170 protein-coding genes, 1 rRNA gene and 1 pseudogene (1 of these 172 running past the window's edge) are annotated in these 179,023 nt (G+C 41.1%); 70 read left to right on the forward strand and 102 right to left on the reverse strand.

Going from position 1 to position 179,023, the window contains the following annotated elements:
• From nuoM to ndhC, 12 genes are all read right to left on the reverse strand, one after another.
• Positions 1 to 417, reverse strand: the start of a protein-coding gene (gene nuoM / locus E0H87_RS08415) for an NADH-quinone oxidoreductase subunit M (protein ID WP_171458363.1). Its footprint begins 1,191 nt before the window's first position; 417 of the gene's 1,608 nt are visible here — the first part of the coding sequence; it begins with the start codon at positions 415 to 417; its stop codon lies off the left edge, out of view.
• Between the two features lie 7 nt (positions 418 to 424).
• Entirely contained in the window at positions 425 to 2,314 is a 1,890-nt protein-coding gene (gene nuoL, locus E0H87_RS08420) for an NADH-quinone oxidoreductase subunit L (RefSeq protein WP_131323174.1), read from the reverse strand.
• Positions 2,311 to 2,619, reverse strand: a complete 309-nt coding sequence (gene nuoK / locus E0H87_RS08425) for an NADH-quinone oxidoreductase subunit NuoK (protein ID WP_039621332.1) — start codon at positions 2,617 to 2,619, stop codon at positions 2,311 to 2,313. The genes nuoL and nuoK overlap by 4 nt, the downstream gene beginning before the upstream one ends.
• Positions 2,619 to 3,137, reverse strand: a complete 519-nt coding sequence (gene nuoJ / locus E0H87_RS08430; RefSeq protein ID WP_171458246.1) for an NADH-quinone oxidoreductase subunit J — start codon at positions 3,135 to 3,137, stop codon at positions 2,619 to 2,621. The genes nuoK and nuoJ overlap by 1 nt, the downstream gene beginning before the upstream one ends.
• Entirely contained in the window at positions 3,137 to 3,679 is a 543-nt protein-coding gene (gene nuoI / locus E0H87_RS08435) for an NADH-quinone oxidoreductase subunit NuoI (RefSeq protein WP_116762494.1), read from the reverse strand. Before nuoI ends, nuoJ begins: the two co-directional genes overlap by 1 nt.
• A gap of 18 nt (positions 3,680 to 3,697) precedes the next feature.
• On the reverse strand, positions 3,698 to 4,714 hold the full coding sequence (gene nuoH / locus E0H87_RS08440) for an NADH-quinone oxidoreductase subunit NuoH (protein WP_116762492.1): 1,017 nt from the start codon (positions 4,712 to 4,714) through the stop codon (positions 3,698 to 3,700).
• Between the two features lie 3 nt (positions 4,715 to 4,717).
• Positions 4,718 to 7,399, reverse strand: coding sequence for an NADH-quinone oxidoreductase subunit NuoG (gene nuoG, locus E0H87_RS08445; RefSeq protein WP_131323175.1), 2,682 nt, complete (start codon positions 7,397 to 7,399; stop codon positions 4,718 to 4,720).
• A gap of 11 nt (positions 7,400 to 7,410) precedes the next feature.
• Positions 7,411 to 8,739 (reverse strand): NADH-quinone oxidoreductase subunit NuoF, encoded by a 1,329-nt coding sequence (nuoF, locus tag E0H87_RS08450; RefSeq protein ID WP_131323176.1) that lies wholly within the window; start codon positions 8,737 to 8,739, stop codon positions 7,411 to 7,413.
• Complete coding sequence (gene nuoE / locus E0H87_RS08455; protein ID WP_016166025.1) at positions 8,736 to 9,245, reverse strand: NADH-quinone oxidoreductase subunit NuoE; 510 nt, start codon at positions 9,243 to 9,245, stop codon at positions 8,736 to 8,738. Before nuoE ends, nuoF begins: the two co-directional genes overlap by 4 nt.
• A 13-nt stretch (positions 9,246 to 9,258) precedes the next feature.
• Positions 9,259 to 11,046 carry an NADH-quinone oxidoreductase subunit C/D gene (gene nuoC / locus E0H87_RS08460; protein WP_131323177.1) on the reverse strand — a complete coding sequence of 596 codons (1,788 nt, stop codon included), beginning with the start codon at positions 11,044 to 11,046 and terminating at the stop codon, positions 9,259 to 9,261.
• Between the two features lie 87 nt (positions 11,047 to 11,133).
• Positions 11,134 to 11,811 carry a NuoB/complex I 20 kDa subunit family protein gene (locus E0H87_RS08465; protein WP_016166027.1) on the reverse strand — a complete coding sequence of 226 codons (678 nt, stop codon included), beginning with the start codon at positions 11,809 to 11,811 and terminating at the stop codon, positions 11,134 to 11,136.
• Positions 11,812 to 11,817: 6 nt separating this feature from the next.
• On the reverse strand, positions 11,818 to 12,366 hold the full coding sequence (gene ndhC, locus E0H87_RS08470; protein WP_131323178.1) for an NADH-quinone oxidoreductase subunit A: 549 nt from the start codon (positions 12,364 to 12,366) through the stop codon (positions 11,818 to 11,820).
• 529 nt (positions 12,367 to 12,895) lie between these two features.
• Here ndhC and E0H87_RS08475 point away from each other — a divergent pair.
• Entirely contained in the window at positions 12,896 to 13,252 is a 357-nt protein-coding gene (locus E0H87_RS08475; RefSeq protein WP_131323179.1) for a hypothetical protein, read from the forward strand.
• Positions 13,253 to 13,340: 88 nt separating this feature from the next.
• On the opposite strand, the gene bfmS is transcribed toward E0H87_RS08475, so the two are convergent.
• Both bfmS and bfmR read right to left on the reverse strand, forming a co-directional pair.
• Positions 13,341 to 14,999, reverse strand: a complete 1,659-nt coding sequence (gene bfmS, locus E0H87_RS08480) for a sensor histidine kinase BfmS (protein ID WP_131323180.1) — start codon at positions 14,997 to 14,999, stop codon at positions 13,341 to 13,343.
• 34 nt (positions 15,000 to 15,033) lie between these two features.
• The gene (gene bfmR, locus E0H87_RS08485) at positions 15,034 to 15,750 is read right to left on the reverse strand and encodes a response regulator transcription factor BfmR (RefSeq protein ID WP_016166031.1); all 717 of its coding nucleotides are present in this window, start codon (positions 15,748 to 15,750) and stop codon (positions 15,034 to 15,036) included.
• A gap of 587 nt (positions 15,751 to 16,337) precedes the next feature.
• On the opposite strand from bfmR, the gene E0H87_RS08490 reads away from it, so the two are divergent.
• The 3 genes from E0H87_RS08490 to E0H87_RS08500 all read left to right on the forward strand — a co-directional run bounded on the left by E0H87_RS08490 (position 16,338) and on the right by E0H87_RS08500 (position 20,803).
• Positions 16,338 to 19,169, forward strand: a complete 2,832-nt coding sequence (locus E0H87_RS08490; RefSeq protein WP_131323181.1) for a ribonucleoside-diphosphate reductase subunit alpha — start codon at positions 16,338 to 16,340, stop codon at positions 19,167 to 19,169.
• An 81-nt stretch (positions 19,170 to 19,250) separates the two neighbouring features.
• Complete coding sequence (locus tag E0H87_RS08495; protein WP_131323182.1) at positions 19,251 to 19,382, forward strand: preprotein translocase subunit YajC; 132 nt, start codon at positions 19,251 to 19,253, stop codon at positions 19,380 to 19,382.
• Positions 19,383 to 19,519: 137 nt separating this feature from the next.
• Positions 19,520 to 20,803, forward strand: coding sequence for a ribonucleotide-diphosphate reductase subunit beta (locus tag E0H87_RS08500; RefSeq protein ID WP_131323183.1), 1,284 nt, complete (start codon positions 19,520 to 19,522; stop codon positions 20,801 to 20,803).
• Positions 20,804 to 20,958: 155 nt separating this feature from the next.
• Here E0H87_RS08500 and E0H87_RS08505 read toward each other — a convergent pair whose 3' ends face one another.
• From E0H87_RS08505 to E0H87_RS08550, 10 genes are all read right to left on the reverse strand, one after another.
• Complete coding sequence (locus tag E0H87_RS08505) at positions 20,959 to 27,492, reverse strand: Ig-like domain-containing protein (RefSeq protein ID WP_131323184.1); 6,534 nt, start codon at positions 27,490 to 27,492, stop codon at positions 20,959 to 20,961.
• 62 nt (positions 27,493 to 27,554) lie between these two features.
• Positions 27,555 to 28,502 (reverse strand): OmpA family protein, encoded by a 948-nt coding sequence (locus tag E0H87_RS08510; protein ID WP_131323185.1) that lies wholly within the window; start codon positions 28,500 to 28,502, stop codon positions 27,555 to 27,557.
• 420 nt (positions 28,503 to 28,922) lie between these two features.
• Positions 28,923 to 30,161 carry an HlyD family type I secretion periplasmic adaptor subunit gene (locus E0H87_RS08515; RefSeq protein ID WP_131323186.1) on the reverse strand — a complete coding sequence of 413 codons (1,239 nt, stop codon included), beginning with the start codon at positions 30,159 to 30,161 and terminating at the stop codon, positions 28,923 to 28,925.
• 38 nt (positions 30,162 to 30,199) lie between these two features.
• Positions 30,200 to 32,485, reverse strand: a complete 2,286-nt coding sequence (locus E0H87_RS08520) for a type I secretion system permease/ATPase (RefSeq protein ID WP_131323187.1) — start codon at positions 32,483 to 32,485, stop codon at positions 30,200 to 30,202.
• A gap of 87 nt (positions 32,486 to 32,572) precedes the next feature.
• Positions 32,573 to 33,829, reverse strand: a complete 1,257-nt coding sequence (locus tag E0H87_RS08525) for a TolC family protein (protein WP_165493950.1) — start codon at positions 33,827 to 33,829, stop codon at positions 32,573 to 32,575.
• Positions 33,830 to 34,465: 636 nt separating this feature from the next.
• The gene (gene acpP, locus E0H87_RS08530) at positions 34,466 to 34,702 is read right to left on the reverse strand and encodes an acyl carrier protein (protein WP_016166057.1); all 237 of its coding nucleotides are present in this window, start codon (positions 34,700 to 34,702) and stop codon (positions 34,466 to 34,468) included.
• Between the two features lie 87 nt (positions 34,703 to 34,789).
• Entirely contained in the window at positions 34,790 to 35,524 is a 735-nt protein-coding gene (gene fabG / locus E0H87_RS08535; protein ID WP_131323189.1) for a 3-oxoacyl-ACP reductase FabG, read from the reverse strand.
• The gene (gene fabD, locus E0H87_RS08540; RefSeq protein ID WP_131323190.1) at positions 35,521 to 36,507 is read right to left on the reverse strand and encodes an ACP S-malonyltransferase; all 987 of its coding nucleotides are present in this window, start codon (positions 36,505 to 36,507) and stop codon (positions 35,521 to 35,523) included. The genes fabG and fabD overlap by 4 nt, the downstream gene beginning before the upstream one ends.
• A gap of 161 nt (positions 36,508 to 36,668) precedes the next feature.
• The gene (gene rpmF / locus E0H87_RS08545; protein ID WP_004279227.1) at positions 36,669 to 36,851 is read right to left on the reverse strand and encodes a 50S ribosomal protein L32; all 183 of its coding nucleotides are present in this window, start codon (positions 36,849 to 36,851) and stop codon (positions 36,669 to 36,671) included.
• A gap of 76 nt (positions 36,852 to 36,927) precedes the next feature.
• Entirely contained in the window at positions 36,928 to 37,485 is a 558-nt protein-coding gene (locus E0H87_RS08550; protein WP_131323191.1) for a YceD family protein, read from the reverse strand.
• A gap of 97 nt (positions 37,486 to 37,582) precedes the next feature.
• Here E0H87_RS08550 and E0H87_RS08555 point away from each other — a divergent pair, with 97 nt between their 5' ends.
• The 5 genes from E0H87_RS08555 (at position 37,583) to rluB (ending at position 41,793) form a co-directional block, all read left to right on the forward strand.
• A complete protein-coding gene (locus E0H87_RS08555; RefSeq protein WP_131323192.1) occupies positions 37,583 to 38,245 on the forward strand; it encodes an elongation factor P hydroxylase in 663 nt (220 codons plus the stop codon).
• Positions 38,246 to 38,322: 77 nt separating this feature from the next.
• Complete coding sequence (locus tag E0H87_RS08560) at positions 38,323 to 38,940, forward strand: L-threonylcarbamoyladenylate synthase (protein WP_131323193.1); 618 nt, start codon at positions 38,323 to 38,325, stop codon at positions 38,938 to 38,940.
• A gap of 332 nt (positions 38,941 to 39,272) precedes the next feature.
• Positions 39,273 to 40,064: a segregation and condensation protein A gene (locus tag E0H87_RS08565; protein WP_205677745.1), complete on the forward strand. Its 792-nt coding sequence runs from the start codon at positions 39,273 to 39,275 to the stop codon at positions 40,062 to 40,064.
• Entirely contained in the window at positions 40,061 to 40,645 is a 585-nt protein-coding gene (gene scpB / locus E0H87_RS08570) for an SMC-Scp complex subunit ScpB (protein ID WP_131323194.1), read from the forward strand. Before E0H87_RS08565 ends, scpB begins: the two co-directional genes overlap by 4 nt.
• 41 nt (positions 40,646 to 40,686) lie before the next feature.
• Complete coding sequence (rluB, locus tag E0H87_RS08575; RefSeq protein ID WP_131323195.1) at positions 40,687 to 41,793, forward strand: 23S rRNA pseudouridine(2605) synthase RluB; 1,107 nt, start codon at positions 40,687 to 40,689, stop codon at positions 41,791 to 41,793.
• Between the two features lie 170 nt (positions 41,794 to 41,963).
• On the opposite strand, the gene E0H87_RS08580 is transcribed toward rluB, so the two are convergent.
• Genes E0H87_RS08580 through E0H87_RS08605 form a run of 6 tightly spaced genes read right to left on the reverse strand, consistent with a single transcriptional unit; the run spans position 41,964 to position 51,385 of the window.
• Complete coding sequence (locus E0H87_RS08580; RefSeq protein WP_131323196.1) at positions 41,964 to 43,685, reverse strand: ABC transporter ATP-binding protein; 1,722 nt, start codon at positions 43,683 to 43,685, stop codon at positions 41,964 to 41,966.
• A 13-nt stretch (positions 43,686 to 43,698) separates the two neighbouring features.
• On the reverse strand, positions 43,699 to 44,841 hold the full coding sequence (locus E0H87_RS08585) for an ABC transporter permease (RefSeq protein ID WP_131323197.1): 1,143 nt from the start codon (positions 44,839 to 44,841) through the stop codon (positions 43,699 to 43,701).
• A gap of 7 nt (positions 44,842 to 44,848) precedes the next feature.
• Positions 44,849 to 45,787: an ABC transporter permease gene (locus E0H87_RS08590; protein ID WP_044739329.1), complete on the reverse strand. Its 939-nt coding sequence runs from the start codon at positions 45,785 to 45,787 to the stop codon at positions 44,849 to 44,851.
• Positions 45,788 to 45,798: 11 nt separating this feature from the next.
• Positions 45,799 to 47,814: a M3 family metallopeptidase gene (locus E0H87_RS08595; protein WP_131323198.1), complete on the reverse strand. Its 2,016-nt coding sequence runs from the start codon at positions 47,812 to 47,814 to the stop codon at positions 45,799 to 45,801.
• A 24-nt stretch (positions 47,815 to 47,838) separates the two neighbouring features.
• Positions 47,839 to 49,647: an ABC transporter substrate-binding protein gene (locus E0H87_RS08600; protein ID WP_131323199.1), complete on the reverse strand. Its 1,809-nt coding sequence runs from the start codon at positions 49,645 to 49,647 to the stop codon at positions 47,839 to 47,841.
• A 13-nt stretch (positions 49,648 to 49,660) separates the two neighbouring features.
• Positions 49,661 to 51,385: an ABC transporter substrate-binding protein gene (locus E0H87_RS08605; protein WP_131323325.1), complete on the reverse strand. Its 1,725-nt coding sequence runs from the start codon at positions 51,383 to 51,385 to the stop codon at positions 49,661 to 49,663.
• A 785-nt stretch (positions 51,386 to 52,170) separates the two neighbouring features.
• Here E0H87_RS08605 and E0H87_RS08610 point away from each other — a divergent pair.
• The 6 genes from E0H87_RS08610 (at position 52,171) to E0H87_RS08635 (ending at position 58,899) form a co-directional block, all read left to right on the forward strand.
• Complete coding sequence (locus E0H87_RS08610; protein ID WP_131323200.1) at positions 52,171 to 54,846, forward strand: TonB-dependent receptor; 2,676 nt, start codon at positions 52,171 to 52,173, stop codon at positions 54,844 to 54,846.
• A gap of 163 nt (positions 54,847 to 55,009) precedes the next feature.
• Entirely contained in the window at positions 55,010 to 55,720 is a 711-nt protein-coding gene (locus E0H87_RS08615; protein WP_131323201.1) for an energy transducer TonB, read from the forward strand.
• Positions 55,721 to 55,748: 28 nt separating this feature from the next.
• The gene (locus E0H87_RS08620; protein WP_131323202.1) at positions 55,749 to 56,618 is read left to right on the forward strand and encodes a MotA/TolQ/ExbB proton channel family protein; all 870 of its coding nucleotides are present in this window, start codon (positions 55,749 to 55,751) and stop codon (positions 56,616 to 56,618) included.
• Between the two features lie 15 nt (positions 56,619 to 56,633).
• Positions 56,634 to 57,059 (forward strand): ExbD/TolR family protein, encoded by a 426-nt coding sequence (locus E0H87_RS08625; RefSeq protein WP_044739323.1) that lies wholly within the window; start codon positions 56,634 to 56,636, stop codon positions 57,057 to 57,059.
• Positions 57,060 to 57,080: 21 nt separating this feature from the next.
• Positions 57,081 to 57,503 carry an ExbD/TolR family protein gene (locus E0H87_RS08630; RefSeq protein ID WP_131323203.1) on the forward strand — a complete coding sequence of 141 codons (423 nt, stop codon included), beginning with the start codon at positions 57,081 to 57,083 and terminating at the stop codon, positions 57,501 to 57,503.
• Positions 57,504 to 57,768: 265 nt separating this feature from the next.
• Complete coding sequence (locus tag E0H87_RS08635; protein WP_131323204.1) at positions 57,769 to 58,899, forward strand: hypothetical protein; 1,131 nt, start codon at positions 57,769 to 57,771, stop codon at positions 58,897 to 58,899.
• A gap of 55 nt (positions 58,900 to 58,954) precedes the next feature.
• Here the strand turns inward: E0H87_RS08635 and bioD are convergent, their stop codons facing one another.
• The 5 genes from bioD to E0H87_RS08660 form a co-directional block, all read right to left on the reverse strand.
• Positions 58,955 to 59,596 carry a dethiobiotin synthase gene (gene bioD, locus E0H87_RS08640; protein WP_131323205.1) on the reverse strand — a complete coding sequence of 214 codons (642 nt, stop codon included), beginning with the start codon at positions 59,594 to 59,596 and terminating at the stop codon, positions 58,955 to 58,957.
• Positions 59,593 to 60,372, reverse strand: a complete 780-nt coding sequence (bioC, locus tag E0H87_RS08645; protein ID WP_131323326.1) for a malonyl-ACP O-methyltransferase BioC — start codon at positions 60,370 to 60,372, stop codon at positions 59,593 to 59,595. Before bioC ends, bioD begins: the two co-directional genes overlap by 4 nt.
• A gap of 9 nt (positions 60,373 to 60,381) precedes the next feature.
• On the reverse strand, positions 60,382 to 61,539 hold the full coding sequence (locus E0H87_RS08650) for an 8-amino-7-oxononanoate synthase (RefSeq protein WP_131323206.1): 1,158 nt from the start codon (positions 61,537 to 61,539) through the stop codon (positions 60,382 to 60,384).
• Positions 61,536 to 62,819: an adenosylmethionine--8-amino-7-oxononanoate transaminase gene (bioA, locus tag E0H87_RS08655; protein WP_131323207.1), complete on the reverse strand. Its 1,284-nt coding sequence runs from the start codon at positions 62,817 to 62,819 to the stop codon at positions 61,536 to 61,538. The genes E0H87_RS08650 and bioA overlap by 4 nt, the downstream gene beginning before the upstream one ends.
• Before the next feature lie 87 nt (positions 62,820 to 62,906).
• Complete coding sequence (locus E0H87_RS08660; RefSeq protein ID WP_131323208.1) at positions 62,907 to 63,638, reverse strand: hydrolase; 732 nt, start codon at positions 63,636 to 63,638, stop codon at positions 62,907 to 62,909.
• Positions 63,639 to 63,920: 282 nt separating this feature from the next.
• Here E0H87_RS08660 and E0H87_RS08665 point away from each other — a divergent pair, with 282 nt between their 5' ends.
• Together E0H87_RS08665 and E0H87_RS08670 are read left to right on the forward strand one after the other, a co-directional pair.
• Positions 63,921 to 64,457 (forward strand): peroxiredoxin, encoded by a 537-nt coding sequence (locus tag E0H87_RS08665; RefSeq protein ID WP_413773119.1) that lies wholly within the window; start codon positions 63,921 to 63,923, stop codon positions 64,455 to 64,457.
• A gap of 6 nt (positions 64,458 to 64,463) precedes the next feature.
• Positions 64,464 to 64,973: a hypothetical protein gene (locus E0H87_RS08670; RefSeq protein WP_131323210.1), complete on the forward strand. Its 510-nt coding sequence runs from the start codon at positions 64,464 to 64,466 to the stop codon at positions 64,971 to 64,973.
• A gap of 71 nt (positions 64,974 to 65,044) precedes the next feature.
• On the opposite strand, the gene ftn is transcribed toward E0H87_RS08670, so the two are convergent.
• On the reverse strand, positions 65,045 to 65,509 hold the full coding sequence (gene ftn / locus E0H87_RS08675) for a heteropolymeric bacterioferritin subunit Ftn (RefSeq protein ID WP_131323211.1): 465 nt from the start codon (positions 65,507 to 65,509) through the stop codon (positions 65,045 to 65,047).
• A gap of 572 nt (positions 65,510 to 66,081) precedes the next feature.
• Between ftn and E0H87_RS08680 the strand changes: the two genes are divergently transcribed.
• Positions 66,082 to 67,149: an SDR family oxidoreductase gene (locus E0H87_RS08680; protein ID WP_131323212.1), complete on the forward strand. Its 1,068-nt coding sequence runs from the start codon at positions 66,082 to 66,084 to the stop codon at positions 67,147 to 67,149.
• Positions 67,150 to 67,425: 276 nt separating this feature from the next.
• Here E0H87_RS08680 and ligA read toward each other — a convergent pair whose 3' ends face one another.
• The 5 genes from ligA to E0H87_RS08705 all read right to left on the reverse strand — a co-directional run bounded on the left by ligA (position 67,426) and on the right by E0H87_RS08705 (position 75,635).
• Positions 67,426 to 69,465, reverse strand: coding sequence for an NAD-dependent DNA ligase LigA (gene ligA / locus E0H87_RS08685; RefSeq protein WP_131323213.1), 2,040 nt, complete (start codon positions 69,463 to 69,465; stop codon positions 67,426 to 67,428).
• Positions 69,466 to 69,554: 89 nt separating this feature from the next.
• Positions 69,555 to 70,511, reverse strand: coding sequence for a cell division protein ZipA C-terminal FtsZ-binding domain-containing protein (locus E0H87_RS08690; protein ID WP_131323214.1), 957 nt, complete (start codon positions 70,509 to 70,511; stop codon positions 69,555 to 69,557).
• Position 70,512: 1 nt separating this feature from the next.
• Complete coding sequence (gene smc / locus E0H87_RS08695) at positions 70,513 to 73,965, reverse strand: chromosome segregation protein SMC (protein ID WP_131323215.1); 3,453 nt, start codon at positions 73,963 to 73,965, stop codon at positions 70,513 to 70,515.
• Between the two features lie 9 nt (positions 73,966 to 73,974).
• Entirely contained in the window at positions 73,975 to 74,670 is a 696-nt protein-coding gene (locus tag E0H87_RS08700) for a GntR family transcriptional regulator (protein WP_131323216.1), read from the reverse strand.
• A gap of 155 nt (positions 74,671 to 74,825) precedes the next feature.
• The gene (locus tag E0H87_RS08705; RefSeq protein ID WP_131323217.1) at positions 74,826 to 75,635 is read right to left on the reverse strand and encodes a sulfite exporter TauE/SafE family protein; all 810 of its coding nucleotides are present in this window, start codon (positions 75,633 to 75,635) and stop codon (positions 74,826 to 74,828) included.
• Positions 75,636 to 75,663: 28 nt separating this feature from the next.
• Here E0H87_RS08705 and E0H87_RS08710 point away from each other — a divergent pair, with 28 nt between their 5' ends.
• Both E0H87_RS08710 and E0H87_RS08715 read left to right on the forward strand, forming a co-directional pair.
• A complete protein-coding gene (locus E0H87_RS08710; RefSeq protein WP_131323327.1) occupies positions 75,664 to 76,422 on the forward strand; it encodes a biotin--[acetyl-CoA-carboxylase] ligase in 759 nt (252 codons plus the stop codon).
• A 9-nt stretch (positions 76,423 to 76,431) separates the two neighbouring features.
• Positions 76,432 to 77,178 carry a pantothenate kinase gene (locus tag E0H87_RS08715; protein ID WP_131323218.1) on the forward strand — a complete coding sequence of 249 codons (747 nt, stop codon included), beginning with the start codon at positions 76,432 to 76,434 and terminating at the stop codon, positions 77,176 to 77,178.
• Here the strand turns inward: E0H87_RS08715 and E0H87_RS08720 are convergent.
• Both E0H87_RS08720 and ffh read right to left on the reverse strand, forming a co-directional pair.
• Complete coding sequence (locus E0H87_RS08720) at positions 77,154 to 77,732, reverse strand: RBBP9/YdeN family alpha/beta hydrolase (RefSeq protein ID WP_131323219.1); 579 nt, start codon at positions 77,730 to 77,732, stop codon at positions 77,154 to 77,156. The genes E0H87_RS08715 and E0H87_RS08720 overlap by 25 nt on opposite strands.
• A gap of 145 nt (positions 77,733 to 77,877) precedes the next feature.
• Entirely contained in the window at positions 77,878 to 79,287 is a 1,410-nt protein-coding gene (ffh, locus tag E0H87_RS08725; RefSeq protein ID WP_131323220.1) for a signal recognition particle protein, read from the reverse strand.
• A 138-nt stretch (positions 79,288 to 79,425) separates the two neighbouring features.
• On the opposite strand from ffh, the gene E0H87_RS08730 reads away from it, so the two are divergent.
• Positions 79,426 to 80,235 (forward strand): inner membrane protein YpjD, encoded by an 810-nt coding sequence (locus tag E0H87_RS08730; protein ID WP_016165316.1) that lies wholly within the window; start codon positions 79,426 to 79,428, stop codon positions 80,233 to 80,235.
• Between the two features lie 178 nt (positions 80,236 to 80,413).
• On the opposite strand, the gene E0H87_RS08735 is transcribed toward E0H87_RS08730, so the two are convergent.
• Complete coding sequence (locus E0H87_RS08735) at positions 80,414 to 81,130, reverse strand: hypothetical protein (RefSeq protein ID WP_131323221.1); 717 nt, start codon at positions 81,128 to 81,130, stop codon at positions 80,414 to 80,416.
• Between the two features lie 345 nt (positions 81,131 to 81,475).
• Positions 81,476 to 81,706, reverse strand: a complete 231-nt coding sequence (locus E0H87_RS08740) for a tautomerase family protein (RefSeq protein WP_016165318.1) — start codon at positions 81,704 to 81,706, stop codon at positions 81,476 to 81,478.
• A gap of 62 nt (positions 81,707 to 81,768) precedes the next feature.
• Between E0H87_RS08740 and E0H87_RS08745 the strand changes: the two genes are divergently transcribed.
• Entirely contained in the window at positions 81,769 to 82,239 is a 471-nt protein-coding gene (locus tag E0H87_RS08745) for a winged helix-turn-helix transcriptional regulator (RefSeq protein WP_131323222.1), read from the forward strand.
• 656 nt (positions 82,240 to 82,895) lie between these two features.
• Here E0H87_RS08745 and E0H87_RS08750 read toward each other — a convergent pair.
• Both E0H87_RS08750 and E0H87_RS16175 read right to left on the reverse strand, forming a co-directional pair.
• Complete coding sequence (locus E0H87_RS08750) at positions 82,896 to 83,318, reverse strand: MerR family transcriptional regulator (RefSeq protein WP_131323223.1); 423 nt, start codon at positions 83,316 to 83,318, stop codon at positions 82,896 to 82,898.
• A 22-nt stretch (positions 83,319 to 83,340) separates the two neighbouring features.
• Positions 83,341 to 83,862, reverse strand: coding sequence for an SRPBCC domain-containing protein (locus tag E0H87_RS16175; RefSeq protein ID WP_227547337.1), 522 nt, complete (start codon positions 83,860 to 83,862; stop codon positions 83,341 to 83,343).
• 243 nt (positions 83,863 to 84,105) lie between these two features.
• Between E0H87_RS16175 and E0H87_RS08760 the strand changes: the two genes are divergently transcribed.
• A complete protein-coding gene (locus E0H87_RS08760; RefSeq protein WP_131323224.1) occupies positions 84,106 to 85,041 on the forward strand; it encodes a tRNA dihydrouridine synthase in 936 nt (311 codons plus the stop codon).
• A gap of 60 nt (positions 85,042 to 85,101) precedes the next feature.
• On the opposite strand, the gene E0H87_RS08765 is transcribed toward E0H87_RS08760, so the two are convergent.
• The 15 genes and pseudogenes from E0H87_RS08765 to E0H87_RS08835 form a co-directional block, all read right to left on the reverse strand.
• On the reverse strand, positions 85,102 to 85,548 hold the full coding sequence (locus E0H87_RS08765) for a YybH family protein (RefSeq protein WP_131323225.1): 447 nt from the start codon (positions 85,546 to 85,548) through the stop codon (positions 85,102 to 85,104).
• Positions 85,549 to 85,874: 326 nt separating this feature from the next.
• The gene (locus E0H87_RS08770) at positions 85,875 to 86,210 is read right to left on the reverse strand and encodes a YegP family protein (protein ID WP_131323226.1); all 336 of its coding nucleotides are present in this window, start codon (positions 86,208 to 86,210) and stop codon (positions 85,875 to 85,877) included.
• Positions 86,211 to 86,426: 216 nt separating this feature from the next.
• Positions 86,427 to 86,804, reverse strand: a complete 378-nt coding sequence (locus E0H87_RS08775) for a 5-carboxymethyl-2-hydroxymuconate Delta-isomerase (RefSeq protein WP_131323227.1) — start codon at positions 86,802 to 86,804, stop codon at positions 86,427 to 86,429.
• A 115-nt stretch (positions 86,805 to 86,919) separates the two neighbouring features.
• Positions 86,920 to 87,264 carry a zinc ribbon domain-containing protein YjdM gene (locus E0H87_RS08780; RefSeq protein WP_131323228.1) on the reverse strand — a complete coding sequence of 115 codons (345 nt, stop codon included), beginning with the start codon at positions 87,262 to 87,264 and terminating at the stop codon, positions 86,920 to 86,922.
• An 84-nt stretch (positions 87,265 to 87,348) separates the two neighbouring features.
• Positions 87,349 to 87,966, reverse strand: coding sequence for a class I SAM-dependent methyltransferase (locus E0H87_RS08785; protein WP_131323229.1), 618 nt, complete (start codon positions 87,964 to 87,966; stop codon positions 87,349 to 87,351).
• Positions 87,967 to 88,027: 61 nt separating this feature from the next.
• Positions 88,028 to 88,390: a DUF488 domain-containing protein gene (locus tag E0H87_RS08790; RefSeq protein ID WP_131323230.1), complete on the reverse strand. Its 363-nt coding sequence runs from the start codon at positions 88,388 to 88,390 to the stop codon at positions 88,028 to 88,030.
• Positions 88,391 to 88,425: 35 nt separating this feature from the next.
• Positions 88,426 to 88,770: a DUF2004 domain-containing protein gene (locus E0H87_RS08795; protein WP_131323231.1), complete on the reverse strand. Its 345-nt coding sequence runs from the start codon at positions 88,768 to 88,770 to the stop codon at positions 88,426 to 88,428.
• Positions 88,771 to 88,784: 14 nt separating this feature from the next.
• Positions 88,785 to 89,231: an SRPBCC family protein gene (locus E0H87_RS08800; RefSeq protein ID WP_131323232.1), complete on the reverse strand. Its 447-nt coding sequence runs from the start codon at positions 89,229 to 89,231 to the stop codon at positions 88,785 to 88,787.
• 110 nt (positions 89,232 to 89,341) lie between these two features.
• Positions 89,342 to 89,710, reverse strand: a complete 369-nt coding sequence (locus E0H87_RS08805; RefSeq protein WP_016165331.1) for a ribonuclease E inhibitor RraB — start codon at positions 89,708 to 89,710, stop codon at positions 89,342 to 89,344.
• Positions 89,711 to 89,793: 83 nt separating this feature from the next.
• Positions 89,794 to 90,459, reverse strand: coding sequence for an RluA family pseudouridine synthase (locus E0H87_RS08810; RefSeq protein WP_131323233.1), 666 nt, complete (start codon positions 90,457 to 90,459; stop codon positions 89,794 to 89,796).
• A 126-nt stretch (positions 90,460 to 90,585) separates the two neighbouring features.
• Positions 90,586 to 91,290, reverse strand: a complete 705-nt coding sequence (locus E0H87_RS08815) for a DUF1003 domain-containing protein (protein ID WP_131323234.1) — start codon at positions 91,288 to 91,290, stop codon at positions 90,586 to 90,588.
• A 92-nt stretch (positions 91,291 to 91,382) separates the two neighbouring features.
• Positions 91,383 to 91,625 (reverse strand): DUF6868 family protein, encoded by a 243-nt coding sequence (locus E0H87_RS08820; RefSeq protein WP_131323235.1) that lies wholly within the window; start codon positions 91,623 to 91,625, stop codon positions 91,383 to 91,385.
• Between the two features lie 42 nt (positions 91,626 to 91,667).
• Positions 91,668 to 92,231: a DUF4256 domain-containing protein gene (locus tag E0H87_RS08825; RefSeq protein ID WP_131323236.1), complete on the reverse strand. Its 564-nt coding sequence runs from the start codon at positions 92,229 to 92,231 to the stop codon at positions 91,668 to 91,670.
• A 573-nt stretch (positions 92,232 to 92,804) separates the two neighbouring features.
• Positions 92,805 to 93,692 (reverse strand): annotated as a pseudogene (locus tag E0H87_RS08830) (DMT family transporter).
• A gap of 94 nt (positions 93,693 to 93,786) precedes the next feature.
• Positions 93,787 to 94,608: a helix-turn-helix transcriptional regulator gene (locus E0H87_RS08835; RefSeq protein ID WP_131323237.1), complete on the reverse strand. Its 822-nt coding sequence runs from the start codon at positions 94,606 to 94,608 to the stop codon at positions 93,787 to 93,789.
• Positions 94,609 to 94,674: 66 nt separating this feature from the next.
• Between E0H87_RS08835 and E0H87_RS08840 the strand changes: the two genes are divergently transcribed.
• The 4 genes from E0H87_RS08840 to E0H87_RS08855 all read left to right on the forward strand — a co-directional run bounded on the left by E0H87_RS08840 (position 94,675) and on the right by E0H87_RS08855 (position 99,279).
• Entirely contained in the window at positions 94,675 to 95,082 is a 408-nt protein-coding gene (locus E0H87_RS08840; protein WP_131323238.1) for a DUF962 domain-containing protein, read from the forward strand.
• Between the two features lie 237 nt (positions 95,083 to 95,319).
• On the forward strand, positions 95,320 to 96,042 hold the full coding sequence (locus E0H87_RS08845) for a YgfZ/GcvT domain-containing protein (protein WP_131323239.1): 723 nt from the start codon (positions 95,320 to 95,322) through the stop codon (positions 96,040 to 96,042).
• Between the two features lie 454 nt (positions 96,043 to 96,496).
• Complete coding sequence (locus E0H87_RS08850; protein WP_131323240.1) at positions 96,497 to 97,723, forward strand: OmpP1/FadL family transporter; 1,227 nt, start codon at positions 96,497 to 96,499, stop codon at positions 97,721 to 97,723.
• Positions 97,724 to 98,058: 335 nt separating this feature from the next.
• Positions 98,059 to 99,279 carry an OmpP1/FadL family transporter gene (locus E0H87_RS08855; protein ID WP_131323241.1) on the forward strand — a complete coding sequence of 407 codons (1,221 nt, stop codon included), beginning with the start codon at positions 98,059 to 98,061 and terminating at the stop codon, positions 99,277 to 99,279.
• Positions 99,280 to 99,337: 58 nt separating this feature from the next.
• Here the strand turns inward: E0H87_RS08855 and thrH are convergent, their stop codons facing one another.
• On the reverse strand, positions 99,338 to 99,955 hold the full coding sequence (gene thrH / locus E0H87_RS08860; protein ID WP_016165340.1) for a bifunctional phosphoserine phosphatase/homoserine phosphotransferase ThrH: 618 nt from the start codon (positions 99,953 to 99,955) through the stop codon (positions 99,338 to 99,340).
• Between the two features lie 201 nt (positions 99,956 to 100,156).
• Between thrH and E0H87_RS08865 the strand changes: the two genes are divergently transcribed.
• On the forward strand, positions 100,157 to 100,891 hold the full coding sequence (locus E0H87_RS08865; RefSeq protein ID WP_131265078.1) for a phosphoadenylyl-sulfate reductase: 735 nt from the start codon (positions 100,157 to 100,159) through the stop codon (positions 100,889 to 100,891).
• A gap of 173 nt (positions 100,892 to 101,064) precedes the next feature.
• On the forward strand, positions 101,065 to 102,444 hold the full coding sequence (locus E0H87_RS08870; RefSeq protein ID WP_131323242.1) for a WS/DGAT/MGAT family O-acyltransferase: 1,380 nt from the start codon (positions 101,065 to 101,067) through the stop codon (positions 102,442 to 102,444).
• 59 nt (positions 102,445 to 102,503) lie between these two features.
• On the opposite strand, the gene E0H87_RS16060 is transcribed toward E0H87_RS08870, so the two are convergent.
• The 6 genes from E0H87_RS16060 to E0H87_RS08895 form a co-directional block, all read right to left on the reverse strand.
• A complete protein-coding gene (locus E0H87_RS16060; protein WP_016165343.1) occupies positions 102,504 to 102,677 on the reverse strand; it encodes a PA1571 family protein in 174 nt (57 codons plus the stop codon).
• Positions 102,678 to 102,817: 140 nt separating this feature from the next.
• On the reverse strand, positions 102,818 to 104,272 hold the full coding sequence (gene rng / locus E0H87_RS08875) for a ribonuclease G (protein ID WP_131323243.1): 1,455 nt from the start codon (positions 104,270 to 104,272) through the stop codon (positions 102,818 to 102,820).
• Between the two features lie 39 nt (positions 104,273 to 104,311).
• Positions 104,312 to 104,878, reverse strand: coding sequence for a Maf family nucleotide pyrophosphatase (locus tag E0H87_RS08880; protein ID WP_131323244.1), 567 nt, complete (start codon positions 104,876 to 104,878; stop codon positions 104,312 to 104,314).
• Entirely contained in the window at positions 104,866 to 105,357 is a 492-nt protein-coding gene (mreD, locus tag E0H87_RS08885; protein ID WP_131323245.1) for a rod shape-determining protein MreD, read from the reverse strand. The genes E0H87_RS08880 and mreD overlap by 13 nt, the downstream gene beginning before the upstream one ends.
• The gene (gene mreC, locus E0H87_RS08890) at positions 105,344 to 106,201 is read right to left on the reverse strand and encodes a rod shape-determining protein MreC (protein WP_131323246.1); all 858 of its coding nucleotides are present in this window, start codon (positions 106,199 to 106,201) and stop codon (positions 105,344 to 105,346) included. The genes mreD and mreC overlap by 14 nt, the downstream gene beginning before the upstream one ends.
• 14 nt (positions 106,202 to 106,215) lie before the next feature.
• A complete protein-coding gene (locus tag E0H87_RS08895) occupies positions 106,216 to 107,262 on the reverse strand; it encodes a rod shape-determining protein (RefSeq protein ID WP_131323247.1) in 1,047 nt (348 codons plus the stop codon).
• A gap of 132 nt (positions 107,263 to 107,394) precedes the next feature.
• Here E0H87_RS08895 and gatC point away from each other — a divergent pair, with 132 nt between their 5' ends.
• Genes gatC through gatB form a run of 3 tightly spaced genes read left to right on the forward strand, consistent with a single transcriptional unit; the run spans position 107,395 to position 110,707 of the window.
• Entirely contained in the window at positions 107,395 to 107,709 is a 315-nt protein-coding gene (gene gatC, locus E0H87_RS08900) for an Asp-tRNA(Asn)/Glu-tRNA(Gln) amidotransferase subunit GatC (RefSeq protein ID WP_100242180.1), read from the forward strand.
• A gap of 53 nt (positions 107,710 to 107,762) precedes the next feature.
• Positions 107,763 to 109,241, forward strand: a complete 1,479-nt coding sequence (gatA, locus tag E0H87_RS08905) for an Asp-tRNA(Asn)/Glu-tRNA(Gln) amidotransferase subunit GatA (RefSeq protein ID WP_131323248.1) — start codon at positions 107,763 to 107,765, stop codon at positions 109,239 to 109,241.
• Positions 109,241 to 110,707, forward strand: a complete 1,467-nt coding sequence (gene gatB, locus E0H87_RS08910; protein WP_131323249.1) for an Asp-tRNA(Asn)/Glu-tRNA(Gln) amidotransferase subunit GatB — start codon at positions 109,241 to 109,243, stop codon at positions 110,705 to 110,707. The genes gatA and gatB overlap by 1 nt, the downstream gene beginning before the upstream one ends.
• A 47-nt stretch (positions 110,708 to 110,754) precedes the next feature.
• On the opposite strand, the gene E0H87_RS08915 is transcribed toward gatB, so the two are convergent.
• From E0H87_RS08915 to E0H87_RS08930, 4 genes are all read right to left on the reverse strand, one after another.
• A complete protein-coding gene (locus E0H87_RS08915; protein WP_131323250.1) occupies positions 110,755 to 111,819 on the reverse strand; it encodes a DGQHR domain-containing protein in 1,065 nt (354 codons plus the stop codon).
• Entirely contained in the window at positions 111,816 to 112,643 is an 828-nt protein-coding gene (locus tag E0H87_RS08920; RefSeq protein WP_131323251.1) for a hypothetical protein, read from the reverse strand. Before E0H87_RS08920 ends, E0H87_RS08915 begins: the two co-directional genes overlap by 4 nt.
• A 78-nt stretch (positions 112,644 to 112,721) precedes the next feature.
• Positions 112,722 to 113,237 (reverse strand): hypothetical protein, encoded by a 516-nt coding sequence (locus E0H87_RS08925; RefSeq protein ID WP_131323252.1) that lies wholly within the window; start codon positions 113,235 to 113,237, stop codon positions 112,722 to 112,724.
• A gap of 51 nt (positions 113,238 to 113,288) precedes the next feature.
• Positions 113,289 to 114,203 carry a LysR family transcriptional regulator gene (locus tag E0H87_RS08930; protein ID WP_131323253.1) on the reverse strand — a complete coding sequence of 305 codons (915 nt, stop codon included), beginning with the start codon at positions 114,201 to 114,203 and terminating at the stop codon, positions 113,289 to 113,291.
• 114 nt (positions 114,204 to 114,317) lie between these two features.
• Here E0H87_RS08930 and E0H87_RS08935 point away from each other — a divergent pair, with 114 nt between their 5' ends.
• Positions 114,318 to 114,893: a chromate transporter gene (locus E0H87_RS08935; protein WP_131323254.1), complete on the forward strand. Its 576-nt coding sequence runs from the start codon at positions 114,318 to 114,320 to the stop codon at positions 114,891 to 114,893.
• A complete protein-coding gene (locus tag E0H87_RS08940; protein WP_131323255.1) occupies positions 114,890 to 115,405 on the forward strand; it encodes a chromate transporter in 516 nt (171 codons plus the stop codon). Before E0H87_RS08935 ends, E0H87_RS08940 begins: the two co-directional genes overlap by 4 nt.
• A gap of 112 nt (positions 115,406 to 115,517) precedes the next feature.
• On the opposite strand, the gene E0H87_RS08945 is transcribed toward E0H87_RS08940, so the two are convergent.
• Positions 115,518 to 116,000, reverse strand: coding sequence for a hypothetical protein (locus E0H87_RS08945; RefSeq protein ID WP_131323256.1), 483 nt, complete (start codon positions 115,998 to 116,000; stop codon positions 115,518 to 115,520).
• Positions 116,001 to 116,224: 224 nt separating this feature from the next.
• On the opposite strand from E0H87_RS08945, the gene E0H87_RS08950 reads away from it, so the two are divergent.
• Positions 116,225 to 116,803, forward strand: coding sequence for a DJ-1/PfpI family protein (locus E0H87_RS08950; RefSeq protein ID WP_131323257.1), 579 nt, complete (start codon positions 116,225 to 116,227; stop codon positions 116,801 to 116,803).
• Positions 116,804 to 116,871: 68 nt separating this feature from the next.
• On the opposite strand, the gene E0H87_RS16180 is transcribed toward E0H87_RS08950, so the two are convergent.
• From E0H87_RS16180 to sbmA, 4 genes are all read right to left on the reverse strand, one after another.
• Positions 116,872 to 117,372 (reverse strand): hypothetical protein, encoded by a 501-nt coding sequence (locus E0H87_RS16180; protein ID WP_227547338.1) that lies wholly within the window; start codon positions 117,370 to 117,372, stop codon positions 116,872 to 116,874.
• 416 nt (positions 117,373 to 117,788) lie between these two features.
• Positions 117,789 to 118,766 (reverse strand): hypothetical protein, encoded by a 978-nt coding sequence (locus E0H87_RS08960; RefSeq protein ID WP_171458357.1) that lies wholly within the window; start codon positions 118,764 to 118,766, stop codon positions 117,789 to 117,791.
• A 292-nt stretch (positions 118,767 to 119,058) separates the two neighbouring features.
• Positions 119,059 to 120,168 carry a DUF1176 domain-containing protein gene (locus E0H87_RS08965; protein ID WP_413773115.1) on the reverse strand — a complete coding sequence of 370 codons (1,110 nt, stop codon included), beginning with the start codon at positions 120,166 to 120,168 and terminating at the stop codon, positions 119,059 to 119,061.
• 106 nt (positions 120,169 to 120,274) lie between these two features.
• Complete coding sequence (gene sbmA, locus E0H87_RS08970; RefSeq protein WP_131323259.1) at positions 120,275 to 121,468, reverse strand: peptide antibiotic transporter SbmA; 1,194 nt, start codon at positions 121,466 to 121,468, stop codon at positions 120,275 to 120,277.
• A 469-nt stretch (positions 121,469 to 121,937) separates the two neighbouring features.
• Here sbmA and E0H87_RS08975 point away from each other — a divergent pair, with 469 nt between their 5' ends.
• Complete coding sequence (locus tag E0H87_RS08975) at positions 121,938 to 122,132, forward strand: hypothetical protein (protein ID WP_131323260.1); 195 nt, start codon at positions 121,938 to 121,940, stop codon at positions 122,130 to 122,132.
• Between the two features lie 245 nt (positions 122,133 to 122,377).
• Entirely contained in the window at positions 122,378 to 123,196 is an 819-nt protein-coding gene (locus E0H87_RS08980; RefSeq protein WP_131323261.1) for a tetratricopeptide repeat protein, read from the forward strand.
• A gap of 80 nt (positions 123,197 to 123,276) precedes the next feature.
• On the opposite strand, the gene E0H87_RS08985 is transcribed toward E0H87_RS08980, so the two are convergent.
• Positions 123,277 to 124,203, reverse strand: coding sequence for an AEC family transporter (locus E0H87_RS08985; RefSeq protein WP_131323262.1), 927 nt, complete (start codon positions 124,201 to 124,203; stop codon positions 123,277 to 123,279).
• 114 nt (positions 124,204 to 124,317) lie between these two features.
• Positions 124,318 to 125,427 carry an NADH:flavin oxidoreductase/NADH oxidase gene (locus tag E0H87_RS08990; protein WP_131323263.1) on the reverse strand — a complete coding sequence of 370 codons (1,110 nt, stop codon included), beginning with the start codon at positions 125,425 to 125,427 and terminating at the stop codon, positions 124,318 to 124,320.
• A gap of 192 nt (positions 125,428 to 125,619) precedes the next feature.
• Here E0H87_RS08990 and mutM point away from each other — a divergent pair, with 192 nt between their 5' ends.
• Positions 125,620 to 126,471, forward strand: coding sequence for a bifunctional DNA-formamidopyrimidine glycosylase/DNA-(apurinic or apyrimidinic site) lyase (gene mutM / locus E0H87_RS08995; RefSeq protein WP_131323264.1), 852 nt, complete (start codon positions 125,620 to 125,622; stop codon positions 126,469 to 126,471).
• On the forward strand, positions 126,468 to 126,752 hold the full coding sequence (locus E0H87_RS09000; protein WP_016165366.1) for a peptidylprolyl isomerase: 285 nt from the start codon (positions 126,468 to 126,470) through the stop codon (positions 126,750 to 126,752). The genes mutM and E0H87_RS09000 overlap by 4 nt, the downstream gene beginning before the upstream one ends.
• 56 nt (positions 126,753 to 126,808) lie before the next feature.
• Here the strand turns inward: E0H87_RS09000 and E0H87_RS09005 are convergent, their stop codons facing one another.
• A complete protein-coding gene (locus E0H87_RS09005) occupies positions 126,809 to 127,138 on the reverse strand; it encodes a gamma-glutamylcyclotransferase (protein ID WP_131323265.1) in 330 nt (109 codons plus the stop codon).
• 222 nt (positions 127,139 to 127,360) lie between these two features.
• On the opposite strand from E0H87_RS09005, the gene E0H87_RS09010 reads away from it, so the two are divergent.
• Entirely contained in the window at positions 127,361 to 128,053 is a 693-nt protein-coding gene (locus E0H87_RS09010; RefSeq protein WP_131323266.1) for a hypothetical protein, read from the forward strand.
• A 45-nt stretch (positions 128,054 to 128,098) separates the two neighbouring features.
• Here the strand turns inward: E0H87_RS09010 and mscL are convergent, their stop codons facing one another.
• A complete protein-coding gene (gene mscL / locus E0H87_RS09015) occupies positions 128,099 to 128,533 on the reverse strand; it encodes a large conductance mechanosensitive channel protein MscL (protein ID WP_131323267.1) in 435 nt (144 codons plus the stop codon).
• A gap of 181 nt (positions 128,534 to 128,714) precedes the next feature.
• On the reverse strand, positions 128,715 to 130,544 hold the full coding sequence (gene typA, locus E0H87_RS09020) for a translational GTPase TypA (RefSeq protein WP_131323268.1): 1,830 nt from the start codon (positions 130,542 to 130,544) through the stop codon (positions 128,715 to 128,717).
• A gap of 170 nt (positions 130,545 to 130,714) precedes the next feature.
• On the opposite strand from typA, the gene E0H87_RS09025 reads away from it, so the two are divergent.
• The 3 genes from E0H87_RS09025 to E0H87_RS09035 all read left to right on the forward strand — a co-directional run bounded on the left by E0H87_RS09025 (position 130,715) and on the right by E0H87_RS09035 (position 134,651).
• On the forward strand, positions 130,715 to 132,085 hold the full coding sequence (locus E0H87_RS09025) for a uracil-xanthine permease family protein (protein WP_131323269.1): 1,371 nt from the start codon (positions 130,715 to 130,717) through the stop codon (positions 132,083 to 132,085).
• Between the two features lie 67 nt (positions 132,086 to 132,152).
• The gene (locus E0H87_RS09030; RefSeq protein ID WP_131323270.1) at positions 132,153 to 133,178 is read left to right on the forward strand and encodes a class I SAM-dependent methyltransferase; all 1,026 of its coding nucleotides are present in this window, start codon (positions 132,153 to 132,155) and stop codon (positions 133,176 to 133,178) included.
• 9 nt (positions 133,179 to 133,187) lie between these two features.
• Positions 133,188 to 134,651: an amino acid permease gene (locus tag E0H87_RS09035; RefSeq protein ID WP_131323271.1), complete on the forward strand. Its 1,464-nt coding sequence runs from the start codon at positions 133,188 to 133,190 to the stop codon at positions 134,649 to 134,651.
• A 381-nt stretch (positions 134,652 to 135,032) separates the two neighbouring features.
• Here the strand turns inward: E0H87_RS09035 and E0H87_RS09040 are convergent, their stop codons facing one another.
• Positions 135,033 to 135,719, reverse strand: coding sequence for a YggS family pyridoxal phosphate-dependent enzyme (locus E0H87_RS09040; RefSeq protein ID WP_131323272.1), 687 nt, complete (start codon positions 135,717 to 135,719; stop codon positions 135,033 to 135,035).
• Between the two features lie 123 nt (positions 135,720 to 135,842).
• Between E0H87_RS09040 and E0H87_RS09045 the strand changes: the two genes are divergently transcribed.
• Complete coding sequence (locus E0H87_RS09045; protein ID WP_131323273.1) at positions 135,843 to 136,880, forward strand: type IV pilus twitching motility protein PilT; 1,038 nt, start codon at positions 135,843 to 135,845, stop codon at positions 136,878 to 136,880.
• 29 nt (positions 136,881 to 136,909) lie between these two features.
• Positions 136,910 to 138,028 carry a PilT/PilU family type 4a pilus ATPase gene (locus tag E0H87_RS09050; protein ID WP_131323274.1) on the forward strand — a complete coding sequence of 373 codons (1,119 nt, stop codon included), beginning with the start codon at positions 136,910 to 136,912 and terminating at the stop codon, positions 138,026 to 138,028.
• Positions 138,029 to 138,176: 148 nt separating this feature from the next.
• On the opposite strand, the gene omp38 is transcribed toward E0H87_RS09050, so the two are convergent.
• Entirely contained in the window at positions 138,177 to 139,217 is a 1,041-nt protein-coding gene (gene omp38, locus E0H87_RS09055; RefSeq protein ID WP_131323275.1) for an outer membrane protein Omp38, read from the reverse strand.
• A 376-nt stretch (positions 139,218 to 139,593) separates the two neighbouring features.
• Here omp38 and E0H87_RS09060 point away from each other — a divergent pair, with 376 nt between their 5' ends.
• From E0H87_RS09060 to E0H87_RS09070, 3 genes are all read left to right on the forward strand, one after another.
• Positions 139,594 to 140,112, forward strand: a complete 519-nt coding sequence (locus tag E0H87_RS09060) for a GspH/FimT family pseudopilin (protein ID WP_131323276.1) — start codon at positions 139,594 to 139,596, stop codon at positions 140,110 to 140,112.
• Positions 140,113 to 140,213: 101 nt separating this feature from the next.
• A complete protein-coding gene (locus E0H87_RS09065) occupies positions 140,214 to 141,389 on the forward strand; it encodes a thiolase family protein (RefSeq protein WP_131323277.1) in 1,176 nt (391 codons plus the stop codon).
• Between the two features lie 143 nt (positions 141,390 to 141,532).
• A complete protein-coding gene (locus E0H87_RS09070; RefSeq protein WP_131323278.1) occupies positions 141,533 to 141,973 on the forward strand; it encodes a VOC family protein in 441 nt (146 codons plus the stop codon).
• 50 nt (positions 141,974 to 142,023) lie between these two features.
• Here the strand turns inward: E0H87_RS09070 and E0H87_RS09075 are convergent, their stop codons facing one another.
• The 6 genes from E0H87_RS09075 to E0H87_RS09100 all read right to left on the reverse strand — a co-directional run bounded on the left by E0H87_RS09075 (position 142,024) and on the right by E0H87_RS09100 (position 150,964).
• Positions 142,024 to 143,451 (reverse strand): hypothetical protein, encoded by a 1,428-nt coding sequence (locus E0H87_RS09075; RefSeq protein WP_165493951.1) that lies wholly within the window; start codon positions 143,449 to 143,451, stop codon positions 142,024 to 142,026.
• Between the two features lie 99 nt (positions 143,452 to 143,550).
• On the reverse strand, positions 143,551 to 144,036 hold the full coding sequence (locus E0H87_RS09080; protein ID WP_131323280.1) for a DUF934 domain-containing protein: 486 nt from the start codon (positions 144,034 to 144,036) through the stop codon (positions 143,551 to 143,553).
• The gene (locus tag E0H87_RS09085; RefSeq protein WP_131323281.1) at positions 144,029 to 145,672 is read right to left on the reverse strand and encodes a nitrite/sulfite reductase; all 1,644 of its coding nucleotides are present in this window, start codon (positions 145,670 to 145,672) and stop codon (positions 144,029 to 144,031) included. Before E0H87_RS09085 ends, E0H87_RS09080 begins: the two co-directional genes overlap by 8 nt.
• Positions 145,673 to 145,956: 284 nt before the next feature.
• Entirely contained in the window at positions 145,957 to 148,347 is a 2,391-nt protein-coding gene (locus tag E0H87_RS09090; protein WP_131323282.1) for a glucose/quinate/shikimate family membrane-bound PQQ-dependent dehydrogenase, read from the reverse strand.
• A 130-nt stretch (positions 148,348 to 148,477) separates the two neighbouring features.
• Complete coding sequence (locus E0H87_RS09095) at positions 148,478 to 149,719, reverse strand: carbohydrate porin (RefSeq protein WP_131323283.1); 1,242 nt, start codon at positions 149,717 to 149,719, stop codon at positions 148,478 to 148,480.
• Between the two features lie 126 nt (positions 149,720 to 149,845).
• The gene (locus tag E0H87_RS09100; RefSeq protein WP_131323284.1) at positions 149,846 to 150,964 is read right to left on the reverse strand and encodes a CaiB/BaiF CoA transferase family protein; all 1,119 of its coding nucleotides are present in this window, start codon (positions 150,962 to 150,964) and stop codon (positions 149,846 to 149,848) included.
• A gap of 210 nt (positions 150,965 to 151,174) precedes the next feature.
• Between E0H87_RS09100 and E0H87_RS09105 the strand changes: the two genes are divergently transcribed.
• On the forward strand, positions 151,175 to 152,185 hold the full coding sequence (locus E0H87_RS09105) for an AraC family transcriptional regulator (RefSeq protein WP_016165386.1): 1,011 nt from the start codon (positions 151,175 to 151,177) through the stop codon (positions 152,183 to 152,185).
• A gap of 39 nt (positions 152,186 to 152,224) precedes the next feature.
• Here E0H87_RS09105 and E0H87_RS09110 read toward each other — a convergent pair whose 3' ends face one another.
• Positions 152,225 to 152,653: an NUDIX hydrolase gene (locus E0H87_RS09110; RefSeq protein ID WP_131323285.1), complete on the reverse strand. Its 429-nt coding sequence runs from the start codon at positions 152,651 to 152,653 to the stop codon at positions 152,225 to 152,227.
• Positions 152,654 to 152,655: 2 nt separating this feature from the next.
• Positions 152,656 to 153,195, reverse strand: a complete 540-nt coding sequence (locus tag E0H87_RS09115) for a shikimate kinase (protein WP_131323286.1) — start codon at positions 153,193 to 153,195, stop codon at positions 152,656 to 152,658.
• A gap of 188 nt (positions 153,196 to 153,383) precedes the next feature.
• On the opposite strand from E0H87_RS09115, the gene E0H87_RS09120 reads away from it, so the two are divergent.
• The 3 genes from E0H87_RS09120 (at position 153,384) to E0H87_RS09130 (ending at position 157,540) form a co-directional block, all read left to right on the forward strand.
• Positions 153,384 to 154,589 carry an acetyl-CoA C-acetyltransferase gene (locus E0H87_RS09120; RefSeq protein WP_131323287.1) on the forward strand — a complete coding sequence of 402 codons (1,206 nt, stop codon included), beginning with the start codon at positions 153,384 to 153,386 and terminating at the stop codon, positions 154,587 to 154,589.
• A 364-nt stretch (positions 154,590 to 154,953) separates the two neighbouring features.
• Entirely contained in the window at positions 154,954 to 157,089 is a 2,136-nt protein-coding gene (locus E0H87_RS09125; protein WP_131323288.1) for a 3-hydroxyacyl-CoA dehydrogenase NAD-binding domain-containing protein, read from the forward strand.
• A gap of 172 nt (positions 157,090 to 157,261) precedes the next feature.
• Positions 157,262 to 157,540 (forward strand): hypothetical protein, encoded by a 279-nt coding sequence (locus tag E0H87_RS09130; RefSeq protein WP_131323289.1) that lies wholly within the window; start codon positions 157,262 to 157,264, stop codon positions 157,538 to 157,540.
• Positions 157,541 to 157,594: 54 nt separating this feature from the next.
• Here E0H87_RS09130 and E0H87_RS09135 read toward each other — a convergent pair whose 3' ends face one another.
• Positions 157,595 to 158,026 carry a GNAT family N-acetyltransferase gene (locus E0H87_RS09135; protein ID WP_131323290.1) on the reverse strand — a complete coding sequence of 144 codons (432 nt, stop codon included), beginning with the start codon at positions 158,024 to 158,026 and terminating at the stop codon, positions 157,595 to 157,597.
• A gap of 35 nt (positions 158,027 to 158,061) precedes the next feature.
• The gene (locus E0H87_RS09140) at positions 158,062 to 159,285 is read right to left on the reverse strand and encodes a class I SAM-dependent methyltransferase (protein WP_131323291.1); all 1,224 of its coding nucleotides are present in this window, start codon (positions 159,283 to 159,285) and stop codon (positions 158,062 to 158,064) included.
• 102 nt (positions 159,286 to 159,387) lie between these two features.
• Here E0H87_RS09140 and trhA point away from each other — a divergent pair, with 102 nt between their 5' ends.
• Both trhA and E0H87_RS09150 read left to right on the forward strand, forming a co-directional pair.
• The gene (trhA, locus tag E0H87_RS09145) at positions 159,388 to 160,029 is read left to right on the forward strand and encodes a PAQR family membrane homeostasis protein TrhA (RefSeq protein WP_131323292.1); all 642 of its coding nucleotides are present in this window, start codon (positions 159,388 to 159,390) and stop codon (positions 160,027 to 160,029) included.
• Positions 160,030 to 160,173: 144 nt separating this feature from the next.
• On the forward strand, positions 160,174 to 161,484 hold the full coding sequence (locus tag E0H87_RS09150) for an MFS transporter (RefSeq protein ID WP_131323293.1): 1,311 nt from the start codon (positions 160,174 to 160,176) through the stop codon (positions 161,482 to 161,484).
• A gap of 107 nt (positions 161,485 to 161,591) precedes the next feature.
• Here E0H87_RS09150 and E0H87_RS09155 read toward each other — a convergent pair whose 3' ends face one another.
• Positions 161,592 to 162,605: a metallophosphoesterase gene (locus E0H87_RS09155; RefSeq protein WP_413773116.1), complete on the reverse strand. Its 1,014-nt coding sequence runs from the start codon at positions 162,603 to 162,605 to the stop codon at positions 161,592 to 161,594.
• 136 nt (positions 162,606 to 162,741) lie between these two features.
• On the opposite strand from E0H87_RS09155, the gene E0H87_RS09160 reads away from it, so the two are divergent.
• A complete protein-coding gene (locus E0H87_RS09160; protein WP_413773120.1) occupies positions 162,742 to 164,340 on the forward strand; it encodes a phospholipase D family protein in 1,599 nt (532 codons plus the stop codon).
• Between the two features lie 23 nt (positions 164,341 to 164,363).
• Here the strand turns inward: E0H87_RS09160 and E0H87_RS09165 are convergent, their stop codons facing one another.
• On the reverse strand, positions 164,364 to 165,197 hold the full coding sequence (locus E0H87_RS09165; RefSeq protein WP_131323295.1) for a lysophospholipid acyltransferase family protein: 834 nt from the start codon (positions 165,195 to 165,197) through the stop codon (positions 164,364 to 164,366).
• A gap of 183 nt (positions 165,198 to 165,380) precedes the next feature.
• Between E0H87_RS09165 and E0H87_RS16065 the strand changes: the two genes are divergently transcribed.
• From E0H87_RS16065 to E0H87_RS09190, 6 genes are all read left to right on the forward strand, one after another.
• Entirely contained in the window at positions 165,381 to 165,518 is a 138-nt protein-coding gene (locus tag E0H87_RS16065) for a hypothetical protein (RefSeq protein ID WP_165493952.1), read from the forward strand.
• Between the two features lie 69 nt (positions 165,519 to 165,587).
• Entirely contained in the window at positions 165,588 to 166,919 is a 1,332-nt protein-coding gene (hflX, locus tag E0H87_RS09170; protein WP_131323296.1) for a ribosome rescue GTPase HflX, read from the forward strand.
• Between the two features lie 47 nt (positions 166,920 to 166,966).
• Entirely contained in the window at positions 166,967 to 167,338 is a 372-nt protein-coding gene (locus E0H87_RS09175) for a hypothetical protein (RefSeq protein WP_131323297.1), read from the forward strand.
• 9 nt (positions 167,339 to 167,347) lie between these two features.
• Entirely contained in the window at positions 167,348 to 168,022 is a 675-nt protein-coding gene (locus E0H87_RS09180; RefSeq protein WP_131323298.1) for an LrgB family protein, read from the forward strand.
• An 88-nt stretch (positions 168,023 to 168,110) separates the two neighbouring features.
• On the forward strand, positions 168,111 to 168,560 hold the full coding sequence (locus tag E0H87_RS09185; protein WP_131323299.1) for a DUF2147 domain-containing protein: 450 nt from the start codon (positions 168,111 to 168,113) through the stop codon (positions 168,558 to 168,560).
• A gap of 190 nt (positions 168,561 to 168,750) precedes the next feature.
• Entirely contained in the window at positions 168,751 to 169,203 is a 453-nt protein-coding gene (locus E0H87_RS09190) for a DUF2147 domain-containing protein (RefSeq protein ID WP_131323300.1), read from the forward strand.
• Positions 169,204 to 169,426: 223 nt separating this feature from the next.
• Here E0H87_RS09190 and E0H87_RS09195 read toward each other — a convergent pair whose 3' ends face one another.
• Genes E0H87_RS09195 through pdxA form a run of 3 tightly spaced genes read right to left on the reverse strand, consistent with a single transcriptional unit; the run spans position 169,427 to position 172,082 of the window.
• Positions 169,427 to 170,266, reverse strand: coding sequence for a symmetrical bis(5'-nucleosyl)-tetraphosphatase (locus E0H87_RS09195; protein WP_413773117.1), 840 nt, complete (start codon positions 170,264 to 170,266; stop codon positions 169,427 to 169,429).
• Between the two features lie 5 nt (positions 170,267 to 170,271).
• A complete protein-coding gene (rsmA, locus tag E0H87_RS09200) occupies positions 170,272 to 171,081 on the reverse strand; it encodes a 16S rRNA (adenine(1518)-N(6)/adenine(1519)-N(6))-dimethyltransferase RsmA (RefSeq protein ID WP_131323302.1) in 810 nt (269 codons plus the stop codon).
• 32 nt (positions 171,082 to 171,113) lie between these two features.
• Entirely contained in the window at positions 171,114 to 172,082 is a 969-nt protein-coding gene (pdxA, locus tag E0H87_RS09205; protein WP_131323303.1) for a 4-hydroxythreonine-4-phosphate dehydrogenase PdxA, read from the reverse strand.
• 479 nt (positions 172,083 to 172,561) lie between these two features.
• On the opposite strand from pdxA, the gene rplM reads away from it, so the two are divergent.
• Together rplM and rpsI are read left to right on the forward strand one after the other, a co-directional pair.
• Entirely contained in the window at positions 172,562 to 172,990 is a 429-nt protein-coding gene (rplM, locus tag E0H87_RS09210; RefSeq protein ID WP_004695096.1) for a 50S ribosomal protein L13, read from the forward strand.
• A gap of 12 nt (positions 172,991 to 173,002) precedes the next feature.
• Positions 173,003 to 173,389, forward strand: a complete 387-nt coding sequence (gene rpsI / locus E0H87_RS09215; RefSeq protein WP_004829853.1) for a 30S ribosomal protein S9 — start codon at positions 173,003 to 173,005, stop codon at positions 173,387 to 173,389.
• A gap of 127 nt (positions 173,390 to 173,516) precedes the next feature.
• Here the strand turns inward: rpsI and E0H87_RS16350 are convergent, their stop codons facing one another.
• A complete protein-coding gene (locus E0H87_RS16350) occupies positions 173,517 to 173,846 on the reverse strand; it encodes a hypothetical protein (RefSeq protein WP_131323304.1) in 330 nt (109 codons plus the stop codon).
• Between the two features lie 124 nt (positions 173,847 to 173,970).
• Between E0H87_RS16350 and E0H87_RS09225 the strand changes: the two genes are divergently transcribed.
• The 7 genes from E0H87_RS09225 to E0H87_RS09255 all read left to right on the forward strand — a co-directional run bounded on the left by E0H87_RS09225 (position 173,971) and on the right by E0H87_RS09255 (position 178,519).
• Positions 173,971 to 174,636, forward strand: a complete 666-nt coding sequence (locus E0H87_RS09225; RefSeq protein WP_131323305.1) for a glutathione S-transferase N-terminal domain-containing protein — start codon at positions 173,971 to 173,973, stop codon at positions 174,634 to 174,636.
• Positions 174,636 to 175,064, forward strand: a complete 429-nt coding sequence (locus E0H87_RS09230; protein WP_131323306.1) for a ClpXP protease specificity-enhancing factor — start codon at positions 174,636 to 174,638, stop codon at positions 175,062 to 175,064. Before E0H87_RS09225 ends, E0H87_RS09230 begins: the two co-directional genes overlap by 1 nt.
• Before the next feature lie 17 nt (positions 175,065 to 175,081).
• Positions 175,082 to 175,738 carry a hypothetical protein gene (locus tag E0H87_RS09235; RefSeq protein ID WP_131323307.1) on the forward strand — a complete coding sequence of 219 codons (657 nt, stop codon included), beginning with the start codon at positions 175,082 to 175,084 and terminating at the stop codon, positions 175,736 to 175,738.
• Positions 175,739 to 176,126: 388 nt separating this feature from the next.
• A complete protein-coding gene (locus tag E0H87_RS09240) occupies positions 176,127 to 176,486 on the forward strand; it encodes a roadblock/LC7 domain-containing protein (RefSeq protein WP_131323308.1) in 360 nt (119 codons plus the stop codon).
• Positions 176,487 to 176,570: 84 nt separating this feature from the next.
• Complete coding sequence (locus E0H87_RS09245) at positions 176,571 to 177,536, forward strand: hypothetical protein (RefSeq protein ID WP_131323309.1); 966 nt, start codon at positions 176,571 to 176,573, stop codon at positions 177,534 to 177,536.
• An 8-nt stretch (positions 177,537 to 177,544) separates the two neighbouring features.
• A complete protein-coding gene (locus E0H87_RS09250) occupies positions 177,545 to 178,093 on the forward strand; it encodes a GTP-binding protein (RefSeq protein WP_131323310.1) in 549 nt (182 codons plus the stop codon).
• 18 nt (positions 178,094 to 178,111) lie between these two features.
• On the forward strand, positions 178,112 to 178,519 hold the full coding sequence (locus E0H87_RS09255) for a roadblock/LC7 domain-containing protein (RefSeq protein WP_131323311.1): 408 nt from the start codon (positions 178,112 to 178,114) through the stop codon (positions 178,517 to 178,519).
• A 347-nt stretch (positions 178,520 to 178,866) separates the two neighbouring features.
• Here E0H87_RS09255 and rrf read toward each other — a convergent pair.
• Positions 178,867 to 178,981 (reverse strand): 5S ribosomal RNA (rrf, locus tag E0H87_RS09260).
• Between the last annotated feature and the right edge of the window lie 42 nt (positions 178,982 to 179,023).

The raw sequence follows: 179,023 nt of genomic DNA on the forward strand, positions 1-179,023 counted from the left end.
ATCAATCGAAATGAATACACCGATAACCCCGCCCAATGACCATAAAAGGTTCAAATGGAAGAAGCCTACGTTCTTTTGAATTTCACCCCAAGAACAACCAACTGCCAAAATACCCAACAGCGCAGTTAAGCCCACCATTAATAATGATAAGCCATCAACTGCCAAGTGAATATTGATGCCGAGGGTTTGAATCCACGGCAAGAAGAACTCTGCAGACCATGTTGGGACTTTTGCACCCAATTCATAGCTGTAAGTACCCGTTTGCCATAAAGCGACCGTTAAGCCCAAAGTAATGAGCATCCCTACGAGCGCAATATAGCGTGGTAGTTGTTGGTCGATTTTATCGACCACCCAACATAAAAAACCTGCAATGAACGGTACGAGGATCAGCGCGGGCAAAACCAAATTGTTTGTGATTTCCATCTTATTTCCCCACGACCTGAATCACGACTAAGATCATCAGTAGAACCACAATGCCCAGTGACATGCTCGAAGCGTATTCACGCAATGAACCTGTTTGACGAGAGCTTGTAAAGCCGTTACCAGCTTTCACAATTGCAGGTAATACGAGCCATAAACCATCAATTGGATCACGACCACAAATCTTAGCAATCAGTAAATATGGTTTTACGAAGATTAAGTCATACAAGGTATCGAAACCTAATGCATTACGGCAAATATTCGCCAAACCTGCACCCAGTGAAGTTTTCGCAAAACTTTTCACTGCACCGTAAGCAAAAGCAAATAAGATCACACCAATCACAAGACCAGCAAGTGCGATACCCACAGCCATATGTTCTGCGCCATGTACACCCGCTTCCATCGCTTCTGGAATAATCACTGCTGGAATTTTTGCAGCATTCAAAATGCTTTCTACAGGTGCTTTAAGTGCCGCACCCACGAAAGTTGAAAGAACCGCTAAAATTGACAAAGGCCCCCAGTAAGTCACGCCTTTGATTGCATGATATGGCGTATTTTCTTTTCCAAAGAATACAACCCAAATTAAGCGGAATGTATAAATTGAAGTCAAGAAAGCACCTGCAACACCTGTCCAGTACAAGCAGTCATATAACGCTACTGCCTGACCTTTCATCCATACAGCACCCAAGATTGCATCTTTCGAGAAGAAGCCAACGGTAATGAATGGAATTGCAGCCAATGCACCGCCACCAATGGCGAAGCAAGCAAATAGGAATTTATTCTTGTAGAACAAACCTCCCATTTTGAAAATGTTTTGTTCGTGGTGGTAAGCCAAGATCACCGCACCAGAAGACAAGAATAATAATGCCTTGAAGAATGCGTGAGTCAACATGTGGAACAGACCCGCTTGGTATGCTTCCGCACCGACTGCCATAAACATATAGCCCAACTGACTCATAGTTGAGTAAGCCAAGATACGTTTGATATCGGTTTGAACCAATGCAGCAAAGCCAGCAACCAATAAGGTCACAGCACCTGTAATCGAAATGAACATCATCACTTGCGGAGCCATTTCAAATACAGTGTGCATACGACAGCAAAGGTAAACACCCGCCGTCACCATTGTCGCTGCATGGATCAATGCAGATACTGGTGTAGGACCAGCCATTGCATCTGCTAACCATGTTTGCAGTGGAATCTGTGCAGATTTACCCGCAGCACCCAAGAACAACATTAATGCTGTCCAGATGGCCATAGATGAACCTTGCGTTAATACCGTTGGTGCCGCAGCAACCACTTCTGCAATGTTTAATGTACCGAACTGTTGGTAGATTAAGAACAATGCAATCAATAAGAACACATCACCGACACGCGTTACGGTAAATGCTTTGATTGCAGCAAAACCGTTTTCTGGGTTTTGGTAGTAATAACCAATCAGCAAGTACGAGCAAAGACCAACGCCTTCCCAACCTAGGAATAACAATGCCAAGTTATCGCCAAGAACCAGCAATAACATACTAGCAACGAACAGGTTGAAATAAGAGAAGAAACGTGCAAAGTCTTCTTCGCCACGCATGTACCATGAAGCAAAGATATGAATGAGGAAACCTACACCCGTCACCATACCCATCATCAATAATGACAAGCCATCAAGGTGCAAGCTAATGCCTGGTGCAAGACCGCCAACATTGAACCATGTCCACAAGTGTTGTACTTGCGGCACCGAACCGTTGTTAACGAAATCCATCCCCGCAATAAGGGCAAATAAAGCAGATAGACCTACAGCCCCAACGCCAATAATCGCTGCAACTTTCTCAGGTAAATTCTGGCGCCCCGCCGCTAATAAAATAAAACCGATTAGCGGAAATAAAACTGTTAAATATAAATAACTCATCCGCGCATCTCACTAGCAGCATCCACATCCAAATGATGGAAGCGATGATAAAACTGAAGGACAATCGCAAGACCGATACAAGCCTCTGCCGCAGCAAGGGTCAAAATCAGAATGAACATAATTTGTCCATCTGGTTGCACCCAAGCACTACCCGCCAAAACGAATGCCAACGCAGCAGCATTCATCATGACTTCAAGGCTCATTAACATAAATAATAGGTTGCGTCGCACCATTACACCGTAAAAACCCAGTGCAAAAAGAATGGTCGCAACGATCAAACCATGTTCTAAAGGGATGTTGCCCATTATTGTTTGTCCTCTTCTGCACTTGGCTCACGTTTACCTAAGTGGAATGCTGCAACCAAGGCTGCTAGCAATAACATCGCGGCAACTTCTACCAATAATAAGTAGTGAGTAAAGAGTGCTTGACCAACGGCTTTCGGACCTACAATTTCAGTGCCCATTACTGGACCTGCTGTGGTGTAGTCTGAACCTAACATCCAAACTAAAATCAAGCCCATTAGAAAGCTCATGAGTGCTGGATATGCCCAAGCAGATGACGTTAACCATTTGCGCTCTTGATCAACCGTATGTTGACCAAGATTCAGCATCATCACCACGAACACGAATAACACCATGATCGCGCCAGCATAAACGATAATTTCCAGTGCACCCGCAAATGGTGCACCCACAATCATGAACATCCCTGCAACAGCAAGTAAAGACACGATCAAGCTAAGTAACGCATGTACAGGGTTCGCGTTAGTAACTACACGAACCGTAGAAACGATGGCCACGAGTGCCATCAAATAAAACGGCCACATCATGGTAATAGACTCCGTACATCAACAGGTGCGCTTTCACGTTGCGCCTGACCTTTTTCTTTACCTGTTACAGCCATACCTGTAACACGGTAGAAGTTGTAGTCTGGATATTTACCAGGACCTGAAATGAGTAAATTCTCTTTCTCATATACTAGGTCTTGACGAACGTACTCGCCTAATTCGAAATCAGGTGTCATCTGAATTGCTGTAGTTGGACACGCTTCTTCACACATCCCGCAGAAAATACAACGCGAGAAATTAATACGGAAGAATTCTGGATACCAACGACCATCTTCTTTTTCAGCTTTTTGTAATGAAATACAGCCAACTGGGCATGCAACAGCACATAAGTTACATGCCACACAACGCTCTTCACCATCTGGATCGCGCGTTAATACAATACGACCACGGAAACGTGGTGGTACGATTTCTTCAGCTGGTACTTCTGGATATAAAATCGTGTCACGTTTACGCGTCACGTGGCTGAATACCATCCACAATGAACGTACAATTGACCCAACTCCAGCTAGAAACTTAAACATTTTGTTCTCCCTGCCGTCTTAGGCCTGATTCATCAGAATCACAGCACCAGTCACAAGTAAGTTGACCAATGCCAATGGCAAGCAAATTTTCCAACCAAAGTTCATTACTTGGTCATAACGTGGACGCATTAATGAACCACGTGCCAATACAAACATCATCACAAAAAATGCTGTTTTGATAATGAACCAGAATACGGGTGGAATAAACGGAATTTCAAGGTTGAATGGTGCTAACCAACCACCGAAGAATAGCGTTACGATCAATGCAGAAATCAGAACCACGTTGACATATTCAGCAACGAAGAACATCCCCCATTTCATACCGCCATATTCTACGTGGTAACCTTCCGCCAATTCTTGTTCTGCTTCGGGTTGGTCAAATGGGTGACGATGCGTTACCGCAACACCCGCAACCACGAAAATTAAGAAACCTAAGAACTGTGGAATCACAAACCATACATCTTTTTGTGCTTCTACGATTTCACGCATGTTGAATGAGCCTGCAATCGCAACCACACCCATAAGTGAAATACCCAAGAACACTTCATATGAAATGGTTTGCGCAGCAGAACGTAGACCGCCAAGTAATGCATATTTGTTGTTTGAAGCCCAACCACCAAATAACACTGCATAGACTGCAATACCCGCCATTGCCATAAAGAACAATAAGCCAATGCTCATGTCTGCCACACCCAAATATGGGCTTACAGGAATCACCATGAACGACAGTACCGCAGTTGCCATGGCAACTGCTGGTGCTAAACGGAACGTTAACTTATCCGCAAACTTTGGTGTCCAGTCTTCCTTAAACATGATTTTCAACATGTCGGCAACAATCTGGAACATACCGCCAGGACCAACACGGTTTGGACCGTAACGGTCTTGCCATAAGCCGAGCAAACGGCGCTCGACAAATGACATCAGTGCTGCAATCAAAACCACCACCAATAAAATGACAATGGCTTGAATAACAGAGTACGCAATTGGCCAATTCTCTGCCCAGAGCGGTGTTTGACGTATAATTTCTTGATTCATGAATTACACTCCTACCGCGACTGAAACTGGTTCTGCTAAAGAAACAGTCGGTGCAAGACCAATTGGATAACCGATATAACCTGCTGGTAAATATTCAATGACTTGAACTGGCAAGCTAATGCTGGTTTCGCCTGCTTTCACCGTAATTTGCTGCCCATTTTGAACATTCAAACGTGCTGCATCTTGTTCACCTACCGCAAACATTGCTTCAGGAATACGAGATTGCATCGCAGGTGTTTTCACCGTGAATTCACTGGAAGCAAAAATGTGATGCATCGGCACAAGGCGGAAGCTTTCAGGGTTAACAACAACCGCTGAAGGTGCAACATAGCTACGTGCTGGACGTTTCGGTAAGCGATCGAATAAACGCACACCCGAATCACCGCCTTTTAAATGGCCGCCCACATTGTCTTGGAATTTATTCCATGCTTGTGGAGAGTTCCAACCTGCTGACCATGCAAATGGCACAAGTGCAGATGGAGTTTGTGTCCCCACATAACCTTCCATCGAGAAAGTTAATGCTGAGTCAATGTCCGTCGGTTGTTTTGGCTCGTGAATCGATAACGGTGCACGAATCGCAGTACGACCTGAATAACGGCGTGGTTCACGTGCAATTTTCAAACCATGTACACGGAAGCCTGCATCAGGTGCAACATCTTGAATCGCTTGTAATGCTGGAACATTTTTCGCAACTGTTTCAATTACATCATCAAGCAAGGTCCAAGAAATCGCTTTACCTTTCACACCTGTTTCAATGGCATGTAACCAGCGCCAAGATTCTTTAATTGCATATTCAGGCTTGTAGTAACTTGGGTCATACACTTGGTAGAAACGTTGTGCACGGCCTTCTTGACTCACGACAGTACCATCACCTTCAGCGAAGCTTGCAGCAGAAAGTACAATCGATGCTTTCGCAACGGTCGCAGTTTCAGAGTGATCAAGTACGACCACATCTTTTGCTTTTGCAAGTGCTGCGTCGACCTGAGCTGTAGGTAAACGACGGTAAAGATCGTTTTCAACCACAATCACGGTGTCATAGTCTTGTGCAAAAACTTGCTCTAGGCTTTGACCACCAAGAATTGCTAAGCCCATTGAGTTCACTTCTGGAACAGTCAAGGTTAAGCCTGCATTGCCCAGATTCTGTGCAACTTGTGCAGCAGCTTCCATAATCGCAGGATCTTGTAAGCTCGTACCCGAAATCACTAAAGGTTTCTTCGCCGCTTTTAAAGTGTCCGCAATCGTTTGCGCAAATGCTTTCGCATCATCGGCCAAACCAAGAATTGCATCGCCTTTCACTGCCGCAGCAATCGCAAAACCTAAACGCGCAATATCGTTTGGAGAAGCAACTACTTCACCTGTCGCAACATCAGCTAAACGCGTTTGAGTTGCTGCCAAGATATAAATTGGTGATTTCGCATCTTGTGCAATACGTTGCACAGGCTCTGCCAACCAATCTTGCGTACGGCGTTCTGCCGCCATTTCTTTAGCTTTGTTTTTCGATGCTTGACGAACAGACAATGCCATACGAGGTGCTGTTTGAGTTAAATCTTCACCCAAAATCAGGACCGCATCGTAACTTTCAATTTCGCGCATGTTCGGGTTGTAAACACCCTCGGTTTGCATAATTGAAGCCGCCAATTCAACCAAGTTTTGCTCTTTTTGAGACATACCCGTTGAATAGTTGTCTTGACCCACCAACTCACGTAGTGCGTAGTTCGACTCAAGCGATGCACGTGGTGAACCAATACCCAATACTTTTTTGCCTTGGATATTTGCAATCACGGTATCTAATGCTTGATCAACAGAAACTGGAGTTGCTTCTGCTCCGTCACGGAATTGCGGTTGACGTGGACGATCTGCACGGTTTACATAACCCGTACCGAAACGACCTTTGTCACACAAGAAGTATTGGTTCACTTCACCGTTGAAACGGTTTTCTACACGACGTAATTCACCATAACGTTCACCTGGTGAAATGTTACAACCTGAAGAACAGCCTTGGCATACGCTTGGCGCATACTGCATGTCCCACTTACGGTTGTAGCGTTCAGAGTGAGTCTTATCGGTAAATACACCTGTAGGACAGACTTCAGTCAAGTTACCCGAGAATTCAGATTCCAAAGTCCCAGATTCTGGACGACCAAAGTAAACACGCGATGCATTGGCATACACGCCAAAATCCGTACCGCCTGCATAGTCTTTATAGTAACGAACACAACGGTAGCATGCGATACAACGGTTCATTTCATGCGAAATGAATGAGCCAAGCTCTTGGTTGTAGTGCGTACGTTTAGTGAAACGGTAACGACGACGGTCGTGTTGCGTCATTACAGTCATATCCTGTAAATGACAGTGACCACCTTCTTCACAAACTGGACAGTCGTGTGGGTGGTTAGTCATCAAGAACTCAACAATAGAAGCACGGAAATCAGTCGCTTCTTTGTCTTCAATCGAGATGTAGGTATTGTCAGATGCAGGCGTCATGCATGACATCACTAAGCGGCCGCGAGTATCTTCCGGATTCGCATATTGAGTCACAGCACATTGACGGCAAGAACCGACAGAACCTAAGGATGGATGCCAACAAAAGTACGGAATATCAATACCCAAAGACAAACATGCTTGTAGCAAGTTCTCTGAGCCATTGACTTCGTACGATTTGCCATCGACATGAATTGTAGCCATAGTCGAATTCCTTAAGCTTGTTCTACGTTGCGAGTTTGCGCAGCAGCATTCACTACTTTTGCTTCAAATTCGCCACGGAAATATTTGAGTGCGCCCATCAACGGTTCCATTGCACCTGGAGCATGTGCACAGAAAGTCTTACCAATCCAAAGCTTACGCGTCAATTCTTGTAAGTGATCGATATCTTCTTTCTTGCCTGTGCCATCTTCCAAGGCTTTTAGTGCTTTCACCGCCCACGGTAAACCATCACGACAAGGCGTACAGAAACCACATGACTCACGTGCAAAGAATTCTTCTAAGTTACGTGTCGCTGAAACCATACATTGTGTTTCATCCACCACCATGAGCAAACACGTACCTAAACGTGAACCTGCTTTCATGATGCTTTCAGCATCCATTGGAAGATCAATGTGTTCCGCTGCCAAGAAGTCAGTTGATGCACCACCTGGTAACCATGCTTTAAGTGTTAAACCATCACGCATACCGCCTGCATGGTCTTCAATCACTTCACGTGCAGTCGTACCAAATGGAAGTTCCCATAACCCAGGGAATTTAACCTTACCTGAAGCGCCATAAATCTTGGTGCCTGGATCTTTCGATTTACCCGCAGATAAATTGATGTACCACTCAGGACCACGCAGCATAATTGCAGGTAAGTTGTTGTAGGTCTCTACGTTGTTGACAATCGTAGGACGACCCCAAGCACCCGCAACTTGTGGGAATGGTGGTTTAGTACGTGGGTTTGCACGACGGCCTTCTAGCGAGTTAATCAATGCAGTTTCTTCACCACAGATATAACGACCCGCACCCGTATGCACGTGCATTTCGAAGTTCCAGCCAGTTCCAAGGATGTTTTCACCCAAGTAACCTTTGGCACGGATTTGCTCTAATGCTTCATTTAAGTAAGCAGCAGCTTCAATGTACTCACCACGGATAAAGATATAACCATGTGTTGCTTCAAGGGTATAACCCGCGATCAACATCCCTTCAATCAATTGATGAGGAAGTTTTTCCATCAACAAGCGATCTTTAAAAGTACCTGGTTCCATCTCATCGGCATTACAGATTAAATAGCGTGGACCACCATCATTTGGTGCCATCAACGACCATTTAATCCCTGCTGGGAAGCCTGCACCACCACGACCTTTAACGGTTGCAGCTTTAATAACTTCAAGCACGTCTTTTGGTGGCATAGTCAAAGCTTTTTTAAAGCCCGCATAACCTTCAAGTGCTTCGTAGTCATCGGCACTACGTACAAACTCTTGTTTACTCAAGCGCCAAGTTAATGGATGAGTTTCTGGGTTACCGTCGCCATAAATTGGTTTTGGTTCGGTATTCATACATACTTCTCCAATAACTGTTTCACTGAGGTCACTTCAACCAGACCGTGCGTGTCTTCATCAATCATCAGCGTCGGACCTTTATCACAGTTACCTAAACAGCAAATTGGTAGCAAGGTAAAACGACCATCTGCTGTCGTTTGACCAAACTGGATACCAAGTTCACGCTGAAATGCTTCTGCCAAAGTTTCCGCACCCATTAAGAAGCACGCAATCGAATCACAAAGCAAAATTACGTGACGACCTACAGGTTGACGGTAGATACGGTTATAGAAGGTTGCGACACCTTCAAGGTCAGCAACGCTCATGCTCAGCATTTGAGCAATCGCATTCATTTGCGCATCATCTACCCAACCATTACGGCGTTGTACACACTTCAGCGCATCAAGACAGGCTGCACGTGGGTATGGGTAGTGATCAATGTGATGTTCGATATCGTGGATTTCTTCCGCAGTCAAAATCCCTTCAACGTTCACACGTGGCTTTTTATCAGTCAAAATCATCATAATGCGTTACCCCTTAACGATCCACATCAGCCATTACGACGTCAATTGTCGCTAAATAAATGATCAAGTCAGATACCAGACTGCCGTTAATCACTGAAGGCATTTGCTGTAAATGGGTGAAAGTTGGTGTACGAATACGGGTACGATAACTCATCGTCGACTTATCAGAAGTCAAATAGTAGTTACTTGCACCTTTCACCACTTCAGCCATAACAGAGGCTTCACCAGCAGGCATTACAGGACCCCACGATACGCTCAAGAAGTGCGTAATTAAGGTTTCAATGTCTTGTAAAGTCTTGTCTTTTGGTGGTGGAACAGCCAATGGGTGATCCGCTTTATATGGACCAGATGGCATGTTATCCAAGCACTGTTTGATGATTTTCAATGATTGTTCGATTTCACGGTAGTGAACGATAACACGTGCATACGCATCGCCTTCGTACTCGACTGGAACTTCGAAATCATAGTTTTCATAACCACTGTATGGACGGTATTTACGTACATCAAAGTCAATCCCTGTTGCACGCAGACCTGTACCTGTTACACCCCAAGCCAATGCAGATTTTGCATCGTATTGCGCAACATTACGGGTACGACCTTCAAATACAGAGTTTTTAAGCGCTGCTGTGTGGTATTCCTTCAAACGTTTTGGCATCCATTCGAGGATTTCACGAATCAGGTGCTGCCAGTTGTTTGGAAGGTCATGTGCCGTACCACCGATACGGAACCACGCTGGGTGCATACGGTATCCAGTGATCGCTTCAATTGCGTCATAGATCTTTTGACGGTCAGCGAACATATAGAATACAGGGGTCATACCACCCGCATCCTGAATTGCAGTACCGATATACAACAAGTGGTTATTGATACGGAACAATTCAGACATCATGACACGGATACATTGCGCACGATCAGGAACTGTAATACCTGCAAGCTGCTCAACACCCATCACATATGGCATGTTTTGCGCACAACCACCTAAGTAGTCGACACGGTCAGTATACGGAATGAATGAATGCCAAGTTTGACGTTCAGCCATCTTTTCCACACCACGGTGGTGATAACCGATATCAGGCACACAGTCTTTCACTTCTTCACCGTCTAACTGCAAGATCACACGGAATGCACCGTGCGCAGATGGATGGTTTGGACCTAAGTTTAGGAACATGAAGTCTTCGTCAGCATTTCCACGTTTTAGACCCCAATCTTCAGGGACAAAACGTAAATGCTCTTGTTCGAAGTCCTGCTTCGCTTGGTTCTGCATATACGGGGTATATTCCGTAGCACGTGCAGAATATTCCTTACGTAGCGGGTGACCTTCCCAATAAGTTGGCAACAAAATACGACGGAGCATTGGATGCCCTTCGAAATTAATGCCGAACATATCGTAAGCTTCACGCTCGTACCAGTTTGCATTTGGCCAGATATTGGTCGCAGTTGGAATGTTGAGATCACTCTCATTCAATGCAACTTTAATACGAATATCCGTATTGCGCTCTAATGACAATAAGTGGTAGAACACTGTAAAGTCAGACGTAGGCAAACTGTCACGGTGAGTACGTAAACGCTCATCTACCGCAGATAAGTCAAACAGCATCACGTAAGGACGTGACACTGTACGCAAGAACATTAAAACTTCTTGTACGCGTGCGCGCTCAACCCAGACCGTTGGAAAATCTTCACGAGTCGTTTGCACATAAAAGTTCTCACCAAATTTGGTTTTGAGCTCTTCTATAATTGCAAATGCTGGGCGTGAATCAACTGCTGTTGATTCTGGCATAGCAATGTCAGTTTCAGCCATTGGCTTGGCTTCCTATTTAATACAAATTCAGTCAACCTTAACGACAATTACACCCATCTCGGGTGCATCAAACATTCATCGTTAAAATTATTTAATTTCATCCATAGAGCGTAAGTTTTTCACTGCAATACGCTGTGCATTCTTACGATCGCGTTCTGGCATCATCTTTGGCTTATATACTGGCTGAAGATCATCACCAATCACGGCAGATAGTGGACGGCGCTCTAATTGAATTTGGTCCTGTAGCAACATTAACGCTTGGATTAATGCTTCTGGACGAGGTGGGCAACCTGGGATGTACACATCGACAGGAATAATTTTATCGACACCTTGCACTACAGAGTAGATGTCATACATACCACCTGAGTTTGCACAAGCACCCATTGAAATCACCCATTTAGGCTCTAACATTTGCTCATACAAACGTTGAATAACAGGCGCCATTTTTACAAAGCATGTGCCTGCTACAATCATCAAATCCGCCTGACGCGGTGAAGCACGAATAACCTCAGCACCGAAACGTGACAAGTCATGCACGCCAGTTAAGGTTGTTGCATACTCTACGTAACAGCAAGATGTACCAAAGTTAAACGGCCAAACTGAGTTCTTACGTCCCCAGTTTACTGCTGTGTGTAACACGTCTTCTAAACGAGTCATGAACACATTCTTATTCACTTCTTCTTCAAGCGGATCGGTAACGATCTGACGCTCCTGAAGTGGATATTGATCAGCATTCGGATTCGCACGGGTTAAGGTATATTTCATCCCGAGTTACTCCTTATCAGATGAGACAGTCGGTGATGTTGCTTTCACACGACCAGATGATTGAGCTGGAATATGACCCGTAGGGTCTGTTACCAATTCTTCAATAGAGTTAAAACGTGTAATGTCAGCAATGTTCATATTTGGAGAACCAATTTTAATCACTTTACCGGCAGCTTTACGACGATCCGTAGGTGCCCAATTTAATGCACCAACCGAAACTGCATAAACTAAAGCAATCAATAAATCGACCACAAAAATTACGACAGTTGTAAAACCTAACCAGCCTACTTCACGTACAGAGGTAGACCATGCGTAAAGATAAAGCGCTTCTAAGTCAAAAACCACGAAGAAAATAGCAACCAAATAGAACTTAGCAGACAAGCGAATACGTGCACCACCTGCACCCACTACGCCTGACTCAAACTGCTCTTGTTTAGCACGGCCCCATGACTTACCCCCAAGGAGTAATGGAACTGTGAGCATAAAAGCACAAAGAAATGTAACGCCGATCACGAAGGCAATAATTGCCCATTCGTATGGAGTAATGGCACTCATGCGGGGATAACTCCTGGCAGGCCTATTTATTAACAAAGAATGTATGTATTGGCCTTCAAATACACCAAACACAAAATTAATCCCGCCAATTGTACCTGATTTATGATTTCACTTGCTAGTTTATAGGTCTTAGTCTTTTGGATGATTTTTTGAGCTTTTTTCTATATTTCCACGCATAAAACACTGAAACCCACCCTACTATCGCTTTATTGAATAAAAAAATAAAATTCCATCATTTTTTTCAACATGGCTTTCATTTAATGCGGATTTCTGCACAAAGCTTAATTGCTGAAATCCTTTATTTATCCCATTGAGCAGCAAATTTTTACAACACAATAAATCCACGAACTTCGTATTCAGACAATCTACAAGCAATACAAGTTTGGGGTAAAAACCCTCATGATTTCGGGATTATTTTTAAATAATGCTTTCTTTTATTTACAACACTGCTACACGACTAAATTACGCAAAGATCATGATTATGGTATTCCTATATCATCATGTAAAACAAATAATAAGGAGCAAACACATGAATCTAGAATTCACTCATAAACCCAATTATTACTTGTTTGCACAACTGCTGATTCGCCATATTGAAAATTATATTGCAAAGCATCCTGATGCAGACAATGCAATATTTGATCTGCGTGATATCTATGAGTTATTCCGACAAGATCGTGCTTCAACCACCACCAATTTAGACGGAATATTCAACATTGTAGATGACTATAAAGTGGAAACGCTAAATGGTGACCAAAAATTAATTACAGGTCATTCGATTGATACCGTGAACAATTCATTATTGGTTGATTTCAATCAGGAAGCTCTAGAAAGCCTAAAAAGCGGCAAACAAATTATCGAACCTGATGCCAGTATTTTGGATTAAAACACGATAGATAGAAGTAGATAAAAGCCCAGCTAAACTCCCATCAAGAGCAATACTGGGCTAATCAAAAATTAAAAAAGATCAAACCTTAATTATCCAAATTCTCTTTAGATCCTAATTTCTTTTTATTACTCTTCGCGAAACGCTTTGCAGGCCAACTCATGGTGAATCTTGCACCTTTTAAGGTTGGACTCGCATCAACCTCAATTCGTCCGCCAAACCAATAAGCAATCCGACTTACAATGGAAAGCCCTAAACCATAGCCACCTGAAGCACGAGTACGGCTATCATCTAAACGTGCAAAAGCCTCAAAAATGCGTTTACGATCTTCTTCAGGAATACCCGGACCATCGTCTTCAACGCAAACATAAGCCATGCCCGCATCTGTAATACCGCCACTGATCACAATCTTATGATCACAGTAACGTACCGCATTTCCAACCAAGTTTTGCACCACACGATGTAAATAGCGGCGCTCTGCATCTGCAATAACACTTGGCAAAGGCGCATCTACAATAATTTCTTTTTGGGTTTTCAATGCTTCAGTTTCTGTAGCAACTTGCTCAAGCACTTCCGCTAACACAATTTTTTCAAAATCGAGCGAAGGCGTGCCCTGCTCTAACTTGGCATAGGTCATAATTTCATCAATTAAGGTATTTAGTGCCTCAATATCTTTATCAATCATCTCGACTTGCTGTATGCGATATTCGTAATCGTCTTCCTCCGCCAGCATTTCCATGGCAAATCGAATACGCGCTACGGGTGTTCTGAGTTCATGTGATACCGCACGCATTAACTCTCGCTGGGCTTCAATCAAACGCTGAATATGGTCCGACATGCTGTTATAGCTTGACGCCAAGCTTGCCATTTCATCGGTACCATCAATCGGCAAACGTAAGCTCAAATCGCCCGATTTCATGCGATTTAATGCATAGTTCACTTCACGAATCTTACGTTGCATTGGCAAAATTAGACCATAAACCCCCAAGCTCAAGACAAACAAGCTCAGCAAGGTAATCCCTGCTGCCAACTGGAATGGCATCCAGTTAAACAAAGGCACTGGCCCCAATACCAACACTTCTGTTGGCGTACTTGGAATAGGAGAAACAATCGAAATGGTTGTGCCGCGCACTGTAGCACTATCACGATATAAGATAATGCTATGATCTAAGCGTAAACGCCCAATTTGCTCTGAATCTAAAGGAAGATTTTGTACTTTCTCAATTTCAATTGGATAGGAAAAATGCTTCTGAATTTTTTCTAGATATTCTTTTTCCTGCCCAGGGTAATACACCAGATAATCCAGAATAAAAATCGGTAGTGCTTTCATTTGACGTTCACCAATTTTATCTACCTTTACGTATAGATAATGATTGGTGTCGTTTTTTAAGCCAATAATAATATAAGCAATTGAGTTTTGCGCATCATAACGCACAGCAGCTTTTTGCTGACTAATACGTTTTTGTTCAGCTCTCGAAAGGTCAACCTTGTTAGCATCGACATAATAAATAGGCAATTCTAACAAATCTGAAGCATCAGAAATCCAGTCTACCTTTTGTTGTACTGTCTGCTGACGCGCAATCCCCTCACTGATAATAAATGAAATACCATCAGTTAAAGACTCACGATATTCTTGCGCACGCTGGTAATTAATAATTTGCACGAGCAAATAAGCAAACAGTGCCACGATTGCAACCAGCACAACCAGACCTGCATAGATGCGCAAGAATATACTGTGTTTAAACACGAAAATGTCCTGTGTGAATCAATAGAGATGTCAATTACATTCCGTTGGTTTCTTTAACAAAAAGATAGCCTTTACTACGCACAGTCTTAATTCGTTTCGGATTTTCCGGATCATCACCAATTTTTGGACGAATACGCGAAATACGCACGTCAATTGAACGGTCTTGACCATCGTATTCAATGCCACGTAGACGCTCAAAAATATCTTCGCGTGACAAAATACGTCCTGCATTTGAAGCCAACAACCAAAGTAAGTCGTACTCGGCGCTGGTAAAATCGACCAACTCTCCATTTAGAGTTACAGAGCGACCACCATTATCAATCACTAAATCATCAAATTCGATGCGTTGTGCTACTTCATCTTCAGGCGCTTTGTCTGTACGACGCAATAATGCACGAATACGCGCTAGCAAAACACGAGGTTGAACGGGTTTAGCGACGTAATCATCCGCACCCATCTCTAAGCCAAGCACCTGATCCATATCTTCAGTACGGGCGGTAAGCATTAAAATTGGTTGATGATAATGCGGACGTACTTCACGACAAATGGTTAAACCATCTGCACCAGGTAACATGACATCAAGCACCACTAAATCTGGTTGCTCAGCAATAATACGACGAATGGCACGATTACCATCTGGCTCTACCCCAACTTCCAATCCATTACGGATTAAGTATTCTTGGGTTAAACGCGCAAGACGCTCATCATCTTCTACAATTAAAATTTTCGGTAACTTTTCTTCTTGGCTCATAAACTGCCCCTTCAATAGGATGAAGCGTATCTTTTAAAAATCCGACAGATACGACGTAATATAATTTTGCAATATACACACGTTTACATTGTAAACAAGATGCTATTCACCAAACTGATACATCTAAGTAGCTTTTTGTAATATTTTTTAATCGTTGAATTAATTGGCTTTTTCAGTTTGTAATTTTTTCGGCTTAATTCAACACATCTTATTACAAAATGAACAATTATCAACCAAAACAAACAATTGATCATAAACTGTCTGATCAGTTTTATTCTTTTTTACTTATCCACAAGGTTATCTATAAGCAGATAAATAGAGCTTTGCTATGCTATACCCTTGTCTAATAAGGCTTAAACCATAAGCATAAAAATAGGGAAATTTGAGCTAATTTTTTTTGACAGAAATCAGAAAAATTTTTAGTAAAATGTCAATATTGATCTACCCTCAATTTTCCCGTATCTTGTGTTCAATTCAATTTTAAACCACTAAGTCTTGTGTTTATTCCTCAAACACTGTGGCACACTTTTTGCCCAGTTCAAATGGTCCATAAACATAACAATAGATGACAATGGAGCTATGCTGACATGAGCGTAATCACATCCACCCCTGGGCAACTTCAGGTGATTAAACGAACTGGTGATGTTGCTGCTTTTGATGCCGAAAAAATTTCTGTCGCAATTGGTAAAGCCTTTTTAGCGGTAGAAGGACAACAAAGTGCCGACTCTAGCCGTATTCATGACCGCATTTCACAACTTACTGAAATGGTAATGAATACCTTTAACCGTCGTTTACCTTCTGGCGGTACAATTCATATTGAAGAAATCCAAGACCAAGTGGAATTGGCACTCATGCGTACTGGCGAACAGAAAGTTGCGCGTGCCTATGTGATTTATCGTGAACAACGTACATCTGCTCGTCAGCAAACAGGTGCACACCATCACCCAACCTTGCAAATCACTGCACAAGACGGTCAACTTAAGCCATTAGACTTAAGCGCGCTCCAAGCCAAAGTCAACAAAGCAGCGGAAGGTTTAGAAGGTATTGATGCGCAAGCCATTATCGATGAAACCATTAAAAACCTTTATAACGGTGTAAAAGAGTCAGACATCTCAACTACGATGATGATGGCAACCCGTACCCGTATTGAACAAGAACCAAACTATACCTACGTAACCGCTCGTCTACTTCGTGATGAATTGGTTGCAACTGGTTTAAGCTTCCTTGGTTTGTCTGAAGACACCGTTGAAGGCGACGCTTTAGAAACTTTCCTTAAAAAAGGGATTGAGCTAGAGCTACTTTCACCAGAACTTCTTAACTTTGACCTTGCAAAATTGGCAGCAGCGATTCAACCAGAACGCTCAAACCAATTCACTTACTTAGGTCTACAAACTTTATTTGATCGTTACTTCATCCATTCAGATGGCGTACGTTTCGAATTACCACAATTATTCTTCATGCGTGTTTCGATGGGTCTTGCACTTAACGAAGAAAACCGTGAAGAACGTGCAATCGAGTTCTATAACTTATTGTCGAGCTTCGATTACATGGCGTCTACTCCGACGTTATTTAACTCAGGTACGCTGCGTCCACAGTTATCAAGCTGCTACTTAACCACAATTGATGATGACTTGTATGACATTTATGGCGCGATGCGTGATAACGCAATGTTGTCTAAATGGGCTGGCGGTTTAGGGAATGACTGGACTCCTGTTCGTGCCTTGAACTCGTATATCAAAGGTACAAACGGTAAATCACAAGGTGTTGTTCCATTCCTTAAAGTAGCGAACGATACCGCTGTTGCAGTTAACCAAGGTGGTAAGCGTAAAGGTGCCGTGTGTGCATACCTTGAAACTTGGCACTTGGACATCGAAGAATTCCTAGAACTACGTAAAAATACGGGTGATGACCGTCGCCGTACACATGACATGAACACAGCAAACTGGGTTCCTGACTTGTTTATGCAACGTGTATTTGAAGATGCTGAATGGACACTGTTCACGCCGTCTGAAACACCAGATCTACACGATTTAATGGGTGCAGAATTCGCAGAGCGTTATGCACACTATGAAGCGATTGCGAAAGAAACAAATATGTTGCACAAGAAAATCCGTGCAAAAGATTTGTGGCGTAAAATGCTGTCAATGTTGTTTGAAACAGGTCACCCGTGGATCACTTTCAAAGACGTATGTAACTTACGTTCACCACAACAACATGTGGGTGTAGTTCACTCTTCTAACTTGTGTACAGAAATTACTTTGAACACAAGCAAAGATGAAATTGCGGTATGTAACTTAGGTTCGATCAACCTTGTACAACACGTTCAAGGTGGTGTGTTAGATCGTGAAAAGCTTGCTCGTACCGTGAAAACTGCGGTTCGTATGCTCGATAACGTAATCGACATTAACTACTACGCTGTTCCACAAGCTCGCAATTCGAACTTAAAGCACCGCCCTGTCGGTATGGGTATCATGGGCTTCCAAGATGCTTTATATGAAATGGGCATGGCGTATGGTTCTGATGCTGCAGTCGATTTTGCTGATGAATCGATGGAAGTGATTAGCTACTACGCAATTTCAACATCAAGTGATTTGGCTGTTGAACGTGGTACTTACGAGACATTTAAAGGTTCACTTTGGGATCAAGGTATCCTACCGATTGACTCGCTTGACCTTGTCGCTAAAACACGTCCTGAGCGTATGTTTGAAGTTGACCGTACTCAACGTTTGGACTGGGACACTTTACGTGCCAAAGTTCAAAAAGACGGTATGCGCAACTCAAATGTTATGGCAATTGCACCTACTGCAACCATCTCTAACATTTGTGGCGTATCACAATCAATTGAACCGACATTCCAAAACTTATATGTGAAATCTAACCTTTCTGGTGAATTCACAGTAATCAACCCGTACCTTGTACGTGCGTTGAAAGACCGTGGTCTGTGGGACTCTGTGATGGTGAATGATCTGAAACACTTCGAAGGTTCAGTTCAAAAGATTTCACGTATCCCAGAAGAGTTAAAAGCAATTTTTGCAACAGCGTTTGAAGTTGAGCCACGCTGGATTGTAGATGCTGCATCACGTCGTCAAAAATGGATTGACCAAGCGCAATCGCTGAATCTTTACATTGCTGGTGCAAATGGTAAAAAACTTGACATCACCTATAAGATGGCATGGTTACGTGGTTTAAAAACGACTTATTACCTCCGTGCATTAGGTGCAACTTCTGCTGAGAAATCGACCATTAACACAGGTGCATTAAATGCGGTTAAAGCAACGACAGTTGCAGCGCCTGTTGCAGCTGTCGCCGAAGAAAAGCCAGTTGCAACCCCTGTAGCTGAAGATGAAGGCTTCGGTCAAGCAGCTCCAGTGCCAATGGCATGTTCAATTGACAATCCAGATTGCGAGGCTTGTCAGTAATCTGACGAGTTTCAAATCCTCCCCGCCCCTCTTTTCAAAGAGGGTTTTAGGGAGATTAAAATATAAATAAAGGAAAAGACCATGCTCCATATGACCCATAACTACATGTTAGGACTCACGGTTTTGGTCTTTTCTTTTGTTTTCTTTTACGTGCCAATGGTCTACGCATTTGTTGCCATTCGCAATCAAAAGCGTAAGCAAAATAAGTCGTGAGAATCTCGTTCTATGCACAGTTTTAGAGCAATGATTGGCAAAACTTAATTTTGCTTTCACAAATTAAGCGTATAGTAAGACATCTCAGCATTGCTGGATGTCTATAAAAGATATAAAGCAACGAAGAGAGAATTGATATGTCTATCCTAAGTTGGGACGATTTAGAAGATGATTCGCAAAAACCGGCTGCACCTGAGCACAAGTCTGCGCCCGTCGAACCGCAAAAAGCGCCTACTGCGCCGTTGGTATCTAATGCAGAGCAACCACAGAAGAATGTGGCAGCTCCACAATCCGCTGGAACCCGTTCAGTGCGATCAACAGATCCAGCCGATCCGTTGGCAAGAGCATCTAACGCTCTAGAAACTTTGGACGTTGCGCCTGGTCTTGAAGAACTTGAGATGGGTGCTCAACGTGTACAAGTTGATGATAAAGCCATGATTAACTGTCGTGCTGACTTGAACCAACTTGTACCCTTCAAATACGAATGGGCTTGGCAGAAATATCTAGACGGTTGTGCAAACCACTGGATGCCTCAAGAAGTCAACATGAACCATGACATCGCGCTTTGGAAGTCTGAAAATGGCTTAACTGAAGATGAGCGTACGATTGTGATGCGTTCTTTAGGTTTCTTCTCGACTGCGGATTCATTGGTTGCAAATAACTTGGTCTTGGCAATTTACCGTCACATTACCAACCCTGAATGCCGTCAGTACATTTTACGTCAAGCATTTGAAGAAGCGATTCATACTCATGCTTACCAATACTGTATCGAATCTTTAGGCATGGATGAAGGCGAAGTCTTTAACATGTACCGTGAGGTTCCATCTGTAGCGCGTAAAGCAGCGTGGGGCTTAAAGTATACTCAATCTTTAACTGACCCTAATTTCCACACAGGTACACCTGAAAACGACCAAATTTTGCTGCGCAACTTGATTGCATTCTACTGTGTCCTTGAAGGGATCTTCTTCTACTGTGGTTTCAGCCAAATCTTGTCGATGGGCCGCCGTAACAAGATGAATGGTGTTGCTGAGCAATTCCAATACATCTTACGTGATGAGTCGATGCACTTGAACTTTGGTATCGACATGATTAACCAAATCAAGATCGAAAACCCAAGCTTATGGACTGCTGAATTCCAAGAAGAAATCATTCAGATGATTCTTGAAGGTACCATGCTTGAAATCGAATATGCACGTGACACGATGCCGCGCGGTGTATTGGGTATGAATGCTGCGATGATGGAAGAATATTTGAAGTTTATCTGTAACCGTCGTTTAAGCCAGTTGGGCTTACCTGAACAATTTGCTGGTGTGAATAACCCATTCCAGTGGATGTCTGAAATGATGGACTTACGTAAAGAGAAGAACTTCTTTGAAACGCGTGTGACAGATTATCAGACTGGCGGTGCGTTAAGCTGGTAAGTAAATTACGCTCAAAAATCCCGCCTTAATGGCGGGATTTTTTACATTAGACAGTTCTAACCTTAATGGATAAAACTCAATAAAGAAAAACCTCCCTGATAAATCAGAGAGGCTCATTGTGTTATTTAAATTAATATAGATAGCTGAGCGATCAATTAAAGGACGATCACCCCCATGCCATTCACAATGTCATTATCCACAAATACAGTGTTTGCACCGAGTGTATATTGAGTCATTGTCACACCATTAATGGTTGATTCTATACCCTTAATTGCACCGATCATTTGTACCTGATCATGTGAATCACCAAAAATTTGCAGTGTATTTGTTCCTGTCACTTCCAGAACATCCGCGGCAGTCAAGGTTAATTTTGAGCCATCAGCTCCATTCCCCAAATCAATCCGTTCAATATTATGAATAGTAGCTTCACCTACTCCGTTATAATTCGAGAAATCTAAATCTATTCCACCCAATAAGGTTAAGGTATCTGTACCTGAACCACCATCAATAGCAGCAAAGCCTGTACCTGAAATAATGATCACGTCATTGCCATTACCACCATTTAAGATATCGGCACCATTTCCATCAATCAACAGGTCATTGCCATCACCACCATTTAAGGTGTCATTCCCTGCACCTCCACGGAGCAAGTCATTTCCAGAACCACCATTTAGTGTATCATCACCATCGTAGCCATAAAGACGCTCATGAATTGTGCCAGATGCGCTATTGTTTAAAATATCATTTGCTGAAGTTCCTTGAATAATATCAGGATTTCCTCCAGCCCCTAATAAGTTCTGTAGTACTTGAGCATTCAGCAATGATGAGAAACTGTCTGAATCTGTTGCACCGTAACTATCTGTTGCTGTCACAGTAAAACTACCCAAGGCACTCACACTCAAGCCCGCAATCAAGCTCAGTAAATTTACATCGGAATTGAGTTGAATTGTGGCTAATAATTCATTCACTGCAAGATTATCAATGTTTCCACCGTCCAGTGCCGTAATGGTTATTGTCGATGTTGCACCTAGCAGACCCAACACACCTGAGGTATTGTTGATATGAATTTCGAGCCCCAAATCTGCGGCTAACTGTGCAGAGGCAGAGAAACTTAAGCTTCCTAAATTTACCGTGAGTAGACCGTTAAATTTAACTTCTACTGAACGCAAGTTTTGGTTTTGATCGACTGCAATAAATGCTTGCTGATTCAAGTCAATGATGCCAAGCGCATTGACGCCAATTAAGCCCAGTAAAGTTGCATCGGCAGCTTGCGTAATCGGTGCTACATTCGGCTGGCCTGAGGATGCAGGTGAGCTTGAATCAAAGGTAATATTGGTTGAAGCAGTATCACCATCATTATCTACAATCACCACATCAAATGATGAAGAACCATTTAAATCCGTGTTTGTGGTTGCTTGATCCACCAAGAGATTTCCATTTTTGAGTAAATTCGAAATAATCTCTTGCTGAGTGGTATAGCTACCTACCAAATCGACATTTGTAAATGTAATGTGCTGATTAGAAGTTGTTGTTGGTGTAGCAGCCGATAGTGTACCTGCTGTACTGATATAAAGAATTGTATTGGTACCATCAAACACAAAGTATAAATAATTTGCCAAGTTTCCAATACTTGTGCCCTTCGCCAATTCACCGACCAATAAGCTACGCAAATCCAGAATATCTCCACCACCTGCAACAGGTTGTTTAGAAAAATCAGTAATAGTATCTACTGCTGGTGCTACAACAGTGCCCTGATCCCCTTTCTCCCAAAGGAAGGTATCATTGCCCGAACCACCAGTAAGTGTGTCATTTCCAGTACCACCACTCAATATGTCGTTACCAGCACCACCACTTAAAGTATCGTTACCTGCGCCACCGCGTAGCAAATCATTACCTTGGTTACCTGTTAAGGTATCGTTTCCAGCATAGCCATATAAACGATCATCACCACTGGTACCATTGAGCGTATTTATACCGCTTGTACCCTCGACAATCCCTGCGGGGTCATTATTTGGATCTAATAAACTTACACCGAGTAAATCTGTATAAGAGGTGGTAGATGTCACAGGTTGACTGTCTGTTGCGGAAATAGAAATAGTCGGCGCGATACCTAATGATAATAAATCTAGACCATATTGATGAACGTAAACAGTTGCTAAAAACTCATTCAATTTAAAGTTATCAATTGGTCCACCATCTAAGGATGTGATTGTCAGTCTTGAATAAGATTGGGTTGTAACTAATAGTAAATTTATAATGTCATTATTTTCTACAACATTTAAACCGAACTCCGCAGCCATAGCTGTCGACCAATCTAATTTATAGTAATTTAAGACCCCAATACTTATGGCAGCACCCGCATTTACTACAACCGATTTAATATCGTTATTTGGATCAACTGCTGTTAAAAGTTGATTGGTGCCAATTCCTATCAGACCCAAAGCATCAGCATTCACAAGACCCAATAAGCTTGCCGATTTATTAATGCCGACAACTGGTGCTTGGGCTGCTTCCGTTACCGCTAATGATGAATAGCTATAATGCCCCGTCAACATGTCCACAACAAGAACTTCACCTGTACCTTTGTTGATTGTTAACTCATCATTTGTGGCATTAAAGCTGTAAGTAATTGAACCTGCAACTCCTGAAGCTGAAACTGAATCTGTTACAGATGAATAGCTTAAGGTATAACCATCGACCGTAATACTTTGTACATGACCGTGATCTGCGCCATAACTAACGACTAACTCTCCCTCCACCGCAGCAGGCTGTACATCAACGCCATATGTGATACTCGGAGCAGCAATTGGTGAGTCATCTTCTACATTAATCATTAATGTAGAATTGGTTGAACCCACAGCATCGGTCGATGTTATGGTAAAGCCAAGTCCTAGAATATTTTCAAGTGAAGCCATTGGGTGGTCTATTGGCTGTTTCAAGCTAAAGGTATAAGCCCCTGAAGTTGAAAGTGTGAGTACCGCGACCTCTTTCCCTCCTGCTGTTCCTGTCAATGTATAAACACCTGCCGTAAGTGAACCACTCCAAGTCACCGTCTGGCCTCCAGAAGTAATACCCAATGGTCCTGCTACAGCAACTGAAGTTAGAGTACCTAAATATAGAGTGCCTGTAATAGACGTCGCATTGGTTGTATCCTCAGGGTTGCCAACAGCATCAGCATTTGCACCTGCAAGCCCTTCTTCTGAGACGGAGACGATCACGACATCGCCTTTGGCAGTATCACTATCTAATGCAAAATTATTTGAAACATCAAAACCATACGAAGTAACTACACTCCCATCTTTAACTGCATCCTGACCAATCGTTACAACACCCGTAATCGAGTTGATACTTACCCCAGTTGGCAATGGGGTTGGTATTGGATTATTGACAATACTCCACGTACCATCGCCTGCTTGTGATGCAGATAAGACAACAAGAGTATTTTCTTCATCAATATAATAAATGTCCTGCTCAACATTATCCGCACCCGGAGTTACAGTGACGGAACCATCATCCAATGCAACGACATCTGGCGCATCTGCGGTCAATGGTGTTGTATCATCTGGATATGTTGTATCACTGTCCTGAGCAGTATTGCCTAAAAAGTCTGTACCAATGGAAGTAACAAGACTGCCATCTTTTACGGCATCACGTCCGATACTGACTACACCCGTTGTACTATTAATACTGACATTCAATGGGGTTGTATCCAAACTCCAAGTTCCATCAGGCGCTTTAGTCGCAGTTAAAGTTACATCAACATCCAATTCATTCTTATAAGTGATGACCTGTTGAAGATTATCACCACCAGGAACAATACTCACTGAACCGCCCAGTACTGCAAGGACATCTGGTGCATCAGCAACTGTATCGACTATTACATTCTGATTACTGCTTGCCGTGTTGCCTGCGGTATCCGTCACCGTGGCCACTACTGCATAAGTATCATCAGCCAAAGTGATCCCTGTTAGATCGAGGGTCCAATTCCCTGCTGGATCAACCGTTAAATGTGGATCGGCTGTGGTGTAGGTGGTCGCACCCACTTTCACGCTGAGGCTGTTACCATCATCCAGATCCACCGTGCCTTTAAACAGCAAGGTGTTGTCATTGGTGATGAAGTCGGTCGCTGAGCTGCCCGTGTCATTGGTGATCGAGTCGAAGGTCACGGTTTTACCATCCGCATCGGTATCGATCTTGGTATCAATCACTACGTTTTGGCTGGTGCTGCTGGCAGTGTTGCCTGCGGTATCGGTCACCGTGGCCACAACGGGATAGGTACCATCAGGGAAAGGACTGCCCGTGAGGTTTAGGGTCCAGTTGCCCAAGGCATCTACGGTCAGGCGTGGGTCGGTAGAAAGATAAGTGGTGCTGCCGACTTTCACGCTGAGGCTGTTGCCATCATCCAGATCCACCGTGCCTTTAAACAGCAAGGTGTTGTCATTGGTGATGAAGTCGGTTGCTGAGCTGCCCGTGTCATTGGTGATCGAGTCGAAGGTCACGGTTTTACCATCCGCATCGGTATCGATCTTGGTGTCAATCACTACGTTTTGGCTGGTGCTGCTGGCGGTGTTGCCTGCGGTATCCGTCACGGTCGCGACTACGGCATAAGTCGCATCAGCCAAAGTGGTCCCTGTTAGATCGAGGGTCCAATTCCCTGCTGGATCAACCGTTAAACGTGGGTCAGCTGTGGTGTAGGTGGTCGCACCCACTTTCACGCTGAGGCTGTTACCATCATCCAGATCCACCGTGCCTTTAAACAGCAAGGTGTTGTCATTGGTGATGAAGTCGGTTGCTGAGCTGCCCGTGTCATTGGTGATCGAGTCGAAGCTGACGGTTTTACCATCCGCATCGGTGTCGATCTTGGTGTCAATCACCACGTTTTGGCTGGTGCTGCTGGCGGTGTTGCCTGCAGTATCGGTCACCGTGGCGACTACGGCATAGGTGCCGTCAGTTAAGCTCGTGCCCGTGAGGTTTAGGGTCCAGTTGCCCAAGGCATCTACGGTCAGGCGTGGATCGGTAGAAAGATAAGTGGTGCTACCGACTTTGACACTGAGGCTATTGCCATCATCCAGATCCACCGTGCCTTTAAACAGCAAGGTGTTGTCATTGGTGATGAAGTCTGTCGCTGAGCTGCCCGTGTCATCAGTGATCGAGTCGAAGCTGACGGTTTTACCATCCGCATCGGTATCGATCTTGGTGTCAATCACTACGTTTTGGCTGGTGGTACTTTTGCTATTACCTGCTGCATCACTGACGGTTGCCACGACCGCATAGGTGCCATCTGCCAATGCATTACCTGTGAGGTTTAAGGTCCAGTTACCAGCACTATCTACTGTTATTTTTGAATTTAGGTCACTGGTACTATAGGTCGTGCCACCGACTTTGACACTGAGAACATTGAGGGTAGTACTAGCATCGGTATCCACCTTACCTTTAAATAATAAGGTATTGTCATTGGTGATGAAGTCACCTGCTGTACCTGAGTCAGTGGTAATTGAATTAAAGGTGACTAATAAATTTGCATTTTGAGTATCAATCTGATCAACTTTGGATACGTCACTATCTGAAGCAGTATTGTTATAAGTATCACTTCCTACAGACGTAACAGTTGAAAGGTCTTTAACTGCATTAGGACCAAGTGCAATTCCGCCTGTCGTTGGGTCAATGGCAACATTGGCAGGTGTTTTATCTAGACTCCATTTACCATCAGCTCCTTTTGTTGCGGTTAAGGTCACTGCATTGTTAGATTCATCTATATATGTAACAACTTGCTTAACATTATCTGCGCCTGGTTTTACTACAACTGCACCTGTATCCAGAGCCACAACATCAGGTGCATCTGCTGAAGTTGGGGTACTATCATCAATCTGCGCTATATCACTATCTGTAGCAGTATTATTGCTAGAGTTAGTCCCTGTAGAAGTTACGGTGCTGCCATCTTTCACAGCATCCATACCAATAGTCACCAAACCTGTTGATGAATTGATACTTACACCTGTTGGAGTTTTGTCTAAAATCCATTGACCATCTGAACCCTTTGAAGCAGTTAAGGTCACGGGATTATTAGATTCATCCGTATAAGTAATCACTTGTTTAACATTATTTGCACCCGGCTTAACTGTGACGACACCACCATTTAAAGCCACTACATCGGGTTTGTCCGCAGATGGAGCTGGTGGTGTCCCACCACCTCCGCCCCCACCACCTCCAGCAGCAGCTAAGCCTGCAAGCGGAATTAAAGCCAGTAACCAATATGGGTTAAATTCATAAGATGCAGAAGTTAAAGGTTCACCACCCAAGGCTTGCCCAGCACTCATTTGATCAGCCAACATACTGACAGCATTCTGCTGTACACCAGTTTCAGGTACATACGCGTAATAACTGCCATTTTCATGCAAACCAATCAGCAAATTGGTTGTAGTGCCATCCGTTCCGTAATAACCTTGAATAATCAAATCAGGATCAAGCGCGTTAACACCATCATCTTCAAAGCCTATATATAGATCATTACCTACACGCTGAATTTTGATATTTTCTGGCGCAAATTGAGTTGCATCATCAATCAACTCATAATTAATACCTTTTTGTGCCTGAATCGTTACAGGCTGATCATGAGTTTTAGTAACTTGGAAAGCCGAAATAATGGTTTTCGCATCATGCAATTTTATAGTGACTGTTTGATTTGGCATTTTATTTATCCTTTTCTTATAACTTGATTTTTAAAATTGTGAATAAATACAGAGAGCAATGTTTATTCAGCTTTCATTCCGTAGGTCACAATTTCTACCCGTCGGTTTGGTAAATCACATTGCTCACGTGCTGCCTTATCATTGGCATATTTCTGGTCACAATCACTCACTACAAGCTCTTGTTCACCACGCCCTTCAACCAAAATATTCTTTTTCACTGCTCCATTTTGAACCAACAGTGCTCGTACTGTTTCTGCTCTACGCTGTGCAAGTTGCTGATTTGAATTATCCGACCCAACAGGATCTGTATATCCAATGACTGCAATATGGCTAATGGCTTCTTGATCCTGCGTAATTTCAGAAGCAATTTCTGCAACTTCTTTACGCCCTTGAGCAGTCAAATCATTTGGACCAGACTTCGCATAATTGAACAAAGTACTGGCTTGTAAGGTGTATTTTTTGAGGATGGTTTTAACAGGGACTTGTACATAAACAGGTTGCGCACATTCTTCGATCTCTTTTACGCGCGATTTAGTCGCCACTGCTTCTTTAAGATCAGGTAACAGCGGTTGTGCTTGAGCCTCGGTCAGCTCTTGTACTTGTAACGCTTGATTCGTGCCTGCAACTAGCTTGAAATATTGTGTCGAACCGTCTGTGAGCGATTGGGTAGAATTCTGTCGACGTGCATTGGCATAGTTCAGAGTACTTTGCGTGTAAATTGCATTTATTCGGGTAGAACGCGCACATAACTGCATTGCTTTAAATGAACCTGGTAATAATGATGTTAAATAATGCCCATCAATAAATACATTGGCTGCTGGCCCTTTTAATCCTTCTTTATCACGAATAAATACAACCTGCGTGTGCCCCTCTTTAACTACTTTCGGTTGTAAGTAGGGTTTTGAACCAAATTGCTCCCAGTGCTCAAAAGGAGGGTTTTTATTTGTAGTTGAACACCCAGCCCAAAATAATGAGCATCCAACCATTAATACTAATATTTTAACATTCATCACACCCACCTCTTTTATTTCTATTTCAATTTCCCACCATTTAACTAAGGGTGGATTATTTTTATTCCACGAAAACCCTTAAAAAAATTAAGCATTTACGTGATGGATTTTTATAATACTTATATAAAAGAATATAAAAAAATATAAAAAAAACAATAGAATTAATTATTTTTTTAAAAAAACATTGAACTGGTTCACATATTTTCAAGATGAATAAATTATATTTTTATACTAATTATTCTTTGAATAAAGATTGGACAGCTTAACATTATAAATATGATCTAAAAATCAACACCATATAATATATATTACAAATATATATTAATTCATTAAAACAATAAGCGATTAACCCAATTATGACCAATTTATTTTAATAACAAAAACCCTATTAAAATATAGAGTTTCTGCCAACAGAATATTTTATCTCTCTTGCAAAGCTTGCTTCATTCGAGTGATTGGTTTTATTAAATATTGGAATATGGTTTTTTCTCCTGTTTTAACATCCACACTAGCAATCATGCCCGGAATAATCGGCATGGTTTTACCATTTTTATCAGTTAATGAGTTCTGATTCGTTTCAACCAAAATACGGTAGTACGCCTCATCTGGATTGAGATTGAGTTCACTCGGTCGTGTTTTATCTCTTAATGTGTCAGGGCTGATTAACGTCACCTTACCTTCCAAGCCACCATATAAGGCATAGTCATACGCAGTCACTTTTACAATCGCGCCAAGCCCAGGGTGTACAAATGCAACATCTTGAGGACGGATATAGGCTTCAACCAATAATTTGTCATTAAGCGGTACAATTTCCATAATGTCTTGTCCAGCCTGTACCACCCCTCCCACCGTATTAATCTTGATATTTTTAACAATCCCTCTTAAGGGTGCACGAATGAGTGAGCGATCTACAGGGTCTGCACGCATCGCCATATTTTCTTTGGCTTGTGCCAATTCTGACTCAACACGTACCAACTCATTATTCGCATCTGCGGCATATTGATTGCGCTTTTCATCTATTTGCAAAGCCAAATCAGAAGATTGACGTCGCATACGCAACAACTCAACTTCGGACATCACCCCCTCTGCCACCATAGGTGAAGTAATCGAAATTTCACGATCCAACATGGCTTTACTGGTTTGGAGTCCTGCAACAGCGTCATCGACTGCACGCCGACGCGCAACATATGCTGCACGTTCACGATGTTTTAAAGATTCACTAATTCCATCAGGAAACTGAATTTTCGTACCATAAGATTCCGCCCTTAAACGAGCAGACATGGCTTCAAGATTGGCAACTTTTGCCTCACTCTCTCTTAAAATGGCAGAACTACGGGTATCATCTAGACGAAGGAGAATCTGTCCTTTTTCAACAACATCACCTTCTTTCACTAGCATTTCCTTGATGGTTCCTGGGTCTAAACTTTGCAAAATTTGTTCACGACTGGTTGGAATAACACTACCTTGACCCCGTGTCACTTCTTCTACATGGCTGTGATAAGCCCAAAAAACAAACACAATCAAAAATACAAAAAGCAATCCAACTGTCCAGAACAAACCCGTATGCTTTTCCGTTTGTAAGGCAGCATTCAAGTCATTTAACAATTTCAAGTCTTTCGACTGAACCCGATCTGCGGGTGGATTTCGATATTCTTCCATATGCCTCACTTATGTTGATGTCGCTGTACTACACACGACTACTCAACATTTATTTTTTCTAATTGTGTATTGTTAGGGTGATTCTGCACTGTCGATGCATGATCTGGTGTGATCACGATGGTGCGACCTTCTTTTTGCTCTACGGTCCCTGCCGAACTGGTTTGCCCTGTCGCAGCCGCAGCATTCTGTTGTGTTGCCGATTTTGTCTGCTCATTTATGGCAAGTTTTTTCAGCACTTCGTCTCTAGGACCATCCATGACCACCTGACCTTGGTCAATCACAATAACGCGATTCACAATGCTCAGAACTTGAGTTCGATGCGTCACTACCAACAAAGTTTTGTCTTTACACCATTGATGCAATGCCATCAGGGTTTGTCGTTCAGTTAACTGATCTAAGCCATTGGTCGGCTCATCCAATAACACTACACGTGGAGAACGCAACGTTAATCGAGCCAAGGCGATAATTTGCTTCTGCCCACCAGAAAGCCCTAAACCATCTTCTCCTAAAGGCATGTCTAAACCACGCGGATGATTTTGAATTAAGCTGTCCAGACCAAAGCGTTTCAAAGCCTGTAACAACTCTTGATCCGTAGAAAAACCATCTTGTCTGGACAAGTCTAAATTTTCACGTAACGTCCCAAGAAAAAGACGCGGTGCTTGCCCCAGTAAAGCAACCTGATTACGCAAATAATTCGGATCTAACTGACGTAAATCCACACCATCCAGCGTGACATTTCCCTCTAGCGGTTCAAACATGCCACTGGCGAGCTTTAACGTGGTCGTTTTACCACTGCCGATTTTCCCGAGTATTCCCACTTTTTCACCGGGCGCGATATTCAGATTTAAGCCCTTAAGCGCAGGAGGAATATCTTTTTGATATTTAAAGCTTACGTTTTGAAATTTAAGTGCACCATTGACCTGATCTAGGCTGATATATTGCCGATCGGGATGACGTTCAATTTTACGATCAATAATGCTTTGCAGCCCTTGTAGACCAATTTTGGCCTGTTGAAAACGAATCGCTAAACTCGAAATTTGTGCCAATGGCGCCAATGCGCGTCCCGATAAAATCACCGAAGCAATCAATGCCCCCATGGTAATTTTATGATTTGGGTCTGGACTATGAATGAGATAAGTTCCAACAATGACTAAAATCACAGTGTTTAATTGCTGTACAGCAACAGAAAAATTCACCACAAAGTTGCTTAAATCTTTAGTTTTGGTACTTGAGGCTGCATTTTTAGCCGTGTAAAAATCCCATTTTTGCTGTGCCCAACTGGTTGCATTATTGGCTTTTAACGTTTCAATCCCTTCAATTGCCTCTACCGCCAAACCTTGGCGTTGCGAAGACTCTTTCATTGATTCATTGATATAGCGTGCTAAAGGTCTCTGAGACAGCATTCCAATCAACATCACGATTGGAATTAAAATTAAGGGAACAATTGCCAGTACACCGCCAATCATCCAAATCACAGTAATAAAAAGCAAAAGAAATGGTAAATCAACCAACACCAACAGACTAGCGCTGGTCATGAATTCCCGCACAGATTCAAATTCACGCAGATTATTGGCATAAGAACCCGATGACACTGGACGTTCCGCTAAATCCAAACTCATCACACGACGAAAAATAGCCGAACTGATAATTAAATCGGCTTTTTTACCCGCTATATCGGTTAAATGCCCACGGATCATTTTTGCAGCGAATTCAAAGCTGATTGCCAAAATAACCCCAATACTGAGCACCCAAAGGGTTTCATAAGATTTGTTCGGAATAACACGGTCGTAAACATTCATGACATACAGTGAGCTGACCAATGCCAAGAAATTAATAATGAAAGTCGCTAAGATAACTTGCGAATAATAGGCACGGAAACGCCAAATAACCTTCCAGAACCATGCTTTGGGTAAGTGATATTCTGGTAATTCAGAACGTAAATCACTGGCTAATTTCGGCTTAATAAACCAACAGTACCCTAAGTACAGTTCTGATAATTGCGCATGATCAACTCTTTGCTTTAAACCATCAATTTGTTGCAATTCATAAATTCGGTCAGCTCCTCCGCCATGAATTTGAGTAATCACTGCGGCTTCATTTTGCTGTAAAACAATCACTACAGGCACAGCTAAAGCGGGAATTTCATTGAGCGCTTTTTTACTTAACGTATTTTCAAAGCCATGACTTTTTAATACCTCAACCAAGGAAGGGAAATTCACATTTAAATTTTGATCATGCGTTACCTGTGCCATCAACGTTGCCACGGGTAAAGGGCTCCCCAATAGTCGGGTTACCAAAGCAATATGCTCTATTATGGATTTCATTCTCTTTATGTCATCCTATTTTAATGACTTGACCTTCAGGTCAATTACGCATGATCCACATCCACTTTGGATCAACAGTTTTTATTGTTACTGCTTCACCCAATTGCTAATATTGGCTTGAGCACGCAAATAAGCCAGTGCTGCCATTCGATAATCATTCTGTGCCGTCACATAAGCCATTTCGACACCTGCTAATTCGTTATACGCATTCAACACATCAATTAAGCTTTTGCGCGCAATCTTGAACTGCTTTTCATTGTCACTGACCACTTTACGAGATGCTAAAATTTGCTCCTGTGAAATATTCATTTTTTGCTGGCTTTGAAACATATCAATTTCAGCCGTACGTGCACGCTCCTCAATATCGCGCTGAATTTGATCAAGTCGTGCTTTAGCTGCCACCGCAGATTGCCCACTTTGTTCAACAGAATATTTCGCCCCACGGTTCAATAAATCCCACGACATATTCACATACACTTCACGATCTTCAGTGCTTACATTGCCTTCCAAATTAATACTTGGATAACGCTTTGCTTTACGATATTTCACTTCAGAACGAATACTCTCGAGCTCTGCCTCCTGAGCCAAATAAGAAGGATGGTGCGTAACCTCTCCCAGTTGATAACGCGATATAAATTCAGAGGGCGCCAGACCAATAAACGGATCACTCAGCGTGTCTTGATCAATCACTTCTGGGGAATATTTCTTAAGATGACTGAGCGCAAAACCCAATTCACGCTGCAAACTGCTAATGGTGTGTTCGACCTGCATTTGACGAGCACGTGCTTGTGTGAGTTCAGAACGACGTCCCGCATCATATTGCACAATCACACTGATATCTTGCGTAAACTTATTGTGACGCTGCAAACTTCGCATCTGTACAGCAAGCGCTTCATGTGCGTTCAGCGCCTTTAAATATTCAGAACCAATGTTGTAGCCTAGCTCCTCCGCAGTCTCATCAATTTTCTGTTCAAAATATTGAGATTTCTTCTCATCACGATCGACTTGAGCACTAATCGCGCCAAAAGAATAGAGGTTCAAACTTCCCCTCACTCCAGGTGTAAAATCTTCACTCACATAGTCATATTGTTTCTTGTGAGATTGACCAAGAATCTGGTTACCGGTCAAAGCCAAGGTTGGATAATGTAGCGATTTTGACTCTTTGACTTTACTTAATGCGGCTTCTTCATTTGCTTGTGCTTCCAACATCATTGGGTCTTGCTCCAAAGCTGTTTTTAACAATGTCTGTAACTGAACCGCATAAACCGAACTGCTACATAATAATGTGATCAATAAAGCAATTCTTTTATGCCAAGTCATTTGTTTTACTTGTTTATTTCGCATTCTCATATTTTTACTTTAGATATTTCTTATATACACAGAAAACTGTGACTTGCCTCTTAATGTAATTTTAGCAATTAAATTCAATAAGATAATTAAATATTTACAAAGCAAAACAAGACACGCATTATTAAGTTAAAATTAATTATGATAAAAAATAGACAGATGAATTTTTTATTCAATCAGAATATTAGAATAAATTTAATCAATATAGAGAGATTAATTTACAGAAAAAATGTGCATTAGTTAACTAAAAACTAATATTTATTTTTTATTTTGTACATATGTATATTAATTATGCATTCATTTAATTATTATCACTTTTGCTTATCTTTTAAACAAAACTTATCAGCATGCAAAACCAAGCATCTTGGTATACATTATTTGTTACAAATAAACCAACTGTATTACTCAACTTTAGCGATGAAATACATCACTTTTCTAGTTTTAAGTCTTTTCATTATTTTGTCTTTAATACAGTAAAATTGAATCCCAACAAGCACTATCCCCAATTCTTGGTATATTTCACATGAATGAACTGATTTCTCATCACAGTACATCTAAAAGCTTAGTCCATACAGACATTAAAAAAGCCACCTAAAAGGTGGCTTTTCTTTCAGCAGCGCTGAACATCAACAATTAACCAAGTTTCTTAGAAACATAGTCAATAGCAGATTGAACTGTAGTGATTTCGTTAGAATCTTCATCAGGAATAGTGATGTCGAAGTCATTTTCGAAAGACATTACAAGTTCAACTAGGTCTAGAGAGTCAGCACCCAAGTCATCCATGAAAGATGCTTCGTTTTTGATCTCTTCTACTTTAAGACCCAATTGTTCTGCAACCGCTTGTTTAACGCGTTGTTCGATATCGCTCACAGGAATTCTCCTCATTGCTTGTGGCGTTTTTAAATGCCGTTAGTTTAATTGAAACTCTAATTTTTTGAAAGTTTATCCATCAGCTAATTAGCTCATGTATAAACCACCATTTACGTGTATAACCGTACCCGTAATATAACTTGCCTTCTCAGAAGCCAAGAAACTTACAGCATTCGCGATATCTTGTGGTTCACCTAAACGTTGAAGTGCCACTTGATCACTCATTTTTTTACGAATTTCTTCGCTTAATTGTTCTGTCATTTCTGTTGCGATGAAACCTGGTGCAACTGAGTTTACAGTAATTTGGCGGCTACCCATCTCTTTTGCAAGGCTGCGGCTAAATGCCTCAATCCCTGCTTTAGCAGCTGAATAGTTTGCCTGTCCTGGGTTTGCGAAATGTGCAACCACAGAACTAATATTAATAATTCGTCCAAAACGCGCTTTGGTCATACCTTTAAGAACGCGTTTTGATAAGCGGTAGACCGCTTTTAAATGAATATTGAGAATATCATCCCAGTCATCTTCAGACATACGCAACAACAAATTATCTTTGGTAATCCCTGCATTATTTACAAGTGCAAGAACTGGACCATAATTTTGTTCGATATCTGTAACCAAAGCATCAATTGCAGTACCGTCACGTACATCGAGTACCTTACCTGCACCATTTTCACCAAATGCTGCTGATAATTTTTCCGCACCAGACTCAGAAGTCGCTGTACCTACTACAAAATAACCGTCTTGAATGAGTTGTTGAGCGATGGCAGCACCAATCCCTCGACTCGCGCCTGTCACCAATGCAACTTTGCGTTCTTGTGTCATGCAATTTTCCCTTCCGCCACTAAAATGGCATTCAGCGCATCCTCCATACGACCTTTCGTATCGATTGGGAATGCTTTTTCTATATTCGGCAAACGTTTCGCAAGATTGGCAAGGACATTACCAGGACCACATTCAACAATATATTGTATGCCCTGATCTTGCACAGTCTGCATTGTCTTTGTCCACTGTACCGATTGATACAATTGTGCAGTCAATGCTTGACGTAATTGCGCTACATCTGTCGCGATTTCCGCGTTGACATTTTGTATTACAGGAATACTAGGTAGCTCAATGGCAGTTTGTTCCAAAGCTTGCGCGAATTGCTCAGCAGCAGGTTTCATCAGCGAACAATGTGATGGAACCGACACAGGAAGCGCAATTGCCTTGCCTGATTGTTCTTTTGCAATGGCCATTACTGCTTCTACTGCAGCTTTATCACCCGCGATCACCACCTGACCTTGCGCATTATAATTTGCAGCTTCTACTGAACCCTGACCCTGCGCTGAAACTTCAGCACACAGCTCAAGGACTTTGGCATCCTCTAAACCCAAAATAGCCGCCATTGCGCCTTGACCTTGCGGAACAGCACTTTGCATCAGTTTGCCACGTAAATTGACGAGCTTAACAGCATCACCCAAGGTCATTGCACCCGCAGCCACCAAAGCACTGTATTCACCTAATGAGTGACCCGCAAGATATTTAGGTACAACACCACCCAACTCCAACCATACACGCCATAAAGCAATACTGGCTGTGAGCAATACAGGTTGAGTAAATTCAGTTTGGTCTAAACCTTCACCAGATTGTGCAATGTGCCACAAATCGAATCCAACCGCTTTAGAGGCTTCTGCAAATGTTGCTTCAACACTGGCAAATTGTTCTGCCAATTCAGCCAGCATGCCAACTTTTTGCGAACCTTGACCTGGAAACACAAATGCAGTTTTTGTTGCTTGAGCTGCTTGTTCAAGTGGTCTAGCAGACATATAAAAAATCCTTTATGTAGTCACTGCTCATTCATGGAGCGGAAATTTAACACTTAATTTTGTTTTTGGTAATTGCGAAATACAACAAAAATCGAAGACAAAAAAAAGGGAGCTTACGCTCCCAATTTTTTCACTAAGCTCATCGCTTAATGCTTCATCAATTATTCAGCAGATGCTTTAGCGAATAATTGACGACCACGGTAGATACCATCTTTAGATACGTGGTGACGACGGTGAGTCTCACCAGTAGCTTGGTCTACAGTTAATGCATTCTCAGTTAAAGCGTCATGTGAACGGCGCATGTCACGGCGAGAGCGACTTTTACGGTTTTGCTGAACGGCCATGATGGCTCCTTACAAATCGAAAAATATGGATCAGAACAAATTCAGTTGTCTTATACGGAAGAGTATAACACAAAAATTAGTTAAGTTTACCCTTCAAACTTGCCAAAACATCAAACGGGTTATCCCGCTTTTCTTCAACAAGCTCTTCAATGGCAGGTTGGTGCTTATGTTCACAAGCATCATGCTTAGGAGACAAAGGCATCAACAATAACAATTCATCTTCTATCAGAGACAGTAAATCAGCCGTCGCAGGTGCATCATAGCTACCTTTCGTCGTTGCTTCACTTTCACCTAAGACGATGAAATCAGCATCCTCATCCAAGCGCTCTATCAGTGACTCATCATCCACTAGAGCTAGATGAAAATCTGAAACGAGTTCAATACTAACCGCGTCTAAACAACGCTGGCATTCCATTGGGACATGCGTTTCAACGCGACCATCTAGCCATACAATGCGATGATACGCATCCATTGATAGCTTACAGTCTATGTTAATCAATTGATCATCAATTGATCCAACAGCTTCACGAGCGATACGAGCAAAGCGAGACAATGGCAGGGTACCTGACCATGTAAAGCCTTGTTCAGCCCATTTAAACGGCTCAATCTGTGCCGGAAAGGTATTTGCTGACATAATTAAGGCGGCAATTCTACAAATTCATCAGTACTCTGTCAAAGATTAAGATACAATTTTGTACTTATTTAGACAGACCATTTTGGGTAACACAGTCATGCATCTGTTGCAGCCGCAAACAGAAGTGAATAAAAAATCACTTGTTAGCACACTTTCAACTGTTCATTTTGACATTTCACCAGACCAAGTGCAACGTTTGGAATGGGCGAATTTACAGTCAGAAACGGAACAAGTTGACTGGCTCATCTTACACTTTAATTACTGGTTTTCCCACCTTAATGTGAATTTGATTCGTGGCGAACATGAACCTGAATATTTTCCAGCGACACAACAACAACCTGCACGTATTCAATTTGCCCATGGTTTCTTTAATAGTGCGTTGCATGAAATTAGTCATTGGACCATTGCAGGTGAACAACGTCGTCTCCTTCCCGATTTGGGTTATTGGTATGCCCCAGATGGCCGCACACAAGAACAACAAGCTTTATTTGAGCAAGTAGAAATTAAGCCTCAAGCCATTGAATGGATGTTTGCCAAAGCCTTTGGACGTAAATTCCGTGTTTCGCTCGACAATCTGACGGGTGACGGTGGCGATGGCTCTGCCTTTAAAGATCATGTATACGCACAAGTTCAGCATTATTGCTCTGGAGAAATAACTCTGCCACGAGATGCCCAATACTTTATTGACTGCATCTGTATATGCACACGAGGTGGCAAAAGATTACAAAGTGCCGAGTTTCAACGCGAAATGCTGGACTAATTACAAAATTCATCAAAGTTACATGACAAGATGTTGTAATTTCAGCAGATAATATATAAAAAATCAGGAGAATAATGATGTTGCACTTAAGAATACATCCTGATAATCCACAACCGCGCTTAATCAGTCAGGCAGTGGAACGCATTCGTGCGGGCGATGTGGTGGTTTATCCGACCGATGCTGCTTATGCAATTGGATGTCAGATTGGAAATAAGAATGCCATGGAGCGTATTTCTCAGATCCGTGGCTTAGGACCAAAGCATCAGTACGCAATTATTTGTTCAGATTTATCTGACATTGCCACCTACGCCAAAGTAGACAATGCCATGTATCGTTTACTGAAAAACAATACTCCCGCAGTTACCACCTTTATTTTACCTGCCACCAGTGAAGTACCACGTCGACTGATGCACCCGAAAAAGAAAACCATTGGTCTACGCATTCCAAGCAATCCGATTTGTCAGCTGCTTCTGAGAGAATTGGGTGAGCCATTACTGACCAGTACGCTGATTTTACCGGGTATTGAGGGTCCTTTAGATGATCCTTATGAAATCGAAATGCAACTTGAAAAACGCATTGATGTGTTTATTGATGGTGGCTTAGGTACTTTAAGCACCACCAGTATTGTGGATTTATCAGGAGAGAGTCCTGTTGTGATTCGTAAAGGCGTAGGTGATGTGAGTGCTTTTGAATAAGTTTAACCATCTGGGTTGAGGGGGTTATCCCCCTTACCCTAATCCCTTTTCTAAGGCTTATTGTCTTGTTTCATTTTGATTTTATAAGTTTTTTCCACTCTTATCCTGTTTAAAATAATGCTTTATGCTTCATCACGGAAATAAATACTCCGTATTTATTTGGCGCTTTTTTTGTTATTTGATCCCTCAAGTAATTTATTCATCACCTAATATGCATTACACTAAGGCCTATTAAAATTATGTATTTTTTAATCACCTCTACTTTCTCCCCTAAGTACTGATTCGAAAACACATAATCATGCCTTTGAAAATTCGCGTGGCCAATAACTGTAATGAATCAACTCGTCCCTAATGCAATGGAAGAAACGCCGCACATCCGCGTTCTAGATGAATGGCACGACTCCATCCCTGAGGATTTATATATTCCTCCTGCCGCATTTGAAATTCTCTTGGAGCATTTCGAAGGACCACTCGACTTTTTAATTTACTTAATTCAAAAAAATGGCTTCGACTTATTACAGTTAGATATTGCACCGATTGCGGCCCAATATCTTTCTTATATGGATGCCATGAAGTCACTAAATATTGAGCTAACTGCTGACTATATGGTGATGGCAGCGTTATTGGCTGATTTAAAATCTCGTTTATTGCTGCCAAAACCGACCAGTATTGCAGTTGAAAAAGACCCGAAACAAGCGCTGATTGATCGCCTAGAAACTTATCTTCGTGTGAAACAGGCGGCTGAGCGTTTGGGGCAAATGAGTATTTTAGAACGAGATACTTTTGAAACCAATGTTAGCCTTGGTGATGTTGCTGTCCAGCATGAAGGCTTTTCCGTCAATCTATTGCATGATGCTTTGTTCTGCGTGTTTAACCGCCCAGAACCAGTGACTCATAAAATTGAACAAGAACCAGTATTGCTTGAAGAACGAATTGCCTTTATTGAAGAAAAGTTGCAGGCCGGTGAAATTTTAGATTTTATTGAATTACTCAAACCCAGTCAGGGTCGTATGGGCGTAGTTGTGACTTTTATGGCTGTATTGGAGCTGACCCGTCAACAACGGATTCAAATTATTGGTTCAGGCATAGAGGCGCCACTTAGTGTTCAAGGAGCGCACGTATGAGTGAAGCGGATCTATTTTCGCAATCAGAAATTCAGCATGAAATGTTGATGCAACTGGAAGCCATTATTTTTGCCAGTGATGCGCCTGTTTCTTTGGCACGTCTGAAAGAAGCATTTCAAGATCAATACTCCAAATCTGAATTACGCCAACTGATACAACAACTCATGGTTTTACAACATGGTCGCTCAATTGAACTGGTCGAAACTGCGCAAGGTTTCCGCTTTCAAGTACGCGCCAAATACCGTCAAATCATTACCCAAACTTGGCCTGAGCGCCCAACGCGCTTATCGCCTTCTCTGCTCGAAATCTTGGCGGTGGTGGCTTACCATCAACCCGTGACTCGTGCGGACATTGAACAAATTCGTGGAGTCTCTAATAATAGTCAAATATTAAGAACCCTATTTGACTGGAACTGGATTAAAGAATCTGGTTTTAGGGATCTCCCTGGAAGACCCGCGTTGTTAGTTACAACGCCCCAGTTTTTAAATGCTTTTGGCCTAACATCGGTTGGTCAATTGCCTCCCCTACAGGATGCCAAGGAAGCTTTTATGGCTCTCGATGCGCAAGCACCGAAGTCTTAAATAGGTGAACTGTTGATGATAATTTCTAAGGTTATGCTGTCATGAGTGAAAAATTGCAAAAGGTGCTCGCACGAGTTGGTCTCGGCTCTCGCCGTTATATGGAAGAGGTCATTGCTGCTGGTCGTGTAAGTGTCAACGGTAGCGTTGCTCAAGTGGGCGAACGTATTGAGCCAGGTGATGAGCTTCGCATCGATGGTCGTAAAGTGCAGTTCCAAATTGAAGATGAAATTCGTCGTCGAGTTCTGATTTACTACAAACCAGAAGGCGAAATTTGTTCACGTAACGACCCTGAACAACGTCCAACTGTGTTTGATAACTTACCAAGCATTGCTAATGATCGTTGGGTCATGGTGGGGCGTCTGGATATTAACTCTACAGGCTTATTGCTGTTCACAAATGATGGTGAACTCGCAAACCGCTTAATGCACCCATCGAATGAAATTGAGCGTGAATACGCAGTGCGTGTAATGGGTGAAGTAACGCCGCAAATTAAAAACAATATGCTGCGTGGCGTGGTGCTAGACGATGGTCCTGCAAAATTTGAATCATTCTCTGAAATTGGCGGTGAAGGAATTAACCGTTGGTTCCAAGTGGTCGTAAAAGAAGGCCGTAACCGCGAAGTACGTCGTATTTTTGAATCTCAAGGTTTGAAAGTGAGCCGTCTATTACGTACCCGCTATGGTACCGTAATTTTACCACGTGACTTACGTACAGGTCGTTGGATCGAGTTGGACAAAAACGACATCGATAATTTAACCAAATCGGTTGAACTTAAGCCACGTCAAGGTACGGGTTTATTTGGCATGGCAAAACGCCGTACTGAACGTATGCAAGACAAACCATTGGCAGCACGTCGTGGTGGTTTCTTACGTCAGCAACGTCGTGACAATGAAGATGAAGGTCAACAACAAGCAAAGCCAGCCTTCAACCGTGAACGCCGTGAAAACCCAAATGGCCATAGCCAACGTCGTCAGGACAATGCGCAAACAGGTTATGGTCAACGTGAACCACGCCAAAACTCTGGCTATGCACAACGTGACAGTCGCCCTGAAAACTTTGGTAACAAAGGCTCATATGGTCAACGCGATGCTCGTGATGAAAATGCACCACGTAAACCTTTTGGAAATAAAAGCTTTAAAAAGTTTTAATCATTGACGTTAAAATTTGAGCCACTTTCGAGTGGCTCTTTTTATGGGTAATGTATATGCCGTGTAATAAACCACTTTATGTTATGGATTGCAAAGAAGCGTAAAATTTAGCACTTTTAAAAACACCCAATCTATTGAGCACTTTAGTTATCCTACTACCCTTACATGAATTACACACCCTGTGGAATGGCACTGAGTAAGCGTTTGGTATATTCATGCTGTGGCGACTGATACAAATCATCTGAATTGGCTATTTCGACAATATCTCCATGATTCATGACCATGATTTGATCTGAAATATATTTCACCACCGACAAATCATGTGAGATAAAAATATAGCTAAGTCCAAATTCATCCTGTAAATCTTGCAGAAGATTAAGCACCTGTGCTTGTACGGAAACATCCAATGCCGACACAGACTCATCACAGATCAAAATTTCTGGTTTTAGGGTTAAACAACGTGCTATCGCAATACGTTGCCGTTGTCCACCTGAAAACTCATGTGGATAACGATGATAGGCTGAGGCAGGCAGACTGACCCGCTCCAGCAAATCCAAAGCCATTTTTTTGCGTTCAGCATCATCGGCACCAATTGCATGCACTTGCATTGGCTCCAGTAGAATTTGTCCTACCGTAAAGCGTGGATTTAAAGAGGCATAAGGGTTTTGGAAAATAATTTGAATCTTGCGTTGATAGCGAGCAAACTCTTTTTCTGACATGGCTAAAATATCTTGACCTTCAAACAGGGCTTTTCCGCCTGTCGCATCCTGTAAACGCATGAGCAATAATCCGATCGTGGTTTTACCCGAACCAGACTCCCCCACCAAACCTAAGGTTTTGCCTTTCGCCAATTGGAAGGAAACCCCTTTCACTGCCTGAAACTCATCTTTACCAAATAGTCCTTTACGGCTATAAAATGATTTTTTTAAATCACGAACATCCAGAATAATTTCTTCATTGCCTTTTAAGCCCCGTTGTCGCTGTGCTCGATGCGGTTCAGTTGCAGCTTTTTTTTCTACCCAAATCTGACCTTGTTGCTGCATAAAGTCACTGATCATCGGCAAGCGGAACGGGCGTTGTGACAGTTGCGGACGACATTGTAGTAAAGCACGAGTATAAATATCTTGCGGTTGCTCCAAGACCGATTTTACTGCGCCTTGCTCACGGATTTCGCCATGACGCATTACAATCACGTGATCAGCAATTTCACCCACCAATGCCAGATCATGGGTAATAAACAGCATCGACATGTTACGGCGTTGCTGTAAGTCTTGTAATAAATCCAGAATTTGCTTTTGAATGGTTACATCTAGTGCCGTGGTCGGTTCATCCGCAATCAACAACTTCGGTTCACAGGCAATTGCCATCGCAATCATCACACGTTGTTGCTGCCCACCCGAAAGCTGACTGGGATAAGCATCAATTTTGGTTTCAGGTGTGGGAATCCCCACCTCTTTGAGTAACTCCAAAGTACGCGTTCTGGCTTGCTTGCGCCCCATAGCCAAATGCAATCTAAGCACTTCTGCAATCTGATCACCGACAGTAAATACTGGATTGAGCGAAGACATCGGTTCCTGAAAAATCATGGCGATGTCTTTGCCACAAATTTTTCGCATCTCAGCACGTGATAAGGTCAGTAAATTCACGCCTTCAAACACAATTTTACTTTCTGCCGAAATCAGGCTTTGCTCTGGCGGCAATAAACCCATGGTTGCAAGCGATGTCACCGATTTACCACTGCCCGACTCACCCACTAAGGCAACCGTGGTATGCGTTGGAATTTCAAATGATATTCCCTTCACAGTTTCGATGTACTGCTTATTTTCCCCCTTAAAACTGACTTTAAGGTTTTCAACTTTTAATAAGATTGAGTTTTGTTTTGATTCAGTCATGTTCATACACCTCTTATTTTAGTTTTGGGTCCAATGCATCACGCAATGCATCGGTAAACATGGAAAATGCCGTGACCAACACGGCCATTGCGACTGAAGCTGCAACCAGTTGCCACCATTTACCTAAAATCAATTCGCTTTGTGCCTCATTCAGCATACTACCCCAAGACACGACCCCTACAGGTACACCAAAACCCAAGAAGCTCAGAATGACTTCAGACTTAATAAACGCCACCACAAGAATCGAGATTTGTACCAAAGCAATATGACTAACATTCGGGAAAATATGGACAAACATACGTCTAAAATGACTGACCCCAATGGCTTTGGCAGCCAGTACATATTCACGCGAGGTATGTTTCATATACTCAGCACGAATTAAACGATAAACACCCGTCCAACCTGTTAAACCCAGAATCAATACAATCGAAACAATCCCTTTTTGCTGTAGTACCGCTGCGATGGCTAAAATCAGTAACAGGTAGGGAATAGAAGTAAAGATGTTATAAAACCAGTTCAAAACATCATCAACCCAACCACCAAAGTAACCTGAAATTGCCCCAAGTACCGTCCCAATCACTACCGCCAATAAGGCAGCGACCACGCCCACAATAATGGATGTTTCTGCACCTTTAATGGTTTTTTGCAGGACATCTTGCCCCCATTTGTCCGCGCCAAAAGGAAGGGTTTGTTTTAATTCAGCCTGTTGATCAAGCAAATGTCCGTCCAATTGCTGATCTATCGCTTTCATATCCTCCGCTAAGGGATCAACCACACCGTAATAATCTATCGTGCCTCCTGTACCCTGCTCTTTGGCAATTTCGGCATTCAGTTCATGGATGACATCTTTTAAAGGATCGACAGGATTTTCAGGCAATGCCTGTGATTGAGTAACGACTTTTTCGGTTGTATCGCGGACAGGATCTGCACCAATAAAGGTGGGAGGTGCATAGCTGACAGCGACTTCTTTATTCCAGTTTGAGGCAATCACCCCTGTCATGGACAGCAGCAACATCACGAAATAACACAGCACCACAAACAATGAGATCATGGCGATGCGATCTGCTTTTAAACGGCGCATGGCCAGTTGCCAAAGCCCAGAAGATGCGGTGTCTGCGGTATCCAGTGCTTTTCTTTTAAATATCACACTTAGCATAGTTCACCTACTTCAACTGTACGCGAGGATCGACCAGCTTATACACCAGATCGGCAATCAGGTTAAAAATCATGGTGGCTGCTGCAACATAAACCGTGATGGCTTTAATCACAGGAAAATCACTACGTTCAACTGCAATAATCACTTCTCGCCCAATGCCGGGAATACCGAAAAAGCGCTCAATCAAAAATGCCCCTATTAATAATGCAGGTAAGGTCGCCATAACATCGGTAATAATCGGGATAGAGGCATTCCGTAGTACATGCACACCAAGGATGCGACGTTCTCCCACTCCTTTGGCACGTGCAGTGCGCACATAGTCCTGATTCACTTCATCAAGAACAAAGCTGCGGTAGAGTCTTAAGGTCGGAGCAATGCTCACCACCAACATAATTAAAATCGGTAGTAAGGCGTATTTAAACAGGTTTTCACTAAAACGGTCACTCCAACCTTGCACGGGAAACCAACTCAGTTGATAAGCAAATACATACTGAAAAACAATGATATACACCAAAATACTGATCGACATACCAATCGTGCACATCATCATGACCATACGATCCGTTAGCGTGCCGCGCACCGCAGAAACCGCCAATGCCAAAATAATCGAGATCACAGTTTGTAAAATCGTGAGCGGAATGAGTAAGGTCAGTGACGGACCTAAACGCGTGGTGATAATTTGTGAAACAGACTCCCCCGTACTCCAGCTCAGACCATAATCAAAGGTCAAAATCTGTTTGATGAAAATCCACAACTGTACATAGTAGGGTTGATCAACTCCTAACTGTTGGCGAATATTTTCAATCTGTTCTGGATTAGACATTTTGCCTGCCAGAATATAAGCAGGATCTCCCCCCACCCAGTTAAACAAAAAGAAGATTAGCAGCACCACTCCGAGCATGGTCGGAATCATTTGCCATAGGCGACGTATGATATATGCCAGCATCTTGATGCCCCCTATTTAACCCGTTGACCTGTAATTTCATCAAAAAAGGCTTTGTTATCTGGTTTACGCCCCAAGAAATCTTTCACCAAGTCTTCTGCGGGTTTCTGACCACCTTGAGATAAAATGGTTTGGCGATAACGCTGGCCAACTTCAGGATTATTCAAATTCTTGCCAAAAGCAGAAAGCATGTCTAAAGCCAGCACTTCAGACCACATATAGCCGTAATACCCCACTTGATAGCCACCCATGATGTGCCCAAACTGCCCAGGAAATTCCGTGTTGGGTACATAGCCCAATGCGGTTGAGCCTTCCATTTTCTTCCAGACATCTAAGGGCTGCTCCTTCAAAGCATTACTGCCATGTAGGGCCATATCATATTGGGCGTACAGAGTTTGACGGGCATAATGCAAGCCACGACCATAACTGTGTACTGCATTGAGTTTGGCAATCAACTTATCGTCGACTCGTGGACATGCAGGTTGGCAATAATCTGCCACTTTCGATAATGTTTCCTTGCGTCTTGCCCATTCCTCATACATTTGCGAAGGGGCTTCAACAAAATCACGTTCCACCGATGTGCCCGATTGGGCTGAATAACGGGTAGTCGACAAAATGCCATGTAAGGCATGTCCAAACTCATGCACAAAGGTTTCCAGTTCATCACTGTTTAAACCTTTGCGATTGAAATTGGTCACCAATGCCGAAATCGGTTTGCGCCCCGTTAAACTACTACCACCATAAACTCCCCAGACTGCGGCATGTCCATATTTGCCTTCACGCGGGAATTTATCGACATACAATCCACCCAAAAGTTGCCCTGTTTTCTGATCGGTCACATCGTAATATTCAACTTCATTTTGCCAAACATCAACTTTGGCAGGTTTAAATTCAATGCCATAAAGATTAGATGAAATGGCGAATAGCCAGTCCTGTGCTGCTTGAGTTGGGAAATATTCCCGCATTTTTTCTTGATCGACCTGATACTTGGCTTTACGTAGCTTTTCACTCCAATATGCCTCGCTCCAACGCTCAATCTTGGCTTGCTTTAATGGAATTTTTAAAGTTTTGGCTTGAAACTCGCGTAGCGTGTCCACCTCTTTTTGCTCTAAAGGCGCAACCTTCGCGTGTACTTCAGACAGAAATTTGTTCACATTTTCTGGGGTTTCTGCCATACGTTTATGCAGCGCCCACTCGGCATAACTGGATTTACCAAACAATTGTGCCAATTCATAACGCAAGTCCATGGCTTGTTTCAGTAATGCCAAATTACGCTCCCCCCCACGGCGGGTATAAGCTATCTGATAACGCTGACGTGCAGCATCGTTGTCTGCCAACTCCATGAAAGGACGATATTCAGGGTATTCAAAACCGAGTAAGTAATTGCCTTGGTCATTTTTCTTTAAGGCATCGATATAGCTTTGCGGCAATCCTGTTAATTCAGCAGGCGTAAACTCTAACTTTTGTGGATTATCACGTACATTACGCGCATATTCCTGCTCAATCTTCGCCAGTTCTGCCAAAATCACTTTTAAACGTGCTTGCTTTTCGGCACTTAACTGAATCCCTGTTTTTTCAAAATCGTTGAGTAAATCTTCCCGAAACTTGCTATCAATCGCATCTTTGGCTTGGGTGCTCTTGATTTGTTGATACAGTTTTGGGTTTTGATAAATATCGGTTTGGAACTGACTAATCTTGATTTCACAATCTTCAGCCGCTTTACGCAAAGCTGCATCTGGAGAAACATTGCTGTATAAGCCAATAGGCCCATAAAAATCTTCAAATGAGGCAAAGATACGATCCCATTCCGCCAGTACAGGCGCAGCATTGTTCTGTGCCGTCATCGGCTTGGCTTCAAATTGTGTGAGTTGCCTTTGAATATCCTTGATTTTGGCATCACACAAAGTCGGAATATCTTCGGCTTGAAATTGCGGCAAGGTTTGACGCGTAGGAGAATCTGCAAAAGTGAACTGCTGTACTGCAAAAGTCAAAACACTGAGTGCGGTCAATTTGAAGGTTGGGTGATTCATCATTACTCCAGTTTTATTTAATTTCTATTTCTTCATGTCAATATCGATGTACATCCATTCCGCAGGCAAAATCGGATGCTTTTTAAAACCAATCACACGGGGCTGTGCCAAGACATTGCGATAACGCGCACCAATAATCTGTACGGGCATATACACTTCCAGCAAACGTGACATTTTCCGATACAGTGCATCTCGTTCTGGGCTAGGCGGCATTTTCTGAGTTTGTTCATACAAACGGTCATATTCGGGAATTTTCACGCAGGCACTGTTGGTTATATTGATATTTTTGCCATAGAACAACTGCATAAAGTTGTCGGCATCTGGGTAATCGGCAATCCAAGCTGAGCTTTTAAACATAGTCTTGCATTGCTTTTCTAACTTGAGTGCTTCGGCAAATGGTAAGGACTGGGTGCTCATTTTAATTTTGATGCTATCTAAAGTTTTTTTCCAAAACTCGGCCTGTTGTTGACTTCGCGCACTATTACCCGAGATCGTCATATTAATTTGCAAAGGCTTCCCATTCGGCAAAGTTCGCCATCCATCCGCACCGACTTTATAGTGATAACGGTCTAACAGCAGATTGGCGGCTTTAACCGAATAAGGAATACTGCTTTTATAGTTCGGATCATAGCCCACCACGCCATTTGGAATCGGGGCTTGCAAACGTTGTGCATCGCCTTTTTGTAAAATATTAATGTAGTTATCTGCCGAAAAGGCCATCGCCATGGCACGGCGTAAGGCAATTTTGTCTTTACTAAAACCGCCCACGACTGGGTTTTGCATGTTCCAATAATGATAATCAATCGAAGGATCGGTAATCCGCGACAGGTGTACGCCTTTTTTCGCTAGTTCAGGTTTGAGTTTGCCATTTTGCAACGCTTGAACGGTTAACTCTCCATCTAAAGCAAATAGATCTATTTCATCTTTGATAAAAGATAACCAACGTGATTGCCCTTCTTCCATCACCTGAATATCAATCACGCCAATTTGTGGCATTTTTTTGCCTTGCATAGCTTTGACAATTTTCTGGTCTTCTGCCGTAGAAGCCTTAAAGTTCCAGACAAAACTACGAAAATCAGGATTGGCTTTCAAAATAATGCGGGAACCAGGCGTCCAGCGGGTCAGCAAATACGGCCCAGTCCCGACAGGATGCCCCATAACGAATCCTGATTTATCCCGATATTTTTCAATAACTTCACGTGCCACGGCTCCCGCAGGCTGATGTGCCAGCAACATCGGAAAGTTTTGATCAGGGCTGGTTAAACGAATCACCAAGGTATATCGGTCAGGTGTTTGCAAACCTGCAACAGCTTGATCGTAATTAAACTTGCCTGTTTGAGTCGCCTGTTTTAATACCGCATCCATCCCTAAAATACGTCCATCCAGCAACCAACTGTTCGGAGAACGCAAGTTTGGATCGAGTAGGCGTTTAAAGGTATACACATAATCTGCCGAAGTTAGCTCCCGCTTTTTGCCCTTAAAGACTGGATCTGCGGCAAAATAAATGCCCTTTTGGATACGAATGGTATAGGTCAAACCATCGGCGCTGACTTCTGGTAAGGCAACCGCAGTACGTGGAACCAACTTTGCAGGCGATGCCAAATAATCGTAGGTAAATAAAGTTTCAAAAATTGAACCGTTGACATGTGCCGAGTACAAATCATGCACACCTGCGGGGTCAAACCCTGTTTCGGCCACAGGAAACACATAACGTAAGACTTTATGCGGATCGGCAGGGCTTTGTGCCAATAAACTCATAGCGCTTGAGATTAAAAGGCTGCCTGCCAATATACTTTTGAGCCAATACTGCTTTTTTTGATTCAACTGTTTCATTCTTCGTCCAAACTTATTTATTTTTTACAGGCTGTATATCCAAATATTGCCAGTTGCTATTCATCATGGGATGGGCTTTAAAGCCCTGAACTTGTGGATGCAACAACCAGTTGCGAATACGGCTACTATGAATAATCCATGGATTATCAGCTTCGATTTGACGGCTTAATTTTTCGTAATACGGTAAGCGTTGCTGCGGGGGTAAATGCAACATTTGCTGATACAGCGCATCATAGCTTTTCGATTGATAGCAACTTAAATTGCCCTGTGCTGAATTCGGCCCATACAGCAACTGCGCAAAATTTTCCCCTTCTGGATAATCCGCAATCCAAGCCCCACCCCACAACATATACTTGCATTGCGTTGCTGCTTTTAAGTTATCGGCAAAGTTACTCACTTGAAAATCAACCCGAATGCCTATCGCATCCAGATTCTTTTTCCACAGTTCAGATTGCACCACGGAACTGGAACTATTTTCCGTCATAAACTTTAAAGTGAGTGCTTTGCCATTGGGTAAAGTCCGATAACCATCTGCACCTTTTTTATAGCCAAAACGATCCAGTAGTTTATTGGCCAAGATAGGATTATAGGCGAGGCTACTGCGATAATTCGGATTAAAGCCCTGCACACCGTCTGGAACCAACATTTCAGACCGAACCGCCTGTCCCTTATAGAGTTGTTTAATCGCTTCATCTTGGTTAAACGACAAGGTAATGGCACGACGTAAGGCAATTTTATCTAGACTGAATCCACCAACAACCGGATCTTTCATATTGAACATGGTGTAGGTAATTTCGGGGTCTTTATTGGGGTAGTGCTGAATCCCTTGCTTCACCAATTCAGGTTTGAGCTTCTGACCATCCAGTGCTTGCGGCACAGCATTCGAAGTTAATTTGTCGAAATCGAGTTGCCCTGTTTTAAATGCCAACCAGCGCGATTGTTCTTCTTCAATAATGCTGACCTCGACTTTACCAATTTGTGGCATCTGCTTGCCTGACATTTCTTGTACCAATCGGTTATCCCAAGCACTACCTGTCGATTTGAAATCCCAGACAAAACCACGGTAATACGGGTTGGCGGTCAATTCAATTTTGCTACGTGGCACATACTTGCTCAGTTGATACGGCCCAGTCCCGACAGGATGCTGTGCAATACGATCACCATAATATTCAACCACTTCGCGTGCTGTGGCGCCAAAAGTCACATACGCCAGAATATATTGAAAATTATAATCAGGACGAGTCAGGGTAATTTGCAAAGTATAGGGATCAAGGGCTTTTAAGCCTGCAATCGGAGCATCGTAATTAAACTTTCCCGTTTTCTTGGCTAGGGCATTGGCTTCATTACCCCCCACAATTTTTCCATCAATGAATGAATAAGTGGTTGAACGGTTTTTCGGGTCTAAAATACGTTGAATGCTGTAAATATAATCTTGGGCTTTGAGTTCACGACGTTGCCCCTTAAGCGCAGGATCAGGTGAAAAATAAATTCCTGATTTAATTTTAAAGGTATAAACCTTGCCATTTTGCTCAATACGCGGCAAAGCCTGTACCGTATTCGGTACCAATTGCACAGGACGGGCTAAATAATCGTATTTCAGCAAAGGTTCAAAAATGACTTCGGCTATTTTGCCACTGTAAAAATTGTAGGTTTTGATCATGTCAAAACCATCATCAGGTGCTTCTATCGCCACGTGTAAAATTTTGTTAGGCTGTGCAGCAGCATTGGCTTGCCCCATGCAGCCCGATGAAATCAACAAGGTTAAAATGGCAATTCTTAATTTTTTGGCTTCCAATTTTTACCTTTCCTGTGATGCTCGCTTAAGCGCTGCGTCATTCATTGTTTTAAACTGATGTGTTTATTTTTATCCATGTTCCATTTAAGCAAATTCTCTGAAATTAATCCTCTGCTTAAATCATGAATCTATAATGATTTGAGGCTAAAGCGAATTTCGTGCCATCCTGAAAAACTTGCCCGTATTTAAAAAAACCACATTATTTAAAGTTATTTTTTATTAGATATTTATCGTATTTTTATCTAACTATTTCTTACAACTTATTGACCAAAAAGTACAACAATAAACCCATTAACGAATACTTACATAACGCACAAAAAAAACACATATATGATTCATAATAGCTCACGCTTAATTTATTTATAACAATAAATATATTCAATATACTGTTTTATATAAATTTTATCATTTATACGTTTCATAAAAATAAATTATCATTTAAATAAAAACATGAAATTTCGTTTATTTTTTATACAAAAATTAAAAATATCAAAAATCCGCCCTGACTTTTAGTTCCAAATTGACGCATTTTCACCCGCGCGCTATTTTTTGCTTAGCCTACTTATATAGCTAATAAAAGTTGTGAGTAAAATCACAATTTAACTTTATAAAATATCTTTATTTCAACAACTTAAATTTTAAACATCTCTCAAAAAACAACTTGGCATCTGAATTGCTTAAACCTAGCCAGCAATCTCGCTAAATACAAAAAAAGGATTACTTTTACGATGATAAAGAACAAATCTGCTAAGGTGATGGACAAGCCATCGGTTAGCAAAGCAATTCTTAAATTAAGTACGCTGAGTTTAAGTATGATGTGTTTGTCTTTAGCTCATGCTGAAGATACAGAACGACAAGAACAACCCGTAAAAGTTGCAAAAGTTACAGTAACAGGGTCTTCAATTAAGGGGGTGGCCGCGCAAAGTACCTCTCCAATTACAATTATTAAGGGCGAAGACTTAACCAATCAGGGGATTACCACCGTCGAAGAAGCATTGACCAAGGTCAGTGCCAACCAAGCGGGTTTTTCGACCTCACAGAACGTCGGGGCAAGTAATACCGAAGGCTCATCGGCCAACCTTCGAGCCTTAGGGACTGACAAAACCCTCGTTCTACTGAATGGTCGCCGTCTGGCCTATAGTGCATTTAGCACCTCCACCACCAACCTGAACATTATTCCATTGGCAATGATTGAGCGCATTGAAATTCTGCGTGATGGTGCTTCTGCCGTGTATGGTGCCGATGCAATTGCAGGGGTCATTAACTTAATTACCAAAAAAAGCTACGAGGGATTCAGTGTCAGTGGCGGCTTACTACAACCTGAACAGTCAGGTGGAGATAAACAAGACGTTCAAATTTTTGGTGGCTACGGCAATCTAGATGAGCAAGGCTTTAACGTCTTTGGTGTAGTCGATTACCGCCGTTCTAATGACATTATGGCAAAAGACCGTAAAGTCAGTAAACGTGGTGGCTTAATACCTGAACTCGGTATTGACGCCAGTTCAGCCAATGGCTTTCCTGCTAACTTTTATGACCCGACCACAGGAACTTTGGGCAATCCGTATGGCAATAGTAACTGTAATAACACCTCAAATGTTGTCGCAGATGGTGGGCTGTGTTATCTCAATACCCAAGCACTGATTGGCATTGCCCCTGAAACAGAAACCATTTCGGCAATGGGTCGCGGTACATTCAAACTCAGCGACACCTTCAATGCAATTGGTGAATATATCTATTCTCACAACGAAGTCACCACGTCCATCGCACCCGATGTCTATAGCCGCTCCGTGACCCTACCTAAAACCAGTCCTTATTATCCTGGTGAAGGAATTACACCATCTGTGGATGGTTTAAGCGGTGTGCCATTACAACTGTATTTACGCTCCCAAGCAGGTAACCGGGTTTCGCAATCTGTCAATGAGTCGCACCGTGCCTTTGTCGGCATTGAAGGTGAAGCCTATGGATGGGACATGAATGGAGGTGTGACCTATGCCAAAAGTGAAGCGACCGACAGTTTTGTCAGTGGTTATTTAAACCGCAGCAAGTTACAAGCCGCTTTAGATGATGGCTTGATCAATCCCTTTGGTGCCAGTGCGGACTCAAGTTTATGGAACTCTTTTTCCGTCAGTGGCGAATCTAATGTCGCTTCATTAGATTCCACCACAGTCGATCTAACCGTAAGCCGCGCCATTTATACCTTACCCGCAGGTGATGTTGGTTTAGCACTGGGTGGCAGTTTCAGTAAACAAGAATGGGAAGCCAAAGTTAATTCAGACATTGTGAGTCAAGTCCCGAGTAGCGGTACAGACCCGAATAAACCACTCAGCCAAGGTGACCGTGATATCACAGCCTTCTTTGGTGAGTTACATATTCCAATCACCAAAACTTTAGAAGCACAACTGGCGGCACGTTACGATGACTATAGTGACTTTGGCGATACCTTTAACCCGAAAATTGCTTTCCGTTGGGAACCACTCAAACAACTGATGTTCCGCACCTCCTACAGTACAGGTTTCCGCGCACCAAGCTTATATGACATCAATGCACCGCAGAGCGAAACCTACACTGGGGCAAAATATGATGACCCAGTACTCTGCTCGGGCGGTAAAGATGCAACACCTGCTCAATATAAAACCGAATGTAATGTACAGTTCAAACGTATGCAAGGTGGTTCACCCGATCTACAACCAGAAGAATCTACCTCATATACTGCGGGTTTTGTACTTGAGCCCATCAAGAATTTAGTGTTCACAGCCGATTACTACAACATCGAAATTGATGGTCTGATCGACACCATTAGTGATGCCATGATTTTTGAAAACCCAACAAAATATGCAGACCGTTTTATCCGTGATGCTGAAGGTCGGATTAAATATGTCAACACCACACTGGTGAATATGGGCGGGATTAAAACCGAAGGGATTGACCTGACCCTAAACTATTTAACCCCAATGACCGCAACAGGTCGCTTTGGTTTTGGCATCGATGGCACCTATATCATCAAATATGACAAACAAGAAGAAGCTGGCGGAGCATGGGAAGGCAAAGTCGGAACCTATGACGACCCTGCAATTCTTCGTTGGAAACATGTTGCCAACATTAACTGGAGTTATGAAAACTGGAAGATGATGTTTGAGCAAGAATTCTACCGTGGTTACGATGACCAAAATGCCATAGGCGATGATGCTTATGACCACCACAAAGTCAGTGACTACACCCTCTATAACGTTTCAGGCACCTATAAAGGCTTTAAAAATTTAGAGCTGACAGCTGGCATTAAAAACCTATTTGATGCCGAGCCTGCCGCATCGAATGTGATGGATAACTTCCAATACGGTTATGACCCACGTTATAGCGACCCAACTGGACGCGCTTACTACCTGCGAGGGACGTACAAATTCTAATTGGTGTTCTGTCCATACTGTCTTGAGAACCTCCAGCCATACAGTATGGACAGAACTTTTAATCCTTCGTTTAGCCAAACAGCAAATACCGTCAATCGGTCCATCTTTCATAAGCAGTGATGCGTGAACGATTTATTGTTTGTCTCAAATTTCAGGAGTAACCATGGGCACAAGTTTCACAGCATTAGAGAACAATTCAGCCAAACGCCTGATTGGTATTGGGGCAGTCATCTTTCTGCATCTTATTATTTTCTATGCCCTTATGGCGGGTTTGTCCAAAACCATACATAAGCCCGAAGAACCCACTGTGGAATTGATGATTATTCAAGATAAACCACCTGAACCCGAAAAACCCAAACCCAAAGAAATTCCACCCGAACCACCTAAAATGGTTAAAGAGGTCGTAAAAACCCCTGCACCCGAAAAGCCTGTAGAGAAAGTCGAGCGTGTACAAAAAACAGCGGTGGTGAGTCCGACTCAACCTGTAAAAACAGCGATACCAACGACTACAGCAGCCCCTCCACCAAGTCCAGTGCCTGCCCCTGCACCTGTTGCGGCAGCAGCAACACCCGCCCCAACACCAAAACCTGCGGGCGCAACTCGCGGAGCTTCACAAGGTGAAGGAGGCTGTAAACAACCAGAAATGCCACGTGAAGCGCAAATGAATGGTGAATTTGGTGCAGTAACCATTTCGGTACTGGTCGGGACAGATGGAAAAGCCAAACAAGTCAAAGTGAAAAAATCCAGCGGTGTGAAGAGCTTAGATAAAGCAGCCTCTAAAGCTTATAGCTTATGCACCTTTAATCCCGCATTAAAAAATGGTGAACCACAAGAAACTTGGTTTGAAATTCCTTATGAATTTGCACTGGACTAATGAATTAAACAAAAATTGGAGTATATAGATGAATAAAATGATCAATCCTGTAAAAAAAATGGCCACTGTTGGCTTACTTGCAGCAAGTACCCTTCTCCCGATTCATCCTGCATTTGCTGAAGATACTGCCCCAGCAACGACGACAGCAGTAACTTCGAGTAACACCGCCACAGCACCGCAACCACCGGCTAAATCAGAAGCCCCTGCTTATAACCCTTATGGCTTAGAAGCAATGTGGAAAGAAGGTGATATGGTCGCCAAAACCACGCTGTTTATTTTGGTCATGATGTCAATTGGCACGTGGTACATCATGATTACCAAACTGCTGCAACAATCGAAAATTAAAGGGCAAGGTCGTAAAGCGGAGGCTGAGTTTTGGGATGCCAGTACACTCGAAAGCGCAACAGATAGCTTAGATAAAGACAGTGTTTTCCGCTTTATTGCGGAAAAAGGCATTCACTCGACCAAAAACCACGAAGGAACTTTATTAGAACGTATCGACTTTAATACTTGGGTGACCATTTCCATTCAACGCGCCATCGACAAAATTCAAAGTCATTTGAGTGGCGGACTGGCGTTTCTGGCCACCGTTGGCTCAACTGCGCCATTTGTAGGGCTATTTGGGACAGTTTGGGGAATTTATCATGCACTTACCGCCATCGGCATGTCGGGTCAAGCCTCGATTGATAAAGTTGCAGGTCCTGTTGGTGAAGCCCTCATTATGACGGCGATTGGTCTGGCTGTCGCAGTGCCCGCGGTACTCGGCTACAACTGGCTGACCCGTCGCAATAAAGCAGTGATGGAAAATGTCCGTACTTTTGGCTCTGATTTACACACCGTTTTACTGAGTGGAGAAATCAGCAGCAATCCAAATCATAAAAAAGTCGTGAATAAATAAAAGAGGACATCCACCATGGGCATGATGGTCAGTTCAGATGACAGTGAAGATGATGTAATCGGAACCATTAATACAACTCCACTGGTTGATATCATGTTGGTTCTGCTGATTATTTTCCTTATTACGGTGCCTGTCGCTATTCATACCGTACCCGTGAAATTACCCGAGGAAAAAAATACGCCTTATGCCAATAAACCTGAAAATATTCAACTTGCAGTCAATAAAAATGGCGATGTGTTCTGGAATGAAAAATATATCGGAGACAAAGCCACACTCATGACACGCCTACAAGCTGAGGCGCAAAAACGCCCACAGCCCGAAGTGCATATTCGTGGCGATCAACAGACTCACTTTGACGCGATTGATCAGGTGATTAATGCAACCAAACAAGCTGGGATTGGCAAAATTGCATTTGTGACCACTCCCCCAGCTTCACCATAATCGACTCAGAAGGAGCAAGTTATGGGTATGAATATTGGCTCACATGATGACGATGATGTCCTACTTGATGTCAATATGACACCATTGATTGATGTCATGTTGGTGTTGATTATTATGTTTATTATCACCATCCCAATTCCAAATAATGCCATCAATATTAATTTGCCGAATGGTGCTCCGCCACCACAAAGCAATGAAAAACCACCTGAAATCATCAATCTCAAATTAGACGCACAAGGAAAAATCTTTTGGAATGGTCAACCTGTAGAGAATAAACAGGCTTTAGAAAACTTATTTATGACGGTGTCAAAAAAGTCCGAACAAGACCAAATTAAACTACAGCCTGACCGTATGACTGAATACAAACAAGTGGCAATGGTCATGGCGATGGCACAACGTCTAAATATCACTAAAATTGGAATTGAGAGTAACGCTTCACTTTAATCTTGTAGAAAAAAATCCGCATTTCATTTTCTATAAAATGCGGATTTTTTTGTTTGTAAAATCGACTTATTCACTGGTCATTTGGCTACAAAAATCCAGTATGAAAACACTCGGCATTCAAATGCTCTGATTAACCTCATGATGCATTTTATAAGTCATCACATATAAGAATAAAAATTATTCACCATACAGACCATTCTGTATATAATCCGCTTCTAACTTTAAAACTTAATAATTCAATAATTTAAAACCTAGAGTCACACAAATGAAGAAATTTACAACTTTAGCATTCTCTATATCCATTACAGTTTTAAGTGGATGTGGAGGAGGATCAGGTGGTTCCACCTCCTCGACAACTCCATCAGCTTCAAATTCAAATTCTGGAGGATCGACCACGTTAGCATGTAATCGAGGAATTCTTTTGAATTCCCAAATTACCGGAACTACTATTTTTGATGAGCCTTTATACAATTTGGATTATGAATATAAAAGTAGTGTCAATACTCCGAATTATGTAACTCAACTATATGCAGACGTGATTCAAAGAAATGGACAAATGCTCTATGTGAACTATGCACCCATTTATAATGTTAGTGCAGAAGAATTAGATAAAAGTACCGCAGAAAATGAAGAAATTTACGAAGGTTACATATTAAATAGCCAGGGGCTTTATACTCAAAAAACACTTCAAAAACAATCTAGTGGATGGCCTTACTATTACCTATCTTCATCTCAAGGGCTACAAGTTTCAACAGCATTATTTAATGATGAATGCGGCCTCAATGTAGGAAAGCAAAATTTTAATTTTGAAAAGATTGATCTGTCAGGTAAAACGATAGCAGATATTTTCCCGACCAATATACTCACAGGATATCCTAAAACTCAGGATTATATTTACCTACACAATCAAGTTGGCATGATTCTAAAAGGGAATAAAGATGCTTTAGCTGCCTTACTTTCAAGCACTGCGACATTCCCAGCTGGTTCTTATGTTTATATTCCCAAATCTATTATTAATGATGATTATCAATTTTACTTTTCCGAATCTACAGTAACAGATGCAACTAGTTTAAATGACTGGATTCAAAAACATTATGGTCAATTAAATTATACCTATAAGATTGGTAAAGTTTCTAATCTCGATGTGGCATATAGTGTAGATAGTAGTGGTAATCCTCTATATGAAGGTGGTGCTGATCCTGCAATTAGCAAAGATGGAAAAATTTATGATGGAGAATGGGATGTCAAAGGCGACATACTTTCTCCAGAATATGGCATGATTTTTAATGGCGAATTAGTCAACTACGATTCCAAAGGAAGTTATACGTTATTTAATAAATCAAGTTTTGAGTTTATTGCTCAACAGATTAAAAATAACTATCCAAGCATTAATTAAATTTTAAGCCAATAATAAACGAGGAGTTATTTAAAAATAACTCCTTTTTTTACATTTACAGCACAGGAATATCAATCCATTGCGCGTCTGGGAAATGCTTGGTTAAATAAGCTTTCAGATATTCAGAAGTATCTTTGGAAATTAACGGATCTTGCGATTCATCATTTAAGTTATACGCCAACGCATATAAAGATAAACCTCGTGCTTTGAGTGCTTCTAGGCTCAGTAAAGTATGGTTAATACTGCCCAAACGCCCAGAACTGACTAAAATAACAGGAAACTTTTTCTGTTCAAGATAATCAATGGTCAGTAACTCTGTGGTGAGTGGCACCATTAAACCGCCAGCACCTTCCAGTAACACCACCTCAAATTTTTCTGCCAATTGCTGTGTTGCCGCTTCAATCTTGGCAAAATCAATGTCACGACCATCGAGTTTGGTGGCTAAATGTGGTGATGCCGGATAGCTAAAAATTTCAGGCATGGTCAGTTTACTTTCATCTTCTGGCAACCAACCTGTCCCCATAATTTCACGGTGCTGCTGAATATCTTCAGAGACATCGACATTACCCGTTTGAATCAATTTTTGGGTGATAACCTGCTGACCTTGCGCATTCCATAACTTCGCCAGATATCCTGTGGTATAGGTCTTGCCAATGCCTGTATCAATCCCACTGATAAAATAGATGTCTGCTGTCATGTTGTTCTCCGTGCAATACAATAAATCGGGTGATAGCTGAGTTTGTACTGCACATGCCCTTGCTGATCCATCTCCGAAAATTGCTGATAATCTTGATAAAACTGTTGTAACGAATGCTTGGTCCAACGATGTGCTGTATTGGTTGCGGTCACACCCGTAGCTTTTAAATGCTGTAACACCTGCTTGGGATGGGTAAAATGCAAGCTCGTGACCTGTTCACTCAGATGTAACACGTCAAAACCTGTTTGTGTTAATACCTGTTGCAACTCAGGCAAGGTATGATATTCAAGCCCCTGCCCCGTTAAGGCTTTAATTTCTTTTAAGTTCTGCTGTCCAAAAATAGAAAAGCAAAAAAATCCCTCTTGCACCAAAGACTGTGCCACTTTGGTAAAAACTGCCTGTAAATTCGTCATCCATTGCAAAGCAGAACTGGAAGTCACCACGTTTAATTGTGTTGGAAACTCGAGTTGTTCAATATCCCCAATTCGCCACTCAATTTGTTGCAGTTCTGAAAAATGGCGTTCAACCTCAGCATATAAGTCATTCAGAATAAGACTATCCATTTGCAAATTTTGCAATAACAGATGACTCAAATTTCCAGAACCACAGCCAATTTCAAAGACCCGTGCCTGATGAGGAGTCGGCAAATGATCCAGTATCAATTGCATTAAATGCTGACAAATTTGCTTTTGCACGATGGCATGTTCAGTATAGCTTTGTCCCGCTTGTGCAAAACGCTGAGCAACGCGAGATTTATCTATTTGAGATGGATTCAACACTAAAACTCATAACAAAACGACAAACTGATCCAGTTCATCTTGCTGAAATTGGGTATTTAAACAAATACGTAAACGCGAACTTTGTACCGGAACCGTCGGTGGACGGACAGGCATAATATAAAAGCCTGCTTGCTGTAATTGTGCCGCAGTATCAACCGTTTTTTGTGACTCACCAATAATGACGGGCACAATATGGCTGGTCGATGGACAAGCATAGCCTTTTGCCTGTATCGCTTGTTGTAAATAACTGCTTAATTGTTGTAAATGCTGACGACTGGCATTCATGCTCAACGCTTTTTGGAAAATGAAGTTGGTCCATGCCATACAGATTGGCGGTTGCGCAGTACTAAAAATTAAAGAACGCATCCGATTTATCAGAAATGCTCGGATAATCGGATGGCAAATCAAGTAACCACCGACTGAGGCCATCGCCTTACCAAATGTCCCTACCAAGAAGTCAATCTGCTCAATCACTTGATGTTGTTCAGCGCAGCCTAAACCTTGTTCACCACGCACCCCAATGGCATGCGCTTCATCTACATACAGCATGACTTTGGCAAATTGGGATTTAATCCGTACCAACTCAGCCAAATCAGTTTCATCGCCATCCATACTAAAAATGGATTCAGTCACCACAATAATGCGCTCAAAAGCCTCATCATCATGATATTTTTGTAGTAACTGTGACAAATGTTGTAAGTCATTATGGCGATAACGTACATATTTGGCAGAGGAAAGACGAATCCCGTCAATCATACTGGCATGTATCAACTTATCCGCAAGAATGAGCGTCTTGGCATCACTGACCGCAGGTAAAATCCCAATATTCATGTGGTAGCCACTGTTAAATAACAGCGCGGCACGTCCAGCAAAAGCCTGACTCAAACTGGCTTCGAGCTGTTCATATTCAGGGAAATTCCCTGTCAATAAACGCGAAGAAGATGAGCTCATTAAACGATGTGCATTTGGGGTTTCATCAAAAAATTGTTCACGTAAGCTCAGATCAGAAGCCAAGCCCAAATAGTCATTGGACGCTAAATTCAACATACGGCGTTGCTGAATTTCAATCCACTTCCCCTGTTGGGTGTTCGAAGTGAATTGACGTAAATTGCCCTGCTGTTTTAGCTCATCCAACTGTACAGCGTAATGGTCTAATAAATTCATGCGGCTTCCTCTTGCATATGGCGCACCACATCTACCAGTTCAGTCAATAAAGTATCGAGCTGCGTTTCAGAAATAACATACGGTGGCATGACATAGACCAACTTACCAAATGGGCGGATCCAGATGCCACGTTTTACAAATTCTTGTTGTAGCGTTTTCATATCGACATTAAAGTTCAGCTCAACCACACCAATCGCGCCCAATACACGCACATCCTGCACGTAATTGAGTTGTGCTAATGGGGCGAGATGTTGCTGCAATTGGTTGCCAATACGCTGAATGGTACTTTGCCAGTCTTGAGACACCAAGAGCTGTGTGCTGCGTAATGCCACTGCACAAGCCAATGGATTAGCCATAAAGGTTGGACCGTGCATAAATACGCCCGCTTCACCTTTAGAGATGGTTTCTGCTACATGCTTCGAGGTTAAGGTTGCAGACAGCGTCATATAACCACCCGTTAAGCCTTTGCCTATACACATAATATCGGGTTCAACTTGCGCATGTTCCCAAGCAAAGAGTTTGCCTGTACGCCCAAAACCTGTCGCAATTTCATCAAAAATGAGCAGGATGTTATATTTTTCACAAAGCAGTTTGGCTTGGCGCAAATACTCAGGATGGTAGAAGCGCATTCCCCCAGCACCCTGCACAATCGGCTCAATAATCAGACCCGCAATACTGTGATGATGCTGTTCTAAGGTTTGCGCGAGTTCAGCAATATCCGCGGGGTCCCAAGTCTGATCAAAACCGACTTGTGGTGCAGGAACAAAAATTCGATTGGGCAAACTGCTGCCAAAAATCTGATGCATGCCCGTTACAGGATCACACACCGACATTGCATTCCACGTATCCCCGTGATAGCCCGAGCGTGGCGTCACAAAATTGGTCTTTTCGATATTGCCTTGCGAAGTCCAATATTGCACTGCCATTTTCAAGGAGACTTCAACCGCAACAGAACCTGAATCAGCATAGAAAATTTTGTCTAAACTGGGTGGGGTAATTTCTAATAATAGTTTACCCAATTCAATCGCAGGATCATGGGTAAAACCACCAAACATAATATGCGACATATTTTGTAATTGATCAGTCACCGCCTGATTCAAATCTGGATGGTTATAACCATGAATCGCACACCACCATGAAGACATACCATCAATCAGTTGGCGTCCATCATCTAGTTCAATGACTGCCCCATACGCTTTCTTTACTTTGAAAGTTGGCAGTGGATTGGTCATAGAAGTATAAGGATGCCAGATATGTTCAAGGTCAAATAAATCAGTCATCCATAACTCCTGTGGTGTCGTATTTTTTGCAATGAGGGCTATCTTAAACCTGCAAGTTTCTAAAAAACATTGCGAGAATGGTCATTCCTAGACAGCCTGAAGCGGTTGCTTCAGAAAATCTTCAATAATTTGCATAGTTTGTTCAACATGGAAGCGAGGAAAACCATGCGAAGCGCGTTCAATACTTACAACTTTTACATTTTCTGTAAGTAATTGCTGCATATTTTGAATAATTTCGCAAGGAACCAGTGCATCATGCTGTGCAAACACATGTAATTGCTGTCCTGTATAATGCGCTAAAGTTTCGGTTAAATTCAACTGCTCTAGTAAGACTAAACCTTGTTCTAAGAGTGAAATTGGCTGAGGTTTAATCAGTTTTTGCATTTGGATAAAATCTTTCTTGGCAGAATCTGCTCCTTGGCACACCAAAAATCCAAAGCGCTTGAGCGTTGCCACAGCATCTTGTTGAAAGGACAGTTTGAATTGCTTAAATGTTTCTTGTGGCATTGCGGTTGACCAGTTTGGTTGTGCAACAAAACATGGATTCGATGCCAAAGTAATCAAGGTTTTTTGTTCTGCATATTGTTGTTGTAGTTGCTGCGTCAATAGAGTTGCCAGTTGTCCACCCAACGACCAGCCCATAATCACATCAAAGCGATGGGCCAATTCGACATGTTGTTGCAGAATCTCCTCATCCAAGGCATTAAAAATATTGATCAGTTCAACATGATGTCCCTGTTGTTGTAGTTTGTGCTGTAAGGATTCCAACAACTGTGTTCCACCACCCCAACCCGTAATCAGTAAAATACTCGCGTTCAACGTTTTGCTCTAAAAATGAAACTTTGTACAGCAGTATAACGACTTTTATTTTACGACTGAGCTGCATTTCCTATCATTCTCAAACTGCAAAGTCACACAGTTTCAGCTTATAAAGTCATTCCACATATGGTTCAAGTTTTAATCCCCCTCGCCAATCACTTCACATAGGCATTCTGGAATTTTGTTGTACGGGTGACAGCAATAGTTTGCTAAGATGAAACTTCCATAGCGTCGAAAAATCAGAAGAAAATGACTTTAAATCAATTGCTCCGTGTCGGTTTAATGGGTATAACCTGTACTTTCGGAATTTATCATCTCAGTCATGCCGAAACTTCGATTTTTTCTTCTTCCACCGCAAGCCAAAAACAATGGGTTGGACAAGCAGCGCCTAGCTTTAAGTTACAAGATCAAAATGGCAAATGGCATGAGTCCAAACAATATCGTGGTCAATGGATGGTCTTATATTTTTACCCCAAAGATGACTCTCCTGGCTGCACTCAAGAAGCCAACCAGTTTAAAGCACTGTATCCTCAATTTTTAAAAGCAAATGCGGTGGTATTGGGCGTTAGCCTAGACGATGTTAAATCCCATCAAAAATTTTCCAGCAAATTGGGATTACCTTTTCCAATTTTGGCAGATCAAAAACAACAACTGGCAGGTCAGTTCGGCATAGTCCGTAATTTTGGAGTCGCTCAAATTGCGAAGCGTGAAACTTTCTTGATTGATCCCAAAGGCACGATTGTCTATCACTACAGCAGTGTGAATACACAAACTCATGCCAATCAGGTTTTAGCAGACATTCAAAAAATAAAATGGTAATAACTAATGCAATTACAAAACAATGAAAAAATTTTATATAAAACAAAACCTATAAGTTCTATTTACCTATTTTTCCTATGTATGGTCATAGGAATATATGTTTCTTTTGCACTTCCGTTGCAGTCTAAACATTTTATAATGTTGGCTATATTATGCTTGTTGAGTTTTTTTAGATTTTTTGACTCTATCATTATTACCAACCAACGTATCATTTCACATCTGTTTTTACGCCAGCGTACAGTTCAACTTTCGACATTGCAACAACCACCTTTTCTCACGATTGACCCTAAAAAATTCAGACAATATGAATGGCAACGTAAATTATTAAAACAAAATTTCCAAGATTTTTGGCTATATAAAACAGATATTTATTTTAAAAAATTAATTGGTGTAGTAGAGCCAAACCCTTTAGAAAGAATCCCTTTATCTCTTTTTTCAAAAAAACAGAAAGATCGAATCATTCAAACATTGGCACAATCATGGCAACTTGATCCAACGATTGAACATCGAGAATAAGCTGTAATTTGATATCAAAAAAAATTTAAACCATAAAAAACCCAGTATTTACTGGGTTTTTTATTTGTATCTTACATTTGCGACTGAATATAATTTTGTAAGCCAATCAATTCAATTAAACGAATTTGCTTTTCTAACCAATAAGTATGGTCTTCTTCAGTATCTGACATTTGCTGACGCAACATATCACGCGTGACATAATCACCTTTTTCTTCCGCCAATTTCACGCCTTGCGCCAATTTCTCACGTACATGATATTCCAGTGCCAAGTCGGCCTTTAAACAGGTCACCACATCTTGTCCTACATCAATATCATCACGGTTCATATTCGGTGTACCTTCTAGAAAGAGTACACGACGAATTAAGGCATCTGCATGAGAGGCTTCTTCTTGCATTTCATGATCAATACGCTCAAAGATTTTACTTAAGCCCCAATCTTCATACATACGTGAATGAATAAGATATTGATCGCGAGCTGCAAGTTCACCACCAATCAACATATTTAAATAGTCTACTACTTCTGGATTGCCGCGCATCTCGTTATACCCCATACCTTTTTAAAATATTATGGCGGCATTTGAAAAGGATTGCAAAAGTTAAATTTTGTAAGTTTATGATTTTTATAAAATTAAAATGAGAAACATACGCATTTGCAGTTCAATTTAAGTCATTTTCCGCATATAAAATAAGCCTTTGCAGTATTTTACGTCTTAGAGCAAAGGCTATTTCATTCAAAATTTTGCTTATTTTAAAATTTGTAACTATTTTAAATGTCCCTTATTTCACTAGGTTTTTAAAACATCACGAAGTTAAAATTAGCACACTATCATTTTTTTATTATTAAAAATAAAAAGTTACTCTCAATTTAGAACAGCGTGTCCCCACTGTTGCAGAGTAAGCGTTAAACACACCTCCCAATAGTTTTGATTGATCACGTTGTCTATATTGGCGAATAAAGTCGTCTTTACCTCGACCAATTTGGTTTTATAACGTGCATCAACATCTATTTAAATGACGCATAAGTTAGATATCTGTTTCCCATAAGCAAAGACTTTGATCACATTCGGGCTTACACTATGCCAATACTTAAAACAACAACGGTTGATCTATGACAAACTTAGCAACACAGGCACCTGTACTGGTCACAGGTGCCTCGGGTTATATTGCCAGTTGGGTAATTCAAAAATTATTAACCCAAGGCTATACCGTACATGCCACTGTCCGTGACCTGAACAAAACTCAAAGCTTTGCGCATTTATCTAAAATTGCAGAAAGTAGCACAGGAACACTCAAACTCTTTAAAGCGAACTTGCTTGAACCAAATTCATTTAGAGAAGCAATGCAGGGCTGTGAAATTGTGTTTCATATGGCGTCACCTTTCGTTGTTACCAACTATAAAGATGCGGTGAAAGACATCATTGAACCTGCTGTTTTGGGTACAGAAAATGTTTTAAACACTGTGAATGAAACTGAATCCGTCCAACGCGTCATTGTCACTTCGAGCATTGCATCAACCTATGGCGATGCCGTGGATATTTTAAAAACAGATCATAATACTTTTGATGAAAGTCACTGGAATACCAGTAGCTCAGAGACCCATCAGCCTTATCCATATTCTAAAGTGATGGCTGAGCGTAAAGCTTGGGAAATGGCAGATGCACAAAACCGTTGGCAATTGGTTTGCATTAACCCAGCGTTGGTCTTTGGTCGTTCATTAACACCAAATACGCAGTCAGGTTCAATTGAGGTCTTACAACAATTTACCAATGGCTTAACTCTCGCGGGTGTTCCACCCATGTGGAATGGTGTGGTCGATGTTCAAGATGTCGCCGAAGCACATCTACAGGCTGCATTCAACCCAAAAGCGGCAGGCCGTTACATTGTCAGTGGCGATACTTTGAGTTTGCTTGAAATTGGTCAATTACTTAAAGCACATTTTGGTTGGAAATTTCCATTTCCACGCAACGAACTGCCAAAAGCGGCCTTTAAAGTGATTGGTCCGTTCATTGGTTTTAGCCGTGAGTTTGTTGAACTGAATATGGGTTACCCTATTTATTTTGATGCGAGCAAGAGCCAAAAAGAATTAGGTCTACAGTATCGCGATGTCAAAGAAAGCTTGATTGAGCACTTTCAACAGTTGCTCAACGATGGTGTGATCAAACAATATATTCCTTGAAATAAACAACCTAAGTTTGACTTAAATATTTTTCCAGCTTGTTGAAAAAATGATCTTGGCGGAGTCTTATCAAGTTCTCATCCCATTTCATCATCAGCCTGCAGCTGGCCCTACTTTTGTTTCGGCAAAAGTAGGCAAAACCATTGTCATCTGCAAAACCTGACCTCTTTTTGATGTATCAGAAATATGTCGCAGAAACATTATCTTATTTGCACCACGCAGGTTGCAGATGACGCGTCCAAGTATCATATTTCTGATTTAACCTGAGTCAAAAATCTAAGCCTCTAACTGACCATAATCTTGCATCAGTTGAATAAACTCACTCTCACTCATCACATGAATACCAAGCTTTTCGGCCTTTTCCAGTTTAGAACCTGCTTTTTCGCCTGCAACCAAACACTTGGTTTTGCTTGAAACACTGCCACTGACGCGTGCGCCCAATGCTTGTAACATCTGCGTTGCTTCATCACGTCCCATTTGGCTGAGCGTACCCGTAATCACCCAACTTTCACCGTTAAAAGGTTGACGAGTGGATGCGACAGGTGCATCCCAGTGAATGCCCGCTGCCAGCAATCGATCCAAAACTTCAAGGTTATGCGGTGCTTGGAAGAAATCGACAATCCACTCTGCCGTAATCTCACCAACATCTGGCGTTTTCTTTAAAGCCTCAATATCTGCGACCCGCAGTGCATCAAGAGTTTGAAAGGTATTGGCTAACATTCGTGCTGTGGTTTCCCCCACTCCGCGTATTCCGAGCGCATAAATGAAAGCTGCCAATGTGGTTTTTTTGCTGTTTTCAATCGCATCAAAGAGATTTTGAACCGACTTTTCGCCCATTTTTTCAATAGTGAGCATTTTTTCACGATGTTCATGCAGATGGTAAATATCAGCCACATCTTTGAGTAAATCCAAATGTAATAGAGATTCTACCCAACGATCTCCCAAACCTTCAATGTCCAGCGCCTTACGTGACACAAAGTGGCGAATTGCCTCAATCCGCTGTGCAGCACAATATAAACCACCCGAACAACGTGCTAAAGCTTCACCTTCAGGCATGACCACAGGAGATTCACAAACGGGACATTGTTCTGGTAAATGCACTTCCTGAGTATCATTTGGACGGAATTCGGGCCAGACTTTTTCAACCTTCGGAATCACATCACCACTACGATATACACTGACCGTATCACCAATACGGACATCTAAACGGTGAATTTCCCCAATATTATGCAAGGTCACATTCGATACCGTAACCCCTCCCACAGCGACTGGGTTCAAACGTGCAACTGGGGTTAGCGTCCCTGTTCTTCCCACCTGCCAGTCAATATTTTCAACTGTGGTAAGCGCAGCCACCGCAGGAAATTTATAAGCCGTTGCCCAACGAGGTTCCCGACTTAAAAAGCCCAACTGTTGTTGTTGTTTTAAGTCATTAACCTTGACCACCATGCCGTCAATTTCAACGCTTAAATCAGGACGCTCAAGGTTAATTTTTTCATACGCTTGCTGTACCGCTTGAATACTGTCACAAATGAAATGACGCTCACCGACGGCAAAGCCAAACTCTGTTAACCAATCCAGACTTGCAGACATGGTGGCTAAGCCATGATTCGGTTCACACTGCGCAATTCCATAGGCATAAAATGCCAGTGGACGTGCGGCAGCCACATTCGGATCCAACTGTCTTAAACTGCCCGCGGCTGCATTACGTGGGTTGGCAAAGGTCTTTTCGCCTTTGGCTTCATTTTCAGCATTTAACTTTTCAAAACCAGATTTGGGCATGAGCACTTCGCCACGGACTTCCAGTAATGTTGGAACTACACCAGAGGCATGCGTTAAAACTTTTGGTAAGTTACGAATGGTTTTCACATTCTGAGTAATATCTTCACCCGTTTCCCCATCACCACGAGTTACGCCACGAATGAGTACCCCATTTTCATACCACAATGAAATTGCTAAACCATCGAACTTTAATTCGACATCGTATTCAATCTTCTGGTTCGGTAAGCGTTCTTCGATACGACGTGCAAAAGCAAACAGTTCTTCTTGATTAAACACGTTACCTAATGACAGCATCGGCACAGCATGGGTCACTGATTCAAATTTTGCCAATGGCTTAGCACCGACTTTATTGGTCGGGGTATCCGCCTGAACCCATTCTGGATATTGTTGTTCTAATGCCTTCAGTTGGTGAAATAACTGGTCATACTCACTGTCCGCAATGGTGGGCTGATCCATCACATAGTAGGCATGATTATGCTGTGCCAGAATCTGAATCAGTTGACGCATTTGTGCGACAACAGTGTTTTGCTGAGTCATAGTTTCACCATAAAAAAGGGCGGTTTCTCCGCCCTTTAACAATCTTGTCTGCCTATTATAAAAGTCAGACTCTCATTTTCAATTTAATATTATACCGTTGCTTGTTGACCTGAACGATAGTCTATTGCTTGATGACGCCAGAATTCACGCGATTGAGCAGTCATTTCCTGTTGGTTCTGGTCGTAAATTGTCCCATCAATTTCACGTGCAATCAGGTTGGAAATACTGACCATCGTATCAAACGCATTCTGAACATCGTTGTGCGGCAAAGCCAAGAAAAAAGCTAGACCTTTCACTTGCTCATTGGCCAAAGTTTCTAAATCAAAGCCAGCAGGCCCTTCTTCGGTAATCTGTAAAACTGAGAATGAAAGCTTTTCATGTTCTTCATCATAACGATGAAAACATGCCATTTCACCATAACGTAGACCGTATTTGAGCAACACTTTTAAAGTCTTGTCTCCCGTCAATACACGGCGTTCTGGATAAATATTGAAAACAATAAACTCTTCTGCTGTTTGTAAAACACTTTCTTCATCGACACGTTGTTGTTCGTGTAAGTGCTCATCTAAAATGCTACTTTCTTCATTAAATTCAACAATTTCTGCTTTTTCAATATGATGTGCAGTTAAATGTAACCCTTCTTCTGCATTTTCAACTGGTACATTTTCTTCTACTTTCGCTGTGACCTTTGCATCAACCACAGTCTCTTTTTGCGCTGCTTCTGTTGTCGTTTCGGCATTTGTATTAACTGCTATCTCTGTCGCTTGTTGTTTTTCCATGACCACTTTAGGCTCATGCTTTTCAGTGATCTCTGCAACCACTTCAGCATCATTCAGCGTTGGCTCAACGCGTTCAGTTACTTCCGTCGAGGTCTGCAATTGGTCGCGTACATGACGCGGAATAATTGGAAGCTGACTATCTGAATTCACCTGCAATTCACTATCAAGTGAAGGTGTTGCACTCGCAGGTTTTTTAAACAGCATGCGTAAACCAACTAAAATAATGATAACGGCAATAACAATACCGACTATTGTTGTGACTTCCATATTATGACTCCGCGACTAAACCGTATTCTTTTGCCTGTTCCAAATTTACGCTAACAAGTTTTGATGTCCCGGGCTCTGGCATCGTTACTCCCAATAAGTCAGTTGCCATCGTCATTGCTAGCTTATTATGTGTAATGTAAATGAATTGTACTTGTTCAGAAAGCTCTTTTACCAAATTACAGAAACGACTAACGTTCGCGTCATCTAAAGGAGCATCCACTTCGTCTAGTACACAAAATGGTGCTGGATTTAAACGGAAGATGGCAAAAACCAATGCCAATGCAGTCAGGGCCTTCTCTCCCCCAGACAACAATGCCAAGGAACTATTGCGCTTACCCGGTGGGCGTGCCATGAGTTTGACCCCAGACTGCCAGTCATCTTCCAAACTTAAGCTTGCTTCACCACCTTCAAAGACTTTCGGGAATAATTCCTGCAACTCAGCATTGACCTGATCAAACGTGGTCATAAACAATTTACGTGTTTCTTGGTCAATACTTTTCATTGCAGCTTGCAGTTGTGCAACTGTTTTTTCTAGATCTTCAATTTGATGACTGAGTTCATCAAAACGCTTGGAGACTTCTTCATATTCTTCCGAAGCCGCCAGATTGACTGCCCCTAATTTGGCAAATTGCTGCTGAGCTTTTTCTAGTTTTGCTTGATGCGCAGGTAAATCAATTTCAAGACCTGTAATTAAGTCACTCCCCATGGCTTTTAACTGCTCAGAATAATGCTGAAAATCCGATTTGGCGGATTGCCATGACAATCGTTTTTCTTCCAGTTGCGTGCGTAACCGCTCATCTTGTTGCTGCTGTTGATGGCGCTGCTCAGTCACTTGCTGTTGCTTCTGTTGCACGCTGTTCAGTTCAAGTTGCCACGCATTCCACGTTTTTTGTAATTTTTCTGTTTGTTGAAATTGCTCGGCAAATTGCGATTCCAAACTTGGAAGCTCTAATTGAACTGGATCAACAAACTTTTTCGCCTGTTCCATCTGCTGACCAATTTGCAGATTTTGAGTTTTCAGGAAAGAGCTATCTTTTTCCAACAGTTCAATTTGTTGTTGGGTTTGGGTATTTTGACGGCGCAATACTTCTAACTCTTGCTGCGACTGTAAGCTGTGCTGCTGTGCCAACTCCAATTGCTCGGTCAATTCATCGAGCTGAAATTGCGTGGTTTTATAGTGGGGTAAAATCTGTTCCAGTTTTAAAGTCAATGCATGCAAATCAATTTCAAGATCATCCCTTTGCATGGCATCTTCTTCAAGCTGTTCATCCAACTGTTGCAACTGGTCACGCAATTGTTGTTGCTGAATGGCAAAAGCCTGCGCACTACTCTGTAACTTGGCAATACTCACATCCAACTGTTGTAAAGACTGTTGCTGTTGTTTCAGTAATACTTGCTGTTCTTTTAACTGCGTTTGAAGCTGCTCAATCTGTTGCTGCAAGCCAGGTAATTGCTGATCTGCCAGTTCATACTGTGCCTGTAAATTACTCAGCTCGATTTCAATACTTTCTAAACGAATCCGATGGCTCAGCGCACCTTGCCCTGCTTGACTGCTTTCATCATAAAGCAGACCAATCACCCAATCTGCCGCAACATGATAACCGTCCAAAGTTAAAATCGACTGACCTTGCTGAAGCTGAGATTGATAAGACAAAGCTTCACTTAGTGTCGTCGCAATAGCAACCTGATTCCACAATGAATGCTGTGCAGAGGCAATCCAATCGGCCAGACAGGGCAACTGAGCCAATGCCAGTTTACTGCTGCCTGTACTCATTTTGAGCTGACGCGCAATACTGTCTTGAAATTCAGTCTCCGCATCCAACACTTCCGCCGAAAGCCACTTGGCAAGGAATTTCTCGATCAACTGCGCATGCGGTTTACCGTGTTCAGTCAGCTTCAAGGTCTGCATCAATTGCACATTGGCATTATGAGATTCAGGACTTTGTTTGACCAAAAGTTGGGTCAAATTTTTCTGTTCAGACTGCAACACCTGCATTTCAGACTTTAATTGCAATACCTGACTTTTTTGCAGAGCAGCTTGTTCCTGTAATTGTTCTAACTGTAAACGCTGCTGCTGAATCAAGTGCTCGGACTGTTCAATCTGTATCTGAAGCAATTGTTTGTCTTGCTCCAATTGTTGAATATCTTCTGATTGCGTTTGATTTTGAATCTGGGCCGCTTGCTGTTGCAAAGTTTGCTTTTGTTGTTCGATGCGGACGATATTTTTGCTTAATTGCTCAGACTGCGCCAGCATTTGCATTTTCTGCTGTTGCTGCTTTTCCACCTGAGCTTTGACTTGTTCAAACTGCTGCTGCACTTGCTGCTGTTGCGCTTTTAAATCTTGATAAGATTGACTTTGCTGTTGGCTCAAAACATCTTGTTGCTGCAATTGTTCAGTTTGATCTTCCTGTTGTTGTAGCAAGCTTTCAAGCTGTAGTTCGATCAGTTGCAAACGCTCTTTGGTTTGTGCCTTTTGCTGTTCCAGTTGCGCCAAGGTTGCAGTATTTTGCTGAAAAAGCGACTGCTTTTGCTCTAAAGTGACTTTCAGTTCAGCCAGTTTTTTTTCAGCGTGTTGCCACTCATTTTGCAATGGTGTTGATTGTTGAATCAGACGCTGAAATAGCTCACTGGTCGAACTTAAATCATGCTCCAATGTGGTTAAATCCGAGCGTACCAATTTAAATTGATCACCCAGTTCATTCATTTGTACCGTATATTCCTGCTGCAAACGACTGCTTTGTTCGCATTGGAAAGACAACACTTCCACTTTAATGCTACGAATGGTTTTTTCTAATGCTTTATATTGAATCGCCGTTTCAGCTTGACGCTTTAAGGTTTTTAATTGCGACTTGAGCTCTTGGGCAATATCTTCTAAACGCGATAAATTCTGCGTAGTGTGATCCAAATGTAATAAAGTCTCACGGCGACGAGCCTGATAACGAGATACCCCTGCTGCTTCTTCAATAAACACCCGCATTTCTTCGGGTTTGGAATCCACCAAACGGTTAATCATACCTTGTTCAATAATGGCATACGAACGCGGGCCTAAACCTGTGCCCAAGAAAATATCGGTGATATCTCGGCGACGACATTTGGTGCCATTTAAGAAATATTCAGACTTACCATCTCGATTAACCTGACGGCGCACTGCTAATTCATTATAGGCATTATACGCACCGCCTAATTTGCCATAGGTATTTTCAAAACGGAGTTCGACACTGGCAACGCCCACAGGTTTACGCTTGGCTGTACCCGTAAAAATGACATCCTGCATACTACCGCCACGCAGTTGGCGTGCATTGGATTCACCCATGACCCAGCGAATGGCATCAATCACATTGGATTTACCACAGCCGTTCGGTCCCACCACCGCACTACGGTTGGCTTTGAATTGTAAAGTCGTGCTGTCGGCAAAAGATTTGAAGCCTGAAAGTTTTAAACTGCTTAAACGCATAATGTCCTGTTAACGTCGTGAACGACGCGCCCATGCTAATTCGATTTGTTTCATGCGTGTTAGAGATTCCAACACCAAGTTACGCAAGTGTCGACAAAAATCGTCCATAAATAAAGTGGCTTGTTGTGATTTTCGGATTAAAATTGCATCACTCACCAGTTTAAACAACTCAAACGACTCTTGTAACTCTCTACGCGAAGTATTTAAGGTTAAGAAATAACTACGGCGCATGGAAGGTAACAGCTCCTGATAGAAATTCATCAGATAGGGATTTGCCACCATATCTTGCTGTCGTGCCAAATACTGAAAAATTAAATCATAAAACTTTTCAGTATGCCCATGACGGCATTCTTCTTGAATTTGCTCCATCAAACGCTGGAATTGCTCTGCTTCATGCTGACGCCAAGTTTCCGCAATCCGTTGCACAATTTGCCCAGACAGCATGGCACAACTGTCAAATAATGCCCGCACCTGTTGTGCCGACATTTCAGAAACAATCGCACCGCGTCGCGGAAAAATCTGAATTAAATGCGTACGCTCTAACAGCAACAAAGCTTCACGCACAGAACCCCGACTGACATCCAGCTCTTTGGCAATTCTTAATTCCTGTATTCGCTCACCTTCGACCAATTCACCGCTAATGATCTGCTCACTAATATGCTTGGCAATTTGCTCCGAGAGGCTCTCTATTTCTTCTTGTTGCATACTTTTCCTATCTTGTTTTTATAAGATGCAATCCACAATACATCACATGACTCACGAAACAGTTTTAACTGATTTCAACCATTCCGCGCCATGTCATTGTCCGACAATATTATGTCTAAAAAGCCAATTAAAACAGTAAAAGTCATCACAAATCTTTAGAATAATTTTGAAAACCCTTGATAAACAAAATAAAGTCCCACAGTAGTTAATAATCCTGAAAAACATTTTTTGAGCATGGCCGGTGACAATTGATGTGCAACTTTCGCACCAAATTTAGCAGTAATAAAACTCATTAAACTAATGCCTAAAAATGCATAAATATGAATATAACCAATGCTATTGGGCACAGACACCTGCGCTTTGGCACCAAACCACATAAAGCCCAAGGCACCTGCCACAGCAATCGGTAGCCCACAAGCTGCCGACGTTGCCACAGCTTTTTGCATAACCACGCCATGACGATTCAGATAAGGTACGGTTAAGCTCCCACCACCAATCCCAAAAATGGCAGAGGCAATACCAATGCCACTCCCTGCCAGCATTTGTTTCACTGTCGAAGGAAGTTGTTTGGATGTATCCACCTGTACTTTGGCCCCTTTGAACATGCGATAGGCTACCCAAAGCGCAAAAAAGCCAATAATCAGTTGTAAGCCTTGCCCAGGAAGTAAATCTGCAATGCCTGCCCCTAAAAATGAGCCTAAAATTAAGCCAGGTGCCAAATTACGAAATACCGACCACAACACAGCCCCTTGCTTGTGATGTGCAGATACAGAGCTGAACGAGGTTACAATAATGGTCGCCAAAGACGTTCCCAAAGCCATGTGCATAATGACCGATGGATCATAATGCAGTTGGGTAAATACAATATAGAGAATTGGCACAATAATTAAACCGCCACCCACACCAAATAAACCTGCGGTAAATCCTGCGATTGCACCAATCAGTAAATATATGATTAACTCCATAAATATTTTCAACTTTGCTCAGATTCAAATGGATGTAGAAACTCGCCAACTACAACAACGACTTCAAGCAGCTCAACAACTTCCTGAAGTCCTGATGCTCAAACCCACCACCACATCAACCAACGACGATGTGCGTGAAATTGCACAAAAAGGTATACAAAGTGCATTGGTATGTAGCGCCCAACAAACGCAAGGCAGAGGTCAGAGACAACGACAATGGGTGTCACCCGAAGGAAACGTGTATTTAAGCACATTGCTAAATACTCGAACAGCAATAGATGGGCGTTTGGCTTTAGAAGTTGCCCTGAATATTCTACACATGCCTAGCCTAGAGCAGTTGAACTTACAAATTAAGTGGCCGAATGACCTGTATAGCGTACAAGGCAAATGGGGAGGAATTCTAATTGAACCCATCTCGCCTAAGCAGGTGATCGTTGGCGTTGGACTCAATCTTGCACCTGTTGCGGATGCAAGCATTGATCAACAAGTGACATCACTCACCGAATTGGGGCTACAAGCCACTTCACGTATTGATTTGATTGCTGAACTTTATCTGGCGATTCACCGTGCAGGAGAATGGTTTGATCACCAGAGCTATAATCTGGCTGCTCGCTTTAATCGCTATGCCGCTTTTCAGCAACAAGCCGTCGAGTTTGAACATAGTACAGGGATTTGTTCAGGCATCTTTGTGGGAATTCAAGATGATGGTGCGGTACTCCTAGATACCGAAACTGGTATTCAAAGTTTTTACCAAGGTCGTTTACGACTCAGTACAGCAACCGAATAGGATGATGGAATGAAAAGTTTATGGCTCGACATTGGTAATACTCGACTAAAATATTGGATTACTCAACACGACCAAGTTGTAGAACATGCGGCTGAGTTACATCTACAATCCCCTGCCGATTTACTGCTCGGGTTAATTCAGCATTTTCAAGGCTTAAACATTCAGCAAGTTGGTGTTTCCTCGGTATTAGATCAAGAAAATAACCAACGTATTCAGATGATTCTGAAGCGTTTAGCTGTACCTGTAATCTTTGCCAAAGTGCATACCGAATATGCAGGATTAAAATGTGGCTACGATGATCCTACGCAGTTAGGGATTGACCGCTGGTTACAAGTTTTAGCGGTTGCCAATAACGCGAATCAAAATTATTGTGTCATTAGTTGTGGCACTGCCCTGACCATTGATTTAGCAGATGGATTGCAACATTTAGGTGGCTATATTCTGCCGAATTTGTATTTGCAACGTGATTCCCTGATTCAAAATACCAAAGGCATTAAAATTCCAGATGCTGCCTTTGAAGAACTAAGCCCTGGTCGAAATACCATTGATGCGGTGCATCATGGCATTTTATTGGGCTTGCTGAGTACCATTGAGCGCGTCATGCAACATTCACCTCGACAGTTGGTACTCACAGGTGGTGATGCTGAATTGTTTGCCCAACATTTACAGCAATATCAGCCAATTGTTGAAGCAGATTTACTTTTAAAAGGTTTACAACATTATATTCATCATCAAACTGAAAGCATCAAAGGCTGAAGAATCTGCTGCAAGAGTGCAAATTCACTAAAACCATCCTGCTGGGTAAAGTGCCCTGCCTGTTTCACTTCCAGCAATTGCGCATTCATGAAATGTCCAAATTGCAGCGCAAGTGGAGGTGGAACAACGGAGTCGTTATTAGAAAATAATGCGATTCGATGTGCAATCTGACGGTGTAACACACGACTCTGCAAGGTTGCTTGTTGGATAAATGAATTAAGCTCAGGCTTATGTGGTGGCACAGATTTAAACCCTGCCACACAAATAAGCGCCTCAATTTTTTGATGGTTTAAATGCTGACTTAAATAATGCGCAACAGCTAAGCAACCCAAACTATGTGCAACAACAATACTGTGCTCATTCAGACCTGTCATTTGCATGTCTAATGCCTGCTGCCAAAGATCAAACTCTGGGGCGTCTGCATCGGGTAAAAAAACCAACTTCGCTACACCCTGCATGGCCTCGACCTGTTGTGCTAACCAAGCAAACCAGTGATCTTCTGGTGATGCATGCTCACCATGTACAATAAAAACGGTTTTGGAACGATTCGACATAACTGTGGTTCTTTTTATTCATTTTCAGTCAAATACTAATCACAACATTTATGGTTTTATATTTAAATTTTGTAGTTCATTCAGAAATCAAGGCATAAAAAATAGGCGTCTTAAGCACCTATTTTTTATATTGAAAGATCTTCAATTATTTCTTTGAATCATTGTTGCCAAAGAGTGGTCCCATACCACCACCGCCACCGAATTGCTTTTGCAAGCCACCCAATGAACGCATCATTTTCGCCATGCCTGATGGGTTCGCAAACTTCTTCATCATTTTCGCCATTTGCGCGTGTTGTTTGATGAGTTTATTCACTTCCACCACATCCATACCGCAACCTGCTGCAATACGTTTTTTACGGCTTGGGTTCATCAGGTCTGGGTTACGGCGTTCTTTAATGGTCATCGATTGAATAATCGCTTCCATTTTTTTCACTTGCTTTTCAGGGTTTGCTTGTGCAATCGCATCTTGAATCCCTGAACTGCTCATGCCAGGCAACTTGTCCAAGAAGCCCATCATGCCGCCCATTTTGTTCATTTGCTCAAATTGCATCAGCATGTCTTCAAAGTTGAAGCTGCCGCCTTTTTGCAATTTTTTCGCCATTTTTTCGGCTTTTTCTTTGTCGATTTTGCGTTCAACTTCTTCGACTAAAGAAAGGACGTCACCCATGCCCAAGATACGTTGTGCAACACGCTCAGGATGGAATGGCTCTAAGGCATCGAGCTTTTCGCCCATACCCAAGAATTTGATTGGCTTACCTGTAATGGCACGAACTGAAAGTGCTGCACCACCGCGCGCATCACCATCGGTCTTGGTCAGGATTACACCCGTTAAAGCTAAAGCATCATTAAAGGCTTTGGCTGTGTTTGCCGCATCCTGACCTGTCATGGCATCAACCACGAATAAGGTTTCAGTTGGCTTAATCGCAGCGTGTAGCTCTTTAATTTCGTCCATCATGTCATCATCGACATGTAAACGACCCGCGGTATCGACAATCAAGACATCCGCAAATTGGATCTTGGCTTGTTCGATCGCACGATTGGCAATATCAATTGGCTTTTCATCAGCACTTGATTCAAAGAAAATCGCACCAACTTCACCCGCAACCGTTTGCAACTGCTTAATTGCAGCAGGACGGTAAACATCGGCAGATACCATTGCCACTTTTTTCTTTTGACGTTCTTGTAAGAAACGCGCTAATTTTGCCGCAGTGGTGGTTTTACCCGCACCTTGCAAACCTGCAAGAAGCACAACCACTGGAGGTTTCGCTGCGAGGTCAAGGCTTTCATTCGCCTCGCCCATCATCTTGGTTAATTCGTTATAAACAATTTTAACGAAGGCTTGCCCAGGGGATAACTGTGTCATCACTTCCTGGCCTAATGCTTCTTCCTTAACTTTCGCGATGAATTCACGAGTTACAGGTAACGCAACATCGGCTTCAAGAAGTGCCATACGTACTTCACGTAACGTATCTTTAATATTATCTTCGGTTAGCTGCCCTGAGCCAGTAACATTTCTTAAACTCTGCGTGAGTCGTTCTGTTAAGGTATCAAACATTGCAAAATCCGCTTAAAATAGCCAGTAGCAAAAAAATCTTTCTTAAAATAGAAAATTTATGCATAAGATGCTATAGGATACTGTAGTTCGAGTCGAATTTATATAAATGAATATTCATCATCCTGAAAAAGGTTTGACATGATTAGTCTCCCCTTGGTTTATACCATTTTGGCTTTAATTGCCTATACCACCTCTTTTTGGTATTTATTCCTGCATTTAATGTCGAAACGTGAACCAAACCATTGGTTTATTGGCGTAATTTTGGGCTTGGGTCTACTGCTGCATGCAGGAGTGCTTTACCACGATATGATTACGCCGCTTGGGGTTAATTATGATGTTTTTGTACTCATGTCCTTTACCTCAGGCTTGATGCTGCTATTAAGCTTAATTTTTAGTACCTATCGCCCCATTCTGGCATTAAATTTAATTGGGATTCCTGTCGCGGCGACAGGGCTCATTTTAGGCTTTGCCTTTAGTAAGCCTAATCAATTTATTGAACAGCATTCGGTTAGCCTAGATATTCACATTATTCTGTCTTTATCGGCTTATGCCGTTTTACTGATGGCAACCATTCAAGCAGTGATTTTATGGTTCCAAAACCGTGAGCTAAAAAACAAACAAAAGAAGCGTATTTGGGTTAATTTGCTTCCCTCTTTTCAAGCGATGGAATCGTTATTGTTTGATTTAATTCAAACAGGCTTTATTTTACTGACCACAGCATTAGTGTTTGGTTTCTTCACCATTGAAGATTTCTTTGCTCAGCATTTAGCTCATAAAACTGCGTTCAGTATTATTTCATGGTTTGTCTATGGTTCCTTGTTGATTGGTCACTACAAATTTGGCTGGCGCGGGCAAAAAGCCATTCGCTTTACCCTCATTGGTTTCTTCCTTTTAGCTGTTGGCTTTATTGGTTCTAAGTTTGTATTGGAAATGATTTTAGGAAGATAAAGACATTTTTTCAGTTTGGCTGATTAAAAATGTAAAACATTCTTTATTAAGCGAATGAGGAACTTCAAAATTCAATAGAAAAGCCCAGCTTATATAAACTGGGCTTTTATCCAACCAGCAACCAATTGATTATAAATGATTTACTTAATAGATTTCATATAAAGCGTATTATGTTGATTTAACTTTTCTTAAAAGTATTAATAACAACTCTCTCCAATTCTTCTTTTGCACCATCCCTTAAAATATTTCCATGAGCAGCGACTAAACTTGTAAAATTTAAGCTCAATAGTTGGTTAAAATCATGCTCAAGACTATCTTTTTGTCTAGAAACTTTCTTCAGCCATGGACCACCTATAAATAATCCTAAGCGGAATCCCATTAATAACAAAATAATTTTGCTTAAAAAGCTTATATGTCTCCAATCATCCCAGTATTGAATACTATCTGTTGTAATTAACAACTGACTATCCTCAAGGAAAAGAGCAGCCTCAGGAAACTTTGCGGATTCAAAAATAAAGAATTTGCTGTTTAGGATAGGAGAATCGCTTGTTGTATTAATAACTTTATTAGGCTGCAATTCTGAGTAATTATCATGGTGCTCTTGACTCCAGAAATTAGCTTTATATGTATCAATATAAAATTGGTCATCTAAGCCATGAAAGTCGCCTAAACGAATAATATTTTTAACAATACCTAATTTATCCAAATGTTCTAAGTTGGTACTATCAAGACGAACAGCATTAATTAAGGTAAGTTCAGATCCATCTCGGACAATGACCATATTACGATTCATTTGTAATAGTGGTCCAATTTTTATACTTCCTCTCACTAAATAAATATTGGGAAAAATTTCAATCAAAGGGTCTTGTATTGTCGCTACTGCGTACTTATTCATAATTAATAGTTTTAAAGATCAATTGAATTTCTATACTATTCCAATTATATATTTTTGATTAATGTAAATTCCTTATAATTATAATTTGTATTTAACATAATGATCTTTATGGAGAATATATTTTATATTAATTAAAATATCAATTATTTTAAAATTTCATCATAGTTCAAAACGCACAAAAAACCGATTTTGAAACAAGTCGGCGTTTTATTCATCGAATTTTTCACTTTCAGCCAATAAAATCGATCTAAACAAATTCATATTGATTACTAAAAGTTGTGATGATTAAAATCATCACAACTTGTTAGTTGGAACTGTTCTAAGTTTTGGATAAGTACTTAATTTTTATTTATCCATTTCATTAAGAACCTGAATCATTTCTTTTGTAGGTTTTAAATGACCTAGTTGCCATTGTTCAGGTGGATGTTCATCAATCCGAATCCAAATATGCTCTCTAAAAGCAGCTCTTCCCTTACCTTCAATTTCCACAAATAAATCTGTTAAACGCTTAAAAAGCTCAGCTTTACTGTCTTTATCAAGTAAACCTTCTATTGTTTGTACATGAATGAATGGCATATTATTATCTCAATTAAGTCTAGGTCTATATTAAAGACCCAGATTAAGCGGAGTGCTCCTGAATGTCAAATCAAATATCTTTGAGTCACAAGTTTTCTTCCGAAGCCTGTGGAATTGTTAAAATTGCTGAAATTCTAAATGACAGATGGACCATTCTCTTATTAAGAGAAGCTTTTTATGGGGTGACTAAATTCAATGATTTCATGAAAAATACAGGGATATCCAAGCAAATCCTATCCAATCGATTAAAGCATCTTGTTGAATTAAATATATTACAGTTATCTTTATACAAAGAAATGGGAACAAGAGAACGTCAAGAATACTTGCTCACATCGAAGGGTAGAAGTTTAAATGTGGTATTACTTGCTATGTTAGAATCTGGTGGTCATTTTTTATCAGAAGAAGAGCCTGTCGTTAAAATTTTCCAAAAAGATCAAGATGTAGCGCTTAGATTGAAACTTGTTGATGAAAATAATCAAGTGGTTAGTATTAATGATGTGGAATTAAGAACTGTTTCTAATTCTAAAGACTAGTTTAGAAAAACTAATCAGACTTCTTTCATCAATCACTTTCTGCTTAACTCTAAATTTTGAGCAGCACGCATAAAGCTCAAGAACTTTCTTTAATGAAAAAGAGTTATACAGAAACACTGCTACCTTAAAAGGGTAATAAAACTATTAACATCCAATTAAAAAGTCTGTTTTTACCCTTCTGGAAATTGCTGATTCCTTATTCTTATTTAACATAATAGCGCTTATACAAAATAGATTTTTAAGATTATCTTAAGATCAGTATCTTATTCTTATACATACCCTCTGGAACGATCTCGTTCAACCGACTTAGAAATAAGTCGGTTTTTTTATGTGTAGTTTTGATACTTGTGTCCAATAAAGCTAATTACATCTCAACCCAATTAAAGCGTTTCCAGTATGTTCAACACAAAAATTATCCCTAATTTCAGAGGATAAAAGAAGACAGTTTTTATCCTAAGTTGTACGTATATGCTTACAACAATTCCCGCTCTTTGCGGCTGTACGACTTCAGGTGGATTTCTTATCATGGGGACATAGAGAACAGGAAGTTCCAAAGAACAAAAATAAGAAAGATCGCACAAGGACTGCAAGGTACGACAGGAGTTATACCAAGCGAACCGATACGAAAAAGCCCGACAGGATGTCGGGCTTTTTTATTAATACGTGCTTTTTGTAATGTGATATAAGTTTTCAATCATATCTGAAATTATGTCCTTATTTTTAACAAAAGAATTATCTTCAATATATTTTTTCACATCATGAAGCGTATTTTTCCCATATTCCAACAACTCAATTTGTTGATTAATAATTTCTATTTTTTTGTCAATGAGTTGATTAGAAATATTATTACAGGTTTCAGAAGGAGGTTTTTTCTCAAGTTCAATTAACTGTTTAATCTCTTCCAAACTAAATCCAATGGTTTTTAAACCAATAATTAACTTAACTTTTTGCTCATGTATCTCATGATAACTCCTATATCCATTTGCTAGTCTGTCAGGAATTAATATTTTACGCCTTTCATAAAAACGTAAAGTGTCTACTGAAAGACCATATTTTAGAGAAAATTGACGAATATTCACTCGACCACCACGATTCTTTTATCTAGGATATTTTAAAAGTATCTTTGTTCAATATATAACCTTCAATATATTGTTTGAAGGATTCATTCATTCTCTCAAAATTTAATTGCGTAGGTTGAATAATCAAATAATTAAAAATAGGCACAAGTAACCCATTAAAATCTTCTGCTTGAATTAGTTGAGTTGTATTAGCATCAATTTTAGTAAAAATAAACTGATGTCGACCATTAAACAACCCATTGATATAGAGTTTACCCTCCCATTCTAGATGATATTGATCAAGTTTTTTTACCTTTGGCTGCATTTGAAATTTCACATTTTTGTTTTCATCATATAAATCGACAATAATTTGTTGACCGATATATGTGGGAAATTGATCAAGGCCAAATAATGTATTCCACTCTGAGTAAGATGAAGTACATGTGAATAGTTGCCAAACGTAGTCTATTGGTTGATTTATAACGATCTTTGTTTCGATTCTTTTATGTCTAAAGATAAATAGAAAAAACAAAAATAATGCAATGATAGTAAAAACTATTTTCATAAAATAATGTCTTTATTACGCAATCAGACAATAATTCTAAGATTGGAGTCTACTCCAACATCAAGTAAAATTTTAAGCTAACAGCTAACTCTTAAAAGGTTTTTTCTTTAACATAAAATCACTGTGACAAAACTTAAATCGTCACCCTACCTCTAACGATAACCTTTCAAAGCCCCTCGCCTAGACAATCTGCACAAAAAAACGTATAACACCGTTTCTCAAATTTAACTGGTGACTCAAACCGTGAAACTCATCCTTGCACCCATGGAAGGCTTAACTGACCCGATTATGCGTGATGTCTTAACATCCGTCGGCAGCTTCGACTGGTGTGTAACCGAGTTTATTCGTGTCACCAACTCTGTTTTGCCTGATCATATTTTTCATCAGTTTTGCCCTGAATTACTCAACGATGGGAAAACAGCTTCCGGCACACCCGTACACGTGCAATTTTTAGGCAATGATCCTGAAATGCTGGCTGCCAATGCCATTCGTGCCGTTAAACTGGGTGCACCCGCTATCGACATGAACTTTGGTTGCCCTGCCAAAACGGTCAATCGTCATCGTGGTGGTTCGGTATTGTTAGATGAACCTGAAGTGGTACACGAGTTGGTCAAAGCTGTGCGTGATGCAGTCCCTTCGCATATTCCGGTATCAGCCAAAATGCGCTTGGGCTATATGGACCGCAACTTTATGCTGGAAAATGCCCACGCGATTGAAGATGCAGGTGCTGCTTGGGTAACTGTACATGCCCGTACCAAAGCAGATGGCTATACCCCACCCGCGTTTTGGGATCAGTTACAACCGATTCGTGAAGCCTTGAAAATTAATGTGATTGCCAATGGCGAAATCTGGACCAATGCTGATGCTAAACAATGTCGTTTAGAGTCGGGTTGTGAAGACCTCATGATTGGTCGTGGTGCGGTAACAACACCCGATTTAACTCAATGTATCCGCCAAAACTCAGACACAGCTTTATTGAGTTGGAATGATTTATTGGCTTTGCAAATTCGCTTTATTAATGGCCCAGCCAAAACTGAAATTGGTATGCTTGGACGTTACAAGCAATGGTTAGGCATGATGTCTAAACATTATCCTGAAGCGAAATTACTCTGGGATGAAGTAAAGCGTATTAAACAACTACATGAAATTATAGAAAAATTAGAAGCAACTTTGCTTTAAGTTTCAAATAAAAGTCATGAGATACATGTCGTATCTCATGACGGTTTCAACCTAAAATAATTAACTGACTTCACTCAGTAAAATTGGTAATCCTGTTTCAAGTTGTATTGGCATAGAAATATGCTGATGCGCCACTTTCCAGACTTGCTCGACTTTCTGAAAACAAATGGTGGTTCGGCACCAAAACACTTCTAAATTGGGAATTGCATCAATTTGATCAACCTTCGAAAAGCAGTGCAATACCGCAAGTTCTGGCTGAGCAATAAGTTTAATGCCTTCACGATATACACGAATGTTTCCAGCTTTCACTGGGAGATAACGCCTCCACAATTGTTTGTACGCTTGTATACCCGTTAAATGGGTACTCACATCAATTAAACTTACATTTTCGACACAAAGATCAGCTAAAGCTTGTATATCCATACTTGCTACAGCTTCATCCCATTGTTTCAGCATTAATAAAATGTCATGGGCACTTTGCTCATCACCCGTAATTTCTATGCTCATCGTGTCATTCCTTTACAGTGTATCCACTTATCATCAGCATAAGCTCTGATTTTGACGGCATCACGACTAAACGTATCTACATACAAAAACCATCAGAGACGTTTTGCCTTTATATACACAGTTTTAGAAGGTGCACTCCCAACAGCCTTCACGAACCTTAAACATGTGATTTTCATCACACTATAAAAACTATAGCGAAAATAATTCGGAGAATAAAGCGGTAATTTTAAAGGGCATCCAAACCCTTATTTCCTCGGCGCTTTTCGCAAATTCAATCCAATAAAAAAGCATGTCGATGGACATGCTTAATCGAAATAAATTGGGCATTACACCGTTAAATCTTTAATCGTGGTGACTGAGCCATTATTTTTGACTGACTCAATTCCCTTATCACGCGATTGTTCTGAGGAATAAAATTGACTGGTACCTATAATCTGATGGTTTGCTGCTTTTAAATTAAAATACGGCTTACCATTGCTGGCAGTTAAACGCTCATAACGACTGTCATCAGCACTATTTTTATGAACGGACTCTATGCCCACATGTGCCGAGGCTTTTGCTTTATACAGCTCACTTGTTAAAATAACTTCCCCATTACCTGCTTTGAGTACAAAGCGATATTGACCATCTTTTGCTTGGCTCAGTTCATACCATCCAGACATAACTTCATTCCTCTTGTTGTTTTGAATTTATTTATTGTTGCTTGAAACTATTTAAGTACTAAGAAATATAAATGACTTTTAGACAACAAAAAAGAGCATTTTTGATCAAACATGAGTCTAGTACGTAACACTGTCATTCAAACCGCCCCAAAATCAGGCAATTTTGGGGCAATTATCAATTTTTGATTCAATCACAATATACAAATCAAGATGGAATCACGCTACTGACGCAGGTGCTACCACTGTTTTACCGTAACACGCTTTTTCCATTTCAAGAATTTCCACACACAGTTGTACCGTCAAATGCGTTTGCTTAGGGAGCAACTGCTGTAAAGCCAAAAGTAATTGATTGGAAATGTCTGTTTTTGTATTTAAATCACGACCTGAAAGCAAGGAAACCTTTACATGTACATAGGCTTGATTCGATTCACCTAAACCAATCAAATAATCACTTTGACAAATTGCTCGGCTTTTAATGTCTGTGGCAACGTTTACATGACCTGTCGCAAACAATGCTTGGTTTAGACCTAATAAAACAGGCTGGGAATGAAAGTCTTTTAAATTGTCAGAATATTCCAAATGAATATGCGGCATCTGTGTGCAACCCAAACAGTGAAAACTGGGTTATAACATGTTTTCACACCTCACTGATGCAAGAAAAAGAATGAGATCATTCTCAATCTATGCATCGTGAGATAAAACATTACAATTAAACTTTTTTTACATATTCTGATTTCAGTTTAATTGCTCCAATGCCATCAACCTTACAATCAATATCATGACCATCACTGGCTTCAGGCAATAAACGAATGTTCTTGACCTTGGTCCCGACTTTCACCACTGAAGATGAGCCTTTGATTTTTAAATCCTTAATCACCGTCACGGTATCGCCATCAACCAATACGTTACCATTGGCATCCTTAATTTGAGCAACATCTTCTACTTGATTCAGCTCACCTTCTTTCCATTCGTGTGAGCATTCTGGACAAATTAATAAGTCGCCATCTTGATAGGTATATTCTGATTGGCATTTTGGGCAATTGGGTAAAGACATAAAAAACTCAAAAAATAAAAAATAAAACTTAGTGTACTGTAAAATTGTGAATAACCCTAAATTCCATATGGGTATTTCTACAAATTATTGCTTTTGAAACACCGCATAATTAAATTTCTGAACTTGTCCATTGGGTGTGGTATGCACATTCTGCACACTCGAAACTAAACGGAAATCGGGCTCAGCAAATTGTTGCTGTAATTCTGCAACACTATAACGTTGAACCTCTAATCCACTGCATTGTACAGGCCCATCTTCAGCAAAAGTAGCCACAATCACGTACCCCAAGGGCTGTACGGCTGTTTTCACTTGCTGTATATAACGCTTTTGCTCTTGAGGCTGAGTCAAAAAATGAAATACAGCTCGATCATGCCAAACTTGATAGCTTTCTGGTTCAAATTCCACACTTAAAAGGTCTGCTACCTTCCAATCAATCAAATGAGCGCGATCACCTAAACGCTGTTGGTTCTGCTGCAAAGCCTTGTTCGATATATCCAACACAGTTAAATGGCGATAGCCTAAATCGAGTAGCTCATCAGCAAGTATCGATGCTCCAGCGCCAACATCGATAATGGCGGCATCAGGTTCCAATTTCAGAGATTGAATGAGTTGTATCGATTGACTTGCATGTAACTGAAACCAACTGACTTGCGTCACAGCTTTATCTGTATAAACCCGATTCCAATGTGTTTCTGTAGACATCTCTTCATTCCCTGCAATGGATCATATTAATAAATAATATTATATTAAAACATATTTTATTTTAAGTATTTTCTTCTTCAGGGTGTTCTAAATAATGCTTCAGGACGACAGCATGATTTTGGCTGGTATTCTTTGCCGCTGTAATTAAGCTAATATTATTCTGTTGGCCTAAACGTCGTAATTCGGCAAGGGTTTCAGGGTGTTGCATCAATTCAAGCAAATATTTTGCTCGAAACTCTTCCCAGCCAATTAAATCTTGATGATAAGACTGCCTTAAAACAGTAGAAGGTGTAATCTCTTTAGGCCATAAATCGATCTTGGCATCTTGTTTTTTAATGCCTCTTGGCCATAGACGATCGACTAAAATTCTTAATCCATCTTCTGCCGTAACAGGACTATAAGCACGCTTAATTTGAATCTGCATTGATTTCCTTAGCAGTGCGAAAATAAATAACTCATTTAACTTTCCATACTAATATCTTCAACATTGCCATCATCATCAAATGAGACACATAACACATAGTCAGTCACATTTTCTGGCAGACTAAAGTCAATCGAATCATCATTTTCTTCAACCGAATGAAAGTCCAAAAAGCGTCGTGTCGATAATAGCTCAATCACCTGCTTCGCTTCAGGACGCGTGAGCCCAGTATGATGCTGCCAATACTGTGGAGAGATTTCCTGTAAATGATGCTCCACATATAAGCGCACCTGATTATCTAACCCAACATCTTGCAGATAGCTTTGCCAAATCGCATTTCGGGCTTTCTGTTCTCTGTCCTTAAAATTATTAAACGTTTGCATAACATCCTTACCTTTTATCCATCAGGTATTTCAGGTGTAATGAGGAGTGCCAGCAATTGTAACGACTCCTGCCACCCTAAATAGCACGCTTCTACAGGAATTACATCGGGTATGCCTGATTGCGTGATTTGAATTTCTGTTCCTACAGAGACCGCTTTAAATTGCACTTTAACTTCAATTAAATCGGGCATGTTTGGATCTTCAAATTGATCAACATAGCGTAACAGCTCATTCGGAATCACTTCATGATATGTGCCACCAAAACCAATGCGTGTGCCCGTAGAAAAGTTAGTAAAATACATGCGATATTTGCCTTCAGGCTTCACTTCAAGCAAATCGACATGTGCTGTAAAACCGTGGGGTGCCATCCATTTAACTAAGGCATCTGCTGTGGTAAACGCACGATAAACACGCTCTGGTGGCGCATTAAACACGCGGTGTAATTGAACCGTATTCGACATGAGGCACCTATATTTTTATTCTTTGGTTTCAAATAGTGTACGGTAAGTCGAGGTGGCTTATGTATAACTTGAGTATGAATTACACAGTAACCACCTACTATGGCATCTCGCTACTCGTCATCATAATCATAGAGATAGCTCAGACAGCCCCAACCGTCATATTCACCTTGGAACATTTCGGCAATTTTAACGAACCATTCTTCTAAGTCTTGAACATCCTGATATTCAGGAATCATATTCACATGAACGTTCAACACCCATAAATCACTGCCATCATTTTTGACTTCTTCTTGGAACAATGAGATTTTTTGTTCTTCATGCAATAAATGCAAAGCGCATTTTTCTGCCTGATCTTGGGTTGTAAAAACAATAGAGAATTCAATTTCATGTAGATCGGTTAGATCATTACCGTCTTCATACATCTGCCACAGTACATTACCGTTATCATCATCTGGAAATAATTCATAGTTGCGGCTCATTCTTATATCCCTGCTTTTTTGTTTATTAATTCAACGTAATTTAGCATGATTTTATGACAGTTTAAGCCCCAAAATGGATATTTTTAAAAAGCAGCTAAACTCTGAATATCGACTAACTCACCACTGCATGGCTGGATAAATTTCAAGTGACTGGCATGTAATGCCATGCGCTTTAAAGGACTTTGTAAGGGTTCAGGATGATAGAGTTTATCCCCTGTGATGGGATGCCCAATATATTGCATATGCACACGTAATTGATGGGAGCGCCCTGTAATCGGAGTCAGCAACACACGGCTGATATCCTGTTCGGTATCATATTCCATCAGCTCAAATAAGGTTTTTGCAGCTTTGCCCAGTTCAAAATGCACAATTTGCCGTGGACGGTTTTCCCAATCCGTAATTAAAGGCACGTCGACACTTCCCGATTGCTGAATCTGCCCTTGTACCAATGCTTGATAATGTTTGGTCACCGTTCGTGCTTGGAACATTTTACTGACTGCAACCTCAGCATCACGATGTTTGGCAAACATGAGAATCCCAGAAGTCGCCATGTCTAAACGATGGGTAATTTTCGCCTCTGGAAATTGCGCTAAAACGCGATAATAAGCACTATCATGATGTTCAGGTAACCGCCCAGGGACCGACAATAAACCAGCAGGTTTATTAATCACCACCAAGTCTGCATCTTCATAAATAATCTGCAAAGGTTCTTGTGGCGGTGTATAAACGAAGTGGTCATTTAAAGGCATGATTGGACTGGCGTATGAATAAAGCGGGCAAAATATCAAGCCCGATCCAGACTGTCAATTTTTCTGCTTTTAAGTCATTACATTCATCTGAAGACGATACGTCCCCATCAAAAAATCTAGAAATATTTAGCGATGCTTACTCATTTCTGACAGCAAATCTAACTGAATTTCCTGAATTTGTGTGAGCCTTTCCCATTGATGTGACAGCAAATGATCCATTTTTTCATGTAAATGCCGAATTTCTAATTCTGCTTTCAAATTAATCTGATAGTCATGTTGCGAACGTAAACGGTCTTTGGCTTCCTGTCGATTTTGGCTCATCATAATAATGGGGGCTTGTATGGCCGCCAGACATGACAAAACCAAATTTAGTAAAATAAAAGGATACGGGTCGACTGGATGTACCAATAACACCACTGTATTTAAAAGAATCCAAAGCACTAAAAAAACGCCGAAACAAATTAAAAAAATCCAACTTCCCCCAAACGTGGCAATTTTATCTGCCAGTTTCTCTCCCGTTGTCCATTTTTGATCAAACTCAGTCTCAATATTCTTGGTAATCAGTTCATGCCGCTGCATACTACCGAGAACTTCACGCTCTAAATCGGTCAGCTCGCCTTTTTCAGACTTTAATAAGGAGTGTACATACTGAATCCGATAATGGGTCAAATCAGGTCGACAGATAAAGCGATCGGGTGACCAATCTGGAACATCTTTTTTGATCTCATCACTGATCACATCACGAATAATATGCCCAGAGACCAGTGCTTTATAAGGAAATGACTTTTTGCACACTGCACAAGTTTGATTTTGATTTTGTCTATCTGTCATCTTTTTAATTCGTTTTCTGTTTTGACTCCATCATAACAATTTTCTCTACAAATGAAGTAACTACAATTCCTGTAATAACAAGAATACGCAATTTAACTTAAAAGAGATAAAACAATAAATGGAACCAAATTAAACACCATAATTAAAATTTTATAGCCTGCCATCACAGCATAATGAATTGCATCAAAAGTTTGATCATTCAGATTAAACCAGTGACCGTGTAAGCTTTTCATCCATGTTCGGGCGTAGGTAAAGACCAAAAACCAAATCAATAAAATGAGATAATTGAGAACTAAAGACCAACCCAACACTTGCCGTAATAATTCCATATCCATGCGTATCACTCCTATACTCAGCTTCAATCACAATGTAATAAGCTAAAGCTTTAGCCCAACACGAAAACCTCGCGCAGCATAATAAGATTCAGCCCCATTATGGTAAGTAAACACCTGACCATAGCGATGGTCACAAAACAATGCTCCACCCAAAGCCCGAATAGCCTCAGGTGTACTCACCCAACTTGATGTTTTTTGGTCAAAATTTCCCAATTGTTGTAATTCATAATATTGCTGTTCTGTTAGTAGCGTAGTGCCCATTTTCTGTGCCAAATGCACTGCACTGTCTTGTGGTGGATTCTGTTTCCGAGCAGCCAATGCTTCTGCGTCATAACATAAACTACGGCGACCTTGGGGGCTTTCCTCCGCACAATCTACAAAATAATATTCATTGTTGTTTTGTTCAAATTGAATCAGGTCAGGCTCACCCCCTGTTTGTTCCATCCAGTGCAAACTTTGAACTTTTTTAGGTTGTGCTTGAAGCTTGGACAACACTTCACTCCATTTGAGATGAGGATACCTTAAAACATGCTGCTCAAAACGTTGCTGTAAACGGGTGAAAAGTTCCTGATCATCCAATGGCTGATCTAAATCATGACTCATCATTTTCACTCTTCTTTTTATTCGACTATTTGGGAAATATGCTCTTTTCATGTTACTGAAGGAGATCAAAAAACATCGTCGAAATTTGTAAATGATGTAAACAAGTGGAGCAATATGAATAAGCAGCCAAACAAAAATGGAGGTTAAAATATTATTAAAATTATATTGTTATTCGATTTTATTCTAAAAAAATTTTTAGGGTGTCAAGGGAAAACATCAGTGGTTTACTTCAACAACCATGACTTTGTAAATCATAACCTTGTGCCTATAAACTTTTGGTTTATAGCGTCCTAAGCCGAATCGAGACCTTTTGGGTAAGTACTACACTCACGTTGTACGCAACTGGTAGCAATCTACTCTTTCCGATCCCCATCACACCCTTGAGATACAGTGTAGGTAGATTCGCTCGGGATTGTTTTCCTAAAATTCAGAATTTTTCATAATTTTTAAGTATATTTCCCATAATATAAAAAATTAAAGGAATTAATTTCCATTAAGTGAAATTTAATGAATTTTTAATTTCACTTTTTCGCATAATTTGCGTTTTTTTACCACTAAAACTCATCTAATCTCTCATTATGCCCAAATCACCATAATGGCTGCCAAAATCACCAAAAACAGCCCCAAATGATCAGAACGTGCTAATTTCTCTTTAAAGAAAAATGCCGAAATCAACAAACTAAAGAGAATTTCAATTTGTCCGAGCGTTTTCACCAGAGCCACAGTCTGCATACTCATGGCACTAAACCAACCTAAAGATGCCAAGAAACTACATACACTGACTTTAAAGGTTAGTCCTATACGCTACCCCATGTGGTACAAGGTTTTTCTGCTAAATAAGCCGAGGTACAACAATAAAATCACACATTGAAAGCCAATTAAAATACACAGCACCCACGCCGCGCGATGCAAAAAAGGCAGCATTGTAAGTTCTAAGCTGGCTTCTCGAACCAATAAGGAGGTTATCGCAAAACACAATCCACTGCCCAATCCAATCACCAAAGTCTTGAAAGAGAGTTTGCTCTGCTTGCGTCCTTGACTCAGGAAAAATACGGCGATTGCACCAATCAGCACACCGAGCCATCCCCAAACACTTAAATGTTCTTGTAGCAGCATCGCGCCAATTAACGCAGCCAAAATTGCCTCGCTTTTGGCCAGTCCAATACCAATGGCATAATTTTTTTGTTGAAACAATTTCACCATTAAGGCAGTTGCATAAATTTGGCTAATTCCAGCAATCACGATATAGAGCCAAAAATGTGTCGAAAAACTCACGACTGCCGTGACGGGTTGCTGATGATATAAAACAGCGAGATAACTCAAAGCAAAGATTGGAGAAAAGAGAAAACGCGCTAACGTGGTTCCATACACATCAACGGTGCTACTGAGTTGCTTTTGAAAAGCATTGCGCCATGCCTGCATAAAAGCAGCCATAATTGTAAATAGTACCCACGCAATTGCCATAATGCTGACTTCATCTCTAATTCGGTCGTTAATTTACTCGCTTCAAATCCGCATTTCGAGCTTTAGTTTTCTTTTACGCTACAAGGGTATGAAGTCACTTCGGCTGAACAAAGGTATTACCTATAAAAACCGTATTGGCCTTGAGAATGGAAGGGGCAAAATCGACCATGCGACGTAAAGTTCGCGTGTAATGTGCTTGATCAGAAAAGCCAGCTGCAAAGGCCAGATCAATTAAACTGTAACCTTCTATCCACAATTGAATGGCATAGCGTACTTTTAGCCACAACATATATTGCCGCATGGAAGCACCCAGTTGAGCACTAAACAAATGCATCAAACGCGACTCAGATAAACCGACCTGAGCAGCAACGTCCGCGACTGTTGGAATATGATGTGGAACCTGCTGTTTGATATATTCACACGCTTTTAAAATACGCACATCCCATGGCAAATGCACAGCCACTTGTGGAGACAAGACCTTCAGAATACGCAATAACAATTGTTTGACTTGTACAATATCTAATTCCCCTGCAATTAATTGTGCCAGTTCATACCTAAGTGGCTGCAAACAGCTCACAGGCAATGAACACATCTGCCGCCCCTGCAATGCCGCATGCACATAGCGATAGAGCTCATGGTCTGGATCAATTAAGATTGCGAGATAAGGTTGATTCTCTGAATCTGTACTATGACTGACATTGGGTGCCATATAAACAATGTCATGATAACTGCGGGGCTGTTGATCCAACGTCACAGCAAATTGTGTACCTAAGCCAATTTGCAATAATGCAGGAAAATGCGCATGTGATTTACTTAAGTATTCTTGTGTGACATATAAAATGACGCCATCCCAAGCATATAACCAATTTTTTTCTGGTTTCGCTATTGAGCCAGATTCCTTCTGATTAAATAGCATAATCGTTCAAGACCCGATCTAGTATGTTGTTCAAAATGGCTCCTTTAACACTAAAGGAGTAGTGACATGTTACAGAATAGCCAAGAACTGATGAAAAACAATACTCAGCAACTGATTAAAAATACAGTACCAACATTCACAAATAAACATGAGGTGCAAATGCTCGGCAGTGATGGTCGCATTAAAACCCTGAAAGAATTCTATCCTTTTTACCTTTCTCAGCATGCAAATCCAACTTGTCGTCGTTTACATTTTGTAGGCACAACCTGTGTGATTGGAATTGCTGCAACCGCAGCCATGACGAAAAATACCAAATTACTTTGGGCATTACCTGTGGTGGGCTATGGTTTTGCTTGGATCGGTCATTTCTTTTTTGAACACAACCAACCCGCTACGTTTAAACAGCCCTTCTTTAGCCTAATTTGTGACTTTAAAATGTATAAAGACATTTTAGTCGGCAGAGTCGATTGCTAAACCCGCATTGGAGCTGACTTATTTAAGGGTCTAATAAATCAGCTCCGCCCTCATATTCTTTAAGTAATCACCTCGATTAACCGCTCTCCAATAGCTGTCGCCTACTCATCACAAATCAAGAATTTTTTAATCTATTTCCTTTTCATGTTTTCCTGTAAAGCAGATGTGCAATTTCAAGCAAAATAGTGGAAAATCAAGTGAATTAATTCTTCTATAAATTGTCGAAGTGAGCATTTCATGAGTACTCTTGCATTTACGGCTTTCACTCTTAATGGTGTAGACGCGCAAAAATTTCTACAAGGTCAAGTTACCGTTCACGTAGAACGCCTAATTGAAAATCAAACTCGCTATACTGCAATTTGTGATCTTAAAGGTCGAATTCATTTTGGCTTGTGGCTAAAAAAAGTAAATAGTGAAAGTTTTGAAATTATAACCACACTCGATCAAAGTGAAGAATTTGCCAAACATATTCGAAAATTTGGTGCATTTTCCAAGATGAAACTGGAACCTGTTGGCATCGTGTTTCCAACAGTTGTCGATATTCATACGGAGTTTTCAGCAACAGAAACCGATATTCCAACTTGGCAATTGCAAGCCATTGAAACGGGTCAAGCATGGATTTGCCAAAGCACTGAACATGTGTTCCAACCTCAAGAATTACGCTTACATCAACGTGAAGGTGTTCACTACGATAAAGGCTGCTACTTAGGTCAAGAAATTGTGGCACGCCTCTGGTTTAAAGCTAAACCAAAACATTGGCTACATTTAGTTCAAGGACACGGTGAAGCGCCTGCTCCAGCAACGCAACTTAGCAAAGATGTGGAGGTGGTCAATAGCATACCAACAACTGGCGGTTATAAAGCCTTAGTCGTTGCAAAACCAACTGCAATCACTGAGTTAGACTTACAAATCTTAGACTTACCAGAAGCATTGAATGGTGATGTTGCAAGACCTGCATAGTAATTTTGCTTAAATACATTCCAAGATCGTATATCAATGGAGTATACGATCTTCATTCACCCCAAAAAAATAATATAAAAAATATACACTTATAACCATTATGAATTGCAGATCATTTCCGATTTATATTTCATCTCTAGCAAATTAAATTACACAATACCTATTTTTGGTTATTTTATAACCAATTGCATTTTATTCCAAACTCACCTTAAAATTCAATTAAATATATATATTTCAGCTAGTTAAAATAAACTCCTTGATGAAATATAGATTTTTTACTCTATTTTGTCGCTTTTTTGAACTACTCAGTTCTGCTAGAGCATTTACTCTTATTTTAATTGTGTTATTTTTGTCACATGGAGTAACAATATTATTTTGGTCGGACCTACCAAATAATTCCAGATTTTACATAAACATACTTAAAAAATTGTGTACCTCAAGGGAAGATGAAAGAATGAAATTAAAAGCGCTAACTACCGCCATGATTCTCGCAGCATTACCAACCGCTGGGGCATTTGCTGCGGCACTTGACCGTTCAGGACAATCAATTTCTGCCTTCTTACAACCAGGCAACTACTTTGAAGCAGGTATTTCTGTACTAGATCCAGATGTATCTGGTAAAGCTAAAGCTAATGGCTCATCAATATCAGATATGGGCGATGATTATTACTTTCCAAGTGCTGCATTAAAATTACAACTAACTGATCATTTCTCATTTGGTTTAATTTACGACCAACCCTTTGGTGCTGATGCAACTTATTCAACTAGCGATCCTGTATTAGCAGCAGATGGCTCAGGTTTATTTCATAATGGTAAAGAATCGACTAAAGTTGAGGTAAAGTCACAAAATATTTCAATGATTGTGGGTTTCCAACCTAATGAAAATTTTAATATTTACGGTGGCGGAGTTTACCAAACCGTTAAAGGGAATGTTCAATTACGTGGACTTGCGTATGGTGGCTCAACTGCTTTCGGCGGTTATAACGCTAATATTAGTGAAGATGGCGCTGCTGGATGGTTAGCAGGTTTTGCATATCAAATTCCAGATATTGCTTTAAAAGCATCTCTAACCTATAGATCTGAAATTAAACATAAAACAACCATTGAAGAAAGTTCAATTGCGCCACTAGGTCAAAACCTTGGCACCGTTATTAACCTGAATAATGGTCTGGGTGAAACTGATATTACAACTCCCCAATCTGTGAACCTCGATTTTCAAACAGGTATCATGGCAAATACAGTTGCCTTTGCAAATGTACGCTGGGTAAATTGGAAAGACTTCGCAATTCGCCCTTATGCGTTTGGTGTTGCATCAAAAATGGCTCCTGGCTATCCAAATGGCTTCGATTTAGTTGCTTATAGTGATGATCAATGGTCAACAAACGTAGGTTTAGGGCGCAAACTTAACGATCAATGGGCAGGTAATGTATCTGTAGGTTGGGATTCTGGTGCAGGTAACCCTATTACTACACTAGGCCCAACAGAAGGTTATTGGAACCTTGGTCTTGGTGTTCAATACAGCCCTACACCTGCAACATTCATTGCTGGTGGTGTGAAATACTTCTGGTTAGGTGACGCTAAAGCACAAACTGGCGCACAATTTGGCACATCAAATTATGTTGCTGATTTCTCTGACAATAATGCAATTGCATACGGTTTAAAACTCGGCTACCGCTTCTAATTCATATTTCATTCAAAAGACCATCCTTCTGGATGGTCTTTTTTTGGCAAAAAGTATCATTTTATAAATCTCAATTTCTATCAAACTTAGCCAAGTGTTTTTTAATTAAGCATTTAATTCTGCATTTAAAAAGTTAAACAATTAAGCTAATTACTCTAATTTTTTATATATAAATCATCAATCTACATATAAACCATTAGTACTTTTACTCTATTCAAGTACTTTTTGTGCATGAACTAGTTCAATTAATAAACGGCATAGTGCATTTACTCTTTTTTAATTTATGTTACCTTCCCTTAACTTTTAGTTACAAAGCGATATCAGGGAAAATATCCATGAAGCTTACAGCTCTTAAAAAAGCAATTTTACTCTGTCTTATTCCTACTACTTCTACATTTGCAGCGGGCCTTGATCGTTCTGGCCAATCTATTGCAGCTTTCCTACAACCAGGAAACTACTTTGAAACAGGTATTTCTATACTTGATCCAAATGTATCAGGCAAAGATAAAGACAATAAAAATACAGGTGACATGGCTGGTGACTATTACTTCCCTCATGCAGCGTTGAAGATTCAAGCAACTGATCATTTCTCTGTTGGCTTGATTTACGACCAACCCTATGGTGCAGATGCCGAATATTCTGGGGATAATGGTTTTGTAGAAAATCGTCCTGTTCCCTTTAAAGGTGGTACATCTGTTGTTGTTGATACTCAAAATTTAAATTTATTAGTAGGTTATCAACCGAATGATAACTGGAACTTATATGCTGGTGCCGTATATCAAACGGTAGATGGGACTGTCTTACTTCGTGGTACAACCTATAGCGTTCTTAATGGTTATGATTTTAGAACAGGTGAAGATGAGTCTGTTGGTTGGTTAGCAGGTGTTGCTTATCAAATTCCTGAAATTGCCTTAAAAGCATCAGTAACTTATCGTGCTGAAATTAAACATAAAATGAATGCCTATGAGCATTTTGGGCTTGCGGGTTTAACTGGTAATGCAAAACTTGATGGTGTCATGACCGCATTAAATGCCTCAAGTGGTGAAACAGAATTAACCACCCCCCAATCTGTCAATGTCGATTTACAAACGGGCATCATGGCAAATACCGTGGCATTTGCTAATGTGCGCTGGGTAGATTGGTCAAACTTCAAAGTTCAACCGTACAACTTTGGAAAACTGTCTCAAGTTCTAGGGCAAGCTGGACTTGTAGCCAATAAACCAAATGGCTTTAATTTGATTGACTATAAAGATGATCAAATTTCGGCAACAGTTGGTTTGGGGCGTAAATTCAGTGATCGTTGGGGTGCCAATGTATCCGTAGGTTGGGACTCTGGTGCAGGAAACCCTGTGACTACACTTGGCCCAACTGAAGGCTTTTGGAGTGTTGGAACAGGTGTTCGTTTCTCTCCAACAGAAAACTACTTCATTGGTGCAGGCGTAAAATATTACTGGTTAGGTGATGCTGATGCCGTAACTGGTGCTCATTCTGCAGCAGGAACATTCACTGACAACAACGCTATCGCTTATGGTTTGAATTTAGGCTACAAATTCTAATCTTTGCAATAAAAAGACGGACTTATGAGTCCGTCTTTTTTTGTTTAATTTTATAGAATTAAGCAGGAATATCACGTACAGATGCCTTACGAATGGCTTCTTTTAACGCATCATAACCGTTGATTGCTGGGAATTGTGGAAACTCAGCAATCACATTTTCTGGCGCATCAAACAAGAAGCCATGATCTGCTTCACCCAGCATTGTGGTGTCATTATATGAATCGCCCGCCGCAATCACACGGAAGTTCAAACCATGAAGCGCTTTAACTGCCTGACGTTTTTGGTCTGGTTGACGTAATTTATAAGCAGAAATCATCCCCTGCTCATCTGTTTCTAACTTATGACAGAAAATAGTTGGCCAACCCAATTGTTTCATCAACGGATGGGCAAATTCATAAAAAGTATCTGAAAGAATAATGAGTTGGAAATGTGTGCTAACCCATTCTACAAACTCTTTCGCACCCGGAAATGGTCCCATTTCCGCAATCACTTCTTGAATATCATCCAAGCCTAAATTATGTTGCTTGAGAAGATCTAGACGCTGTGTCATTAACACATCGTAGTCAGGAATATCACGTGTTGTCGCTTCTAGCGCTTTAATTCCAGTTTTTTTTGCAAAGTTAATCCAAATTTCTGGAACTAACACACCCTCTAAATCAAGACATACAACTTCCATGAATGCTCCCAACTGTCTATGAAAAAAATTTGGACTATAATAGCATCAACTTATGATTCAGTAGTTGCTGTTTTTTAAATCTATTTTTTTCATAAGCATTTATTTTTTAATGCTAAGTAGAAATATTCAATTCAATTAGAATATTTTCAAAATCTTTTAATATAGGTTTTGAAGTCTCCAAGCCTATAGCCAGGAACTCTAATGACTACTATCCCTACTGTCGATCATATTGATGCACTTGCATCTGAATATGCAGATAAATCTCCAAGTGAAATTTTAGAACTCGCACTGAATCAAGAAGGTGAAATTGCCATTTCTTTTTCTGGTGCTGAAGATGTTGTGCTGATTGATATGGCAGCCAATCTGGGTAAACCATTCCGTGTTTTTAGTTTAGACACGGGCCGTTTGCACCCAGAAACCTATCAATTTATTGAAACTGTGCGCAAACATTACAATATTAATATCGAAATCTGTTTCCCAGAATCTGAAGCAGTCCAAGCGCTCGTCAATGAAAAAGGGTTATTCAGTTTTTACCAAGATGACCATAAAGAATGTTGTGGTATTCGTAAAGTGCAACCTTTACGTAAAAAACTGGCGACTTTAGATGGTTGGATTACCGGTCAGCGTAAAGACCAAAGCCCAGGTACACGCACTGAAATTCCAGTGGTTCAATCTGATGTTGGTTTTTCTGGTCCAGACAAACAGCTCATTAAATATAATCCTTTGGCCAATTGGTCAAGTGCAGAAGTATGGAGCTACATTCGAATGATGGAAGTTCCCTACAATCCATTGCATGAACGCGGTTTTATTTCAATTGGTTGTGAACCATGTACACGTCCTGTATTACCGAATCAACATGAGCGTGAAGGTCGTTGGTGGTGGGAAGAAGCCACACATAAAGAATGCGGATTACATGCGGGTAATTTATCAAAGTAATTTTGTCAAGCCAAAGCCACTGAACTATTCAGTGGCTTTTTTTCAGATTGATGAACACATAAAGCCGTAACTTTTCTAGGTAAAAGGCGCTATACTCAAATCAAGTTTTATAATTCTAACAATGTGACTCAGAAAGGAGTCACCATAGAAATTGCAGTGAGGCAATCGACACTATGCGCCCATTACACCCTATTGATTTTATTTTTTTAACATTAGAAAAACGGCAGCAACCCATGCACGTTGGGGGATTATTTCTTTTTCAAATTCCTGAACATGCACCTGAAACTTTTCTACAAGACTTAGTTGCAGATATTCGCAGCTCGAAATCCATTCCTATTCCACCATTTAACAATAAATTGAATGGTCTATTATGGGATGAAGATGAAGAGTTCGATCTCGACCATCATTTTCGCCACATTGCCTTACCCCATCCTGGACGCATTCGTGAATTACTGACCTATATCTCGCAAGAGCATAGTGCGCTTATTGATCGTGCTAAACCTCTATGGACGTGTTACATCATCGAAGGAATTGAAGGTAACCGTTTTGCTATGTATTTTAAAATTCACCATGCAATGGTTGATGGTATTGCGGGTATGCGTCTGGTCGAAAAGTCCCTCTCTCACGATCCACATGCCAAAAGCATTGTCCCGCCGTGGTGTGTTGAAGGTCCTCGTGCAAAACGTATCAAAGAAGCGAATGTCAGCCGAATGAAAAAAATCATTACGGGATTGAAGCAACAGGTTGAAGCAACTCCAATTGTCATTCGAGAACTTTCTAAAACAGTAATGAAGGATATGGGACGCAATCCGGACTATGTGTCCAGCTTTCAAGCACCCAGCAGTATTTTAAATCAGCGTGTTAGTTCGTCACGCCGCTTTGCAGCCCAGTCTTTTGAATTTGATCGTTTGCGTCATATTGCGACATCTTTAAATGTCACAATTAACGATGTGGTATTGGCAATTTGCTCTGGTGCATTACGTGAATATTTGCTGAGTCAAAATGCTCTACCTAAAAAACCTTTGATTGCCATGGTTCCTGCTTCTATTCGTGATGATGATTCAGAAGTCTCGAATCGAATTACTATGATTTTAGCGAATTTGGGCACACATAAAGAAGATCCTTTAGAACGTTTGCAGATTATTCGTCGTAGTGTCCTGAATGCAAAAGAACGCTTTAAACGCATGAACTCAAACCAGATCATGAACTATAGTGCTTTTGTATATGGTGCTGCTGGCTTAAATATTGCCTCAGGTTTAATGCCAAAACGTCAGGCATTCAATTTGGTCATTTCTAACGTACCAGGTCCTCGTGAACCTTTATATTGGAATGGCGCCAAATTAGATGCATTGTATCCAGCATCAATTATCTTAGATGGTCAAGCACTCAATATTACCATGACCAGCTATTTGGATAAGCTTGAAGTGGGTCTGACTGCATGCCGCGTCGCACTCCCTAAAATGCAAAACCTGTTAACGCATTTGGAAGAAGAAATTCAACGATTTGAAAGTATTGTTGGGGTCAAAAGCCCAAAGTTGAAAGCGGTGAGTTAACCGCTAAAACAGCACAGCAAGATACTACAGAATAAATTAAGGGGCTTCATGTGAGCCCCTTAAGCTTTAATACTACGACACTGTTTCAGTAATTGATGACAGACCGAACGAACCATGGCAGTTGTAATTTGAGTTTCTTTGCCTTGCTCATCGACGATATAACCCGTATGTACGTTTTTATTATCTAGCACGTGCTTGATACCTTGTTTGATAATTTTTTCACTCATGCCCATTTCACACCTCTTCTTGCTAAGACCAAATTCTCCAAAAATGAAAATTTAGTTTGGCTACTTGGTATGAGTAGTATTGAAAAAACCAGCTCGAAAGTAAAATTTCAGTTGTAACAAGTGTTTAACGACATCCTGTTACAATTTCAGCTTAGAATGATATCGTATTGCTCTTGCGTATATAAATTTTCCACCTGAAATTTAATCACGCGCTTAATGAAATGCTCTAAATCCGCTACAGCTGGCGCTTCTGCCGTAAGTAACCGATCAATCACGGAAGGATGCGCGACAACAGTAAAGCCACTCTGTGATTCAAAAGCTCGGGTATATCTTAAGATTTCTCGAAAGATTTCGTAACATACCGTCTCTGCTGTTTTGACATAACCACGCCCCTGACAAGTCGGACAAGATTCACATAACAAATGCTCTAATGACTCACGGGTACGCTTACGCGTCATTTCGACCAGACCTAACTCCGAAACCTGCGTAATTTTGGTCTTGGCATGGTCACGTTCCAACATACGCTCGAACTGATTCATCACTTCTTCGCGATGCTGAGCTTCCTGCATATCAATGAAATCAATAATAATAATGCCGCCCAAGTTACGTAACCGTAACTGACGTGCAATCACCTGCGTTGCCTCCATATTGGTTTTAAACACGGTATCTTCCAGTGTTCTACCACCGACATAGGAACCCGTATTGACATCAATGGTGGTCATGGCCTCGGTCTGGTCAATCATTAAATAACCGCCGGACTTTAAAGCAACACGGGTTTGCAATGCTTTCTGAATGTCTTCTTCAACATTATATAAATCAAAAATTGGCCGCTCACCCGGATAGTGAATCAGGCGACTCTGCATATTCGGTACAAACTCAACCACAAATTCCTGCAATTTCGCATGAATTTCACGTGAATCAACAGAAATTTTTGCTGTATTTTCATTCGCTAAATCACGAATAATACGTTGTGGTAAAGGTAATTCTTCAAAGATAAGAGAAGGGACAGCAATATTTTTTTGTTTGCGCTGGATGTATTCCCACAACTTTGCCAAATACGCCATATCCTGTGCAATGGAAGCTTCATCAATGCCTTCCGCAGCAGTACGTACAATGACTGAGCCGGGTAACTCATGTACCGCTTGAATCTTCTCAATAATAGAACGTAAACGCTCACGTTCTCCTTCCGATTCAATTCGTTGCGATACACCAATGTGATTACCAAAAGGCATGAGCACCAAATAACGCGAAGGAATAGAAAGATCTGTGCTTAAACGTGCACCTTTGGTTCCCAGCATATCTTTCATGACTTGAACCGTCAGAATTTGCCCAGGCTGTAATAACTCAAAAACATTGGGAATCGGCTGATTACGTGGCCAGACCATATCATTGATGTGTAAAAAAGCAGTACGAGACAGTCCAATATCGACAAAAGCTGCCTGCATACCTGGCAAAACGCGAACCACTTTGCCTTTATAAATATTTCCTACCAAACCCCGTTTTACAGTACGTTCAACATATAACTCGTTGACTGTACCGTTTTGAATTAACGCCACACGACACTCCATCGGTGTGACATTAATCAGTAACTCGTCAGACATAATAAGACTCAAAACATTATAAAAATTTTTGTTTCACCATTAATTTAGGACCTTAATGGCTTTGAATAACTCGACTGTCTCATGTAACGGCAAACCAACGACATTGGTATAACTGCCTTCAATACGGGGAATATAACGCGAAGCAAGTCCTTGTATGGCATAAGCTCCCGCTTTTCCTTCGGGCTCCCCTGTTGCCCAATAGTCTTCCATGTCTTTCAGGCTCAGCACTTGAAATTCGACTTGGGTACGCACCACTATACTTGAAATTTGCGCTGATGTGCGTACACATACTCCAGAAAATACATCATGTTTTCTGCCCGAAATTTTTGCCCATATTTCAAAGGCATGGTCTTTTGATTCTGGCTTACCCAAAATCTCACCATCCACACTCAGACTGGTGTCTGCGGCAAGAATAATGGCATTGGGAAATTTTTGTTGTACGACTGCTGCTTTTTCACAAGCCAAACGCTGGACATAATTTGCTGCGCTTTCATTCTCAAGCACAGATTCATCAATCTCAGGACTATACGTTGAAAAGTCTAGACCGAGCTGCTGAAGCAGCTCACGACGGCGCGGAGAACTAGAAGCAAGAACTAAACGCGCCATTTTTTCAGCACAAAATAAACCAAGGGCCACAGCAGAACACTGGTGAGTAATGGCTGCCAATGTCGGGCAAAGGAGAACTGAATGCCCCCCATAATTTGTGCCACCCACATCATAAACAGATAAGCTAGAATTGCCAGTGTTGCAATCACCCACAGATTAGCAAAAGTCAGTACACGGCGTTCACGAATCACAAAACGCGCAACAAAACTAATCACCACAAAACACAAGGCATTTAAGCCCAGTGGCGCATCCATCAGTAAATCGACAAAAATGCCTGTACCAAAAGCAAACCAAACACCACACCATGTTGGCTGACAGAGCACCCAAAACAGCATGACCATCATCATAAACAATGGACGCCAGCCCGAAACAGCATAGGCCAATGGATAGACCATCAGCACAGAGGCCACAATCACTGAAAAGATAATTGGGAATAACGGATCTTGACGTTTTTCTTGACGTAACTTAGCGATTGGCATGTGGCTGCTCCATCGCTAATGAGTCGGAAAACAGCACCACAACATGATGACCTGTGGCTAACTGCGCTGCGGGAACCACATCAATCTGTGCAAACTCACCCGTCGTATGTCGGCTCACTTTAGACACTGTACCGACCAAATATCCTGCTGGGAAATGCGCCCCTAAACCTGAGCTATACACTTTTTCACCCACCTTAATATTGGCACTGGTTGGAACGTATTCCATTTTCAGATGTCCTAAATCACCTGTGCCCGAAACAATCGCACGCATGCCCGTGTACTCTAGACGTACCGATAAAGAATGGTCTTTGTCGGAAAGCAACATGACGCGGCTACTGTGTGGATACACATTGATGATTTGCCCCATGATGCCCTTATCGTCCAGTACCGTTTGTCCAACTTTCAAGTTGTTGGTTGAACCACGGTTAATCACAATAATATGACGTAATGGATCCGCATCCGTCCCAATGACTTCCGCAATTTCCATTCGGCCATCAATAATTAAAGGCGTATCAAGTAAACCACGTAAACGTGTATTTTCAGCAGAAAGCTCGGACAGCTTTTGCAAACGCACTTGAGCTTGTAGCAACTCCGCCTGCATGGCCGTATTTTCACGACGTAATTGTGCCTCAGACTTGGTCTGCTGCGTCAACCATTCGCTGGACAATACAGGATAACTTGCCAAGGCATAAATAGGATTATATGCCGCATACAAGACATCTCTTGCAGGCTGTATCACATGAGGTAAGCGCCAGTTAAAAAATAGCACCACCAAACATGTTACAACCGCAATGATAAATGAGCGAAATGATGGGGGCTGCCTAGAAAACAAATTTGTTTGCACAGCCAAATCCTTAATTAACCAACGAATAACATGTCGTGATTTGGATTATCAAAGAATTCTAAAACTTTACCACCACCACGAGTGACGCAAGTTAAAGGATCTTCAGCAACTACAACTGGTAAACCAGTTTCCTGAGCCAATAATTTGTCAAGGTTACGTAGCAATGCACCACCACCTGTCAATACAATGCCGCGCTCTGCAATATCTGAAGATAATTCAGGTGGCGTTTGTTCCAATGCAGATTTCACTGCTGAAACAATGCTTTGTAAAGGATCAGAAATCGCTTGGGTAATTTCGTTTGAAGTTACTGTAATGGCACGTGGCACGCCTTCTGCCAAGTTACGACCACGAACTTCAATTTCTAGCGTTTTACCCTGTTCGTCTGGTAAAGCCATACCCACTTCTTTCTTAATGTTTTCTGCTGTGGTTTCACCAATCACGCAGCCATGTGCTTTACGCACATAGTTAATGATTTGTTCATCAAACACATCACCGCCAACACGTAAAGAGTCGGCATAGACACAACCTTGCAATGAAATAATTGCAATTTCAGTTGTACCACCACCCACATCAACCACCATCGAACCGCAGGCTTGTTCTACAGGTAAGCCTGCACCAATTGCTGCAGCCATCGGTTCTTCAATTAAACGTACATCACGTGCGCCTGCATTGAATACAGCCTCACGAATCGCACGACGTTCAACCAATGTCGATTTACATGGAACACACACCACAACACGCGGTGCAGGTGGGAATAAACGCTTTTCATGCACTTTACCAATAAATTGGTTGAGCATGGTTTCAGTCACTTCAAAATCAGCAATTACACCGTCTTTCATTGGGCGAATTGCAGAGATGTTCGCAGGCGTACGACCAAGCATTTGCTTCGCATCAAGACCAACAGCGGCAACAATTTTTTGTGAACCGCTGTGACGAATAGCCACAACTGTCGGTTCATTTAATATAATGCCTCGTCCTGGTGCATAAATAAGTGTATTTGCTGTACCTAAATCAATGGCGAGGTCTGGCGAAAACAAGCCAATTAGTCGTTTTAGAATCACGGGGTCGTTCTCAGTTTAACTTTATGTGGACGCAAGGTCGCAACTTTAACTAAATGTGATGCTTTGAACAAGTCAATCGCTTATTATAACGCACGATATTTTGAAATTTTTTAATACTGATTAGGTGATGTTATGTCTACATCGGATGCTCAGCATTCAGCAGATTTAAATGCTCAAACAGTTTCAGCGATCGCCAATCTTGCTCGTTTATCGCTAGATGATACGCAATCTGCTGAATATGCTCAAAGTCTAAACAAAATTTTAGGCATGATGGAAACCTTAAAGGGCATCGACACCGAAGGTGTTGAACCATTGAAAAGCCCTTTCGACAATCCACAGCCGTTACGTGAAGACGTGGTGACTGAACAGAATCATCGTGAAGAATATCAAGCTGTTGCACCAGCAACCGAAGCAGGCTTGTACCTTGTACCACGCGTGATTGAATAATTTTCACTCAGTTGAACCATTTTTTTTAAATTAAACGTAAAGAATTATTTCTCATGACCGATTTACACCGCTTATCGATTCGTGAACTTGCTGAGGGTTTGGCACAAGCTCAATTCTCCTCTCGCGAACTGACTGCACATTATTTAAAACGTATTGAAAAAATCGATACGCAGGTAAATTCCTATATTACCGTGACCGCAGAGCAAGCATTGGCTCAAGCAGACGCTGCGGATGCTGCGATTAAAGCAGGCACAGCAAGTACGCTCACAGGTGTTCCGATTGCACACAAAGACATTTTTTGTACCCAAGGCATTAAAACCTCTGCGGGCTCAAAAATGTTGGACAACTTTATCTCACCGTATGACGCAACTGTGGTTGCTAAAGGCAAAACCGCAGGTCTGGTGACTTTAGGTAAAGTGAACATGGACGAATTTGCCATGGGTTCAACTTCTGAAAACCCTTTTTATGGCGCAACGAAAAATCCATGGAATTTAGAACACGTACCAGGTGGCTCTTCGGGTGGTTCTGCGGCCGTTGTAGCTGCTGATCTTGCACCGTTTTCGACAGGAACCGATACAGGCGGTTCAATTCGTCAACCTGCATCTTTCTGTGGTTTAACGGGTTTAAAACCGACCTATGGCCGTGTTTCACGTTTCGGGATGATTGCTTATGCTTCATCAATGGACCAAGGCGGACCAATGGCACGTTCGGCAGAAGACTGTGCTTATCTCATGAACGTGATGGCAGGTCATGACGCGAAAGACTCAACTTCTATTGAAAAAGAAGTCGACGACTACGTTGCAAACTTAAATGGCACATCTGTTAAAGGTTTACGCATTGGTATTCCAAAACAATACTTCAATGTCGCTGGTTTAGATGCCGACGTAAAAGCACGCGTTGAAGAATCATTGAAAAAATTGGAAGAAATGGGCGCGATTTTAGTTGAGATTGATCTCAACATGACGGAAGCCTATGTTCCAACGTATTACTTGATTGCCCCTGCGGAAGCATCATCGAATCTTTCTCGTTTTGATGGCGTACGTTACGGCTACCGCTGTGAAAACCCGACCGACATTTTAGACCTATACAAACGTTCGCGTTCGGAAGGTTTTGGTGCTGAAGTACAACGTCGTATCCTAATTGGTACCTACGCCCTTTCAGCAGGTTACTACGATGCTTATTATGTGAAAGCACAGAAAGTTCGTCGCTTAATTCAACAAGACTTCTTAAAAGCATTTGAAAATGTAGACGTGATTGCTGCGCCTTCTGCACCAACAACTGCATATAAAATTGGCGCTAACCTCAGCCCAACAGAAATGTATTTAGGTGACATTTACACCCTTGCAGTGAACTTGGCAGGTTTACCAGCCATCAATGCTCCTGTTGGCTTTGACCAAGCACAACTCCCTGTTGGCTTACAGTTGATTGGTAACTACTGGTCAGAATCACAATTGTTGTCGATTGTTCATCAATACCAACAAAACACGGACTGGCACACCAAACGTGCAGCAATTGCTGAGGAGAATGCATAATGGCTGAAGCTCAAAAGTTGAAATTGATTGACGGTTGGGAAGTCGTTATCGGGATTGAGATTCACACTCAGCTTGCGACCAAATCTAAAATTTTCTCAGGTTCTTCGACTGAATTTGGTCAAGACCCAAATACACAAGCCAGCCTTGTCGATTTGGCGATGCCGGGTGTGTTGCCTGTTTTAAATAAACAAGTGGTGGATTTGGCGATTCGTTTTGGTTTAGGTATTGATGCCTTTATCGACCAAGCATCTGTGTTTGCCCGTAAAAACTACTTCTATCCAGACTCACCAAAAGGCTACCAAATTAGCCAGATGGACAACCCGATTGTGGGCTTGGGTCATATCGACATTCAACTTGAAGATGGTACGGTGAAGCGCATTGGCGTAACGCGTGCTCACCTAGAGGAAGATGCTGGTAAATCGATTCACGACCAGTTTGAAGGGATGTCAGGTATCGACTTAAACCGTGCCGGTACACCTTTACTTGAAATCGTGTCTGAACCTGACATGCGTTCGGTTGAAGAAGCTGTGGCGTATATCAAGTCGATTCACACTTTAGTACGTTGGTTGGGTATTTCTGACGGTAACATGGCGGAAGGTTCATTCCGTGCTGACTGTAACGTGTCGCTACGTCGTCCGGGCAACGAATTTGGTACACGTTGTGAACTGAAAAACCTCAACTCTTTCCGTTTCATTGAACAAGCGATCAATGTTGAAATTGAACGCCAAATGGACATTTTAGAAGACGGCGGCAAAATCGACCAAGAAACACGTCTATTCGACCCAGTGAAAATGGAAACGCGTTCAATGCGTTCGAAAGAAGAAGCGAACGACTATCGCTACTTCCCAGATCCTGACTTGTTGCCTGTGATTATTTCAGATGCACAAATTGAAGCGGCTCGTGCAACATTACCTGAGTTACCTGCGGCACGTCGTGAGCGTTTCGTGGCGGACTTTGGGGTGACTGAGTACGATGCACACGTGTTAACACTGACGCGTGAAATGTCTGAGTTTTATGAAGCGGTGGTTCAAGCTGCTGGCGGTTCTGCTCATGGTAAAGTGTCTGCAAACTGGGTGATGGGCGAATTCTCAGGTGCTTTAAACAAAGCAGGCTTAGAGTTGGCAGATTCTCCTGTTTCGGCTGAACAGTTGGGTGGCATGATCGCACGTATTGTGGACAATACCATTAACGGCAAAATCGCGAAGCAAGTGTTTGGCTTTATGTGGGAAGAAGGCAAAACTGCCGATGCCATTATTGCTGAAAAAGGCTTGAAGCAAGAAACTGATACAGGCGCAATTGAAGCGATTATTAAAGACGTGCTTGCAGCCAACGAGAAGATGGTTGAGGAATACAAGTCTGGTAAAGAGAAAGCCTTTAACGGTCTTGTCGGTCAAGTGATGAAAGCTGCAAAAGGTAAAGCTAACCCTGCGCAAGTCAATGAATTAATGAAGAAATTGATTGGTTAATCTGATCTATTTTGAAAAAGAAAACCCGCTTTTAAGCGGGTTTTCTTTTAACTTAAAGCACTTTTCATTTTATTCACTAATTTAGTTCTAGCTTGCTCATTTGAACCATAGTTTTCTGATGATATCTCGTGGTTCTCAGAATCAAAATTAATTTTAATTCTTTTAAGTTTTTCCTTAAAAAATTCTTCTGTAAGGTTTCCTTCCTTAAGTCCAAGTGGGATTAATTCTAAGTTAGCTAGTTTCAAAATTGCCCCAACACCTATTGGTTTAGATAAAATTGAGTTCTGAGGTTGTTCCCACTCGATACTAAAAATGTCTTTGACAGCATTAAAAAGATTCATAATAATTTTTAAAATTAAATCATCTTTTTCTTTTACAAACAAAGATCTAAGAGAACACCTACTATCATCATCTAATTCAATATCGTTTTTAATATCCCTCGTATCTTGTTCAGGATCTCTACTGATAAGTTCTAGTAAATATTTCACGAATGATCCTTGAGAAATTGTTGCTAGTTCTTGCCCTTCTTCTTTCTTACCCAACATTTTTAACCGATTATAAAAAGGAGAAAGTTCAGATCTATTTAGCGCTCTTGTAATTTCATGACAAGTTTTAAATGGGCTCCTATTTTTGCTTAATGCAAATAAGTCATAAATTAAAGAGGATGGTACAGAAGTTTGCTTACTATTAATTACAGAAAAAACATATGCTTTTTGATAAGCATCTAGATCGATCATAAATACTACAGGAAGAGTGAATTTACTAGCTAAACCAGATTCTTTTAGTCCATTTATTCTGTGCTGACCATCAATAATCTCTCCTATTTTTATATCCGGATTTATAATTATTTTTCTATTAATTACATCAATTTCATAACCTTCCCCCATATTGAGAGAGACAACAATAGATGTTGGGAATGTTGCATCAGGGTCATTACAATAATTAGCAATTGCCTTTACCCTTTTTTTACTTAAATCTCGTTGTACAGCATCAGGATACTCTCCTCGATGTTTGACTTCCGTGATTTCAATCAAAGTTTGAGCATCAAGCACCGAGACAAAAAAAGTACCTATAGGTTGTATAACTTCAAGTAATGGGAATTCCTTCATCATACTCTTAAATCTCCATCACTAGTCTTTTTCACAGCACTTTTAGTTAGTGCATCAACTTCTTTAGTTTCATTTTTGCCATAGTCATCATCATAGGAAAGATCCTTGAATTTGGGTAAATTTAATTTTACAAGACAAAAACAATAAATTGAAAAAATCATTGAAGCTATATAAAAAGCTAATTGCAACCAGTCGAATGAATAGTAAAATGCTACCCCAATATCAATAGGATCTCCCAACTGGGTTGCACTGTAAACTATAGCATTCAGTAACAAGAATAAAACTAATACAGAAGAAGCTATAATTCGAATATAACGGAAAGAAGCTTCTTTAGAGCTTAAAAAGGTAGTGAATACATTACCTAGCATTGAAGCAATAATTGCGATTGAATACAAATAGAAATTTCCAGCTTGAGCATCTAAATAAAGTGACTCTTGAAAATCTTTATCAGTACCAAGAACTCGAATCAATAGATTAGTTATAATTCCTAACTGACCTGCGAATAAAGTAAAAAGTGCCCAAATAAAAAATTCTGTTTTATTGTCATTAATTACTTCAAAAGGTTTTAAGATTTTTGATTGAATTTTACACAGAAATTCTAAAATAATTAATATTTTTTCTCGAAAAAAGAATATTGCAAGAAATCCAACGAAGCTAATTGTAAAATTTACAGGTAATAAATCAATCAAAAATCCCCCAATTTTTAGCAAAAAATTAATAGCCAAAAACCACAACATAAAAGCAATGAAAATAAACAAATCATTTTCATAGAAATTTATATCTTTTTTACAAAAGGAATTGTCTCCTTGATTATTTTTAACACTCATACATGCATATTAAAAGATTCTATATCAGTAAAAACTATATAAAAAAAAGCCTTTATAATCAAATCTTATTTTAGCTATCTATTTAATATGACCCAATTTATTCCAAATCTCAGGTGTTAAAAACGTCGTCACCATCTTGTTCAAATCGAGATAACGTAACAAACCATTCAACTGCCGCTTCACTTCGGTATTCTTTACAATTTCCTCGCCTGTAATCTGTCCCAACTGCTGAAAACTTTCACCTACGGCTTGAATACCATCTGCCTGAATCACGGCTTTAGTCTGTGCCGAACATTGCTCAACCAAAATACGTTGCAACACTTGCGCCACATTTTTATCCAGTGCGGTTTTCTGATCTTCCGTGACCTGACTAAACTGTTTTAAATCGGGATGCGTCGATAACGCCACAAAGGTCCACTGCAACACGGCGGTTTTATCGGTCGCGGTGGTCGATTTCACTAGACAATTACTCAGTTGATCGACCGTGGTACTCGCCATACTCATCTGCGTTGCACCCAAAACCGTGGCTGCCAACAACACCACACGACCAAGACCCAACCACTTCCCCTGAGTTTTCACAAGCTGAACAGACATCTGTTGAATTCCAAAAACTGATTGGTTTCTTTGTAACACAGCCATTAAAACTCAGCTGTTATGACTCTGTATCTCGTGAGGCTGTCTGCCTAACAATTGCAACACATGCTGCAAACGTACATTATCAACATTGTGCTTATACACCGCATAAATTGGGGCAATACACGGCAAATCTGCCTTTAACGGTTTATACACAATCTGTTTATTCCAAAAGTCTCGAATCGCTTCAGGCACAATCGATAAGCCAATACCCGCCGCAATCAGATTTAAACTGGAGGTTAATCGTGGGGCCTCTTGCACAATTTTCGGACTAAAGCCCGCCTGATAACAACTCGCCATAATATTGTCGAATAAATCCTGCCCCGCTAAACGACGATACAGCACAAAATCATAAGCTTCTAAATCGAGTAAGTGAATTGCATCAGACTGTTCCACCAATGGATGGTTATTCGGCATCGCCACAATCAACGGTTCGTCCAGTACATGCAAGCTATTTAGCCCCGCGCCAAGCGGAGCAGGTTTGCGTAAAAAGACGATGTCATTTTTATCGTTACTGATCGAGTCAATCAGTGAGTTACTACCATCTTCTTCTAGATGAATCGAAACCGCAGGAAAAGTTTCACGGAAATTACGTAACAATGCAGGTAAAAAAGGATGTAAGCCCACCGAATTGGTAAAGCCAATATTCAACTGCCCTTCCAAACCTTGGGTAATGTTCTTCACCCGCTGCGGGATCGCCTGTGCATGTGCCAGGATGGTCAAAGCTTCCTGATACAGCACTTTACCCGCTTCAGTTGCTTCTACGCCACGCGGTAAACGTTTCAATAGCTGCGTATTCAACTCATCTTCCAGACCTTTAATGATGCGGGTCAACGGTGGCTGTTGCATATTTAAACGCACGGCTGCACGTGAAATATTACTTTCTTCCACCACCGCCACAAAGGCGTTGAGCTTGTGAATATCCATCTTCAACTCTCCAGATTAAGCATACCATTTAGGTATGGTTTACATCATAAATAGCATTTTTCATTATAACGCAACAAGCGCATACTTTTGACATTAGAACGAGTGAGGTCAGCAATGAAAACTGAAGTCATGACATTAGAGCAAGACATTCATCCCAATCATCAGGAATTATTTATGGGGTTTATGAAACTTGGGCTGATGGGGTTTGGCGGGGTGCTACCACTGGCACACCGTATGATTGTAGATGATCGTAAATGGCTGACAATTGAGGAATTCACGCATTTACTTGGCGTGTGCCAACTACTGCCTGGCGGCAATATCATCAATATGTCAGTCGCAATTGGCTATCAATTTCAAGGGGTGAAGGGTGCAATTAGTGCTGCGGTGGGTTTGATCTCGGCACCGACTTTAATTGTAATTATGCTGTATGAACTGTACGCCCAATTTCAATCCATTCCCGCAGTTAAACACATGCTTGAAGGTCTTGCTGCCGCTGCCGCAGGCTTGTTGTTTGCGATGGGATTAAAAATGCTTCGTCCGATTATGCGACGCTATTTAACTTGGTTGACCATCGCCTTAACCTTTGTATTTATGTTGTTGATCAAAATTCCATTATTACTGACTTTAGTCATTTTGGTTGCCCTCAACATCACGGTTTTAAGCCTGAATAAAGGAGCAAAAAACGCATGATTCTGATTGCTTTAGCCATCGTTTTTACTCAGCTTTCTTTACTGGCTTTTGGCGGTGGTAATGCCATTTTGCCTGAAATACAACATCAAGTGGTCGAAGTGCATCACTGGTTAACTGCCACAGAATTTAGCACCATGTTTGCGATGGCACAGGCAGCACCCGGCCCCAATATGATGATTGTTCCGCTGGTGGGTTGGCACGTCGCAGGTCCTGCTGGACTTCTAGTCACCTCATTCGCCAAGTTCGGACCATCATCCGTCATTACCGTATTTGCACTGAAATTTTGGAATCGGTTTAAAGATCATCCTCTACGTGAACGTTTTGAAAAAGCCTTAAAGCCCATTACGGTGGGCTTAGTGTTGGTCAGTGCATGGATTATTGCCGATGCTTCAGCACAAAATAGTTTGCTGATTGCCATCATTGCGATTGCGACAGTGATGAGTCTGTTTAGGAAAGTACATCCACTTTGGGTCATGCTCTTTGGTGCAACCGCAGGCGCTAGTTTTCTATAAAAATATCACAAAGGTAAATAAACCCGCATTGTGCGGGTTTCATCATTTTTCTAATGAGATACGGAGTGAATCCAACTCACCGAGTGGCATCTACTGCTGGATCAATCATGATTTAATATTGCGCTAAATCTCGCTCCCGACAAGACAGCTCATAATATTCAGCTTGCGGATGTCTTTTTAGAATGTAGGTATAATAATCAGTATTATCGTTTGCTATAAGGCCTAAAGAACACTGATTCTTTTTGGCAAATTGTTGCAGTGCGGCTAAATCCGCAGTTTTACTTACTACAGCGCCCCAACCTTCACTGACACAACAGCCGACATACTGTGACATGTATTCATCCGACACCGCGACCACATTTTGCCCCATAAACTTGAGTGGTTTTTTAATGCGAAATACATCGTTGTAGTCATAACGGAAAACTTCAGGTTTCTTGGCAATAAAGCCGCCAGCTTGTAAAGTTTTAAAAGTCGGAAAATCTTGTTTCGCAGCGCCCATTCCCCGATAAGTGGTCATGTCCGCTGCCATTGTCGCTGAAGAAAAGCTGAGTGCAACCCACAGCAAACTTTTTGAAACCCAGTGCTTCACGCCCATCATTATTATCCTTTGTTATTGCTATACGACAGCCCCGCATTTTAATGCAAATCAGGTCTAAAACCACTGATGATCACTATGATATTGGATGTCTTTTATTTTCCACACCCCTTACTAATCATTCGCTACGACTAAAGACAACAAAGCCTAACTTAAACTGCTCATCGGGCTATGCTATGGTGAAGCAGAATGATTCCACACATAACAACACAGAGATAAAAATCATGGCTAAACAAATTCTCATGCTGGTCGGTGACTACGCCGAAGATTACGAAACGATGGTGCCTTTTCAATTTTTGACAGGACTCGGTTATACCGTACATGCGGTCTGTCCAGACAAAAAAGCGGGAGACAGTATTGCCACAGCGATTCACGACTTTGAAGGTGAACAAACCTATAGTGAAAAACGTGGACACAACTTTGCCATTAACCACGATTTTACTGCCGTGAATACCACGGACTATATTGGCTTAGTCATTCCAGGTGGTCGTGCACCCGAATATTTACGTATGAATGCCCGTGTGATTGAAATTGTGCAAGAATTTGATACAGCAAAGAAACCGATTGCCTCGGTATGCCACGGTGCACAGATTCTCGCTGCTGCGGATGTGTTGCAAGGTCGCACCTGTTCTGCGTACCCTGCTTGTGCAGCAGAAGTGCAACTGGCAGGTGGAAAATATGCTGATATTGCCGTCACAGAAGCGGTGACAGATGGACATTTGGTCACGGCACCTGCTTGGCCTGCACACCCTGCTTGGTTAGCACAATATGTAAAAGCACTCGGTGCAACTATTCAGATTTAAGATAGTTTATCTTAAGCAATGATCGTTGCGTTCCAGACCATATGTACGGAACGCACCCCATAGATAAGCTATTTAATCCAAGATAACTGATGATGTATGGTCGGTGATTTATTCCAATACCAATAAAAATAGCCCCCTTGGTTTTGCAATAAGGTATGCGTTTTAAATCTGGTCTGTTCTTGACTTCCCCAACAGGCATGGGCTGAATTACGATTATTATGCAGATTAATATATTCGCGCTCTGCATTTATAGGCTGTGGTGGTAAATATAGTGCTGAACCCACGGGAATCCACAAATCAGCCAGATAAATTTTCTTTAGTTTGGGCCAATAACGGGCCACACTAATCACCAAAGGTAAGTTTGCATCGGTCGAAGCAAACACATGTGGAAAATCATGATGCTCCAGATCAGTACAAATAAAAGGAAATAAAGTTTTCCCACGACCCGAAGTTAAACCTAAATCCAAATAAGGGCACCAATAACTTGCCCAAACCCCATATTCATATTCAATTTGTGATAGCGTGATGACTGGACTTTGAATTTGAATGGCTTGCCCTGCCTCAACCAATGTAAAACCAAAAGCTGCCGCATTTTCTTGAGTTGCCCACAGCGCTTCAAACTCAAATTGACTGCCTTCAAAGTCCAGTTGGGTTTCTATGCCATAAGGTGCATTGTTCTTGCTGCCTAAAGCGCGAGGGACATGATACTTCTTCCCTTTGCTTTGTGGATTTTCAGGTGTAAGAGGAAGTGGTTTTAGTCCATCGGCTCAGCTCGTGAGATAGCTAGGTCGACCAGCATTATTATAAAAATATGGTGTCAGTTGAATATCAACCTCATATTCTCTGACTTCCCGATCCAATAATGCTGCCTCAAAATACACTGTATTTTCCGAACTGTTCCCCATCCTCACACCTCTTGAGTTAGTTTTTATTTCGTGATGCTACCTCAGTCCAATTTATCCACTTTAACTTACCCTTAAACGACTTATTGCCCTTGTTTCAACATGCGTTTTGCACCTGCATGGTTATAGTTACTAGCAAGATTTTGCAGAATTTTATTGGCTTGTCCTTTCGGGTTAGAAAAGCGACTGCTGTATGCAGGCACACTGGTCAAACAACGTGCTACGAGCATGCCTGAATCGGTATACACATTGGCATTGGTTCCTGCCAACTTGCCATAGTTATACGCACGTTGCGCATTGTTACAGGCGTTGAGCTTATTGGTGCCCTTGCTTAAATCCCGACGCGCAGTGACATAAGCTTTGAGCTGCTGCTGTTGCGGTGTTTCAATTGTTGGGGCAGTTACCGTTTGCGTAGCTTCTACCACAGCAGGTTTACTTTCTTTCTTTTTCTCTGCTTCTTTTTTATTGTCCGGCTCTTTGGCTAGTTCGGTTTTGCTATTTTTTGTCGTTGTAGCGCTTTTTGTTGTTTTTTTCTCTGTAGAGTTTGATCCTACATTTTTATACCATTGCTTGGCTTCATCCCCACTCAGTATACGGGTTTGCAGACTAACGGCTCTTGCAGCCAAATGACCTTCGAACTTTCCTTCCGCAGTAGGTTCAATCGAAACAATCCAACGCTCATTGGGCAATACACATTCATAAGCACCAATACCTTGTTTTACATTACTGTTCCCCGTCAGGCGCTTTTTCTGTGCCTGATCTTTGACTAAATGCAAATTACTTTTATACAGCAAGCCAAATTTTCCCCCTTTGGCATGACAATAACTGCCTAAATACTTCCGCGGATATAACGCTTGAGTTTCAGTGCTGTTTTGTTGCTGCCCCCAATCATAGACATATTCTTTAGCTGTACCATCAGCTGCATTTAAATTTTTCTGGTCAATTAACGCTTGTGGTGTCGCATATTTATTGATGGAATCGGTACTGAAATTACTGATGTGGTTACACCCCTGTAAAGTAATTCCAATCGCCCCAATGAAGATAAATTGTTTTAAATTCACGTCGTCGTTCTCAATAATTATTTTATTGTTTAAAAATATCGCAAATTACATAAAATAACAAACCATAGACCACTGATTTTATTGTTCATTTTTACACTTTTATTGAAAAATAGATCAACCAAAACACACTTAATGTTAAATAAATTATATTTTTAATTTTTTAGTTGTCTGAATTAACACAATCCCTGTAATTGACGCGTATGCGGATATAACTGCATCAAATCATCTATTTAATCAATCAAATAGAACATTGTGACCAATCATGCCCCGATAATGCATGACAACGAGCAAACTACTTCACCACTGCCTCAATTTGATCTAAATCCCACACCCCTCCCGCAGCTAAACCTTTACACATACCTGTCCAACGATCGACCGTTTGCACAAACTGCTGCCCATTCCACACCCATTCTGCGATTGCCCAACAGTCGCCAATGCCTCGCCCTTTTTGTGCACTATAAATATGCCCTTCCGAAAAGTCTGAAGCGGTTTCTGTAATAAAAGTTGCAGGGCCTTTGAGTGAGGCATCTAATACCCACATACCATAACCTTCATTATAGGCAGCACGCCAGCACAACGTTGTGGCCAATACTTTTTGTCCGCTCAGTTTATACAATTGAATCGGTTGTGGCTCTTGTCCATCTCCCGTATAAATCCCCTCACAAAAGCCTTCAGCAACTTCTTCTGTTTTAGGCTGCGATGATATTAAGGTTTTGTACAATGCCTGATAGTGGGGTTGAGTTGGTGCTAAAGTCCGATAGGGTTGATTGGCAGTCTTCACCTGTTTCACCACGAATTTTGGGGCGGCTGCTAAAACTCCAGCGTCACTGTTGCCTCCCTTTTTAATCAAAGCACTCACAGTATTGACCCGCTTTTGGAAATCATCCATTTTGAGCAACGTTGCAGTCATGCCCTTATCAGAAATTTGCCAATGCACATCCTGATTTTTAAATTCAACTTTGGCATTTTGTCCCGCAACTTCTAATAAGGCATTCACTTGCTGACTCGACAGCGTTCCCATCAAAGGAAGCTCATTGCCCTCCACCTTCACCACGCCTAAGTCCCAATTATTCACAAAAAAATGAATATTCCGAACCTTAGACACAGGCAATGTATCTTCTTCAAAACTGGCTAAAGCAAATTCTGCGGTTAGCATTTGCTTCGCACCTGCGTGACGCGTCAAAAGTAGTGATGCGGGTTCTGATTGACTAACATCATCATTTTGGTAACCTGCCGCACGACATGTGCCTGTATTGCTACAATAAAGCTCCCAATCCTCATGAGAAAAGGACATCCCTTTAATATCTTGCGCCAAAACGGCGGTGCTAATTGCAGAGATACAACCCAGTGAAAGCAAACCAAGAATAAATTTCATCAGGAATACACTGTTATTTATTGTCATACTTGTTCTTCAGTTTAATGCTTTTCTCTATCTTTTCCAGTTCATTGATTTTTAGCGCATTAAAAAACCTGCAAGCTGCAGGTTTTAAACAGTTAGGTGCAATCCTTTATTCATCTAAAATCGATTCAAAGGCTTTTAAACGCTTATAAATGGACAACAGTTCAATAATAGTTTTCCAAGACATAATTAAATATTGAAATGATTCACGAACCTTATCAAACACGTTTCCAATCTGATTGACCAGACCTAAGGTCATTTTTCCTGCTGCAATGGAAGGAAACAGCACCACCAAGCTATATAAAATATCCAGTTGGCGATACCACGTGGCGACTAAGTTGAAATAGGCATAATGAAAATACAGACGGAAATAGTTCTTGCGGACGCGACTAAAAAGTTCGGCTAAGGTTGCAGGCTGTGCACGGTCTGCATGATCTTCTCCATAGACCAATTCTTTACGATATGCAGCTTCCACTTTCTGATTATTAAATTCCAGACCTGGTAGTTTGTTTCCCACCACCATCAATACGACGGTACCTAAGATTGCCCAAACAATAGCTGCCCAGACCAATGAATGCTGAATTTCTCCCACAATTGGCAATACTGGCACATGTTTGGACAGATCGAATAAAATGGGCAAGAAAGCAACCAAAATCATAATCGCTTTAATCAGCTCGACACCCAAATCTTCCATAATGGTGGCAAAACGCATGGTGTCTTCCTGCACACGCTGCGATGCCCCTTCAACTTGGCGCAGTTTTTCCCAACGTTCCGTATAGTATTCGTTCATCGCTGTACGCCAGCGGAATACATAATGACTGGTAAAGAAAGCATTGATCACAGCAAAAGTCACGGCGACCATCGCAATGTAGAGAAAGGTTAAAGTGCCCATATACAGGTCTTTAATATTGCCGCCTTTGCCCAACATATTTTGGATTAAGTCCCAAAATGGACCATACCAAGCATTGATTGCAACACTGACCTGTACGCCAAACCAGATGTTAAACAAAATAAAGGCAGAACCCCAAATAGACCAACGTTGCCACTTATTGTCGGAAAAAAACTTCCAGAACAAAGCAAATAGTGCCGTTGAAATAAAGAACCAGACATAAAACCATAAAAATGAAGGTGACCAAAAACGACTCACGCCTACAGGTAACTCTGCATTTGTATATCCCTGTAGCCATCCAATGGCACTTCCCCATGTATTTCCGCCCGTGTACCACAAAGTCATATTAAGTACAGACCAGATCAACACCGAAATAAAGAACCATTTGGGATTTGGAAAAAATGATTTAAACATTGAACCCGAAAATCCTTGAGTTATTTGAATGAATATCCTTGGAATACTAATCCTAATTTTGTAATTTCTGGTACGAACTTTTACAGATATTTGTACTTTTTTCTATTGTAATCACTTGTTTATGCAAATAATTCTCATTCGCTAAGTTTTTTTTATGGATCAATCTCTTCATTTTTTATGCAGCAGAGTTTCAAGCTCCAACTCTGATTTTTCTTTGATAACTATTGATTCCTTTACATAATTATTATATTCGTAATTGATAAGCCTCCTTATATTGCTTATGTATTGGCTATTACGAAAAAATCAGCATGGTGCGAAATAGGTTTTTGATTTTTATCAAAATCAAAAACATTTTTTCATCATAATTAGATGAAATATTTTGCATTTCTGACGCAGAGCAATCTATGTCCAAAAGGAATACTGCTACACTGTTGCCATAAAATTAACTAAAATTCATGAGGAGAATAATATGGAATCATTTGTGATCGAACTCATTAAACCGATTACCCTAGAAAAAGAAAACCATACCCCCAAAATATTTGAAGAAGGTACAGTCCTTAAAGTCTTATTGAAAACACCGAATTCTTTATTGGTCAGTGATGATGCCAAATTTAGTTTTACTGTAGATTTAGATGGTGAAGGTATCATTTGGCGTAAACTCTAAGATTACGCTCAGTATTCATAAATACTCGTATTTAACGCTCCATATCAGGTATATGGAGTCGTTCCGTTCACAAGCTATGCTTGGGCAAATTTAAGTGCCAATCAATATTGGCAAATCTATAACAATAATTTTCAGCAAAACACAATTGCTATATTTACATTCGGTCAATTCAACCTATTATGTATTTGTTTCTCTACCCCACACACAGATGGAATTGTGTGAATGTCCCACAAGGTTTTTGAAAGATGAAAAAAATAATTCTTGCTAGCTTAATCGCGATGTCCACACAATTCGCATTTGCCGAAAGCAAACCTGTAACAGCCGATCCCGCTTTTACTGAAGTTGAAGCCATGGTCAAAGCCAATAATATGACTGGCGCCTATCAAGCCTTGGAAAAACTCGGCAAAGCAGGCAACCCTCAAGCCCTCTACAATTTAGGCTATTTAACCCAAGTTGGACAAGGGACAACCAAAGATGAAAAGAAAGCCATTCAGCTTTATGAACAATCTGCCAGCAAAGGTTATCCTGTTGCAGACTATGTACTGGGTAAAAATTATTTAGCAGGTTCTTTGGGTTTAAAACAAGATACATCTAAAGCTAAACAATATTTTGAGAAAGCCTCTGCTAAAGGTTTTAGCGATGCAACAGTCGATCTGGCCGTTTTACTTTTTTCAGAGAACAACCCAGCCTCAGACAAATTGGCATTACAAAAGCTTGATCCCTTAATCAAAAAAGGGAATTTCCAAGCCATTCATGCCAAAGCGTTGTATGACATTAGCACAGGCTTCAAGAACAAAGATGAAGCCCCGATTAAGCAAGGTTTAGCCAGCATTCAAACTTTGGCACAAAAAGGCTATATTCCTGCATTAATGGCGGTAGGCAATATGTTCACCAATGGTAATATCGTGCCGCAAAACCTGCCAGAAGCGAAAAAAATCTTCTCGGCACTTGCCCAAGAAAACGTACCACAAGCGCAAGAGTCCTTAGCCGTCGTTGAAAAAATGATGGCTGAACCAGCCAAGGCATCAACCACCGCACCAACCAAAGCTACGAAAAAAAGCTAATTTATACGAATCGTCTCTCTACAATAAAAGAATGCCCATCTAAAAAGATGGGCATTCTTTTTGGCTAGAAACAAAGCTGCCTAACCCCACCAAAATGCAATGAGCCCACTCACAACCCCAAAACCCAATACCGTACTGAGCATTAAAGGCGTTAAAGCTTTTTCATTCAGACCATAAGTCTGCCCAAATATGCCAAATGCGATAGGCATGGGCAATGCAGCCAACAAAGTTCCTGCATACAGCATTTCTTGACTAACATTCGGCAACACAGATAACAGCAGGAAAATAGTGAGTGGCATCAGTACAATTTTGAATGACACCAAAATCAGACTTTGTATATCCACCGCTTTAAGACCTATCCCCACCAAACTGCCACCGATCACAAACAGCGCCAGTGGCGATGCCGTCTTCCCGAGCATCGCTAAAATCTGATCGATGGCAGCGGGTAATTTTAGATTCAACAGCACACAGCTCATGCCCAAAATAATGGCTAAAATGACGGGGTTTTTCAGCAGATTAACCAACGTTGGAAGGGCAATCTGCTTAAAACTCCCCTGCTGCTGTAGTCCTGCCTCAGCAATCATTAACACCAAAGCCACAATCAGCAGATTTTCAATAATCAACGTCAGAGAAATATAAATTGCCGCATGTTGACCAATCAACATGGTCAAAATTGCAGTACCAATAAACCCCGTATTCGACATTGAGGCTCCCATCGCCATAACTGCCGAAGCGGTTAAGCGATATTGGAAATAATGCCGATATAAAACAAAGGCACAAACAAACAGCAACAGTGACCCACCACCATACGCAATGAAATAACTCGGGTGCCAAATTTCATTTAAGTTACGACTGGCTAAGGCATGCAATAAAAATGCAGGTAAAGCAATTTTGATCACAAAGGCGCTGAGTGCTTTAATCTGTTCAGACAGCATTAAGCCACCTTTGACACAGGCAAACCCAAGCAATACCAATAATATAATGGGTAAAATAATACTTAAGACCACATGTGCACTCCATACCAATGCTTTTTCAAAATGCCTCCTTGCTATGTTTTAGCATGCAATCATCACGGTATGATTGAAGGAAAGTTTTACTTCAACAATAAACTCCATCTTGGTTTATTCTGAAAATGGCTTGAACAATTGCTTCACACCATGTGGCTGACAACGCAGATATTGCGGTGCAATTTCTAGGGTTTCCCCCAATTCTGCCGCGGCATGCCAAGGCCAACGTGGGTCGTACAACATTGCACGTGCTAAACCGATGGCATCGGCTTGCCCTTGTTGCAACACCTGTTCTGCTTGTTGCGCTTCCGTAATCAGACCCACAGCAATCACTGGAATATCAATGGCTTGTTTTACCGCCTGTGCAAACGGAACCTGATAATTTGCGCCAATCTGAATTGCCTGCTCCACATGCAAACCACCACTGGAAACATGAATATAAGCCGCCCCCAATTGTTGCAGGCGTTTAGACAATTCAACCGATTCTTCAACCGTCCACCCCCCATCAAACCAATCTTGAGCAGATAAACGCACTCCTATTGGATAGCCTTTAGGTACAACATCCTGCATGGCTTGAAAAGTTTCTAAGGTCATCCGAATACGATTTTCAAACTCGCCCCCATATTCATCCTGACGCTGATTCGCCAGTGGTGACATAAATTGATGCAACAGATATCCATGCGCAGCATGCAGCTCAATTAAATCAAATCCTGCATCCACAGCGCGAATAGCGGCTTGAGCAAAATCTTGCTGTACCTGCTTAAGCTCAGTGATCGATAAGGCATGTGGAGGAATATCTTTCGGATTAAATGCCACCTCACTGGCAGAAACGGTTTGCCAACCATGTTCATCCTCTGGAGCAATTTGTCCTCTGCCTAACCACGGCTTATCTGTAGATGCCTTACGCCCTGCATGTGCCAATTGAATCGCAAACGGCATGGGCGAGATTGAACGGACTTTCTTTAATAACTGCTGCATTTGATCACGTTGTAGATCATTCCACAGTCCTAAATCTGCAAAACTGATTCGCCCTTCAGGTTGAACTGCCGTTGCTTCAATAATGCACAAGCCCGCACCAGATAAGGCATAGTTTGCCCATTGCTGTTCATGCCAATAGCTCAACTCACCTTGATCATTGGCTGAATATTGGCACATGGGAGCAATTACGGTACGATTTTTTACATAGAGCGATCCATACTGAATCGGCTGAAATAAGCGTGACATGCGATGCCTCATAATTCTAATTTCCGTGACTTATCACGTTATACAGATTATGACGGAGCTGCAAATACTCTTTTTATCTATTGTTTGGGTTTCAGACTCAAAAGAAGGTGGCTAAATTTTGAAAAGACTTGCATTCCCTCCTATTCAGCCCGATATTAGCCATGTTGTCTTAGCCCTGTTATTTTAAAGCTTATGCCTGAATTACCCGAAGTTGAAACCACTAAAACCAGCCTGCTGCCGCTGATTGGACAACAAGTTCAGTCCGTTACGGTTTTTGAGCCACGTTTACGCTGGCCGATACCCGATGATTTGCAACGTCTACAAGGACAAAAGCTGCTGAAACTTACACGACGTTCTAAGTATATTCTGGCGGAATTTGAACAAGATCGAATGCTGTGGCATTTAGGCATGTCGGGCAGTTTTAGATTATGTGAAACGCATGAAGAAAAACGGAAGCATGATCATTTGATTATCCAGTTTGATGACATTCAATTGCGTTATCACGACCCGCGTCGTTTTGGCTGCATTCTTTGGTGGGATGCGGAAACTGAAGCAAAACTGCTTGCCCCTTTAGGACCTGAACCTCTCAGCGAAGCATTTAATGCCGATTATTTAAGCCAAAAACTGAAAAATAAACAGGTCGGCATAAAAGTTGCTTTAATGGATAATCATGTGGTGGTGGGTGTAGGCAATATCTATGCAACTGAAAGCTTATTCAATTTGGGCATTCATCCAGCACAAATAGCCTCAAGTTTATCCATGAGCCAAATTGAACAACTGGTGCAAGAAACCAAAAGAATCTTACAACAGGCCATTCAACTCGGTGGATCAACGCTACGTGATTATAGTAATGCGATGGGGGAAAATGGCTACTTTCAACAAACCCTGCTCGCTTATGGTCGTGCTGGTGAAATGTGTGTGAACTGTGAAACAACATTAGAAAATTTAAAGCTAGGACAACGTGCAAGTGTCTTTTGCCCACAATGCCAACCCTTGAAACAGGTAGCTAAAACAACAGCAATCAAGCGAGGTAAGATCAAGTGAAAACAGCCATTGTTCGACATATTCTGGTCAAAGATAAAGAGTTAGCTGAGCAGTTAAAAAAGAAGATTTTAGATGGTGCCGATTTTGCCAAAATTGCCAAACAATACTCGACCTGTAATTCGGGTAAGCGTGGTGGTGAACTGGGTGAAGTGAAAAAAGGTCAATTGGTGCCCGTAATTGATAAATTGGTCTTTACCGCAGCTGAACACGTCTTGCATGGCCCAGTGAAAAGCCAATTTGGGTTTCATTTGGTTGAAATCAAATTCCGTATGGCGTTCTAAAATACCCTAGTAACTCGATGCCTAAATTGTTTTAGGCATCGCTTCTTTATTACAATTTAAGCCGCTTTCATTTCATATATCCAAGCATCAGTTTGTTCACCTGATTCCAATTCAACCTGTACAGTAACACGTTGATACTGCATGCCTTCAAACTCATCAAGCGAAGCCCAATGTTCAACCAATTTGTCAGTACTAAAAAAATAACCTGCCACTTTAGGAGCGGCTTGGTCCAGTACAATGGCAGGTAAACCTTTATCGGGTCCCCAATCCAAAATGTGTACCACGCCATTCACATAGCCTTTTTGCCATGTGCCGCCAATGCCTTCTAAAATATGCGCATTTTCCTGATTTGGGCGTAAGGTTCCATAGACAAACAAGCGATTCATTATTCCTGCTCTATAAATTTTCCATGATTTCAATACGTCAAAAACTGACGTTTAAAATAAATTTCTGGTCATTCTATACTGTAAAAATTAAATCCTTGTTGCTATTCTGGCTAAAGAAAATAAATACGATTTTACTAAATAAGATAATGACTTTTAATAAAGTTTTAGTTAAATAAGTTTATTTTTAAACGAATAAAACCAACTTATATCAAGGAAATAATCATGGGGACGTATTCTAATTATCGCCTAGGGATTATCAGAGATCAATATCCCATCAGCGTTAGAGAAAAGCAAAAAATAATCCAACAAATGTTTGATGATCCAGACATTGATCCGCAGAATGAAATGACCAAAGCATTAACAAATGACGGTCAAAACAATCAGGAAACCAAATGGTACGATTTCATACCACATTTAACAGCTTTCAGTAAAAAATACCCTGAGTTAAAGTTTGTTTTAGGATTGTCTGAAGTAAATGATCGATATAAACGCAATGAAAATTTTATTCTGTTTTATCGGGGAGCAAATCAATATCTGGAACGGGAACAAGGTACGGATGATATTGTCATCGGACATTTAAAGACGAATGCATGGTATTTATTTTTATCGGATGCTGTCATCCTTTTTAAAGATAAAAATGATTTTTTAGCTCAAGTGGCTCAACAACAGTATGAAAACAATACAATCATCACCATTCCATTTAAACATTATGATTCTTTGGATGATGCGAAAACTGGGCTTGATAGAAATACAGTTTTTTTAAACAACGAAGTGATTTTTGATGATCTGGATACATTATTTCCTGAATTCGAAAATATTGGTGCCGCATTAAAAGTTACATTTCCATCAGATCAGTTTGCCTTATTCCTGAATGCTGCTGAAAAACATATTTTTGAATCAGGTTTATGTATCTGACAAGGGCCGAACGGCACTCGAAAGTGCCGTTCGGAGCTGTACAGATTAGTCTCGTTTTTTCAACTCATCACGGATTTCACGTAACAATTGAATATCTTCTGGTGTTGCTGCTGGTTCTGGTGCTGCTTCTTCTTGCTTACGGCGCATACGGTTAATCATTTTCACCATTAAAAACACCACCCATGCCAAAATGATAAAGTTAATTAAAATGGTGAGGAAGTTACCATAAGTCAGAACATTCACTCCTGCTTTGGTCAATTCATCTAAAGATTGTAGGTTGTTCGGATTGTCGCCCAAAACAAAGAATTTTTGCGTAAAATCCACACCACCACCAGTGATGACGGTAATCAGCGGCATGATAATGTCTTTTACCAATGAATCAACAATCTTACCAAATGCCCCACCGATGATCACACCGACAGCCAAATCAATCATGTTGCCTTTTACCGCAAATTCGCGGAACTCTTGAACAATGCTCATAGAAATCTCCAGTTCTTTTTTGACTTTAATTTATGTGATGAAGTATACATTATTGAAATCTATATATTTCCATCTAATTTACTTGGTTTTGTAAATTTTCTACAACGCTTTGTTGAATAACTTATACAAAAAAACCGCTGATCGAAATCAGCGGTTTTTATCATCCGAAGATAAGAATAACTTATTTGTTGCGCTTACGTTCGTTTTCAGTCAACCAGCGCTTACGGATACGGATTGACTTAGGTGTTACTTCAACTAATTCATCATCTTCAATGAACTCAAGCGCTTGTTCAAGCGTGTATTCAACTGCAGGAACAAGAGTCAACGCATCGTCAGTACCAGAAGCACGTACGTTAGTTAACTGTTTAGCTTTAGTTGGGTTAACCACCATATCGTCTGAACGTGAGTTAATCCCTACGATCATACCTTCGTAAACTTCTAACTGTGGTTTAGCGAATAGACGACCACGATCTTGCAAGCTGAACAATGCATAGCCAAGGCAAGTACCTTGAACCATAGAAATCAACACACCGTTTTGACGCTTCGCAACAGTACCTTGTTTCATCGGACCGTAGTGAGAGAAGCTTGAAGTCATGATCCCTGTACCAGAAGTCATGGTCAAGAATTCTGAACGGAAACCAATTAAGCCACGTGAAGGTACAGTTGCTTCAATACGGATACGGCCTTTACCGTCAACTTCCATATTGGTCATTTCACCTTTACGGCTACCCATTTGTTCCATTACAGAACCTTGGTGCTGTTCTTCAACGTCAAATGTAACGTTTTCGTAAGGTTCTTGTTTTTCACCGTCAACTTCTTTCAAGATTACTTGTGGACGAGATACGCCCATTTCGAAACCTTCGCGACGCATATTTTCAATTAAAACTGAAAGGTGAAGTTCACCACGACCAGATACTTTAAAACGGTCTGGACTGTCAGTGTCTTCTACACGTAATGCTACGTTGTGAATTAATTCGCGGTCTAAACGTTCACGGATGTTACGTGACGTAACGAATTTACCTTCTTTACCCGCAAACGGAGAGTTGTTGACTTGGAAAGTCATTGTTACTGTAGGTTCATCTACAGACAATGGTGGTAAAGCTTCAACATTTTTCGGATCACAAATCGTGTCAGAAATATGAAGTTCATCAATACCTGTAATACATACGATATCGCCTGCTTGAGCAGAATCAACATCAACACGCTCTAGACCGTGGTAACCCATAATTTTTAAGATACGGCCGTTACGTGTCTTACCGTCTTTATCAATGACAGTTACAGGTGTATTTAAACCAATTGAACCACGTTGAATACGACCAACACCGATAACACCTACGAAGCTGTTATAGTCAAGTGAAGAGATCTGCATTTGGAATGGACCATCAGCATCAACTGCTGGTGGTTCAACAATGTCAACGATTGTTTGGAATAATGGCGTCATGTCATCAGCCAATTCTTCTGGAGAAGGACCAGCAACACCACGTAAGCCAGATGCATAAACAACTGGGAAGTCTAGCTGTTCGTCAGAACCGCCAAGGTTGTCGAACAAATCAAATACTTGGTCAATAACCCAGTCTGGACGAGCGCTTGGCTTGTCAACTTTGTTGATAATGACGATTGGTTTTAAACCACGAGCAAACGCTTTTTGAGTTACAAAGCGAGTTTGTGGCATTGGACCTTCTTGAGAGTCAACCAATAACAATACACAGTCAACCATCGACATTACACGTTCAACTTCACCACCGAAGTCGGCGTGTCCCGGGGTGTCGACGATATTAATACGGTATTCTGTATTCGTACGAGCATCGGTCCATTTAATTGCAGTGTTCTTTGCAAGAATGGTAATACCACGTTCACTTTCAATAGCGCCCGAATCCATGACACGCTCAATCTCACCTGCGCGATCACCAAGAGCACCTGATTGTTGAAGTAATTTATCGACAAGTGTGGTTTTACCGTGGTCGACGTGGGCAATAATTGCAATATTGCGGAGATTTTTGATATCTGACATAGAATTCGATAAGCCTGAAACTTGAGGGCAAATTATACAGAAAAATAATAGATTTTAGTAGTGACAGTTTATTGACAAGCTCATTTTTTTTCACAAGTGGTCGGCATTTTGTTTTGTAAAGCCGTGTAACTCGATTAGAATAGCGCCATCTTGCCCATAGCATTTGAGTTATGTCTCCTCAGAATCAATCTCCCCATTCGCAAGACCAGCTTGATTTGGTCTATGGTTTAAATGACCGTCCTAAACCTCTCATAGCCTTCCTCGCTGCCTTTCAGCACTTACTTGCCATTATTGTTCCAATTGTGACACCAGGCTTGCTCATTTGTTTAGCTTTAGGTGTATCCCAACAAGATACCAACATGATTTTATCCATGTCTTTGGTCATTTCTGGGATTGCAACCTTCTTACAATGTAAAAAAGTGGGTCCTTTTGGCGCAGGTTTACTGATTGTTCAGGGCACCAGTTTTAACTTTATTGGTCCAATTATTGGGATTGGCTCTGCCATGGTTGCTGCGGGGACACCTGTAGAGTCGGTTATGGCAGCAATTTTTGGCGTGGTGATTGCGGGTTCATTCATTGAGATGGGCGTTTCGCGCATTTTACCTTGGGTCAAAATGCTGATTACCCCGTTGGTCACAGGTATTGTGGTGCTGTTAATTGGTCTGACTTTAATTAAGGAAGGCTTAATTAGTATGGGTGGTGGCTATCAGGCCATGTCAAACAACACTTTTGCCAATAGCGACAACTTAATTATGTCGTGTACGGTACTGGGTTTAATTATTGTATTGAACCGTATTCGTATTACTTGGGTAAAAAGTTCAGCCATTTTAATTGCCTTGATTGTCGGCTATGTACTTGCAGGCTTTATGGGACATCTCGATTTTTCAGGTTTGAAAGATGCCCCTTTGGTACAAATACCAACGCCAATGCACTTTGGAATTGACTTCTCTTGGAGTTTGTTTATTCCAATGGCCTTTATTTACCTTGTGACCTCTTTAGAGGCGATTGGTGACATTACTGCAACCTCTAAGCTTTCCAACCAACCTGTTGATGGTGCAACATGGATGGAGCGCATTAAAGGTGGCGTCTTGGTGAATGGTGCAAACTCACTCCTCGCGGGTATTTTTAATACATTCCCAAGCTCGGTGTTTGCACAAAACAATGGAGTCATTCAGTTAACAGGTGTTGCAAGTCGTTATGTTGGTATCTGGATTGCGGCATTGTTGGTGATTTTAGGGTTACTCCCTGCTGTTGCAGGCGTGATTCAAGCCGTTCCACAAGCGGTTTTGGGTGGTGCTGTCATGGTCATGTTTGGTGCTGTAGCAGCATCAGGAATTAACATTTTGTCTGGCGTGCATCTTGACCGCCGCGCACTGCTCATTATTGCAATTTCACTTGCATTAGGTCTGGGCGTTGCGCAAGTACCTCAAATTCTAGAGCATCTTCCTGAATTGTTCCGTAACATTTTTAGTTCAGGCGTTGCAACAGGTGGTATTGCCGCACTGGTTTTAAATATTGTGCTTCCTGAAACGAAGAAATAAATTTTCATTTCTGTATGCACCTTGCCCAGCATTGTCTGGGCATCGTTTTTACTATGGAGTAAATAAGATGGATCCAAGAAGTGAAGTTGTTCTTCGCCAGCTAGCGTTCCTCTCTGGTTCAGTTCTATTGGTTAATGCACCGTGCGATGAATTAAATTCAGAACTCGCAGGGACAGTTGAAACCCATTTTTGGACATGGAACTTTAACGAATTACAATATTTTGAGGCTCAACAAAGCCGTGTACATTTTGGCACAGATTTGCCAGAGGCTGGTTTTGAACAGGCCATCGTTTTTGTCCCTAAATCAAAAGAACTACTCAACTATGTGCTACACCAACTGGTCGGTCGTATGGCTGTAGGTTCTTCCATCTTCTTAGTTGGTGAAAAGAAAGGTGGTGTGGAACGTGCAGCAAAACAACTGCAACCTTTTGGTAAAAGTCTTAAATTAGACAGTGCCCGACACTGTCAAATGTGGCAATTGGTTACAGATAAAACCGTTACAACCAAACCTTTAGCCGACTGGGCGCAACAGTACAGCGTGCCGACACCCAAAGGTGAATTACAGATTTGTGCCTTGCCGGGTGTATTTAGCCAGAACCGCTTAGATGTCGGTACAGCCGTGTTATTACCGTACCTTTCACAAGTCACCTCTGGCAAAATTGCCGACTTTGGCTGCGGTGCGGGTATTATCAGCGCTTATTTAGCCAAGTTGAATCCGAAAAACCGTATTTTTTCTCTAGATGTTGATGCCTTTGCATTGGCTTCTACAAAAATGACCTTTGAAAAAAATAATCTTTTACCAGAACAACTTGAGATTAAAGCCGTCCGTGGCATTGAGGATGCACCTCTCTTTTTGCACGCAATCGTCAGTAATCCCCCATTCCATCAAGGCATTCATACAGATTACAATGCCAGCGAAAATTTATGCAAAACTTCCCGTCGTCATCTGAAATCAGATGGTGAATTGTGGATTGTTGCCAATCGCTTTTTGAATTACCCATTACTTATTGAGCAAAGTTTTGGTCAATGTACAACCAAAGCCGATCAACAAGGCTTTAAAGTGCTGTTTGCCAGCACACAAAAGAAATCTTAAGGAACAACGATGAGCGAAACGACTCAACCAGCTCAACTCAAGCGTAAGCTTGGAGCTCGTCATCTGAATATGATCGCCATTGGTGGTTCTATTGGTACAGGTTTATTTCTTGCCTCAGGTGCAACCATTTCAAATGCTGGCCCAGGCGGTGCGTTACTCGCCTACTGTTTAATTGGCGTAATGATTTACTTCCTTATGACCAGCCTAGGTGAGCTTGCAACCCACAACCCAACGTCAGGTGCATTTTTCACTTATGGTACCAAGTATGTTGAAGGCGGTTTTGGTTTTGCCCTTGGTTGGAACTATTGGTACAACTGGGCAATTACAGTTGCATTTGAATTGGTTGCAGTCCAATTTATTATGAAATTCTGGTTCCCCGATATACCTGGTTTTTACTGGAGTGCCCTGTTTTTAGCCATTGTCTTTGGGATCAATGCATTGACGGTCAAAGGCTTTGGTGAAAGCGAATTCTTCTTCTCATTGGTTAAAGTCCTTGCCATTATTGTGTTTATCATTATTGGTATCTTCATGATTGCTAAAATCATGATGACTCCGGGTGTCGCAACATTCGCGAACTGGAGCAAAGGCGAAGCACCTTTTGTGGGCGGTCTATCGGCGCTAATTGGTGTGGCAATGATTGCGGGGTTCTCGTTCCAAGGTACAGAAATGGTTGGTGTTGCAGCAGGTGAATCTAAAGACCCTCAAAAAACCATTCCAATTGCCATCAAGCAAATTTTTTGGCGTATCTTGTTATTTTATGTGGTGTGTATTTTTATTATTGGCACCCTCATTTCCTATGATGATCCATTGCTTCTACAAGCGGCTTCATCTGAAAATATTGCGCTGTCTCCTTTTACCTTACTCTACGAAAAAGCAGGTTTTGCCTTTGCTGCGAGTGCAATGAATGCCGTGATTTTAACTGCGATTCTTTCAGCAGGGAACTCAGGTATGTATACCTCAACTCGTATGCTGTTTAACATGGCACAGAATAGCAGTGCACCTAAAGTATTTGGCAAACTTGACCCACGTGGCGTGCCAATGAATGCGCTTTTTGCAACAACAGCAATTGCTGCGCTGTGCTTCTTAACCACCTTTATTGGTGAAGAGCAAGTATTTAACTGGCTACTGAATATGTCAGGTATGTGCGGTTTTATTGTTTGGTTAGGCATTGCCGTTTCACACTATCGCTTCCGTAAAGGCTACATTGCTCAAGGGCATAAAATCGAAGACCTCGCCTATCGTGCAAAATTCTTCCCTTTTGCACCTTGGTTTGCATTTATTCTTTGTTCCATTGTGGTCCTTGGTCAGAACTACCAAGCGGTACTGCATGGTGAATGGCTATCAGTTTTATCCACCTATATTGGTATTTTCTTATTCTTGGTGATTTGGCTGGGCTATAAATGGAAATACAAAACCAAGTTGATTTCTTATCAAGACATGGATGTTAGCCCAATGAATATAGAGCGAGAATAATCTCCTTATTCAAAAAAACAGCCTTCGGGCTGTTTTTTATTTCTTCAATTTCGCGCACACAATCAACTCCAACTGCATACAAACTCAAGCTTATATAATCGCAGTGAACACAGATGAATTGCTGAATCTTACAATCAGATCGTCAATATACACACCGCATATTTCAAACTAAAAAGCCCCGACTTCCTGTCGAGGCTTTATTAGATTCTTACTGCGGTATAACTCCTGTCGTACCTTTTGCATCCGTTCTACACTGTTATTATTATTTTAAAGAAACATCCTGTTCCTGATAAATTCATCATACAAATAAATCTATGAGATTGTGAGACGTCATAAAGATCAAATGCTGTCAGCCAAAACCTACAAAAAAGACCGCTTAAATCATTTTGAATAATCCCGAGCACCAAATAGTGCCGTCCCAATCCGTACCATGGTTGAACCTGCTGCAATCGCATCCTCTAAATCCCCCGACATCCCCATACTTAAAGTATCCCAGTCTTCAGGATGTGCATGTAATACTGTAACTGCCTCAAACAACTTTTGAGCATCGAATAAAGCAGCCACATGATTCGGTGCAGGAATCACCATAATACCCCGTAATCTTAAATGTGGAAGCTGGCTAATCTTTTGAACCAACTCAGCAACTTCTTCTGGCTGACAACCGTCTTTACTGTCCTGCCCATCAATATTGACCTGCAAGCAAATATTCAAAGGGGGCTGTGAGTCTAAACGCTGACTCGATAAACGCTCAGCAATAATTAAACGATCCACCCCATGTACCCAAGCAAATTTTTCCGCCAGATGCTTGGTCTTATTCCGTTGTACATGCCCAATAAAATGCCATTCAATCTCTAAATCTGCTAAAGTCTCAATCTTTTCAAGCGCTTCTTGTAAATAATTTTCACCAAACTCACGCTGTCCTGTGGCATACATCTCACGCAATACTTCACTTGGATGAGTTTTCGATACCGCAAGCAATTGCACAGTCCCAGCCTGACGTCCTGCATGTAAACACGCAGCCTCAATTTGTTCTAAAACTTGATTTCGCGACTCTTTCAAACTATTCATTGACGATATTCTCATTTCATTCATCTTTTTTTACGTTCAAGCGACTCTAACTGTTGGTTAAGCGGCAGGAAAGCCTTATTATTCTATCAAAATAATTAAGATTTATATGATCTCGGGGAATTCATGGACATTACAGAATTATTGGCTTTTTCTGCAAAAAACGGGGCTTCTGACTTACACTTATCTGCGGGTATGCCACCAATGATTCGCGTAGATGGTGAAGTACGTCGCATTAACTTACCAGCTTTAGAACATAAAGAAGTACACAAACTGGTGTACGACATCATGAATGACAAACAACGTCGTGACTTTGAAGAACAATTGGAAACTGACTTTTCCTTCGAAGTCCCAAGTATCGCACGTTTCCGTGTCAACGCATTTAACCAAAACCGCGGCGCTGGCGCAGTATTTCGTACCATTCCTTCAAAAGTCCTCACCATGGATGACTTAGGTTTAGGACAAACATTTAAAGAGCTTTGTGAATTACCACGTGGTTTAGTATTAGTCACAGGTCCAACGGGTTCGGGTAAATCGACCACGTTAGCGGCAATGATTGACTATATTAACGACAAACGTTATGACCATATTTTAACTGTCGAAGATCCAATCGAATTTGTACACCAATCCAAAAAATGCCTGATTAACCAACGTGAAGTACATCGTGATACACATGGCTTTAACGAAGCTCTACGTTCTGCATTACGTGAAGACCCAGACATTATTTTGGTTGGTGAGATGCGTGACCTTGAAACTATTCGCCTAGCGCTAACCGCTGCAGAAACAGGTCACTTAGTTTTCGGTACACTGCATACTACTTCTGCAGCGAAAACCATTGACCGTGTGATTGACGTATTCCCTGCTGAAGAAAAAGATATGGTTCGTGCCATGCTGTCAGAATCATTACAAGCGGTTATCTCACAAACACTCTTAAAGAAAAATGGCGGTGGCCGTGTCGCCGCACATGAAATCATGATTGGTATCCCAGCTATTCGTAACTTAATTCGTGAGAACAAAGTTGCACAAATGTACTCTGCAATCCAAACAGGTGCTAACTATGGTATGTCTACCTTAGACCAAAGCCTCAAAACACTGGTATCTAAAGGCATCATTAGTCCGCAAACAGCACGTACTGTTGCTAAACAACCAGAATCATTCTTATAAGAATATCAAAACGGAATTAGGATAAGGTTATGGACTTTAACGACTTACTCAATCTCATGATTCAACAACAAGCATCTGACCTTTTCGTCACAGCCGAAGTTGAACCATCCATGAAAATTAATGGTCAAATTGTTCCTGTTGCAAAAACCAAGTTAACAGGTGAAATTGTTGGTCAACTCTTAAATTCAATTATGAGTGATAAACAACGCAAAGAATTTGCGGATACACGCGAATGCAACTTCGCAATTATGAATCGTGACAAGACAGCACGTTTTCGTGTCAGTGCATTCCAGCAACGCGACCAACCAGGCATGGTATTACGTCGTATTGAAACCCAAATTCCAACCATGGATGAACTTAAACTTCCTCCTGTGTTGAAAGATTTAGCCATGACCAAACGCGGCATCATTATCTTTGTTGGCGCAACGGGTACTGGTAAATCGACCTCTTTGGCTTCAATTATTGGTTATCGCAACCAAAACTCAAAGGGTCATATTATTACCATTGAAGATCCGATCGAATTTATTCACGAACATGCAGGCTGTATTATTACCCAGCGCGAAGTGGGTATCGATACTGATTCCTTTGAAATTGCGTTGAAGAATACTTTACGTCAAGCACCTGATGTTATTCTGATTGGTGAGATTCGTTCACGTGAAACGATGGACTACGCAATTGCTTTCGCAGAAACAGGACATTTGGTTTTTGCAACCCTGCATGCTAACAATGCTAACCAAGCGATTGACCGTATTATTCACTTCTTTGAAGCAGACCGTCATGGCCAATTGTTTATGGATTTATCCTTAAACCTAAAAGCCATGGTTGCACAGCAACTTATTCCAACTCCAGATGGTAATTCACGTCGCGCTGCAATTGAGATTTTAATTAACTCCCCTTTAATTTCCGACTTAATTCGTAAAGGTGACATTCATGAAATTAAAGATCTAATGAAGCGTTCACGTGAACTCGGTATGCAAACCTTTGACCAAGCACTTTATGATTTGTATAAAGCTAAGCAAATTACTTATAAAGATGCGTTGAAACATGCCGACTCACCAAATGATTTACGCCTACAAATCAAACTCTCTGAAGAGGGTGCTGATCGTCTCATGAATGCCAGCTCGCATATTACCTTCGATGGTCAGTAAATAGAGACATTATCTAGATTTAAGAAAACGAGCCAATAGGCTCGTTTTTTAATATTTAATATAAGCCAAAGACTTCATTATTTTTATATTTTTAAGAACAAAAAAAGCAGCCTTACGGCTGCTTTTTCGAATCAAAATCAATAATTAATTATTGAGCTTGACCAGGTTGTACTGTAACAGTACGGCTACCAGTGATCGTCGCGAATACACGACGGTTCATAGCACGACCTTCTTTAGTTTTGTTGTCAGCAATCGGTTGATCCCAAGCGAAGCCTTGAGTAGACAAACGAGATGCATCTACATTGTATTCATTTACAAGTGCAGATTTAACAGAGTTAGCACGAGCTAAAGATAAACGTTCGTTCAATGCACGTGGACCAGTGTTATCTGTATGACCTTCGATGCGAGCAGTAGCGTTTGGATATTCAACTAACTTCTCAGCAACTTTAGCAATTTCTGGCTTGTATTGATCTTTGATGTTTGATTTGTTTGTATCAAAGAACACACGAAGTTCCATGTTAAGGTCTTCAGTCAATTGCTCAGGAACTGGCTCAACTGGAGCAACTGGTTCAACTTCTACTACTGGTGCAGCAGGTTTCAAGTGACCACCTAGAACAACGTTAAGACCAGCTAAAGCTGTGTAGTTCCAGAAGTCTTCGTCAATATTATAAGTAGCACGAGCTTCAGTACGAAGAGACAATGCATCGTTTAAGCGCCAGAAAGCACCAAGACCTGCATTACCTAAAGTACCTTCTTCTGAATTACCACGTGTACCACGGTTTACGCCATCAAAGTCATATTTGTAGTGACCAGCACCTAGTAATACGTATGGCTTGATTTTGCTATCGTAATTTTTAGTAATCAAATCTGAAGTAGCATAGAAGTTACCATTGATTTGTTTTTGTTTGTATTCAGCACCAGCAGCAGCACCGTCTACGTCGCCTTTAACTTGGTTATATTCAGCCTCGAAACCTAACCATGGTGTTAACTCAACACCTAGTGCAGCACCAACGAACATATCATCTTGTAATTCAGGTCCGTTAGTTAAGTTACCATCTTTTCCGCCATTATTGTGTTGGCTGTCTTGGAAAGTATAACCAAGCATTAATGGAGTAATGGTTACACCAGCATTAGCAGCAGCTAAAGGTGCAGCAACGAGCATCGCTAAAGCAATACGACTCATTTTCATGGATTTATCCTCCAGAGATAAACAATTGTTGTTCAAGCTAAGCCTAAAATTTTAGCTATCCTGAGATAGGCTTTTTTAAATACCCCAGTTTTATTTTTAAGCTACTCATCTTGAATAATACAAACACTGAGTTCGTTTGTCCAAGTGTTTGATAATTTTAATCAAGTAAATTATTGACAAAATTACTTACAATTTCAGTTGTAGTTCAGTAAATTTATAATCTCTTGCTTTTTAAGAATAGCTTATTGTCACTTGCGTTTCACTATAGCATTTTCTTATTCGCTGAGAAACACATTTTTCATTATAAAATGAATAAAAAACAAGACATTAATATTCATTATTAACTTAAAAAATACAAACACTTAGGTTATTTTATATGCACCTCCATAAATATATGGCTTATACATTAGTAGAACTTGTTATTACAATATTAGTTTTGTCAATACTTGTTACGCTTGCTTTGCCTTATTACCATGAAATCAAAGCAAATCAAGAACGTAGAATAATTTCCAGACAAGTCTTAGCGAGTATACAGCTCGCAAAACAGCATGCGGCTATACATCATACCAATGTTGTCATGTGCTCATCAAAAGACATGCAAAACTGCAATGAGGCGATGTGGGAACAAGGTTTTATTTTATTTCTCGATTCAAACCAAAATAGGCAAGTCGATTTAAATGAGACCTTAATCACACAAGAACGTACCGACTTGTCCTACGGTACATTAAACTGGCGTGGCACCTTGCGCTTCCCAAGCCTGAATTTCATGGCTGAACATGGTCTGCCCATCGGCTCAAATGGCAGTTTTTATTACTGTTCGTCAACGGTAAAAAATATGAAAATTATCCTGAATAAAATGGGCCATTCTCGCAGCATTGACCTCAGCAATTGTTGAAAACCGATGAGTCAACCGCAAAAGCAACATCTAATTTGCAGTTTTCAATATACTGCATGGGATTGAACAATAACCAATTATACTCGTTCGGAGATATATCAATGACTGATATCGTGATTGTAAATGGCGCACGTACTGCAATGGGCGGTTTTCAAGGAAGTTTATCTGGTCTAACAGCACCAGAACTCGGTGCAACAACAATTAAGGAAGCCATTGCTCGTGCTGGCCTACAACCAACCGATGTAGAAGAAGTCATTATGGGCTGCGTTTTACCTGCGGGTCTTAAACAAGGCCCTGCCCGCCAAGCGATGCGTCAAGCAGGTTTACCAGATTCAACAGGTGCCGTTACAATCAATAAATTATGTGGTTCAGGCATGAAAGCGGTCATGCAGGCTGCTGATATGATTAAAGCGGGTTCTGCTGAAATTGTGGTTGCAGGTGGTATGGAATCTATGACCAATGCACCGTATGTATTGACCAAAGCACGTGCGGGTTACCGTATGGGGCATGGCGAAGTTAAAGATCATATGTTCCTTGATGGCCTAGAAGATGCTGAAACTGGCCGTTTAATGGGTTCATTTGCACAAGATATGGCCAATACCCGTGGCTATACACGTGAGCAAATGGATGCATTTGCAATTCGTTCATTACAACGTGCACAAACTGCGGTCAACGAAGGCTACTTTGCTGATGAAATTGTCCCTGTGACCGTTTCAACACGTAAAGGTGATGTTGTCATCGATAAAGATGAGCAACCATTTAATGCCAATATCGATAAAATTCCTACATTGCGTCCAGCATTTGCAAAAGACGGTACGATTACTGCTGCAAATGCAAGTTCAATCTCTGATGGCGCATCAGCACTGGTTTTAACTTCAGCCGACAATGCAGCAAACAAGGGCTTAACACCATTAGCGAAAATTGTTGCTTATGCATCAAACTCTCAACACCCTTCTGAGTTCACAATCGCCCCTGTTGGCGCTATCGAGAAAGTGTTAAAGAAAACTGGTTGGGATGCACAAGAGGTTGACCTTTGGGAAATCAATGAAGCGTTTGCAATGGTGACCATGTGCCCAATGGATGACTTCAAACTTGATCCTGAAAAAGTGAATATCAATGGTGGTGCTTGTGCATTGGGTCACCCAGTCGGTTCAACAGGTTCACGTATTATTTTGACCCTCATTCACGCATTAAAGCGTACTGGCGGTAAGAAAGGGATTGCTGCTTTATGTATCGGTGGTGGTGAAGCAACAGCTGTTGCGATTGAACTTCTGTAAGCTTCAATCCTTTACAACGATCCATTCTTGAACAAAAAATCCTTCTTAATGGAGGATTTTTTATGCTTACACTTTTGTATTATTCTTTTTTCTTGAAGCTGATAAATTAAAAACCTCAAAAAACAACAATGGAAAATAGAACAATGCAACTCAACCATTATCTCAATTTCCAAGGTGAAGCCGAAGCTGCCTTTAATTTTTATAAGTCTGTGTTCGGTGGTGAGTTTGCCATGCTAAAACGTTACGGTGAAATGCCCTCTGATGGAAAATCCCAACTCAGTGATACCGAAAAAAATTATCTTCTTCATGTGTCCTTACCGATTAATGAATTTACAATCCTGATGGCTTCCGATACCACTGAACAATTTTGTGCAGCCAATAGTCCTTTTATTAAAGGCACCAATCACTACATTTCAATAAATTTAGAAAAACATGAACAAGCAGAGGCCCAACGCTTATATGAAGCCCTCTCACAAAATGGTCAGATCGAAATGCCCTTAGAAAAAACCTTTTGGGGTGCTCTTTATGCCGCATTTACCGATCAGTTTGGTGTGAAGTGGATGGTGAATTGCCAACTTGAATAACAATAGATGAATCTAAAGGAAAACCTTATGAATCAATATCATGAGGTTTTTCAATCATTTTTAATGTTTAGCGTCTGTTCTAATATCTTTCGAACATTCTGCCCTTCGAATATTTTAGGATAACTGAGAATCATGTTGGGTAAGACCTGTTCCAAATACTGCTTTTGCCGTAGTGACCAATTCGGCGGATATACCTCATCATCTATACGCCAAAGCTGACGTTGCACATGTGTATCATAAATATTCTGTTCTTTTAACTCCCGAATGGAATTCCACTGTAAAGCATACCAATACAGTTGCTCCCATCGATTATAACCATCTGCTAATTCTAAATGCAGCAATAACGGGATAGATTCGTCGAATAAAGCAACTACATTTTCAAGCTCAGTTAAACTTAATTTCTGATCTAAAAGTCTTTTAGCCTTCAAAAAACCATGTAATGTCAACTTTTGCTGAATGTTTTGATAATAATTAAGAAATTGCTCAAAATTAATGTATTTTCTTTTCAATGCAAATTTCATAATTGCCTGTGATATGACTTGATTATCCAAAGCATGAATCATCTTAATAAATTCAGCCAGTGAGCCTTGTCGAATCACCCATTGATAAGCTCTTAAGCGTAAAGACTTTTGAGATAAAGACTCAAACGGATGTTGTTGAAAATACTGATCAAAATTAAAATGCATTTGCCGTAATGCAAAATCAGCAAAGTCCATCACAGCCAAATAAGGACTATGCCAAACCTCAATTAAATCATTTACTGATAAAACATTTTTGTACCATAAAGCATTAAACAGTGTGTACTGCACATCTTTTTGCTGGCTGTTTTTTAATATAGATACCAACTGCTGTTCCGTACCTGTCCGCAATATATAATCTAACCAATGTTTTCGAACCAACTGATCATTAGACTGCCTGCACAGCTGTATCAATTCCTCCTCTTCTAACCATTGGTATTCCACGGTAAATGCTAAAATAGCTCGAGGAAGACGACCTTGCGTTTGCGTTAAATTTTCCGTCAGATAAGGCTTATTTTGCCGAATACCCTCTAACAGCAAATGAAAAATTTCTGGATTAACCCGCAACCGTTTTTGCAATGCAGTAATTTCAAGAAAATATTGTATACATAACCCTGGATACTCTGGGCGTATTGACCAACGTTTTACATGTTCAATAGCCAATTTCTGGTTAATTTCAACATAGTCATTTAAACGCCATAGCAAATGGGGAAATAATTCTGATTCGAAACAATCTCTTAGATCTTGCAATACTTCTTGGCGAATATAACCATCGTAACTCCTTAATCGCAATAATGACTTTTCAAATTCAGATAGGTTTGACTCAACATAATAATATTGATAATGACTGCTATTCTTTAAATGATCTGAATCCAAAACAACCACTTCTGCATTATTTTCTAGTTTGATAGGTTCAACTTTTTTGGAGGACAGCAGCTTTACTAAAAATTTCCACATCATTGATCTTTATCAGCTCTGATTTTTTAACACTAATAACATATTTTTATTTTCATACAGTAAAAAGCCTCCATCTAAGGAGGCTTTTTTAAACTGATGGACTTAAGCCCCAGTTTGATAGCTTGCTTGGGCAACCGCAGTGGATGCTTGATACGGATGTCTAAAATCATTTAAACCTGACGCAGCTTCCTGAATATCTTTACCTTCTTTAATCACGAAAGTATCGAAACCCGAACGCTTCATATAGTTTAAGACATCCTTAAACACATCACCTGTCGCACGTAATTCACCTTGGAAACCTTGGCGACGCAACAGTGCAGCAAATGAATAACCACGACCATCGTTGAAACCCGCAAAATCAATAAAGATTGCATCTAACTGATCTAAAGGAAATTCATTCACTTCAGGAGAAGCATCCACTGTAATGAATAATGCTTTTTTACCCGTAATATTGGCAAGTTGATCTAACTGATCAACAGTTAACACCACATCACCTTGCGGTAATACAGCATCTTCGCCAATGAATTGATAAGTATTGTCTGCCACTGTGCCATCTTTAGAGAGCACTTGAAGTGCGGTATTAAGCATAAGCACGCTCCTTGAATGGTTGAATGCCAACACGGCGATAAGTTTCAATAAACTCTTCACCTTCTTGACGTAAATCAAGATAGGTATTCAAAATTTCTTCAATGATGTCAGGTACAACTTCTGCTGCAAATGATGGCCCTAAGATGTCACCAATCGAAGCATCATGGTCTGCATTACCGCCTAAAGTAATTTGGTAGAATTCAGCACCTTTTTTATCGACACCTAAAATACCAATATTACCCACGTGGTGATGACCACAAGCATTCATACAACCTGAAATGTTCAAGTCGATATGACCCAGATTGTAAACGGTATCTAGGTCATCAAAACGACGTGAAATTGCTTCAGAAATTGGAATTGATTTCGCATTTGCCAATGAACAGAAGTCACCGCCTGGGCAGCAGATAATATCGGTAATAAAACCGATATGCGCACGCGCCAAGTCGTGTTGTTCAAGGGTTTGCCACAATTCAAACAAGTCTTTCTGAGGTACATCGACCAACGAAATGTTTTGTTCATGCGTAGTACGTAATTCACCAAAGGTATATTTGTCTGCAAGGTCTGCAATCAAATTCATTTCTTCAGTGGTCACGTCGCCCGGTGCAATACCTGCACGCTTCAGCGAAATGGTCACCACACGGTAGCCTGTCACTTTATGTGCATTGGTATTAATGTTGAACCATTGTTTGAACTTAGGATGTTCAACAAATAATGCTGTGAAGTCTTCATCCGCCAATTGTTGGTAGGCAAATGGAGTAAATTCTTCATCTAATTTTGCTAAAGTTTCAGCATCTACTTTTAATGTTTGAATTGTGTGAGCAAATTCCGCTTCCACTTTCTCAGCAAACACTGCAGGCGTTAATGCTTTGACTAAAATTTTGATACGAGCTTTATACTTGTTGTCACGGCGACCATGTAGATTATAGACACGCAGTACCGCTTCAAGATAAGCAATCAAATCTTCACGAGGCAACCATTCTTTGATGATTGAACCAATGATTGGTGTACGACCTAGACCGCCACCCACTTTGATTTTATAACCGATCTCGCCTGCCTCATTTTTCACGATATATACACCGATATCGTGGAATGAAGTCGCAGCACGATCCACTTCTGCTAAAGCAGACACTGCAATTTTGAACTTACGTGGTAAGAAGGCAAATTCAGGGTGGAAGGTTGACCATTGACGAATCAATTCACACGTTGGACGTGGGTCTGCAACTTCACCCGCAACTACACCTGCGTATTGGTCAGTTGTGGTGTTACGAATACAGTTACCTGAAGTTTGAATTGCATGCATCTGCACAGTTGCCAATTCGGCAAGCATGTCAGGTACATTTTCAAGTGCAGGCCAGTTAAACTGAATGTTTTGACGTGTTGACACGTGTGCATAACCACGGTCATATTCTTTCGCCAATTCCGCAACCTTGCGTAACTGCATAGAGCTCATCAAACCATAAGGAACAGCAATACGTAACATCGGCGCATAGCGTTGTACGTATAAACCATTTTGGAGACGTAGCGGACGGTATTCATCTTCAGTGAGTTTACCCGCTAAATAACGTTCCGTTTGGTCACGGAACTGTGCAACACGTTCATTGATCAGTTGCTGATCAAAATCAGTATATAAATACATGGCGTACAGCTAGTAGTTTCATTATAACGGCTCACAGCATAACGATATTTAAACTATCAACAAAACGCGTTTTTTACATATTTAATAGCGGTTTTATTGATAAGCCTTTTTTGTTTTTCTAAAAGATCCAATCTATAAGGCTTAAGCACTTTTTTAGCTATTTTGGACTTTGTTCTTCTATCTATATCTTATTTATTGCTAACGCTATAAATAGAACCGTCATATCTCAACTCAGACAACAAAAAGCCTGACGAGTCAGGCTTTTTTATAAAAGATGTCGTTAATTATTGCAAAGCATAGGCGACCAAATAATCCCCCATCTTGGTGCCAAAAGAACCATGTCCACCTGCCATGATCACCACGTATTGCTTACCATTGCTTTCATAGGTCATTGGTGTTGCCTGACCACCTGCGGGTAAACGCCCTTCCCATAACTGCTCGCCATTGCTGACGTTAAATGCACGAAGATAATTATCTTGCGTGCCAGCGACAAACATCACATTACCTGCGGTTGAAATTGGACCACCCAAACCAGGTACTCCAATTTTTAAAGGTGGCAGTTGGAACAGTTTTGGCAAACTGTCACGGATAGTCCCAATCCGCTTTTTCCAGACCACTTGATGGGTTTTTAAATCTACACCCGCCACATAGCCCCAAGCTGGTTGCTTACACGGTAAACCGAGTGGAGATAAGAATGCACTGATTTCCACACCATAAGGAACACCATACATTGGTTGCACCCCTTGTTCAGTCCCTGCGCCTTTGGCCGTTTCTTTACGATTCGGATCTGCGGGAATTAAACGGCTGACAAAAGGCAATCCGATTGGATTCATAACAGCAACTTGACGATCTGCATTCACCGACATGCCACCCCATTCAAATACGCCTAAATTCCCGGGGAAGACTAAAGTGCCATTTTCAGAAGGTGGGGTGTAAATACCGTCATAATTCAAACGATGGAAATAAACCCGACAAACTAACTGATCAAACATGGTCGCACCCCACATGTCTTTATCTTTTAACTTGTCTTGAGGTGCCAGATTTAAATCAGAAAATGGTTGAGTTGCCGAATAGTGTTCGCCTTGGGTTTGTGGCCCGTGTTTCACTGTTTGAGGAACTGCGCGCTCGTTTATAGGCACGATCGCTTTGCCTGTACGTCGGTCTAGTACAAAGACATTGCCTGTTTTGGTTAACACATAAATCGCTGGAACAGTTTTTCCAGTGGTATCTTGAATATCTGCCAAAGAAGGTTGCGCTGGCACATCCATATCCCATAAATCATGATGCGTGGTTTGAAAATGCCAAACCAACTTGCCTGTACTGGCATTAATGGCCAACATCGAATTGGCATAACGCTCTTTTAACTCAGTACGATCTCCACCCCAAATATCGGGGGTTCCCACTCCTGTTGGTACATATACGATATCTAATTTAGAGTCATAAGCTAAAGGCGCCCAAGCATTCGGCGAGTTATGCACAAAAGTGGTACTTTCATTCGGCATGGCATTCGGATTTTGCGCCCCTGTATCAAAGACCCAAAGTAATTCGCCTGTATTCACATCATAGCCACGAATGACGCCAGAAGGCTCTTTGGAAGAGTAGTTATCCGTGACTGAACCCGCAATAACCACCGTTGTACCCGAAATAACCCCTGGCGATGTCGGGTTATAACCCCCTGGATAAGCATAAGGCATAAATTTTTGTAAATTCACTTCGCCTTGCTCACCAAAATCAGAGCAGACTTTGCCTGTATCAGCATTCACAGCCACCAAGCGTCCATCATTGACTGGAACAATCACCTTGCGTGGGCATTCAGCAGAAACCGATTTTCGATTTTGCAAGCTGGTCGCAAACTCGGTTGTATTATTGGCATCGTAATACATTACCCCACGACAGGTGAGATGCTGAAAGGTATGGTCGGCTTTCAGTTTTGGATCAAAACGCCATTTTTCCTTGCCCGTTGCTGGGTCTAAGGCAATTAACCATTGGTGGGTGGTACACATATATAAGTTATTACCCACTTTAATTGGCGTCACTTGATTGGTGGTTTCTCCCGAATCTTTATCTGTTTTGACATCACCTGTACGAAATGTCCAAGCCACTTTCAGATTTTTAACATTTTGATCAGTAATCTGCGTCAAAGGTGAATAGCGTACCCCGCCCTGAGTACGTCCATAAGCAGGCCAATCTTGTTCTGCCACCCCATCAATGGCTTGAGCCGATGCAGGTTGTGGTTGTTGAATGACGCCATTAATTTCTTGGGGATCATTAAAAATGGCATAGACCATAACTGCAATAGCAATCAACAACGTACCCGAAAGTGCAATTTTGCTGCCTTGGACTTGACTCATATTGCGAGTGATTGCAGGAATGAGTAACCATAGACCCAATACCCCCAAAATATCCAGACGAGGTGCGAGAGCCCAAAAATCAGTTCCGACCTCCCATACACTCCATACTATGGTCGCCAGCATCAAGAAACTGTACAGCCATAAAGAGGAACCTTGACTCTTTTTAAGTAAAAAAGCTGATGCCAAAATTAGCAGACCAGCAATCACATAATAGATTGAACCACCGAGTAGAATGAGCCATATCCCCCCAATCAATAGATAGGCAGCAATCACAAGCATCACAATAACGGTAAAGGTTCGCATCGTATTTGATGGGTTACTCATTCCATTCACCTCATTCACTTTATTATTTATCGTTAACTCAGCCATACAGCTAGATTATTTTGTCGTTTGTTACTCTATTTTTATTCGCATTTAAATCATTGATTTGGGAAAGATAGTTTTTCTAACACCGTTAAAATGCGGTTTGAAACTTAATCCCCCCAACCCAAACATTTTCTCCGTTTTTATCCGCACCCACATGTCGAATATATTGAAGATTTGGACGAATCGTTAACCAATTGGTGGCATGTAAACCGTAATACAGCTCGGTGTTATATTCTTCCTCTTGCCCCGTATTTAAATCATCATTGAGATGGATTCGGGCAAATCCCAAGGCAATTTCATCTTTCGGGCGCATATCTAACACACCTGTATAGATCACACCAATATTTTGCATATTGTCGACATTGTTGGTTTTATCATCGTGCACAGTCAGGTTTATAAATCCTGTAAGTCCGCGCTGCGGATCTTGAGCGTGTTGCAGCAATTGTTGTTTTGCGACAACCCACATACCTTGCTTATGAGAGGTCGTGTTAGGATTTTGAATTTCGACTGCATCCGCACTACTGTAATAATAGCCCAGTCGATATTCACCTGTTTTGCCTTGCATACCAACTTTCAGCTGCCAAACCAGCTCTATGGGTACAATGACACCATCAGAACCCGAGGTACTTAAATTAAAACCCTGACTACGCTTTAAATTCTCAGGGTTATATTCATATACCCCTATTTGGCTAAAGAACTCAGGGGAAACTTGATATTTCAGTCTGGCTGCCCACTGACTCACAGGCCAATTAAACCATTGATCCCCCACCCAATTGCCAACTTGAGAGCCGCATAAGGCTAAATTCTGAAAGTCGCAATCGAAACTATTAAAGTCTTCGCCTTCGCCAAAGCGCCCGACTTTAAGGTCTAACTTTTGATTCAAAAACTGTTTTTTAATCCATAGATTGGTTAAACGCCACGTTTGCCCACGCCCCCAGACCTCTTGGGTTGAACTTAAATGCCCATTCAAGGCATCCGACGTTTGTGATAAAGAATGTCCATTCCGTTCAGTAATAATGATTTGTGCTTCGGTGTCTTGCCAGCCCAGTATTTTGTCTAAATCGAAATGACTGCCCAATACGAACTGATCGGCATATTCAGTCCCGTGGCTCGAATGCGTTTTGGCATCCAGTAAAGTGGCCATTTCTCCTGTATAACCCAAGTTAAAGCTATACCCTTGAGTTTGTAATGCAGTTCGAGTGCCCTGCCAATCTCCCAACATCCAAGGACTATCGGCAACAAAAGCCGACTGGGCATATGTCCATGAATTGACACTCAAACCTATTAAACACAACGTGAACAATCCCCTTGAGATTCGGAGTTTTTGCATACCTGCAACCTTTTATAATTATGTAATGCATGTTTAGGTTACGCCTGTTTTTTATGGTTAAAATATAATCTTTTTGTCGTTTTTTGTTAAGTTATTAAAATAGCTTGATTTTATAAAAAGTACAGGCTACCAAGTGCCTGTACCTAATGCTTGCCCCATAAAGTCGTAGCGCATTGCAGAACGAGAAAATTTGATGGGGCATGCCAACTGCGCTTGGGTCTCGGTGGAATGTTCATGTAGTGGAACTTGAACTACCCAATGCCGGTGTTGCGCCAAATCTGAATGCAAAGCTTCATCTAATTTTAAAACAGGTTCTACACAGACATCTTGAGTCGAAAACAGTTGCCGCCACTCTAACAAGGAACGGGTTTTAATTTTTTCCTGTAGAGCGTGTTTGACCTCAACACGATCTTCCGTAAGGAGCGAAGCCCCTTTCTCTAATAAAACTGGCAACTCTAAGAACTGAGCCAAACCCGACATAAATTGCGGCTCTAAACTGCCAATCGAAAGATAACGCCCATCTTGCGTTTCATAGTAATCATAAAAGCTAGCACCGTTCAAAATGCCTGATTCTGGCTGCTGGGTGATATTTCCTGCCAATGCAGCAGCGGCGGCCATACTGTTTAATGCCACCACGCAATCGGTCATGGAAATATCAATATATTGCCCTTTCCCGCTTTGAGTCCGCTCAATCACAGCCGTTAAAATTCCAATCACGGCATGTAAAGAACCACCGGCGATATCCGCCACTTGAATACCTAACGGCGGTGGTCCACTCTGAGTACGACCACTATGCCCCGCAATTCCCGATAAAGCTAAATAGTTAATGTCATGCCCCGCCTTATCTTTATAACTCCCCGTTTGACCATAGCCTGTAATGGAGCAATAAATCAGTCGCGGATTAATTTCTGCCAAAGTGGCATAGTCCAATCCCAGTCGTTGCATGACACCCGGGCGAAATTGCTCCACGACAATATCGTATTGGCTAATCTTTTCCTTAATTGCTGCGATGTTCTGTGGATCTTTTAAATCTAGGGCAATCGATTGCTTATTTCGATTCAAATAAAGATGTGCCGTCGCCTGTCCATGTGCATAAGGTGGAAAAAGACGAATCAAGTCGGGTCGGGTTGGGGATTCCACATGAATCACTTCCGCGCCCATATCCGCTAAATATAAAGTGGCAAATGGACCAGGTAACAATGTTGAAAAATCCAGTACTTTCAATCCCTGTAAAGCATGTTGCATGTTATTTTTACTCTCGAACTCTTATATTTTCATGTATCTTAGAAATATAAAATCAACAAAACAATGTCATGTTCAGCCATTTACCTTGATCATTTCGGCAATTTACCATGTAGAAAGGCAAATTTACCTATTGTAAATTGCCTATAAAAACTTTTTTAGCGTCATTTAGGTCATACGCAAGTGAATACAAAAGAGACTGAAGGATTTAACATGAGCCGCGATACAATCAGTATCCATTTTGTCAATGCGGCTTTGACTGGCGTAAAACGCCTCGGCATGGATGTCGAAACCTTACTTTCGCACGTCGGAATTGAAGCCGAATTGTTACGTCAGCCTAAAGCTCGAATTTCTCCAGAACAATACACACGTTTTGTGAAAATGTTATGGATGGTGACTCAGGATGAGCATATTGGTTTTGATACCCAACCTCGTCGTTTGGGTACGTTTGCCATTATGTGTCAGCTGATCATCCATGCAAAAACCTTAGGTGATGCGCTCGAATTATCCACTCAGTTTTATAAATTGTTTGGTGATGAATGGTGTGTTTCACTCGAACGTGATAAGCATGAAGCTCGCTTAGTCCCACTCATTCCAACTGAAATGGATCCAAATCATTTCATTACCGAAAGTATGCTCATGATTTGGCATGGCTTAGCCTCTTGGCTGATTGAACGTCGCCTCCCTTTAGAGCGCGTGCATTTTGGCTACCCGCGCCCTGCCCATGCAGACGAATATGATGCTCTATTTTTCGCTCCCGTGATGCAGTTTGACATGCCACGTACCGAAATCACCTTTGCGGCGGATTATTTAGATTTACCAATTCGTCAAAATGAAGAAACCTTAGAAGAATTCTTAAAAGCAGCACCTGCACAGCTACTGGTCAAATTCAAAAACACCAACTCTCTCACTTCTCGTATTCGTGAAGTATTGAAGAGCCAAATTGGTGAAGAAATGCCAACGCTGAATGATGTAGCGTCAATGTTATATCTTTCGCCGCAAACTTTACGTCGTCGTTTGGCTGCGGAAGGTAAAAGCTATCAAGGTGTGAAAGATGCATTGCGTCGTGATGCAGCGATTCACTTATTACTCAATCCAAACCTCACATTGGAAGATGTCGCACAGCAAGTTGGTTTCAGTGAAACCAGTACCTTCCACCGTGCATTTAAGAAATGGACAGGTGTAACCCCTGGTTTATACCGTCAATTACATGGTTACCTTTAAACCATAATTATTGAATAGACAGTTTTAATATGAAGCTGTCTATTCTTTACCTAACCACTGTGCTATGCCCTTGGGATAGACAGGATACTGACCTGACACCAATAAGTGTGTATTAACCCACTCAGCGATATAAGTTGAACCATTTGTCTCGCCCCCCTTTATTTCTACTTGGCTATACAAAGTTTTATCAAAAAACTCAGCCTCATAAACAAAAACGATTTCATGCCCTGCTTGACCATCAAAAGTAAATAAATTTTCAAGAATACCCAACAGTTTCGTATGAATAATCTGCTGATTTATTTCTTCTAAAACTTCTCGTTTAACTGCTTCTAAGGAGGTTTCTCCAAATTCAATAGTGCCTCCTATCGGTCTCAAGTAATTTTCATTTTTGCTAGGGTCATGTCCATGAGAAAGCAAAACTTTATCTTGATATCGAAAAATACAAAGTGCCTTTGCTGGAATATGCATCGTTAAACGCTCTTAATTTTCTGTAAAAATTCTGCGGCTTGTTTCGGTGAAGTTAAACGAATAAATTGAATATGCTGATATTGGGGATCATGCATTATCATTTGATATTTTCTTTTATTTCTAGGATATTGCTGAATCAGCCAAACAAAAATCGATTGTTTAGAAAAAAATAGCTTTAAACTCTCTCGATTATTAGAGTTTTCCCATAATTTTCTTTGACTCATAAGATTGAATAAACTCCGTTTCGTTAAGTGAAAAAAATTTCTAGAAAACGAGTAATCCAACCAAACTATGGTATCTATTTTCACCAATTTTAACGACATAGTACGAGTATAATTACCATCTAATACCCAACCACTCGCAGTACTATCCATTTTGTTTTTTAATTTTTCGAAAAACACCTCATCCGTTGGTTCTTGCCAATTATCGAGCCAAAATAAATCATCCATTTCAATATAAGCTAAATCTAATTTCTGTGCTAACTGTCGGGCAAATGTGGTTTTACCTGATGCAGTTGTTCCAACAATATTAATAAATTTCATTTAAATAGATTATTTTTTTATGGTTGCATAGTTTACTGATCAAGCTCCACCTTGATCAAGTTCATATTTCCACATCTCAACTGACCAAAACTATCATGCTGCCTATGTCACTCTTGTCATTGCGCTTCTGCAATTAAGCATTACACTCAAAAAGCAAAAGTCATGAACAAAATACAAGGAATAACGAGATGAGCGAGGCTTACATTATTGATGCAATACGCACGCCACGCGGAAAAGGAAAAAAAGAGGGTTCACTCCATGAGGTGAAACCGATTAGCTTAGTCACAGGATTATTAAAAGAACTACAACAACGCCATCAACTCGACACATCTACAGTCGATGATATCGTTTTAGGCTGTGTTACACCAATTGGTGATCAAGGTGGCGATATTGCCAAAACTGCAGCCATTGCAGCAGGCTGGAACGATGATGTAGCAGGTATGCAAATCAATCGTTTCTGTGCATCGGGTTTAGAAGCGGTGAATTTAGCCGCACAAAAAGTCCGTTCTGGTTGGGAAGATATCGTGGTTGCGGGTGGTGTGGAATCCATGTCACGTGTTCCAATGGGTTCTGATGGTGGCCCTTGGGCGTTAGACCCTGAAACCAACTTAAAATCTTCTTTTGTACCACAAGGTGTGGGTGCTGACCTCATCGCAACTTTAGATGGCTATAGCCGTGCAGATGTCGATGCTTTTGCAGTCGCTTCACAACAAAAGGCCGCTGCTGCTCAAGCAAAAGGTTATTTCAATCAATCAGTGATCCCTGTGAAAGATCATTCAGGGGTCATGATTTTAGAACAAGACGAATTTATCAAAGGCAATACCACCGTTGAAGGCTTGGCAAAACTGAATGCCAGCTTCGAAATGATGGGACAAATGGGCTTTGATGCTGTTGCTTTACAGAAGTATCCAGAAGCGCAAAAAATCAACCATGTCCATCATGCGGGTAACTCATCAGGCATTGTCGATGGAGCTGCGGTAGTATTACTTGCTTCTGAAAAAGCAGTGAAAGAACAAGGTTTAAAACCACGCGCTAAAGTTTTGGCGACTGCACTGGTCGGTACAGACCCAACCATCATGCTCACAGGCCCTGCACCTGCTGCACGTAAGGCGTTAGAAAAAGCAGGTCTAACAATTGATGACATCGACCTGTTCGAAGTGAATGAAGCCTTTGCAGCTGTCGTTATGCGTTTTATTAATGAACTCAATATACCTGCTGAAAAAGTCAACGTAAATGGTGGTGCAATTGCGATGGGGCATCCACTTGGAGCAACAGGCGCAATGATTTTAGGCACGTTACTGGATGAGTTAGAGCGTCAAGGCAAGAAACGTGGTTTAGCAACATTATGTGTGGGTGGTGGTATGGGCATCGCCACCATTATCGAAGTTGTATAAACACCTAACTCTGCCAGAAATGTGATATTCGGAAAGGTCATTCGCAACCTGAGCAAGCTAAAGCGATTATAGCTTTAGCGTAGTGCAAGACAAACGGAGTGCGTAGTTTATGCTAAAGCATAGCTTTGGCCTTGCGGTACGGCAGAGATTATTAATCTCTGCTATTCGTACCTCAGGTTTTGCGAATGACCATGATTTTGCCTACTTTTGCCGAATGAAAAACAACGTTTCGCAAGGTAGGTCGAACCAAAGGTTTATCCAGAAATTAAATGAGAGCTAAACAAGACTCTGCTATGTGTATTTTCATAAATATAGATCAACAGATAACTTGCAACAAAGCTTATAAAATATTGGACGATGATGTATGAGCGCTATTCAATACCAAAAAAACACAGACAATATTGTAATTCTTACCCTTGATTCATCAGGACAATCTGCCAATACCATGAATGCAGAGTTCCGCGATTCTTTAGATGAAGTGAGTCAAAAGCTCAAAGCTGAAACTGATTTGAAAGGGATTATTTTCCGTTCAGCGAAAAAAACCTTCTTCGCGGGCGGTGATTTAGATGAGCTAATTCAAGTTCAACCTGAACATGCCACTGATTTTTTTAATATGGTGGAAAAACTCAAAGCTAATCTGCGCAGCATTGAAACCTTGGGCGTACCTGTAGTAGCGGCCTTAAATGGCACAGCACTGGGTGGAGGTTGGGAAATCGCATTAAGTTGCCATTATCGTATCGCGATTAATGATCCCAAAACCCAATTTGGTTTACCTGAAGTAACGTTAGGCTTACTTCCGGGTGGTGGTGGTATCGTGCGTATGGTACGTCTACTGGGTTTACAAAATGCATTACCTTTCTTGATGGAAGGTAAGCAATTTGGTGTCGATAAAGCAAAATCACTTGGCTTGGTGCATGACACTGCTGAAAATGAACAAGAGCTTTTGAATAAAGCGATTGCTTGGGTGAAAGCCAATCCCAAAAGCCAGCAACCGTTTGATGTGAAAGGTTACAAAATTCCAGGAGGAGATCCCAAAACTCCTGCGGTTGCGCAAGTGCTTGCGATTGCCCCTGCCATGTTACGAGACAAAACCAAGGGTTGTTACCCTGCGCCTGAAGCCATTATGGCGGCAGCAGTTGAAGGTGCTCAAGTCGATGTTGATACAGCGCTTCGTATTGAATCTCGCTATTTCACCCAACTGGCTGTGGGTCAAGTGTCCAAAAATATGATTGGAACCTTCTGGCATGGTCTGAATGCAATCAAATCTGGTGCAAGCCGCCCTGCGGATGTTGCTAAATGGCAAGCGAGCAAAGTCGGTGTTTTAGGTGCAGGTATGATGGGTGCAGGCATTGCCTACTCAACCGCAATCAAAGGTATTCCAGTCGTCCTAAAAGATGTCTCAGTTGAAAATGCAGAAAAAGGCAAAGCCTATTCACAGAAACTCTTGGATAAACGTGTTTCACAAGGTCGGATGACGGCGGAAAAACGTGATCAGGTTTTATCTCTCATCACGGCGACAGCTTCCGCTCAAGACCTTCAAGGCTGTGATTTGATTATTGAAGCGGTATTTGAGAATCAAGAACTCAAAGCGAAGGTGACTCAAGAAGCTGAACAATATTTAGCTGAAGGCGGTATTTTTGCGTCGAATACTTCAACTTTACCAATCACAGGTTTGGCAACAGCAAGTCAAGCTGCCCAAAACTTTATTGGACTACATTTCTTTAGTCCTGTAGACAAAATGCAGTTGGTAGAAATCATCAAGGGCAAACAGACCTCTGCTGAAACATTGGCAAAAGCCTATGACTTTGTCCAGCAAATTGCTAAGACTCCAATTATCGTGAATGACAGCCGTGGTTTCTTTACCAGCCGTGTCTTTGGTACGTTTATTCAAGAAGGTATGCGTCTACTTGCTGAAGGTGTGCATCCAGCGAAAATTGAAATGGCCGCACTGAAAGCCGGTATGCCTGTTGGCCCACTTGCGATTCAGGATGAAGTATCTTTGACCTTGACTGAACACGTTGCCAGTGAAACTCGTAAAGCACTACAAGCTGAGGGTAAAGACCTGCCAAAAACGTCGGTTGATGAAGTGGTGCATACCATGATTCATGAACTGAATCGTAAAGGTAAAGCGGCAGGTGCTGGTTTCTACGACTATCCAGAAAATGGCAAAAAACATTTATGGGATGGACTCAGCCGCTGGCAGAAAGCAAATGATATTACTGAACAGGACATGATTGATCGTTTCTTGTTTGTGCAAGCACTCGATACTTTACGCTGCTATGAAGAAGGTGTTTTAGAGTCTGTGATTGATGCCAATGTCGGTTCGATTTTCGGAATTGGCTTTGCCCCTTGGACGGGTGGTGCCATTCAATTCCTGAATCAAAATGGTATTCAAACATCCTTGCAACGTGCAGAACAACTGGCTGCCCAATATGGTGAACGCTTTAATCCGCCACAAATTTTAAGAGAGAAAGTTCAACGCAACGAACTTATTCAATAATTTCTCTATCGATAAACGCTGGTTTGGAAACCCTCTTCCAAATCAGCTACATCTCATAAGCTAAAATAAGAACAATTAAGCTTTTTATAAAATTTGGTCTGTATCCACTCCATTTTATGTTATAAAGTTACATAATTTTAAAAGTTTCTTTTTATCCATTGGGTTATTTGTTATGTCAGACGATACTTCTCCTGAAAAATCTCCATGGGGTTGGAAAGCCCTGATTATTGCTACAATTCTAAGTGTTATTTTTCTGGTTGTTTTTTATTTAGCAATGCAACACGAACCTGACTATATGCCAGGTAAGCAAAGACTCGCACGTGAAGCACAAGCCAGCAGTGCGCCAGTAGAACACCAAATGGACATGAGTGCCGAAGAACATAATATGACGGCTGAAGAACATGCTGCCATGACCGACTCCTCGGCATCTACAGCACATCACGGACATTAAACAAAAAAGCCATCTCTTAGAAGATGGCTTTTTTATACCTAAAATTTAGGATTTCTAGTCCTGTACAAGCAAGGACATCTGCATATCAATATGTGGAATCCCACAATCCATATACGCATCTCCATGTGCTTGAAAGCCTAAATTTTGGTAAAAAGACATTGCATGCACTTGCGAAGAAAGTTGCAATAAAGGACGTTGTTGGATCCACGCTTGCTGGATAATCTCTTGCATCAAAAGCTTGCCAATCCCTTGTCCACGGTGCGATGCCAATACGGCAACACGCCCAATGCTATGATTTGGCAATAAGCGGGCTGTCGCAATGGCCTGCTCCCCATCGCACACTACAAAATGCTGTGAAATTTCATCCTGTGCATCCCACTCATCTGCCGCAGCAATCTGCTGTTCCTGAATAAATACCTGTTCACGGATCGGTTTTGCATCTGACTGCAATTCAGCCCAAGTCCCTGCCCGAATCTGTAGTGTCATATCAATTTCCTTCTGCATCTTACTGCCAATACTGCTTAGCACTTAGAACCAATATCACGTTGATCCCATTGGTTATTTAACAGCAACTCCAAGGAGTGTTTTTGAATGCCATACATATTTTTTAATGCCTCAATTTGCGCCAATACCGCAGTATCAGGTGCAACAAAATCGGCGCGCTTGGTGGCTAAAATCATTTTATTTTTGCTGGTATGTTCCAAAGCAACAAACTCAAAGACCTTGGTTTCATAGCCATAGGCTTTTAACAGCAATGCACGAATAGTATCTGTCAGCATTTCTGCCTGTTGACCCGCGTGAATCCCAAAGTGCAACATCGGCTTCAACACGTCTGGGCTTTTCAGTTGTGGGCGCAACTCCTTATGGCAGCACGGCGCGCACATAATCATCTGCGCATTTAAGCGAATCCCCGTATGAATGGCAAAATCGGTTGCCACATCACAAGCATGCAACGCAATCATCACATCTAAACGTTCAGGCTGATAGGTTCGGACATCCCCTTGGAAAAAATCCAGTTGATTAAATCCCGAAGCCTCTGCCACATGTTGACAGAATTGCACCATCTTTTCATTCAACTCAACGCCTGTTACAAATGGAACCTGCTGCTGCTTCGCCAAATAATCATATAAAGCAAAGGTTAAATAGCCTTTACCTGAACCAAAATCAACCACGCGTAAAGTCTGATCTTGAGTCGACAATTGGGTCAAAGCCCCCGAAAAAATTTCCACAAACTTATTAATCTGTTTCCACTTACGTGCCATGCTCGGAATAATCTGACCTTGAGCATCAGTAATGCCCAAATGTTGCAAGAACAGACTTTCTTGCTCCACAAAACGATGTTTGCTCCGATCATGCGTTTGTGTCGCATGCGCATCTGTTTTGGTCATTGTCGTTTTCTGAGTAATGGTCAGTAAATCTTTTTTCTTATTGCGCTTGAGTTGCACATCTTGAGTCGATGCAAACAAATTGCCCTGCTTACAACAGGCTAAATGCTCCGCAATAATTTGCATGGCATCTGAGATTGGGTAGTTTTTGGTGACATCTTGGGTTTTATGTCGATATAAAACATTCAAAACAGGTTGCTGTTGTAACTCAATTAGACGGAAAGTCATTTTTTCTAACTGCTGCATTTCGCCCTTGTATTGGCTCAGGATTAAACGCTCAAAACTTTGTGTTTCCAGTGCTTGCTGTACAGCATCGAGAAACTGTTGTTCCTGAGCAGAAGGAGAAGTCGAGTCAGACATACAATAAACCTAATTAAATTTGCGACTAAATTTTAAAGCGTCTTACACGAAAAGCAAAATTGAATTACTATACAGTTGTACTTTTAATAAGAAGCAGCCTATATGACCGCTCCCCTTGTGCAAGATTACCATCATACCGAAGAGCAATTTAATGTCTGGAGCCATGCGCTTGGGGCAGTGCTTGCCTGCATTGCCACAATTCTGCTCATCATAAAAGGATCTTACCTCACTACAGGACAATGGATTGGACTTTGGGTATACGGTTTTAGCATGATTCTGCTATTTACAGGTTCAACCCTGTATCACATGGCGCAAAGCTATGAAAAACGCTTTTGGTTAAAAAAACTGGATCACACCGCCATTTATTATTTGATTGCAGGGACTTATACCCCGTTTCTGTCCATTGCAATTCCAACCACAAAAGCCCACAACTTACTGATTGCGCTCTGGGTGATTGCCCTACTTGGAACACTATTCAAATTAATTTTCATTCATCGTTTTCAGAAGGTTTCCCTGATTGCTTATTTGGTCATGGGCTGGCTTGCGGTGTTATTAATCAATGATATGCAACGTTATTTATCTTCCGATGCACTCTTTTGGCTGGTTTTAGGCGGTCTGGCTTATACAGTCGGAGCATTGTTTTATGCCTTAAAACGGGTAAGATATACCCATGCGATCTGGCATGTATTTGTACTGATAGGCGCTGGATCACACTTCCTCGCGATCTATTTGTACGTGATTTAATCGGCTTCTCTCACGTTTTAGTGACCCTAAAAGAGTAGATGTGAGTTCGATTTCCCGTTGTTTTTTTAAAAAATTACGCCTTTTTTAAAAAGATTACGCTTTTAAAACTAAGTTTTTTTAATTTTAGTAAGTGTAAGGTTATCCATGGCGTCATCAACTACAGCTACAACAGAAGTAGCAACAAATTCAAAATTTCGTGTACTCACAGCAAGTCTGGTGGGTACTACCATCGAATTCTTCGATTTTTATATCTATGCCACGGCAGCGGTCATTATTTTTCCGCATCTGTTCTTCCCTGCAAGTACAGACCCAATGACAGCAACCATTCAGTCACTTGCAACTTTTGCCATTGCCTTTATTGCACGCCCAATTGGTGCCGCATTATTTGGTCATTTAGGTGATCGTATCGGTCGTAAAGCCACCTTGGTTGCCGCCCTACTGACCATGGGCATTTCCACGGTGTGTATTGGCTTATTACCTACTTATGCTCAAATTGGTATTGTCGCACCTTTACTGCTTGCACTTTGCCGCTTAGGTCAAGGGCTTGGTTTAGGCGGTGAATGGTCGGGTGCCGTATTATTGGCAACCGAAAATGCCCCTGAAGGGAAACGTGCTTGGTATGGCATGTTTCCGCAGTTGGGTGCACCCATCGGTTTTATTTTGGCAACAGGCTCCTTCTTAACCTTAGGCGCATTAATGTCTGAACAAGACTTTATGCAATGGGGTTGGCGCATTCCATTTATTGCCAGCGCTATTTTGGTAATTGTAGGTCTATGGATTCGTCTCCAACTACATGAAACTCCTGCATTCCAAAAAGTACTCGACAAGCAAAAAGAAGTGAATGTACCGTTCAAAGAAGTCATGACCAAGCATTTCCCAATGTTGGTATTGGGTACAATCGCAGCAATCTGTACTTTTGTGGTGTTCTATCTCACGACTGTATTTGCTTTGAACTGGGGAACCACAAAACTTGGCTATTCACGCGCTGAATTCTTAGAATTACAATTGGTTGCAACACTTTGTTTTGCTGCTTTTATCCCACTTTCTGCGGTATTGGCAGAAAAATTTGGCCGTAAAACCACCTCGATTGCAGTTTGCGTACTGTCAGCATTATTCGGTCTAGTTTTCTCAAGCATGCTCGAATCTGGTAATACCTTTGTGGTGTTCTTATTCTTATGTACTGGTTTAGCCATTATGGGCTTAACGTATGGTCCAATTGGGACGGTGTTGTCTGAAATTTTTCCAACTTCAGTTCGTTATACTGGCTCGGCGTTAACCTTTAACCTCGCGGGTATTTTCGGTGCATCATTTGCGCCACTGATTGCCACCAAATTGGCAACCACTTACGGATTATATGCTGTGGGTTATTATCTCACGGCGGCGTCAATTCTTTCCTTGTTGGCATTCCTTGCCATTCGTGAAACTAAAAATGATGATGTAAATAATCAAGTGTAATCACGATCACACCCGATGGCATCTTAAAACGACAAAAAACCCTCAAACCATGCAACGTTTGAGGGTTTTTTTTATACTTATACCCATTGAATATCTAAAGCGTTGGATTAAACCAATTCAATAATATCGATGGTGGGCGGAACGCGAAATCGAAATGGAACGCCGACCATTCCCGTCCCGACCGTCACAAATACATCTGCATGTTCGTGGTTATACAATCCTTTTTTATGTCCCAGAATGGATACTTTTTTCATGACATAATCTGTTAGCCAAGGTAATTCCACTTGCCCACCATGGGTATGTCCCGACAACATCAATGGACGATTCGGAAGTTTAGGTACCATATCCACCGTATCTGGGTTATGAGAGAGAATGACCCACGGTTTGTCTTGGGGTAAATCTGGCAGATAACGCATATCCGCTTTTCCTGCCCACAAATCGCCAACACCAATAAGGCGAAATTCTTCAAATTCGACAATCTGCCCTTCAATATCAATCACATCATTCGTACTCAGTGCATGACTCAATAAGGCCTGTATCGGCGGACCAGGATATTGCTCATCATGATTCCCATAAACTGAATATACAGGTGCCTGAATTTTTTTTAAGGGTGCCAGTTCTTCTGCCAAGGTATCTTCTGGTTCATAGGTCCAATCCCCTGCCACCACCACCAAATCGGGCTGCTGCTGATTGATTTTCTCGACAATAATTTTGAGTTGTCGTTCATGTCCTGAAAACAAACCGATATGTAAATCGGCCACCAAGGCTATTTTCACAGGCTTTTGAATTCGGCTTCCAGCATCCAATTGATATCGTGTAGTCTTGACTTGAACACAGTGTGGTTCTACAAAGCGCGCGTAAAGTAAAACAACACTCAGTACGAACACAAACCCTGCTTCGTGCACTGAGTAATACCCACTCCAGCCAGCATAAAGACTAAACAATGCCAAAGGCCAGAGTAAATAAGACAAATAAAATGCCAGTAAATGCACAAAGGCTTTAAATGGATGGATCGTTTCTGTATGCGACTGGCTATGCCATGCCTGTGCAATGGCCCAAAGTGCAATCAGCGCGAAACTTCCATAAAAAATGTAAATCATTGAGTCTGTTGTCAATATCATTACTCACTATACCGATTACTAATTCTCTATTTTTATTTATCTTTTCATAGCTGACAATTATACTCAAACCAAATCTAGCGATCATAATAGTGTGATGAGTATAATAGACCCGAACAATCACGTCGTGCAACGTCAGTTGTCTGTCGTTAAAAAGAAGACCCCATCTAAGGCAGTAATTTTACTTTGTAGCAGTTTATTATTTGGCTTGCCTGCTTGCTCGACTCTCCCTCAATATACGCCACAACCCGTCGTCAATTCATTTGATATTGACACTTCTCATACATCATTAGCCCAAATTATTGATCCACTCCGTGAACAAAATCCTAATTTAACCGGTTTCCATGTCCTGAATGACCCGCTGGAGGCTTTGGCTGCACGGATTCACCTCATTGAACGTGCCGAAAAAACGCTAGATTTACAATATTATATTTGGGACAACGATAAAATTGGTGCAATTGCTTTGCATGCGATTATTCAAGCTGCCGATCGTGGCGTCAAAGTTCGCATGCTAATTGATGACAATAACGCAAGCAAAATGGAAGGCATTTATTTAGCACTGGCACAGCACCGTAATATCGATGTCAAACTGTACAATCCTTATGGTTTCCGTAACTTCCGTGCCATGGATATCTTGCTGGATTTAAAACGTGTCAATCGACGCATGCATAATAAAAGCTTTATTGCCGACAATCAGATTGCCCTGATTGGCGGACGGAATATGAGTAATCAATACTATAATGTCAGTGATCATTATCAGTTTTCTGATGTCGATGTCATGTTGGTCGGCACGGCAGCAGATGAAATTGCGTCATCTTTCAATGAATACTGGAATGATGCTTATGCCTATCCAGTCAATCAAATTGTTGATCCTCAAAAATACACCTTACGCTATGAAGGTTTGAAGCAACAAGTCACCGAACACTATGCCGATACTACGGTACAAAATTACCTCGATTTAGCCAATCGCTCACAAGCTTTTGAGCAATGGTTAGATCACAATATTCAGTTTGACTGGGTCAAAGCCAAAGTCGTGAAAGATTCTCCCAATAAAACACGCGATAAAGCTGCACCAGAAGATTACTTAAATCATCAACTCATTTCGTATTTAGAAACACCAAACTCCAGTTTAGATATTGTTTCCGCTTATTTTGTCCCTGAAAAGAAAGGTGCTGATGTTCTCGAAAAAATCTCGCAAAAAGGGGTTCAGGTTCGCGTATTGACCAATTCCTTCATTGCCAATGACGTCGCTTTGGTGCATGCCTTCTATGGCAAGTATCGCCAAGACCTTTTAGAAAACGGCGTGCAAATGTATGAGTTTCTGGCAGCCCCTGAACAAGAAAACTGGTATCACAATACTGAAGAGCTTTCTAAAAAAGCCAAAATCAGTTTAAGAGGACTCAGTCATTCTAGCTTACATGCCAAAATGTTAGCGATTGATGAAAGCCAAGTGTTTATTGGTTCTTTTAATTTTGATCCACGCTCAGCGTATCTCAATACCGAGATTGGGGTGATTTTAAATAGTCCGCCTTTGGCCAAAGCAGTACATGAAACCATGGACCAGAATCTGTCCAAATATGCCTATAAGCTGGTTTTAGATGCCAATAATAAAATTAATTGGCAACTGACACACCCCAATGGAAATATCAAAACTTACACCACAGAACCCAAAATGAAGTGGTGGCACAAAGCAGGTGTCAAATTTATTTCTTGGTTACCTGTAGAAGGCTTGATGTAATATGCGATAACTTCAAACCATGCTTAAATCAAAGCACGGTTTGAAGATGGCTGCACCGAATGTAAAACCCGTTGATGTAACTGCGCTAGACCCACATTCATTTCACTTTGTACCATCGCGGTTAAACTTTCAACCGTATGCCCCGCGGTATGAACCATCGGCAAAGTCAACAAATGTGCAGTCACTTTCGGCATTTCTAACACATTCTTAATATGATCAACAAAGCTGGTTTCGCCAATAAACGGCGCCACCATATCTAGCTCACCCTGCTGATTTACATAACAGATCACACAGATCTGAACAGGTCGCTGAGCTTCAATGGCTGCCCCTAAAATTCGTCCATGTACTTTTTTAATCCGTGTGCCATCAGAAGTGGTTGCTTCAGGAAAAAACAATACGGGAATATCTTGTTTAAGAAAATCGGAAATCTGTTCACGAATTTTGATTGAATCACCCGAACCCCGTTTAATGAACAAAGTTCCGCCCGCTTTTGCCAGCTTGCCAAATACAGGCCATTTTTCAATTTCAGCCTTGGCCAAAAAGAAGACCCGCGCCCCAGAACCTAATACAGCAATATCGAGCCAAGAAATATGATTACTGACCCACAAGGCAGGTTCACGCGGAATCGTGCCATGCACTTCAACATCAAGATTAAACACCTTGCACAATTGACGGCAAAAATACTGAACATAGCGGGTATTATTGGCATTGTTCGGGTCTTTATATAAACCATGACGAGCAACCAGATAAAATCCTTCCGAAACCACACCTAAGCCTGCACTGAGCTTTCGACCATACAAGAACAGCTTGGAAATTGGATTCAATGAAGACGTTTGAGCAGCTGAATTTTCTTTCATATATTTTGACTAACCAGCAAAACCTTGTGAGTATTTGATGAACTTTGCTTCATTCTATACTGTTCATTCTTCACATGCATTGATTATAAAAACCGAATATGGACATTACAAAATCCAATTTTAATTCAAATGACAACTTCATTATGATGGTTTTATAAGCATTAAAATGAATAGGTGTGACAGATGCGAACCCATACACCACCTCAAAAATCCAAGCCATCTCACCACTGGTTACATACACTACAAGTGGTCATCGGCTTTAGTATTCTGTATTTTGCTGCCATCATTCTGTTTGCAAAATTATTCGCTGCTACGTTATAAATCAACGAATCTCAAGCATCTCAGCCCTTTTTCCACTAGAATAGAATTTTAAAGTGGAGAAATGGCTGAGTGGCAAATTTTAAACGACATCAAGGTGGTGAACGCATTATTCTCGTCAGCGTTTCGGTGCAAATGCTGGAAAATCTTGATGCCGAAGAATTCAATTTGCTGGCTCAATCGGCTGGTGCTGAAATCTTGGCACACATACAAGCACAGCGTATTAAACCCGATGCCAAACTTTTTATTGGCTCAGGCAAAGCCGAAGAAATTGCTGAACTGGTTGCAGAATATGAAGCCGACTTAGTCATTTTTGACCATGCATTAACGCCTGCACAAGCCCGTAATCTCGAATACATCCTCAAATGCCGAGTGGTCGATCGGAATGAATTAATTCTGGATATTTTCGCTCAACGCGCGCGTACCTTTGAAGGTAAGCTACAAGTTGAATTGGCTCAATTACAGCACTTATCCTCCCGTTTAATTCGTAGTCGTGGAACACTAGACAGTCAAAAAGGCGGAATTGGTTTGCGTGGTCCTGGTGAAACCTTGCTCGAAACGGATCGTCGCTTATTAAAAATTCGCATGGGGCAACTCAAAGCCAAACTCGATAAAGTTCGACAAACCCGTCTACAAGGTCGCGTTGCACGTCAAAAAGCTGCTGTTCCTACAGTATCCTTGGTTGGGTATACCAATGCAGGCAAATCCACCCTTTTTAATGTCTTAGCCAATAGCGATGTTTATGCGGCTGACCAACTATTTGCCACCTTAGATCCAACCTTACGCCGACTTTCATGGGAAGGCATTGGCACCGTAGTCTTGGCGGATACCGTTGGTTTTGTACGGAATCTCTCTCATTCTTTAGTCGAATCATTTAAAGCCACATTAGAGGAAACACTAGAAGCCACCTTGTTACTTCATGTGATTGATTCAAGTAGTCCAGAAATGTTGGAACAAATTGAAGCGGTTGAAAAAGTCCTCAAAGAAATTGGGGCTAATGTACCTGTACTTCGCGTGTACAACAAAATTGACCAAAGCGCTGAAGATGCAAAAATTGTCTACAGCCAACCTAACTGCCCAGAACGCGTTTATGTCTCAGCCCATACAGGACAAGGCATCGAGCTGCTACAACAAGCGGTGCATGAATGTCTGATGGGACAAATTCAAAACTTTGATCTGACACTGAAACCTGCTTATGGCAAATTCCGAACCCAGCTCTATACGCTCAATGTGATTCAATCCGAACATTATGATGATGAAGGCAATCTACATCTGAACGTTAAAATTGCCCCTGCAAAATTGGAACAATTGATTCGTCAGGCACATTTACCCCTCGATCAAATTCTCGGAGAGAAAGCAGCACTGTTCGAGAGAACGCTAGAGGAGTTTGAAATCAAACCTTAAATCGGTTAAAACGTGATAAGTAAAATTTTTTAATGTAATGACAAATCATGGATTGGATAAAAAGCATTGATTGGCCAGCATGGATAGGTACACTTTTTCTGATTATTGGGTTCCGAGAAAGTGCTGTCTGGGTCATGGCTCAGTTCAATCATCCTGAATTGGGTAATCTAATTGGATTAATTAGCTTGCTGATTCTGCTTTTGATCTGGCGTAAGTTCTGTAAAGTCCCTGCACGGCTGGTCGATACCAATAATAAAATCATGAAAGAAAGTGCCTTTGCCTTTTTACCGATTAGTGCTGGCTCATTACTAATGCTGGTTCATATGGGCAGTGAAATTCCTTTATTTGTGATGGTTTTGGTGGTGAGTACCCTCATTCCACTCTGGATTTACGCCAAAATGGCAAAGCACTGGCTATAGGAAAATCACATGTTCTCAATTCTGTCTGGATTTCTCATTACACTGATTGCCTATCTATGTGCTAAGCCAATTAATAAAAAAATTCCACAAATTCCCGTGATTGTCATCGGCATGTTTTTTGTTATCGGGTTGCTGTTTTTATTCAGTATTCCTTACGAATCCTATATGCAGCAAACCAATGCCATCTTTAGCCACTTACTGGGTTACGTCACTGTTGCACTCGCTATTCCTTTAGCTGCTATGCGTTATGATGATTTACCTCCCAAAGCCATCATTGGTATTTTGGTTTTTGCAAGCATTAGTGCTGTTGCACTACCCATGGGCTTGGCGTATCTATTTCATATGGCGGATTCAACCATTATGGCTTTCGCCACCCGCGCGGTAACCACACCGATTGCCATCAATATTGCAACTTTGTTGCACGCACCAGTCACGCTAGTCATTCTGATTGTCATTTTATCTGGTGTCATTGGCGCGGCATTTTCTCCTCTGATCTTACGCCATATTAATGATGAGCGAGCCTCAGGACTGGCGCTAGGTCTTGCCGCACATGCCATTGGCACAGCTCAGGCTTGGCAGCGAGGCAGTGTTGCAGGACGCTATGCAGCATTTGGTATGGCCGTAAATGCAGTTTTCACCGCAATTTGGCTGCCAATTTTCATACTTTACCTGCAAAATATGTGACCAACAGAACATTCCAAAGGTTGTTTTGTGCAGAAAACATCCCTAAGATAGATTTTGTTTAGTCGATTAAGTCAGCAAAAAGGAATTTATGATGGGGAAAGCTAAATTTATCAGCGCACTTGTTTTATCTGCTTTTAGTAGCATGGCTTTTGCGGAAGATATTTCAGGAACATGGAAAAACATTGATGATAAAACAGGATCTTCTAAAGCCGTCTTAGAAATCCGTCAGGAATCGAATGGCACGTTTACAGCCAAAGTTGTAAAAGTGACCCCACGCCCAGGTTATACACCAAAAGACATCTGTATTGATTGTCCAGCCCCTTATACCAATAAGCCTATTTTAGGGATGGATGTCCTCAAAGGGTTAAAGCATGAAGAAGGTTTAAATTATTCTGGTGGTAAAATTATTGACCCACTTTCTGGCAAAATTTACAGCACCAAAGCCAAAATGAGTGCGAATGGTAAACGTTTAACCCTTCGTGGATATATTGGAGTCTCTGCACTCGGACGTAGCCAAACTTGGATTCGTCAAGAATAAGAAATCACACAAGATTAAACCGCCAAATAGGCGGTTTTTTTTATGGCGAAAAGAATCCTTTTAAAGTTTCAAGTAAATTGACTCCGTAGTTTACCAAATCTTAACATTTTCATTGGGATACACGATAAAGTGAGCAGCCATATCCCAGCGATATAACAATGTATAAGGTTTTTACATCAACAGGGAATACATGAAAAAAATCATCTCTTTAAGCATCTTCACAGGTTTAGTCATCGCAAGTACTGCTGCTCTAGCACAAGATATCTCAGGTACTTGGCAACAAATTGACGATAAAACAGGTTCACCCAAGGCAGTGATTGAAATTCGTAAAGAATCAAACAATACCTATACGGGGAAAATCACCAAAATTACCCCTCGACCGGGCTATACCCCTCGTGAACGTTGCAACAATTGCCCTGCCCCATATACAAACCAGCCGATCTTAGGTATGGAAATCTTAAAGGGATTAAAATATGTGGAAGGCACGAACAATTACGAAAAAGGACGTGTGATTGATCCTCTTTCAGGTAAATTTTACGATGCCAAAATGAAACTTAATTCGACTGGTAAACGCCTATCCCTTCGTGCCTATTTGGGTGTTTCCGCTTTAGGACGTAACCAAACTTGGCTACGAATTGAATAAGCACTTATTAAAAATGGATTGAGCAGTTAGCTCAATCCTGCATAATGCCTAAAAACCGTGAAACCACTAAAAAACGATAAAAATTCAATAAAATTTGAATGCTATTTTTGCACAAAACATTAGGGTATCTGACAACACATTGATGATCAGTCTGGTCCCACACACTATATTGAATGAGAATCCAATAAAGCTAAAAAAAAGCCACAAAATTGTGGCTTTTTTTTCAATTCATCACTGGATTATCGACTGCAAAAATTTGTTGGTCTTCCAGACGATACGCCAATAATTGATTGCCCCAAACACACCCACCATCTACATTTTGGATATGCGGGTTAATGGTTCTACCTTGTAAAGCAGCCCAATGACCAAAAATCACTTGATGGGTTTCTGCCGCTTTCGACTCAAATTCAAACCAAGGCAAATATCCCGCAGGCATTGGATCTTCAAGTGCATCTTTAAAGCTAAATTCCAAACGACCTTCTGCATTGCTTAAACGCATCCGCGTCAGATAATTAGTAATGCAACGTAAGCGTGCATGTCCTGTTAACTCATCCGACCACACATCGGGATACGTGCCATACATCTCTTGTAAAAAAGCATCCATCACCGCAAAGTCTTCATGACCAATTACGGCTTCGACCTCTTTCGCCAAAGTAGCCGTTTGTTCAGCTGTCCAAATACATGGAATACCCGCATGAGTCAAAATGGTCTGTTCATTCGGAAACAAGCAAAGTGGTTGCTTGCGTAACCAATCAATCAAATCATCACTATCAATGGCATCAATTACATCTCGGGTACGGTCTTTCTCTTTTACCGATTTCAAGCCGCGTGCACATGCCAAAAGTGTTAGGTCATGATTACCCAATACTGTTGCAGCAGAACCGCGTTCCACCAGTTTTTTGATAAAACGTAATGCCCCAATTGAGTTTTCGCCACGCGCCACCAAGTCGCCTGCAAACCAGATAAAGTCTTGGTCGGGGTCAAACTGAATTGATTTCAATAATGCCTTTAAGGCTTCAAAACAGCCTTGTACATCACCAATCACATAATTGTAACGTGGCATGATAATTACACCATTTGATCTGCTAGAGCCACGAATTGAGCCAAACTTAACGTTTCAGGACGTGCCATTGGATCAATCCCTGTTTGTTCAAAACTATCTTCACGTAACATACCTTTTAAGCTGTTACGTAAAGTTTTTCGACGCTGCGTAAAGACATGTGATACCAAACGTGCCAATGCCTTTTCATCTTTGGCAATAATCGGCTTAACCGCATATGGCTCTAAACGGAACACAGCAGACGTTACTTTTGGTGGTGGGTTAAATGAGCCCGGTGGCACTTCAAACAAGAATGTAGGTTTACAGAAATACTGAATCATGACCGACAAACGACCATACTCTTTGCTATTTGGCGAAGCCGTAATACGGTCAACCACTTCTTTTTGTAGCATAAAGTGCATGTCTTTAACTTTGTCACCAAACTCCAAGAGGTGGAACAAAAGTGGCGTCGAGATGTTATACGGCAAATTACCCACAACACGCAAAGGACGCCCCTCTTCAAATAAGTTGGTGAAATCGTATTTCAGTGCATCAGTTTCAATAATGGTTAAACGTTCAGGATGTGGCACACGCCCTGGCAAACCTGCTGCCAAATCGCGGTCTAACTCAACAACCGTGAGTGCATCACACTCGCCAATCAACGGAGAGGTTAATGCCGCCAAACCGGGCCCAATTTCTACAATGTTATCCCCTGAACGGGGTGCAACTGAACGTACAATCTTGGCAATCACACGTTGGTCATGTAAGAAGTTTTGCCCAAAACGCTTACGCGTATGGTGCCCTTCATCTTTAGGGTTTAAGGCATTAATTTGATACATAAAATTTTCCAACGTGAGTTAATCACTGAACATTAGTGACGAGCTAATTCTAACGCTAAATCAACAGCGACCTGTAAGCTTGAGCTTTTCGCAAGACCCGTGCCTGCGAGGGAGAGAGCTGTGCCATGATCGACTGAGGTGCGAATAAACGGCAAGCCCAAAGTAATATTAATGGCTTCACCAAACCCTTGCGATTTTAACACAGGTAAGCCCTGATCGTGATACATCGCCAAAACAGCATCAGCATCTTTTAAGTTTTCAGGGGTAAATAAGGTGTCGGCAGGCAAACTCAGGCTCATATTTATGCCTTGAGCACGATAGCTTTCCAACACAGGATTAATTACCTCTATTTCTTCCATACCCAAATAACCGTCCTCCCCCGCATGCGGATTCAATCCACAGACCAATACAGAGGGGTGCGAAATTTTAAATTTAGTTTTTAAATCGTGCAGTAAAATATCAATCACTTGATGCAGCCGCTCTTTGGTAATCGCATCAGGGACAGCTCTCAAAGGTAAATGTGTAGTAGCAAGCGCGACACGTAAGGTTTTGGTGGCCAGCATCATCACCACACGCTCAACCCCAGCAAATTCTTGGTAATACTCCGTATGTCCACTAAAGTGAATACCTGCGTCATTAATGACAGACTTTTGTACAGGCGCCGTAGCCACACCCACACTTTTCCCAGACATGGCGTACTCTGCTGAGCGACGAAGTTGCTCTAAAACATAAGCTGAATTTTGAGGATTCAGCTCGCCCAAAACGACTGTTTGATGTAAAGCCACATGCTCTACATAAAGCTGACCAAGAGACGATGAATTTTCCTGACCTGAATACTCAATCAGTTCAATAGAAATACCCAAGCATTCCGCACGCGCACGCAATAAATTGAGATCACCAAGCACCACAATAGGGCGCTCATCTATACGTCCTGCGAGGCTCAAGCAAATATCTGGACCAATTCCAGCAGGTTCACCACTGGTGACATATAAAGGAAGCATAAGTAACTCAAAGAAAATGCGTGTTGTTCATTATACAACGTCTATTTCGAGATCGATGAATGACAAAACGTCTATCTCGAACGAGTTTAGTTCAATTCTACCTATACTTTTGTCAATCGGCTGAAAAACCTGATCACAGGGATAAATTTAAATCACAAAAATAAGAATAAACAATCTATTGTATAAAACTTTAAGTATTCAAATATTGTCAGCGGCTTGTATTTCAAAGGCTAAAATTCTTTCACTATTCTTAATGTTTTTACAAACGCGAAAGTCTCTACATATCCCTATGAGCAGATTTGTATTTTTTAAAAAGAATAAACTTTGATCTCTTCCTTTATGCAGAGAAATACCTTAAAATACGGCTCTTGAAATTTTATATTTTCATTTGTGATTCTGAACGTATTCGTTTAGAATCGCGTCTCCTTTTGTTTGGACAGATTCCATAGTCCAAACCAACTATAATAGGTAGTGGTTTAATGAAAACTCTCAGCGCTAAGCCTGCTGAAGTTCAACACGACTGGTACGTTGTTGATGCTTCTGGCAAAACTTTAGGTCGCCTTGCGACTGAAATCGCTCGTCGTCTACGTGGTAAGCACAAGACTTCTTATACTCCTCACGTTGACACTGGCGATTATATCGTTGTAATCAATGCTGAAGAAATTCAAGTGACTGGTAAAAAAGCGCTTGATAAAAAATACTATCGCCACACTGGCTTCCCTGGTGGTATCCGTGAGACTAACTTTGAAAAGTTAATCGCTCACAAACCTGAAGCAGTTTTAGAAAAAGCTGTTAAAGGTATGTTACCAAAAGGTCCTCTTGGTTATGCAATGATCAAGAAAATGAAAGTGTATGCAGGTACAGAGCATCCACACGCTGCTCAACAGCCACAAGTTTTGGACATCTAAGGGATACAGCACATGGCTACTAATTATGGTACAGGTCGCCGTAAGACCGCAACTGCACGTGTTTTCTTGTCAGCTGGTACAGGCAAGCTCGTAATTAACAACCGTACTCTTGAGCAATACTTCGGTCGTGAAACTGCTCGTATGGTTGTTCGTCAACCTTTAGAGCTTCTTGACGTTACTGAAAAGTATGACCTTTACATCACTGTTGCTGGTGGTGGTATCGGTGGTCAAGCTGGCGCTATCCGTCACGGTATTACTCGTGCGTTGATCGCTTCTGACGAAACTTTAAAACCTGCTCTTCGTCAAGCTGGTTTCGTTACTCGTGATGCTCGTGAAGTTGAACGTAAGAAACTTGGTTTACGTAAAGCTCGTAAACGTCCTCAATTCTCTAAACGTTAATTCGTTTACCGAATCGGACAAAAAAAGCCTTGGTTTATCCAAGGCTTTTTTATGTTTCATTTTCAAGTTTTAAGACAATCCTTTCTGTTTTTATCCACCCTACATAGCTGTAGCTGCATATTTCAGTTTATTTTGAAAATTGATGATCTTTGGGCAGTGGTGCATTACACGGCTCGTCGGTTTTCTCATCGACCATTTTTACAGGCCCATCATTATAAAGCGTGACCTTACAGCTTTTTACCGTATATTCTTGCTGAATGCCGCCATACATCTCATCCTCTGATATAGATGTAGCGACATCACAGGCTTCATCTGCCATACAAGCTGCATATTCAGCAGTCTGTTGCGCCATATCGACTTGTTCAGTTGCATCTTGATTTTTAGCATAACTGATTGAAATAGAAGTCATTAATATAATTATTGTGATCGTTTGAGTGATTCTGAGCACAAGCTGCATAGCTCCATCCTTATTTTTTGATTTATTCCAGATTGTTCGATTGTATAAGCATATTAAAGTTAAGATGATTTTATTGGCTATTTTTAGTATTCTAACCGATTCAGTTCACCTAGTTTCTTGAAATATGTCTGCCGAAACTACTCCGCTTCAAGGAATTACACTTTATAGTCACGCTGATGATTTTCGATCACATTGGATTCGTTATGTGCTTGCGGAAAAACAAATTAAATTTAATCTCATCTTGCTGGATTATGACGATGAAGATCTGGCGAGCTTAAACCCTTATCATCAACTTCCCATGTTGATTGAAAATGATCTTAAATTATTTAACACCAATATCATTTCAGAATATTTAGATGACCGCTATCGTCAAAATAAACTATACGCTGATGCACCTGCACCACGTGCCGAACAGCGTCAATATATTTGGCGTTTTGAACAAGATTGGCTGACGTTAGCTGATGTTATGCTTCGTCATCCAGACAGCCTCAATAAAAATGATAAAGCCAAGGCACAGAAGCGATTAAGAGATACTTTAATTTCTCTCACGCCACTCTTCCAGCACTATCCTTATTTTATGTCGGATAACTTTACAATTTTAGATTGTATGTTAGCACCCATTTTCTTACGCTTAGATGCTATGGGCATAGAATTACCACATAAATTGTGCCGCCCAATCCTCTTATACTGTCAACGTATTTTCCAACGACCTGCATTTATCAAATCATTGACCTTGCAGGAAAAAAATCGTTATAGCCAGTTTTTATCTTCGTCACCGAGTAAACCATAATGTCTGAACAGGAAACTAACTTATCCCCTACCCGTCCTTATTTAGCGCGTGCTATTTATGAATGGATTTGTGATAACAATCTCACACCACACTTGTTGGTCGATGCGACTCAACCAAACACCATGGTACCTGAACAATTCATTCAAGATGGGCAGATCGTTCTCAACATCGTGCCACATGCCGTACACCAACTCCATATGAGTAACGATGCAATTACGTTCTCTGCACGTTTTGGTGGTGTATCTCGTGATATTTATGTGCCACTATATGCAGTATTAGGCATCTATGCACGTGAAAATGGGCAAGGCTTATTTTTTGATCCAAATGAATATGAAAATGTTCAAATTCAGCAAGATGATTTAAAATCAGAAGCTGAACAAAACCAAGAACAACCCAAGAAAAAGCCAAGCTTGAGGTTATTAGATTAGAACAAGAGGAAGTAATAATGGCTTTTGACTTAGTACAATATTTTGCAGAGCAAATTCACATTCAAAAGCCAGAGCTTCTGAATCAATATCAGCCTAGTGAGCGTAAAGCACATCTGGAAGAAATTAATACACTCAGTCTTGCCAAACTGATTACCTTATGGCGTACAGATGAAAATAAGCTCTATCAAGAAATTCAGTCACAAGAACAACTTTATATTATCGATATTGCTCGCCATCTCACCACTTCCGACCAAAATCATTCCACGTTAAAGAAAACTGAATTTGAACATACCATTACTGAAGTTCTGTCTTTACAGCTCACCGAATTAAAACAGTTAGATGATACAGGTCATTATGGCATTAAAGGCTTAAGAGAACTGATTACAGGACAAGTCGAACATTTGTCTGGACAAGCAGCTGACTGGATTTGGTCAACAAGTGAGCTAACAGAACTCAAAGGATCTAAACCGATGCCTGAAGAAGAGCTATCATTAGAGGAAACTATGAAGGAGTTTAATCAAATGGTTCATCAGAACAATGTTGCAGAGCATCACGAGCAAGTCACTGAAGTTGAAAAAACTGTGGTTCCAACTTGGGCTAAAATTTTAGAACCAGTTGTCGCTTTAGCCGTTTTATGGGTACTCTATTCCGCTGCAACTCAAATGTTTGCATAAGATATGACCAGAGAGTGTGGTTGAATCGTGACTACACTCTTTTTTTATATAAAAATAATAATTTAGTCTCAATTACTTATCAATTTATCTAATTAATTTTCTTTTTGCTTTTGATTCTTTGATAAAATTTACACATTGTTACATTTATATTGAGATCAAAATGTGACACCTAAATATATCTGTTCTTTCATATTTTCATCTAAATTTCGTGATTAAAATCACACTAATCCCGAGTAAAACAATCTGAAATTTACTGAAATTGTCATTCGACTTTAGTCCTAAAAATAATTTCTGTTGATAATATTTTAGTGCCGTTCATATAATCAAATGGATTTGATTCCAAGTTAAATCAACCAAAAAAATCCAACAAAAACATAAGAGAATCAATATGGCTAGAGTATCATTAGAAGCATTATCAAATATCGATGGTTTCCATGCAGCTGCATTAGTTGATGGGGAAAGTGGTTTGGCATTGGCAACACAAGGTGGAGGAGATATTGACCTTGAATTAGCTGCAGCAGGAAATACTGAGGTTGTACGTTCTAAGCGTCGTGTTGCAAATGCACTGAACTTGAATGACACCATTGAAGACATATTGATTACCCTTGGCAAACAATATCATCTTATTCGACCATTAGAAGGTAATGATAAACTTTTCTTATACCTCGTATTAGAACGTGCTAAGGCAAATCTTGCGATGGCGCGTCATGAACTGAAAAGTTATGAGAAAGGTTTAGATTTTTCATAATTCATCATCCCCCTTTTCTGAGTTGTCCAAAAAAGGGGGAGTTTTGAAATTAACGTTTTAACTTGTTAGATATGTAGAGATAGTATGACAGAGCAATATCTTAATATTGCGATAACTGGTTTAAGTATTCATCATTCTGAAGAACTCAAAACCCAGCTACGTAATCTCATTCCACAAGAATATAAAATTAAATGGAGTACAGCAGCAGATCCAACTATCGATTGCTTATTCATCCATGAAAATTTTTATGAAACTGACGGCATTCAAAAAATAATACAAAGCCGTAATTTTCCTTGGCTAAAAATAACGAAGAATAATAACAATGAGAATATTCTTCAAGAAAATACATTATCTCTACCAATCATTAATCCGCAGAATTTTTCTGACTGGATTTTACAGCATCTACTCAAGGCAGCGTTAGACAACTCAAATGAGCCTATCTTTGAAATAAACCCTAAGAAAACGCCCTATAAACTCGAATATTTCAGTAAGATGCTAGACAAAGAGCGTAACTCAAAACTACATCTTTTCGATACTTTAGGCACAATTGCAATTATTGATGTTCAAAAAAATATTGCTTGGCTTAATACTGAACGTGAACAAGCATTTACTGACTCTGGTTTTGGCTATGATATAGCCAGTACCAGCAACTTTATGAAAGTCTCAAGAAAACAAACTTATATTCTAAGTGACTGGTTATGGCAATTTTTTTGGGATTCCCCTTTATTTTTAAAAGAAATTGCACCAGAAGATGGGCATTTTAAAATTCATATGTGGCCTAAACCAGCCCAAGATAAAGATCGAAAAATTATCTTCCAACTTTCTAGTTGTTTTATTCAAGGCGGTAAAATCTCTAAAATTGCCTCACAATTGAACATGCCGTTAGATACAGTCCAACGCTTCATAGCTGCCAATATCGCAACAAATAATCTTTCCAAAATCAACATTTGGGATAAACACTTTAATCCACCAGAAACACCTCAAGCCACCGAAGAAACAAGTGTAATCAAAAATTTCTTTGGAAAATTAAGAAAAAAATTGGGGATATAGGAAATTTTATGATTTTACAACGGTTTAAAATAGTATTTGCTGGGGGTATGGGGGCTGGAAAGACAGAAGCGATAAAATCATTGTCTGATATTCCAGTGTTGCATACAGAAGCTTTTAATACTGATTCTCAACGCCATACCAAAATGGAAACAACTGTTGGGATTGATTATGGTGAAATTACCCTCGATGAGAATGTAACTATTGGACTTTATGGTACACCAGGTCAAAGTCGCTTCGATTTTATTTGGTCCGCAATTAGTAAAGGTGCAATCGGTGCCGTCATTCTAATCGATCATCATTCTGACAATCCTATTCAGGAGCTAGAAAGCTATCTGGAAACTTTTCAAAATTTCACTGACAATATTGCAATCGGCATTACCCATACCGATCTCATCTCCGAAAATTCGAAATCTACTGGGATTTATAAAGACTGGTTATTACAAAATGACTTGTTTTCACCACTATATTTCATCGATGCTCGCAAGAAAGATGATGTACTCTTATTATTAGAAGCGTTAATCACATCCATTGAAATTAACTCCAATATTGCCAATTAACTTTAATAGAGGTTTGATATGTTTACTCTAGAGCAAAGCCGTACGGCACCCGAAGAGTTAATTCAATTTGCCAAAGATGAAATTCACGACTTACTAATGAATGTCCGTGGTGTCAATTATGTGATGCTTTGTAGCACTGATGGCTTCGAACTGGCTCATGTTCATAAAAAGGACAGTTACAACAGCACCAAGCTTGCAGCCGTAAGTAGCTCAATCCTAGCAATGGTTGCAGCATTTATGAATGAAATTCATTTGGAAGGCTGTCAGTCCATTACCTTAGATGCGGAGAATGGTAAAGCGATCCTCACCTCTATTACGTCAAACAAGCACCCCATGATTATTGTGACTCTTGCTGAAAAAGATGTACTACTTGGGCAACTCCTTTATGCTCTAAAAACTGCTAGCAATCGTATTTCAGGTTTTTAACTTTTGATTTAGAAAACCACTAAAGAAATAGCCTTACAGTTCAAGCAGCAACTTTAAGGCTATTTACAATAACCTTCATCATATAATCACAAGCAGAATAAAAACCAAATTTTTCCAACGATCATTCTACATCTTAAGCCAGTGAATCAAATTTTTTATTAATTTTTGCTCTCTATCATTCGCATTTATTTCAAAATAACAATAAGGCCCTCTAATCTTATTATTCAAATCCACTTGGCTGTTATTTTCATCTGTTTCTGTTTGAACAGCTTTTTAGCATTAAAAGAAATATTTCCCACATAGAGCAACACCCCCTGATCTGATGACCAGGGGGTGTTTGAATAATGAGCTGGCGATGACTTACTCTCACATGGGTAACCCCACACTACCATCAGCGCTAAGAGGTTTCACTTCTGAGTTCGGGAAGGGATCAGGTGGTTCACTCTTGCTATTGTCGCCAGCACAACTGTTTATGACTATTGGTTATGGTCTTATTTACACATT

This window comes from Acinetobacter sp. ANC 4178 (assembly GCF_004331175.1).
Lineage (GTDB): Bacteria > Pseudomonadota > Gammaproteobacteria > Pseudomonadales > Moraxellaceae > Acinetobacter.

Coding starts and splice junctions, on each gene's coding strand:
- E0H87_RS16065 (WP_165493952.1), top strand. CDS start 165,381: ATGCGAACCCATACACCACCTCAAAAATCCAAGCCATCTCACCACTGG.
- rpmF (WP_004279227.1), bottom strand. CDS start 36,851: ATGGCCGTTCAGCAAAACCGTAAAAGTCGCTCTCGCCGTGACATGCGC.
- E0H87_RS09155 (WP_413773116.1), bottom strand. CDS start 162,605: ATGATATTGACAACAGACTCAATGATTTACATTTTTTATGGAAGTTTC.
- E0H87_RS09185 (WP_131323299.1), top strand. CDS start 168,111: ATGATGGGGAAAGCTAAATTTATCAGCGCACTTGTTTTATCTGCTTTT.
- smc (WP_131323215.1), bottom strand. CDS start 73,965: ATGCGTTTAAGCAGTTTAAAACTTTCAGGCTTCAAATCTTTTGCCGAC.
- E0H87_RS08950 (WP_131323257.1), top strand. CDS start 116,225: ATGGCTAAACAAATTCTCATGCTGGTCGGTGACTACGCCGAAGATTAC.
- E0H87_RS08965 (WP_413773115.1), bottom strand. CDS start 120,168: ATGACAATAAATAACAGTGTATTCCTGATGAAATTTATTCTTGGTTTG.
- E0H87_RS09100 (WP_131323284.1), bottom strand. CDS start 150,964: ATGCAACATGCTTTACAGGGATTGAAAGTACTGGATTTTTCAACATTG.
- E0H87_RS08465 (WP_016166027.1), bottom strand. CDS start 11,811: ATGAAATATACCTTAACCCGTGCGAATCCGAATGCTGATCAATATCCA.
- E0H87_RS08605 (WP_131323325.1), bottom strand. CDS start 51,385: ATGGGGCAAGCCAATGCTGCTGCACAGCCTAACAAAATTTTACACGTG.
- E0H87_RS08925 (WP_131323252.1), bottom strand. CDS start 113,237: ATGTCTGTTCAGCTTGTGAAAACTCAGGGGAAGTGGTTGGGTCTTGGT.
- nuoG (WP_131323175.1), bottom strand. CDS start 7,399: ATGGCTACAATTCATGTCGATGGCAAATCGTACGAAGTCAATGGCTCA.
- E0H87_RS09090 (WP_131323282.1), bottom strand. CDS start 148,347: ATGAGTAACCCATCAAATACGATGCGAACCTTTACCGTTATTGTGATG.
- E0H87_RS09190 (WP_131323300.1), top strand. CDS start 168,751: ATGAAAAAAATCATCTCTTTAAGCATCTTCACAGGTTTAGTCATCGCA.
- E0H87_RS08865 (WP_131265078.1), top strand. CDS start 100,157: ATGACTACTATCCCTACTGTCGATCATATTGATGCACTTGCATCTGAA.
- E0H87_RS08775 (WP_131323227.1), bottom strand. CDS start 86,804: ATGCCGCATATTCATTTGGAATATTCTGACAATTTAAAAGACTTTCAT.
- E0H87_RS09245 (WP_131323309.1), top strand. CDS start 176,571: ATGACAGAGCAATATCTTAATATTGCGATAACTGGTTTAAGTATTCAT.
- E0H87_RS08580 (WP_131323196.1), bottom strand. CDS start 43,685: ATGACTGAATCAAAACAAAACTCAATCTTATTAAAAGTTGAAAACCTT.
- E0H87_RS08805 (WP_016165331.1), bottom strand. CDS start 89,710: ATGAGCCGCAACTATGAATTATTTCCAGATGATGATAACGGTAATGTA.
- E0H87_RS08740 (WP_016165318.1), bottom strand. CDS start 81,706: ATGCCATTCATTCATGTACAAACAATAGAAGGTTTACTTGATAAAGAC.
- E0H87_RS08945 (WP_131323256.1), bottom strand. CDS start 116,000: ATGGGCGTGAAGCACTGGGTTTCAAAAAGTTTGCTGTGGGTTGCACTC.
- E0H87_RS09195 (WP_413773117.1), bottom strand. CDS start 170,266: ATGCCACGTTACAATTATGTGATTGGTGATGTACAAGGCTGTTTTGAA.
- E0H87_RS08700 (WP_131323216.1), bottom strand. CDS start 74,670: ATGCAACAAGAAGAAATAGAGAGCCTCTCGGAGCAAATTGCCAAGCAT.
- E0H87_RS09180 (WP_131323298.1), top strand. CDS start 167,348: ATGTTCTCAATTCTGTCTGGATTTCTCATTACACTGATTGCCTATCTA.
- E0H87_RS08705 (WP_131323217.1), bottom strand. CDS start 75,635: ATGGAGTTAATCATATATTTACTGATTGGTGCAATCGCAGGATTTACC.
- E0H87_RS08590 (WP_044739329.1), bottom strand. CDS start 45,787: ATGCTGGCATATATCATACGTCGCCTATGGCAAATGATTCCGACCATG.
- E0H87_RS08840 (WP_131323238.1), top strand. CDS start 94,675: ATGTTACAGAATAGCCAAGAACTGATGAAAAACAATACTCAGCAACTG.
- E0H87_RS09175 (WP_131323297.1), top strand. CDS start 166,967: ATGGATTGGATAAAAAGCATTGATTGGCCAGCATGGATAGGTACACTT.
- gatC (WP_100242180.1), top strand. CDS start 107,395: ATGTCTACATCGGATGCTCAGCATTCAGCAGATTTAAATGCTCAAACA.
- E0H87_RS16060 (WP_016165343.1), bottom strand. CDS start 102,677: ATGGGCATGAGTGAAAAAATTATCAAACAAGGTATCAAGCACGTGCTA.
- E0H87_RS09005 (WP_131323265.1), bottom strand. CDS start 127,138: ATGAATCGCTTGTTTGTCTATGGAACCTTACGCCCAAATCAGGAAAAT.
- E0H87_RS08665 (WP_413773119.1), top strand. CDS start 63,921: ATGGGTATAACCTGTACTTTCGGAATTTATCATCTCAGTCATGCCGAA.
- E0H87_RS08555 (WP_131323192.1), top strand. CDS start 37,583: ATGCATCTGTTGCAGCCGCAAACAGAAGTGAATAAAAAATCACTTGTT.
- ftn (WP_131323211.1), bottom strand. CDS start 65,509: ATGCGCGGCAATCCAGAAGTAGTAGACTATTTAAATATGTTGATTGGT.
- nuoI (WP_116762494.1), bottom strand. CDS start 3,679: ATGTTTAAGTTTCTAGCTGGAGTTGGGTCAATTGTACGTTCATTGTGG.
- fabD (WP_131323190.1), bottom strand. CDS start 36,507: ATGTCTGCTAGACCACTTGAACAAGCAGCTCAAGCAACAAAAACTGCA.
- E0H87_RS09075 (WP_165493951.1), bottom strand. CDS start 143,451: ATGATGTGGAAATTTTTAGTAAAGCTGCTGTCCTCCAAAAAAGTTGAA.
- E0H87_RS08820 (WP_131323235.1), bottom strand. CDS start 91,625: ATGGATATGGAATTATTACGGCAAGTGTTGGGTTGGTCTTTAGTTCTC.
- E0H87_RS08795 (WP_131323231.1), bottom strand. CDS start 88,770: ATGCAAACGTTTAATAATTTTAAGGACAGAGAACAGAAAGCCCGAAAT.
- E0H87_RS08790 (WP_131323230.1), bottom strand. CDS start 88,390: ATGCAGATTCAAATTAAGCGTGCTTATAGTCCTGTTACGGCAGAAGAT.
- E0H87_RS08930 (WP_131323253.1), bottom strand. CDS start 114,203: ATGGATATTCACAAGCTCAACGCCTTTGTGGCGGTGGTGGAAGAAAGT.
- E0H87_RS09240 (WP_131323308.1), top strand. CDS start 176,127: ATGGCTAGAGTATCATTAGAAGCATTATCAAATATCGATGGTTTCCAT.
- E0H87_RS09130 (WP_131323289.1), top strand. CDS start 157,262: ATGTCAGACGATACTTCTCCTGAAAAATCTCCATGGGGTTGGAAAGCC.
- E0H87_RS09150 (WP_131323293.1), top strand. CDS start 160,174: ATGGCGTCATCAACTACAGCTACAACAGAAGTAGCAACAAATTCAAAA.
- nuoK (WP_039621332.1), bottom strand. CDS start 2,619: ATGGGCAACATCCCTTTAGAACATGGTTTGATCGTTGCGACCATTCTT.
- E0H87_RS09030 (WP_131323270.1), top strand. CDS start 132,153: ATGGATCCAAGAAGTGAAGTTGTTCTTCGCCAGCTAGCGTTCCTCTCT.
- E0H87_RS08525 (WP_165493950.1), bottom strand. CDS start 33,829: ATGCGAAATAAACAAGTAAAACAAATGACTTGGCATAAAAGAATTGCT.
- E0H87_RS08720 (WP_131323219.1), bottom strand. CDS start 77,732: ATGTCGAATCGTTCCAAAACCGTTTTTATTGTACATGGTGAGCATGCA.
- gatA (WP_131323248.1), top strand. CDS start 107,763: ATGACCGATTTACACCGCTTATCGATTCGTGAACTTGCTGAGGGTTTG.
- E0H87_RS08800 (WP_131323232.1), bottom strand. CDS start 89,231: ATGTCGAATACGGTTCAATTACACCGCGTGTTTAATGCGCCACCAGAG.
- E0H87_RS09050 (WP_131323274.1), top strand. CDS start 136,910: ATGGACTTTAACGACTTACTCAATCTCATGATTCAACAACAAGCATCT.
- E0H87_RS09135 (WP_131323290.1), bottom strand. CDS start 158,026: ATGACACTACAGATTCGGGCAGGGACTTGGGCTGAATTGCAGTCAGAT.
- E0H87_RS09125 (WP_131323288.1), top strand. CDS start 154,954: ATGAGCGCTATTCAATACCAAAAAAACACAGACAATATTGTAATTCTT.
- sbmA (WP_131323259.1), bottom strand. CDS start 121,468: ATGTTTAAATCATTTTTTCCAAATCCCAAATGGTTCTTTATTTCGGTG.
- ligA (WP_131323213.1), bottom strand. CDS start 69,465: ATGACTCAGCAAAACACTGTTGTCGCACAAATGCGTCAACTGATTCAG.
- E0H87_RS09105 (WP_016165386.1), top strand. CDS start 151,175: ATGAGCCGCGATACAATCAGTATCCATTTTGTCAATGCGGCTTTGACT.
- E0H87_RS08730 (WP_016165316.1), top strand. CDS start 79,426: ATGATTAGTCTCCCCTTGGTTTATACCATTTTGGCTTTAATTGCCTAT.
- E0H87_RS08610 (WP_131323200.1), top strand. CDS start 52,171: ATGATAAAGAACAAATCTGCTAAGGTGATGGACAAGCCATCGGTTAGC.
- fabG (WP_131323189.1), bottom strand. CDS start 35,524: ATGACACAAGAACGCAAAGTTGCATTGGTGACAGGCGCGAGTCGAGGG.
- E0H87_RS08990 (WP_131323263.1), bottom strand. CDS start 125,427: ATGTCACGCTTATTTCAGCCGATTCAGTATGGATCGCTCTATGTAAAA.
- E0H87_RS08600 (WP_131323199.1), bottom strand. CDS start 49,647: ATGAAACAGTTGAATCAAAAAAAGCAGTATTGGCTCAAAAGTATATTG.
- E0H87_RS09080 (WP_131323280.1), bottom strand. CDS start 144,036: ATGCTTAATACCGCACTTCAAGTGCTCTCTAAAGATGGCACAGTGGCA.
- E0H87_RS08915 (WP_131323250.1), bottom strand. CDS start 111,819: ATGATGAAGGAATTCCCATTACTTGAAGTTATACAACCTATAGGTACT.
- E0H87_RS08765 (WP_131323225.1), bottom strand. CDS start 85,548: ATGAGCATAGAAATTACGGGTGATGAGCAAAGTGCCCATGACATTTTA.
- omp38 (WP_131323275.1), bottom strand. CDS start 139,217: ATGAAAATGAGTCGTATTGCTTTAGCGATGCTCGTTGCTGCACCTTTA.
- E0H87_RS08615 (WP_131323201.1), top strand. CDS start 55,010: ATGGGCACAAGTTTCACAGCATTAGAGAACAATTCAGCCAAACGCCTG.
- E0H87_RS09025 (WP_131323269.1), top strand. CDS start 130,715: ATGTCTCCTCAGAATCAATCTCCCCATTCGCAAGACCAGCTTGATTTG.
- gatB (WP_131323249.1), top strand. CDS start 109,241: ATGGCTGAAGCTCAAAAGTTGAAATTGATTGACGGTTGGGAAGTCGTT.
- E0H87_RS09060 (WP_131323276.1), top strand. CDS start 139,594: ATGCACCTCCATAAATATATGGCTTATACATTAGTAGAACTTGTTATT.
- nuoL (WP_131323174.1), bottom strand. CDS start 2,314: ATGAGTTATTTATATTTAACAGTTTTATTTCCGCTAATCGGTTTTATT.
- E0H87_RS09250 (WP_131323310.1), top strand. CDS start 177,545: ATGATTTTACAACGGTTTAAAATAGTATTTGCTGGGGGTATGGGGGCT.
- E0H87_RS08690 (WP_131323214.1), bottom strand. CDS start 70,511: ATGGAAGTCACAACAATAGTCGGTATTGTTATTGCCGTTATCATTATT.
- E0H87_RS09040 (WP_131323272.1), bottom strand. CDS start 135,719: ATGAATAGTTTGAAAGAGTCGCGAAATCAAGTTTTAGAACAAATTGAG.
- E0H87_RS09085 (WP_131323281.1), bottom strand. CDS start 145,672: ATGTATTTATATACTGATTTTGATCAGCAACTGATCAATGAACGTGTT.
- nuoC (WP_131323177.1), bottom strand. CDS start 11,046: ATGGCTGAAACTGACATTGCTATGCCAGAATCAACAGCAGTTGATTCA.
- bioA (WP_131323207.1), bottom strand. CDS start 62,819: ATGACTGATTTATTTGACCTTGAACATATCTGGCATCCTTATACTTCT.
- E0H87_RS09095 (WP_131323283.1), bottom strand. CDS start 149,719: ATGCAAAAACTCCGAATCTCAAGGGGATTGTTCACGTTGTGTTTAATA.
- E0H87_RS09165 (WP_131323295.1), bottom strand. CDS start 165,197: ATGAAAGAAAATTCAGCTGCTCAAACGTCTTCATTGAATCCAATTTCC.
- E0H87_RS08780 (WP_131323228.1), bottom strand. CDS start 87,264: ATGTCTTTACCCAATTGCCCAAAATGCCAATCAGAATATACCTATCAA.
- E0H87_RS08490 (WP_131323181.1), top strand. CDS start 16,338: ATGAGCGTAATCACATCCACCCCTGGGCAACTTCAGGTGATTAAACGA.
- E0H87_RS09035 (WP_131323271.1), top strand. CDS start 133,188: ATGAGCGAAACGACTCAACCAGCTCAACTCAAGCGTAAGCTTGGAGCT.
- E0H87_RS08475 (WP_131323179.1), top strand. CDS start 12,896: ATGAATCTAGAATTCACTCATAAACCCAATTATTACTTGTTTGCACAA.
- E0H87_RS08565 (WP_205677745.1), top strand. CDS start 39,273: ATGAATCAACTCGTCCCTAATGCAATGGAAGAAACGCCGCACATCCGC.
- E0H87_RS09140 (WP_131323291.1), bottom strand. CDS start 159,285: ATGTCTGACTCGACTTCTCCTTCTGCTCAGGAACAACAGTTTCTCGAT.
- E0H87_RS08620 (WP_131323202.1), top strand. CDS start 55,749: ATGAATAAAATGATCAATCCTGTAAAAAAAATGGCCACTGTTGGCTTA.
- E0H87_RS08735 (WP_131323221.1), bottom strand. CDS start 81,130: ATGAATAAGTACGCAGTAGCGACAATACAAGACCCTTTGATTGAAATT.
- E0H87_RS09065 (WP_131323277.1), top strand. CDS start 140,214: ATGACTGATATCGTGATTGTAAATGGCGCACGTACTGCAATGGGCGGT.
- pdxA (WP_131323303.1), bottom strand. CDS start 172,082: ATGCTTCCTTTATATGTCACCAGTGGTGAACCTGCTGGAATTGGTCCA.
- E0H87_RS08520 (WP_131323187.1), bottom strand. CDS start 32,485: ATGAAATCCATAATAGAGCATATTGCTTTGGTAACCCGACTATTGGGG.
- E0H87_RS08680 (WP_131323212.1), top strand. CDS start 66,082: ATGACAAACTTAGCAACACAGGCACCTGTACTGGTCACAGGTGCCTCG.
- E0H87_RS08515 (WP_131323186.1), bottom strand. CDS start 30,161: ATGGAAGAATATCGAAATCCACCCGCAGATCGGGTTCAGTCGAAAGAC.
- E0H87_RS08635 (WP_131323204.1), top strand. CDS start 57,769: ATGAAGAAATTTACAACTTTAGCATTCTCTATATCCATTACAGTTTTA.
- ffh (WP_131323220.1), bottom strand. CDS start 79,287: ATGTTTGATACCTTAACAGAACGACTCACGCAGAGTTTAAGAAATGTT.
- E0H87_RS08810 (WP_131323233.1), bottom strand. CDS start 90,459: ATGCCTTTAAATGACCACTTCGTTTATACACCGCCACAAGAACCTTTG.
- E0H87_RS08935 (WP_131323254.1), top strand. CDS start 114,318: ATGAAAACTGAAGTCATGACATTAGAGCAAGACATTCATCCCAATCAT.
- E0H87_RS08835 (WP_131323237.1), bottom strand. CDS start 94,608: ATGCTATTTAATCAGAAGGAATCTGGCTCAATAGCGAAACCAGAAAAA.
- E0H87_RS08505 (WP_131323184.1), bottom strand. CDS start 27,492: ATGCCAAATCAAACAGTCACTATAAAATTGCATGATGCGAAAACCATT.
- E0H87_RS08650 (WP_131323206.1), bottom strand. CDS start 61,539: ATGAATTTATTAGACCATTACGCTGTACAGTTGGATGAGCTAAAACAG.
- E0H87_RS08825 (WP_131323236.1), bottom strand. CDS start 92,231: ATGATGAGTCATGATTTAGATCAGCCATTGGATGATCAGGAACTTTTC.
- E0H87_RS08815 (WP_131323234.1), bottom strand. CDS start 91,290: ATGACAGATAGACAAAATCAAAATCAAACTTGTGCAGTGTGCAAAAAG.
- mscL (WP_131323267.1), bottom strand. CDS start 128,533: ATGAGCATTGTTCAAGAGTTCCGCGAATTTGCGGTAAAAGGCAACATG.
- E0H87_RS08595 (WP_131323198.1), bottom strand. CDS start 47,814: ATGAATCACCCAACCTTCAAATTGACCGCACTCAGTGTTTTGACTTTT.
- E0H87_RS08980 (WP_131323261.1), top strand. CDS start 122,378: ATGAAAAAAATAATTCTTGCTAGCTTAATCGCGATGTCCACACAATTC.
- E0H87_RS08975 (WP_131323260.1), top strand. CDS start 121,938: ATGGAATCATTTGTGATCGAACTCATTAAACCGATTACCCTAGAAAAA.
- mreD (WP_131323245.1), bottom strand. CDS start 105,357: ATGCCAATCGCTAAGTTACGTCAAGAAAAACGTCAAGATCCGTTATTC.
- E0H87_RS09255 (WP_131323311.1), top strand. CDS start 178,112: ATGTTTACTCTAGAGCAAAGCCGTACGGCACCCGAAGAGTTAATTCAA.
- E0H87_RS08510 (WP_131323185.1), bottom strand. CDS start 28,502: ATGAATGTTAAAATATTAGTATTAATGGTTGGATGCTCATTATTTTGG.
- E0H87_RS08670 (WP_131323210.1), top strand. CDS start 64,464: ATGCAATTACAAAACAATGAAAAAATTTTATATAAAACAAAACCTATA.
- nuoH (WP_116762492.1), bottom strand. CDS start 4,714: ATGAATCAAGAAATTATACGTCAAACACCGCTCTGGGCAGAGAATTGG.
- E0H87_RS09225 (WP_131323305.1), top strand. CDS start 173,971: ATGTCTGCCGAAACTACTCCGCTTCAAGGAATTACACTTTATAGTCAC.
- rluB (WP_131323195.1), top strand. CDS start 40,687: ATGAGTGAAAAATTGCAAAAGGTGCTCGCACGAGTTGGTCTCGGCTCT.
- bioD (WP_131323205.1), bottom strand. CDS start 59,596: ATGACAGCAGACATCTATTTTATCAGTGGGATTGATACAGGCATTGGC.
- E0H87_RS08625 (WP_044739323.1), top strand. CDS start 56,634: ATGGGCATGATGGTCAGTTCAGATGACAGTGAAGATGATGTAATCGGA.
- rpsI (WP_004829853.1), top strand. CDS start 173,003: ATGGCTACTAATTATGGTACAGGTCGCCGTAAGACCGCAACTGCACGT.
- E0H87_RS08495 (WP_131323182.1), top strand. CDS start 19,251: ATGCTCCATATGACCCATAACTACATGTTAGGACTCACGGTTTTGGTC.
- E0H87_RS08585 (WP_131323197.1), bottom strand. CDS start 44,841: ATGCTAAGTGTGATATTTAAAAGAAAAGCACTGGATACCGCAGACACC.
- E0H87_RS09235 (WP_131323307.1), top strand. CDS start 175,082: ATGGCTTTTGACTTAGTACAATATTTTGCAGAGCAAATTCACATTCAA.
- scpB (WP_131323194.1), top strand. CDS start 40,061: ATGAGTGAAGCGGATCTATTTTCGCAATCAGAAATTCAGCATGAAATG.
- E0H87_RS09010 (WP_131323266.1), top strand. CDS start 127,361: ATGGGGACGTATTCTAATTATCGCCTAGGGATTATCAGAGATCAATAT.
- ndhC (WP_131323178.1), bottom strand. CDS start 12,366: ATGAGTGCCATTACTCCATACGAATGGGCAATTATTGCCTTCGTGATC.
- rsmA (WP_131323302.1), bottom strand. CDS start 171,081: ATGTATCAAATTAATGCCTTAAACCCTAAAGATGAAGGGCACCATACG.
- rplM (WP_004695096.1), top strand. CDS start 172,562: ATGAAAACTCTCAGCGCTAAGCCTGCTGAAGTTCAACACGACTGGTAC.
- E0H87_RS08920 (WP_131323251.1), bottom strand. CDS start 112,643: ATGAGTGTTAAAAATAATCAAGGAGACAATTCCTTTTGTAAAAAAGAT.
- E0H87_RS08630 (WP_131323203.1), top strand. CDS start 57,081: ATGGGTATGAATATTGGCTCACATGATGACGATGATGTCCTACTTGAT.
- rng (WP_131323243.1), bottom strand. CDS start 104,272: ATGTCTGACGAGTTACTGATTAATGTCACACCGATGGAGTGTCGTGTG.
- E0H87_RS09230 (WP_131323306.1), top strand. CDS start 174,636: ATGTCTGAACAGGAAACTAACTTATCCCCTACCCGTCCTTATTTAGCG.
- nuoF (WP_131323176.1), bottom strand. CDS start 8,739: ATGAATACCGAACCAAAACCAATTTATGGCGACGGTAACCCAGAAACT.
- thrH (WP_016165340.1), bottom strand. CDS start 99,955: ATGGAAGTTGTATGTCTTGATTTAGAGGGTGTGTTAGTTCCAGAAATT.
- E0H87_RS08850 (WP_131323240.1), top strand. CDS start 96,497: ATGAAATTAAAAGCGCTAACTACCGCCATGATTCTCGCAGCATTACCA.
- E0H87_RS08550 (WP_131323191.1), bottom strand. CDS start 37,485: ATGTCAGCAAATACCTTTCCGGCACAGATTGAGCCGTTTAAATGGGCT.
- E0H87_RS08940 (WP_131323255.1), top strand. CDS start 114,890: ATGATTCTGATTGCTTTAGCCATCGTTTTTACTCAGCTTTCTTTACTG.
- E0H87_RS08845 (WP_131323239.1), top strand. CDS start 95,320: ATGAGTACTCTTGCATTTACGGCTTTCACTCTTAATGGTGTAGACGCG.
- E0H87_RS08785 (WP_131323229.1), bottom strand. CDS start 87,966: ATGTCTACAGAAACACATTGGAATCGGGTTTATACAGATAAAGCTGTG.
- E0H87_RS16350 (WP_131323304.1), bottom strand. CDS start 173,846: ATGCAGCTTGTGCTCAGAATCACTCAAACGATCACAATAATTATATTA.
- E0H87_RS09110 (WP_131323285.1), bottom strand. CDS start 152,653: ATGCATATTCCAGCAAAGGCACTTTGTATTTTTCGATATCAAGATAAA.
- E0H87_RS08880 (WP_131323244.1), bottom strand. CDS start 104,878: ATGGCGCGTTTAGTTCTTGCTTCTAGTTCTCCGCGCCGTCGTGAGCTG.
- E0H87_RS08870 (WP_131323242.1), top strand. CDS start 101,065: ATGCGCCCATTACACCCTATTGATTTTATTTTTTTAACATTAGAAAAA.
- E0H87_RS08500 (WP_131323183.1), top strand. CDS start 19,520: ATGTCTATCCTAAGTTGGGACGATTTAGAAGATGATTCGCAAAAACCG.
- E0H87_RS16175 (WP_227547337.1), bottom strand. CDS start 83,862: ATGAAAATAGTTTTTACTATCATTGCATTATTTTTGTTTTTTCTATTT.
- E0H87_RS08855 (WP_131323241.1), top strand. CDS start 98,059: ATGAAGCTTACAGCTCTTAAAAAAGCAATTTTACTCTGTCTTATTCCT.
- nuoE (WP_016166025.1), bottom strand. CDS start 9,245: ATGATGATTTTGACTGATAAAAAGCCACGTGTGAACGTTGAAGGGATT.
- trhA (WP_131323292.1), top strand. CDS start 159,388: ATGACCGCTCCCCTTGTGCAAGATTACCATCATACCGAAGAGCAATTT.
- E0H87_RS08715 (WP_131323218.1), top strand. CDS start 76,432: ATGAAAAGTTTATGGCTCGACATTGGTAATACTCGACTAAAATATTGG.
- mutM (WP_131323264.1), top strand. CDS start 125,620: ATGCCTGAATTACCCGAAGTTGAAACCACTAAAACCAGCCTGCTGCCG.
- E0H87_RS08560 (WP_131323193.1), top strand. CDS start 38,323: ATGTTGCACTTAAGAATACATCCTGATAATCCACAACCGCGCTTAATC.
- typA (WP_131323268.1), bottom strand. CDS start 130,544: ATGTCAGATATCAAAAATCTCCGCAATATTGCAATTATTGCCCACGTC.
- E0H87_RS08745 (WP_131323222.1), top strand. CDS start 81,769: ATGTCAAATCAAATATCTTTGAGTCACAAGTTTTCTTCCGAAGCCTGT.
- bfmR (WP_016166031.1), bottom strand. CDS start 15,750: ATGAGCCAAGAAGAAAAGTTACCGAAAATTTTAATTGTAGAAGATGAT.
- E0H87_RS08770 (WP_131323226.1), bottom strand. CDS start 86,210: ATGTCTGGATGGTATGAACTGAGCCAAGCAAAAGATGGTCAATATCGC.
- E0H87_RS09070 (WP_131323278.1), top strand. CDS start 141,533: ATGCAACTCAACCATTATCTCAATTTCCAAGGTGAAGCCGAAGCTGCC.
- E0H87_RS09045 (WP_131323273.1), top strand. CDS start 135,843: ATGGACATTACAGAATTATTGGCTTTTTCTGCAAAAAACGGGGCTTCT.
- nuoJ (WP_171458246.1), bottom strand. CDS start 3,137: ATGTGGCCGTTTTATTTGATGGCACTCGTGGCCATCGTTTCTACGGTT.
- E0H87_RS09115 (WP_131323286.1), bottom strand. CDS start 153,195: ATGAAATTTATTAATATTGTTGGAACAACTGCATCAGGTAAAACCACA.
- E0H87_RS08710 (WP_131323327.1), top strand. CDS start 75,664: ATGGATGTAGAAACTCGCCAACTACAACAACGACTTCAAGCAGCTCAA.
- E0H87_RS09120 (WP_131323287.1), top strand. CDS start 153,384: ATGAGCGAGGCTTACATTATTGATGCAATACGCACGCCACGCGGAAAA.